Source organism: Enterobacter sp. PL_is379, assembly GCF_055817355.1.
This window is the reverse complement of sequence record NZ_JBVPGT010000030.1, coordinates 286233-467078: the sequence shown is the minus strand read 5'-3', so window position 1 is coordinate 467078 and position 180846 is coordinate 286233. Positions and strand designations below refer to the sequence as shown.

At 55.7% G+C, this 180846-nt stretch carries 172 protein-coding genes and 2 pseudogenes (1 of these 174 cut by a window edge); 76 read left to right on the top strand and 98 right to left on the bottom strand.

What is annotated here, in order from left to right:
• Together AC0TOY_RS16380 and yddG are read right to left on the bottom strand one after the other, a co-directional pair.
• Window positions 1-468 (bottom strand): porin (locus AC0TOY_RS16380; RefSeq protein ID WP_473712933.1); only part of this gene is annotated, 468 nt, incomplete at its 3' end.
• A 630-nt stretch (window positions 469-1098) separates the two neighbouring features.
• Window positions 1099-1977, bottom strand: a complete 879-nt coding sequence (gene yddG / locus AC0TOY_RS16375) for an aromatic amino acid DMT transporter YddG (protein WP_157189237.1) — start codon at window positions 1975-1977, stop codon at window positions 1099-1101.
• A gap of 221 nt (window positions 1978-2198) precedes the next feature.
• Between yddG and fdnG the strand changes: the two genes are divergently transcribed.
• The 3 genes from fdnG to fdnI are packed head-to-tail and all read left to right on the top strand — an operon-like array spanning window position 2199 to window position 6791.
• Entirely contained in the window at window positions 2199-5246 is a 3048-nt protein-coding gene (gene fdnG / locus AC0TOY_RS16370; RefSeq protein ID WP_473722169.1) for a formate dehydrogenase-N subunit alpha, read from the top strand.
• 11 nt (window positions 5247-5257) lie between these two features.
• On the top strand, window positions 5258-6142 hold the full coding sequence (gene fdxH / locus AC0TOY_RS16365) for a formate dehydrogenase subunit beta (protein ID WP_090416827.1): 885 nt from the start codon (window positions 5258-5260) through the stop codon (window positions 6140-6142).
• Window positions 6135-6791: a formate dehydrogenase-N subunit gamma gene (gene fdnI, locus AC0TOY_RS16360; RefSeq protein ID WP_473722168.1), complete on the top strand. Its 657-nt coding sequence runs from the start codon at window positions 6135-6137 to the stop codon at window positions 6789-6791. Before fdxH ends, fdnI begins: the two co-directional genes overlap by 8 nt.
• A 58-nt stretch (window positions 6792-6849) precedes the next feature.
• Here the strand turns inward: fdnI and ppk2 are convergent, their stop codons facing one another.
• A complete protein-coding gene (gene ppk2, locus AC0TOY_RS16355) occupies window positions 6850-7692 on the bottom strand; it encodes a polyphosphate kinase 2 (protein ID WP_032647376.1) in 843 nt (280 codons plus the stop codon).
• 178 nt (window positions 7693-7870) lie between these two features.
• On the opposite strand from ppk2, the gene AC0TOY_RS16350 reads away from it, so the two are divergent.
• On the top strand, window positions 7871-8515 hold the full coding sequence (locus AC0TOY_RS16350) for a QnrE family quinolone resistance pentapeptide repeat protein (protein WP_473722166.1): 645 nt from the start codon (window positions 7871-7873) through the stop codon (window positions 8513-8515).
• 120 nt (window positions 8516-8635) lie between these two features.
• Window positions 8636-9811 (top strand): MFS transporter AraJ, encoded by a 1176-nt coding sequence (gene araJ, locus AC0TOY_RS16345; RefSeq protein WP_090416831.1) that lies wholly within the window; start codon window positions 8636-8638, stop codon window positions 9809-9811.
• Window positions 9812-9817: 6 nt separating this feature from the next.
• Here araJ and AC0TOY_RS16340 read toward each other — a convergent pair whose 3' ends face one another.
• From AC0TOY_RS16340 to AC0TOY_RS16285, 12 genes are all read right to left on the bottom strand, one after another.
• Entirely contained in the window at window positions 9818-10909 is a 1092-nt protein-coding gene (locus AC0TOY_RS16340) for an alkylhydroperoxidase domain protein (RefSeq protein WP_473722165.1), read from the bottom strand.
• Window positions 10910-10919: 10 nt separating this feature from the next.
• A complete protein-coding gene (locus AC0TOY_RS16335) occupies window positions 10920-11909 on the bottom strand; it encodes a putative FMN-dependent luciferase-like monooxygenase (protein WP_048992319.1) in 990 nt (329 codons plus the stop codon).
• Window positions 11906-13513: a dipeptide ABC transporter ATP-binding protein gene (locus AC0TOY_RS16330; protein WP_473722163.1), complete on the bottom strand. Its 1608-nt coding sequence runs from the start codon at window positions 13511-13513 to the stop codon at window positions 11906-11908. Before AC0TOY_RS16330 ends, AC0TOY_RS16335 begins: the two co-directional genes overlap by 4 nt.
• Window positions 13513-14361: an ABC transporter permease gene (locus AC0TOY_RS16325; protein WP_024909557.1), complete on the bottom strand. Its 849-nt coding sequence runs from the start codon at window positions 14359-14361 to the stop codon at window positions 13513-13515. Before AC0TOY_RS16325 ends, AC0TOY_RS16330 begins: the two co-directional genes overlap by 1 nt.
• Window positions 14358-15302 carry an ABC transporter permease gene (locus tag AC0TOY_RS16320; RefSeq protein ID WP_090416841.1) on the bottom strand — a complete coding sequence of 315 codons (945 nt, stop codon included), beginning with the start codon at window positions 15300-15302 and terminating at the stop codon, window positions 14358-14360. The genes AC0TOY_RS16325 and AC0TOY_RS16320 overlap by 4 nt, the downstream gene beginning before the upstream one ends.
• A 10-nt stretch (window positions 15303-15312) precedes the next feature.
• On the bottom strand, window positions 15313-16932 hold the full coding sequence (locus tag AC0TOY_RS16315) for a TIGR04028 family ABC transporter substrate-binding protein (protein WP_248271975.1): 1620 nt from the start codon (window positions 16930-16932) through the stop codon (window positions 15313-15315).
• Window positions 16933-17082: 150 nt separating this feature from the next.
• Window positions 17083-18093 carry an alcohol dehydrogenase AdhP gene (adhP, locus tag AC0TOY_RS16310; RefSeq protein WP_032647362.1) on the bottom strand — a complete coding sequence of 337 codons (1011 nt, stop codon included), beginning with the start codon at window positions 18091-18093 and terminating at the stop codon, window positions 17083-17085.
• Between the two features lie 196 nt (window positions 18094-18289).
• On the bottom strand, window positions 18290-19999 hold the full coding sequence (locus AC0TOY_RS16305; RefSeq protein WP_248164735.1) for an ABC-F family ATP-binding cassette domain-containing protein: 1710 nt from the start codon (window positions 19997-19999) through the stop codon (window positions 18290-18292).
• Between the two features lie 382 nt (window positions 20000-20381).
• On the bottom strand, window positions 20382-22079 hold the full coding sequence (locus AC0TOY_RS16300) for an NAD-dependent malic enzyme (RefSeq protein WP_024909550.1): 1698 nt from the start codon (window positions 22077-22079) through the stop codon (window positions 20382-20384).
• A gap of 176 nt (window positions 22080-22255) precedes the next feature.
• Window positions 22256-22393: a stationary-phase-induced ribosome-associated protein gene (gene sra / locus AC0TOY_RS16295; protein WP_008501714.1), complete on the bottom strand. Its 138-nt coding sequence runs from the start codon at window positions 22391-22393 to the stop codon at window positions 22256-22258.
• Window positions 22394-22488: 95 nt separating this feature from the next.
• Entirely contained in the window at window positions 22489-22704 is a 216-nt protein-coding gene (gene bdm / locus AC0TOY_RS16290) for a biofilm-dependent modulation protein (RefSeq protein WP_008501713.1), read from the bottom strand.
• Window positions 22705-22938: 234 nt separating this feature from the next.
• Window positions 22939-23790, bottom strand: coding sequence for a Vmh family MBL fold metallo-hydrolase (locus tag AC0TOY_RS16285; RefSeq protein ID WP_148768744.1), 852 nt, complete (start codon window positions 23788-23790; stop codon window positions 22939-22941).
• A gap of 110 nt (window positions 23791-23900) precedes the next feature.
• Between AC0TOY_RS16285 and AC0TOY_RS16280 the strand changes: the two genes are divergently transcribed.
• Window positions 23901-24782, top strand: coding sequence for a LysR family transcriptional regulator (locus AC0TOY_RS16280; RefSeq protein WP_048992329.1), 882 nt, complete (start codon window positions 23901-23903; stop codon window positions 24780-24782).
• A 75-nt stretch (window positions 24783-24857) separates the two neighbouring features.
• A complete protein-coding gene (locus tag AC0TOY_RS16275) occupies window positions 24858-25286 on the top strand; it encodes an OsmC family protein (protein WP_023311893.1) in 429 nt (142 codons plus the stop codon).
• Window positions 25287-25309: 23 nt separating this feature from the next.
• Here the strand turns inward: AC0TOY_RS16275 and AC0TOY_RS16270 are convergent, their stop codons facing one another.
• Window positions 25310-26215, bottom strand: a complete 906-nt coding sequence (locus AC0TOY_RS16270; protein ID WP_473722161.1) for a LysR family transcriptional regulator — start codon at window positions 26213-26215, stop codon at window positions 25310-25312.
• 115 nt (window positions 26216-26330) lie between these two features.
• Between AC0TOY_RS16270 and AC0TOY_RS16265 the strand changes: the two genes are divergently transcribed.
• Complete coding sequence (locus tag AC0TOY_RS16265) at window positions 26331-27080, top strand: SDR family NAD(P)-dependent oxidoreductase (protein ID WP_473722160.1); 750 nt, start codon at window positions 26331-26333, stop codon at window positions 27078-27080.
• On the opposite strand, the gene AC0TOY_RS16260 is transcribed toward AC0TOY_RS16265, so the two are convergent.
• Genes AC0TOY_RS16260 through AC0TOY_RS16230 form a run of 7 tightly spaced genes read right to left on the bottom strand, consistent with a single transcriptional unit; the run spans window position 27077 to window position 33911 of the window.
• Entirely contained in the window at window positions 27077-28006 is a 930-nt protein-coding gene (locus AC0TOY_RS16260; RefSeq protein WP_148768490.1) for an oligopeptide/dipeptide ABC transporter ATP-binding protein, read from the bottom strand. The genes AC0TOY_RS16265 and AC0TOY_RS16260 overlap by 4 nt on opposite strands.
• Entirely contained in the window at window positions 27999-28985 is a 987-nt protein-coding gene (locus tag AC0TOY_RS16255) for an ABC transporter ATP-binding protein (RefSeq protein WP_473722159.1), read from the bottom strand. Before AC0TOY_RS16255 ends, AC0TOY_RS16260 begins: the two co-directional genes overlap by 8 nt.
• Window positions 28985-29878 carry a D,D-dipeptide ABC transporter permease gene (gene ddpC, locus AC0TOY_RS16250; RefSeq protein ID WP_061715080.1) on the bottom strand — a complete coding sequence of 298 codons (894 nt, stop codon included), beginning with the start codon at window positions 29876-29878 and terminating at the stop codon, window positions 28985-28987. Before ddpC ends, AC0TOY_RS16255 begins: the two co-directional genes overlap by 1 nt.
• On the bottom strand, window positions 29875-30897 hold the full coding sequence (locus AC0TOY_RS16245; protein WP_473722157.1) for an ABC transporter permease: 1023 nt from the start codon (window positions 30895-30897) through the stop codon (window positions 29875-29877). Before AC0TOY_RS16245 ends, ddpC begins: the two co-directional genes overlap by 4 nt.
• A gap of 23 nt (window positions 30898-30920) precedes the next feature.
• Window positions 30921-32453, bottom strand: coding sequence for an ABC transporter substrate-binding protein (locus AC0TOY_RS16240; protein WP_024909541.1), 1533 nt, complete (start codon window positions 32451-32453; stop codon window positions 30921-30923).
• A gap of 15 nt (window positions 32454-32468) precedes the next feature.
• Complete coding sequence (ddpX, locus tag AC0TOY_RS16235; protein ID WP_024909540.1) at window positions 32469-33044, bottom strand: D-alanyl-D-alanine dipeptidase; 576 nt, start codon at window positions 33042-33044, stop codon at window positions 32469-32471.
• Between the two features lie 12 nt (window positions 33045-33056).
• Complete coding sequence (locus tag AC0TOY_RS16230; RefSeq protein ID WP_024909539.1) at window positions 33057-33911, bottom strand: MurR/RpiR family transcriptional regulator; 855 nt, start codon at window positions 33909-33911, stop codon at window positions 33057-33059.
• 264 nt (window positions 33912-34175) lie between these two features.
• Here AC0TOY_RS16230 and AC0TOY_RS16225 point away from each other — a divergent pair, with 264 nt between their 5' ends.
• The 15 genes from AC0TOY_RS16225 (at window position 34176) to dsbG (ending at window position 51315) form a co-directional block, all read left to right on the top strand.
• Complete coding sequence (locus tag AC0TOY_RS16225) at window positions 34176-35657, top strand: alpha/beta hydrolase (protein ID WP_407820881.1); 1482 nt, start codon at window positions 34176-34178, stop codon at window positions 35655-35657.
• A gap of 93 nt (window positions 35658-35750) precedes the next feature.
• On the top strand, window positions 35751-36962 hold the full coding sequence (locus AC0TOY_RS16220) for a diguanylate phosphodiesterase (protein ID WP_473722155.1): 1212 nt from the start codon (window positions 35751-35753) through the stop codon (window positions 36960-36962).
• Window positions 36963-37050: 88 nt separating this feature from the next.
• On the top strand, window positions 37051-37941 hold the full coding sequence (locus AC0TOY_RS16215) for an aminoimidazole riboside kinase (RefSeq protein ID WP_473722154.1): 891 nt from the start codon (window positions 37051-37053) through the stop codon (window positions 37939-37941).
• Window positions 37942-38113: 172 nt separating this feature from the next.
• Entirely contained in the window at window positions 38114-39631 is a 1518-nt protein-coding gene (locus tag AC0TOY_RS16210; RefSeq protein ID WP_024909535.1) for a carbohydrate porin, read from the top strand.
• Window positions 39632-39697: 66 nt separating this feature from the next.
• Complete coding sequence (locus tag AC0TOY_RS16205; protein ID WP_024909534.1) at window positions 39698-41068, top strand: sucrose-specific PTS transporter subunit IIBC; 1371 nt, start codon at window positions 39698-39700, stop codon at window positions 41066-41068.
• Window positions 41068-42474, top strand: a complete 1407-nt coding sequence (locus AC0TOY_RS16200; RefSeq protein ID WP_473722153.1) for a sucrose-6-phosphate hydrolase — start codon at window positions 41068-41070, stop codon at window positions 42472-42474. The genes AC0TOY_RS16205 and AC0TOY_RS16200 overlap by 1 nt, the downstream gene beginning before the upstream one ends.
• Before the next feature lie 28 nt (window positions 42475-42502).
• Window positions 42503-43519, top strand: coding sequence for a LacI family DNA-binding transcriptional regulator (locus tag AC0TOY_RS16195; protein ID WP_262763662.1), 1017 nt, complete (start codon window positions 42503-42505; stop codon window positions 43517-43519).
• A gap of 89 nt (window positions 43520-43608) precedes the next feature.
• Window positions 43609-45159 (top strand): methyl-accepting chemotaxis protein, encoded by a 1551-nt coding sequence (locus AC0TOY_RS16190; protein WP_024909531.1) that lies wholly within the window; start codon window positions 43609-43611, stop codon window positions 45157-45159.
• Between the two features lie 118 nt (window positions 45160-45277).
• Window positions 45278-45796, top strand: a complete 519-nt coding sequence (locus AC0TOY_RS16185) for a P-loop nucleotide/nucleoside kinase family protein (RefSeq protein ID WP_061715086.1) — start codon at window positions 45278-45280, stop codon at window positions 45794-45796.
• 582 nt (window positions 45797-46378) lie between these two features.
• On the top strand, window positions 46379-46798 hold the full coding sequence (locus AC0TOY_RS16180) for a hypothetical protein (protein WP_061715087.1): 420 nt from the start codon (window positions 46379-46381) through the stop codon (window positions 46796-46798).
• A 5-nt stretch (window positions 46799-46803) separates the two neighbouring features.
• On the top strand, window positions 46804-47364 hold the full coding sequence (locus AC0TOY_RS16175) for an RNA polymerase sigma factor (RefSeq protein ID WP_023327516.1): 561 nt from the start codon (window positions 46804-46806) through the stop codon (window positions 47362-47364).
• An 87-nt stretch (window positions 47365-47451) separates the two neighbouring features.
• A complete protein-coding gene (locus AC0TOY_RS16170; protein ID WP_048992352.1) occupies window positions 47452-47823 on the top strand; it encodes a hypothetical protein in 372 nt (123 codons plus the stop codon).
• 48 nt (window positions 47824-47871) lie between these two features.
• Window positions 47872-49896, top strand: a complete 2025-nt coding sequence (locus AC0TOY_RS16165; protein ID WP_473722151.1) for a protein-disulfide reductase DsbD family protein — start codon at window positions 47872-47874, stop codon at window positions 49894-49896.
• A 7-nt stretch (window positions 49897-49903) separates the two neighbouring features.
• Window positions 49904-50515 carry a DsbA family protein gene (locus AC0TOY_RS16160; protein WP_473712944.1) on the top strand — a complete coding sequence of 204 codons (612 nt, stop codon included), beginning with the start codon at window positions 49904-49906 and terminating at the stop codon, window positions 50513-50515.
• Window positions 50516-50556: 41 nt separating this feature from the next.
• Window positions 50557-51315 (top strand): thiol:disulfide interchange protein DsbG, encoded by a 759-nt coding sequence (dsbG, locus tag AC0TOY_RS16155; protein ID WP_148768750.1) that lies wholly within the window; start codon window positions 50557-50559, stop codon window positions 51313-51315.
• Between the two features lie 41 nt (window positions 51316-51356).
• Here dsbG and AC0TOY_RS16150 read toward each other — a convergent pair whose 3' ends face one another.
• The 9 genes from AC0TOY_RS16150 to AC0TOY_RS16110 form a co-directional block, all read right to left on the bottom strand.
• Entirely contained in the window at window positions 51357-52649 is a 1293-nt protein-coding gene (locus tag AC0TOY_RS16150) for a glycoside hydrolase family 10-like protein (protein ID WP_290093028.1), read from the bottom strand.
• Between the two features lie 7 nt (window positions 52650-52656).
• Window positions 52657-52944 (bottom strand): VF530 family protein, encoded by a 288-nt coding sequence (locus AC0TOY_RS16145; RefSeq protein ID WP_024909521.1) that lies wholly within the window; start codon window positions 52942-52944, stop codon window positions 52657-52659.
• A 94-nt stretch (window positions 52945-53038) separates the two neighbouring features.
• Complete coding sequence (locus AC0TOY_RS16140; protein WP_407860001.1) at window positions 53039-55210, bottom strand: glycoside hydrolase family 2 protein; 2172 nt, start codon at window positions 55208-55210, stop codon at window positions 53039-53041.
• Complete coding sequence (locus AC0TOY_RS16135; RefSeq protein WP_407858571.1) at window positions 55210-57876, bottom strand: hybrid sensor histidine kinase/response regulator; 2667 nt, start codon at window positions 57874-57876, stop codon at window positions 55210-55212. Before AC0TOY_RS16135 ends, AC0TOY_RS16140 begins: the two co-directional genes overlap by 1 nt.
• Window positions 57877-57887: 11 nt before the next feature.
• The gene (locus AC0TOY_RS16130) at window positions 57888-58313 is read right to left on the bottom strand and encodes a globin family protein (protein ID WP_028013202.1); all 426 of its coding nucleotides are present in this window, start codon (window positions 58311-58313) and stop codon (window positions 57888-57890) included.
• On the bottom strand, window positions 58310-59704 hold the full coding sequence (locus AC0TOY_RS16125) for a DUF3131 domain-containing protein (RefSeq protein ID WP_473722149.1): 1395 nt from the start codon (window positions 59702-59704) through the stop codon (window positions 58310-58312). The genes AC0TOY_RS16130 and AC0TOY_RS16125 overlap by 4 nt, the downstream gene beginning before the upstream one ends.
• A complete protein-coding gene (locus AC0TOY_RS16120) occupies window positions 59689-61236 on the bottom strand; it encodes a DUF3131 domain-containing protein (protein ID WP_090416880.1) in 1548 nt (515 codons plus the stop codon). The genes AC0TOY_RS16125 and AC0TOY_RS16120 overlap by 16 nt, the downstream gene beginning before the upstream one ends.
• The gene (locus AC0TOY_RS16115; protein WP_090416882.1) at window positions 61233-62552 is read right to left on the bottom strand and encodes a DUF3131 domain-containing protein; all 1320 of its coding nucleotides are present in this window, start codon (window positions 62550-62552) and stop codon (window positions 61233-61235) included. The genes AC0TOY_RS16120 and AC0TOY_RS16115 overlap by 4 nt, the downstream gene beginning before the upstream one ends.
• Window positions 62549-64366 (bottom strand): glycosyltransferase family 2 protein, encoded by a 1818-nt coding sequence (locus AC0TOY_RS16110; RefSeq protein ID WP_473722148.1) that lies wholly within the window; start codon window positions 64364-64366, stop codon window positions 62549-62551. Before AC0TOY_RS16110 ends, AC0TOY_RS16115 begins: the two co-directional genes overlap by 4 nt.
• A 280-nt stretch (window positions 64367-64646) precedes the next feature.
• Between AC0TOY_RS16110 and opgC the strand changes: the two genes are divergently transcribed.
• The 5 genes from opgC to AC0TOY_RS16085 are packed head-to-tail and all read left to right on the top strand — an operon-like array spanning window position 64647 to window position 68753.
• The gene (gene opgC / locus AC0TOY_RS16105; protein WP_473722147.1) at window positions 64647-65864 is read left to right on the top strand and encodes an OpgC domain-containing protein; all 1218 of its coding nucleotides are present in this window, start codon (window positions 64647-64649) and stop codon (window positions 65862-65864) included.
• 11 nt (window positions 65865-65875) lie between these two features.
• The gene (locus AC0TOY_RS16100; protein ID WP_090418176.1) at window positions 65876-66775 is read left to right on the top strand and encodes a hypothetical protein; all 900 of its coding nucleotides are present in this window, start codon (window positions 65876-65878) and stop codon (window positions 66773-66775) included.
• 9 nt (window positions 66776-66784) lie between these two features.
• Window positions 66785-67999 carry a PP2C family protein-serine/threonine phosphatase gene (locus AC0TOY_RS16095; protein WP_024908545.1) on the top strand — a complete coding sequence of 405 codons (1215 nt, stop codon included), beginning with the start codon at window positions 66785-66787 and terminating at the stop codon, window positions 67997-67999.
• The gene (locus AC0TOY_RS16090) at window positions 67989-68327 is read left to right on the top strand and encodes an STAS domain-containing protein (RefSeq protein WP_024908544.1); all 339 of its coding nucleotides are present in this window, start codon (window positions 67989-67991) and stop codon (window positions 68325-68327) included. The genes AC0TOY_RS16095 and AC0TOY_RS16090 overlap by 11 nt, the downstream gene beginning before the upstream one ends.
• Window positions 68328-68753: an ATP-binding protein gene (locus AC0TOY_RS16085; RefSeq protein WP_090416888.1), complete on the top strand. Its 426-nt coding sequence runs from the start codon at window positions 68328-68330 to the stop codon at window positions 68751-68753.
• Window positions 68754-68781: 28 nt separating this feature from the next.
• Here the strand turns inward: AC0TOY_RS16085 and AC0TOY_RS16080 are convergent, their stop codons facing one another.
• Complete coding sequence (locus AC0TOY_RS16080) at window positions 68782-70269, bottom strand: UbiD family decarboxylase (RefSeq protein ID WP_090416890.1); 1488 nt, start codon at window positions 70267-70269, stop codon at window positions 68782-68784.
• Window positions 70270-70383: 114 nt separating this feature from the next.
• On the opposite strand from AC0TOY_RS16080, the gene AC0TOY_RS16075 reads away from it, so the two are divergent.
• Window positions 70384-71268, top strand: a complete 885-nt coding sequence (locus AC0TOY_RS16075; RefSeq protein WP_473722145.1) for a LysR substrate-binding domain-containing protein — start codon at window positions 70384-70386, stop codon at window positions 71266-71268.
• Here the strand turns inward: AC0TOY_RS16075 and AC0TOY_RS16070 are convergent.
• From AC0TOY_RS16070 to AC0TOY_RS16055, 4 genes are all read right to left on the bottom strand, one after another.
• On the bottom strand, window positions 71259-72170 hold the full coding sequence (locus AC0TOY_RS16070; protein ID WP_473722143.1) for a LysR family transcriptional regulator: 912 nt from the start codon (window positions 72168-72170) through the stop codon (window positions 71259-71261). The genes AC0TOY_RS16075 and AC0TOY_RS16070 overlap by 10 nt on opposite strands.
• A gap of 4 nt (window positions 72171-72174) precedes the next feature.
• Complete coding sequence (locus AC0TOY_RS16065) at window positions 72175-73161, bottom strand: MBL fold metallo-hydrolase (RefSeq protein WP_473722142.1); 987 nt, start codon at window positions 73159-73161, stop codon at window positions 72175-72177.
• 142 nt (window positions 73162-73303) lie between these two features.
• Complete coding sequence (locus AC0TOY_RS16060; protein ID WP_275985721.1) at window positions 73304-74053, bottom strand: 5'-nucleotidase, lipoprotein e(P4) family; 750 nt, start codon at window positions 74051-74053, stop codon at window positions 73304-73306.
• Between the two features lie 86 nt (window positions 74054-74139).
• Window positions 74140-74667 (bottom strand): GNAT family N-acetyltransferase, encoded by a 528-nt coding sequence (locus tag AC0TOY_RS16055; RefSeq protein WP_024908537.1) that lies wholly within the window; start codon window positions 74665-74667, stop codon window positions 74140-74142.
• A 132-nt stretch (window positions 74668-74799) separates the two neighbouring features.
• On the opposite strand from AC0TOY_RS16055, the gene treZ reads away from it, so the two are divergent.
• From treZ to glgX, 3 genes are read left to right on the top strand one after another with little or no spacing between them, the layout of a single operon-like run.
• Window positions 74800-76587, top strand: a complete 1788-nt coding sequence (treZ, locus tag AC0TOY_RS16050; RefSeq protein WP_473722140.1) for a malto-oligosyltrehalose trehalohydrolase — start codon at window positions 74800-74802, stop codon at window positions 76585-76587.
• Window positions 76584-79052, top strand: a complete 2469-nt coding sequence (treY, locus tag AC0TOY_RS16045) for a malto-oligosyltrehalose synthase (RefSeq protein ID WP_473722138.1) — start codon at window positions 76584-76586, stop codon at window positions 79050-79052. Before treZ ends, treY begins: the two co-directional genes overlap by 4 nt.
• Window positions 79053-79067: 15 nt before the next feature.
• The gene (gene glgX, locus AC0TOY_RS16040; RefSeq protein WP_473722137.1) at window positions 79068-81143 is read left to right on the top strand and encodes a glycogen debranching protein GlgX; all 2076 of its coding nucleotides are present in this window, start codon (window positions 79068-79070) and stop codon (window positions 81141-81143) included.
• 2 nt (window positions 81144-81145) lie between these two features.
• Here glgX and AC0TOY_RS16035 read toward each other — a convergent pair whose 3' ends face one another.
• Window positions 81146-81691: a winged helix DNA-binding protein gene (locus AC0TOY_RS16035; RefSeq protein WP_473722135.1), complete on the bottom strand. Its 546-nt coding sequence runs from the start codon at window positions 81689-81691 to the stop codon at window positions 81146-81148.
• Between the two features lie 200 nt (window positions 81692-81891).
• On the opposite strand from AC0TOY_RS16035, the gene AC0TOY_RS16030 reads away from it, so the two are divergent.
• The 6 genes from AC0TOY_RS16030 (at window position 81892) to AC0TOY_RS16005 (ending at window position 86147) form a co-directional block, all read left to right on the top strand.
• Window positions 81892-82614, top strand: a complete 723-nt coding sequence (locus tag AC0TOY_RS16030) for a DUF969 domain-containing protein (protein WP_473722134.1) — start codon at window positions 81892-81894, stop codon at window positions 82612-82614.
• Window positions 82611-83597 (top strand): DUF979 domain-containing protein, encoded by a 987-nt coding sequence (locus AC0TOY_RS16025; RefSeq protein ID WP_473722133.1) that lies wholly within the window; start codon window positions 82611-82613, stop codon window positions 83595-83597. The genes AC0TOY_RS16030 and AC0TOY_RS16025 overlap by 4 nt, the downstream gene beginning before the upstream one ends.
• Window positions 83598-83606: 9 nt before the next feature.
• Entirely contained in the window at window positions 83607-84602 is a 996-nt protein-coding gene (locus AC0TOY_RS16020; protein ID WP_473722131.1) for a DUF2891 domain-containing protein, read from the top strand.
• Window positions 84603-84829: 227 nt separating this feature from the next.
• Window positions 84830-85222: a polymorphic toxin type 44 domain-containing protein gene (locus AC0TOY_RS16015; RefSeq protein WP_032647837.1), complete on the top strand. Its 393-nt coding sequence runs from the start codon at window positions 84830-84832 to the stop codon at window positions 85220-85222.
• On the top strand, window positions 85200-85634 hold the full coding sequence (locus tag AC0TOY_RS16010; protein ID WP_148768575.1) for a hypothetical protein: 435 nt from the start codon (window positions 85200-85202) through the stop codon (window positions 85632-85634). Before AC0TOY_RS16015 ends, AC0TOY_RS16010 begins: the two co-directional genes overlap by 23 nt.
• Before the next feature lie 21 nt (window positions 85635-85655).
• Window positions 85656-86147 carry an Hcp family type VI secretion system effector gene (locus tag AC0TOY_RS16005; RefSeq protein ID WP_148768574.1) on the top strand — a complete coding sequence of 164 codons (492 nt, stop codon included), beginning with the start codon at window positions 85656-85658 and terminating at the stop codon, window positions 86145-86147.
• A 32-nt stretch (window positions 86148-86179) separates the two neighbouring features.
• Here AC0TOY_RS16005 and AC0TOY_RS16000 read toward each other — a convergent pair whose 3' ends face one another.
• Window positions 86180-87595, bottom strand: a complete 1416-nt coding sequence (locus tag AC0TOY_RS16000; RefSeq protein WP_473722130.1) for an MFS transporter — start codon at window positions 87593-87595, stop codon at window positions 86180-86182.
• 117 nt (window positions 87596-87712) lie between these two features.
• Here AC0TOY_RS16000 and AC0TOY_RS15995 point away from each other — a divergent pair, with 117 nt between their 5' ends.
• A complete protein-coding gene (locus AC0TOY_RS15995; protein ID WP_473722129.1) occupies window positions 87713-88618 on the top strand; it encodes a LysR family transcriptional regulator in 906 nt (301 codons plus the stop codon).
• 3 nt (window positions 88619-88621) lie between these two features.
• Here the strand turns inward: AC0TOY_RS15995 and AC0TOY_RS15990 are convergent, their stop codons facing one another.
• Together AC0TOY_RS15990 and AC0TOY_RS15985 are read right to left on the bottom strand one after the other, a co-directional pair.
• Window positions 88622-90076 carry a Cu(+)/Ag(+) sensor histidine kinase gene (locus AC0TOY_RS15990; protein ID WP_473722127.1) on the bottom strand — a complete coding sequence of 485 codons (1455 nt, stop codon included), beginning with the start codon at window positions 90074-90076 and terminating at the stop codon, window positions 88622-88624.
• A complete protein-coding gene (locus tag AC0TOY_RS15985) occupies window positions 90066-90749 on the bottom strand; it encodes a copper/silver response regulator transcription factor (RefSeq protein WP_023311824.1) in 684 nt (227 codons plus the stop codon). Before AC0TOY_RS15985 ends, AC0TOY_RS15990 begins: the two co-directional genes overlap by 11 nt.
• Before the next feature lie 162 nt (window positions 90750-90911).
• Here AC0TOY_RS15985 and AC0TOY_RS15980 point away from each other — a divergent pair, with 162 nt between their 5' ends.
• The 4 genes from AC0TOY_RS15980 to silA are packed head-to-tail and all read left to right on the top strand — an operon-like array spanning window position 90912 to window position 97080.
• Window positions 90912-92297, top strand: coding sequence for an efflux transporter outer membrane subunit (locus AC0TOY_RS15980; protein ID WP_420278287.1), 1386 nt, complete (start codon window positions 90912-90914; stop codon window positions 92295-92297).
• 28 nt (window positions 92298-92325) lie between these two features.
• Window positions 92326-92667: a cation efflux system protein CusF gene (gene cusF, locus AC0TOY_RS15975; protein ID WP_024908525.1), complete on the top strand. Its 342-nt coding sequence runs from the start codon at window positions 92326-92328 to the stop codon at window positions 92665-92667.
• A gap of 11 nt (window positions 92668-92678) precedes the next feature.
• Entirely contained in the window at window positions 92679-93929 is a 1251-nt protein-coding gene (locus tag AC0TOY_RS15970; protein ID WP_473722125.1) for an efflux RND transporter periplasmic adaptor subunit, read from the top strand.
• Between the two features lie 10 nt (window positions 93930-93939).
• Complete coding sequence (gene silA, locus AC0TOY_RS15965; protein WP_473722124.1) at window positions 93940-97080, top strand: Cu(+)/Ag(+) efflux RND transporter permease subunit SilA; 3141 nt, start codon at window positions 93940-93942, stop codon at window positions 97078-97080.
• A gap of 42 nt (window positions 97081-97122) precedes the next feature.
• On the opposite strand, the gene AC0TOY_RS15960 is transcribed toward silA, so the two are convergent.
• Window positions 97123-97584, bottom strand: a complete 462-nt coding sequence (locus tag AC0TOY_RS15960; protein WP_473722123.1) for a hypothetical protein — start codon at window positions 97582-97584, stop codon at window positions 97123-97125.
• A 301-nt stretch (window positions 97585-97885) separates the two neighbouring features.
• Between AC0TOY_RS15960 and AC0TOY_RS15955 the strand changes: the two genes are divergently transcribed.
• The 6 genes and pseudogenes from AC0TOY_RS15955 to AC0TOY_RS15930 all read left to right on the top strand — a co-directional run bounded on the left by AC0TOY_RS15955 (window position 97886) and on the right by AC0TOY_RS15930 (window position 102640).
• Complete coding sequence (locus AC0TOY_RS15955; protein WP_248164608.1) at window positions 97886-98212, top strand: Silver-binding protein; 327 nt, start codon at window positions 97886-97888, stop codon at window positions 98210-98212.
• Between the two features lie 17 nt (window positions 98213-98229).
• A pseudogene (locus tag AC0TOY_RS15950) lies at window positions 98230-98307 on the top strand (recombinase family protein); the annotation flags it as partial.
• Between the two features lie 557 nt (window positions 98308-98864).
• Entirely contained in the window at window positions 98865-99134 is a 270-nt protein-coding gene (locus tag AC0TOY_RS15945) for a hypothetical protein (RefSeq protein ID WP_024908520.1), read from the top strand.
• 245 nt (window positions 99135-99379) lie between these two features.
• Window positions 99380-100522, top strand: a complete 1143-nt coding sequence (locus AC0TOY_RS15940; RefSeq protein ID WP_048991623.1) for an HBL/NHE enterotoxin family protein — start codon at window positions 99380-99382, stop codon at window positions 100520-100522.
• Between the two features lie 103 nt (window positions 100523-100625).
• Window positions 100626-101513 carry a hypothetical protein gene (locus tag AC0TOY_RS15935; protein ID WP_473722121.1) on the top strand — a complete coding sequence of 296 codons (888 nt, stop codon included), beginning with the start codon at window positions 100626-100628 and terminating at the stop codon, window positions 101511-101513.
• Window positions 101514-101548: 35 nt separating this feature from the next.
• Window positions 101549-102640, top strand: coding sequence for an HBL/NHE enterotoxin family protein (locus tag AC0TOY_RS15930; protein ID WP_473722119.1), 1092 nt, complete (start codon window positions 101549-101551; stop codon window positions 102638-102640).
• A gap of 371 nt (window positions 102641-103011) precedes the next feature.
• Here the strand turns inward: AC0TOY_RS15930 and AC0TOY_RS15925 are convergent, their stop codons facing one another.
• From AC0TOY_RS15925 to AC0TOY_RS15880, 10 genes are all read right to left on the bottom strand, one after another.
• Complete coding sequence (locus AC0TOY_RS15925; RefSeq protein WP_473722118.1) at window positions 103012-103815, bottom strand: carboxymuconolactone decarboxylase family protein; 804 nt, start codon at window positions 103813-103815, stop codon at window positions 103012-103014.
• Window positions 103816-103830: 15 nt separating this feature from the next.
• Window positions 103831-104526: a putative quinol monooxygenase gene (locus AC0TOY_RS15920; RefSeq protein WP_473722179.1), complete on the bottom strand. Its 696-nt coding sequence runs from the start codon at window positions 104524-104526 to the stop codon at window positions 103831-103833.
• Window positions 104527-104575: 49 nt separating this feature from the next.
• Complete coding sequence (locus AC0TOY_RS15915; protein ID WP_032645337.1) at window positions 104576-105172, bottom strand: NAD(P)H-dependent oxidoreductase; 597 nt, start codon at window positions 105170-105172, stop codon at window positions 104576-104578.
• Window positions 105173-105209: 37 nt separating this feature from the next.
• A complete protein-coding gene (locus tag AC0TOY_RS15910) occupies window positions 105210-105587 on the bottom strand; it encodes a DUF1330 domain-containing protein (RefSeq protein WP_024908513.1) in 378 nt (125 codons plus the stop codon).
• A gap of 30 nt (window positions 105588-105617) precedes the next feature.
• Entirely contained in the window at window positions 105618-106637 is a 1020-nt protein-coding gene (locus tag AC0TOY_RS15905; RefSeq protein ID WP_473722117.1) for an aldo/keto reductase, read from the bottom strand.
• A gap of 2 nt (window positions 106638-106639) precedes the next feature.
• Window positions 106640-107212, bottom strand: coding sequence for an NAD(P)H-dependent oxidoreductase (locus AC0TOY_RS15900; protein WP_061715121.1), 573 nt, complete (start codon window positions 107210-107212; stop codon window positions 106640-106642).
• Window positions 107213-107362: 150 nt separating this feature from the next.
• Entirely contained in the window at window positions 107363-108397 is a 1035-nt protein-coding gene (locus AC0TOY_RS15895) for an amidohydrolase family protein (RefSeq protein ID WP_024908510.1), read from the bottom strand.
• Between the two features lie 102 nt (window positions 108398-108499).
• The gene (locus AC0TOY_RS15890; RefSeq protein WP_473722116.1) at window positions 108500-109447 is read right to left on the bottom strand and encodes an aldo/keto reductase; all 948 of its coding nucleotides are present in this window, start codon (window positions 109445-109447) and stop codon (window positions 108500-108502) included.
• A gap of 84 nt (window positions 109448-109531) precedes the next feature.
• Complete coding sequence (locus tag AC0TOY_RS15885) at window positions 109532-110221, bottom strand: type 1 glutamine amidotransferase domain-containing protein (protein WP_024908508.1); 690 nt, start codon at window positions 110219-110221, stop codon at window positions 109532-109534.
• 11 nt (window positions 110222-110232) lie between these two features.
• Window positions 110233-110538, bottom strand: a complete 306-nt coding sequence (locus tag AC0TOY_RS15880) for a hypothetical protein (protein ID WP_045910563.1) — start codon at window positions 110536-110538, stop codon at window positions 110233-110235.
• A 139-nt stretch (window positions 110539-110677) separates the two neighbouring features.
• Here AC0TOY_RS15880 and AC0TOY_RS15875 point away from each other — a divergent pair, with 139 nt between their 5' ends.
• On the top strand, window positions 110678-111577 hold the full coding sequence (locus AC0TOY_RS15875) for a LysR family transcriptional regulator (protein ID WP_024908506.1): 900 nt from the start codon (window positions 110678-110680) through the stop codon (window positions 111575-111577).
• A gap of 36 nt (window positions 111578-111613) precedes the next feature.
• Here the strand turns inward: AC0TOY_RS15875 and AC0TOY_RS15870 are convergent, their stop codons facing one another.
• On the bottom strand, window positions 111614-112522 hold the full coding sequence (locus AC0TOY_RS15870) for a LysR family transcriptional regulator (RefSeq protein ID WP_050870608.1): 909 nt from the start codon (window positions 112520-112522) through the stop codon (window positions 111614-111616).
• Window positions 112523-112734: 212 nt separating this feature from the next.
• On the opposite strand from AC0TOY_RS15870, the gene AC0TOY_RS15865 reads away from it, so the two are divergent.
• The 3 genes from AC0TOY_RS15865 to AC0TOY_RS15855 all read left to right on the top strand — a co-directional run bounded on the left by AC0TOY_RS15865 (window position 112735) and on the right by AC0TOY_RS15855 (window position 115959).
• Window positions 112735-113721: an aldo/keto reductase gene (locus AC0TOY_RS15865; protein WP_473722115.1), complete on the top strand. Its 987-nt coding sequence runs from the start codon at window positions 112735-112737 to the stop codon at window positions 113719-113721.
• A gap of 46 nt (window positions 113722-113767) precedes the next feature.
• Window positions 113768-114949: an aldo/keto reductase gene (locus tag AC0TOY_RS15860; protein WP_024908503.1), complete on the top strand. Its 1182-nt coding sequence runs from the start codon at window positions 113768-113770 to the stop codon at window positions 114947-114949.
• A gap of 65 nt (window positions 114950-115014) precedes the next feature.
• A complete protein-coding gene (locus tag AC0TOY_RS15855; protein ID WP_024908502.1) occupies window positions 115015-115959 on the top strand; it encodes an SMP-30/gluconolactonase/LRE family protein in 945 nt (314 codons plus the stop codon).
• 51 nt (window positions 115960-116010) lie between these two features.
• Here the strand turns inward: AC0TOY_RS15855 and AC0TOY_RS15850 are convergent, their stop codons facing one another.
• The 7 genes from AC0TOY_RS15850 to AC0TOY_RS15820 form a co-directional block, all read right to left on the bottom strand.
• Window positions 116011-117048: an aldo/keto reductase gene (locus AC0TOY_RS15850; protein ID WP_024908501.1), complete on the bottom strand. Its 1038-nt coding sequence runs from the start codon at window positions 117046-117048 to the stop codon at window positions 116011-116013.
• A gap of 167 nt (window positions 117049-117215) precedes the next feature.
• Window positions 117216-117422 (bottom strand): hypothetical protein, encoded by a 207-nt coding sequence (locus AC0TOY_RS15845; protein ID WP_024908500.1) that lies wholly within the window; start codon window positions 117420-117422, stop codon window positions 117216-117218.
• A gap of 21 nt (window positions 117423-117443) precedes the next feature.
• Entirely contained in the window at window positions 117444-118403 is a 960-nt protein-coding gene (locus AC0TOY_RS15840) for a LacI family DNA-binding transcriptional regulator (protein ID WP_024908499.1), read from the bottom strand.
• Between the two features lie 77 nt (window positions 118404-118480).
• Window positions 118481-119386: an ROK family protein gene (locus tag AC0TOY_RS15835; protein WP_024908498.1), complete on the bottom strand. Its 906-nt coding sequence runs from the start codon at window positions 119384-119386 to the stop codon at window positions 118481-118483.
• 43 nt (window positions 119387-119429) lie between these two features.
• On the bottom strand, window positions 119430-119744 hold the full coding sequence (locus AC0TOY_RS15830) for a PTS lactose/cellobiose transporter subunit IIA (protein ID WP_024908497.1): 315 nt from the start codon (window positions 119742-119744) through the stop codon (window positions 119430-119432).
• Between the two features lie 25 nt (window positions 119745-119769).
• A complete protein-coding gene (locus AC0TOY_RS15825) occupies window positions 119770-121092 on the bottom strand; it encodes a PTS sugar transporter subunit IIC (protein WP_473722114.1) in 1323 nt (440 codons plus the stop codon).
• A 14-nt stretch (window positions 121093-121106) separates the two neighbouring features.
• Window positions 121107-121418: a PTS sugar transporter subunit IIB gene (locus AC0TOY_RS15820; protein ID WP_473722112.1), complete on the bottom strand. Its 312-nt coding sequence runs from the start codon at window positions 121416-121418 to the stop codon at window positions 121107-121109.
• 169 nt (window positions 121419-121587) lie between these two features.
• On the opposite strand from AC0TOY_RS15820, the gene AC0TOY_RS15815 reads away from it, so the two are divergent.
• From AC0TOY_RS15815 to manA, 5 genes are all read left to right on the top strand, one after another.
• On the top strand, window positions 121588-122859 hold the full coding sequence (locus tag AC0TOY_RS15815; protein ID WP_024908495.1) for a PTS sugar transporter subunit IIC: 1272 nt from the start codon (window positions 121588-121590) through the stop codon (window positions 122857-122859).
• Between the two features lie 208 nt (window positions 122860-123067).
• Window positions 123068-124405, top strand: coding sequence for a carbohydrate porin (locus AC0TOY_RS15810; RefSeq protein WP_473722110.1), 1338 nt, complete (start codon window positions 123068-123070; stop codon window positions 124403-124405).
• An 11-nt stretch (window positions 124406-124416) separates the two neighbouring features.
• Window positions 124417-126612 carry a CBM35 domain-containing protein gene (locus AC0TOY_RS15805; protein ID WP_024908493.1) on the top strand — a complete coding sequence of 732 codons (2196 nt, stop codon included), beginning with the start codon at window positions 124417-124419 and terminating at the stop codon, window positions 126610-126612.
• A gap of 48 nt (window positions 126613-126660) precedes the next feature.
• A complete protein-coding gene (locus AC0TOY_RS15800; RefSeq protein ID WP_048240799.1) occupies window positions 126661-128079 on the top strand; it encodes a glycoside hydrolase family 1 protein in 1419 nt (472 codons plus the stop codon).
• Window positions 128079-129245 (top strand): mannose-6-phosphate isomerase, class I, encoded by a 1167-nt coding sequence (gene manA, locus AC0TOY_RS15795; protein ID WP_228483847.1) that lies wholly within the window; start codon window positions 128079-128081, stop codon window positions 129243-129245. The genes AC0TOY_RS15800 and manA overlap by 1 nt, the downstream gene beginning before the upstream one ends.
• Window positions 129246-129769: 524 nt before the next feature.
• Here manA and AC0TOY_RS15790 read toward each other — a convergent pair.
• The 3 genes and pseudogenes from AC0TOY_RS15790 to AC0TOY_RS15780 form a co-directional block, all read right to left on the bottom strand.
• Window positions 129770-129967, bottom strand: a complete 198-nt coding sequence (locus tag AC0TOY_RS15790; RefSeq protein WP_473722177.1) for an SEC-C metal-binding domain-containing protein — start codon at window positions 129965-129967, stop codon at window positions 129770-129772.
• 594 nt (window positions 129968-130561) lie between these two features.
• Window positions 130562-131287, bottom strand: a pseudogene (locus tag AC0TOY_RS15785) (hypothetical protein); the annotation flags it as partial.
• Window positions 131288-131790: 503 nt separating this feature from the next.
• Window positions 131791-132699, bottom strand: a complete 909-nt coding sequence (locus AC0TOY_RS15780) for a LysR family transcriptional regulator (protein WP_148769184.1) — start codon at window positions 132697-132699, stop codon at window positions 131791-131793.
• A 94-nt stretch (window positions 132700-132793) separates the two neighbouring features.
• Here AC0TOY_RS15780 and AC0TOY_RS15775 point away from each other — a divergent pair, with 94 nt between their 5' ends.
• The 4 genes from AC0TOY_RS15775 to AC0TOY_RS15760 all read left to right on the top strand — a co-directional run bounded on the left by AC0TOY_RS15775 (window position 132794) and on the right by AC0TOY_RS15760 (window position 135240).
• Window positions 132794-133756, top strand: a complete 963-nt coding sequence (locus tag AC0TOY_RS15775; protein ID WP_473722108.1) for an NAD-dependent epimerase/dehydratase family protein — start codon at window positions 132794-132796, stop codon at window positions 133754-133756.
• 74 nt (window positions 133757-133830) lie between these two features.
• Window positions 133831-134274: a PACE efflux transporter gene (locus AC0TOY_RS15770; RefSeq protein WP_048991628.1), complete on the top strand. Its 444-nt coding sequence runs from the start codon at window positions 133831-133833 to the stop codon at window positions 134272-134274.
• A gap of 94 nt (window positions 134275-134368) precedes the next feature.
• Entirely contained in the window at window positions 134369-134740 is a 372-nt protein-coding gene (locus tag AC0TOY_RS15765; RefSeq protein WP_061715134.1) for a VOC family protein, read from the top strand.
• A 137-nt stretch (window positions 134741-134877) separates the two neighbouring features.
• Window positions 134878-135240 carry a TIR domain-containing protein gene (locus AC0TOY_RS15760; RefSeq protein WP_208762879.1) on the top strand — a complete coding sequence of 121 codons (363 nt, stop codon included), beginning with the start codon at window positions 134878-134880 and terminating at the stop codon, window positions 135238-135240.
• Window positions 135241-135278: 38 nt separating this feature from the next.
• On the opposite strand, the gene AC0TOY_RS15755 is transcribed toward AC0TOY_RS15760, so the two are convergent.
• Complete coding sequence (locus AC0TOY_RS15755; RefSeq protein WP_473722176.1) at window positions 135279-136052, bottom strand: DeoR/GlpR family DNA-binding transcription regulator; 774 nt, start codon at window positions 136050-136052, stop codon at window positions 135279-135281.
• 86 nt (window positions 136053-136138) lie between these two features.
• Here AC0TOY_RS15755 and AC0TOY_RS15750 point away from each other — a divergent pair, with 86 nt between their 5' ends.
• Together AC0TOY_RS15750 and AC0TOY_RS15745 are read left to right on the top strand one after the other, a co-directional pair.
• Window positions 136139-136723 carry a GDP-mannose pyrophosphatase gene (locus AC0TOY_RS15750; RefSeq protein ID WP_473722106.1) on the top strand — a complete coding sequence of 195 codons (585 nt, stop codon included), beginning with the start codon at window positions 136139-136141 and terminating at the stop codon, window positions 136721-136723.
• Between the two features lie 305 nt (window positions 136724-137028).
• Window positions 137029-137721, top strand: coding sequence for a helix-turn-helix transcriptional regulator (locus tag AC0TOY_RS15745; RefSeq protein WP_024908481.1), 693 nt, complete (start codon window positions 137029-137031; stop codon window positions 137719-137721).
• Window positions 137722-137735: 14 nt separating this feature from the next.
• Here AC0TOY_RS15745 and AC0TOY_RS15740 read toward each other — a convergent pair whose 3' ends face one another.
• Entirely contained in the window at window positions 137736-138374 is a 639-nt protein-coding gene (locus AC0TOY_RS15740; protein WP_157189188.1) for an acyl-homoserine-lactone synthase, read from the bottom strand.
• Between the two features lie 440 nt (window positions 138375-138814).
• Here AC0TOY_RS15740 and tam point away from each other — a divergent pair, with 440 nt between their 5' ends.
• Window positions 138815-139573 carry a trans-aconitate 2-methyltransferase gene (gene tam, locus AC0TOY_RS15735; RefSeq protein ID WP_024908479.1) on the top strand — a complete coding sequence of 253 codons (759 nt, stop codon included), beginning with the start codon at window positions 138815-138817 and terminating at the stop codon, window positions 139571-139573.
• A 5-nt stretch (window positions 139574-139578) separates the two neighbouring features.
• Here tam and AC0TOY_RS15730 read toward each other — a convergent pair whose 3' ends face one another.
• The 7 genes from AC0TOY_RS15730 to AC0TOY_RS15700 all read right to left on the bottom strand — a co-directional run bounded on the left by AC0TOY_RS15730 (window position 139579) and on the right by AC0TOY_RS15700 (window position 145648).
• Window positions 139579-140769 (bottom strand): cytochrome c biogenesis protein/redoxin, encoded by a 1191-nt coding sequence (locus AC0TOY_RS15730; RefSeq protein ID WP_473722104.1) that lies wholly within the window; start codon window positions 140767-140769, stop codon window positions 139579-139581.
• A gap of 135 nt (window positions 140770-140904) precedes the next feature.
• Complete coding sequence (locus tag AC0TOY_RS15725) at window positions 140905-142203, bottom strand: ATP-binding protein (protein ID WP_473722103.1); 1299 nt, start codon at window positions 142201-142203, stop codon at window positions 140905-140907.
• Window positions 142200-142940: a response regulator gene (locus tag AC0TOY_RS15720; protein ID WP_148769187.1), complete on the bottom strand. Its 741-nt coding sequence runs from the start codon at window positions 142938-142940 to the stop codon at window positions 142200-142202. The genes AC0TOY_RS15725 and AC0TOY_RS15720 overlap by 4 nt, the downstream gene beginning before the upstream one ends.
• Before the next feature lie 44 nt (window positions 142941-142984).
• On the bottom strand, window positions 142985-143980 hold the full coding sequence (locus tag AC0TOY_RS15715; RefSeq protein WP_032647228.1) for an alpha/beta fold hydrolase: 996 nt from the start codon (window positions 143978-143980) through the stop codon (window positions 142985-142987).
• Window positions 143981-144125: 145 nt separating this feature from the next.
• Window positions 144126-144566 carry a GNAT family N-acetyltransferase gene (locus tag AC0TOY_RS15710; protein ID WP_473722102.1) on the bottom strand — a complete coding sequence of 147 codons (441 nt, stop codon included), beginning with the start codon at window positions 144564-144566 and terminating at the stop codon, window positions 144126-144128.
• Between the two features lie 12 nt (window positions 144567-144578).
• The gene (locus AC0TOY_RS15705) at window positions 144579-145049 is read right to left on the bottom strand and encodes a GNAT family N-acetyltransferase (RefSeq protein ID WP_473722100.1); all 471 of its coding nucleotides are present in this window, start codon (window positions 145047-145049) and stop codon (window positions 144579-144581) included.
• An 11-nt stretch (window positions 145050-145060) separates the two neighbouring features.
• Complete coding sequence (locus AC0TOY_RS15700; RefSeq protein WP_148769175.1) at window positions 145061-145648, bottom strand: hypothetical protein; 588 nt, start codon at window positions 145646-145648, stop codon at window positions 145061-145063.
• Window positions 145649-145782: 134 nt separating this feature from the next.
• Here AC0TOY_RS15700 and AC0TOY_RS15695 point away from each other — a divergent pair, with 134 nt between their 5' ends.
• Complete coding sequence (locus AC0TOY_RS15695; protein ID WP_048991639.1) at window positions 145783-146331, top strand: GNAT family N-acetyltransferase; 549 nt, start codon at window positions 145783-145785, stop codon at window positions 146329-146331.
• Here the strand turns inward: AC0TOY_RS15695 and AC0TOY_RS15690 are convergent.
• The 9 genes from AC0TOY_RS15690 to sad form a co-directional block, all read right to left on the bottom strand.
• Window positions 146319-147233 (bottom strand): bestrophin family protein, encoded by a 915-nt coding sequence (locus AC0TOY_RS15690; RefSeq protein ID WP_032647218.1) that lies wholly within the window; start codon window positions 147231-147233, stop codon window positions 146319-146321. The two genes, AC0TOY_RS15695 and AC0TOY_RS15690, sit on opposite strands and share 13 nt — an antisense overlap.
• Before the next feature lie 200 nt (window positions 147234-147433).
• A complete protein-coding gene (locus AC0TOY_RS15685) occupies window positions 147434-148885 on the bottom strand; it encodes a tagaturonate reductase (RefSeq protein WP_473722098.1) in 1452 nt (483 codons plus the stop codon).
• A gap of 118 nt (window positions 148886-149003) precedes the next feature.
• Window positions 149004-149531, bottom strand: a complete 528-nt coding sequence (locus AC0TOY_RS15680) for a GNAT family N-acetyltransferase (RefSeq protein ID WP_024908468.1) — start codon at window positions 149529-149531, stop codon at window positions 149004-149006.
• A gap of 82 nt (window positions 149532-149613) precedes the next feature.
• Entirely contained in the window at window positions 149614-150579 is a 966-nt protein-coding gene (locus AC0TOY_RS15675; protein WP_061715145.1) for a sensor domain-containing diguanylate cyclase, read from the bottom strand.
• Between the two features lie 119 nt (window positions 150580-150698).
• Entirely contained in the window at window positions 150699-152138 is a 1440-nt protein-coding gene (locus AC0TOY_RS15670) for a sensor domain-containing diguanylate cyclase (protein WP_473722096.1), read from the bottom strand.
• 113 nt (window positions 152139-152251) lie between these two features.
• The gene (locus tag AC0TOY_RS15665; RefSeq protein WP_473722095.1) at window positions 152252-152608 is read right to left on the bottom strand and encodes a DUF4186 domain-containing protein; all 357 of its coding nucleotides are present in this window, start codon (window positions 152606-152608) and stop codon (window positions 152252-152254) included.
• A complete protein-coding gene (gene glsB, locus AC0TOY_RS15660) occupies window positions 152608-153534 on the bottom strand; it encodes a glutaminase B (protein ID WP_024908464.1) in 927 nt (308 codons plus the stop codon). Before glsB ends, AC0TOY_RS15665 begins: the two co-directional genes overlap by 1 nt.
• 62 nt (window positions 153535-153596) lie before the next feature.
• Window positions 153597-155186, bottom strand: coding sequence for a methyl-accepting chemotaxis protein (locus AC0TOY_RS15655; RefSeq protein WP_473722094.1), 1590 nt, complete (start codon window positions 155184-155186; stop codon window positions 153597-153599).
• A 111-nt stretch (window positions 155187-155297) separates the two neighbouring features.
• Window positions 155298-156686 carry a succinate-semialdehyde dehydrogenase gene (sad, locus tag AC0TOY_RS15650; RefSeq protein ID WP_473722093.1) on the bottom strand — a complete coding sequence of 463 codons (1389 nt, stop codon included), beginning with the start codon at window positions 156684-156686 and terminating at the stop codon, window positions 155298-155300.
• Window positions 156687-156784: 98 nt separating this feature from the next.
• On the opposite strand from sad, the gene ptrR reads away from it, so the two are divergent.
• On the top strand, window positions 156785-157663 hold the full coding sequence (gene ptrR, locus AC0TOY_RS15645) for a putrescine utilization regulator PtrR (RefSeq protein WP_213327521.1): 879 nt from the start codon (window positions 156785-156787) through the stop codon (window positions 157661-157663).
• Here ptrR and AC0TOY_RS15640 read toward each other — a convergent pair.
• The 3 genes from AC0TOY_RS15640 to AC0TOY_RS15630 form a co-directional block, all read right to left on the bottom strand.
• Entirely contained in the window at window positions 157617-158099 is a 483-nt protein-coding gene (locus AC0TOY_RS15640; RefSeq protein ID WP_032647199.1) for a GNAT family N-acetyltransferase, read from the bottom strand. The two genes, ptrR and AC0TOY_RS15640, sit on opposite strands and share 47 nt — an antisense overlap.
• A 92-nt stretch (window positions 158100-158191) precedes the next feature.
• Window positions 158192-158983, bottom strand: coding sequence for a PhzF family phenazine biosynthesis protein (locus AC0TOY_RS15635; protein ID WP_157189176.1), 792 nt, complete (start codon window positions 158981-158983; stop codon window positions 158192-158194).
• Between the two features lie 27 nt (window positions 158984-159010).
• Window positions 159011-159799, bottom strand: a complete 789-nt coding sequence (locus tag AC0TOY_RS15630; protein WP_473722092.1) for a PhzF family phenazine biosynthesis protein — start codon at window positions 159797-159799, stop codon at window positions 159011-159013.
• 177 nt (window positions 159800-159976) lie between these two features.
• Here AC0TOY_RS15630 and AC0TOY_RS15625 point away from each other — a divergent pair, with 177 nt between their 5' ends.
• The gene (locus AC0TOY_RS15625; RefSeq protein ID WP_473722091.1) at window positions 159977-161173 is read left to right on the top strand and encodes a sugar transporter; all 1197 of its coding nucleotides are present in this window, start codon (window positions 159977-159979) and stop codon (window positions 161171-161173) included.
• A 56-nt stretch (window positions 161174-161229) separates the two neighbouring features.
• Here AC0TOY_RS15625 and AC0TOY_RS15620 read toward each other — a convergent pair whose 3' ends face one another.
• Complete coding sequence (locus AC0TOY_RS15620; RefSeq protein WP_024908448.1) at window positions 161230-161895, bottom strand: MarC family NAAT transporter; 666 nt, start codon at window positions 161893-161895, stop codon at window positions 161230-161232.
• A gap of 255 nt (window positions 161896-162150) precedes the next feature.
• Between AC0TOY_RS15620 and marR the strand changes: the two genes are divergently transcribed.
• From marR to marB, 3 genes are read left to right on the top strand one after another with little or no spacing between them, the layout of a single operon-like run.
• Complete coding sequence (gene marR / locus AC0TOY_RS15615) at window positions 162151-162585, top strand: multiple antibiotic resistance transcriptional regulator MarR (protein ID WP_032647191.1); 435 nt, start codon at window positions 162151-162153, stop codon at window positions 162583-162585.
• Between the two features lie 21 nt (window positions 162586-162606).
• Complete coding sequence (gene marA / locus AC0TOY_RS15610) at window positions 162607-162987, top strand: MDR efflux pump AcrAB transcriptional activator MarA (protein WP_008502237.1); 381 nt, start codon at window positions 162607-162609, stop codon at window positions 162985-162987.
• Window positions 162988-163020: 33 nt separating this feature from the next.
• Window positions 163021-163239, top strand: coding sequence for a multiple antibiotic resistance protein MarB (gene marB, locus AC0TOY_RS15605; protein WP_008502238.1), 219 nt, complete (start codon window positions 163021-163023; stop codon window positions 163237-163239).
• Window positions 163240-163271: 32 nt separating this feature from the next.
• Here marB and eamA read toward each other — a convergent pair whose 3' ends face one another.
• Window positions 163272-164177 (bottom strand): O-acetylserine/cysteine exporter, encoded by a 906-nt coding sequence (gene eamA, locus AC0TOY_RS15600; protein ID WP_463726690.1) that lies wholly within the window; start codon window positions 164175-164177, stop codon window positions 163272-163274.
• Between the two features lie 194 nt (window positions 164178-164371).
• On the opposite strand from eamA, the gene ydeE reads away from it, so the two are divergent.
• Window positions 164372-165565 (top strand): efflux MFS transporter YdeE, encoded by a 1194-nt coding sequence (gene ydeE / locus AC0TOY_RS15595; protein ID WP_024908445.1) that lies wholly within the window; start codon window positions 164372-164374, stop codon window positions 165563-165565.
• 46 nt (window positions 165566-165611) lie between these two features.
• On the opposite strand, the gene zinT is transcribed toward ydeE, so the two are convergent.
• From zinT to AC0TOY_RS15555, 8 genes are all read right to left on the bottom strand, one after another.
• Complete coding sequence (gene zinT, locus AC0TOY_RS15590; RefSeq protein ID WP_473722174.1) at window positions 165612-166253, bottom strand: metal-binding protein ZinT; 642 nt, start codon at window positions 166251-166253, stop codon at window positions 165612-165614.
• 52 nt (window positions 166254-166305) lie between these two features.
• Entirely contained in the window at window positions 166306-167004 is a 699-nt protein-coding gene (gene urtE, locus AC0TOY_RS15585; RefSeq protein ID WP_024908443.1) for an urea ABC transporter ATP-binding subunit UrtE, read from the bottom strand.
• 9 nt (window positions 167005-167013) lie between these two features.
• Window positions 167014-167811, bottom strand: a complete 798-nt coding sequence (gene urtD / locus AC0TOY_RS15580; protein ID WP_473722089.1) for an urea ABC transporter ATP-binding protein UrtD — start codon at window positions 167809-167811, stop codon at window positions 167014-167016.
• Window positions 167811-168884, bottom strand: coding sequence for an urea ABC transporter permease subunit UrtC (urtC, locus tag AC0TOY_RS15575; RefSeq protein ID WP_473722088.1), 1074 nt, complete (start codon window positions 168882-168884; stop codon window positions 167811-167813). The genes urtD and urtC overlap by 1 nt, the downstream gene beginning before the upstream one ends.
• Window positions 168884-170458: an urea ABC transporter permease subunit UrtB gene (gene urtB / locus AC0TOY_RS15570; protein WP_473722086.1), complete on the bottom strand. Its 1575-nt coding sequence runs from the start codon at window positions 170456-170458 to the stop codon at window positions 168884-168886. The genes urtC and urtB overlap by 1 nt, the downstream gene beginning before the upstream one ends.
• A gap of 24 nt (window positions 170459-170482) precedes the next feature.
• A complete protein-coding gene (gene urtA / locus AC0TOY_RS15565) occupies window positions 170483-171754 on the bottom strand; it encodes an urea ABC transporter substrate-binding protein (protein WP_032647176.1) in 1272 nt (423 codons plus the stop codon).
• A gap of 202 nt (window positions 171755-171956) precedes the next feature.
• Entirely contained in the window at window positions 171957-173060 is a 1104-nt protein-coding gene (locus AC0TOY_RS15560; RefSeq protein WP_473722084.1) for a cobalamin-independent methionine synthase II family protein, read from the bottom strand.
• Window positions 173061-173216: 156 nt separating this feature from the next.
• The gene (locus AC0TOY_RS15555; protein WP_061715159.1) at window positions 173217-173630 is read right to left on the bottom strand and encodes a rhodanese-like domain-containing protein; all 414 of its coding nucleotides are present in this window, start codon (window positions 173628-173630) and stop codon (window positions 173217-173219) included.
• 73 nt (window positions 173631-173703) lie between these two features.
• On the opposite strand from AC0TOY_RS15555, the gene ftrA reads away from it, so the two are divergent.
• Entirely contained in the window at window positions 173704-174711 is a 1008-nt protein-coding gene (gene ftrA / locus AC0TOY_RS15550) for a transcriptional regulator FtrA (protein ID WP_048991137.1), read from the top strand.
• 33 nt (window positions 174712-174744) lie between these two features.
• Window positions 174745-175281, top strand: coding sequence for a dihydrofolate reductase family protein (locus AC0TOY_RS15545; RefSeq protein ID WP_473722082.1), 537 nt, complete (start codon window positions 174745-174747; stop codon window positions 175279-175281).
• Window positions 175282-175442: 161 nt separating this feature from the next.
• On the opposite strand, the gene AC0TOY_RS15540 is transcribed toward AC0TOY_RS15545, so the two are convergent.
• Window positions 175443-175805 carry a hypothetical protein gene (locus AC0TOY_RS15540; protein WP_024908434.1) on the bottom strand — a complete coding sequence of 121 codons (363 nt, stop codon included), beginning with the start codon at window positions 175803-175805 and terminating at the stop codon, window positions 175443-175445.
• Window positions 175806-176049: 244 nt separating this feature from the next.
• Here AC0TOY_RS15540 and AC0TOY_RS15535 point away from each other — a divergent pair, with 244 nt between their 5' ends.
• Complete coding sequence (locus AC0TOY_RS15535; protein ID WP_024908433.1) at window positions 176050-176280, top strand: DUF2554 family protein; 231 nt, start codon at window positions 176050-176052, stop codon at window positions 176278-176280.
• Here the strand turns inward: AC0TOY_RS15535 and AC0TOY_RS15530 are convergent, their stop codons facing one another.
• Both AC0TOY_RS15530 and AC0TOY_RS15525 read right to left on the bottom strand, forming a co-directional pair.
• Window positions 176281-178245, bottom strand: coding sequence for a peptidase U32 family protein (locus AC0TOY_RS15530; RefSeq protein WP_024908432.1), 1965 nt, complete (start codon window positions 178243-178245; stop codon window positions 176281-176283).
• An 80-nt stretch (window positions 178246-178325) separates the two neighbouring features.
• Window positions 178326-178853 (bottom strand): helix-turn-helix domain-containing protein, encoded by a 528-nt coding sequence (locus AC0TOY_RS15525; RefSeq protein ID WP_473722080.1) that lies wholly within the window; start codon window positions 178851-178853, stop codon window positions 178326-178328.
• 71 nt (window positions 178854-178924) lie between these two features.
• Between AC0TOY_RS15525 and AC0TOY_RS15520 the strand changes: the two genes are divergently transcribed.
• Entirely contained in the window at window positions 178925-180112 is a 1188-nt protein-coding gene (locus tag AC0TOY_RS15520; protein WP_473722173.1) for a benzoate/H(+) symporter BenE family transporter, read from the top strand.
• Here the strand turns inward: AC0TOY_RS15520 and AC0TOY_RS15515 are convergent.
• Window positions 180092-180846: the 3' portion of a helix-turn-helix transcriptional regulator gene (locus tag AC0TOY_RS15515; RefSeq protein ID WP_024908429.1), read on the bottom strand. It continues 118 nt past the right edge of the window; 755 of the gene's 873 nt are visible here — the last part of the coding sequence; the start codon falls outside the window, past its right edge; it ends in the stop codon at window positions 180092-180094. The genes AC0TOY_RS15520 and AC0TOY_RS15515 overlap by 21 nt on opposite strands.

Here is a 180846-nt window from a genome sequence, read left to right as displayed (position 1 = left end):
GTCCTGGTTACGGTAGGTCGCGACGCCGTTAGCACGTTGCTGCAGGAAGTTGTCAGCGCCGTAGGTATCGCCGCCAAATTCTGGCAGAACGTCAGTCCAGGAAGTTACGTCGTAGATTACGCCGTAGTTACGACCGTAATCAAAGGAGCCTGCTTCAGCAAACTTCAGACCTGCAAACGCAACACGGGTCCAGGACTTGTTGTCGCCTTCTTCCTGGTTGCCCTGAATCTGGTATTCCCACTGGCCGTAGCCGGACAGCTGATCGTTAACCTGGGTTTCACCCTTGAAGCCGATACGCATGTAGGTTTTATCGCCATCTGCGCCTGCGTCATCAGAGAAATAGTGCAGACCTGTTACTTTACCGTACAGATCCAGCTTGTTACCGTCTTTGTTGTAAATTTCGGCAGCGTTAACAACGCCTGCTGCCAGCATGGAAGTGACTGCCACTGCAACTAATTTAAGTTTCATCTTAAATGTTCCTTATAATTTTTTTTCAGTATTTCCTGAACCACTGTGAACGATTTCTAAACGAGGCTGCTCGTCAATGGCATGCTATTTTTAAAAATCTCGTAGTCTTATTTCAATAATAAGTTTCAAATTATTAAAGGTAATTTCAATTAGTGTGATCTCGATCGTGTGAAAAGGCGATTATTCAAACAAAGCGCCCGAATTTTATACGATTATTAATTATGTTATCTGCGGGACTATTGCCATCGCTATAATTTCTGTGAGTTTTAGTATATTAAGTTAGATTTCGGTATTCCCGATGTGTTGAGGGGGTGCCATTAGTTTTTGGGCTTAATAACAGTTAGTTAGGGGAGGGTTTAAACGTATATTGCGAATATTTGCACGGATGTGTCAGAATTGAATTATTACATTCAACGCTATCCATAGTGTTAATATTCATGGTTGACTAGTTTCATGTCGTTGTCAGTTTGTGTCAATTATCTTGTTGAGCGTTTACAGAAGGTGCCAAATATAAACCGAAATTAAACAGACATCCTATTATTAGGATAAATATTCTGAGGTGCGATCACACTTTAAATTTATGTTAATTATGTTGCCGGGTTGAAATTTACCCGGCCGTGCGAGAAAGCATTATTTTCTTGTTGCGTACCAGCAGAGTAACGACCCGGCGCAGACCATCAGGGCGCCTTGCCAGAACGAGAATGAGAGGGGGGAACTCAGCACTGCGGCGGCAAGCGCGGCTGAAAGGACCGGGGTAAAATAGGATACGGCAGCCAGAACCGTGACGTTACCGTGCAGGATGCCAATATTCCATGTGGCGTACCCAAACCCAAGGGCAATGCCGCACATGACGAGTTTCACCACCACCGGAAGCGTGAACACCATCTCTGGCTGATCGCTCAGGGTATATTTCACCCACAGACTCAGCGCGGTCAGTAAAACAAACAGGGTGATGCCGTTTTGTCCTTTCGCAAATTTGCTGGTGACCGTGCAGTAGGCGGCCCAGATAAAGGCCCCGGCAAACGCCAGCGCGTAGCTCAGCGGGCTGGAAACGATATTGCGGGTTATTTCATCAAGATGTAAACCCTGTTCACCGCCCAATACCCAGCAGACGCCCAGCAGCGAAATGACCAGGCCGGGGATCACCCACAGGGTAGATTTCTGTCCGTTGAACAAAATGGCAAACACAATGGTCAGGCTTGGCCAAAGGTAATTCACCATACCGACTTCAATCGCCTGCGATCGCGTTGCGGCATAGCCCAGCGACAGCGCCAGGCATATTTCGTAGCTGACAAATAAAACGCTGCCCGCAATAAGATATCGCGGTGAAAACCGTCTGATATCAGGAAATCCTACCGTCACCAGACACAGTAATCCGCTGAGGGTGTAGATCATCGCCGCACCGCCTACCGGCCCCAGTCCCTCACTCACGCTGCGAATAAGGCCGACCATGGTGCTCCATAACAGTATTGCCGCCAGCCCAATAAGCGTTGCCTTTTTTCTGTCCATTACTTCGCCATTGCAATAAAAATCAAAGGAAAAATGTATCGCATTACGCCTGTCGCTGTCGTGAATTATTCTCTTAAGCCGTTAATCAAAAAGGGGTAATGAAATGTACCGGGGGTGACTATTAAGGGGGGGAAGACAGATGACCTTGATTTGACGCAAAAAAATCAGGGGCTTTGCTGTTAGTTTGCGGCGCGAAATGTTTTCAGATAACGAGGACAACAATGGACGTCAGCCGCAGACAATTTTTTAAAATCTGCGCGGGCGGTATGGCCGGAACAACGGCAGCCATGCTGGGATTTGCTCCCAAAATGGCGCTGGCTCAGGCACGCAACTATAAGCTGCTGCGCGCGAAAGAGATCCGTAACACCTGCACATACTGCTCCGTAGGTTGTGGGCTTTTGATGTATAGCCTGGGCGATGGCGCAAAGAACGCCAGAGAAGCGATTTACCATATTGAAGGGGATCCGGATCATCCGGTGAGCCGCGGGGCGCTTTGCCCGAAAGGGGCGGGGCTGCTGGACTATGTTCACAGCGAAAATCGCCTGCGTTACCCGGAATACCGCGCGCCGGGTTCTGATAAATGGCAGCGTATCTCCTGGGATGAGGCCTTCTCCCGTATTGCCAAATTAATGAAAGCCGACCGCGACGCCAACTTTATAGAAAAGAACGCGCAGGGCGTAACGGTTAACCGCTGGCTTTCCACCGGGATGCTGTGCGCGTCTGCGGCAAGTAATGAAACCGGCATGCTGACGCAAAAATTTGTGCGCTCTCTCGGCATGCTGGCGGTAGACAACCAGGCGCGCGTCTGACACGGACCAACGGTAGCAAGTCTTGCTCCAACATTTGGTCGCGGTGCGATGACCAACCACTGGGTTGATATCAAAAACGCGAACGTCGTGGTGGTGATGGGCGGTAACGCCGCTGAAGCCCATCCGGTGGGGTTCCGCTGGGCGATGGAGGCGAAAAACAACAACGATGCGACGCTTATCGTCGTCGATCCGCGCTTTACGCGCACGGCATCGGTGGCCGATATCTATGCGCCAATTCGCTCCGGTACGGACATTACGTTCCTGTCCGGCGTGCTGCTGTACCTGATCGAAAACAACAACATTAACGCGGAATACGTTAAGCACTATACCAACGCGAACCTGCTGGTGCGGGATGACTTTGCCTTCGATGACGGACTGTTTAGCGGTTATGACGCCGAAAAACGGCAGTACGATAAGTCCTCCTGGAACTATCAGTTCGATGAAAATGGCTATGCGATGCGTGATGAAACCCTGACGCACCCGCGCTGCGTATGGAACCTGCTGAAGCAGCACGTTTCCCGCTATACGCCGGACGTGGTGGAAAACATCTGCGGCACGCCGAAAGCGGACTTCCTGAAGGTATGTGAAGTGCTGGCCTCCACCAGCGCCGCCGACAGAACCACCACGTTCCTGTACGCGCTGGGCTGGACGCAGCATACCGTTGGCGCGCAGAACATCCGCACCATGGCGATGATCCAGCTGCTGCTCGGCAACATGGGCATGGCCGGGGGCGGCGTGAACGCGCTGCGGGGTCACTCCAACATTCAGGGGCTGACCGACCTCGGCCTGCTCTCGACCAGCCTGCCGGGCTACCTGACGCTGCCGTCTGAAAAGCAGACGGATCTGCAAAGCTATCTGGCGGAGAACACGCCAAAAGCGACGCTGCCGGACCAGGTGAACTACTGGAGCAACTATCCGAAGTTCTACGTCAGCCTGATGAAATCCTTCTACGGCGATGCGGCGCAGAAAGAGAACGACTGGGGCTTTGAGTGGCTGCCGAAGTGGGATCAGGCTTACGACGTCATCAAGTATTTCAACATGATGGATAAGGGCAACGTCACGGGCTACATCTGCCAGGGCTTTAACCCGGTGGCCTCCTTCCCGGACAAAAACAAGGTTGTGCGTAGCCTCAGCAAGCTGAAGTACATGGTTGTGATCGATCCGCTGGTGACCGAGACCTCCACCTTCTGGCAGAACCACGGGGAATCAAACGATGTCGATCCGGCATCGATTCAGACCGAAGTGTTCCGCCTGCCGTCCACCTGTTTTGCCGAAGAGGACGGCTCGATAGCCAACTCCGGCCGCTGGCTGCAGTGGCACTGGAAAGGCCAGGACGCTCCGGGCGAAGCGCGTAACGACGGCGAAATCCTTGCCGGGATTTACCATCGCCTGCGCGAGATGTACCGCACCGAAGGCGGCAAAGGCGCTGAGCCGCTGCTGAAGATGAGCTGGAGCTACAAGCAGCCGGATCGTCCCGAGTCTGAAGAAGTCGCGAAAGAGAACAACGGCATGGCGCTGGCGGATCTCTATGATGCTAACGGCAATCTGGTGGCGAAGAAAGGCCAGCTGCTGAACAGCTTCGCGCTGCTGCGCGACGACGGCACGACGGCGTCGTCCTGCTGGATCTACACCGGCAGCTGGACGGAGCAGGGTAACCAGATGGCCAACCGTGACAACGCTGACCCTTCCGGGCTGGGCAATACGCTGGGCTGGGCATGGGCGTGGCCGCTGAACCGTCGCGTGCTGTACAACCGCGCGTCTGCAGACGTAAACGGCAAGCCGTGGGATCCGAAGCGCATGCTGATCCAGTGGAACGGGGCGAAATGGACGGGGAACGATATCCCGGACTACAACACCGCCGTGCCGGGCAGCAACACCGGGCCGTTTATCATGCAGCCGGAAGGGCTGGGACGTCTCTTTGCACTCAACAAACTGGCGGAAGGGCCGTTCCCGGAACACTACGAGCCGATGGAGACGCCGCTGGGCACCAACCCGCTGCACCCGAACGTGGTCTCCAGCCCGGTGGTGCGTATCTACGAAGACGACGTCCTGCGCTTAGGCAAAAAGGACAAATTCCCGTACGTGGGAACGACCTACCGCCTGACCGAGCATTTCCACACCTGGACCAAGCACGCGCGGCTGAACGCCATCGCGCAGCCGGAGCAGTTTGTGGAGATCAGCGAGACGCTGGCGAAGGCGAAAGGTATTGCCAACGGCGACCGCGTGAAGGTGAGCAGCAAGCGCGGCTTTATTCGCGCGGTGGCGGTGGTGACCCGTCGTTTGCAAAGTCTGAACGTGCATGGTCAGCAGGTGGAAACCGTCGGTATCCCGCTTCACTGGGGCTTTGAAGGGGTGGCGCAGAAAGGCTACATCGCCAATACCCTGACGCCAAACGTTGGCGATTCCAACTCGCAAACGCCGGAGTACAAAGCGTTTCTGGTCAACATCGAGAAAGCGTAAGGAGCGATTAAATGGCGATGGAAACACAAGACATTATTAAACGCTCCGCGACGAACCCGATTACCCCCGCGCCTCGCGCGCGGGACTACAAGGCAGAAGTCGCCAAGCTTATCGACGTCTCCTCCTGCGTGGGCTGTAAGGCCTGCCAGGTGGCCTGCTCGGAGTGGAACGATATCCGCGACGAGGTGGGGCACTGCGTGGGTGTCTACGACAATCCGGCGGATCTGAGCGCCAAATCCTGGACGGTGATGCGTTTTAGCGAAACCGACCAGAACGGCAGGCTGGAGTGGCTAATCCGCAAAGACGGCTGTATGCACTGCGAGGATCCGGGCTGCCTGAAGGCCTGCCCGTCCGCCGGGGCAATTATCCAGTATGCCAACGGGATCGTTGATTTCCAGCAGGACAACTGCATCGGCTGCGGCTACTGCATCGCGGGCTGTCCGTTTAATATTCCGCGCCTCAATAAAGAGGATAACCGGGTATACAAATGCACCCTGTGCGTGGACCGCGTCAGCGTCGGGCAGGAGCCTGCGTGCGTGAAGACATGTCCGACCGGGGCGATCCACTTCGGCACCAAAAAAGAGATGCTGGACGTAGCGCAGCAGCGCGTCGATAAGCTCAAAGCACGGGGCTACGACAAAGCGGGCATTTACAACCCGCAGGGCGTGGGCGGTACGCACGTGATGTACGTGCTGCACCATAGCGATCAGCCGGAGCTGTACCACAATCTGCCGAAGGATCCGGCGATCGACACCTCCATTAACCTGTGGAAAGGGGCGCTTAAACCGCTCTCAGCGGCGGGCTTTATCGCGACCTTTGCGGGGCTGATTTATCACTACATCGGTATTGGGCCAAACAAAGAGGTGGATGACGACGAGGAGGAGCATCATGAGTAAGTCGAAAATGATAGTGCGCACCAAATTTGTCGATCGCGCCTGTCACTGGACGGTGGTGATCTGCTTCTTCCTGGTGGCGGTATCGGGAATTTCGTTCTTCTTCCCGACGCTGCAGTGGCTGACCGAAACCTTCGGTACGCCGCAGATGGGGCGCATTCTGCACCCGTTCTTCGGCGTGCTGATTTTCGTGGTGCTGATGTTTATGTTCGTGCGCTTCGTCCATCACAATATTCCTGACAAGCAGGATATCCCGTGGGTGAAAGGGATTGTTGAAGTCCTGAAGGGTAACGAGCACAAAGTCGCGAAGGTGGGCAAATACAACGCCGGCCAGAAGATGATGTTCTGGACCATCATGAGCATGATTTTTGTGCTGCTGGTGACCGGAGTCATTATCTGGCGTCCGTACTTTGCGCACTATTTCCCGATTCAGGTGGTGCGTTACGCGCTGCTTATCCACGCCACGTCGGCCATCATCCTGATCCACGCCATCCTGATCCATATGTATATGGCCTTCTGGGTGAAAGGCTCGATTAAAGGGATGATTGAAGGGAAGGTGAGCCGCCGCTGGGCGCAGAAACACCACCCGCGCTGGTACAGTGATGTGGAGCGTCTGGAAGCGAAACAGGAAAGTACGGAAGGATTGAAGTAAACCCTGCGCCGTCGGCTCTGCCCGGCGGCGCTGCGCTTGCGCGGGCCTACTCTTCAAATCAAAACCGCTCTTCCACATAGCGGAACGGATATTTTGTGGGTTTGACTTTGCCGATTTTGCGTTTCGGTAAATCCACCTTGTCTACGTGTATTTCTTTATACGGGATCTGCGAAAGCAGGTGCGAAATAATATTCAGTCGCACGCGTTTTTTATCTTCTGAACGTGCCACAAACCACGGCGCCCAGGCGGTATCGGTGGCTTCAAACATAGCGTCGCGCGCGAGGGTATACTCGTCCCACAGGTTAAAGGATTTAATATCCATCGGCGATAGCTTCCAGATCTTACGACCATCGTTAATACGGTCGCGCAGGCGACGCTCTTGCTCTTTAGGCGTCACCTCCAGCCAGTACTTCAGCAGGATAATCCCGGCATCGACCATCGCTTTTTCCATCACCGGTGCGCCATCCAAAAATTTCTCCACCTGTTCCTCCGTGCAGAACCCCATAACCCGCTCAACGCCCGCGCGGTTATACCAGCTGCGATCGAATATCACGATCTCGCCTGCCGAAGGCAGGTGCGGTACATAGCGCTGGAAGTAGAGCTGGCTTTTTTCTTTTTCAGTTGGGGCAGGGAGCGCAACAACGCGAAACACGCGAGGGCTGACTCGCTCGGTGATGGCTTTAATGGTACCGCCTTTACCGGCACCGTCGCGTCCTTCAAAAACAATACACACCTTGAGTCCTTTGGCGACGACCCACTGCTGGAGCTTAACCAGTTCCACATGCAGGCGACGAAGCTCTTTTTCGTACTCTTTCGTCTTCAGCACGGGTTTAACCACGCTATCTACACTCGCTTTGGTCACGGTCACTGCTTTGGTTTTATTCTGTTTTGCGTTTCCCATGATAATCCTCATCTCCGGAACGTGTGATGTGCTTAGAAGGAACTAACACTTTGAAGTGTAATGCTGACCTGCAACCTTCGCGGGAATTTTTGATATGTGTGTCTGATAAGCGTGTTTCTCTTCATCAGGCAACGAGGTAGAATGGTGAATGGTACTGTATGAATAAACAGGTGGTGTGATGGCATTGATTTTTGAGGGCGAAAAAATCGGTCGTACTCGTTTTACCGGCGAGAAAATAGAGAATGCGATCTTTCGTAACTGCGACTTTTCAGGCACGGATTTAACCAGCACGGAGTTTATCTGCTGTCAGTTCTATGACCGGGAAAGCCAGCAGGGCGCTAAGTTTACTCGGGCGCAGCTTAAAGATGCTATTTTCAAAAGCTGCGATTTATCGATGGCAGATTTCAGGCATTCGAATGCCTTAGGCATCGAAATCCGTGAATGCAGGGCGCAAGGGGCTGATTTTCGCGGTGCCAGTTTTATGAACATGATCACCACGCGTACCTGGTTTTGCAGTGCTTATATAACAAAAAGCAACCTGAGCTATGCCAATTTTTCGAAGGTGGTTCTGGAAAAATGCGAGTTGTGGGAAAACCGCTGGAACGGCGCGCAGATCCTGGGGGCAACTTTCAGTGGTTCGGATATGTCAGGCGGCGAGTTTTCTTCATTTGACTGGCGTGCAGCAAATTTCACACACTGCGATTTAACCAATTCGGAACTGGGTGAACTGGACGTGCGTGGCACTGATCTACAGGGTGTTAAGCTGGACAGTTATCAGGTGTCGCAAATTATGGAACGCCTTGGCATCGCGATTATCGGCTGACAATATTCACAGTCTGCGCTGTATAAATGGATTAACGTGTCAGTCTGCCAGTTTGAACTGGCTCACCATACAAGATTATTCAATAATGCCCGCTGCGAGTGATTAACCCGTGGTTGAGGTATGAAAAAGACAATATTTTCGTTGGCGCTTGGCACATTTGGCCTGGGCATGGCCGAGTTTGGCATTATGGGCGTGTTAACCGAGCTGGCGCATGACACCGGTATTTCGATTCCCTCCGCCGGGAATATGATCTCGTTTTATGCCTTCGGCGTGGTGATTGGCGCCCCGATTATGGCGCTGTTCTCAGGCAAGTTCTCGTTAAAAACGACGCTGCTGTTTCTGGTTGCCCTGTGCGCGGTGGGGAACGCCCTGTTTACCTTTTCATCATCATATTTCTGGCTGGCGACGGGACGCTTAATTTCCGGTTTTCCGCACGGCGCGATTTTCGGCGTCGGGGCGATTATCCTCTCTAAAATTGCGCCGCCGGGGAAGGTGACGGTCGCAGTGGCGGGAATGATCGCCGGGATGACCGTGGCCAACCTGGTAGGTGTCCCGCTCGGCACCTGGCTGGGGCACCAGTTCAGCTGGCGTTATACCTTTTTCCTGATTGCGGTGTTCGACGCGCTGGTGCTCCTCTCGGTTCTGCTCTGGGTGCCGGACATCCACGACACATCAGAAATCAAATTGACCGAGCAGTTCCACTTTCTGAAAAAACCAGAACCCTGGCTGATTTTTGCCGCCACCATGTTTGGCAACGCCGGGGTGTTCGCGTGGTTCAGCTTCGTTAAACCGTTTATGGTCAACGTTTCAGGCTTCACCGAAGGCGTGATGACGATCATCATGATGCTGATGGGGCTTGGCATGGTGCTGGGCAACCTCTTGAGCGGCAAACTCTCGGGGCGTTTTAGCCCGCTGCGCATTGCGGCGACCACCGACATGGTGATTGTCGCCTCGCTGCTGCTGCTTTTCGCCTGTGGTGAACTCAAAACGGCCTCGCTGATCATGGGCTTTATCTGCTGTGCCGGGCTGTTCGCGCTCTCTGCGCCGCTGCAGATCCTGCTTCTGCAAAATGCGAAGGGTGGCGAAATGCTGGGGGCGGCAGGGGGGCAGATGGCGTTTAATCTCGGCAGCGCGATCGGGGCGTACTTTGGTGGGATGATGATTACCCTCGGCTTTAGCTGGCGCTACGTCACGCTGCCTGCGGCGATACTCTCGTTCTCGGCCATGAGCGCGCTGTTGATCTACGGTTACCTGCGGGCCAGACGGGCTCAGGCTAACGCGCGTGCGCTAGCCTGATTGAATTCAGGCAAGCCAGGGCTCACCCAGGGTCAGCATCAGGCGGTTGGCCCAGGCGAAGAACGCGGCGGACTGCACCAGGTCAAGCTGGGCTAAGGTGTCCAGCCCCTCTTTTTCCAGCGCGGCAAGGTGCAGCGGCGTGGCGGCAGGTGGGGTAACCGACAGCGCCGCTGCAAAATCGATTTCCGCCTGCCAGCGCGCAGATTGCCCCTCGCTCAGGGATTGTCCTGGACGCACGGCCAGCAGGGCCTCTACCGCCGCGTCATCCTTTGACAGCTGGCTGGCTTTGCGCGCATGGACAGATGCGCAGTAGATGCAGCCGTTAATTTTACTGGCTACCGTTGCGGCCAGCTCGCGCTCGGCACGCGGTAATCCCCCCGGTGTATAAAAAATCCCTTTATCCGTTAGCGTGCGCTGTTCAAGCACCGGCAGGTTGCGCCCCAGCAGGCGGAAATAGTCGGAATCGGTATGGCCAAATTTTGCAAGGATGGCAACCTCATCGTCACGAAAATCCGCCAGCGGTTTTGCTGCTATCCACGGCTCCCAGCCCAGTTCCTGCTGGGTGAAGGCGACGGGAGCCGCCTTTCCGGTGGCCGTGGTGGCAGTCGTGTGCCAGACGCCTGCCGCCACTGGCGCATCGCTTGTGGCGACGGGCCTGTCGTTCAGCAGCCGCAGTCCGGTGATGAGTCGGCTCTGGAAGCTGACAAACGCGATAAGCTGCGCCAGGGTCACGATGCCTTCCTTGCTCCATCCCGCCTGGGTCAGCGCCCTTAACGATACCGGCGTGGCTTCGACGGGGGAGAAGGTCAGCAGCCGCGCGAAATTGAGCGCCGGGGTCAGGCGTTCAGAGGTCGGGTCGGCCAGGCCAAACCCCGCATAGTGCGCGGCCAGCGCCTCCGCGTTGTGCCACCTGGCGACTTTTGCCGCCACGGCGAAGCGCTCGTCCAGCGCAAAATCGCTATCCTGCTGGGTAAATAAGATTTCGTAGCTGCCCTGTGCGTGGCGCGTGGCGGCGTCCCGCGTGGCGCGCGCCTCTGCCAGAGGGGAACCGGGTTTAATTTCCGCCAGCTCGGCGAGAATGTCGTGACTTAATGACATAGGTATCTCCTCAACGTATATGGGGGGCAATATGTTCAGCGATCAGTTCGATGGAGCGCAGGGTGTCTCGATGGGTGGGCTCGACCGAATGGACCTGGAATGAGATGTCCGTGGCGCGCCGGAGAACGGAATCGGCCTGCAGCGAGCGCAGCACCGTCTCGGGCGAACCGATATGGGCGTCGAACTGGTGACGAAAATCGGTGACGGTGTCACCTTTAACCGCGTGCCCGGCGGCGCGATGCTGCTGGGCTTGTTTCGTCAGACCCGGTGTGGCGACCTTGAGCGCATAGTCGTCGCTGTCGGCGACGAATGCCGTACGGGAAGCCAGAATGCGCGGTGCGATGCCCGCGGGCAGCGCCTCAAGGTAGGCATCCACAATAGGGTTCTGGATCGCGTCGAGCGTTAAATCCAACTGGTCTGCCGGGCGCGGCTGCGTGCGGGAGAGCATTAAACCGTGTCCGGCCCGCGCGGCGCGAACGGCACCGTCGACCGAAAAGGTGGCAATCCAGATACGGTCGGCAAGCTGTGGCGCAGGCGGGTAAAGGTGGTTATCCGGATGGGTGAGCGAATCCCCGCGCCAGGCGCTCTGGATCACATGCAGATGGTCGGCAAAGGCCGCGCCGCGCTGTTCAAACGTCAGTCCGAACGGCAGGAAAGAGGTCGGCGTGCCGCCCGAACCAAAACCGACTTCGAGACGTCCATCGGCGAGTAAATCCAGAACCGCGGCGTCTTCCGCCACGCGCAGCGGGTTTTCCATCGGCAGGGTAATGATGGCCGTACCCAGGCGGATGGTTTCGGTATGCGCGGCTACGTGCGCCAGAAACAGCAGCGGCGACGGCAGTCCACCTTCAGTTTCGTGAAAGTGGTGCTGCGCAATCCAGGCGCTGTCAAAACCGTGGCGTTCGGCGTGGCGGATCTGTTCAGTTGCCAGACGATAGCGCTCCTTCGGCGTGGCGTCGTCAAGCAGGCGGGTGAAAAATCCCAGGCGTTTTCGCGTCATGCGAACTCCTCCGTAGCGGGTGAAAAATGGGGAATGGCGTCAATCAGCTCGCGGGTATAATCGTTCTGCGGAGACGCGAATAAGGTTCCGACGTCGCCCTGTTCGACCACCTGACCGCTGCGCAGCACCGTGACGCTGTGGGCGATCCGACGGACGGTAGAAAGATCGTGCGTGATGAACAGGTAGGTTAATCCCAGCTGCTGCTGCAGCTGCTGAAGCAGAGCCAGAATCTGTGCCTGCACGGTGACATCCAGCGCGGAGGTGGCTTCGTCCAGCACCAGAATGGTCGGCTCCAGGATCAGCGCCCGGGCGATGGCCACGCGCTGACGCTGTCCGCCTGAAAGTTCCCGGGCGGTGCGGCCCAGGAGTTCGACGGGCAGGGCAACCCGCTGGGCCACGGTCTCCACCCGAACCTTTCGCTCCGCCTTACCGAGGCGAGAAAAGTTCTTCAGGGGCTCTTCGATGATGTCAAACAGCGTCTGACGCGGGTCGAGAGAGGCAAACGGGTTCTGGTAGACAAACTGGATCTTCTGGCGCAGCTGACGACGGGCCTCGCGGCTGAGTGTGGTGGCATCGATATCGTCAATGATGACCTGTCCGCTGTCGGCCTGTTCAAAACCCAGCAAAATACGGGCGAGGGTGGTCTTCCCGGAGCCGGATTCACCGACCAGCGCATGCGTACTGCCGCGCCTGACGTCAAACGTCACCCGATCCAGCGCCTGAAGCTGATGACCTTTGCCCAGCGAAAATTGTTTGCTGATGGCGCGAGCGCGAATGGCCGGTGACGCGAGCGGAAGACCTGATACCGGGGCAATGGTCAGGCGCTGGCCCTGGAGATCGCTCAGCAGCTGACGGGTGTAGGCGTGCTGCGGCGTACGGACAATATCGACGGTGCTGCCTTGCTCCTGAATTTCGCCATCGCGAAAAACCAGCAGCCTGTCCGCGCGCTGGGCGGCCAGGGCCAGATCGTGGGTGACAAACAGAACGGCAGTGCCCGATTCCCGCCGCAGGATATCCAGCAGATCGAGAATGCGTTTTTGCACCGTCACGTCCAGCGCGCTGGTGGGCTCATCGGCAACGATTACGTCCGGGCGCAGGGCAATGGCGATGGCAATCAACACGCGCTGTTTCATCCCGCCGGAGAGCTGATGGGGATACTGCGTCATGCGCTGTTCGGGGTGGCTCAGGCCGACCTTTGTCAGCAGGGTGAGCACCTGCTCGTCGCGCTCGGCGCGGGTCACTTTCTGGTGTAGCTGAATAATCTCTCCGACCTGCGCGCCGATGGTCTTCACCGGATTGAGCGAATTACCCGGATCCTGCGGAACCAGGCTAATTCGCGCCCCGCGAAGGGTATCGAGACGCTTAGCGGACCACCGGCTAATCTCCTCGCCGTTGAGCACGATTTTTCCCGCATCGCGCCGGGCGTTATCCGCCAGCAGGCCAATGATTGCCTGTGCCGTGGTCGTTTTGCCGGATCCGGATTCACCGACAAACGCCAGCATTTCCCCTCGCCCGAGCGTGAAGCTGACGTTATGCACCACCTCTCTCCACTGGCGTGCGGTGCGGTAGCTGATCGTCAAATTTTCCACTGAGAGAACGGTCATTAGCGACCTCCGCTGAACTGTTGGCTGATACGATTGGTGGCCAGCACCACGGCGATGACGACGACGCCGGGGAAGGTGGTTAACCACCAGGCGGTAGAGAGATAGTTACGGCCTTCGGCAATCAATAAGCCCCATTCCGGCACGGGCGGCGGGGTGCCGTAACCGAGAAAACTCAGCGTGGAGAGCGCCAGGATGGCCTGACCAAACTGCAGCGTGGCAAAGGCGAGGACGGCGGTTAACGCGTTGGGCAGGATGTGTCGCCACAGCACGGCGAAAAACGTCCCGCCGCTGCCAAACGCCGCCTCGACATAATCCGTGTGCCGGATGCGCACCACTTCACCGCGCGCGAGGCGGGCGAAGCTGGCAATGGAGGCAACGCCCACGGCAATCGCGGCGTTAACGGTGCCAAACCCGAGCAGAATAATGACCGTCAGCGAGAGCAGCAGAGACGGGATGGACAACAGCACGTCGACAAAACGCATCAGCAGAGACTCGACGCGTCCGGCGAACGCCCCGGCGATGACCCCCAGACCGGTGCCCACCACCAGCCCCATCGTGACGGCAGCGAGCGCCGCGCTCAGGGAGTGGGACGCACCGTAGACAATACGGGTGTAAACATCGCGGCCAAGCTGATCGGTGCCGAGCCAGTGGCCCGCCTGAGGCGCCAGGCGCTGTGCGCCGGCGATGCCCTCAATCGGGCTGTAGTGGGTTAACAGGCCGGGCGCCACGGCGGCAAAAAGAGCGATAATAATCACCGCCCATGCCAGCCACAGTCCGGGCTGCCATTCCACTCCCTGCCACGCTGGAACGCGTTTTCGCGCGGCGGCAGCGTAATCGACCAGACTCATGATGCACCTCCGGTAACGGTTTGCAGGCGGGGATCCAACAGAGGCATCAGCAGATCCACCAGCAGATTGATCAGGACAAAACCGAGGGCGGAAATCATCACGACCGCCTGAAGCACGGCGATATCCTGGTTATTTACCGCCTGCTGGGTCAGCTGCCCGAGCCCGCTGCGGCCAAAAACGGTTTCCGTGATCAGCGCCCCGGCAATCAGCTCGCCCAGCAGCAATCCGGCAATATTCAGGACCGGCAGCAGGGCGTTGCCGGTAACGTGACGCCACAGGACGGCGGTTTCACTCAGCCCTTTGGCCCGGGCGACGGCGACAAACGGCTGCGTCGCCACCTGGTCCAGGCTGCGCATCAGAATTTGCGCCAGCGGGGCGGAAATCGGGATCGCGACGGTCACAATCGGCAGGATCAGCCCCTGCAGCGGCGTCGGGTTAATCACCGGAATCAGCCGCAGCTGGAAAGAAAAGAGCTGGATGAGGGCAATCCCCAGCCAGAACGTCGGTAAAGAGATAAACAGGACCGGCAGCGACTGCAGGGTATTACTCAGCCAGCGCAAACCCGGCAGGCGCGATGCAAAGGCCAGCGCAAACGCCAGCAGGACTGCGAGTACAAACGCGGGCAGGGCGAGGCTCAGGGTTTCCGGCAGATTGCTGGCAATCAGCTCGCTGACCGGCACCCCTGCCTGTAACGAATAGCCGAAATCCCCGCGCAGCATCGCCAGCAGCGTATGGCCGTATTGCTGCCACAGCGGGCTGTCCGCGCCATAGGCCACGCGCATCTCCTCGATTTGCGTCGGGCTCAAGCCCAGGTCCGGGTTCTGAAATTTAATCAGCACCGCGTCGCCCGGCAGCACCTGGAGCAACACGAACGAGAGGGTAAAGGCGGCCCACAGTACCAGCAGCCCGTGCCCAAAGCGTTGAAGAAGTGCGTGGCGCATCGTCAGCTCCTCAGTGTTTCTCAATCCACGCGCCGTAGAACGACGGGCGGCCGACCGCTTCAAAATTGACGCCTTTCAGCCACGGCGCACCGGCAAAGACCTGCGGCTCTTCGAAAATTGGAATGACGTAGGCGTTATCCAGCAGGTAGCGCTGGGCATCGCCGGTCAGCTGCAGGCGTTTTTTCGGATCGACTTCAGCAGAAATGTTCACCAGCAGTTCATTCAGCTTGTCGTCACGGAAGCTTTTGACCTTGTCGCTGGAGCCGCCTTTTTGCAGCAGCGCGTCGCGGTTAGCGGGGTAGAACATGCTTTTCACCACGTCCGGATCGGCGCGGCCAACTTCGGAGACGGTTAACGGGGTTTTCAGCGGATCAAGGTTATCCAGCGTGCGGCTGCCTGCGTCACCGGCTTTAACGCTCAGCGCCACGCCCACCTGTCGCCACTGCTGGGCAACCAGCTGCAGCACCTCTTTATTTTGTGGCTGCGGCAGGGATTCATACACCGTCAGCGCCAGCCGCTGGCCGTCTTTGGCGCGGATCCCGTCGCCACCCGCTTTCCAGCCCGCCTCGTCCAGCAGCTGGTTGGCTTTAGCCGGGTCAAAGGTCAATTTATCGCTGAGATCGACAAAGCCAGCGGCGGAATCGGCAATCACCGACTTCGCCTGCGGATAGTTGGCCGAGAAGAGGGTCTCGACCACCTGCTTTGCATTGGTGGCATGCAGCAGCGCCTGGCGTACGCGAATATCAGAGACCAGCGGGTTATCCGGGCGGAAGCTGATGCTGTCATTCACCCCGCGCGTCGGGGCGGCGTAGATTTTATAGCCCTGGTCTGTCGCCTGCTTTTCGTCATACGCCTGCACCTGGCGAATAAAGTCGGCCTGACCGGCCAGCAGGGCGCCGACGCGCACGCTGTCTTCCTGAGTCACGATAAACTTGATGCCGTCAAGATTGGCTGGCCCCTGCTGCGCCAGATTTTTGGGCCCCCACTGGTAGTCCTTACGCGCTTCCAGCGTCACTTCGCGACCCAGCTTCTCGTCCTTCACCACAAACGGGCCAGAGCCAATGATATGCCGGGCGTCACCCAGCTCTTCAAAGTTGCGCTTCAGCGTGCTGAGCGAGACCAGGCCCGACCCGATTGTGGCGGTGCCCTGCAGGAACCCAGGCGACGGTTTTTTGAAGTAGAACTTCACGGTCAGCGGGTCGATGACTTCGCTACGATCGTAGTTATTGATCACTTCTGACACCGGCAGTCGCTGCGCCTTGTTACCTAAGCCGTAGGTATCAAAGTTTTTTGCTACGGCGTTGGCGTCCAGCGGCGTGCCGTCGGAGAAGGTGATGCCGGGGCGAATTTTAAAGGTGTATTCGGTTTTATCGGCGTTGGTGGTCCAGCTTTCGGCTGCCCACGGTTCCACCTGCAGCGTCTTTGGGTTCTGCCACGTCAGTTTGTCGGTGATCTGGTTCAGAATGCCGCCGTTCGGGTAAAAGCCACCGGCAGGCGGATAGAGGTTGGTGTGCGCCTGTTGCTCCAGATAAATCAGCGTGCCGCCTTTGACGGGCGCATCCGCGGACCAGGCTGCGGTTGTCGTCAGAATCAGCGCCGTCAGCAGCGGCAGACGAAATGGGGTTTGCATGGTGAATTCCTTTGTTATCTTCTTGTTAGCGTCGGATTCATCATCGGGCGCGGGGGAAAACAAGGGAACAAAGGAATTAAGATAAGGATTGCCGGAAAATGGCTATAAAAAAACCGCCCCTGTCAGGAGCGGTAATTGAACGGTGGGTGATTATGAACGCAGGTCAATCACCATACGGCCGCGGATCTGGCCCTGTTCCATCTCTTTAAAGATGGCGTTGATGTCCTCGATCGGGCGCATCGTGACTTTCGGCACGACCTTGCCTTCAGCGGCGAACTGGAAGGCTTCCTGCAGATCCTGACGGGTGCCAACCAGCGAACCCACTACCTGAATGCCGTCCAGCACCAGGCGCGGAATGTCGAGGCTCATGGCTTCCGGCGGCAGGCCAACGGCGACCACGCGGCCACCGGCACGCACGGCATCAACGGCTGAGTTGAAGGCGGCTTTTGCGACGGCAGTGACAACTGCGGCATGCGCGCCGCCGGTTTTCTCCTGCACAATTTTAGCGGCATCTTCGCTGCGGGAGTTGATGGTGAGATCCGCACCCATGCTGGCCGCCAGCTTCAGCTGTTCGTCGTTAACGTCAAGGGCGATGACTTTGGCGTTAAAGACGTTTTTGGCGTACTGCAGCGCGAGGTTGCCCAGCCCGCCCAGACCGTAAATCGCAATCCACTGGCCCGGTTTAATACCCGACACCTTCACTGCTTTATAGGTGGTGACGCCAGCGCAGGTGATGCTGCTGGCCGCCGCCGAATCCAGACCGTCCGGCACTTTTACCGCGTAATCTGCGGTGACGATGCACTCTTCCGCCATCCCGCCGTCGACGGAGTAACCGGCGTTTTTCACGTCACGGCACAGGGTTTCGTTGCCGGTATTACAGTATTCGCAGTGGCCACAGCCTTCAAAGAACCAGGCCACGCTTGCGCGGTCGCCGACTTTCAGCGACTTCACGCCAGGGCCGACTTCTTTTACGATACCAATCCCTTCATGGCCCAGGATAACCCCGGTTTTATCGCCGAAATCACCGTTCTTCACGTGGAGGTCGGTATGGCATACGCCACAGCACTCCATTTTCAGCAGGGCTTCCCCATGCTTTAGCGGGCGTAAGGTTTTTTCGGTAACGTTGACCTGGTGATCCTGAGTGACAACAGCAGCCTTCATGTGTATCTCCTTGTTCATGATAAGAATCTGCATAGCAGGTATAGTACCTCTTAAGGATTAATACATTAGCCTGGTAATGCAAGGCTGCGGCAACATAATGTCATCATTTGATTCGATTTCAGATTAAGAATACGGCGTTCCTCTAATAATTAAGGGGGAAAATTCTGGCCCGGCGAGATGATCGCCGGGCGCAGACTTACAGCTGTGCTTCTATCTCCTCTATCTCTTTACGCCATTGCGCCTGTAGCTGCGGCTTTTGATGCTTCGGCTTACGCGCCAGATCGTCTTCCAGCAGCGTTTCCAGCGCGACCAGCCGCTCCAGCAGATCGTCATACGGCGAGGATTGAATCGTCGCGGCGACAGCGGGCGCAGCGGATGTCATAAGCCCCGCGCTTTCACGCAGACGCTCAAACACCGCTTCTGCATCGTGCCACTCGCTCAGCTTTCCCTCTTCAATCAGCCAGAAACGGTTGCAGCTTTGGCTAATTAATTGACGATCGTGGCTGACCAGCAGGACGCCGCCTTCGAACTGCTGAAGAGTGTGCGCCAGCGCCTCTTTGCCTTCCATGTCGAGGTGGTTGGTCGGCTCATCCAGCATCAGCAGGCTATAGCGGGCGAGCGTCAGGCCAACGAACAGCAGGCGCGAACGTTCACCACCGCTGAGCGTGCTGACCGTTTGCCCGTGACGCGCCCACGGGAAACCCGCGCTTATCAGTGCCATTTTGCGGTTCTGCGGATCCGGCGCGAAAGGTTCCAGCGCGTCGAGCAGCGTGGCGTCATCCGGCAGCTGATGAAGCGTCTGGTCGTAATAGCCTGGCGACACGCGCGGATGGATTTTCAACCCGCTGTCTGCGGACTCATCAGCAAATTGTTGCCAGATAAGCCTCATCAGCGACGATTTGCCGCAGCCGTTACGCCCGACAATCGCTACGCGATCGCCGCTTTTCAGCCGCGCCATGTCGATGTTAAACAGCGGCGGTAGCCCGGGCGCAGGCGGGACGCTGAGATTTTCCATCTCCAGCAGACGGTCAGCCCGCAGCGCGTCGCCGCGCAGAGTTAACGTCCACGGGCTGCCTGCCGTGAGCGCCGTCTGGCTCTCCTTCAGCCGTTCGACCTGTTTTTCCATCTGTTTGGCTTTGCGGGCCAGGTCTTCGTTGTCGTAAACCTTGCCCCAGGTCGCCAGCCGCTTCGCGCTGGCGGTCACGCGATCGATCTCCTTTTGCTCGGCCTTGTGGCGCTGGGCATCGCTTTCATCCTTTGCTTCAAGCGCCTTGCGGGCGGCCGTGCAGGGAAGGGCGAAGTAGTGCAGCGTTTTATCGCGCAGGATCCAACTGCCGTTGGTGACGGCATCCAGCAGCTGTCTGTCATGCGAGACCAGCACAAAGCTGCCCGACCAGTTCTGTAGGAAGTGTTCCAACCAGAGCATGGTCGGCAGGTCCAGGTGGTTGCTGGGTTCATCCAGCAGGAGCAGATCCGGCTCGTGAATCAGCGCCCGCGCCAGCAGCAGGCGGGTGTGCTGTCCGCCGCTCAGCGTGGCGGATTGCAGCATCATATCCTGCGGCGTGAAGCCCATGCTCGCCAGCAGCGTTTCGGCTTTCCAGCGCAGACTCTCCCGTTCAGTTGAGGGCAACTGGGCCAGGACGGCATCCAGCATGGTCAGCGGAAAAATAGCGTCCGGGAGATGTTGCTCCACGCGCGCCATCAGGCAGTGTCCGGCCAGTGCTACCGTTCCGGCGGCAGGGGAGTCCGTGCCGTCCAGCACCTTCAGCAGCGTACTTTTGCCGCAGCCGTTGTCGCCCAGCAGGCCAATGCGGTCGCCTTTTTTCAGCGCAAAGGAGAGTGAGTCGAAGAGCGTGCCAAACGCCGTATCAACGCGTAAAGATTGTGCAGTGAGTAAAGTGCTCATTGTTGCTTACCCAAGAGTTACAGGCATGTTTATGCCTCGTCAAACATCGCTGACGATAACTCAGTAAGCCCGAGAGAAGGGATTTCAGGGGTTGGTGTCTTCGCTCAAGCAGAAGTTATCGCAGCACGATACCGATAACGCTTGAGCTGGTGCGATCACCAAATGTATGTGAAACATTGAAAATTTCACAGTACAGCATAATTGGCCTCCTTATATATTCAGTGGGTTAATGGATAAAGGGAGTGTAGCGGGGGAAAAGGGGTTTGGCTAGTGGGTATTCGATGGTGCGGTTTGTTGCCCTCACCCTGACCCTCTCCCACAGGGAGAGGGAAAACAGCCAGCCCGTAGGCCCGGTAAGCGAAGCGCCACCGGGCAGAGCGGATTAAATCGACGTACGGCGATAGCTGCGGTATTCAGGCTTCCAGAAGTTGTCGTCGATGGCCTGCTGCAGCGCGTCGGCAGAGGTTTTCACCGCCACGCCCTGCTGCTGCGCCATTTTACCTACCGCAAACGCGATGGCGCGCGACACCTTGTGAATGTCCTTCAGCTCCGGCAGCACCAGCCCTTCACCGTCATTGACCAGCGGAGAGTAACCCGCAAGGGTTTCGCTCGCCGACATCAGCATTTCGTCGGTAATGCGGGACGCGCCGGAGGCGATCACCCCCAGACCAATACCCGGGAAGATGTACGAGTTGTTGCACTGGGCAATCGGATAGGTTTTATCCTTCCACACCACCGGATCGAACGGGCTGCCGGTCGCGACCAGCGCGTTACCTTCGGTCCACGCGATGATGTCCTGCGGCGTCGCTTCCACGCGGGAAGTCGGGTTAGACAGCGGCATCACGATAGGGCGCTCACAGTGCTTGTGCATCTCGCGAATGATCTCTTCGGTAAAGAGACCGGTTTGCCCGGAAACGCCGATCAGAATATCCGGCTTCACGTTGCGCACCACGTCCAGCAGGGAAAGGACTTCGTTGTCGGTATCCCAGTTTTTCAGGTTTTCGCGTTTCTGCACCAGCTTGGTCTGGAACGGCAGCAGGTTTGGCATACCGTCGGTCAGCAGGCCGAAACGGTCAACCATAAAGACGCGGGAGCGGGCCAGCTCTTCGCTTAACCCTTCACGCTGCGTCTGGGCGATAATCTGCTCGGCAATACCGCAGCCCGCAGAGCCTGCGCCCAGGAAGACGATTTTCTGGTAGCTCAGCTGGCTGCCGGCTGCGCGGCTGGCGGCGATAAGCGTACCCACGGTCACGGATGCGGTGCCCTGGATGTCATCGTTAAAGGAGCAGATCTCATCGCGATAGCGGTTCAGCAGCGGCATCGCGTTTTTCTGCGCGAAGTCTTCAAACTGCAGCAGAACGTCCGGCCAGCGGTGCTTCACGGCCTGAATGAAATCGTCGACAAACTGATAGTACTCATCGTCGGTGATGCGCGGGTGGCGCCAGCCCATATAGAGCGGATCGTTGAGCAACTGCTGGTTGTTTGTGCCAACGTCCAGCACCACCGGCAGGGTATACGCCGGGCTGATGCCGCCGCAGGCGGTGTAGAGAGAGAGCTTACCGATTGGGATCCCCATCCCGCCAATGCCCTGGTCGCCAAGGCCGAGAATACGTTCGCCGTCGGTTACCACAATCACTTTGATATTGTGGTTCGGCACGTTCTGCAGAATATCGTCCATGTTGTGACGGTTCTGATAAGAGATGAATACCCCGCGTGAACGACGGTAGATCTCTGAGAAACGCTCACAGGCCGCACCCACCGTCGGGGTGTAGATCACCGGCATCATCTCTTCGAGATGGTTCTGCACCAGGCGATAGAAGAGGGTTTCATTGGTGTCCTGAATGTTACGCAGGTAGATGTGTTTGTCGATTTCGGTTTTGAAACCCTGATACTGGATCCACGCGCGCTCCGCCTGTTCTTCAATGGTCTCAACCACTTCCGGCAGCAGGCCAAGCAGGTTAAAGCTGCTGCGCTCTTCCATGCTGAAGGCGCTGCCTTTGTTGAGCAGGGGGAATTCGAGTAAAACCGGTCCGGCGTATGGGATGTATAAGGAACGATGTTTTTTCAGTTTGTTGTCCATGTCACTCACTCTTTTTATGAAGATCCGTCCCTGACACTGCTGTTTGTCATCTTTCTGGCCTGTGCGCTGGGAGGCGGTCAGGCGGTATTATAAAGGAGCTAAATATTAATTACCGCAACACATAAACAAAAACACCATCGGGATTACCGATGGTGTTCTGGATCTCAGTCTGGAACTTACTTGCCCGCGTGGCGTTTTCTGCCGGTGGCGTGAGTGACCTGCGTTTCATGGTCGCCTTCAATCACCACTTTACGCTGATTAGAAAGCTTGTAGTTCAGTCCCAGAATATGGCGTGCCTGACGGTTCGATTTCATGTTAACTCCTCAATCCTGTTGATAGTTTTAAGGACCAGTTTGCTTACGCAAACGAAATGTAACCCCTTAGGTTGCTGATCCAGCTTAGCAGGTTTTTACAAGGGTGCGTTTTGCCCGCTGACTACGTAGTTAATGGTCTGCTGGTAGATGTCACTGAGGATGTCATTATCTGTGGATTCCACCCACCTGGTCAGTTCCATCAAAATGTCATCTTCAGTCACAGCACCGTGCTCGGCGTGAAGACCCTGCGCAATCGCGTTAACGAGTTCAGGTTGTGCTGCTGCGGTATTAGCCGGGTAATAAGTAAACATGCTGCCTCCGTGTCGTTGTCTGTTTAATGGTACGGCTCGCAAAAAATTTAATTCATAAACAGAATGGCAAATATTTTCCCGGTTGTGGCTCAGATTCATCTTAGAAATAAAAATGACATAAGTGTATGCTTTTGTGTGCTTTTGAAATGTGGGGGGGTAAATTGAAGTGGCGTTGAGAGGATATTATAACGGTGCTCCTGCTATCACGAAAATATAGCAGGAGCAGAGTTTACATTACCACTTCATTTCGCCGGTATTCACCTTGGCGCTTAATTCCAGCGAGCTCTCTTCAGCCAGGTTCGGATACTGTTTTTTCAGGGTGCTGATGACGCCTGCAGAATCTTTATGAACGGATAAGGCCTTTTCAAAGCGCTGCAGATAGTCACGGGTAAAATCAATCGCACCCGCGCCGGCTGGCGGGGTACCCAGATAGTGACCCGGGATCACGCGCTCGGGTTTGTGCGCCGCCATATTTACCAGCGTTTCCTGCCACTGCTTACGGCTTGCCGCCGTCTGGGTGTCAGCCGTCCAGACGTGGATCCCCCAGGCTACCCCGGTGCCGCCGAGGATGGTTTTCGCTGACGGGATCCACACATAGGCCGCGTAGCTGTCAGGCTCTTCGATATCGATCTTTTCCCCGTCCACCATAAACGTGGTGGAGGCGAGCACCTGCGGGACGACCAGCTCCGTTGGCGCGCCGTCTTTCATCTGCGGACCCCAGAAGGCGAGCTTGGCGTCTTTGGTGGCCTTGATGTGGTCAACCACGTGCTGCGTGGCCACCACTTTGGCGTTCGGGAAGGCTTTGACCAGCGGCTGCAGGCCAAAATAGAAATCCGGATCGCCGGAGGTGATCACAATCTTGTTCAGGGTCTTACCGCTTTGACGAATTTTCTCTACCAGCGCTTCGCCATCCTTCACGCTGAACTGCGCGTCAAACAGCACAGCCTCTTTCGGGCCGGAAACCAGCGTGGAGGAGACCGCGAAAATGCCTTTCTCCTGCGGGTTATAGGTATCAATGCTCAACGGCGCGGCAAAAACAGCCGGAGTGAAAAGCGTGGAAAGCAGGGCAAGGTGAGTGAATTTCATGCTGTTGTCTCTGTTGTTCAGGAATGTCTCTATTGTACGGATATTCGCATTTGCCAGAATTCCTGAAACAGGACATGCTTAGTTTCATAAATCGAGCAAATGGAGCTTATATGGATCGCGTTATCGCCGCTCAGGTCTACAACCGGATATGCGAGCTGGGAAGCTTGAGCGCGGCGGCCCGCGCGCTGGGCATTTCCCGACCGATGGTGAGCCGCTACCTTGAACAAATGGAAAAGTGGGCGGGAACGCGGCTGGTAAACCGCTCCACGCGCAAGCTGACGCTGACCGCGGCAGGGGAAAAGGTGCTGCAAAAAACGCGGACGCTCTCGCAGATTTCGCAGGAAATTGAAGGCCAGTCGGAGAAAGATCTCCCGTCCGGCACGCTGCGGGTGGCCTGCGCGCACTTTACCGCGATGCACCTGATTGCGCCGGTACTGCCCGGTCTGCTCTCGCGCTACCCACAGCTGCGCATTGAGCTGGACGTGAATAACCACCCGGTCAGCCTGGTGGGAGAGCGCATCGACGTCGCCGTGCGCATTACGGATAACCCTGAACCCGGCATGATTGCCCGCCGGCTGGGGGAATGTCGCTCGGTGCTTTGCGCCTCGCCGGACTATCTGGCGCAGCACGGTACCCCCGTCAGCCCCGAAGAATTAGCGCAGCACAACTGCCTGCACTACAGCTTTTTCGCCGGGCAGTCCTGGCACTTCCTGACGCCGGAAGGCGAGAGCCTGAGCGTGGCCGTCAGCGGCAACCTGAGCGCCAGCATCTCTTCGCTGCTGATGGATGCGGCGATTAAGCACTGCGGTATCGCTATGCTGCCGGAGCGTGAGGCGCGAACCGCGCTGGCGCAGGGAATACTGGTGCCGGTACTGGAGACACTGGAGCCGAAACCGCTGGCCATCCATGGCATTTATCAGTCCCGTGAATACCAGCCTGCCGCGCTGCGGGTGTTCCTTGACGCGCTGGCGCACCATTTACTCAGTGACTAAGACTCGTCTGTCTTGCCCGCAGAATCCGGACAGCCTTCTATACTTAACCCTTTGTAAGCCAAAAGGAGAGCAAGAATGACTATTCATAAGCACGGTTCGGCACACTGGTCTGGCGACATTAAGCGCGGAAAAGGAACGGTTTCCACCGAGAGCGGCGTTCTCAATCAGCAGCCTTATGGCTTTAACACCCGCTTTGAGGGTGAAAAGGGGACCAACCCGGAAGAGCTGATCGGCGCGGCACATGCGGCCTGTTTTTCGATGGCGCTGTCGCTGATGCTCGGCGAAGCGGGTTATACCGCTGACTCTATTGATACCACTGCGGACGTCTCTCTGGATAAGACCGACGGCGGCTTTGCTATTACGAAGGTTGCCCTGAAAAGCAAGGTGACCGTCCCGGGCATCGCCCCACAGCAGTTCGACGGTATTATTCAGAAAGCCAAAGCGGGCTGTCCGGTATCGCAGCTCCTGAAGGCTGAGATTACGCTGGACTATAAACTTAACTAAGCCACAGCCGGGTTTACGCCCGGCTACCCCTTCAGCGCGGCGGGAAACACCTCCGCCAGCCACGCAATAAACACCTTAAGACGGTGCGTCAGATGCCGGTTCTGAGGGTAAACCACATGAAACGGATAGGCGGCGGGGCGCCAGTCGCTCAGGATCGCCGTCAGCGTACCCGCCTGTAAATACGCGTTTGCCGAATACTCAAATGTCTGCACAATGCCCAGCCCCGCCGCGGCAGCCGCCAGGTGAGCATTACTTTCGTTTACGCCGAGATAATGCGGAATATTGATTTCCAGCGCCTCGCCGTTTTTTCTGAAGCGAAACGGAAATGCCCGCCCGGTGACGGGCGAAAGGTAGCTGATAAGCTTGTGGCCGTTGCACAGCTCCTGCGGATAGGCCGGGACGCCATGATTTTTCAGGTAGCCCGGCGTCGCGCAGGTCACCATCTCAGCGTTGCCAATATGGCGTGCGATAAGGGTCGAATCGTCCAGCGGACCGCCGCGGATGACGCAGTCTACGTTACCGCTAATGAGATCGACCGGCCGGTCGGCCACGCCAAGGTCGATGCGGATTTCCGGATAACGCTGCATAAAATCCGGAAGCCGAGGGATAAGCACGTCGCGGGCGGTGGAGCCGCCCACGTCAACCCGCAAATGCCCTTTGGGCGTCGCGCGGGAAACGCGAAACGCGGTGTCGATATCTTCGATATCTATCAAGATCCTGAGCGCTTTTTCATAGTAATCCGCCCCTTCCGGCGTCGCGACCACCCGGCGAGTCGTCCGGTGCAGGAGACGTATCTCCAGATGCGCCTCAAGCGATTTCACCAGCTTGCTCAGGGTGGCGATGGGCATGTTCAGCGAGTCCGCCGCGCGGGTAAAGCTGCCGGTTTCCACCACCCGGGTAAAAGCGCGCATCGCCATGAGCTGGTCCATTAGGCTCCCCTGATTATTTCTGTATGTGAATAGTCATTTTCATTTTTGCTGGTTTTTCACTAATCCTGCAAGGGCTAAAGTTTGTCCAACGCAAACCCAACAAAAGGTAAATGACATGAACACGACTCTCTCAGGAAAAATCGCACTGGTCACCGGCGGCAGCACCGGCATCGGTCTTGCCACGGCGCAGGAGCTGGCGGCCCAGGGCGCGAAGGTGTACATCACCGGACGACGTCAGGCCGAGCTGGACGCGGCGGTAGCTGAAATTGCTTCAACGGCAGTGGGCATTCGCGCTGACGTGTCAAAACTGGCGGACCTGGACGAGGTTTATGCCCGGATAGCCAAAGAAGAAGGCCGCCTCGATATTCTTTTCGCCAATGCGGGTGGCGGCGATATGCTGCCGCTGGGCGCGATAACCGAAGAGCAGTTTGACCGGATTTTCGGCACCAACGTCCGCGGGGAGCTGTTTACGGTACAGAAGGCGCTGCCGCTGCTCTCCGCCGGTTCCTCGATTATTCTTACCGGCTCGACGGTGTCCATTAAGGGGACGGCCAACTTCAGCGTCTACAGTTCCAGCAAAGCCGCCGTGCGCAATTTTGCCCGCTCCTGGGCGCTGGATTTGCAGGGCCGTGGGATCCGCGTCAACGTGGTGAGTCCGGGTCCAATCAAAACGCCGGGTCTCGGCGATCTGGTTCCGGAAGAACACCGTCAGGGGCTTTACGACGCGCTGGCCGCGCAGGTGCCGCTGGGGCGTTTAGGCGCGCCGGGTGAGGTGGGTAAAGCGGTGGCGTTTCTGGCCTCCGACGCGGCCAGCTTTATTAACGCCACCGAGCTGTTCGTGGACGGCGGGATGGCCCAAATCTAATCCAGACTGCGCCAGCAGCGGACGTCACGGCCCTCGTGAGAGGGCTGTAACGGCTGGGGACGCTCACACCCCTGCGTTGCCATCGGACAACGGTCGCGGAAGAAACAGCCTTCGGGCAGGCGGCGGTTGCCGGGAAGCTCCGTTTTCCGTAAGGCCAGCGTCTCATCCAGCGGTTCACCGGTGCGGGGAACAGAGTCGAGCAGCAGACGGGTGTAAGGATGGCGCGGCTCGCCAAGCACCTGCGCGGCGCTGCCCAGCTCCACAATCTGCCCAAGGTACATCACCGCCACGCGGTCGCTCATGTGCCTGACCACCGAGACGTTATGTGAGATCAACACGTAGGTCAGATTACGCTGCTGTTGCAGGGTCACCAGCAGGTTGAGGATCTGCGCCTGCACGGAGATATCCAGCGCGCTGGTGGGTTCATCGAGCACGATAATATCCGGATCGGACGAGAGCGCCCGGGCGATGGCAATGCGCTGGCGCTGCCCGCCGGAGAAGGCGTGCGGAAGCCGGTCGAGATACTCCGGGCGAATGCCCACCTGCAGCGCCAGGTTTTCAGCCAGGTGACGACGCTCGCGCTCGCTGCTGCGCTTTTGCACCCATACCGGCTCGGTGATGATGCGCCAGACCGGCAGGCGCGGGTCGAGCGAGGAGAGCGGATCCTGAAACACCATCTGCATGCCGCCCGCGTGGTGCGCCCGCTGGCAGGCGCCGGTGCTGGGCTTAAGCATGCCCATCAGCAGCTGGGCCAGCGTGCTTTTCCCGCAGCCGGATTCCCCGACAATGCCAAGCGTCTCTCCCCGACGGATCTCCAGGTCGAGCCCGTTGAGCGCATGGACCTGTTCCGTCACGCGACCCAGCCAGTTTTTGCGCGCCGCAAAGTTCACGTGCACGCTATCCAGTTCCAGCAGTACATCAGACATGGGCTTTCTCCCGTTGTGGATACCAGCAGGCAGCCTGTTGGCCCTCTGCGCCAGTGGGCTGTAAGCGCGGCGTTTCGCTGCATTTCGCCCCGGCGGCAAAGCAGCGCTCGCGGAACGCGCATCCCTGCGGAAGCTGGCTGAGGTTGGGGACCGTGCCGGGGATGGCGGGAAGCGGGGCGCGCGGCTGGCCGTTTTCCGGCGCGCACTGCAGCAGGCCGATGGAATAAGGATGAACAGGCTGATGGATCAGCGTTTGCGTGGCACCGCTCTCGATCACGCTGCCCGCATACATCACGTACACTCTGTCGCAGAGCTGGGACACCACGGCCATATCGTGGCTGATAAACAGCACCGAGGTGCCGCTGGCCCGTGCCTTGTGCTTCAGCAGGCGCAGCACCTGCAGCTGGACGGTGACGTCCAGCGCGGTGGTCGGTTCGTCGGCGATAATCAGCTCCGGCTCGCAGGAGAAGGCAAGGGCGATCATCACCCGCTGGCGCATCCCGCCGGACAGCTCAAACGGATAGCGCGCCATGACCGCCTTCGCATCCGGGATTTGCATCTCTTCCAGCAGGGTAATCGCCTTCTGCTGCGCCTCATGCCGGGAAAGCGGCTGATGCTGGCGGATCACCTCCACCATCTGTTTGCCAATTCGCCGCGTCGGGTTGAGGGCAGTCATCGGCTCCTGAAAAATCATCGCGACCTTTGCGCCGCGCCACTGGCGAAGCTGCTTCTCGGACGCCGTCAGGACGTTTTCGCCGAGTAACTTCACCTGACCATGATGAATGCGGTAGCTGCCCTCCGGCAGCAGGCGCATGGTGAGCATGGCGGTCACCGACTTCCCCGAACCGGATTCGCCCACCACGCCGACAATTTCACCCCTGCCGATTTCCAGCGAGACGTGGTTCAGCGCGTGGACCTCGCCGCGAAAAATCGGGAAGCTCAGGTGCAGGTCTTCAATCTTGAGTACCGGGTCGGTCATCACTGTTTCCCTCCCGATTTCGGATCCAGCAGATCGCGGATACCGTCGCCAAACAGGTTAAAGCCCACGGCGGTAATCAAAATCGCCGCACCGGGAAACGCGCAGTACCACCACTGGTCCAGGACGTAGTTACGGCCAACGGCCACCATCGCCCCCCATTCGGCGGTGGGCTGCTGCGCCCCCAGGCCAATAAACCCCAGCGTGGCGGCCATCAGGATGGCGCTGCCGATGTCCAGCGACGCCTGCACAATCAGCGGCGGCAGGGCGTTGCGCAGGATATGCCAGCGGATCAAATGCCAGCGGGACGCGCCAAAGGTGCGGGCGGCCTGCACGTAGGTAAACTGGCGCACCACCAGGGTTTGCCCGCGCGCCAGCCGGACGTAAAACGGAATGCGGACAATCGCAATCGCCAGCATGGCGTTAAACAGGCTCGGCCCGAGCGCGGCGGCCAGCGCCATGGTCAGCACCAGGGAGGGAATGGAGAGCATAATGTCCATCATCCGCATGATGATGGCGTCGCCGCGCCCGCCGAGCACGCCGGACAGACAGCCCAGCAGCGAGCCAATGCCGCCCGCAATCACCACCACCGCCAGCCCGGCGGTAATCGACTGCTGGCTGCCCGTCAGCACGCGGCTGAACAGGTCGCGGCCCACCTCGTCGGTACCAAACCAGTGCTGCGCAGAAGGCGCCTGCAGGCGGGCGGTCAGATCCAGCGCGTTCGGGTCATGCGGGACTATCCAGGGTGAGGTCACCATCAGGAAGAGCATCGCCATCATAATGACGCCGCCAACGATCGTGAGCGGACTTTGACGCAGCATCCAGAACAGCTTTGCCCAGTTGATGCGTTGTCTGGCGGTTTTAACCGGGACGGGCGTTTCCTGCGTTAACATCATTCGGCACCTCCGCGCCCGATTCGCGGGTCAATCCACAGGTAAAGCAGATCGACCACCAGATTAACCAGCACGTAGGCTAGCGAAACCACGACGGCAAAGCCCATCACGGCAGGGAAATCGAGCGCCTGAATGGAGGTCACCACCCAGGCGCCCATGCCCGGCCAGGCAAAGACGGTTTCGGTCAGCACGGCGCCGTACAGCAGATCGCCCAGCGCCAGCCCGAGCACGGTAATCGATGGGATCATCGCATTCGGCAGGGCGTAGCGCAGGACGATATACCAGCCGGGCAGGCCGCTGGCGCGCGCGGTTCGGATATAGTCCTCGCTAAGCTGCTCCAGCATCGCGGAACGGACCTGACGCGCCACGATGCCCAGGTGAACAAACGCCAGCGTCAGCGAGGGCAAAATCAGGTGCTGCAGCGCATTGAAAAAGACCTCTCCGTTACCTTCCAGCAGCGCGTCCAGCAGATAAAACCCGGTGACGTGGGCAGGCGGGTCGAGCCAGTCGTCCAGCCTGCCGCCGCCCGGCAGGATCTGCAGATGCCCGTAGAACAGGACAATGACGCCCAGCCCAAGCCAGAAGGCCGGGGTGGAGATCCCGGTCATCGCGATTAAACGCACCAGGTGATCCAGCCAGCGGTTGCGGTATACCGCCGACAAAATCCCCAGCGGCACGCCGATGACCAGCGCCAGTACCAGAGAACAAAAGGCCAGCTCCAGCGTGGCGGGGAAAAAGGCCTTCAGGTCTTCAGCGACCGGACGCCCGGTACGGATGGAGGTGCCTAAATCACCGTGGGCCAGAGCGTCCACGTAGCGACCAAACTGTATATACAGCGGCTGATCCAGCCCTAACTGCTGGCGGATGTTCTGCACGATTTCGTCGCTGGCGCGATCGCCGGCCAGTAGACGGGCCGGATCGCCGGGGATCAGGTGTGAAATAATAAAAGTGATAATACAGACACCGGCCACCACCAGGAGTAACCCCCAACAGCGCTGGCGCACTATGCTCCAGAACGTCATACACTTTCCCCCGGCGAGAACCGTTATTTACTCATGGTGGCGATGTTGAACACCTGCTCGAGCATCGGATTAAAGGTGAAGCCTTTGACCTCTTTGTTCATCGCCAGCTGGTAGTTCTTCTGGAACAGATAAACGTAGGCCGCCTCGTCGATGACCACCTTTTGCGCCTGCTGATAATCTTTGGTGCGTTCCGCCTGGTCGGTGGTTTTCAGCGCCGCCTGCAGCAGGGAATCGACCTCTTTGTTCTCATAGAACGACCGGTTGCCCGGCAGCCCTTTTTTGTCCGATTCGAACCAGTAGTTCATGAACATGTACGGGTCGGCAAAGTCCGGGCTCCAGTTGCCGATAGCAATGTCGTAATCGCCTTTGCCGACGCGGTCGCGCATGGTGGCGTTGGCCAGTTTTTCCAGCTTGACGTTAATGCCGATCTTGCCAAGGCTGGCCTGCGTCGAGAGGGCGATAGGCTCCCAGTTCGGATCGTTGTCTGAGTAGAGGAAGGTCAGGCTGGCGGGCTTATCTTTGACCTTCTCCAGCGCCGCTTTGGCTTTGGCCTCGTCAAAGCTGTACTGCATTGCCGTGGCGTCAAAGCCCCACATGCCTTCCGGGATCGGGCCGCGCATCTGCTTGCCGTTGCCGCTCAGAATGCCTTTCACCATCCCCTGATAGTCCGTCGCCCAGGAGACCGCGCGGCGTAAATCGACCTGGTTGAGCGGCGCTTTGCTGTTGTTGAGATAGAGGTAAGTCACGCGCAGGGACGGGTATTCGGCGACGGCCACTTTCCCTTCCTGCTTCAGGGCCGCAAGCTGATCGACCGGAAGTGAGTCGGCAATGTCCAGGTCACCGCGGGAAAGCTGCAGACGACGCGATGCGCTCTCACCGATAATTTTTACTGAGACGCGCTTGAAGTGTGGCTTCTCACCCTGCCAGTGGGGGTTTGGCACCAGCACCAGCTGCTGGCCTTTCTGCCAGCTCTTCAGCATAAACGGTCCGGAGCCGGCGGTGTTTTGCGCCAGATAGCCGCGCGCATCGTCCGCGGCATTGGCCTTCAGCACCGTCGGGTTAATGATGGAGGCGCCGTCGTTCGCCAGGGTGTAGAGGAAAGGCGCGAACGGCTGGCTGAGGGTGAACTTCACCGTATGCTCATCAACGGCATCAATTTTCAGATCTTTCGGGAAGGCTTCGGACGGCCCCTGGCTGAGCTTCAGCAGGCGCTCAAAGGAGAGTTTGACCGCCTCGGCGGTGACCGGTGTGCCGTCGGAGAATTTGGCGTTATCCGCCAGGGTGAAGGTCCACTCTTTCTGGTCGTCGGACGCCTTCCAGCCCGTCGACAGATCGCCTTCCACCTCGGTAGAGCCTGGCTTGTACTTGACCAGACGCTGGTAGGACGGATAGGTGACGGTCCAGTCGTTGTTATCAATGGTGATGGCCGGATCGAGCGTTTGTGGGTCAGCGGCTTTGCCGATCGCCAGCATGTCTTTCGGGACGGCAGCCAGCGCCAGCGGGGCACTCAGGGCCAGCGTGGCGGCGATCAGCGTCGAGATAAGCGATGTTTTCATGGCAGTGCTCCAGGTTTAAAGAGGGGTGTGCGTCAGTGGAAAACAGGCAAAACGGTCGTCAAGCAGCGGGTAGCTGGCGGCATTCGGCAGTTCAAAGTGCCACCATTCGCTGCTGATACCCACAAAACCGCCGCCAAACATGATGGCGTTCAACAGCAGACGGTTGCGCTGGGCGTGCGGCGGCACGGAGGGGTGATACGGATGCGATCGGTCATGCATTTCATCAAAACCGGCCCCCATATCCAGCACGGCGTTATGTTCATCCATCAGGGTCACGTCGATGGCCGTGCCGCGGCTGTGATTGGAGCCAATCGCCACGTCGACCACGTATTCCGGGTTCGGACAGGCATCCCACAGCTGAGCCTGCGCCTGCTGCGGCCGATAGGCGTCGTAGACCACCAGCTTCAGACCGGCCAGAGAGGCAATGCTGATGGCTTTTGCCAGGGCGGTGGCCGCGTCGGTATGCAGCAGGCACAGCGCCTCCTGATAGATCGGGCGGCCGGTGATGTTGTCGGCGGTGGCGTACTTCAGATCGATATGCAGCGTGGGAAACGTCTTCGCCACATCAATCAGTTCACTCTCTTCGGGCATAGCTCCGCTCCTTTAGCGTTCGAATTGACCAAACTCTTGTTGTAATTGTCGGTTTACCGCCAGACGCGCCGGGAGCGCCTCACCCAGCGCTTCCACCACGCCCGACAGCAGCAGGTTGAACAGACAGCTCACGGGGGCAAGTGAATCCCAGAAATGACCGGTATCGGTTTTCACCTGCAGTAAATCAATCGGGTAATCCCGCGCCCACGGGCACCAGATGTCGGTGATTAAGGCCAGCGGAATGCCTTTCTCGCTCGCGACGCGGCAGTACTGGCGGGCCATCGTGGAGTAGGTGCGCGTGTCGGTCAGCACGACATAAGGGTGTGAAAACCCCGAGTTCAGCGATTCAACCCAGCTGCCGGAAGCGCCCTCCGAATAGCTCACGCGCGGGCGGAGGTATTCAAGGTGGCTGAAGAAGGCATTGGCAATTCCGCGCGTGGACTGGATCCCCAGCACAAAAACCGCGTCCGCGTGGGCGAGGTTGTGCACCACCTGACGAAAGGCATCCGTTTGTGCCAGCTGGTACACCTGCGTGATGGCATCCACCTCCAGCGACAGAGCATGCTGAAGGCGGTTGGGCAGGGGGCGCTGCTGCTGCCAGGAGTCGAGGCGCTCGTTCATGCCCCAGGGCTGGTACGGATCGCGCAGGCTCTTTTTGGCATCCTCCAGGTTGCGATACCCCAGCTTGCGCAGGAAGCGACCGACGGTAATTCCGCTGGTCCCGCTTGCCAGCCCGACGCTCTCCGCCGTTTCAAACGGGATTTGCGCGGCGTGCGCCAGCAGCCAGCTCCCGACCCGCTTTTCGCTGGGTGTCAGCTGGCTGAAGGTCGCTTCGATACGGCTCAACATCTCAGGTTTCGTCGTCATACCGCCTCGCTGTTAACAGGCTGTCAATGGCCGAAAATGTGTTACCTGGTTAACAATGCATGACGCGTGCCATGTTCACAGGCGGGTGAAAACCCGCTGCGCAGTAAACTTCATGCAATATTTGGTTAACCAATGATCAACATTTGTGCAGCGTAGTTCACTTTTGGTGCACTGTCTGACCGGGCAGGTATGAATTTGGTGAATACGTCAGCCTGTTCACATTTTTGATAAGATAGAAGCACTGAGAACATAAAAGGATCCCTCATGGCGAATTTGCCCTGGCGAGTCAGCGTGCGCCTGATCGCGCTTGCAAAGAAAACAGGAATGGTCGTGGGGATCGTTCTGGTCGTTCTGCTGGCGGTGCGGGTGTATCTCTCGCAGCAGGGGCCGGAACTGCATCTCTGGCATACCTGGCGGGCCGATGAGATGTCCGTGCGCGAGCTGGATAACGCCGACTTTGCCGGGTACCTCGCGCGGGAAAAGGCGATTTTCACCGATCTGGATAACGCGGTGACGGCGAAAACAGCGGGCGAGGAACAAACCCCGTTAAACCGCTATTACCGTCATAGCCTGGTGTGGCCCGGTCAGTTTGCCCCCGATGCCAACCGCTCCTTTGTGCTGATGCCAGCCGGCAAGCCCCGCGGCGCGGTGGTGCTGCTGCACGGGTTGACGGATTCGCCATACAGCGTCAGGCGCCTTGCCGTGAACTATCAGCAGCACGGCTTTGTGGCCGTAGTCCCGCGTCTTCCCGGACACGGCACCGCGCCCGGCGCGCTGACGGACGTTGACTGGGAAATGTGGCTGGCGGCCACGCGCCTTGCCGTACGGGAAGCTACGCGTCTCGCGGGTGAGGCTGTACCTCTGCATCTGGTGGGCTACTCCAACGGCGGGGCGCTGGCGATGAAATATGCCCTCGATGCGCTGGACGCGCCTGCGCTGCGTAAACCGCAGCAGGTGATACTGCTCTCACCGATGATCGGCGTGACGGCCTTTGCGCGCTTTGCCGGTTTCGCCGGGCTACCGGCGCTGCTGCCGGCATTTGCCAAAGCGGCCTGGCTGAATATCTCCCCGGAATATAATCCGTATAAATACAACTCTTTCCCGGTGAACGCCGCCCGCCAGTCGTGGCTGCTGACGAAGGCCCTGCAGGAGCAAATTGGCCGCGCGGCGCGGGAGCAACGGCTGGCGCAGCTCCCGCCGGTTCTGGCGTTCCAGTCGGTGATGGATTCTACGGTCAGCACTCGCGCTGTGGTCAGCGGCCTGTTTGACCAGCTTCCGGCAAACGGCAGCGAGCTGGTGATGTTCGATATCAACCAGGCGGCGAGCTTCCGTCCGCTCTTTAAACCGTCATCATGGACGGCCACCACGGCGCTGCTGCCGGTTGCGCAGAGACGTTACGGTGTCACGGTTATCACCAATGCGGACGAGCACAGTTTCTCGGCGGTAGCGAAAACAACTCCGGCAGGCAGCACCCGCGAGACGGTCGTGCCGCTTACGCAGGCCTGGCCGCAGGATGTCTATTCCCTGTCGCACGTTGCCGTGCCGTTCCCGCCGGATGACGATCTCTATGGTCGCGAGCCTGGGGTGAAAAACCGCTATGGCATCAGCCTGGGGACGATTGCGCTCTGGGGCGAAACGTCTGTATTGAGCGTTGGAAAAGAGGCGCTGATGCGGGTCACCTCGAACCCGTTTTACGACTACATGCAGGAGAGGATTAACAGCCGGATCGGGGACGCGAAAAAGTAACGTTCTCTTGTGGCGTGAATATGTTAGGTCGCACTGATTAAGTATGTTAAATAATAGCTTCAAGGCACCTCTCTCTCATCGGAACCCACTTTTGTGCTGACGACTCTGATTTACCGAAGCCAGTTGAATTTATCCCGCCCGTCCACCGAACTGCGGGAGCTGGTGGATCGCGCCAGGGGCCGCAACACAAAACTGGATATCACCGGTGTCCTCCTGGCAAAAGGGAATGACGTTCTGCAAATCCTCGAAGGGTCGGAAGAGAGTGTGGTCAAACTGTTCCACACCATCCGTGAGGACAAGCGGCACAGCGGGGTGGTTGAACTGATGCGGGATTATGGCCCGCGCAGACGATTCGAAAACGTCGGGATGCTGCTGTTCGATCTGCAGACGCAGTCGCCGAAAGAGGTGCTGCAGTCGGTCCTGCATTACAGCAAGCTGGACAGCTATCTCACCTCTGACGATCGGGTGTTCAAATTTATTCAGACGTTTATCATGGGCAAACGTCCGGCCCCGTCGGGCGCGCGCTACACCCCTGAAAAATGGACGCTTTCACCTGAGGCGTTACCCTTTGGCGAACATCTGGGCCTGTTTACCGGACAAACCTGCCAGTTTGCGCTGCAGCCTATTGTCGAGCCCTCGGAAGGGAAGATCAGCTCCCTTGAGGCCCTTATCCGCGGCAACGACGGCGGCAGCCCGGAGCATTTCTTCAGCACTGTCGACCCGGACAACGTCTACGAAGTTGATCTCCAGACGAAAGCGTATGCCTTTGCGCTGGCGGAAAAGCTGGGCATTGGCAGCCATAAAATCGCGGTAAACCTGCTGCCCATGTCGCTGGTGAATGTCCCCGGCGCAGTGGAATTTCTGGTCGATCAGATTAAACAACATGGGCTTCAGCCGGAGCAGGTGGTCATTGAAGTCACGGAAAACGAGATGATCTCCGGGTTCAACCAGTTTAATAGTGCCATCAAGCAGCTTCGCGGTGAGGGGATTGGCCTGGCGATAGATGATTTTGGCTCGGGCTATGCCGGACTTTCGCTTCTGACCCGGTTCCAGCCGGATAAAATTAAAATCGACCGGGAAATTGTCAGCAACATTCACCTCAGCGGCCCGAAGCAGGCGATCGTGCGCTCCATCGTCAGCTGCTGCTCCGATCTTGAAATTACCCTGGTAGCCGAAGGCATCGAGAAAATAGAGGAGTGGTGCTGGCTCGAATCTGCCGGGATCCGACGCTTTCAGGGATTCCTGTTTGCCCGGCCGCAGCTGAATGGCGTCGGCGATATCCACTGGCCGCATCTGGCGCGTTAAGTCAAATTTCCCTCCCGTTATTTCCCCTTAGCCCGGCCTGTGCTTAAATAGCTAAAACGGTTTAACATAGTTTAGCTGCGAGGATCACATGAAGAAAATCTGGGTACTTGGCGATGCGGTAGTGGATTTGCTGCCCGATGGAGAAGGTCGATTACTGCAGTGTCCCGGCGGCGCGCCGGCGAACGTCGCGGTCGGTATTGCCCGGCTGGGCGGCCAGAGCGCCTTTATCGGCAGGGTTGGCGACGATCCTTTCGGGCGCTTTATGGCGAAAACGCTCGCTGACGAGCGGGTCGACGTGAAGTATATGCGCCTTGACCCGGCGCACCGCACCTCAACGGTGGTGGTCGATCTGGATGACCACGGCGAACGCTCGTTTACCTTTATGGTGCGCCCGAGCGCCGATCTGTTTCTGGAATCTGCCGATCTGCCGACGTTCAGCGCCGGGGAGTGGCTGCACGTCTGCTCCATCGCCTTAAGCGCCGAGCCGAGCCGTTCTGCGACCTTTCAGGCGATGGCCGCCATCCGGGAGGCGGGCGGTTACGTCAGTTTCGACCCCAATATTCGCCCGGACCTCTGGCAGGATGAGAACGAACTGCGTCGCTGCCTGGAGCAGGCCCTGCAGAGTGCAGACGTGGTGAAACTCTCTGTCGAAGAGCTGGCGTTTTTAACCGGAGATGTGCAGGTAAACGTCGGTCTGGACACGCTGATGGCGCGCTGCCCGGCGCGTCTGGTGCTGGTCACCCAGGGTAAAGAGGGGGTGATCGCCTGGCATGAGGGCACTGTGAAACATTATCCGGCCACCCCCGTTCAGTGTGTCGATACAACCGGCGCGGGCGACGCCTTCGTCGCGGGGCTACTCTACGGCCTGGCCGACGGTCAGGCGCTGCCACCGGTTATCGCGCTCGCCCAGCGCTGCGGCGCGCTGGCCACCACGGCCAAAGGGGCGATGACCGCGTTGCCCTGGCAGCATGACCTGTAATTTCTCCTCTCCTGGCCGCCATCCGGCGGCCTGAATTGTCGCCTCGATCACACTTACTAAATCGGTTTAGCAAAAAAGATTGCCGATCCAAAATCCAGAGGTTTAGTATCAGCAACCTAAACCGGTTTAGCAATTTAGCACGTTTAATGACTTCTTTTAGGGATGCGACAAAATGTATAAAAAACGCAGACTTGCCGTGATGATAGGCATGCTGGCCGGAAGTACCTCTGTTTTTGCCCAAACGGATATGACAAGTATCGAAGCGCGTCTTGCCGCAATGGAGCAGCGCCTCCAGGCGGCGGAAACGCGTGCGCAGGTGGCTGAGAAGCGCGCCACTGATGCAGAACAAAAAACGCAGCAGCTGGTTGCCGCTCAGCAGCAGGCGCAAACGACGACCCAGGAGGTGGCGCAGCGCACCACCGCGCTGGAGAAGAAGGCGGATCAGACCGGCGGGTTTGAGTTCCACGGCTATGCTCGTTCTGGCCTGCTGATGAACGATGCGGCTTCCAGCAGCAAAAGCGGTCCTTATCTGACCCCGGCCGGTGAAACCGGCGGTGCGGTAGGGCGTCTGGGTAACGAAGCCGATACCTACGTGGAGCTGAATCTGGAGCACAAGCAAACCCTGGACAACGGGGCAACCACACGCTTTAAAGCGATGCTGGCCGACGGTCAGAGAACCTATAACGACTGGTCAGCCGATACCAGCGATCTCAATATTCGCCAGGCTTTCGCGGAGCTGGGCAACCTGCCTGATTTTACCGGCGCGCTGAAGGGCAGCACCTTCTGGGCGGGTAAACGCTTCGACCGCGACAACTTTGACATTCACTGGCTGGATTCCGACGTGGTGTTCCTCGCCGGTACCGGCGGCGGCGTCTACGACGTGAAATGGAACGATTCGCTGCGCAGCAACTTCTCCATTTATGGCCGCAACTTCGGCAGCGTGGAGCAGACCGACAACAACGTTCAGAACTATATCCTCAGCATGAACCACTTCGCCGGCCCGTTCCAGCTGATGGTGAGCGGCCTGCGGGCGAAAGATAACGACGACCGTAAAGATACCAATGGCGATCTCATCAAAACGGATGCCGCCAATACCGGCGTTCATGCCCTGGTGGGTTTGCATAATGACAGCTTCTACGGCCTGCGCGAAGGGACCGCCAAAACGGCGCTGCTTTATGGACACGGGCTGGGTGCGGAGGTGAAAAGCATCGGCTCCGACGGCGCGCTGCTGTCTGAGGCGGATACCTGGCGCTTCGCAAGTTACGGTGTCACGCCGATCGGCGGTGGCTGGAGCGTTGCGCCAGCCGTACTGGCACAGAGCAGTAAAGATCGCTACGTCAAGGGCGATAGCTATGAGTGGGTAACGCTCAACACTCGCCTGATTAAAGAGGTGACGCAGAACTTCGCGCTGGCGTTTGAGGGAAGCTATCAGTACATGGATTTAAATCCGGAAGGTTATAAGGACCGCAACGCCGTGAACGGCAGTTTCTACAAGCTGACCTTTGCGCCAACGTTAAAAGCGAGCAAAATCGGCGATTTCTTCAGCCGTCCGGAGCTGCGCCTGTTTGCCACCTGGATGGACTGGAGCAGCAAACTGGATCATTACGCCAGCGATGATGCCTTTGGCAGCAGCGGCTTCAACGCCGGCGGGGAATGGAACTTTGGGGTCCAGATGGAAACCTGGTTTTAACCCATCACGCTCCCGCCTGGCGGGAGCGTTTCGCACATCATAAAAAGAAGTCAGGCAGAGGTATCTATGGATTTTAATCAAATCGCCCGCGAGCTTATTCCACTGCTCGGTGGCAAGGAAAATATCGCCAGCGCGGCGCACTGCGCAACGCGTCTTCGTCTGGTGCTGGTTGATGACGCGCTGGCGGATCAGCAGGCTATCGGCAAGGTCGACGGCGTGAAAGGCTGCTTCCGTAACGCCGGGCAGATGCAGGTGATTTTTGGCACGGGCGTGGTTAACAAGGTGTACGCCGCGTTTATTCAGGCGGCGGGGATCAGCGAATCCAGCAAATCGGAAGCCGCGGACCTGGCGGCGCGCAAGCTCAACCCGTTCCAGCGCATTGCCCGTCTGCTCTCCAACATCTTTGTGCCGATCATTCCCGCGATTGTGGCGTCCGGTCTGCTGATGGGCCTGCTCGGCATGGTGAAAACCTACGGCTGGGTCAATGCGGATAACGCCATCTACATCATGCTGGACATGTGCAGCTCGGCGGCGTTTATCATTCTGCCTATTCTGATTGGCTTTACCGCCGCGCGCGAATTTGGGGGTAACCCGTACCTCGGCGCGACGCTGGGCGGGATTCTGACCCACCCGGCGCTGACCAACGCTTGGGGCGTGGCCTCTGGTTTCCACACCATGAACTTCTTCGGCCTTGAGATCGCGATGATTGGCTATCAGGGTACGGTATTCCCGGTGTTGCTGGCCGTCTGGTTTATGAGCATCGTGGAGAAAAACCTGCGCCGCGCGATCCCGGATGCGTTAGACCTGATCCTGACGCCGTTCCTCACCGTCGTTATCTCCGGATTTATCGCCTTGCTGATTATCGGTCCGGCGGGGCGCGCCTTAGGGGATGGCATCTCCTTCGTTCTGAGCACGCTGATCGCCCACGCGGGCTGGCTGGCCGGGCTGCTGTTCGGCGGGCTTTACTCGGTGATTGTGATCACCGGTATTCACCACAGTTTCCACGCGATTGAAGCCGGGCTGCTGGGTAACCCGTCGATTGGCGTTAACTTCCTGCTGCCTATCTGGGCCATGGCGAACGTGGCGCAGGGCGGCGCCTGTCTGGCAGTGTGGTTCAAAACCAAAGATGCCAAAATCAAAGCCATTACCTTACCGTCGGCGTTTTCTGCGATGCTGGGCATCACCGAAGCGGCCATTTTTGGTATCAACCTGCGCTTCGTTAAGCCGTTTATCGCCGCGTTGATTGGCGGCGCGGTGGGCGGGGCCTGGGTGGTCTCGGTTCATGTCTACATGACCGCCGTTGGGTTGACCGCCATTCCGGGCATGGCCATCGTGCAGGCCAGCTCGCTGCTCAACTATATTATCGGCATGGTGATTGCCTTCGGCGTGGCGTTTACCGTCTCACTGCTGCTGAAATATAAAACGGACTCTGAATAATGACGTTGCCTTCCCGCTGGCCTGCGATCCTGCAGGCCGTTATGAAAGGTCAGCCACGGGCGCTGGCGGATAGCCACTATCCGCAGTGGCACCCCGCGCCGGTGACGGGGCTGATGAACGACCCGAACGGGTTTATCTGGTTTGCCGGCCGCTACCATCTGTTCTATCAGTGGAACCCGCTGGACTGCGAGCATCGCTTTAAGTGCTGGGGGCACTGGAGCTCTGCGGACCTGGTGCACTGGCGGCATGAGCCGCTGGCGCTGATGCCTGACGAAGCGTATGACCGCAACGGCTGCTACTCCGGTAGCGCCGTGGATAACCAGGGTGTTCTGACCCTGTGCTACACCGGAAACGTTAAGTTCGATGACGGCAGCCGCACGGCCTGGCAGTGCCTGGCCGTGGAGCAGCCGGACGGAACCTTTACGAAGCTGGGGCCGGCTCTGGCGCTGCCGGAAGGCTACACCGGCCACGTGCGCGACCCGAAGGTGTGGCAACACGACGGGGAGTGGTACATGGTGCTCGGCGCGCAGGATGTGCAAAAGCGCGGCAAGGTGCTGCTGTTTAAATCAGCCGATCTGCACGCCTGGACGTCCTGCGGGGAGATCGCCGGTCACGGGGTTAACGGCCTGACGGACGCGGGTTATATGTGGGAGTGTCCGGACCTGTTTGCCCTCGACGGGACACATGTCCTGATCTGCTGCCCGCAGGGGCTGGTGCGCGAGCCGCATCGCTACCTCAATACCTACCCGGCTACCTGGATGAGCGGGGCGTTTGACTATGCCAGCGCTGCATTCGATCACGGCGAGTTGCACGAACTGGATGCGGGGTTTGAATTTTACGCCCCGCAAACCACGCTGGCGGAAGATGGACGCCGCATCCTGATTGGCTGGATGGGCGTACCGGATGGGGAAGAGATGCTTCAGCCCACCCGGGCGCACGGCTGGATGCACCAGATGACCTGCCCGCGCGAACTACGCTATCGCGACGGCAGGCTCTGGCAGACCCCGGCGCGCGAACTGGCGGCGCTGCGTGAAGATGAGCAGAGCTGGCAGGGGCACGTCAGCGACGCGCCAGACCTGGACGCGACGCGCCTGGAGTTTGAGCTGGGCGCATCGCATGTGAATGTCGATTTTGGCGGTGCGCTGCGTCTCACGCTCGATGAGCAGGGTATACGCCTGGAACGCGCGAGCCTGAAAACCGGTGAAACGCTGACCCGCTACTGGCAGGGCGACGTCCGTCATTTGCGCGTCCTGTGCGACCGTTCCAGCGTTGAAATTTTCATCAATCACGGTGAAGGGGTGATGAGCAGCCGCTATTTTCCTGACCATCCGACCCGGGTGCGATTCGAAGGTGCGTCCGATATCACATTACGCTACTGGTCGCTGCGCGCCTGCATGATAGAATGAGGGTTTTGGCAGCCGGATCTAAGTCGTTGTGAGAAAAACAAAACGCGTCACCATTAAAGACATCGCGGAGCTGGCGGGTGTGTCAAAAGCCACCGCCAGCCTGGTCCTGAACGGTCGCAGCAAAGAGCTTCGCGTGGCGGAAGAGACGCGCGAGCGCGTGCTGGCAATTGCAAAAGAGCACCACTATCAGCCCAGCATTCACGCCCGCTCGCTGCGCGATAACCGCAGCCACACCATTGGTCTGGTGGTCCCGGAGATCACCAACTACGGTTTTGCCGTCTTTTCTCACGAGCTGGAAACGCTGTGCCGCGAGGCGGGCGTTCAGCTGCTGATCTCCTGCAGCGATGAAAACCCGGGGCAGGAGACGGTGGTGGTGAACAACATGGTGGCGCGCCAGGTGGACGGGCTGATTGTGGCCTCCAGCATGCTCAACGACGCGGACTACCATAAGCTGAGCGAGCAGCTGCCGGTGGTTCTGTTTGACCGCCACATCAACGACAGCGCGCTGCCGCTGGTGATCACCGATTCCATTACCCCGACGACCGAACTGGTGGCCGACATTGCGCGCCAGCATCCTGATGAGTTCTACTTTCTCGGAGGCCAGCCCCGCCTGTCGCCCACGCGCGACCGCCTGGAAGGCTTTAAGCAAGGGCTGTGTGAGGCCGGTGTGGCGCTGCGGCCCGAGTGGATCATTCACGGCAACTATCACCCGAGCTCCGGATACGAGATGTTTGCTGAACTCTGCGCCCGCCTGGGGCGTCCGCCGAAAGCGCTCTTCGCTGCCGCCTGCGGGCTGCTGGAAGGGGTGCTGCGCTATATGGGCCAGCATAACCTGCTGCAAAGCGATATCAGGTTAGCCAGTTTTGACGATCACTATCTCTACGATTCGCTGACGATCCCGGTGGATACCATTCGTCAGGATAACCGCCAGCTGGCGTGGCACTGCTTTGATTTGATTAGCAAATTAATCGAGGGGGAGACGCCGCAGCCGTTGCAGCGCAAGCTCAATGCCACCCTGCAGCGACGCTATAAGTCAGCGAAATAGCCCGGTTCGATACTTCAATAACTTTAATTAATTTAAGTTTTGGAATGGCCGATAACCATAAGGAATAATTCTCCTTGAGGTATTGGTTTATGTCGTTGAAAAAGTCGTCCCTGATTGTCCTGTTCTCGCTGCTTTTCTTCTTTGTTGTCAGCACCGTCACCAGCGTTGGCCTCATCATTAAAAGTAATAATTCGCTGGATAACGTCAACAAAGAGATCCAGGTTGTGCTGTCCATTATTGACCCGATCAACCATAGCCGTACGCTGCGCGTGCGGGTGATGGAGTATGTGAAGATGGTGGAAGCGGGCAACGCGGCGGACGGCGCTGCAAAGCTTACCGCCGTGAAAGAGGCGCTGACCAAAGCGGATCACGCCTTTGCGGCCTTTATGGCGTCGCCGCGCCTGAGCGATGAAGCGCCGCTGGTCACTGCCTATCAGGATGCCTGGCAAAACTACCGCAATCAGGGGCTGGCGCCGCTGATCGATGCCGCCGAGGCGCACGATGTCGCCAAATTTAACGCGCTGATCCCGGAAGTCTCCCGCCTCGACCGCCAGTACGAGATCGTTCTCGACCAGGTCCTTTCCGTCCACCAGAAATACGCCAAAAGCCTGAACGAAGATGCGAGCAGTAACTTCGTCTCTGGCCTGGCGATCATTGCCGCTATCGCCAGCCTGTTTGTGGTGGTGATTGTCGCCGTCAGCCTGCTGATGAAGCGCTTTGTCTTTGCGCCGGTCAACCTGGCGCGCGAGCACTGCAGCCAGATTGCGGCAGGCAAGCTGGACATTCCAGTGCCGGTGAAGGGGAGTACAGGCAACGAAATCGACCATCTGATGGGCTCGATGGAGCAGATGCGTCAGGCGCTGCTGGCGACCATCGCCCAGGTGCGCGATGCGAGCCATACCGTAACGCACGCAGCCCAGGAGATTGCCTCCGGGAATATCGACCTGGCGTCACGCACCGAGCAGCAGGCTTCGGCGTTAACCCAGACGGCGGCCAGCATGGAAGAGCTGAGCGCGACGGTGGCGAACAATACCGATAATGTGTATCAGGCCGGGAAACTGGTTCAGGACGCGGTGAAAAATGCCCATACCGGTGAAGCGGTAACCCGTGAAGTGATCGACACGATGAATACCATCGCGGCGAACTCTAAGCGCATTGAAGACATCACCAGCGTGATTAACAGCATCGCCTTCCAGACCAACATCCTGGCGCTGAACGCGGCGGTTGAAGCGGCGCGCGCCGGCACGCAGGGCCGCGGCTTTGCGGTCGTGGCCAGTGAAGTGCGCACCCTCGCGCAGAAAAGCGCGGTGGCGGCCAAGGACATCGAAAGCCTGATCGCGCAGTCGGTATCCAGCGTGAAAAACGGTGCGGAGCTGGTGAGCCGCTCCGGCGAGGTGATTGACTCGATTATTTCATCGGTGAATAAAGTAAATACGCTGATGGAGCAGATCTCCGTCGCCTCCGAAGAGCAGAGCCGCGGGATCAGCCAGGTCGGGCAGGCGGTGACCGAGATGGACGGCGTGACGCAGCAGAACGCCGCGCTGGTGCAGCAGTCCGCCGCTGCTGCGGCATCGCTGGAAGAGCAGGCGCAGCAGCTTTCACGGAGTATTTCGAGTTTTAGTTTGCCGGTGCAGGCTTGATGGTATGAGGGAGGCTCCTGGGGGAGCCTTTTTTGTATCTGGTGTAACCCTTTCTGTATAATTCAGGACGTCTCTACAGGCAGCACGAATCTACTAGTAATTATCGCCAGGGAAAATTATGTTAATTATTTTTAGTGGGCTACCCGGCAGTGGTAAAAGCACTATTGCAAAAATCGTTACTCAAAGGCTGGGGGCTGTTTATCTGCGGGTTGATACTGTTGAGCAGGCCATTCGGTCGGTCTCGGAACCTGGTCAAAAAATTGGACCGGAGGGATATTTTGCCATCTATGGTTTAGCAAGTGAGAATCTTAAGCTGGGCTCCACCGTTGTGACCGATTCCGTTAATGATATTAACCTTGTGCGAGATGCTTTCCGCAATATTGCTCTGTCGTTGAATGTCCCTTTCCTGGAAGTTGAAATTGTCTGCTCAGACGAAAAAGAACATCGTTATCGCGTAGAGAACAGAGTCTCTGATATCCCAGGGCTCATGCCTCCTGACTGGGAACAGGTAAAAAACCGTGAGTACGAACCCTGGGGGAGAGAACATCTCATATTGGACACAGCCGTTTTATCAGCGGCAGAGTGTGCAGATAAAATCCTGGAAATAAGGCATAAGATTGCGCTTAACTGGTCTTAAACGATGGACAAGCGCCTGCAATGGCTTAACTGCTTTGAGGATTCGCCTGAATTCAGCATAATTGGCTTCAGGAAATAAAAAGCTTCGTTTTTTACCGGCAACGTAAACCGCAGCGCAATCAGAAATCGGAACCGCGCATTGGAAGAATTAATTCTCAACATGAATTGAGGGGCAACATCGAAAATGGGAAAGCGCAAGAGTGCTCTGATTTATGTCCTGACCGTAATTATATTTTTGCTTATTATCCCTGAGATCATTCTGCGTGTATGCACGTCCGAGCAACTCGGCCGTATCAGCGACTTCACTAGTTTAGGTGGCTTGTTAAATCCACTATTATCCTTGCTCATCTTCCTGGCATTGTTTTCAATCATACTGGCCGTCATTGCTATCGCATTGGTTAAGCGAATTCTTCATAAGCAGTGATTTGCCTGCAAGCGACGCATAGCATCCGCCAGCCGTTACCGCTATGAGTGCAAATTCGGCAGCACAAAAAAATTTATATTCATCCCAGCAATATTTCCCTTCCTCATCCGTCTACCTCATCACAAGCCATAATCAGTTACTGTAAACGAGGTAAACACCATGAGAGATTTTGAACTGCACGGCAGAGGTCACGGACGCGGATTTGGTCGCCACCGTATGGGCAAGGGGTTAGTCATCGGCGCGGTGATTTTCATCGTGCTCGGCCTGCTGGTGATGACCCTGTGGAACGCCTTGCTCCCGGCCATCCTCGGCGTTAAGGCCATCGGATTCTGGCAGGCGCTGGGCATTCTGGTGCTGAGCCGCATTCTGTTCGGTGGGCTGGGGTTCCGCCCGGGGATGTTTGGCGCGCACCGCCGGATGCACGAACGCTGGATGAACATGACGCCCGAGCAGCGCGAGGCGTTTATTCAGCAGCGCCGCGAAGGGTTCGGTCGCCACGGCCGCGGCCACTGCGGCTGGCATGGTCATCGTGACGAAAAACGCGATGACGCCACGCCAAAAGCGCCGGACGCAGAGTGAGCGAGATGAAAGCCGGGGAGGCGGGCGGATCCATGCTGATGTCGGCGCTCAACGCCTGTCGCGCCCGGCTGAAAGCCTTCATTCGCGGGCGGACGTCCGTCCGCGATGATGCCGACGACATTTTGCAGGAAGTGACGTATCAGCTGATGAAAGTGGAGCAGCCGGTCGAAAACGTCGCCGCCTGGCTGTTCCGCGCGGCGCGTAACGAGATGACCGACCGGGCGCGTAAAAAGCGCGAGGTGTCGCTCTCCGGCTATTTTACGGGCGAAGATGACGACGGTTTTCCGGAAGACGAGCTGGCCGAAACCCTGTTCGGCGTACCGCACACGCCGGAGGAGGAGTACCTCAAGACGCTGCTATGGGAAGAGCTGGGGCAGGCGCTGTCTGAACTTCCTCCGCCGCAGCGGGAGGCGTTTGAAAAGACCGAGCTCCACGGCTACAGCATTAAAATGCTGGCAGAGGAGACCGGCGCCAGCGAACAGGCGCTGTTATCCCGCAAGCACAAGGCGGTGCTGTTTCTGCGCACGCGGCTGCGGGACGTCTATGACGCGCTGACGGGCGAATAGCGGCGACAGACAAAACCTTACACTTCCGGCACTTGTAGATTCATCACTATCGTTTATGATCGGGGCGTCTTGTCACTCTGGAATGTTATGCGCAACCGTCAGCTCCTCGGAAAATGGCTTTTGATTATCACCTGTCTCGCGATGGCGCTTTGCCTCGTGCAGCGTGCGGTGATGCTCAACCATTTTTTACAGGGACTGGATCCGCAGATTTCACTGAGTGCAGATGCCCCGGCTCAAACCAGCAGCACTGAACAACCCGGCCCGTCGCCGTGTCAGCTCGGCGCGCACTCGCTGCTTTGCGCCCAGCCGCTGTTCTTCGACGGTGCATTACCGGCCATTATTATCTTCTTCGCGCTGCTGCAGCTGTTGACGCAAGGGCGGGCATTGGCTCCCGTGGAACAGCCCGTTCAGGCGCCGCCTCCCCGAATACACCTTAAAAACTGCGTTTTCCGTGAATGAAAAACATCGTCATCACACGATAATTTTTCACTGTTCACGGAGTACAACATGGTTAACCTCTTCAGGGGATTCGTCTTCCTGTGGCTGTCCTGCATCGGCATTGTCCATGCGGCGGACACCGGCTGGCTGGTTTCCCCCCAAAACGATCACGCCCGCATCCGCTTTCAGGCGGAGAGGGAACAAACGCATGTTAAAGGCCTGCTCACCGTTGAGCTAAAGCCCGGCTGGAAAACCTACTGGCGATCGCCGGGCGAGGGCGGCGTGGCGCCGAAAATCAGCTGGCCGGAAGGCGTAACGGACAGCTGGTCCTGGCCGGTGCCGTCGCGCTTCGATATCTCCGGCATGACCACGCAGGGCTATCACGATAAGGTGACGATCCCGATTACGCTCGACGGAGCGAAGGGCGACACGCTCGACGGGACGCTGACGCTCTCTACGTGCAGCAACGTCTGTCTGCTGACGGACTACCCGCTGCATCTCAATTTTACCCAGCCGGTGGATGAGGGCTTCCGCAGCGCCTTCGGGCAAGCGATGCGCGCCGTGCCGGGCATGTCTGGCGTATCCAAGGTTCTCTCTGCCTGGCTCTCTGGCGACAAGCTGGTGATTACCGGCACGACGGACGGGAAGTGGGACAATCCGGGGATCTACTTTGACCCGCTGGAGGGCGATATTCTGCCCGGCGAGCCGGTCATTAAACATGACGGCACTACGCTTCGGGTGACGGTACCCGTGACCGACGAATGGGGCGAAAAACCCGCCTCATTGGCAGGCAAAAGGCTGTCGTTTGTGCTGACCAACGGCGAACGGGCGCAGCAAACCACCATGACCGTTGGGACCGCGCCCGAAGAGACCTCCGTACCGGACAGCACGGGAAAAATGGTGCTCTTTGCGCTGCTGGGCGGGCTGATCCTCAACCTGATGCCCTGCGTGCTGCCGGTGATGGGCATGAAGCTTAACAGCATCCTGCTGGCGGGATCGGACAGCCGCGCCATCAGGCTGCGCTTTCTGGCCACCAGCGCCGGGATCCTCACCTCCTTTATGCTGCTGGCCGGGATGGTCACCGCGCTGAAGCTGGCCGGGGCGTCGCTGGGGTGGGGCATCCAGTTCCAGAACCCGTGGTTTATCGGCCTGATGGTCGCCGTGACCTTCCTGTTTGCGCTGAACCTGTTTGGGACGTTTGAAATGCTTCTCCCTTCTTCTGCCGCAGGACGGCTGGCGACGGCAGGGGGATCGGGGATCGGCGGCAGCTTCTGCGAAGGAATGTTCGCCACCCTGCTGGCGACGCCGTGCTCCGCGCCGTTCCTCGGTACCGCGGTCGCCTTTGCCCTTGGCGCGCCGCTGCACGCCCTGTGGCTGATCTTCCTGATGCTCGGCGTGGGCATGAGTCTGCCGTGGCTGTTCGTTGCCCTGGTACCGAAAACGGCCATGCTGCTGCCGAAACCCGGCCGCTGGATGAACACGCTCAAGGTCATCCTCGGCATGATGATGCTGGTCTCAAGCCTCTGGCTGGCGACGCTGTTGAGCGTGCATCTGGGCGAGGCGGTCAGCCAGATCGTGATGCTGGCGCTGACTGCCGCTGCGCTGGTGCTGTTCGCGCTGAAGGGGCAAAAATCTTCGCCGCTGTTCTGGCTGGTGGTCATCGCGCTGTCGGCGTTCGGCGGGTATCAGCTGCGCGGTCTACTTAACGCGCCGCCTGACGCACCGGCACAAAACGTTGCGCAAACCATCCCGTGGCAGCCGCTCAGTGAAGAGGCCATTGAGCAGGCGCTGGCGCAGGGGAAACGGGTGTTTGTAGATATCTCGGCGGACTGGTGCGTGACGTGTAAGGTGAACGAGCACCGCGTACTCGGTCAGCCGGACGTTATTGCCGCGCTGCGCCAGCCGGACGTGGTGGCCCTGCGCGGAGACTGGAGCCAGCCGTCCGCATTTATCGCGGATTTTCTGGTGAAGCGAAACCGTTACGCCATTCCGTTTAACGCGGTGTATGGCCCCGGCCTGCCTGAAGGGGAAATCCTCTCGCCGCTGCTGGACAAGCGCACCCTGGTCACCACCCTGAACAATGCAAAAGGCTAACGGTATGATGAATAAACTCTTTATTACGCTTCTGCTCCTGCTTGCCCCGCTTCAGGCGTTTGCTGCCCAGCCGCTGACGCCGGACCAGGAGCAGCGCGCGCAGAAGATGATCGCTGACTTCCTGTTTAACGATCCGAACTCCCCGCGCATCGGCGCGAAAAACCCAAAGCTCACCCTGGTGGTGTTTACCGACTACAACTGCCCGTACTGTAAAAAATTCGATCCGTACCTGGAGAAGATTGTCGAAAAACACCCGGACGTGGCGGTGGTCTTTAAGTTTTTACCTTTCCGCTCGGAAAGTTCGCTGACCGCCGCGCGAGACGCGTTAACCGTCTGGCGTGCGCATCCTGAGCAGTTTATGAAGCTGAACCATACCCTGATGGCGAAAAAGGGGTACCACGATGACGCCAGCATTCAGGAGGCGCAAAAGCGGGCGGGCGTGAGCGTGACGACGCCGGACGAGGAGAGTTTTCTGACGATCAGGCGCAGCCTCATCGTCGCGGAAAAAATGGGGATCCAGGGCACGCCTGCCACGCTTATCGGCGAGGGGCTGCTGCCCGGCTGGGTGCCGTACGAACAGTTCGACGAAATGGTCAGTGACGCACTGAAAAACCGCTAACCTGAAGAGGGCGTGATGCCCCCGACAAACCGGAGAGGGAAATGAAAAAATTACTGTTACTTTCGGCGCTGGCGACGTCAGGGCTGGTACAGGCGGCTGAAGCCATACCGGATGTGGTGAAGCACTTCAGCGAGCAGCAGAACATCAAAATCATCAAGAAGCTGGATGCGCCTGGCGGCGCACCGGCCTGGCTTGGGCAGTATCAGGATATGGGCGTGACGCTCTTTCTTACGCCGGACGGCAAGCACGTGATCTCGGGATATCTTTATGATGACAAAGGGAAGAACCTCAGCGAAGGCTATTTCCAGAAAGAGATCTACGCCCCAATGGGACGCGAAATGTGGAAGAACCTCAACGCGGCGCATCCCCTGAAGGAAGGGGCGGATAATGCCCCGCGTAAGGTCTTTGTCTTTGCCGATCCGTTCTGTCCGTACTGCAAGCAGTTCTGGGCCGAAGCGCAGCCGTGGGTGAAGGCGGGCAAGGTTCAGCTCAACACGCTGCTGGTGGCGTTTCTCAACCCCAACAGCGGGCGTAACGCCTCGGCGATTCTGAATGCGAAAGATCCGGTTGCGGCCTGGCGCGAATATGAGCTCTCCGGCGGCAAAAAACTGCCCAAGCCTGAAGGCGAGGCTTCCCGCGAAACGGTTGAGATCCTACAGAAACATCAGGCGCTGATGGACAGCCTGGGCGCTAACGCCACGCCGGCCATTTACTATCTGAATGCGGAAAATGAGCTGCAGCAGGTGGTGGGAATGCCGGATGCGCAGCAGCTCGAGGCGATGTTCGGGCCGAAGCCGTAAAAAAATACAGGCAGAAACGGGTGTTTCTGCCTGGTAATCACTTAGCTACCCCAGCGTCCACGGAGATAGTTTACCGCCTGCTGGGTCTGCGGCTGGTTCAGGTAATCTTCCCGGAACAGAATAGTGCCGTTGACGTTGGGCAGCGAATCGTTGAGATCGAGCTGCTTTTTCAGCTCCGGCACGCCGCCCTGAACCGTCCAGTCCGGCTCGTTTCTCGACGGTTCGCCCACCTTGTAGAACGCAATGCCGATATACAGGCGCGTGTGGGTCGGCTTCACGACGTCGGCCCACCATTTGGTCAGCACGTCGTAGCGCGCGGCATCCCGGGAGAAGGGCCAGTAAATCTGCGGCGCGATGTAGTCCAGCAGGCCCTGCTGCACCCACTGACGCGTATCGGCGAAGGATTCATCGTAGGCCGCGGCGCCGCGTGTGTCGGAGCCTGCCGGGTCAAAGGAACGGTTACGCCACACGCCCGCCGGGCTGACGCCAAACTCAACGTCGGGCTTTGTCTGCTTGATCGCGCGGGAGACCTGGACGATCAGCTGCTGCGTGTTGTGCCTTCGCCAGTCGGCCTTTGAGGCAAATCCCTGACCGTACTGCCGCCAGGTCTGTGCGTCATTGAGCGCGGACCCCGGCGTTTCGGTATAGAAGTAATCGTCAAACTGCACGCCGTCTACCGGGTAGTTCGCCACCACTTCGGTCACCACTTTGGTTATCCAGTCCCGCACCTCGGGAATGCCCGGGTCGAGCACAAAGCGGTCGCCTGAGATGCGCACCCACTCCGGATGCTGAACATAGACGCTGGACGGGGTCTGATAGGCGGTCCGGTTTAGCGCGGCGATGGTGGACGGCTTCGTGTTGGTCGACACGCGATAGGGGTTGAACCAGGCATGAACCTTCATGCCGCGCTTGTGCGCTTCATCGAGCATAAACTGCAGCGGGTCGTATCCCGGATATTCGCCGACGTTGCCCGTCAGCATATCCGACCACGGCAGAATCTTTGATGACCAGAGAGCCGTGCTGTCCGGCTTCACCTGGAAAAAGACCGTGTTAATGCCGAGATGCTTAAGGTTGTCGAGCTTTGCGATCAGCGCCTGCTTTTGCATCGCGATGCGCTGGTCCGCGCTGCGGCCATTCACCGACGCGACCGGCGGCCAGTCGAGACGCGAGACGGTCGCCAGCCAGATGCCGCGCATCGGCTCGTTTGCCTGCGGCGTCGGTTTACTGACGGTGGGGAGAGGGGTAACCAGCGATTTCGGTGGTTTTGAGGAGCAACTCACAAGTAAAAGCGCGCAGGCAGCCAGCGCACCGATCCGTTTTACGTGTCGCGTCATTTGCGTATTAGCTCTTGATAATCCGACTGTTGGCCCAGGGATTAAAGGCGGGCGCCGCCTGCTCTGTATTTCCCTCATCGTTGAGGGAGTCCAGATACAGGGCTTCCACTTCCGCACGCGCCCACGGGGTGCGGCGCAGAAATTTCAGGCTCGATTTAACGCTGGGGTCTTTTCTGAAACAGTTAATTTTGATGCGGTCGCCCAACTCGCTCCAGCCATATTTCGCCACCAGAGCATTGATCATCATCTCCAGCGTTACGCCATGCAAAGGATCTTTGGAAATATGTGCAGTCATAGGCGTCCGGATGTCTCGATTTTTAGGGGATTGGGGTAAACGCTGAAAGGGTACAAGAAAGCAGGGGAAGCGGCAATTTTCCTTTTCCCCTCGCTCACTTTATGACGGACTCCGTGCGCTGATTTTCGCCGACAATTTTTCCCGCACTGTTTTTTATCGTAAACCGAATCGACACGTCATCCTGGCCTGCGGGCGTGGCCGTCAGCGTTTTAATCATCGTTCCCGAGTCTGCTGCGATCGTCATCGTCGTCGTGCCTTTTGCCAGCATCTTATCGCGCTGGGTGATGTGCCAGGTCAGACGGCATTCGCGGCACGGTTTCCAGGTGTCGTTGATGGCCCACAGACGCACGGTCGCCGCCGCCCCGGATTGCCACTGCGCAGTGACCGGTTCAATGGACGGCAGAACAGGCTGGTACGCACGTTGTAGCGCGTAAAACCCGGCTTTAGGTTTACGCAGGTAGTCCACCACGCCCCAGTTGATGGAGGGCCAGGTTTCTACAAACATGAAGTGGAACAGGGCCGTCACCGGCTGGTATCGCTGTCGGCGATAGCTTTCCGCCGCCGTGGCCACCAGCTGAGACTGGTACGCCTGAGTATTGCGAATCATCGCCTGAATGTTCTTCCCGCGCGGAATACCGGCAAACTTAAAGGTCTGGAAAGGCTGAAAATTATGGTATTTCCAGACGGTCCAGCCGGGATCGTCAGCGGCGGTCGTTTTTGGCCAGAGCGACGCCGCCGGGATGATGGTTTTTAGCGTCGATAAGCGGGGAAGCGCCTGCGCGCCGAACTCGGTGATGATCCCCGTTTTGGCCGGCGTCAGCAGGTCGCGCACGGTGCCGAAGTACCAGCCCGCCCAGTAATGCTCCTCAACGGCGGAAAAGCGATGCACGATGCGGGAAGTATCTTCGGCGAGCGTGTCCGCCACCCGCTGCGTGAGCTCGCGATTCAGATCTTTATTCCAGTCCGGGAAGCGTTTTTCCATCCACGGCGAATTCCACGGCGGTTCGTTATGCCCGCCCCAGACGATGATGGCGGGGGAATTGCCAAACTGTTCGATCATCTCCCGCGTCTGGCGAACCGCGTTTTTCGTAAAGGCGTCACGGCTGTCGTAGCCCCACTGCAGCGGGACGTCCTGCCAGATCATCATCCCCATCTCATCGGCAACGTCATACAGCGCGCGCCCGGCAACGTGTCCGTGCACGCGTATGGCGTTAGCGTTCATGGTCTCCACCAGACGAAGATCGCGACGGTATTTTTCTCGCGTCATGGTGCTGAGCCAGGGGGAACCGATGTAATTACTGCCCTTAATAAAAAGGCGTCTGTCGTTAATGAGCCAGCCTTTATTGTCGGGCTGCTCAACGATTTTGCGCAGCCCGGTGCGGGTCACCGCCGTGTCCATCAGGCCGTTTTCATCGCGCAATGCCACGCGAATGGTATACAGGTGCGGTTTCCCCGTGCCGACCGGCCACCACAGTTTTGCCTTCGGCATGGGCAGCGTCACCTGCACGGAATGGGCGCCGCTTTCGAGGGTAACCGGAAAGTCAGCCTGATAGCGCTTGCCGCTGAAATTGGCGGGCGTGGCGGTGAGCCGCACGGTCGCCGGGCCCTGACCGAGCGCGCGATAGCGTATCTCCGCCTTTAGCGCCGGACGAGTCAGCCCCTGCGTCCAGTCGGGTCGCAGGATGGTCTCATCAAGGGTAGCGCCCCGGCTAAGATGCAGCCTGACCGGTGCCCAGATGCCGCCCGAGTTGGCGTCCTGTCCTTGCGGCGACCAGGCCCCACCGGGACGCGTGTCATGCTGGTTAAGGATCCCCTTCATGAGCGTTTTATGCAGCGGCCAGACCTTAGTGGGATCTTCGTAAGGGCTGTCGACCCTGACTACGAGCTGGTTGTGACGTTGTAACGCCGAACGGGCATCCAGCGAAAAGCGCTGAAAATAGCCCTCATGCTTGCCCAGCGGCTGGCCGTTCAGCGTCACCTCTGCAAGGTAATCGACGCCGTCAAACACCAGGGTACTCATTACGTCGGGGGGCTGCACGGGCAGGGAAAACGCGTGCTTATACCACAGCGCGCCCTGGTGATCGTACCCGGCGCTGTACCAGTTGGCAGGAACCTGAAGCGGGCGCCAGCCTGATGCAGCAGGATGCGCACTGTCATTTGCGTCCTGAACCTGCCATTCTCCAGCCAGAGACCAGCTGACCGGCGCAGAGTTCGCCACCGTGTGGGGGGCCAACAGGGCAAGAAGCAGCGCGCAGTTGCGAGTCATCATGCGTTTACCCCGCGCGCGGTGAGCCATGCCGTCAGGCGCCGCGATTCCTGGCGAAGGTTTTCATTCAGGGCTGCAAGCTGTTGCCTATCCAGCGCATGAGCGTCGCTTTCCAGCACCTGTAGCTGCTGTGCGAGCGTGCTGAAGTCCAGGGTGACGGCTTCTCCCCGCAGCTTGTGGGCCGCGCGGCGCAGCGCGTCGCGGTCGTCGCTGTCGATAGCTCGGGTGATGGCCTTCATGGCCTCCTCCAGCCCTTCGCCAAACAGGGCCAGCAGCTCCTGCACCAGGGCGGGATCGTCAGCGCACTGCTTCAGCAGGCGAGCTTCATCCGGAAGACCGGAGGAATCTTCGTGGCGCTGAAGCACGCGAGCAATCTCTTCAGCGAGACGCTCCTGGCTGATGGGTTTGGCAATGTAGCCGTCGAAACCCATGTTAAGACAGCGCTCTTTGTCCCCCTGCATGGCGTGTGCGGTCATGGCGACGGTGGGCTGAGCCGGGCCAGGCCGGGACCGTTCTTCTTCACGCAGCAGGCGAATGGCGGTCTCACCGTCCATCTCTGGCATCTGAAGGTCGATCAGCAGAACGTCCCACGCGCCCGCGCGCCAGCGTTCCAGCAGCGAGACGCCATTATCGACGATCTGACAGGTGTGCCCGAGCCGCTCAAGCAGGCGCGCGGCGACCTTCTGGTTAACCAGATTATCTTCTGCCAGCAGGATCCGCAGTCCCGTAGCCCCTGGCGAGGCGACAGGCGCGGGCGTGCTTTCACCCACGGGCGCCGGCGAACGTTCAAACGCGGCGGCAATCGCCTGATGTAATTCATCCTGGGCGATAGGCTTATGCAGATAGTTCTTGATCCCGATCCGCTTCAGCATATTGATATCAAAATGTCGGCTCATGGAGCTCAGCATGATGATATGGCTCTCAGCAACCTGCGGCAGAACTGAAAGCTCAAGGGCCAGAGACACGCCGTCCATATCCGGCATCTGTGCGTCCAGCAGGATCAGCGGCCATACTGTTCCAGCTTTAACCCGGGTGATGGCCTCGCTGGCGTTGTTGACGCAGGTGGGTTTCAGCCCCATCTGGCTGAGCATTGCTGCCAGCAGCCGCAGATTGGTCTCGTTATCATCAACTACCAGCACGGAGTCACCGTTAAAGCGATGGCTATGTGGGCGCTCGCCAGGCGCCAGGGTCTGTGCCACCAGCGGCAGCGAGAACGAAAATTCGCTGCCTTTTCCCGGCTCGCTGGAGACCGTTAATTCGCCCCCCATCGCCGCAACCAGTCGCGCAGAGATGGTTAGACCGAGCCCCGTACCGCCATAGCGGCGTGTGGTTGAGTTATCCGCCTGGCTAAAGGCTTCAAAAATGGCCTTCTGCTTATCTGTCGGTATGCCAATGCCGCTGTCGCGCACGCGAAAACGCCATCGATCCGCGCTATCGTCGGGCTCAACAACCAGGATCACTTCTCCCTGATGCGTAAATTTCAGCGCGTTGCCCAGCAGATTGGTCAGGATTTGGCGCAGTCGCGCGCCGTCGACCAGCAGCACGTCGGGAACGTCGGGCGCAATATCAACCAGCAGCTCGATGCCTTTTTCGCTCGCCCCCGGCATGTGCGGACGAATAAGCGACTGAATGAAGGGGCGGACAGGCACAGGGTCCGTCTCCAGCTCTACTTTGCCGGCTTCGATACGGGAAAAGTCGAGAATATCGTTGATGATATGCAGCAGAGACTGGGCAGAACTCATCACCAGCGTCAGGTAATCGCGCTGATCGGCACTGAGAGACGTATCCAGGCACAGCTGGGTCATGCCAATAATGCCGTTCATCGGGGTACGAATTTCATGGCTCATATTCGCCAGGAACGCGCTTTTTGCCTCATTGGCTTTTTGTGCCTCAAGGGCCGAGGCGAACGCCTGAATTTCAGCCTCTTTGCGCCGCGTAATATCCTGCAGCGTGCCAATCACGCGCTCGGCGTTTCCCTCAATGGAGAGCGTGACCACCTGGCCTGACAGCAGCATCCAGCGCAGTCCTTCGGTAGGATGATGTACGCGAATTTCACATTCAAAGACCGGACGGTGATCCTGCTTCGAAGCGTGCAGCGCCTTGCGCAGCGCTGCGCGATCGTCCTCGTGGACCTGATTGAGGAGAAAACGCACCGGATATCGCCACTGTGTGCGCGACTGGCCCAGCATAGCAAGCAGAGTGTCGTTCACCTGGAGCGTGTCGCCGGAAACCTGCCAGTCCCAGATCCCGATATGAATGGATTCCGCCGTCAGCAGAAAGTCGTCATGCAGCTGGTGGCGCGCGCGCTGCGCTTCATCCAGCTCCGTAATATCGCTGTGCAGGCTGACAATACCGCCGTCCGAAAGCCGCTGATGCTGAACGAAGATCCGCCGCTGGCCTGCCTGCCGCACTTCGCAGTGTTTATCCTGTCGACAGTTGCGTACCACTGACTCCCTCAGCGTCTGACGCAGGCCGGGGTCGACGTTGTAAACGGCATCGATAAAGCGTTCCGCCAGCGCCTCAAGGGTCGTCCCCACCTTCAGCCACGGGGTTATGACCGGATAAAACAGGGCCACGTTGTGATTCCAGGCCTGCAGGCGTTCCCCGCGGTCATAAATCATGACGGCGGCCGGCAGCGCGTTAAGATCGTACGTGAATGTGCTCATCGTGATCCTCCCTACGCGCGGTAGTGCAGTTCTGCCTGTCGGCGAAGGTATTCCAGCCCGGGCGCGATCGCCATGGCCCAGGCCGTCAGGATCTCATCGTCGCACTGCGGATCGCGCAGGCTCACCGCGTTCAACATCGCTTCGCGCCACAGGGCAAAAAATCGCGGGGGGAGGTGGAGACCGTCGTCGCTTTGCTCCCGCGCCAGGCGTTCGAGAAAATCAGGCACGATTAATGCGCCGTCTACCGCAAGCATGGCGAAGAAGCTTTTAAACAGGGTCTGCTGACCTTCCCGATCCGGCAGACGAGAAAAATGCGCTTCAGTTTCGGGTGACATGTGGACGAAGGCGTCATAGAACGTCTGAAAAAACGCGGTTTTTTCATTATTCGGAAAGACGCGGTTCAGGCTGGATTCAAACAGATCGCGATAAAACTTCACGGCGTCCTCCTTAGGGTGCTTTCGCCCGGTAGACAGTGCCCGATGGGCGTGTATTCCTCTGCCAGACGGCGTGAAAAATAGCTCTCTTTCTTCGATCGACGCACGTCAAACAGCGGCCCGGCGTTGTGTTTAAAGAAAAGGGCTTCCAGAACCGTGGCATTGGTTGAGAGGGTTAAGGCAGCGTTGGTATCACCCGTGGCTTCCTGACGGCCCTCGTACCAGCCTTTCTGCGGATCGTTAAGGTGTTTTGTAACCGTCATCAGCACGTCGGTGTACGGGGTGTCCCACAGGGCCCACAGGGCAAAGACTGCCTTGGTCGATACCTGCGCGAAACGGGTGTAGTCCCGGCCATCGTCGCCGACAGAGTTCCAGGCATAGCCATTTCCCCAGACGGTATCCTGAATATGCCAGGGCGCCTGAGAGAGCGAGAAATCCGCCCTGGCCGTCAGGATCTTATCGGTCTCCCAGCGGGTCTTCTGGCTTAGCCAGACGTTTTCTGCCTGCTTGCGCAGACGTTTTTGCAGATCGGCCGCAACGCCTTCGGGCTCCCAGCCAAACTCCAGGCCCGGCAGCATATAGGGAAGGGTGGTAATCAGGGAGGGCTGCCACGTGGTGCGCGGATCCCGGGCATCCACGGCCTGCCGCCGTTGAGAGATGATGACGTGGTTCATCGGCGGCGTAAACGCTTTATCCGGGGAAAAACCCCATAGATGAAACGCCGTCGCGGCGTATTCGCTCTCGCCCAGACGTAGCTCTTCCCGGACCACCGGCTGGCCATTTTGCAGCGAAGATGACCACAGTTCGCCTTCACCGTCGATGACCGGGCAGAAATTCCAGCGCAGGATAATTTTATCGAGGTATTCACTGTACTGTGGCTCCCGCTCAGCGGTGAGGCGCAGGGCGAGCATCAGACGCGCCATGTCGCGCGCGGACCAGCCATTTTTGACGGGGTTGCCGCTAAAATCGATCGGCGCCGCCGTCTGGCTGGAATAGAGCCGGCCCGGCGTCCGGACCTCGGTCAGCGTCAGGCGGTTAAGGGTGCCCATTAGACGGGTTAAACGAGCGTCATACTGGGCGTCATCAATTAGCCCCAGCTCTTTTGCCGCCAGCAGGGCGATAAGCGTATCGCCCATTTGCCAGAGCGTGACGCGGGGCTGTTTGTCGCTCCCGTTGACCAGCCCCGTTTGCGGCTGGGTATTATTGACGAAATAGCGCCAGGCGGTTGCCGCCCATTTCTGTTCTTCCGGCGTCAGGGCAGAGATACGCGCGCTGGAGTGCCAGCCGCCGTTGATGAGCCAGCGCCAGCCTGCTCCCTGATGGCCAAACAGAGCAAAGACGATCGCGCCTGCGAGGAGTAATCCCGCGAGCCCTCTGGCTATGGTTTTAAGCATTGCGCAGTCACCGGTGGCAGTTTAACGGGCTCGTCCACGTTGCATGACGCGCACTGACAGGCCAGACAGGCGGGTTTGGTACGCTGCGTGACGCCGGTCCGGTCGCACCAGCTTTTTACGGCCGGCGTGCTGCTCAGGAACGGGCGACTGCGCAGCGCGTTGTTCTCTTCAAACTGATCGAGCAGCTTTTGATCCCACAGCGATGGGGCAAAATCCTTGCTCTTCGGGTTGTCGGTGTTGAAGGCCAGCAGTTTTCCCTCTTTTTTGAACAGCAGTGCCTCCAGCATGATGCCGTTATTGTTCGCGGTGAACTCCTTGATCGGCCCGTCACCGTTTTCATACAGCCCTTCGTAGTAGCCTTTTCCCTCTTCGTTGGCATTCTCAATGGTGTTCAGCAGGCGGTCGGTATAGGGGGAGTTCCACAGCACCCACATGCCCAGCGCCGCCTTAAGCGATATCGCGGCAGCGTTAGGGACGAACTGGCCTTTATCGGTAATGGTGTTCCAGTTGTACCCGTCGCTGAAGACGGTGTCATAGACGAAGTAAGGGGCTTTATCGAGCTGGTGCTCAGATCGCGCGGTGAGGACGCCGGTAATGGTATAGCGGTTCTCCTGAGCCTGATAAACGCGGTCAGCAAAGTTTTTCATCCACGTCAGGGAGTAGTCGCGCGGGGCGTTATCCCGGTCGGTCGGTTTATCAAAGCCGAACTCCAGCCCGTAGAGCAGGTAGGATTCCGTCACCACGTAGTTATGCTGCGACGTGTTGCGCGGGTCGCGTGTATCGTACGGGACCAGCACGCAGTAGATTTCGGCAAGCTCGTAAGGCTGCGGACGGCTGGCTTTACAGGTATTAAACCCCCACAGCTGGAAACCGGCCGCGCCGTACTCTTCATAGCCCAGCCGACCTTCCTGAACATATTTCGGCTGGCCGTTCTCCAGATAGGCGCCGTACAGCGTGCCGCAGGGGTCGATCGCGTGGCTGAAATCCCAGCCGAGCACCACGTTATCAATGCTGTTGCCGTACTCCGGATAACGCTCTTTGATGATTTTCAGCCAGACCAGCATTCGCCCGATATCCAGCGCCGAGAAGCCAATTTCACCGGGCTTGTTGGTGTAGTCCACTTTCTGGCCGCTGATGGTGTTATAGGCCTTGTTGGGCAGCTCGTTGCGGAACAGTACCAGGGTGTTTAACGTGGCGAGGAATTTTAGCATCCGGCGGTCAAATTCCGCTTTATCAATGATCCCCAACTCGCGCGCCGCCGTCAGGGCGGCCAGATAGGAGGCGCTGTCCCACATGGTGGTGGAGGGGTATTTGTTGACCGCATTCACCAGGCCCGTCGTGGGCTGATAGTTGGAGACGAAATACTGCCAGGCGTTTTTCGCGATGGTCATCTCTCGGGCGGTCAGCTCGCCGCTACGCGGGGAGTAACCTGATGCAGGAAGCTCGGTGTCCGCACGCACGGTCGATAAGGCCAGCCAGCAGATCGTTATTCCCGTGAGCAGGTGGAAAAGGATCGGGGATCGTGGCTTCATGGCGTTGCTCCTGCTGAGGGGGAAGTGGAGAGGCAGGCCAGACAGAGCATCTGGCCATGCGCGATGTAAGACAGACTTTCCAGCACAATGGCATTGGTATCGGCGTCTACGACGGCATTGACGCTGTTGTTGAGATTTAACCCGCGCTGCCAGCCTTTACCCGGCACCTGAAGCGGCAGAACCTGCTGGCGCAGCGCTTCGCTCCAGCTGTTGCGGAACAGGGCGTACCAGGCAAACGCGGTGCGTGTGGAGGTAATCGCCACCTTCTCCGGCACTTCGTCGCGCAGGTTGCGCGCCTGAACCGGCTGCCTGTTAGGCAGATCGTTAACATAATCCGGCGCCGGTTCGGCATAATCCGTGCTGACCGGCGGTTTTGGGGTACGCAGGCTATGACGCCGCTGTTGGATCTGCATAATCCGCCACGCGATTTCAGCGCTCTGCGCGTCAAAGCCCAGCTCAAGGCCGGTTAACAGATAGGGGAGACTGATCAGGGAGGTTTGCTTGCCCCAGGGCGTGCGTAGCCCTTCATCCGGCACCATCACGCCGTCCAGATCGATCATCTTTTGCCCTTCAGGCGGGTTGGTCACCGCGAGGCCTGCCGCGCTGTCAATTAAGCGCAGCGTATGGCTGGCATAGAGCCTATAGCCAAAGCTGTCCCGCTGTTCGTCATCGGTCAGCGTCCAGTGATGGAGCGGCACCGAAGCCTGGCTTTGGGTGTTATTTTCAATCAGCGCCGCGGTGCGCCACACGCTCAACAAATCGCGGATGGCCGCCGCGTGCTGCGGATAGCGCCACAGCAGGGTCTGTAATGCCGTCAGCAGCCTGCTCAGACCGATTGCGGAGACGTCAGGTTTGCCCAGAATCTTGAGTGTGTCAGCATGGTAATACGCGGCAGGGAGGCCTCGCTCGTTGAGCGGCAGCTGCCCCAGCGTAAACAGGGCCGTGCTGACCCTTTCGTCAAACTCATCGGTGGAAATGATGTTGAGCTGCTGTGCGGCGGCAGTCGCAAACAGATAGCTCCCCACGCTCCATAGACTCAGCCACGGTTCACCGTCGCTGGCGTTCGCCAGGCCGTTTGGCTGGGTATTATTCACGTAGTATTGCCAGGCGACCCGCGCCCAGATGGCTTCGTCATAGGTCAGCGCCCGTTTCGCAGGCAGCGGTGGGAAGTCTTTACTGAGCGCGATGCCGCCGCTGCTTTCCACACGCGTGGGCATCTGTTTCTCCACCCAGACCACAATGGCAAAGCCGAGCAGGAACCCGAGCAAAATGGTGAGGTAGCTGCGAGCGGGCAGCAGGGCATCACGTATCCTCATTGGGTGACCTCGTCCTCTTCAGCGGGCGTCCACATGGCCGCGAAAATTAGCGGCAGCATGGCGGCGATGTTCACCCCTCCCCAGAAAATATTGATGACGTAGCCGGAGGGGTCGTCCACCTGTCCACGCGCCACCTGGATACCGCCCCAGACGAGTCCTGTCAGGGTCAGCACCACGATGGCTATCTGCGGCTTCACCAGGTAGAGAAAGCGGCCCGTCTGCCGCTCTTTTGGCGTAACGTGAAATTTGATCTGCTCGCCCCGCAGCACCGTATTGAGCGCGCGCAGGTTCATGGAAAAGAAGGAGAGGTAGGAGGCCCTGCCGTCCCAGGCCGAAATCCCCCATGTCCCGAACATAAAGGCCAGTTCAGAGAAAATAAAAAACGGGAGAAAGTGGAGATAAAACGGCGTCGACCAGGCGGATACCGGCGGAATGCCTGTGAACAGATAAATTATGGGTGAAATCAAAAACACCGTGTTCCACACGCAGGCCATGTACGACCAGAAGGTGGTGGCATACATCAGCGTCTGGGGTAGGGAAAGCCTGAAGCGGCGACGGCTGAAGATGTTGTCATGGAACAAAATATCCAGCGAGCCGGCGGCGTACTTAAAGCGCTGGATCATCCAGGTCAGCATATCCTGCGGAGAGAGCATCTTCGACTCCACCCGCGGGTGCATGACCGAGCGCCAGCGTCGCGCGGCGTCACCGTGCAGCAGCACCGAGGTGTAAATATCTTCCGAGACGTGGAATTTGTAGGGCGTTAGCTCAGTGTCAAACGCTACGTGCGGGCGCATTGCCTCCTGCAGCGCTTCCCGCGTTTCGTCATCGCGAATATCGCGCGTATGGCGATGGATCTCCTCTTCGACGGACCAGACATAGCTGCGCAGCGCGGCCTGCATGACCGCTTCGCGACGGTGGATGGAGGCCGCACCGCAGCAGAAAGCCGCGTTCGCCCAGTTTCGCCGCCGCAGGATCACGTCATAGAACATGCGTGGATCGTTAAAAAACGGGTCGCGGCCTATCGTGACCGGGCCAACACACTTTTGAATCAGCCAGCCCAGACCGTAGCCCACTTTTCCCGCTTTCCGCTGGCCCCAGCGTGACAAATTTTCACCTTCCGGAAGATCGAAGAACCACTGCGGCGTCTGCACCCAGGCCACGTCCGGATCGCGGAAATAGCCCAGCGTATGGCTGAGCAGGGTGGGAAATACCCGGGTGTCGGCGTCGCAGATGACAATAAAATCGCCGTCAGTTTGCTCAAGGCCATTACGCAGATTACCGGCCTTAAAGCCGATGTTGGTCTGTCGACTGATGTAATTGACGCCTTCCTCATCGCAAACGGTTTTCATCTCCGGGCGACGGCCGTCATCAAGCACGTGGATCCGGTAGTCAATCGGATATGGGTAATCCATATTCAGGGCATCGCGAATGGACAGCCTGACCAGTTCGGTATCTTCCGAGTAGGTGGCAATGAACAGATCCACTTTTACAGGACGAGGTTCTACGGCCTCTTCTGGCGACAGGCATTCGTTAATTTCGCCAGGCGGCGGGCACTGGGGAGGATCCTGTTCTTTCCATAAATTGATGGTAAACAGCACGGTGCCGATCCACGCCAGCGTTTCGGCGAGAACCAGCGGTATGGCGTACCATAACGCGTCCGTATTCAGGGAGGAGGTCCAGCGCCAGTAAATATAATTGGCGCCCAGAATAAGCGCCGCGACCGCTAACACCTGCCAGGTCATCATTACCCAACGCGGTGTTGTTAACGGCTCCGGAGGACGACGATGTTCAAAACGGGAAAAATAAAAATCCATAGTTCCGGCGTTCCTGATTCCGTGAAAATGCAGACCCATTCTGCTGCGCAGACAGTTGCCCAAAAGAGAAAGAAAATAGCGATTAAACAAGATTTAAGATAAGTGTAGAACGCCGAATAAAAGTGTCCAGCCGCGTTTTTATTAATATGTAGCAGGGGTTAATTCAGCTTTAATTCTGCTTAATATGTTTCATCTGTCGCCGATAAATTGCAGTTACTATTCCTTTAGGCTATCTACTTTATTTAGACCTTAATGTTCGTTTTCAGGCAAAGGACACCCTATGAGCCATGTTGCGCCGTCCATCGCGCAAGAAGATGCCGCTAAATCAATAGCATGGCGTTATGCTGTTGCAGGTGCCCGGGATCTGAGAATTGACTTTATGCGCGGCATTGCCCTCGTCATGATGGTCGTGGCGCATACGGAGGTAATGTCGGTATTTAATATATTCTCCTGGGAGCGCTTCGGGTTGACCACAGGTGCTGAAGGGTTTGTTATTCTCTCGGGGTTTATGCTGGGAATGCTGAATCGCGCGCGTCTGCAAAAAGTGGTTTTACTCACGGTTTCCTGGGGGCTTTATCTCAGGGCGTGGAAAATATATCGCGTAAATATCATTGTCATAGTGTCATTTATTCTTCTGGCCTATATCCCACATATTAATATTTTCGAGGTTACCCATTTTACCGACCGTTTTTCGGGGCAAAGCTGGTCGCTTTATCCTGTTACGCCGCAGATTAAAGAGACCTGGTTCAACATTATTCTCTATTTGCAGATCGGCCCCCATCAGACGCAAATTCTGGGACTGTATATCTTTTTGCTGCTCTTTAGCCCCCTTTTTTTAGGGATGTTGCAGAAAGGGAAAGTCTGGTGGCTGTTAGGGCTGTCGCTGCTGGTGTACGGCCTGTGGCAGAGGTGGCCGCTTCGGCTGACCCCGTCGGAGTTCGAATTTGCCTTTCCGCTGCTGGCCTGGCAGTTCATCTTTGTGCTGGGCATGGTCAGCGGCTGGTATAAAGTCGAACTGATCTCTTTCGCACGCACGTCAGCAGGTAAAGTGGTGGTGGTTGCGCTGGTGATGGTGGCGCTCATTCTGGGGTTCGTTGCACAGAACCATACCAACCCGTTTATGCCCCCCGCGCTGCTGATGCATGTGATTCCGCCTGATAGCTTCAATACCTTTTATCACACCTGGGCGGCGAAGAATGGGCTGGGCCCGGTGCGGGTGCTAAACGATATCGCCCTGATGGTTACCGTCTACCTGGTGCTGACATATTGCTGGACGCCGCTCAACCGCCTGCTGGGATGGTTCCTGATCCCGCTAGGCCAGCACTCGCTTTATACCTTTATTTTGCATGTGTACGTAGTGCTGCTGGTGAGCCAGTTCATCACCTTCGACTTATGGCGTCACGCCTGGATAGAGAACACGTTAGTGCATGCGGCGGCACTGGGTATTTTGTGGCTGATGGCAAAATACGACGTCGGCGCACGCTGGATACCTAACTAAGGATGGCGGTTATGCGCGAAAAATGGCTTCTGGCGGGCGTGCTGCTCGCCGCGATCCCCGCCGCAGAGGCGGCACAAAGCAATGATAAAGAAACCCTGCGCGATAAGAACGGTGAACCCGTTCAGGCAGGCGTGTTTACCAGCCGGTGGGGGCGTTTGTTCTCGGGAAATGACAAGAAATTTTCAGGGGCTCTGAGCTTCAGTTCAGGGCTGAAAGAGCAGATGGTGAGCGTGCCCAATAGCTCGGACAGCGCCGCGCAGGAGAAAAAAATTAACCAGACGCTGAATCTGAGTCTTCAGTATTCCCCGTACAGCTTCTGGTTTGCCAACATTACATCCCGGCTGCCCGTCAGGGATACCAACCGCTACACCGCGGACTTTCGCTATAGTTTCGGCTATGACGACTGGCATGCAAATACGTTTAGTCTGGTTTACGGAAACTACGGCGATAACCACTTCTGGACGTCGGGTAGCAGGAGACATACCTATTTCGAACAGGGTGCATTTACGCTGGCCTATAAGTTTTCCTTGCCCAAACCGATAGAAAATTCGCTGCTGATAAACAAAGGGGATTCCATTATTTGCCAGGTCGGGTACAGCTGGGTCCCGCGCTACTACGATCTCAGCAGCGATGACATCCGCAAAAATAAAAACGTCATGCTGGGCGGCTGCGGCTACACCTTCAAACAACATTTCTTCGTTCGTGCGACGGCATTCTGGTTTCCGGACAGCAGCCAGCAGCAGCCCTGGAACGGCGATTACAGCTACAGCTTTGGCTACGCGGGCTATACGCCGGGATCGTTCTCTGTTCAGTACGCTAACTATGCGGGGACGCGCTATCCGGGGCACGGCAACGGTAACGCAAAATTCAGGGAAGGGACCGTGAGCCTCATCTGGTTCTTACCGCTATAGGAGGGATACATGTCGGCTCTGCACGTGTTAATTGTTGAGGATTCGCTGATTTATCGTCGTCTACTCTCCCGGATGCTCACCCAGTGGGGGTATCTCGTGAGCGAGGCGGAAAATGGCGTCGCCGCGCTGGAAATCTTGTCCAGTCAGCCGGTTAGCATGGTGATAAGCGACTGGGAAATGCCGGAAATGGACGGACTTACGCTCTGTCAGACGATCCGTAACCGTCAGTTTGGCCACTATGTGTATATCATCCTGTTGACGGCCCGCGAGAATGCCGGGGACTTGACGCAGGGGTTTGATGCCGGGGCGGATGATTTTTTAAGCAAGCCCGTTGAACAGGCTGAACTTCGGGCGCGGCTCCACGCCGGGGTACGTATTTTGACGCTGGAGGCGACTCTCGCGGCGCATAACAAGCGCCTGAGTGAAGCGTTACATCAGATTGAAAAAGATCTTGAACTGGCGGCGCGCGTTCAGCACTCGGTGCTGCCTTCACACCGCTTACGCTATGGTGACTACTTCTCCGACTGGCTTTTCCTACCGTCAGCCTGGGTCTCGGGCGATGTGTTCAATATCTTTCCGCTGGATTCCCATCTGGGATTCTATTGCGTTGATGTCTCGGGTCACGGCGTGGGGGCCGCGATGATGTCCCTCGCGGTGGCTCGCCAGTTTTTACATGGCCGTGTGGTGGATCGCTTTCTGTTTACCGATGAGGGCGGTATTCAGTCACCTGCGGAGGTCGTCAGGATGTTGAACAGCCGCTTTTGCAGTGAAGAGAGCGACATCACCAGTTATTTCACGCTCATTTACGGCGTGATCGATCCAGAGAGTGGTGAGGGGTTGCTGTGTCAGGCCGGGCATCCCACTCCCGTCATTGTGAACGCAGACAGCGAAGTCACGTCCGTGGGCGATGGCGGCCCGCCGGTCGGGCTGATCCCAGACCTGAGCTGGGAGGACGTTGCGTTTACCCTCAATCCGGGGGATCGCTTATGCTTATTCAGTGACGGTATTACGGAGTGTGAGAACGTCAGCGGCGAACAGTTTGGCCCGCAGCGTCTCGAACGCTGGCTTCATGAGCATGCCCGGCTCCCGGTTGACCAGCTCCTGCCGCGGTTTGGTGACCACCTGACCGACTGGCGCAATGCAAATCGTGATGAACCCATCGCCTTAACCGATGACGTGTCACTGCTCGTGATTGAGCGTCAGGGAGAACAGAATGATTATTAACACCGAACGACTACCGCATGCCAACATTCTCACGCCCGCAGTCCGGCGGCTGGATGCCTCCGTTGCCGCGACGTTTAAAGCGTCCGTGACGGAGGAAATTGGCAGCGATCGTAAAGCCTTAATCGTCGACTTTAGCAAAGTGGATTTTATCGACAGCAGCGGGCTGGGGATGCTGGTGTCGTTGTTCAAGCTGATGAATGGAAAAGGCGAAATGGCGCTGTGCTCCCTGAACCCCGGGATCATGAACATGTTCACCCTGACCCGAATGGATCGCATCTTCCGCATCTATCCGGATAAACATAGCGCGCTTGCGCAACTGGGGCAGTAGATGCAGAGGCCGGATCAGGCTGAATTTCCGGCGGCGATCGCGTCCCTGACGCCGCTGTCCGGCTGGCTTGGCGACAGGTTGAGCGCGCTTCCCGTCGATGATGAGTGGCGTTTCGCCTTCGATCTCGCCGCCTGTGAAGTGGCGACGAACATCATCCGCTACGCGCTTCACGAGGATAACTCGCGCGTCTTTCGCGTCCAGTTCGACGTCCGCGGCAATGACGTCTGCGTTGTTTTCAGCGACGCGGGTGACGCGTTCCCGCAGGAGCGGCTTGAGGCCGCCAGGCGAGACCGTTTCTGCGAAATGTCGCCGCTGCTGGAGAGCGGCAGGGGGCTGATGCTCATTTTGCTGAGCGTCGATCGTTTCACTGTGAAACGCGTGGCGGGTGAAAATATCGCCACGCTTGAAAAGAAAATAAGCGTATGACCTGTGGGCCATACGCGCGTGATTTTCTCTATTTTTTAGCGGCAAACAGCTCCGGCGCCCACGGACGCGGATCCACCTCCATAAACGGCGCGCGCTCGAAGCGGTCCTTCAGCGCCCACGGCACCGTGCAGTCGAAGATCGTCTTGCAGGAAATGCCGTTGCCGCGAATCGAGGTGCTGTAATCCGGCGACTGGGACGGATCCAGCTGGTGGCCGCGGATCCCCGGAATATTGGTGATGCTCACATCACCCTGCATGCGCGTCGTCATTGCCCACAGGATGTCGTCGCTGTCGAAAATATCCACGTCTTCGTCGACAAGAATAATGTTTTTCAGCTCCGAATAGGTGGCCAGGGCGATAAGCGCCGCCTGGCCCTGGCGTCCTTCGTCTGACGGCTGGCGTTTTTTCACCTGCAATATTCCGAGGAACTTGCCGCCGCCCGCGGTATGGGCATAGACGTTTTGCAGGAAGCCCGGAATCGCCTCTTCAACGGCATTACGGATGCTGGCCTCGGTCGGCAATCCGGCCAGCGTGGTATGTTCTTCCCCCGGCCCCACCAGCGTTTGCAGGATTGCGTGGTTTCGCATAGTCACGGCTTTCACTTTGATCACCGGCAGGGAGGGATTCGCCTCGCCGCAGTAGCCCGGGAACTCCGGCATCGCGTGGCCGGTGTTGGTGTGCTGATCCTCTCTCACGCGCACGCCCGGAAGCAGTTCGCCCTCGATGATGATCTCCGCCCGCGCGATGGCTTTCTCTTTGACCGCCACGCCCTGCACCAGCTCGACCGGCTGCTGACGCAGCGCCCCGGCGACGCCCAGCTCGTTATAACCAAACGGCGTGGTGGGGGCCTCAAAGCACGCGCCGATATAGATGGCGGGATCGAGTCCCATGTTGATCGTCACCGGCAGCGGTTTTCCGGCATCTTCCGCCTTTTTGCGGAACACTTCGATGTGGCGCCCGGCGGCAAGGAACATGGAAAGCTCGTCGCGCTCCTGCACGCAGAGGCGGTGGATGGTGACATCCGTCAGCGAGCTGTCTTCCGGATCGCTTGCCAGCACCAGCCCCAGACAGAAGAACGGACCGGCATCAATCGGCGTGTTGGTCGGAGCCGGAAGCAGCTTGCGCAGATCGAAGTCAGGATCGTCAGCGTAGAAGACCTGCTCCTGACAGGGGGCCTGTGTGGCCGGAACGACAACCGGCGCAACCGGCTTTTTCACCGCCTGGCCGACGTGTTTTGCCAGTTCAGAGGGCTCGCAGCCTAACAGAAGCGCCGCGCGCTCGCGGCTGGCGTGCATGCCCACCAGAATGCGGGAGTGCGGATAGCCCTTAATGCTGTTGAACATCATGGCCGGGCCCGTGCGGGTTGGGCGTTTGACCGTGCCGCCTGCGCCGATATGGCGATAGACACCCGCCAGCTCCGCGTTGGGATCGACCGGACGATCGGTTTCAAGATAGTGCCCTTCGTGGCGCTGCAGTAAGGCGATGGCGCTGCGGAGATCGTTAATCTTGTTTTCCATATTTTTCTCCCTTTGGTTGAATACCTCCATTTTTATGGCAATGGCTAATAGCATCAATTGCATCATTACTGTTAAATTGATAAGTAAATCCATATCAATATAAGGAGGCGTCTCGTGCAGTTTCGTCAGATGCGCCACTTCATCGTCGTGGCCGAAGAGCTCCATATGCACCGTGCCGCCGAGCGTCTGAACATGGCGCAACCGGCGCTGAGCCAGCAGATAAAATTCCTGGAGGAACGTTTAGGCGTCACGCTTTTCAGCCGGGCCAACCGCCGCTTGACCCTGACTCCCGCGGGCGAAGCGTTCCTGGTAAAAGCCAGGCTTGCCATCTCGTTGACCGAGCAGGCGGTGCTGGACGCCAGACAAACGGCACGGGGCGAGCAGGGGGTGTTAAACCTCGGGTGCGTGTCGAGCGCGATGTTCGACGGCAGGCTGCCCGCCGCGCTTCGCCAGATGCACAGCCGCTGGCCGGCCATTACCATGTCGCTGATGACGGGAAACGTGCAGACGCTCTATGCTGCCGTGCAGAGCAATCAGCTCGATGTCGCCATCATCCGCGCGCCGCTGCCGTCGCTGCCGGACGATCTGCAAAGTCGTCCGTTCACCTCGGAGAAAACGGTGCTGGCGCTGTATCGTCAGCATCCCCTGGCCGGGTCCGCTGCGCTGACACTTTCGTCGGTGAAAGACGAAAAATGGATCTCCCTGCGCGACCCGGAGGGAATGGGGCTGGAGCAGTATTTCTATGACGCCTGCAGCGTGGCGGGCTTTCAGCCGGACGTAGTGCAAAACGCGACCGACGTGCCTACGGTGATAAGCCTGGTTTCGGCAGGGTTTGGGCTGGCGCTGCTGCCCGCGTCGGCAAGGGCGGTGAGCGTCGAGAATGTGGTTTACGTGGACATTCTCGACCGGCTGCGGGAGAGCGAACTCACCCTGGTTTGCCACCGGATTATTCGCTCAGAAGTGCTTAAAAAGTTTCTGGTTACCCTCGATCACACCTGACGTCCGGCGGCCCGCAGCAGCTGTTCACGCAGCCAGGCATTTGCCGGATCCTGGCTGTTTTTCGGGTGCCAGTACATGTTGATGGTAATTGGCTGGAGCGGCAGCGGCGGTGGGAAAATATCCAGCGTGCTGGCGAACTGTCGCAGCATCCGTTCCGGCAGGGTACAGACCAGGTCGGTACCGGCAACCAGCGGTGGCGCCATGGCGTAGCTCTGGGTGGACATGGCGACGTGTCGCTGATAGCCCAGCCCGGCAAGGGTTTGGTCGATAAAGCCGGTAAAGGGATCTCCCGCCGACGACACCACCAGATGGGAAAGCGCGCAGTAGCTTTCCAGATCTAACGGACCTGTTCCGCGCGGATGGCCTTTACGCTGGGCGGTGGCAAACGCGTCGTCGAGGAGTTTGCGCCTCACCCAGCCGTCATGAGCGCCCGCGCTCACGCCGATGTAGATGTCCACATCCCCGTTTTCCAGCTGCTGCGGCAGGTCAGCCATCTCCGGCAGGGCGAAGCGCAGGCGGATGCCGGGGGCGTCGGTTCCCACCTGGTTAAGCAGTCCGGTACCGAGCATCAGCGCCGGGTTCTCATGCAGCGCGATAACAAAGGTCCGGCTGCTGGTTTGCGCATCAAATGCCGTGGGGGCAAACATCGCGCTGATGCCGCGCAGTACGTTCGCCACCTGCGGCTTGAGCGCTTCCGCTCGCGGCGTGGGTAATACCCCGCGTCCATGCGGGGAGGGAATGAACAGCGGTTCGCCAAACAGCGAGCGCAGACGCGCGAGACGGGCAGACAGCGCGGGCTGGCTGATGCCCAGCCGAGCGGCCGCATGGGTGATGTTCCTGTCCTGAAGCAGGGCGTCCAGCGTCAGGAGCAGGGCTATGTCCATGTCAGATATCCGCGTCATCGCTCTATTTCGCGCCGCTGGCGTCCCGGTTGGTATAGGTGACAGGGACCCAGGCATAACCGCCTTTCTCGCCTTTCGTCACATAGCCGATGCCCGGGAAAGGCAGGTGCGGGGCGGCAACCAGGTCCTTGTTTTTCAGAAAGTCAGCGAACGCATGCTCGCGTACGCTTGCCGCTTTGTTCTGATCTTCATCGTAGGTGATGGTCACCGCAGGCTGCGGGAACTGAACCGCCGCGGCATGAATGATGTCGCCGACAAAGGTGATCTTCTCGCCTTTGCTCGTTAGCGTGTAGAAGGCTGAACCCGGCGTATGGCCGGGATGAACCGTGCCGGTCAGACCCGGGAGAATCTCCGATGTACCGCTAAACGGCACCACTTTCCCCGCGTCAATATAGGGCTTCAAGGTCTTCTGCGCGACGTCAAAGTAGTTCTTGCCGTAGCCGGTTTTCTTCTGATTGTCGTCGTTAAAGAAAAAGTCGATATCCGGTTTGCCAACGAAAACGCGCGCGTTGCTGAACACCACCTTGCCATCTTTCACCAGGCCACCGGCATGATCGGAGTGAGCGTGAGTCAGCAGGACTTCAGTGATGTCCTCGGGTTTAATCCCCTGCGTGGCGAGGCTCTCAATCAGACGGCCGCCGTTACCGGGGCCAAAGAGCTGGCCCGAGCCGGTATCCACCAGAATTTTATGTCCGGGCATCGCAATCAGGAACGCGTTGATGGAGACCTCAGGCGGGTTGGTCTGGAAATTTTTCGCGAGCAGCGCATCAATGTTTTGCGGCGTTGTCCTGCGCAGCAGTTTGTGCAGATCCTGCGCGACGGTTCCGTCGGTAAACGAGGTGACCAGAATGTCCCCAACCTGAATGCTGTACCCGCCCGCCGGTTGTTTAACGACGTGCTGGGGCGTCTCTGCCGAGGCCTGCAGCGCAGGATAGAAAAGCAGTGAACTGGAAATCAGCGTGGAAAGAGCAAGTTTTTTCACGGTAAGCATACGAGTCTCCTTTGAAAGCACTCATCTTACTTCTTCGTAAAATTATAAGAACCTGCCCAGAAATGATAGGACCTATAAACGGGATGGATAGGAAACTGAAGGGCCGGGAAGGCGGGGGATGCCTTTTCCGGCCCGTAAGACCTTATTTTTTCAGCGGTGCGTTCCAGCTATCCAGCGTGGCTTTGGACCAGGCGCCATAAGCGGCATTAGGCAGCACAATCCAGTCGTTGCCGAAGTGTTCGGCGCTGGCTTCAACCAGCTCACGCTGCTGCTCGCTCGGCTTTTTGTTTTTAAACTGCACGGCGAAATCCGGCAGGCTGTCGCCGAACAGCATCACGATCTGCTGTTTTTTGAGGATGCTCTGGCGACGCTCTTCCTTGCTGACCGTATCCAGCAGCACGCTTTCGTCAGACACCTGCGGCAGGCCGAGGGCGTTTAACGTTTTCAGCGTGTCGGCTTTATTTTCCTGCATACGATCCGAGACGTAGTAGATCCGGACCTTGCTTTGATTCACGTGGTCAAGAAACGCTTTCGCCCCCGGGATTAAGCCGGGTTTTCCCTGCTTCTCCCAGTCGCTCCAGGTGTCCCATTGTGTATAGTCGTGACACTGCTCCGCGTCGCGCACCAGCAGAGGGGTGTTATCCAGCACCGTTTCGTCGAGGTCCATCACCACGGCGTAATTTTCGGGCGTTTTCAGATCCTTTAACTTCTCGTTGAAACGCTCGGTGGCAAACCGATAGGTTTGCAGCTGAAGGGCCATAATCTCTGCCGATTTCTGCTGATAGCGCAGCGCCATTTCGTACGCTTTCGGTTCACACAGGTCGCGCCCGGCAGCCGTCGCGGTTGCCGCTGCACTCATAACAGGTAATGCCAGCAGTAATGCCTTAGCCATTGAATTCACGCTTTTTTCCTCAACACCCTGGTTAAAATCCCGAAAGCGTAATGAAATTCAATGACAGAAATATGACGGTCGCGTCGCTAGACCAGCATGTAATACCAGAATAGGGCGACCTCGTCTTTTTCCGGCAAGGCGTTATACAGATAACGATCGTATCCGCCCAGGGTGAACCCGTAGTTACGGTAAAACAGACAGGCAGAGACGTTCACATTTTGTGTTTCAAGCCGTAATCCCGGCGCGTTTACGCTGCGGGCCCAGACGTGGGCGGCGGCCATCAATTTTTGTGCGGCGCCGGTTCTGCGTTTTGTACGCTCAACGGCGATATAATCCACTGAGATAAATTTATTCCAGCCAATTGAGGCGGTAATAAATCCGGCTATTTCACCGTCATCCGTTTCGGCGATAAGAAATATGGCGTCCGGATTAACGCAGTGATTTTCAAGGGTTTGGATGTCGAGCTCGTAGGTTTTAATCCAGGGCTCGGCGACGGCTTCGATATGCAAATCACAATGGATAAAGGGCTCTCGCGCAATATGGCTAATGGTGAAAGAAAAGTCACAACATTCAAGACGGACGAGGTCCGTATTTAATCCTTTTCGAATCTGCATAATTTTCCCGGTAGTGAGTTATTTCATAAAGAATAGACGAAGCGGTTAAATCCGCTGGGCTAACACACTTTTAATCCTGAACTAAGCTTGTACTTCGTTCCGCGTAAAATGTGGGTCATTCGAGGACAATGAATGGAATTCAGGACATTTCAAAAGCGGTGGGGTGCTGAGTTTATTTCCGATGACGTTGTACGTTTTCGCGTCTGGGCAGAAGGACAGAAAGAACTTACGCTACGTCTGGCCGCCGCCGACGTGCCGATGACGGCAACGGGCGACGGCTGGTTCCAGACAGACGTCCCCGGCGTCAAGCACGGTGCAGAATATCAGTTTGTTCTTCAGGACGGCATGGCGGTGCCCGATCCCGCCTCGCGGGCGCAAAAGGGCGACGTTAACGGCCCCTCGGTGGTGATCGATCCCCGACGCTACCAGCCGGTCAATCGCGACTGGGCAGGGCGTCCGTGGGAAGAGACGGTCATTTACGAACTGCACATGGGCACCTTTACCCCGGAGGGCACCTTCCGGGCGGCCATCGACAAGCTGCCGTATCTGGCAGAACTCGGGATTACCCAGCTTGAAGTGATGCCCGTCTCTCAGTTTGGCGGTTCCCGCGGCTGGGGGTACGACGGTGTGCTGCTATATGCCCCACACTCAGCCTACGGTACGCCGGAGGATTTCCACGCGTTTATCGACGCCGCGCACGGGCTGGGGCTTTCGGTGGTGCTGGATATCGTGCTTAACCACTTCGGGCCGGAGGGGAACTATCTGCCTTTGCTGTCGCCCGCGTTTTTCGATGCACAGCGGATGACACCCTGGGGCAACGGCATCGCCTACGAGCGCGAGCCGGTGAGGCAGTACATGACCGACGCGCCGCTCTACTGGCTAACGGAATACCGCCTTGACGGCCTGCGGTTTGATGCCATCGACCAGATAAAAGACGGCTCCGACACGCATATTCTCGAGGAGATTGCCACCAGGATCCGAGAGGCCATTCCGCACCGTCACGTTCACCTGACCACGGAAGACAGCCGCAATGTGATTTTCCTGCATCCGCGCGATGAACAAGGCAACGCGCCGCTGTTTACCGGCGAGTGGAACGATGACTTCCACAACGCCGCTCACGTGTTTGCCACCGGAGAGACGCACGCCTACTACCAGGACTTTGCCTTTGAGCCGGAGAAAAAGTTCGCCCGGGCGCTGGCGGAAGGCTTTGTCTACCAGGGCGAGGTATCACTGCAAACCGGCGAGTCTCGCGGGGTGGAATGCCGCACGCAGCCACCGCAGTTCTTCGTCGATTTTATCCAAAACCACGATCAGACCGGCAATCGCGCCCAGGGCGAGCGGCTTCTCTCCCTCGCGGGTGCCGACAAGACGCGGGTGCTGCTTGCCGCGCTGCTGCTCTCCCCGCATATCCCGCTGCTGTTTATGGGCGAGGAGTTTGGGGAAACGCATCCGTTCCTGTTCTTCACCGACTTTCACGGCGAACTGGCAAAGGCGGTGCGGGAAGGGCGCGCGAAAGAGTTTACCGGTCATGCCGGGCACGATGAAACCGTCCCGGACCCGAACGACGTGAACACGTTTATCCGCTCAAAGCTCGACTGGCATAAAGTCGCCACCGACGAGGGCAAGACGTGGCTGCGCTACACGCGCCACCTGCTGACGCTGCGCCATCGCTATATCGTTCCGCTTCTGCATCCGTGCGGCGCCGTTGAGGGCCATGTGCTCAAGACCGCGCCCGGCATGGTAGCGGTGTGCTGGCGCTTTCCGTCGGGGACGCTCTCTCTGGCGCTGAATATCGGCATTAAGCCCGTCGCGCTGCCCGCTCTGGCGGGGGAGACGCGTTTTGCCTCGCAGGAAGTCACCGACGTTTTACCGCCGAACGGTATTGTCGTTCGCTTTGCTAATGGAGAAGCATCGTTATGATCCCTTCCGCCACGTACCGAATTCAGTTCCGTAACGGCATGACGTTCGACCGCGTTGTGGCGCTGGTGCCGTATATGAAGGACCTCGGCATCAGCCACCTTTACGCGTCGCCCGTGTTCACTGCCACGACGGGGTCCACCCACGGCTATGACGTAACCAACCCGAATGAAATCGACCCCGCCATCGGCGGGCGAGACGGGTTTGACCGCATGGCCGCCGCGCTCAAGCAGGCCGGCATGGGGTTGATTCTGGACATTGTCCCGAACCATATGTCCACCTCGCTGGAAAACCTCTGGTGGCGCGACGTAATTGAATATGGCCAGCAGAGCCGCTATTTCCGCTACTTTGATATCGACGGGTCGCGACCGCTAACGCTGCCGTTTCTTGGCGACACCTTTGAGGCGGAGCTGGAGAAGGGAGCTATTACCCTAAAACGTGACGCCGTCACGAAAAAGGCCGCGCTGGTCTACTACGACGCCGAGTATCCGCTCAACCCCGGCACGTACAGCGAGGAGAAGAGCATTGCCGAGCTGCACGACGCGCAAAGCTGGCGGCTGATGTCCTGGCGGGAGGCGCCAAAGCAGCTCTCGTGGCGGCGCTTCTTTGAGATCACCGGGCTGGTCGGCGTTCGGGTTGAAGATGATGCGGTCTTCGACGACACGCACCGGCTGATCCTTGAGCTGGTCCACGCGGGCGTGGTGGACGGCTTGCGCATTGACCATGTCGACGGCCTGGCGGATCCGCTGGGCTATCTGCAGCACCTGCGGCAGGCCACCGGGCCAGACTGCTACATTACAGTCGAAAAGATCCTCGCCAAAGGGGAACAGCTCCCCGCTGACTGGCCGGTATCTGGTACCACCGGCTACGAGTTTATCGCCTCGCTGGCGGAAGTGCTGGTCGACGACGATAGCCTGGGGCGTCTGGAGACCATCCACGACGAGACGCTGGGCATCACGGTCGATCGCCACGCGGAACTGCGCGATGCCAAAGGCCTGATGGCCGATCGTAATTTTGAGGGTGAATTCACCACGCTGCTGAACCTTGCTGAGGATCTGGCACGCCGCAATGAGGTTGCGCTGCCGCGCGAGGAAATCCGCCACGCGCTGCGCGAACTGCTTATTGCGTTTCCGGTCTACCGCACTTATGGCACTCGCGAGGGGTTAACCCAGACGGACGTGGCGCTGCTTAACCGCGTGGTTGCCAGCGTGGAGACGTCGGAAGCGGCGCTCAGCCTGATCGTGCGCATTCTTACCGGCGACCTGCCGGAAGCGTGCTGCGACACCGCCGCGCTGTTCAGGACCCGCTTCCAGCAGCTCACCGGGCCGCTGATGGCGAAATCCGTTGAAGACACGCTGTTCTTCCGCCACAACCTGGAGCTGGCGCTCAATGAAGTGGGTGCCGACCCGACGCCGCGCGCGTTTTCATTATCCCGATTCCACCAGGAAATGCGCATTCGTCTCGCCCGTCAGCCCGACGCGCTGCTGGGCACCTCCACGCACGATACCAAGCGCGGGGAAGATGCCCGGGCGCGTCTCTACACCCTGACGGAAGCCCCGGAACGGTGGGGGGAAAACCTGGCCCGCTGGCGGCAGATGAACCAGACCCAGGTGCGTTTTCTCAATGACGGTACCGCGCCGAACGCCGCCGATACCTGGATGATCTACCAGGCGCTGGCGGGCGTCTGGCCCGCCACGCTGTCACCGGACGACGCCGACGGGCTGAAATCACTGGAAGAACGTTTCCTTGGCTTCCTTGAGAAAGCGCTGCGCGAGGCGAAGCAGCGCACCGACTGGATCGACAGCAACGAGAGCTATGAGAGCGTGGTGCTGAGCTATGCACGGCACCTGCTTTCACCGGACAACACCCTGTTCCTGCACGATTTCAGCGAGGCGATGCAGCCCTTTATCCGCGCCGGGCTGATGAACAGCCTCAGCCAGACGGTGATCAAGCTCACGGCGCCCGGCGTCCCGGATATCTATCAGGGCAGCGAGGCGCTTAATTTTAGCCTTGTCGACCCGGATAACCGACGGGAGCCGGACTTTCCGGCCCTGGTGCAGCACCTCAGCGCGGCGGATGCCGGGGTGTTTGACAACCCGATATGCTGGCGTGACGGCAGGGTCAAACAGTTCGTTACCGCCACGCTGCTGCGGCTTCGACCGTACTACGACGCGCTTTTCCGCTACGGCGACTGGCTGCCGCTTAAGGTCACCGGCGATCGTGAGGATAACCTGATTGTCTATGCGCGCGTTAAGGACGGCGAGGCGCTGATTGTTGCCGTGCCGCGTCTGGTTTTTGACGTCACCGATGATCATCAGCTGTGGGTCAATACCACGGTCGCGTTACCCGACGAACTGGCCGGGAAGCGCTATCGGGATCTGTTCAGCGGCGAAAGCCGCATGCTGCAAGAAACGCTGGATTTAACGTCAGAAAAGGGATGTGTACTGGTTCTGCTTACCTGCGAATAATCGTGGAGAACGAAAATGGCAAAGGATACAACGTTTGAAATTCGGGCCGGTCATGGCCAGCAGTTGGGTGCGAATTATGATGGGAAGGGGGTCAACTTCGCGCTGTTCTCCGCTCACGCTGAGCGGGTGGAACTCTGTCTGTTTGACCCGTCCGGGAAAACCGAAATCGCCCGGCTGGAACTGCCGGAATATACCCATGAGGTCTGGCACGGCTATGTGCCAGACCTGAAGCCTGGGGCGCTGTATGGCTATCGCGTCTACGGCCCCTACGACCCGGAAAACGGTCATCGCTTCAACCCGCATAAGCTGCTTATCGACCCCTACGCCCGCGAACTGGTGGGTGACATCGACTGGAACGACGCCCATTTCGGCTATGAGCTGGGGCATGACGAGCTGGATTTGAGCTTTGACACGCGGGACAGCGCGCCGTTCACGCCGAAATGCAGGGTCATTGACCCGGATGCCTTTGACTGGCATGACAGCAACCGGCCCAACGTGCCCTGGCCGCATACCGTTGTCTATGAGAGCCACGTGAAGGGCTTTACCCAGATGAACCCGGCCATTCCGCCCGAGCTGCGCGGCACGTTTGAAGGGATGGGGCATAAAGCCTCGGTCGATTATATCAAAAGCCTGGGCATCACCTCGGTGGAGCTGCTGCCGGTTCACTGGTTCCCGGACGATCAGCATCTGCTCGATCGTGGCCTGAAGAACTTCTGGGGCTATAACACGCTGGGCTTTTTTGCTCCGGCGTCGCGCTACTACGGCCCGGCGGGGATTCAGGGCTTTCGCGATATGGTGCGCGCCTATCATGACGCGGGCATCGAGGTGATTCTGGACGTGGTGTACAACCACACGGCGGAAGGGAACGAGCTTGGCCCGACGCTCTCGTTTAAGGGGATTGATAACTACAGCTATTACCGCACGCTCCCGGACCAGCACCGGTATTACATCAACGACACCGGGACGGGAAATACGGTCAACACCTCGCACCCGCGCGTGCTGCAGATGGTGATGGACTCCCTGCGCTACTGGGCGGAATCGATGCACATTGACGGTTTTCGTTTCGATCTGGGGACGATTCTGGGCCGCGAGCCTGAAGGGTTTGACCCGCGCGGCGGTTTCTTCGATGCCATGACTCAGGATCCGGTCTTATCCCGACTCAAGCTGATTGGTGAACCCTGGGATATCGGTCCCGGCGGCTATCAGGTGGGCGGATTCCCGCCGGGCTGGGGGGAGTGGAACGATAAGTACCGCGACACCGTTCGCGAGTACTGGAAGGGGGATAACGTCTCCACGGACTTTGCCGCGCGGCTGCTCGGTTCCGGCGATCTGTACGATCTGCGCGGACGTCGTCCGTGGGCCAGCGTCAACTTCATCACCGCTCACGACGGCTTTACGCTGAATGACCTGGTGTCATACAACGAAAAGCATAACGCCGACAACGGCGAGGACAATAACGACGGGCATAACGATAACCGTTCTTACAACTATGGCGAGGAGGGGCCAACCGAAAATCCGGACATCATCGCCACCCGGGAGCGTCAGAAGCGTAACTTCCTGACCACGCTGCTGTTCTCCCACGGCACGCCGATGCTGCTGGCCGGGGATGAGTTTGGCCGCTCGCAAAAGGGCAACAATAACGGCTACTGTCAGGACAGTGAGATCTCATGGATCGACTGGAAAGGGCTGTCAGAAAATGACGCCGCGCTGCGCGAGTTCACCCGGAGGTTGATTGCCCTGCGCGCGCAGCAGCCGCTGCTGCGTCGTGAGAGCTGGCGCGACGGGCTGGAGATTCGCTGGTTCAATGCCGGAGGCGGTTCACAGCAGGCCGAGCAGTGGGATGAAGGCTCGACGCTTGGGGTCTCCATCAGCAGGCCGGATCTGCGGCAGGAGGACGGTATCTGGCACGACGTGCTGATGCTGTTCAACCCGTTTGAAGGCACCGTACCGTTCCAGATCCCGCAGTTTGGCGAAGGGGGATGGGTGCTGGAGCTGTCTACGGCGGATGACGCTGCCGCCGGGACAGCGATCACCGAAACCGTAGAGTACGAACTGGCCGGACGCAGTATTACCCTCTTTAGACGTCCTTAGCGTTAGAGTGACGCCGCCGCCCGGGCGGCGGTGTCATACAGGGAGGAGATCGTGCGTAACAGCTGCGCGGTCTCGCCAATCGCCTTCCCGGCAATGCCGCTCTCCGCGTGGATCGCAATCAGACACGCTTCCCGCACGTCCCGGTATTTCATGCACAGCGTTTTCCCTTCCTCCGTGGTAGAGAAAAAGAGCTCTTTACCCGCTTTCTCGCTCGTCACGTAGCCTGCTTTGACCAGCTTTTTCAGGGCATAGGTCACCACGTGGGTATCTTCCACGTTGAGGACGAAGCAGATATCGGCCAGCTTTTTCTTGCGGTCACGGTGGTTCACGTGATGCAGCAGCGAAACGTCAAAGGCGCCCATATCGGGCTCGCCGGCTGCCGTCATGCAACGCACCATCCATTTGTTAAACGCGTTGCTGGTCATGATCAGCGCATATTCCAGCTCTGATAACTCCGCGCAGCGCTCGGATACCAGGTGGCGGGAAGAGACGATCCGGCCATCGTTGATATCGTCGCGATCGGGTGAAGCACTCTTTTCTGAGGTCATAACGTTCCTTAGCCAGAAATGTAAACTCATCGATAAAATAAGAACATTTTATTGATAATTTGTTTACATGTTTTTGAGGTTCAGATATAGCTTTTTAGCGCAGGTTTTGCGAAGCCTGCCAACAAAACACAACATCGCTCGCCGCAAATTAAAAAAATAGCCGTCGGCGCGCAACGCTCACTTTCGATAGGGTAAACGTTATGGACGGTACTACGCTGCTGCCGCTGATCGGGATACCGATCGTGGTTATTGGTTTTGCACTGCGCTTCAACCCGCTGCTGGTGGTCGTGGTGGCGGGGCTGGCGACGGGTCTGCTGGTCGGTATGGATTTCGGCATGCTGCTGGAGACCTTCGGCGAGAAGTTCGTCAATAGCCGATCGCTGGCCACCTTCATCCTGATCCTGCCGGTGATTGGTCTGCTGGAATATTACGGGCTTAAAGAGCGCGCCCAGGCCTGGGTGGCGAAGATCGCCAGCGCCACCTCAGCGCGTATTCTGATGCTCTATTTTGTCGCCCGTGAAGGTACCGCCGCGCTGGGTCTGATGTCGCTGGGCGGTCACGCCCAGACGGTGCGCCCGCTGCTGGCGCCGATGGCCGAAGGGGCGGCGCTGAACGAATATGGCGAGCTGCCGCAGCACATTCGCGACAAAATCAAAGCCCACGCCGCCGCGTGTGACAACATCGCGGTCTTCTTTGGGGAAGATATCTTTATTGCCTTCGGGGCAGTGCTGCTGATCGACGCGTTCCTGAAAGAGAATGGCATTCAGGGCATTGAACCGCTGCATATCGGCCTGTGGGCTATCCCTACCGCCATTTCGGCATTGATTATTCATATGACGCGCCTGCTGCGCCTCGATGCAAGTATCCGTCGCGACGTGATGGCCTGGCGTGCAGAGCAGGGTACGCAGGAGGCCGCGCAATGATGACGCTTATCACCATTAACCGCGTGTACTACCTGATTGGCTTTGTCGTGATGCTGCTGGTTGTGATGACCCTGCGCGATCGCGCCAATCCGAAGCGCTTTACCACCGCGCTGTTCTGGTTCTTGTTTGGCGGGATCTTCCTGTTTGGCGATCTGATGGTGCAGGAACTGGGGAAATCGCTGGCGTACCGGATTATCGGCGGTGGCGTTATCGTTATCGCGCTGCTGGCGGGTTTTGGTCTGGTCGGGAAAGGGCACTATAAAATGTCGACCGAGGAGGAGCGCGTTGCCTCATCGAACCGGCTCAAAAACTGGCTGTTCCTGCCCGCGCTGATGATCCCGGTGGTGACGGTGCTGGGCACGTTATTCCTGAAGGGCGTTTCGGTCAGCGGCGTGTTTCTGCTCGATCAGAAGCAGCTCACCCTGGCGGCGCTTTGCGTAGCCTGCGTCGCGGCGATCCTCACCGGCTGGTGGCTGACCAAAGGCACGCCGCTGCATGCCGTTCGTCAGTCCCGTCGTCTTGTCGATACTATCGGCTGGGCGGTGATCCTGCCGCAGATGCTGGCCATGCTCGGCGGCGTGTTCGTGGTGGCTAACACGGGCGACTCGGTACAGAAGGTGGTGAGCCTATTTGTGAACCCGGATAGCCGCTTCATGCTGGTGGTGATTTACTGCGTGGGTATGGCGCTGTTTACCATGATTATGGGTAACGCCTTTGCGGCCTTCCCGGTGTTAAGTGCCGGTATCGCCTTGCCGTTTCTGATCAACGTGCATCACGGCAACCCGGCGCCGCTGCTGGCGATTGGCATGTATGCAGGCTACTGCGGCACGCTGATGACGCCGATGGCCGCGAACTTCAATATCGTTCCCGCCGCGCTGCTGGAGTTGAAAGACAAATATCAGGTGATCAAGATCCAGATCCCGACCGCGTTAACCCTGCTGGTGGTGAACGTGTTCCTCATGTATTTCCTCGTGTTTCGCTAAGGAGCTGTTATGGAATTAACGCAACATCAGGCTGACGCGTTTGCCCGCATGCCTTTGACCTATTTGCGCCAGGAATACCCGAACCACATCATGCACCTGCTGAATGATGATGGTGACGTTCTGCCGCCCCGCGAACTGCACCCGATTTTCTACGGCTGTTTCGACTGGCACTCGGCGGTGCATGGCTACTGGCTGCTGCTGCGCTGCGTGCGCCTCTATCCGGAACTACCGTGCCGGGACGCGATCGTCGCGCTTTTTGACGAGCACATGACCGAAGAGAACGTGGCGAAGGAGCTGGCCTATTTCACCGCGCCGTTCCGCGCCTCGTTTGAGCGCCCGTATGGTTACGGCTGGCTGCTGGCGCTGGCTCAGGAGCTGAAACAGTCGTCGCTGCCCCAGGCCGCGGGCTGGTACCGGACGCTGGAGCCGCTCACCCAGGATATTCGCAACCGGCTGGTGGATTACCTCGGTAAGCTCACCTATCCGATCCGCGTCGGGACGCACTACAACACCGCGTTTGCCCTCGCGCTGGCGCTCGATTACGGTCGCACAGTGGGAGACAAGGCGCTTGAACAGGCGATTGTGGCAGCGGCGGAGCGGTTTTATCTCGCCGACACGCGCTATCCGGCTCATTATGAGCCCGGCGGAGACGAGTATATTTCCGGCGCGCTGACGGAGGCGCTGCTGATGAGCAAGGTGTCTGAAGACTTCCCGGCCTGGTTTGATGCGTTTCTGCCAGAGGTGGGCGCCGTTACGGCACTGATGAACCCGGCGGAGGTGAGCGACCGTACCGACCCGAAAATTGCCCATCTGGACGGGTTAAACCTCAGCCGCGCGTGGTGTATGAAGCACATTGCGAAAGCGCTTCCTGCCAGCCACCCGGCGCAACCGGCGTTGCGCGAGGCGGTGACGAAACACCTGGCCGCCAGCGTCGGGCATGTCGTCGGCAGCCACTATAGCGGCGGACACTGGCTGGCGAGCTTTGCGCTGCTGGCGCTGGAGTAAACAAACGAGTCGTCTTTCTTGCCGGGTGGCGCTGCGCTTACCCGGCCTACATTGTGCAACGCTTGCCTGTAGACCGTGCAGGGCGCAGCCTAAATTTCTTTGATTTTTAATGCGATTAATACCTTAGTCGGATATTTTTCCGTCATTTCTCTGGAAACAGATATCTTTTTTACCATCGCAAAAGTGTACGATACTCGGCCACATACCCACAGTGGATGGATGGTTATATGGCTGTTATACCTTTGTTGCCTAAAGAAGGAATCGCACTTGTGTTGGCAAACATGAGGATTGCAAGAGCGCATGGTATGAGTAGAAACATGGCTATCCCGACAACCTATCTTTGGTTTTATCAAAAAGTAAGAAATAAGGGGCCGTGGGATTACAAGCAGGGACACCCTGAGTTAGCAAATTTTGGGAACTTCAATTATGGTTCGGCTGGTTATGCCGCCGGGATACCATCAAAAACGCTATTGATGGGGGCTGGATGGGCGCAGGAAAGAGCTAAAACCTCCAAAAAGAAATGGGGGCACTGGTATCAAAAACCGCCTTATGGGGATGATCCTCACGATCAGTTTTGGATAAGGCAAGGTATAGAATATGCAAAGAAATACGGTTATTAAACGGCTTCATTTCTTACTCACAACGATTCTATTGCTCGTTGTTTGTGGGTTTCTGACATATCAATACTATTTTAATGCACCTCCTCACGATAGTTTTGTCAGCAAACAGAAACTCTCTGATACCGTCACACTGTACATAACAAAGTATGATGATGGGGGCGCTACGGTGTCGGGTGTTTACCGCTTCTACTTAGATAAAGACAACAGCGGGAACATTATGAAAGCCCTTGAAGATCGATCACCATTCCTTGAAGCCAACACAAGCAATGTTACTGCTTCAGCTTATGGGAGCACGGTAAATGTAAAAATCACTGGCAAGGTTTATTCATTCACTAATTCTGATCTGTTCTATGCAGATGGTGTAGCGATCATGCCTGTAATTAACCTCATAGCCAATGGAATAAGAGATTAATCAAAATAAGGAGTTATAGAAATGGCTGTACCAGTACACCTCTTTTTGAAAGACGATGGCGGAGCAATGATCCGTGGCGGTTCTGATGTTGCAGACCGTGAAGGAAGTATAGAGCTCAGGGATCTGATTCATAACCTGAGCATTCCAACAGATGATGCAACGGGTAAACTTACAGGTACAAGGCAACACTCAGCTTTCAGTTTAACAAAAGCAATTGATTCATCTTCACCCTATCTATATAAAGCAGTCGCTACAGGTCAGACGCTTCATAGTGCTGAATTAAAGTTCTACCACATCAATGATGCTGGTCAGGAAGTGGAATACTTCAACATCCTTATGGAAGGTGTGAAAGTCATTTCAATAACTCCAATAATGCATGATACAAGAGATTGTCCCGGTACAGGTCACATGGAAAATGTATCTTTGCGATATGCAAAAATCACCTGGAAAATTCTGGACGGAAATATTCAGTACACTGATGCCTGGAACGAACGCCCTACAGCCTATGCGTAAAAACGAGCAGCGCCTCTCGGCGCTGCAATAGTTTACGCTGATGCCCAAACAGCAGGGCGCAGCCTGCTCAGGCTAAATAAGACCGATCCCGTTGAGGCAATCACCGCAATCCACAGCGCCAGATGCACGGCCCGGTCATCAAGCGTTTGATGATCTGACCCTGTAGTCACAGCCAGCAGCACCCCCACCACGGCGGCGCCGAGACACTGGCCGAATGTCCTCACAATCGACAACACGCCGGAGGCATAGCTGGCATATTCCCGCGCGACGTTAGCGAGCATTTCCCGGTTATTGGGGCTCTGGAAGCAGCCAAATCCAATACCGCATACCAGGCTGCGCAGGCAGATATTCCACACGGAAGGATTCTCCGGCAACGTGGCCAGCAGGACCAACCCACCGACAAAGACGATAAGCCCGAGGGTCGAGATCAGCGGCGCGGAGATCGTATCCGCCCAGCGACCCGCGTGGGGCGCGATCAGCACGATGCCAATCGGCCACGGGGTAAACAGCAGCGCCGACACCACCGGGCTGTAGCCATACACGCTCTGAAACAGGAACGGCAGCGCGACAAACGTGATCCCCTGGCTCACAAACGACGCCAGCGAGGTCAGCGCGGCGAGGGTGAAGCGCCCGTTTCTGAACATCACCGGCGGCAGTAACGGATGTTGCGCGCGCCGGATACGCCAGGTAAAGGCGAAGGCGCCGACCAGCGCGAGAACGCCCCAGCAGACGGCCTCCTGGTTAATGTGTTGCGTCACGTGCTGAAGGCTGTCGGCCAGCATGATCGCTGAACCTAACAGCACGGCGGAGAGCACGGCGCCCGGCGCGTCAAAGGGAGTGCGGTCAGCGGCCGATTCCCGCGGCAAGGCCCGCCATGCCAGCAGAAGGGCGATGCTGCCCGGAATAAGGTTAATGGCGAACAGCCATTGCCAGCTTAGGGCGTCCAGTATTGTTCCGCCGAGCACCGGGGCTATCGCCGTGCTGGAGGCGATAAGCAGGGCGTGCAGCCCCAGAATACGGCCCAGCAGTCGGCCCGGAAAAACGGACCGCAGGATCGCCGGGGCGATGCTCAGGGTCGCCGCGCCGCCGATGCCCTGCAGAATTCGCATCCCGGTTAACATTTCCGGCGTTGTTGCCAGCGCGCAGCCGAGCGAGGTGAGCGTAAAGGTGGCAAGCCCGGCAAGAAATACCGGGCGATAGCCCACGCGCGCCGCCAGCGCCGCGAAGATGGCCAACGTCATCGCCGCTGACAGCAGATAACCGTTGGCGAACCAGACCGCTACGTTCGCGGGGACCTGCATCGCGCTTGCCATGGAGGGGAGCGCGATGTTGATCATGGTACCGTCAAAAACGCCCATCAGCGTGGTGGTCATAACGGCGGCCATCACCCTGGCGCGTTCATGTCCGGGTAAACCTTCATCGCCGGGCTGGTTTGAAAAGAGCGTCATCGTCGTTACTCCGAAAAAGAATCGTGATGACGAAACTATAATCATGCGGTATACAGTGCGGAAGACGCAGCATTTGCACTTAATCAATGCGTGTAACGCCATATCTGAGGAGCCATCGTGTCCGATCCTGATTTTAACCTTCTGGTTGCGCTCGATGTTTTGCTGGCAGAAGCCAGCGTGGCGGGCGCGGCGCGACGTTTGAACCTGAGCACCTCCGCCATGAGCCGCACCCTGAGCCGGTTGCGGGAGGTGACCGGCGATCCGATCCTGGTGCGGGCTGGTCGTCATATGGTGCTGACGCCCTGGGCCGAAGCCACCCGGGACCGCGCCAGAAGCGCCGTGCACGAGGCGAGGGCGGTGCTGCAGCCCTCCACCGACGCGCTGAAGGTGGAAAACCTCGAACGGCTGTTCACCATCCGGGCCAACGACGGTTTTGTGGTGGCGTTTGGGCCTCTGCTCATTGCTGCGGTGGCGAGCGTTGCGCCCGGGGTGTGCATCCGCTTCTCACCGAAACCGGAAAAAACGTCGCGCTACTTGCGGGAGGGACTTGTCGATCTGGAGATTGGCGTGCAGGGCAACATGGGGCCAGAAATACGGCTGCAAAGGCTTTTCCAGGATCGGTTTGTTGGCACGGTGCGCAAGGGGCATCCGCTGTCAGAGCAGCCGGAGGTCAGCCTGAGTGACTATGTCGCCTGGGGGCATGTGGTGGCCTCGCCGGACGGATCGCTGCACGGGTTTGCCGATGAGGCGCTGGCGGAGCGCGGGATGAAGCGCAAGGTCGCCAGCGTGGTGCCCGGTTTTCCGACGGCGTTATCCGTGGCGCTGGCCTCCGATCTGATTGCCATGGTGCCAGCGTTATACCTGCTCAATCAGGCGATGACCGAGCGCGTGCACGTCTTTGAACTGCCCTTTAAGACCCGCACTATTACGGTATCCCAGATGTGGCATCCGCGCATGGAACGGGACCCGGCGCATCGCTGGCTCAGGGAAAAGGTCCTTGAGGTGTGCCGCGCGGTTTGCTGACGCTCAGAGCACTTTCCCCGGCACGGTGAGGATGAAGCGCGTCGACACCGCATCCGATTCCACGCGGACTTTTCCCTGATGTGCGGTGACGATGGACTTCACGATGGCAAGCCCAATGCCGCTGCCTTCGCCTTTACGCTGCCTGGACGGATCGACGCGATAAAAACGGTCAAACAGCTTCGGCAGATGCGCCGGCGGGATCGGCGTGCCGGGGTTTTCTGTCACCAGCTCAACGTCGTTATCCTGTTTTCGCAGTGAGACCGTCACCGTTTTGCCCGCTGGCGTATAGCGCAGGGCGTTAGATAACAGATTATTGATGGCCCTTCTGAACATCTGCGGATCGCCTTCTATCAGGCAGGGCATCCCGTTAAACTTCAGCGCGATGTGGCGTTCTTCCGCCCAGGCTTCGAAGAAATCGAAGACTTTCATGACCTCGGCGCTTAAATCAAACATCACCCGGTCAGGGATGAGCTGATTGTTATCCGCCTGCGCCAGGAAAAGCATGTCGCTGACCATGCGGGTCATCCGGTTGTACTCTTCCAGGCTGGAGTACAACACATCCTCCAGCTCCTTCGGAGTGCGGTTCTGACTCAGCGCGATTTCCGTTTGCGTCACCAGGTTGGTGATGGGGGTTCTGATTTCGTGCGCGATGTCGGCGGAAAAGTTAGCCTGACGGGTAAAGACATCTTCAATCTTTTCGATCATCTGGTTGAAGGAGATGACCAGCTGCTCCAGCTCAACGGGTACGCGGGACGGCTCCAGTCGTGCATCCAGATTTTCAGAGGTGATGTTTTTTATGGCGTTGCTGACGTTACGCAGAGGCAAATGTCCCTGGCGCACCGCGATGCGAATGACAAGGATAATCAGCAGGCTGATAACCGCCGCAATCGCCAGGAGATTCTTTTTCAGCGCCTCAAGATAGTGGAGATGAAAATTAATGGAGAGCCCGATCAGCATGACGTAGTCCTGGGTTTTTCCCTGCAGCGTCGCCGTGCCTGAAGAGGCGATAATCCGGTAGGTTTCCATTTTCATGTCGGACCCGGCGTGCATGGGGTTGGCCGGGTCTTCTACCGTCCAGAGAAACACATCCTGTGCGCGACGGTGTTCGCTAAAGTTCGCCGTGTTCATTGCCGGGCGCAAAGCCGCCCCTTGCGCCGAGCTGAACAGGGTATTGCCCTGCGGATCCAGAAGCAGGACGGCCACGTTGCGGTAGCTGGCGATCGACTCTTTAATCTTGCTGATTTTCTTTTGATCGGGATCGGCCGGTGATTGCAGTATGCGGTGCATCGCAGTGCTGATTTGCTGCAGATCGCTGACATCCTGCTCGGCGAAATGCTTTTCAACGGAATGGAGCATAAACCAGGTAAAGGCGAAAAAGGCCAGTATAGTGGAGAGACTGATAAGAAAGGTCAGCCGCAGGGCAAGAGAAAAGGGGCGCCGGGGAAGCTTAACGTGCATCCGGCACCTCCAGCATATAGCCCACGCCGCGCACCGTCTGGATCAGCTTCGGTTCAAAATCGTTATCGATTTTCGCGCGCAGCCGCTTTACCGCCACGTCAATCGCGTTTGTGTCGCTGTCAAAATTCATGTCCCACACCTGGGAGGCAATCAGGGAGCGGGGAAGCACTTCCCCCTGATGGCGCATGAAAAACTCCAGCAGGCTGAACTCTTTGCTGGTTAACAGGATGCGACTTCCGGCCCGGCTGACCTTTCTCGACACGAGGTCAACCGTCAGGTCAGCCACCTGAAGCTGGCTTTCCGCGATCACCGTATTTCCGCGTCTTAACAGCGTCCTTACCCTGGCGAGCAGCTCGGCAAAGGCGAAAGGCTTAATCAGATAATCATCCGCGCCCAGCTCCAGCCCTTTAACCCGATGTTCAATCGTACCGAGAGCCGTAAGTAACAGAATGGGCATCCCTTTGCCCGCAGAGCGGAGCATACGGACAATGTCCCAGCCGTTCACATCGGGCAGCATGATATCCAGAATCAGCAGATCGTATTCAGCGGTCATGGCGAGATGGTAGCCGTTCAGGCCATTATCCGCGTGGTCTACGACAAACCCCGCTTCAGTCAGCCCCTTACTCAGGTACTCACCGGTTTTCATTTCGTCTTCGACGATCAGTATTTTCATCGTGCTCCCCAGAATGGCTGCTGATGACATTCTATGGCGCCCGCGACCGTTCACAATGACTTACGTTAAAAATGACAACATTGTCATTATCCTGTCACCCGTCAAACAGGATGTGTTCCGTAGAGTAGCCCTAAAAATACTCTGGACTTCATCTGGACCGTTATGTTCCTGTTAAAACGACTTAGCATCAGTACGGTATTTATCCTGGCAGGCTGCGTCTCGCTGGCCCCTGAGTACCAGCGCCCGGCGTCACCGGTACCTCAGCAATTTTCACTCTCGCGCAACGGCCTGACGCCCGCGGTGGCGGGTTATCAGGACACCGGCTGGCGCACCTTTTTTGCCGACCCGCAGGTAGCGGGGCTGATTACGGAAGCCCTGAATAACAATCGCGATGTAAAAATGGCCGCCCTGAAGGTTGAAGAGGCGCGGGCGCAGTTCAACGTGACGGATGCAGACCGTTATCCTCAGCTGAATGCCTCTTCGGGTATCACGTACAGCGGCGGGCTTAAAAGTGACAAACCCACCACGCAGCAGTACGACGCGGGCCTTGCGCTTAGCTATGAACTCGACTTCTTCGGCAAGCTGAGGAACATGAGCGAGGCTGACCGACAAAACTATTTCGCCAGCGAAGAGGCCCGTCGCGCGGTGCATATCCTGCTCGTCTCTAACGTTTCCCAGAGCTATTTCAATCAGCAGCTGGCGTATAAACAGCTGCGTATTGCGCGGGAAACGCTGACAAATTACCAGCAGTCTTATGCGTTCGTTGAGCAGCAGCTGGTGACGGGCAGTACGAACGTCCTGGCGCTGGAACAGGCCCGGGGACAGATCGAAAGCACGCAGGCAGATATTGCCAAACGAGAGGGAGAGCTGGCGCAGGCCAATAATGCCCTGCAGCTGGTCCTCGGCACGTATCGCGCGCTCCCGGGCGACAGCGGCATGAATGCCGGCGATGTCGCGCCGGTAAAACTGCCTCCCCATCTTTCCTCAGCGATACTGTTACAGCGCCCGGATATTATGGAGGCGGAATACCAGCTTAAAGCGGCCGATGCGAATATTGGCGCCGCGCGTGCCGCCTTTTTCCCGTCCATATCACTAACCAGCGGGCTTTCCACAGGTAGTACGGAATTATCCAGCCTGTTCACGTCAGGGAGCGGGATGTGGAATTTTATTCCTAAAATCGAAATTCCCATTTTCAATGCGGGCAGGAATAAGGCCAACCTGAAGCTGGCTGAAATTCGCCAGCAGCAGTCGGTTGTTAATTACGAACAAAAAATTCAGTCCGCCTTCAAACAGGTTGCCGACGCGCTCGCGCTGCGGGACAGCATTAACCAGCAGCTTGCTGCGCAACAGCGGTATCTTGATTCGCTACGCATCACCCTGCAGCGGGCCAGAGGGTTATATTCCAGCGGTGCGGTCAGCTATATCGAAGTGCTTGATGCGGAACGTTCTCTTTTCTCCACGCAGCAAAATATTCTCGACCTTATTTATGCCCGGCAGGTTAATGAAATTAATCTTTTCACCGCGCTCGGCGGCGGTTGGGTCGAATAACGTTATTTAATTAAACAGGAAAATAAACATGCGCAATTCACTTAAGGCTGTTGTATTCGGTGCGATCTCTATTGTGTTTTCTGCTGGCCTCCAGGCTGAAGTTCATCAGCACGAGGGGATGAGTGCTGCCAGCGAAGGGAGCTCAGAGCAGCTCATCACCGGGACCGGTATCGTGAAGGACATTGATCTCACGAATAAAAAAGTCACGATTTCTCATGAGGCCATCCCGGCGATTGGCTGGCCCGCGATGACCATGCGTTTCACCTTTATTCAGGCCGATGAGAGCATCAACGCCTTAAAGGTCGGCAGTCACGTTGATTTTTCGTTTGTTCAGCAGGGCAATATCTCTTTACTGAAGAGCATTAAATAGCGAGATACGGCATGGCCTCATTAAAAATAAAATATGCTGCCATGATAGTCAGCAGCCTGATTGCGGGAGGGCTGATATCCGTGACGGCATGGCAGGCTTTTCATTCGTCTGAAAAAACAGAAAACAGCGTTTCTGAAAGAAAGGTGCTTTTCTGGTATGACCCGATGAAGCCCGACGTTAAATTCGATAAGCCCGGTAAATCGCCGTTTATGGATATGGATCTGGTGCCGAAATATGCGGATGAAAATGACGATAAAAGCGACACCGGAATACGTATTGACCCGACACAGGTTCAGAACCTGGGATTAAAAACGCAAAAGGTAACGCGCGGAACGCTGAATTATGCCCAGACGATCCCGGCCAACGTCAGCTATAACGACTATCAATTTGTCATTGTACAGGCGCGCGCGGAAGGGTTCGTGGAGAAAGTGTATCCCCTGACGACGGGCGATAAGGTGAAGAAAGGCACGCCGCTGATTGATATTACCATTCCGGACTGGGTCGAAGCGCAGAGCGAGTTTCTGCTGCTATCCGGCACCGGTGGAACGCCAACGCAAATAAAAGGTGTGCTGGAGCGTCTTCGCCTGGCCGGAATGCCGGATGACGATATTCAGAGGATGCGTGCGACCCGAACGATCCAGACCCGGTTTACCATCAAGGCGCCTATCGACGGGGTGATCACGGCCTTTGACCTGCGTACCGGGATGAATATTTCCAAAGATAAGGTGGTGGCGCAAATTCAGGGAATGGATCCGGTCTGGATCGGCGCGGCAGTACCTGAATCCATCGCTTATCTGCTGAAAGATACCTCGCAGTTTGCTGTTTCCATACCGGCTTATCCGGATAAATCCTTCCCGGTTGAAAAGTGGAGTCTTCTGCCGAGCGTGGATCAAACCACCCGTACGCTGCAGGTGCGCCTGCAGGTCTCCAATAAGGATGAACTGCTGAAACCGGGCATGAATGCGTACCTGAAGCTAAATACCCAAAGCCAGGAAATGGTGCTGATCCCCTCCCAGGCCGTAATCGATACCGGCAAAGAACAGCGCGTTATTACGGTTGATGCGGACGGGAATTTTGTGCCGAAAAGGATCCACGTTCTGCATGAAGCTCAGCAGCAGTCCGGCATTGGTAGCGGACTGGAAGAGGGAGAGTCGGTAGTGGTCAGCGGTCTGTTCCTGATTGACTCGGAGGCCAATATTACCGGCGCGCTGGAGCGCATGCGTCACGCTGAAACGGCTGACGGCGCGCATTCTGGCCATTAAGGAGACGATGATGATTGAATGGATTATCCGGCGGTCAGTCGCCAACCGTTTCCTGGTCATGATGGGGGCGCTCTTCCTCAGCGTCTGGGGGACATGGACCATCATCAACACCCCGGTCGATGCCTTACCCGATCTGTCTGACGTTCAGGTGATTATCAAAACCAGCTATCCCGGCCAGGCTCCGCAGATTGTTGAAAACCAGGTCACCTATCCACTCACCACCACCATGCTGTCGGTTCCCGGCGCAAAGACCGTGCGCGGTTTTTCGCAGTTTGGTGATTCGTATGTCTATGTCATTTTTGAAGACGGTACCGATTTGTACTGGGCCCGTTCGCGCGTGCTGGAGTATCTGAACCAGGTTCAGGGCAAACTGCCTGCCGGTGTGAGCTCAGAAATAGGCCCTGATGCCACGGGCGTGGGCTGGATATTTGAGTATGCGCTGGTGGATCGCAGCGGAAAACACGATCTCGCCGAGTTACGCTCGTTGCAGGACTGGTTCCTGAAATTTGAACTGAAAACGATCCCGAACGTGGCTGAAGTGGCCTCCGTCGGCGGCGTGGTGAAGCAGTATCAGATCCAGGTCAATCCGTTAAAACTGGCTCAGTACGGCATTAGTCTGCCGGAGGTTAAGCAGGCCCTTGAGTCGTCTAACCAGGAGGCAGGGGGATCGTCAGTTGAAATGGCGGAAGCGGAGTATATGGTCCGGGCCAGCGGCTATCTGCAGACGATGGACGATTTCAATAACATCGTCCTGAAAACCGGCGAGAACGGGGTACCGATTTACCTTCGTGATGTTGCCCGCGTACAAACGGGGCCGGAAATGCGGCGCGGTATTGCCGAGCTGAACGGGCAGGGTGAAGTGGCGGGCGGCGTGGTGATCCTGCGTTCGGGTAAAAACGCGCGCGAGATCATTACGGCGGTGAAAGATAAACTGGAGACGCTGAAGGCCAGCCTGCCGGAAGGGGTTGAGATTGTGACTACCTACGATCGCAGCCAGCTCATCGATCGGGCAATCGACAACCTGAGTTCCAAGCTGCTCGAAGAGTTTATCGTGGTGGCCATCGTCTGCGCCCTGTTCCTGTGGCACGTTCGCTCGGCGCTGGTGGCGATTATCTCTCTGCCGCTTGGCCTGTGTATTGCCTTTATCGTCATGCATTTCCAGGGGCTGAACGCCAATATCATGTCGCTGGGAGGCATTGCCATTGCCGTCGGCGCGATGGTGGATGCCGCTATCGTGATGATTGAAAACGCGCACAAACGGCTGGAAGAGTGGAATCACCAGCATCCGGGAGAGCAGATTGATAACGCCACGCGCTGGAAGGTGATCACCAACGCCTCTGTCGAGGTTGGCCCCGCGCTGTTTATCAGCCTGCTGATCATCACCTTGTCCTTCATTCCTATCTTTACCCTTGAGGGTCAGGAAGGACGGCTGTTTGGTCCGCTGGCCTTCACGAAAACGTACGCCATGGCGGGCGCGGCCGCGCTGGCCATCATTGTTATCCCCATCCTGATGGGATTCTGGATCCGGGGTAAAATCCCTGCAGAGACCAGTAACCCGTTGAACAGGCTACTGATTAAAGCCTATCATCCGCTACTGATTCGTGTGCTCCACTGGCCTAAAACAACCCTGCTGGCTGCGGCCTTATCCATCTTCACGGTGATCTGGCCCCTGAGCCAGGTGGGCGGCGAGTTCCTGCCAAAGATAAATGAAGGTGACCTGCTGTATATGCCGTCAACATTGCCGGGCGTCTCTCCGGCTGAAGCTGCCGCGCTGTTACAGACAACGGACAAGCTCATCAAAACCGTACCTGAAGTGGCCTCGGTGTTTGGCAAAACCGGCAAGGCCGAAACGGCAACGGATTCCGCTCCGCTCGAAATGGTGGAGACCACTATTCAGCTCAAGCCTGAGGATCAGTGGCGGCCCGGCATGACCATTGACAAGATCGTTGATGAGCTAGACAAGACCGTTCGTTTGCCTGGCCTGGCGAACCTCTGGGTTCCGCCCATTCGTAACCGGATAGACATGCTTTCGACCGGGATCAAAAGCCCCATCGGTATCAAAGTGTCAGGTACCGTTCTGTCGGATATTGACGCCACGGCGCAGAGCATTGAGGCGGTAGCCAAAACGGTGCCGGGCGTGGTGTCTGCCCTGGCTGAACGTCTGGAGGGCGGGCGCTACATTGATGTTGATATCAACCGGGAAAAAGCCTCCCGCTACGGGATGACGGTGGGTGATGTGCAGCTGTTCGTCGCTTCGGCCATCGGCGGGACGACGGTGGGTGAAACGGTGGAAGGCGTCGCCCGATACCCGATTAATATTCGCTATCCTCAGGACTACCGAAACAGCCCGAGCGCGTTGAAGCAGATGCCTCTCCTCACGCCGATGAAACAGCAGATCACGCTGGGCGATGTGGCGGATATCAACGTGGTTTCCGGCCCCACGATGCTAAAAACGGAGAATGCCCGACCTGCGAGCTGGATTTATATCGATGCCCGCGGCAGGGATATGGTGTCGGTGGTGAACGACATTAAAACGGCTATCAGTCAGAACGTAAAGCTGAGACCGGGTACCAGCGTCTCATTCTCCGGACAGTTTGAACTGCTCGAACACGCCAACAAGAAACTGAAGCTGATGGTGCCGATGACGGTGATGATCATCTTCATTCTGCTGTATCTGGCGTTCCGTCGCGTGGATGAAGCGTTGCTGATCCTGATGAGCTTGCCGTTCGCACTGGTCGGAGGAATATGGTTCCTCTACTGGCAGGGCTTCCATATGTCTGTGGCAACCGGCACCGGTTTTATCGCTCTGGCCGGGGTAGCGGCAGAATTTGGGGTGGTCATGCTGATGTATTTGCGTCATGCCATTGAAGCGCACCCGGCGTTATCCCATCGGGAAACGTTCACCGAACAGGGGCTAGATGACGCTCTTTATCATGGCGCGGTGCTGCGCGTGCGGCCAAAGGCGATGACCGTCGCGGTGATTATTGCCGGTCTGCTGCCCATTCTGTGGGGTACCGGTGCCGGGTCAGAAGTCATGAGCCGGATAGCGGCGCCCATGATTGGCGGGATGATCACGGCTCCGCTACTATCGCTGTTTATTATTCCTGCGGCGTATAAGTTAATTTGGTTGCGCAGGCATAAAAAGCCATAAAATAAACCGCCAGTGATGGCGGTTTTTTTACGGGATGAACGCTTAGCGCGCTGTTTTAGCACGCGTCTGGCTGAGAAGCTTGCGCCAGGCACGATTATGCAGAGTAAACAGCAGCATCTTATAGAAGGCAGTGGAAAGGATACAGCTGCCGCTAAGCAGTAGCATGACGGAACTCACTAGCGCCGCGGTCAGACTGACGCCCGGAGCAGCGCTACCGCTCAGCGCGACCAGCAGATAGGCTGCCGTTAATACCAGGCTTATCACCGCCAGCGTAAGGTGTAACCGCACGGCGCGCATGCTGCCTTTGCCAATCATAAACATCGTCACGCCGTTAAGGCCAGCGAACAGAAGGGCGATCAGGACAACCCAGACGAATACGTGTCCCGCTGGCAGGTCGAGTTCGGCGAGTACGCCATACCCCAGCCACAGCTGAGGAATAGCGAAACTGACAATCACCCCGAGAGTACTGATTGCCGCCGGAATACCCATGGTGTGTAAACCCACAGGTTTGCCCATTTCTTCAGCCAACTGAGTCTTTAGCTGTTGCAGCTGTGTCGGGGAGGCATTGCTTATGCTGGTAGCCACCTCGTTACAGTGTTGCAGGCGACGGGATAAATTTCTAATTATTTGAATAATCAACGTTTTGTATCTCTCATTCCTTGAGTGCCGGAATAGGGTAGGGAATAAGCTCATAGAGTGACAGAAATGTCACTCGCCAGTCATGCGATAAACAGTAGCCGGTTTTTATAATTCATTATAAAGAAGGCCTCCAACTGTTGGGCGCTTTAACTTCGGAGATACCGTTATGAAAAAGACTCTTTTATCTGTTATTGCCCTCCTGGCGGTTTCTGCATCCAGCTGGGCGGCAGAGACAAACAGCAACAAACAGGCAGCACTGCCCCATGACATGATGCAAAGCAACACATCGGATTCGAGCCAGAGCATGGCGGAAATGCATAAGGAGATGATCAAAACCCGTCCATGCGGTACTAACGAAACAGCGACGTCGTTTTCCGCGATGAATGAACACGAGAAAGCGGCGATTGCACACGAGACGGCGAATAACGGCCAGTCTTCGGTCAGCCATCAGCAGCAGGCGCAACAACATCGTCGCCAGATGACAGAGAATTAATCCGCTGCTTAGCCTCTCGAGGCCGTAAACCCTCCATCGATCCTGCTGAAGTGTACCGTCTGCATGTGGTCGCGAAAATGGGCGGCACGGCAATTTGAAAACCCGCAGATGACTTAGCGGGTTTTTTATTTCAGCCGAAAAAAGGCCTACAAATCAAAATTTAAAATATTTATACAATTAAGCTTTGATTAATAAATAAACTAACCATTAACAATTGCTTAATTGTTAATTTAAAACAAAAGCGATTTTTCTTTGCCTTTTTCTGGGGGAGGGGTGTTTATTCTGATAATAATTAATCACTTGAGGTATTGCCCTGGATTAAGATGAAAAAACCATCATTGATACTTTACTTATGCTATAAAGTGGCACATTACACCATGTAACCCATGGTGCAGTAAAATGAAATTCCGTATTATTAAAGTCAGTTGCGGGAAGTGATTGCACCACTCATATTTAAGAACGTTCTGATTGCCAGTTATTGCACTGGCTAAAATATAAAATATATCACAAGCAGCTTCTGCCAGATTGAAGCTGGTGGTTTTTTCTTTACAAATATGTATGAAAATAAATGGATTCCAGAAACCATTTCAAAATAGATGGGGCGAACTCCGAAAAGCCAAATGAGTAGGATGACTAATATCGAGGCAATATCATGTCGAATCAAGAGACTATTGTTGGTGGCTGGACGGCTTATCATACGTTGACCGAAAAAGATTGGCAGGTATTTAAAGAAGCCATGGCGGGATTTGTTGGTGTAACGTATGAGCCGCAGGCCGTCTCAACGCAGTTAGTGGCCGGGACAAATTATCGTTTCAAGTGCCTTGCTTCAATTCCGCCTGCTTTAGTGGTGTGGGAGTCTATTGTTGAAATCTTCCAGCCTTTGCAGGGGGCTCCGCATATTGTCGGGATCACCCGAATCTGAACTTTCAATCAATACTGTGTCAATGCGTGATTTAGGAAAACATTCCAGGCTTTGACGGTCTTTTCGTAAATAAGTGCTTTTTATTAACTTGGCTTTGCTTTGATCCACTTATTGAAAGAAGTCGTGAGCTTAAAACACGATTTCCTTGGTATGAAATGACCTGATTAGCCACGGTCAATATGTTTTATATTTAACTGAGTTCTAAGAGTTCACTGCGATCTTAGTAACAGAAAGGGTATTTAATAATGCTAAATCATATTCTACAGGCCGGCACTAATCCGTCGATTAACAGTAATAACATGAAAGCGAGTGCTGATGCCTCAACCACGGCAGCTGTGATTATTCAAAACTATGTAGGCACCATTTTAACACAGGCCGATCTCTCTCTGCCTGATATATTACCCGATCTACCGGAACATCAGGCAAAGGCCAGAGACCATGCCACATCCTGGCGTGATGTCATACAGCCGCAAATGATCTCAACCAATACGGATATTGTGAGCTTCTCTAACAATTTTGATTCCTATTATGATCCTTTGGTTAAGCTGGCGGTAAAAATACAGCAAAACCCTTCGGACACAGCATCAATTAATACTTTTAAACTGGGTGTTCAGCAACTTCAGGCGTTGGTCGCTCAAAAACAAACCGCTACGCATACCGTGGTTAATTCAGTGGGGGGGTTCCAGACCACGCTTGCCGAAGATGCCCGCAATTTCGCCAGTGATTTTTCGACGGCAGAGGCGGCATTAGCCGGTAAAGACGGGCAAATTGCCGCACTGGGGAAACAAATCGACGCTATTAATTCCGCCATGAGTAAAGACTTGACTATGATTGCAGCGGGTTCAACCGCCGCAGTGGTAGGGGGATTAATGATTGCCGTGGGGGCACTGGCGGAAATTGCGACCGCAGGCGTCAGTACCGCACTGATTGTCGGTGGATTGGTGGTCGTTGGAGCCGGTGCTGGTGTTGCCATTGCTGGGGGAGTTGACTATGCCAAGCAAACCAGCGCGCTCAGCACGGCCATTACGACCAGAACAAAACTACAACAACAGTATTCTGCCACCAAAAACGTGAATACGATTGTTCAGAATCTTTCAGGCCAGGCATCTGCTGCGGTTCAGGCCGCGGGTTCTTTACTGGCAGGTTGGCAGACGCTAGAACAGGACTTTATTGTCTTCCAGTCGGCGCTGACCAGCGCGACCCCCGATTTAGGTTATTTCCTGATCGCGCAACTCAATGCGGCGAAAGCGGACTGGGATGACGTTGGCAATCATGCCCGTAAACTCCTGGATTATGGTTCTTTACCGGTCAGCAACGCTTCGGTTACCAGCGGTGGGATCCTGTTACCTAATCCAACGGCGACGTTTGCACGGCTGGCTGCTGCATAGCGTTCATCAATCAGGCCCGTGAGGGTCTGATTGTTTTAACAGAAAACCGGACGCATCGTTTCACGATGATGCCAATAAAAGACCCATGTCTAAGGTTCAGAGTATGCCAGCATTAAAAGTCAGCTTTACTCAGGCATTAGCGGCTCAACAAAATGTGCGTCAACAGATGAAGCAGGTCGCACAACAATTAGAACAGCTTCCGCCCATTAACGATCCGCAGATCTCCGACCTGAATGAAAATATTGTCTCCGTCCACAATCATGCGAATTATTATCTGTCTGACATTGTGGTGAAAATGGATTCGTTGTATTCCGAGGTTATCAGGTTTGGAGACGAGCTGGATTCTACGGTTTCTAACATCCGTTCTGAATTAAATGGTCCTGACGGACAGGGATATCTCATAAAAGCTCAGGGGCAGATTAAGCAATTACTCTCCGACAGCGCGCCGCTATCCGCCTCTCTGAATAATTTCAATGAAGTTGTTATTTCCTTTAATAATGACATTACGTCGGACTCAAGGAACTTGCTAGCCGATCAGCAAAAGGCGCAACAGTTATTAGCTGCCGATCGGGCAAGATTAGAGGCTCTTAACGCTCAGCTGAATGCGCTGAATGCTGAGCTTGAAAGTAAAAAGAGGATGGAAATTATCATCGGCATTTTTACTCTTGGGATTGGCGCCGCCATTATGGAATTAACAGGCTATGTGCAAAGCACAGAGCGGGCGATTGGACAGGCGCAACAGGAAACGGAGAGGCTTTATCAGGAAATAGGACAGCTCGGCGCCACCAGTGATGCACTGAACGCATTGACCAAAGGAACCGCTATTTTGTTTGGCCTGACACAATCTCTTCAATATGGTTGGCAAACCGTGACGGCCGAGCTGTCGGAGGTCACCCAACAACAGGTGACTGCGGATTTTCTTATCGTCTCGGTTAATACCGTGCAGGCGAACTGGCAGGAAGTGATGTGCACCGTTGAGCAATTGCAGTAAGGCAAAAACCAATTAACGACTTTGAGGTTTTCATTATGATCATGCAAGCCATTGCAGCTGTGAAAAATGATACTGAATCATCATCAACCAATACCTTAATGACAGGTATTCAGGGCATTGGTGCTTCATCGATTGCTCAACAGACTTATGCGAGCACTGTATTATGTCAACCCAACATTCATTTAGATATTTTACCTGATCTTCCTGCACAGCAGGCTATTGCGCGCGATCAGGCGCAGGAATGGTTGTCCTCGATTAATCCGGCGGCCATTTCTTCTCTGGTGAATGTGCGTAATTTTTCGAATCAGGTGGGGGCTTATGTCGATGCACTTCTTCCGGCGGCACAAAAATATGACATGGGGGATAAAAGCCAACTTCCTTATATCCAGCAGGGCATCCAGCAGCTGCTTTTTCTTGCTCAGAAAAACGTCACTTCCACGGGGGTGTTTGTCGATAACGTCCAGGTTTATGTGAATGGGATCAACAGCAGTCAGAGCACATTTAAAGAGGCTAAAGAAATCGTGCAGACGCAAATTACCGGTGATAAAGGGGAAATATCGGCACTTCGGCAGAAGCTAAACGATCTGAATAAACAGATGGATGCAGATATTGTGCAGATTTCGGCGGGAGCGGTGAGCGACATTATAGGGATCGGCATGATTGTCATTGCGGCCACAACAATTATCGAAACCGGTGGGGCAACGCAAACGCTTCTGGCTGCAGGTATTACCCTGGTCGCGGGCGGAACGCTGGCGATGACCATAAGCTCTGCCGATATCGTCAAAGCGCAAAAAGAGTACAGCACAACGTTGACCAATCTCGTCGGGCTTGAATTGGAAGTGGCTGTTTTTGACACGGTTTATAACCAGTTGACGGCCAGTGAAAGACTTTCTCAGTCTGCCATTGATGCCGCTAAGCTGCTGGTCAACGGATGGCAGACCGTTGCTGATAGCTACCAGCAAACGCTGGCCGACCTGCAGCAGAGTTCAAAAGGGTATCTGGCACTGAGGCTGAGCGCGATGAAACGCCAGTGGCAACAGCTAGGCGAGCAGGCGGGAAGCGTGATGCAGTTAGGGCCGCTGCCTTTTAATACTGTTCCCGCAAATGAACTGAAGTCGAGTGCATGAAAGGCGAAGATTAATATTTGGCTGCTGCTGCCCGGCAACCGCCGGGCAGAGAGGCTTTTTAGAACAGGTATAGCGTCAGCGCTGTTGGCTGAAGGTGAGTGGTACAAAACAGCGTAAGTTAACAATCAACATAATTTAACTATTCTGGGTTTGAGGAATATACATAATTTACGACAGCACCAGAAACAGTATAACAAACTGTTTTAAATGGATATTAATCAAATGGCGATTCAAACTCACAGTTATGAACTCAGTTTTGGTTCATAACTGTGTTAAACGCTGTCCATAAATCACTCGATGTCACGTCAGTTGGTTCATGAACTGTTCGTTCTAATTTTGTGATGTGTGTCAGGTTTTAGTGTTCAGTAATGTTACCTTTTACTCGATGATCGATTGTTTAGCACCTCTCCCACAACCGGAGCAGCGGTAAATGCGTTTGGCCAGCCAGCATAGAAGGCGGCCTGGGTAACGATCTCACCAGCTTCCTCAACAGAAAGTCCATTATCCATTGCTCTATTGAGGTGATAGCCAATCTGCGCGCTCTGTCCGGATGCGATTAACGCGCTGACCGTAATCAGGCTTCTGTCGCGGGGTTTCAGCGCGGGTCTTTGCCAGAGATCCAGGAACAGTGGATCTGCAGTGAATTTAACCAGGCCCGGAGATATTGGGCCAACATTTTTCTCCACTGTCTCTGAACGCTGCTTTTCTGCTTCCTGATTGAGAGGAAGCAGGTCCGGAGAAGATTCAGGAAGTGCATCTGCCGTGACGCCACGAGTTTCAAATACTGCTTTGGTCACGCTGACGGCTGACATGGCATTTGGCCAACCTGAGTAGAACGCCAGATGGGTAATGATTTCTGACAATTCCGCTGGCGTAACGCCATTATCAAGGGCAATGTCTATATAGTGCTTAAGGTCGCCAGGCTGGTTTCTGGCAATTAGCATGGAGACGGTCACCATACTACGATCCCTGGGCGAGAGGGCATCGCGTGTCCACAGATCTTCAGCAATAGCTTCTCGACCAAAGCGCGCAAGAGCCGGTGAGACAGAACGAATATCAGCTTCAGAAATCGCTGAAGGTTCAATTTTCATCATAGCTTTACCTCTTGTTTCCTCAGCATTAGCAAAATCAGAAATAACAAGCGACATGGCCGCCGCTGCAATTACGCTTTTCATGTCAATCCTCACTGGTCAACGGTGCGGATCCTGTTTGATTCCGCCTTTGTTACGAAGAAATACCGGTTTTACCGGGATAGCGTCCTTACTGGTGCTCATATGCGCCGTTTGCCTGAGATAGTCACGGAAGTGTGGCGTTTGTCGGTGCAGTTGATACGCTTCCTCACTGGCGTAAATCTCATAGAAATACCAGCGGTTCGGAGTTTGTGAGTCTGTAGCGGAATACATGGCTAACACGCCTTTCTCTACTTTGAGTGACTCAGCCATTTCAGGCATGACGATGTTTTTAAATTCGGTCTGAAATTCAGGCTTTACCTCGACGATCACCAGATTATTAATGGTTCGCTCATTCGGTATGATGTGTTTGTCCCCCAGAAATTGGGGCTCCAGAGTGATTTTATTTTTCCAATCGATAATGTCAGGTGCCCGGGCAGCGAATGCCTTGTATGGTTCGGCATTCAGATGTTTGCGGTAAGCACTCTCGTTTTCATAGAGTTCGACCATGAATGCCTGACCTGGATTGTCGCTGCGTTGCAGGGCATACATCGCCAGCGTACCTGCTTCATGATCAACCGAAGCGGAAATCGTCTGCCTGGCCACGTCTGCAAAGTCGTTGTCCCGATCGGGCCTGACGCCGAGCTCGAAGATATTCATCACTGGCTTATTCGGCGCGTCCGGTTTTGTTGCAAAGACAGGGCTGCTTATTAGCATGCAAATTAAAAGAATAAGGCTCTTTTTCACGATGATCCTTTTATTGAAATTACTGTTTAAGACGTTCTATAAGTTGGTGTTGGTAAGAAGGTAACCGATCGCTGCTGGCGCTCTCAAAGACGAGGGGAGGAAGCCACGTCATACCTGCGTGCAGGGCGCTTGCCTTCATCGGTAAAAACACATCCGCAAGCGATACCCCGATCCTGCCGTCCGGCCCGTAAGTGGAGCTGCCCCCCGCAGCCGTACTGACAACAAGCATCTCCTTTCCCTGCCACAGACCGGGTCCGACACTTCCCCAGGTTTCATTCAGCCAGGCCTTCATCATCGGCGTAATATTGAACCAGTGTGTCGGGAAGATAAAAACGACACGGCTGTGCTCATCCATCATTTTTCGCTCTGCATCGCCGTTAATCTGACGTGTGTCATAACCATACAAGGTCTCAAGGTTGCGAACCGTCACGCCTTCCAGACTCTCAGCGGCTTCCTGCAACCCTTTTGTCAGAACTGAGCGTTCTGGATAAGGGTGAGAGACGATAGCGAGCGTTTTAATGTCGGTCTTTTCACGACTATGTGCATGCCTGACGGGCATGAGGAAGATAAATGCAAACAAAAACAATGCTGCTGCTCTGCGCTGACGTAACCACATCATAAAACCTCCTTTGTCTTAATAAGGTAGTAAAGCTCTATGGTGTAACAGGAGCCAGTTCCGGCAATCCTTCTACGATATAGGTTCGCGAATTACCGGCACGGTGTCGGATAGGAATGATCTTCTGGTACGCGGCCGAGTTATACCAGTCCTGGGCTTTTTTGAGACTCTCAAACTTAATAACAACCAGTCGGCCCTGTGCTCCGAACCCTTCTTTAATATCGGGTTCACCTCCTCTGACGATGAAGCGTCCACCAAAGGGCCTGAAAGTTGACTCAACCTGAGCGCTGTACGGTTTTATCGCTTCACGGTCGGTCGCCTGAAACTCTGCGATATAATAAGCAGGCGTTGCCGCCAGTGCTGAAGATAGCCCAGAGAGCGCGAACAGAAAGGCTACCGCTGTCTTAAAAGTCATCCTTCCTCCTTTCATGAAAGTGAATAAGGACTACCGCGTCCAGACCTGCTTAACGTCTTTCGTTTGCGGCGTGTTTTGCGCCATGATCCCCGTCAGAACATGCGGCTGGTAGGTTTCTTCCAGAAACCGGATTTCCTCCGGGCTCAGTTGAAGATTTACTGCGTTTACCGCGCCATCGACGTGATCTTTTTTTGTGGCCCCTACGACAGGTGACGCGACTTTTGTCAGCAGCCAGGCGAGTGAGATTTCCGTCATGGACACCTGATGTCGTTCGGCAAGCTCGGCGACGCGCTCGATAATGATCCGATCCTGTTCAGGCGTGCTGTCATATTTTCCGCGGGCATAGGCATCCTCGGTGGCTCGCCGCGTGTGGCCTTCTTTCCGGGCGAGACGGCCGCTGGCGAGCGCGCTATAGGGCGTCATTGCGATATCATCTTCAGCGCACAGACCGAAGAGCTCTCGTTCATCTTCACGCATAATCAGGTTGTAGTGGCTTTGCACAGAGACAAAAGGCGTCAGCCCTTCACGTTCGGCAAGGGCGTTCGCCTTCGCCAGCTGCCAGGCATAGCAGTTTGAAATACCAATAGCGCGCACCTTGCCAGCAGTAACGGCGGCATGCAGCGCTTCAAGCACCTCGATAACGGGCGTGTTGTAATCCCAGATGTGGTAGATGTAGAGGTCTATGTAGTCCATCCCCAGATTCTGCAGGCTCTGGTCAAGCGAGCGGGCTATCGCCTGCTTTGCGCTGATACCTTCGGAAATTTGCGCGGGTGTTCGCGGCAGAAACTTGGTGGCCAGCACGACGTCATCGCGTTTCGCCATCTCCCGTAGCGCCCGGCCAACGTACCGCTCGCTGGAGCCGTTCTGATAGGCGATAGCGGTATCGTAAAAATTGATACCCTTTTCGAGACCGTAGCGGATAATGTCGCGGCTTGCTGTTTCGTCCAGCGTCCAGCTATGCTGGCCCGTTAACGGGTCGCCAAACCCCATACACCCCATGCAGATGCGGGAGACAAGTAAGTCACTTTTACCGAGCCGGGTATACTGCATCGTTATTCTCCCTCTGGATTATTCACGACGGTATTGAGCAGGTCGACAAGCCTTGAAGCGTGCTCCCGGGCAAGCGTTTTTTGCTGCGCGATTTTGTCGGCATCCCGGTCGGCGTAGCTAATACCGCAGGTATAAACCGGCGCCAGCAGCTCAAGATTGCACAGCCTTGCCGTGGTCTCGAACGGAATAAGATACTCTTCAATGGCATGGCCAAAGAAACCGTCAGCGGTATAGAGAGCCTGTGGCGCCCCTGTAGTGAAGGAGAGGATCAGCTTTTTACCGCCCAGTTTCGCCGTTGAGCCATGCGCGAAACCGTGGACAAAGACCTCGTCCAGCCATTGTTTCATTAACCCGGGCAGCCCATACCAGGAAAAAGGAAACTGCCAGACAATCACATCGGCCCTGAGCAGGCTTTCCTGCTCCGCAGCGATATTGAATTTGCCGTCCGGATAGAGCCAGTCCAGACGACGAATTTCAGCATCGGGAAGGGCGGTCGCCACTTCATCAAGGATCGTGGCATTGGCGACGGAATGGGTAAGCTCAGGATGGCCTGAAACAATAAGGATATTTTTCATTTCAATGAGTTAAATATATTTGGTGAATGTTTAACCCAGTATAGAGTGACACCATTATTTTTTTTAGAGCAGTAAAGACTCATTCACTTTTAGACAAAAACTAATAATGGTCGACTGTTCTCATTGTACCGGTCATCACGAACCCGTGAACTACGCCGTGATGCCCAGTAAACGTTCTGCATTGCGAAATGCGATGGCCTCTTTTTCAGCCTTGTTGACGGGCAGACTGTCGATAAAGGTTTTTACACCGTCCAGGGTCTGATAGGGATAATCGACGGAGAACAGGATCCTTTCTGCCCCCATTAACGCGTAGATAAACTGGAAGTGCGGCAGCGACAGCATACCTGACGGGGTAACGTAAACGTGCTCCTGGAAGGTTCTCGTTAGCGTGCGTGACAGACCCGTTGCAGCCAGTGGAAGGCTGTCATCAAGACGCTGCAGCCAGAAGGGCAGCATCTCCCCCCAGTGGCCACTGATTACCTGCAAGTGGGGATATTTATCAAATACGCCCGATAACATCAGCCGTAACAAATGGATCCCGGCTTCGTGATGCCAGCCCCAGCCAAACATAGAGAGCCGGGCGTTGACCTCTGCGCTGAAGCCCGTGAAGTAGGCCTGTTGCACGCTTTTAAACGGTAATCCTGGATGAAGATAGAGTGGCACATTCAGTTTATTAAAGCGGGAAAGCAGGGAGTCATAGTCAGGATTATCGAGAAAGCATGAAGAGGGTCGGCCATTCAGAAGTGCCCCCTTAAACCCCAGTTCTTCAACTGCGCGGACAAGCTCTTTTTCAGCCTCTTCCGGCTGTGCCCAGGGAAGAGTGGCAAATGCCGCGAAGCGATCCGGATGATTTCTTACCGCCCCGGCAAGGCGATCGTTTGCCGCCGTATTTAATGTTACCGCTTCATCCTTAGGTGCCAGCTGGGGGAATCCGCCCACAGAAAGGATCTGAAGGGTAATTCCAGCCTCATCCATATCCCTGAGGCGGCGGCTTCCCAAATCAGCGCCTTTCGCGTTTATCAGCGCATTCTTTTCTATCTGCGGCCGGCTTCGGTCAGGATTATGACCATCAGCGACGGTTTTCCCCCAGTCGCCAAGGAAAGGCGCCTGCTCAAGCGCAACAGGCATACACGCTCGCCCTAACTCGCTGTCGAGATAATGTTCTTCAAGGCAAATGATTTTCATATTCTCACCCTTCATACAAAGCAGTAAAAGTGATACAGATTAGGATCGCCCGGAACTGTCCATACGTGAATGTGATTCATGACAGTCTGTTCCGGATGGGCTTTACACCATCGGTTTTTCCCAGGCGCCTCGTGTATCCACTCTGGTCTCTGCGGCGAGTTGTTCCAGCAGGATGATTTCCTCATCGCGTAACTGGATGTCTGAAGCGCAGGCGGCGTCCAGCACGTGATGGGCTTTAGTCGCACCAACGAGGGGAAGGGTACCTTTTGCAATAGCCCATGCGATGGCTATCTGTGCAACGCTGGCATTCCTTTCGGCTCCCATTTTTTTCATGGCGGCGGTTAATCTTTCAATCTGCGGCAGTACAGCGTTATAACTTTCGGCCCGGCCACTCCCGGCAGGCATGGGATGATTTGAATCATAACGACCACTGAGCGCGCCTTGCTCCAGGACCATGTAAGCAAAGAACGTGATGTTATTTTCTCGGCAATACTCAAGGATCCCGGCCTCTTCAGAAGCGCGATAGAGCAGGCTGTAATGATTCTGTACTGCACTGATGGAATAACCGGAAGCGTTAAGGATCTCGTTGGCGCGTCTGATTTGTGCCAGATTGTGGTTGGACACACCGACGCGTTTGACCTTACCGCTTTGCAAAAGTGGGATCAGTCCTGGCGTCCATTTCTCAACGTCCAAAGGATTGTGGATCCAGTAGAGATCAATCGCGTCCACACCCAGACGTCCAAGGCTGGCCTCAAGCATATCGCTGACAGGCTGCGCTGACTGTTCGTTCGCAATCTGCGGTGTGAATTTGGTGGATAAAATCATATCCTCGCGGGGGAACTGACGGACTAATGCTCCCAGTGCGGCCTCGGAACTCCCCATGCCATATACTGCTGCGGTATCCCAGAGATTGAGGCCCTTACTCATGGCCGTGGTGAACACGTCTGCCATCTGAGTATCAGAAAGATGATTGCCGAAGACGGTGTCGCCACCGGCGAAACCTGTGCCCCAGGACCATGTGCCCAGCGCGACGGAAGGTAGTGTTTTCATATTCAGCTCCTGTAAAAAGGCCGGAACATTGCTGACGTAAACCGGCCAAAGAGGGTGAGTAACGGTGAAAAAGAGATGAATGGATTAAGCTGACTGGCGGAGGGCATTTAACAGCGCCACACCGACACCGTGTGCTGAAGCGGGATTCTGCCCCGTGATAAGGCGACCGTCAGTAACCACATTTTCAGACCAGTTCGGGGCTTCATGATGAAGCGCGCCATGCTCGCGAAGTGCAGTCTCAAGCAGGTAGGGAACCACATCTGTGGTGTGAACTTCTTCCTCTTCCTTGTTGGTAAAGGCCGCCACGTTTTTGCCTTTCACCAGGTATTCGCCGCTGCTGAGCTTTGCGTCAACCAGTGCCGCAGGTCCGTGGCAGACGGCTGAGACAATCCCATCACTTTCATATACTTCGCGGATAATACGCTGGGCATCCTGGCTGTCGCGGAAATCCCACATGGTTCCATGGCCGCCCGCAAAGAAAACGGCGCTGTAATCGGTACCGTTCAGCTCGGATAACGCTGGTGTTGTTGCCAGGCGCTGCTGAAAATCGGTTTCGTTCCAGTACCAGGCGTTGACAGGATCACTGAGGTCAAATCCATCCACCGGCGGCTGTCCCCCGCGAATGCTGGCTATCATCGTTTTTAGTCCGGCATCTTCCAGTACTTTCAGCGGATGCGTCAGCTCGGCCAGGAAAAAACCGGTTGGTACACCGGATGCGCCTTTAATCGGATGACTGGAAACGACACACAGCACGGGTTTATCTGCAGGTTTCATATCGGGCCTCACTATTTATTTTTAAATTCAGCGGCAAAGAGATTTTCCCAGTTAATAAAGGAGCCAAGCGGAATGCACTCAAAGCTTAATAAGCCAGCTTTTGCCAGCGGGAATTCGGCCATTACGTTCATCGCTTCATCGACAGAGTCACATTCAAGAAAAATAGCGACGCCAGGTCTGTCCTGACGGAAGTAGATGTCGCGGATGAAGCCGGATTTATACAATCCCCAGGCGTGTAGCGCTTCAGCGTTAAGGTGTGGAGCATATTTTTCCAGCGATGCTCCAGGTGCGGGGATATCCAGACATAAAATTCGCATCATAGTCTCCTGAACTCAGGTCGTTGTAGAAAGAGATAAAAGTATAAGAGGCGCATTTCAGGAAGATTAGAGGAGCATTGACTTAAGCATCTTTAGACTGTACTTAATAATCAGGCGGAGATTGCTTTAGGAACACATTATGAATAACGCCCTGTATAACCAGATACGCATCTTTCAGAGCATTGCACGTGAGGGCAATATTTCGGCAGCCGCAAGAAAACTGGAAATTACGCCTCCCTCCGTCAGCAATGCGCTTAAGCTGCTGGAAGATCATATTGGCCATCCGCTTTTTGTGCGTACGACCCGCCGTATTGAGCTGACGGAAACCGGGCAGCTGTTGCTGGAACAGACCGCTGCGGCGGTGGAGTCGCTGGAACATTCGCTTGAAAGCATTCGCGACCAGAATCAGGAGCCCTCTGGTATCGTGCGAATCACGCTCTCGCGTTTTGCCTATCTGTTAATTCTTAAGCCTGCAATGGCGAAATTCTGTCAGCAATATCCGGGTATACAGCTTGAAATTTCGGTTTACGACGGTACCGTGAATGTTATCGAAGAGCGTTTTGATCTGGGGATCCGTTTTGGCGATATCCTCGAAGGTGGGGTGGTGGCGCGGCCGTTAATGAAACCCTTTCGTGAAGGGTTATATGCATCCTCAGCTTATATCAGCGAGCATGGAATGCCCGAGGTGCCGGCTGACCTCAGTCAACACAAGCTCATTGGCTACCGTTTTATTACTAACAACCGCATCCTTCCGTTGATTCTGAACGATCGCGGAGAGCAGTTGACGGTTGAGATGCCGGGGCAGTTAATCAGCAACGATATTGACGTTATGGCAGACGGGATCCGTAACGGCCTGGGAATCGGACGTTTGTTTGAACCCATCTTGCAGTTACAGCCGGACAGGGAGCGCTTTATACCCGTGATGGAGAGCCACTGGAAAACCTACCCGCCAGTGTATCTCTATTACCCCAAAAACGCGGGCAAAACGAAAAGAGTGAAGGCCCTGATTGATTTTCTGATATCCGCTACGGGACGATAAAGACGATAACGCCTCGTTCAGTATGGAGGCGCTATTTCACAACCCCAGCGGCCTGGCCTCCTGTATGAACTCAATCAGAAGGCGAAGCCCGGTCGGCAATTGCCGGCGGCTTGAATAATAGATATGAAAACCTTCCTCCAGCGGGGACCATTCCGTAAGCACCAGGCGGAGCCGTCCATCTTTCACATAGGGGGCAACAAGAGGCTCCGGAAAATACATCAGGCCGGCTCCACCTAAGACGGCCACAAGGCCCGTTTCAGCCTGATTGACCGTCACAGAGCCTGGCACAGTGATTTGGTACGTTTCGCCGTCTCGCTCAAGTTCCCAGCGATAAATCCGATCGTCGCCGAGACGATTGCTTATACAGCGATGGTGCAATAAATCATCCGGATGTTCAGGCGTTCCGTAGCGTTCCAGGTAACCGGGGGATGCCGCGATAACCCAGCGAATATCGGCAGATAAACGTCGGGCAACCATGTCTTCCGGAACGGTGCCACCATAGCGGATACCTGCATCGAAGCCCGCATCAGTGACGTCAACCATACGGTTGCTGGCCACAATATCGATTTCAATATCGGGATAGCGATCCATAAACGCGGGCATGACCGGCGCAAGCAAAAGATTGGCCGCTTCAACGGCAGCATTGATGCGGATACGTCCGGTAGGGGTATTACGATACCGGTTAAGCGATTCAAGCGCGCCTCCTATCTTGTCGAAAGGCTGAAGGACAGACTGAACCAGTTCTTCACCTGCAGCCGTAGGGGTAACGCTCTTGGTCGTGCGATTAAGGAGGCGAACCCCGAGCCGGGTTTCCAGTCCCTTCAGGGCATGACTAAGCGCTGATGCACTGACACCTAATTCAATCGCCGCACGGCTGAAACTGCGATGACGTGCAATAGCCATGAAATAAATGAGATCGGCGACATCAGCTCTGCTTATTTGCATACAGAATCGTTTTCCTTGTGCGTTAAGGCCCGAATGCGTTGATACGGAAATGATATACACCATAGACCGATTAGCGCTAATCCGTTGCTGAATTTATTTCACAAGTCCATCCACTCATCGCCTCTCACTGAACACGTTGTGCTTCGTTATTCTTGAAAATTATGCGCTCTGGCCGTCGGTCAGGGCGGAACATTCACCTAACGGAGCCGTGTATGAACTATACGCATCTTGGCCGCACCGGCCTGAAAGTCAGCCGCCTTTGTCTCGGAACCATGAATTTTGGTGACGTCACCGACGAGAAAACCAGCGCCCGCATTCTGGATGAAGCGCTTGAGGCGGGTATCAATTTCATTGATACAGCAGACGTGTATGGCACCGAGCAATCACCCGATATCCAGCAAGGGTCGGGGCTGTCTGAAGAGATTATTGGTCGCTGGCTCCAGCAGGGTGGCCGCCGTAACCGTATCGTTCTGGCGACGAAAGCCTATCAGCCTATGGGACCGGGTCCGAACGATCGCCGTCTTTCTGCTTACCATATTCGCAAGGCCTGCGAGGATAGTTTGCGACGGCTTAAGACCGACCATATTGACGTCTATCAGATGCATCACATCGATCGTTATACACCATGGGAAGAGGTCTGGCAGGCCATGGAGCTCCTTGTTCAGCAGGGAAAAGTGCTTTATATCGGTAGCAGCAATTTCGCAGGCTGGGACATTGCGACTGCGCAGTCAGTGGCCACGGCCCGTCATTCCCTGGGCCTGGTTGCTGAGCAAAGTCTCTACAATCTGACTGCCCGAACTGTTGAGCTGGAGGTCATTCCCGCATGCCGTCATTTTGGCCTGGGACTGATTCCCTGGAGCCCGCTTGCCGGAGGGTTGCTTGGCGGCGCACTGAAAAAGATGGCAAGCGGGCGCCGTGCGAGGCCCGCGTTTGCCCGTTTAATCGAACAGTATCGTCCGCAGCTGGAAGCCTACGAAGGATTATGTGAGGACCTCGGCGAAACCCCTTCCGATGTGGCGCTTGCGTGGCTCCTGCAGAATCCTGTCGTTACTGCTCCACTTATCGGGCCTCGTACGGCGGAACAACTCCGGGAGGCGCTTCACGCAACGACAATCACGCTATCAGACGACACCATGAGCTGTCTCGACGAAATCTGGCCCGGACCCGGGGGAGAAGCGCCCCAGGCTTATGCTTGGTAATGACCAAATTAATGAATCCTTTCTACGCTATAGGGAGTTCCAGTTTATGAGCAAGATGATGCATGACCAGCATTCTGCTTCCGTACCCGCTTCCCGGGAACGTCGCAATTTTCTGATCGCCGGCGCCGGTCTGGCGTTGGCCGCTACTACCCTTGGCAGGAGCGGAGCAGTGATGGCGAACCCGGCTGGTCAGGACACGTCGAGCGCCTCTTCGGATGCTGTTCCCGTCCAGAAGGAGACCTTAACCACACGTAAACTCGGCTCGCTGGAGGTTTCAAGCATGGGACTCGGGTGTCTGCCTATGGTGGGGTATTACGGCGGTGGTCCGCGCGATCGTAAAGCCATGGTTTCGCTCATCCGGGCCGCCTTCGAACAAGGCATCACGTTCTTTGATACTGCCGAGGTGTATGGCCCCCATCTCAGTGAAGAATTTGTCGGGGAAGCACTGGCCCCTGTTCGCGATCGTGTGGTGATTGCCACTAAGTTCGGTTTCGGCGTGGAGGAGGGGAAGCCAACCTCCCTTAACAGCCATCCTGACCATATCCGCCGCGCCGTAGAGGGCTCGCTGAAGCGTCTGAAAACGGACCACATCGATCTGCTTTATCAGCATCGCCCCGATCCGAATGTGCCGATTGAGGATGTGGCGGAAACCGTGAAGGCGTTGATCCAGGAGGGTAAAGTGAAACACTGGGGATTGTCGGAAGCGAGTGCCAGGACAATCCGCCGCGCACATGCGGTACTCCCTGTGACTGCAGTACAGAGTGAGTATGCCATGTGGTGGCGTGAACCGGAGACGCGGATATTTCCAACGCTCGAAGAGCTGGGTATCGGCTTTGTACCATACTGCCCGACCGCCCGGAGTTTCCTTGCCGGGGCAGTCAATCCAAGCCAGCGGTTCGACAGCACAGATCGGCGGCATAACCTGCCACGCTTCCAGCCCGATGCCCTGGCCAAAAACATGGTACTGCTTGAATTTGCGCAATCGTGGGCCCGCCGCAAAAACACCACTCCGGTTCAGTTCGCGCTGGCCTGGGTGATGGCTCAGCGGCCATGGATAGTCCCCATCCCGGGTACGACGCAATATCCGCACCTGATAGAAAATAGCGGTGCACCGCAAGTCCGGTTGACGGACAGAGAGCTACGCGAAATCGATGCGGCGCTTGCCAAAATCCCATTGCAGGGCGGTCGCGCCGATCCGTTTACCGAAAGTCAGTTTGATAAAAATTAATACCTGCTGTTACAGGGAGACTGCAGGTAAAGTCTCCCTCAGTGCTATTGCCGGGGATAAACCACATGAATGGACTAAATCATAACGCGCTTACGCGCAGTGCCGTCCCCATACCGCCCTGCGAGCGTTCTCTTCAGACCGTGGAGGCCCAGCCGTACTTCAGCGTTTCAGAGGCGTCTCTCGTGCTCGAAGGGGCGGTGTTCGATCGGAACAATAACCTGCTGTTTGTTGATGCGGCGACGGGGCGCGTGTTTAAGCTCACCCCGGAGCGGCAGCTTTCCATTGTCCTTAAGGATAATACACTCGGTGCTTCCGGCCTGGCTGTACACAAAGATGGACGGATCTTTATCGCGTCGGTGGGCGATATGCAGCGAGGTTCAGTCCGGGCTATCGAACCCGACGGCACCGGTGAGCAGATGGTTGTTGCTCCTGATGCTGGATTTCTTGTCAACGACCTGGTCTTTGATAATCAGGGCGGATTTTATTTTACTGACAGCCGGGGAAATTCAGCCGATCCACAGGGTGGGGTGTTCTACGTTAGTCCCAACGTCGGGTCAATTCATACCATCCTGCCTGGACTCGCGGTCGGGAACGGCATAGCGATTGACTCCGCCGGCTCTCAGATATGGGCCACAGAACACGCTAAAAACAGGCTTCATCGCGTAAGATTGTCAGACGCCACCACGATTGCCCCCTTTGGTTCGGTTGTTACCTATCAGTTCACCGGGCCGGCTCCAGATGGGGCCCGTGTCGACAGCGAAGGCAATGTATATGTGGCCATCTCAGGCCAGGGGCGCGTCATGGTCTTCAACCGCAACGGACTGCCGATTGGGCAAATTGTGCTGCCTGACCGCGCCAAAGGTCGTAACCTTAAATCGACAAGCCTGGCTATCCGACCCGGACATCACGAGTTGTTCATTGTCACCAACAGCGGGGCCGAACCTGGTGGAGCGATGATTTTTCGATCGGGCGCATTCGCGCCGGCACCGCTTCCCTTTTCACATCAATGACCGGGCATGAGTGGCCTGGGGGACCCGGCAACGCCGGGCCAGGGTAGGGCATTAACAGTCCTGTATTGCTGAAGGCGGCGTGAGTGAAGGTGGCGTATCCGGAAGTGGGGGAATGATCCCGTCGACGGGATGCGGCAGATAGTGTGCCTCGAGTTCCATGATTTCGGCATCGCTAAGTGAAAAGTCCAGTGCGCTGATAGCCGTGGAAAGATGTTCTGGTTTCGTCGCGCCGATGATCGGGGCTGTGATGACCGTTTTTGATAGCAACCAGGCAATTGCAACATGGGCTCTTGGCACATGGTGCTTTTCAGCAATGCTGGCAACAACATCAATAACGGGCTTATCCAGAAGGGCTGCGTTCTCATACATTTTTAACGCAAAGGCATCGTTTTGCGTTCGTCGGGACGTGACACTCCAGTCGCGCGTGAGCCTGCCGCGTGCCATCGGACTCCAGGGGATCACACCCACGCCCTGGTCTTCACACAGGGGCAGCATCTCGCGCTCTTCTTCCCGGTAAAGCAGGTTGTATTGCGGTTGCATCGTAATAAATCGGGTCCAGCCGTTACGCTCTGCCGTATGCTGCATTTTTGCAAAGCGCCAGGCTTCCATAGATGATGCGCCGATGTAACGCACTTTTCCTGATTTAACGAGGTCATGCAGAGCCTCCATGGTCTCTTCAACAGGCGTGGAGTGGTCAAAGCGGTGAATCTGAAAGAGATCCACGTAATCCATGCCTAAGCGCATCAGGCTATCGTCAATAGACTGAAAAATGGCTTTGCGGGAAAGAAACCCGGTATTGGGTGAGTTGCGCCACGGAAAGAAGGTCTTTGTCGCCACAACAATCTCATCGCGTCTGGCCATTTCTCTCAGCGCTTTTCCAGTGATCTCTTCAGAACTTCCGCCCGAGTAGATATTCGCGGTATCAAAAAAATTAATGCCCGCTTCAAGCGCCTGACGAATGAGCGGGCGTGACGCCTTTTCATCTAGGGACCAGGGTTGAGGCAAACGTTCAGGTTCGCCATAGCTCATACAACCGAGACAAAGACGGGAGACTTGCAAACCGCTACGACCCAGATTCACATACTTCATTCTGTGTTCCTTCTTTTATTGCCAGCAATTCTGTATGTGACAGGGTATTGCACTGACATGAAGGGAACCAGCATGCGCCATCGAATGGTGTTATGAGTTTTTTTCACAGATGGGCGTAATCGTCAGTAGATTTTACATACAAGGACAGCGCCCACACACTGACATCATTAATTATTATTGGGTGAGGTTTTCAGGCACGGCTGACCAACAGGAATAACAATTTTTTCACGGTGTTCCCCGCGTTCATAAACACAGATTGTACCTTCATCTGTATTGACCTGTTCCTTGAGCGGGAGCTCTGGTTCCTGCGCAAAAATGCGAAAAGATGCGACCAAAATCAATGCCAGAGAACACAAAAGCTGGACTGCATTCATATCTTCACTCCTGAAAAATATTTAACTCATTTCCAGCACCGACTGGCGAGGCGTAAGCTTACCAATTATCGGTGGCAGTTCCGTTTCGCGAAGCGGACGACCCTCAACGATGCTTTTAATGCGCTGTACGCACTGGTGCAGGAGGGGTTCCATTGGCCAGGAAATGCAGGTCAGTTGCGGGTATAACTGCGTGGCCAACGGTGAATCCTCAAGACTGAGGAGGGATACCTCCTGAGGCACGGCAATATTAAATTCTCGGAACAGGCGCATGGCCTCTGCAGCATAAGCATCACGCTTAACTACGATGGAAGAGAACTTGCTCAGACTATTAATAAGCGTCAACAGCGCGCGTTCGACATTCTCATTGGCTGTTAATACCAACTGGCGATTAAACGGAAATGAGTAGTTCTGCAACACGTTGCGATAACCTTCAACAATTCGCTTGCTTGCGTCATCCGTCTCGTTATCGATAACCAGCGCGATGTTGCGATGGCCTTTACCTATCATGTAGCGGCAGGCGCTCTCCGTAGCAAATGCGAAATCGTAGCCCTGACTTTTCGCATCCACCACGGGTCGGTCGAAAGAAATCACATTATCGCCACTGCCCGGTACAACTGGTCCGAACACCACAACGGCGGCGCATTGCCGTTGTAAATCATCTACCGAAGCTGCATGTTCGACGTCATTATCCACATACTCGACGATCAGCGTTTTGTTCAGCACTTTCATTGCGCGCGCAAGCGCGGGAAGAATTCGCGCGCCACTGCTTTCATCACGTGAGGAAAGCACCACACCGATATGGCTTGATGACTGACTCGCCAGGTTTTGCGCGGCAAAGCTGGGGCGGTAGTTGAGTTCTTCAACGGCCCGTAATACCGCCTCACGGCTCTCTTCGCGAACACCTCGGGTTCCCGTCAGCACGCGGGAAACAGTTGCTCTGGAAACATTTGCTAATCGAGATACATCATCAATCGTAGGCATGGCGTTTTCTGCGTGGTGAGTTTTTATCATCTTAACATAACCCTCCCGAAGAATCGTCCCGTCGCCGGTCATGACACTCATGCTTCGTTCGCGCTCAGCCGGGGAAGCCAGGCTGCGCCACGTACGCCACTGGCGTCGCCAAAGCGCGCCGGAACAATGCGCGTATGGCAGGTTTCAGAAAAGAGATAAGGAAGAATCGCGACAGGCAGGTCATCATAGATTCTGCTGACATTCGACAATCCTCCTCCTAACACAATGACCTGGGGATCCAGAATATTGATGACTGACGCCAGGCTACGGGCAAATGCATCAATAAAATGCCGCCAGTGTTCGCGTGCCTTCGGTTCTCCCTGTTCTGCAGAGCAGATAATTTCCTGAGAGGTCAGGTTTCCCGGGAAACGACGGGCAAAACCGGTACCGGAAATAAAGGATTCAATACAGTTGTGCTTGCCGCAGTAGCAGGGCTGAGCGGGGCCGTCAATAGCTGGTGCGTACCCCGGAAGCGGGTTGTGCCCCCATTCGCCGGCAATGGCGTTTGGACCTTGTAACAAATGCCGGCGCACGGCGATCCCGCCGCCACACCCCGTACCGATAATCACACCAAATACGGTGTCAGCCTTTGCACCAGCGCCATCTACCGCTTCAGAGAGAGTAAAACAATCAGCGTCATTGGCAATCCACACTGGCTGCTGGATACGTGAGGCAAGATCGGCTTTGAGATCGTGGCCATTAAGAACCAGGCAATTGCAATTTTTGATGAGCCCCGTTTGCGGGTCAATTGCGCCAGGCAGACCGACCCCTACGGTGAAGGGTTCCGGGCTAGCCGCGCGGGCATCATCAATAAGGCTCACCAGATGCAGCATAAATTCAGCGTAACTTTCTTTCTGAGTCGGCTGGCGCTTACGCCAGAGATAATCGCCTTGAGCTGAAAGCAATACAGCTTCCATTTTTGTGCCACCGATATCCAGTCCAAGATAATGCATACAATCCTCTGTCATAAGAGAGGCCGCGGCCTCTCTGCTGTCGTTATGCCTGGTGCGGGCGTGTACGGTAAATGTGAATAAGTTCGGTTACCAGCTCCTTGGCCAGAATGGAGGTCATCAGGTGGTCCTGCGCATGCACCATCACCAGCGTCATTTTGGTTTTCCCTTCGCCTTCATCAGCTTCAATGAGCTGGGTTTGAACAAGGTGCGCTTCGCGGGCAAAATGAGTCGCCTCTTTCATTAGTTGATCTGCGGCTTCAAAATCACCTTGCTTTGCGCAGCCGAGGGCTTCATAACAAAGGCTGCGCGACTGACCCGCGTTAATGATGATGCCCATAACTTGTTCTTCTAATTCCATGTTTTTTTTCCTCTATGTTCTACTTTCAGGCGGATTGAGCCGCATCTTCTGCATGTTCAACCGCGTTTTCATGCTCTTGTTCCAGAAGCTGTTTTTCGTAGGCCTTCAGGAAGGGGAAGTACATGACGGCAGATGTCACCATGCATATCAGGCACAGGATCACAGGGCTGAAGCTCCAGTTGGCTGCCCATGATGCGCCAATGGGTGCAGGTGTTGTCCATGGCGTCATCGATACCACACGGCTGACTAAATCGAGATCCAGTGCAAACCATGCAAAGGTGGCATTGACCATCGGGACCAGCACAAACGGCAGGAAAAACAGAGGATTCATAATGATGGGCGCACCAAACAGAATGGGTTCGTTAATGTTAAACACCCCTGGTACCACGCCCATTCGCCCAATAGTCCGCAAATGGATGGCTTTGCTGCGCAGCAAAAGGAAGGCCAGCGGCAGCGTCGAGCCAACACCACCAATTAGCAGGTAATGGTCCCAGAAACCCTGAACGTAAATATGCGGGATAGCTTCACCCGCGGCGATTGCCGCCTGGTTTACGGACAGGTTTGCCATCCAGAAAGGGTTCATAATACCGGTGACGATCAGCGCACCATGGATACCTGCAAACCAGAGCACCTGGCACACAAGCACCGAGAGGAGCACTGCGGGGAGCGTATCTGACGCGGCAACCAGCGGTTTCACCAGCGACATAATCGCTTCGGGAATGATCATCCCCAGTTGCGCTTCAATAAACAGGTTCAGCGGATGCAGCGTGATGACGATTGCCAGTACCGGGATGAGGATCTCAAACGAGCGCGCTACGCCGGTTGGGACCTCCGGCGGCAGGCGGATGGTAATATTATGTCGCTTCAGTAAGGCGTAAAGTTCCGTGGAGTAAATAGCCACCAGAATGGCTGTAAAGATCCCCTGACCGGAGAAGTAGGCCGTTGAAATCTGCCCGTCCTTCAATGGCGCAGCGACAAGCAAAAAGGCCATTAATGAAAGCATCCCGGCGGTAAGTGCGTCGAGATCGTGGTGTTTGGCCAGACTTGCGGCAATCCCGACGGAAATAAAGATTGTCATAATTCCCATGCTGAAGTTAAAGGGCAGCATGAGGGCTTCACGATGCTCAAGCGAGAATTGCAGCCATGCCCGGGCGAAGCCCCAGGACGTGTCGGGCGAGAAGGGGGGGAAGATAAACACCAGCATAAAAGAACCCACGATCATGAACGGCAGAGCGGTAATGAAGCCGTCACGAATGGAGGTGACATATTTTTGCTGGCCGACGGCGCCCGCCATCGGAGTAATTTTCTTTTCGATAATCTGAATTAGTTTTGCGTACAGAGAGCTCATAGGTTTTCCCTTCGTTATTTGTTATCTATCAGGGAGAGGGCGAAATCGAGAACGGCACCCCCTTTTTGCATGCCGTAATCCATCATGTTGATTGGCTCAACGCGGATCCCGTATTTATCGGCTTGTTTCTGAAGATCGCTTTGCATGTACTTCACCTGTGGTCCAAGCAATACCACCTGGTAGTGACCAATCTGCTCGGCAAATTCGGCAACGCCATACGCTTTGATTTCTGCTTCCAGGCCACGCTTGTGCGCTTCATCGACCATTTTTTTCACCAGCAGGCTGGTAGACATTCCGGCAGAACAACACAACATGATTTTTTTCATAACGTCTCCTTTGAATTTATGGCTGGAATATAGTTACCACGGAACAAAACGGAAAGCGCTTTCCGTTTATGGATAAGGTAATTGTGACCACGATCACTTGAGAGCACCTTTCACTTTGTATGAATGTGCGCGATCATCCCTGCTATTCACGAACTACTAAGGTCGAGTTATGAACATTCATTTGATGAATGTTGCTGTGGATTTGATAGAGCAACGCCTCACACCAGTAGCGAATATAATCACTAAGAATCAACACATTACAGCGATGCGAGACGGTTTTACTCTTGCGATGCCTTTTGTCATCGTGGGAAGTCTGATGGTGCCAATGCTGTTTCCACCGTTCGCCATTTCAAGCGCCTCGAGATTGGGATCTTTTTATCTGCTGCTGCGTCCGATGCTGTTACCAACCTTTGAACTGACGCTCGGCCTGGTGGCGCTGATTGTTGCATTCGGTGCAAGTGCCAGCCTTGCCAAGCAATATCAATTACCGGAACGGCTGTGCGGGCTCACCGGATGTCTCGCCTTTCTGCTGTTTATCGGCTTTCGGGATAATGGTGCGACGAATGTGTTTCTGGGAGGGATGGGGCTCTTTACTGCCCTCATTTCAAGCGCATATTCGATTGAAATAATAAGGCTTTTTTATAAGAGAGGATGGTGTATTCGTTTGCCGGAGGAGGTGCCGGTGATGACACGAAATGGCTTCCAGCTGCTGATGCCGCTGCTGGTGATTATGCTCTCCATCAGCGTGATGAATGCCGTGATGCTGCACACGACCGGACAAATTTTGCCGCAACTGATTGGGGAAGCATTACGTCCACTTATCGTGGCGTCGGATACTCTTACGGCGGTGCTTATCTCCTTGTTTCTGTGTAATCTTTTATGGTTTGTTGGTATACACGGTGCCCTGATCATAACGGGTATCATGAACCCGTTCTGGCTCACCTATCTGTTTGAAAATCAGCGAGCCCTGGCTGCTGGGGAGGCTGTGCTACCCCATATTTATCTCCAGGGGTTCTGGGATTTTTATCTGTTGATTGGCGGTATCGGCTCAACGTTGCCACTGGTGTTTATGGCAATGCGAAGCCGCTCAAGGCAGTTGAAGAGTGTGGGAAAGATTGGTCTTTTGCCTTCTCTGTTCAACATTAATGAGCCAATATTGTTTGGCTTCCCCGTCATCATGAACCCGGTTTTTTTACTGCCCTTTGTTTTTGTTCCGTTGATAAATGCCTGTATAGCCTGGTATTTGACGCAAATGGGTATCCTCGACAGGGCCGTTGCAATGCTGCCATGGTCAATGCCCTCACCGCTGGGTGCAGCATGGTCGGCCAACGGTAGCTGGAAGAATATGTGTATGTGCCTGTTTGCCTTTTTCAACGCATGGATGCTTTATCGTCCATTCTTTAAGGTTCACGAACGCCAGCTGATGCAGCTGGAAAAATAACGCTCCTCTTTCTGTTTCTGCCCATTTCTCGTGGGCAGAAGCTTAATTCGTGACCTTAATCACAAAAATATTCTCAAATATCTCAAATTTGTGATTCAATCCGGCAAAGACGGAAAGCGCTTTCCGTTAATGGATGTACATTTCCATTTTTGATCCTTACATTTCCCCTGCACGTTTAACCGTGAAAATAAAAATTCAAAGGGAACCTATGCAAACGTTAATTAAATCAATACCTCTGTCCTTGATTACCCTCACTGTCATCAGCGGCTATGCCAGCGCCGATGAGAAATATGATTTTGCACTCCACGGCTATTTGCGCTCAGGGATCCTCGCCAACAGTGACGGAAACCGGGTGGATTCAGTGGGACTGATGCCCGACGGGAAATGGCGTCTGGGGAACGAAGAAGATACCAAGATTGAGCTTATCCCGACGGTCACGCTGAAATCAGACACAGGCGCAGTCGCCCGTGTTCAGGCCAACCTGACGCATCAAACAAAATGTACCGCAGACTGGAACTGTACCGACGATGACGGTAAAGAAACCCAGTTCCGTGAAGGTTTTGCTGAGTTATCAAATCTCGATTTTGCGCCGGATATGACTTTCTGGGCGGGTAAACGTTACAGCAGCTCCAATCTTTCCAGCCACCAGTTCGACTGGGAGTATATTCAGTACAACGGAACGGGGGGCGGGTTTGATAACCTGGATTTAGGCTTTGCGCGCTTTGACGCCGGCGTTTATGCGTTTTCAACAACGGATGAAGCCAAAGCCTATCCCGTGGCTCTGGGGGATCAGGGATACCCTGACGATTACTCGCTTAACCTCTGGTTTAAAAAAATCGGCGGCACCGGGCTGGATGTTGAGCTTATTGGCCACCATATGAACCGCAACGAAAACCATCCCACTTCTGCTGAAAAAGGTTATGGCGTGACGGCGCTGTATAACGTCGACAGTTTTTATGGGCTGACAGGTGGCTATTCCCGCATTGTTTTCCAGTACGGCAAAGGGCTCGCTGCCGCTGACTCGCTGGGTAAAAACGGCTGGGGTTGGGCAAACTTAGATGACACCCAGTCCTGGCGCGTGATTTTGGATGGTATGGCCAGCCTGGGCGAAGTAGAAGTTTCGACTTTTGCGTTTTATCAGAAAGACAAAAACTACCGTTGGTGGACCAGCGATGATGACGGCTGGGGACGCTCCATGTGGGTCGCGGGTATCCGGCCGTATCATCAGATAACGAAGAATTTCGCCATGCAATATGAAGTGGGTTACGAATATCTGGATGATAAAAACTACATGGGGGTAAAGGGCAAAGGGAAGGGTGGCCTGACCAAAGTGACCATTGCGCCGACGCTCACCTTTGATTCCGGATTCTGGAGTCGTCCACAGCTGCGCTTCTTTGCCACGTACGCAAAATGGGATAAAGGCGTCTCGGATGCGATGGACAGAAATTACGACTGGAGCACCGGTACCCTTAGCCCGGGGGGATACTCTCGCAGCGGGGATACCGATACGCTGAATTTTGGTGTACAGGCTGAAGTCTGGTTCTGAGGAGATAAGAGATGGCTTTCCCGATTCGAAAACTTTTGATCGTCTCCTTACTGTCCGCGCTGGGAAGCGCGGGTGCGCTGGCGGCGGAACAATCCCATTTTGAACATTTTATTACTCGTGATGGTGCTGCGTTAAAAGACGGCGATCGGCTCTTTCGCTTTGCCGGGATCCACGCTCCGGAGCTGCATCGTATAGAGGATGACGCAAGAGGGACCTGCAAAGCGGATCCGCGCGGGTGGGGGCAATATTTCAAATGGCCTACTGCTGAAGAGCAAGAAAACTGGATTAAAGCCCTGGTACAAACGGGTGCTAAAGCACAGCGCGTGTATGTGCTATCCGTTCAGCAGGAAAACGACGCGGCCTGCGGACGTGAAACGCATATCCTGTCACCGGAAACGCCTGACGGCATGCCGCGGTTGAATGAAGCGGCAATGAAAGTTTATGACAACATGATTGCTGAAGCGGATAAGCAGGGGCTTCGCCTGATTCTACCGTTTATCGATCACTGGTGGTGGTGGGGTGGGAGAGAACAGCTTGCCGCATTTTATCATGAAAAACCTGAGGATTTTTATCGGACGGACAGTAAAACCTTCCAGGCTTATCTGGACGTGATTCGTCAGGTAATAACCCGGACTAACACCATTACGGGACGCCACTACTACGATGAAAAGGCGATTATGGCGTGGGAAACGGGTAATGAACTAGAGGACACTAACGCCGATTTTCTTCATCAGACATCAGCCTGGATCCGTAAATGGGCACCCCATCAGCTTATCGTCGATGGGACTTATAAAAAGGTGAATGATTTTGCGCTCAGCGATCCGAACGTCGACATCATCAGCAATCACTATTACACCAATGCCAATAACAATCATCCCGAGCAGGTGCGTAAAGATCTTGCGGCGATAGGCGGCAAAAAAGTGTATCTGGTCGGCGAATTCGGTCTGCTCGATCAAAAAGACCTGAACGCTATCATGCAGTCCATTGTCCATTCCGAGGTCAATGGTGCTCAGGCTGCAGGTGGCTTTATCTGGGGTTTTCGCGGTCATCGGCATGATGGCGGTTTTTACTGGCACAAAGAGTATACCGGGCACTATAGCTACCATCTGCCTGGCTTCCCGGATGAGGGGAAAGCGAACCAGGAGATGGAGGTTGTCAATCTGGTACGAACCGCCGCGGCACAAATGGCTGGTCTGAGCAAGGCGCCAGCTCTGCCGGTACCGGAAGCACCGAGGTTGCGCGAGAGCGATTCCCCCTTTGCCATTAACTGGATGGGGTCACCCGTTGGGCGTTATTACGACGTAGAAAGAGCGGCACAGCCACAGGGGCCATGGACACGCGTAGGAAAGGACATCTCCGACGGCAAAAATGAATGGAACCCGTCAAAAATGAGTCTTTTCCGCGATGACTATCGCAGCCTGACGCTCGGCCAGACTTACTACTATCGGGTAATCGCTAAGAATGAAAGTGGTCAGTCAGCACCTTCAAACGTAATTCGCCTGAAGCATATGCAGAAAAACCTTCCACCGGTTATCACTCTGCAGGACATGCTTTCCACCACTGTCGATAAAGGCGTTCAACTCAATGCGGCCTGGCAGGATGACAATCTGCCTGACACGAAAGTCAGCGTAGCGTGGAGTCATAACGGTAAGAATAACGTGCACTTCTGTGACAGCAGCAAAGAGGAAACCCGAGTCTGGTTCTCTGCGCCGGGTGACTATGCATTGACCTTTACTGTTGATGACGGGTTGCTGGAAAGCAGCAAAACGATAAATGTCAGCGTGAAGCCCGCTGTGAGGCCTGTACCGGCAGATTATTGCCGCTTTGGCAGCGGGACTCTTGATGTTAGCAAGGGAACACTTACCTCAACTAAAAGTGAAAAAGAGACCTTAGCCATCGGAGAAGACGGTTTTCTCGGTCCTTTCGCTCATGACGGAGACAGCGTGAGCTGGCAGGTTAACGCTCCCTGGGACGGTAAATTCGCCCTACATGTGAAATTTAACGGCAAATGGGGAAGCAAGAAAAACTCGGTCATCGTGAACGATGGGACGCCAGTCAGCATTGAGTTTCCGCAAACGGATGAGAAGGGCCAGACCATAGTCGTTCCTGTTTCGCTCAGAGAGGGGGCAAATACCATCAGTTTTGGAAAGTTCGCCGGCGACTGGGGATATATGTTCATCCAATCAATTGAAGTTACTGCAGAGTAGTTATTTGGCTGCCCTTCTGGGGCAGCTTTTTATCATTCAGGAGGCATTATGAATCGGTATCAATTTCCGGAAGATTTTTTTTGGGGCGCAGCGGCGTCGGGTCCTCAGACGGAAGGCATAGCGCATAAGCCGCACCGTTCTATCTGGGATAGCTGGTATGCAGAACAGCCCAACCGCTTTTTCCAGCAGATTGGTCCGCAGAAAGTATGTGAAACCTACAGCAAATATAAAGAGGACGTTGCGCTGATGAAGCAAACGGGATTTAACTCGTTTCGTACATCCATTCAGTGGTCACGGTTGATTGATGATTTTGAAACTGGCGCCCCAAACGCAGAAGCCGTCCGGTTTTACAACAACTACTTAGATGAGATGATCGCCAGCGGCATTGAGCCAATGATTAATCTTTATCATTTCGATATGCCGGAGATTTTGCAAAAGCAGTATGGCGGTTTTGAATCACCCCATGTGACGGATCTTTTCGCACGGTTTGCCCGCACGGCATTTGAGCTATTTGGTCATAAGGTCAAATACTGGATCACCTTTAATGAGCCGATAGTACCTGTTGAAGGCGGCTATCTTTATGATTTCCATTATCCTTGTAAAAAAGATGGCAAGCTGGCGGCGCAGGTTGCATTTAACATTATGCTGGCGCATGCAAAAGCGGTGCACATATACCGAGAACTTGACCTGCCTGGCGAAATTGGCGTGGTGCTTAACCTGACCCCCTCGTACACCCGAAACAACAGCGACGAGGATAAAAAAGCAGCGTGGTATGCCGACCTGTTCTTTAATCGCAGTTTCCTTGATCCGCTGGTGAAGCATGAATTCCCGAAGGAATTATGTGAAGTACTCGCAGCCCATGATTGCTTGCCAGAAATAAAGAAAGCTGATGTCGATCTGATAACGCGTTCGAGGGTAGATTTCCTGGGGGTTAACTACTATGTTCCGCGTCGGGTTAAAGCGCGCGAATGCCCCTATGAGCTTGATTACTTCACGCCAGAGTATTACTTCGAGAACTACAGCGATCCCGAAGGGCGCTTCAATCCGTATCGCGATAATAACGAGATTTACCCCGAAGCGATTTACGATATTGCCTGCAACATCCGCGATAATTACGACAATATGAAATGGTATCTGGCTGAAATCGGTATCGCCATGGATATCCAGTCAGAAGGTCCGGTGCTGGCTGATGGGTTTATTGATGACACTTTCCGCATCGAATTAATGGAAGAACACCTCCAACAGCTCCATCGCGCCATCAGCGAGGGGGCGAACTGCTTTGGCGTACACCAGTGGACATTTATTGATAACTGGTCTTGGATAAATAGCTTTAAACGTCGTTACGGTTTCTGGCGACTGGATCTGGAAACCGGAGAGCGACAGATAAAGCGCAACGCTATTTGGTTCGCTCAACTTGCTGCCTCTAACGGATTTACGCCCGGGGCATTTATAAAGGGCAACAAATAATGGCCTCGTTCTATCGCATGAGAAATGGCGTAAAAAATTATGCCTGGGGCAGCCGGACGGCTCTGAATACGCTGTTTGGCGTGCCGAATCCGGATGAGCAGCCTCAGGCTGAAATCTGGATGGGGGCGCATCCGGCAGGGTGTTCTGAAATTGAAGTTGGCGCGAACACGGTTTCATTACAGGACGCGATCGCAAAATCCCCCGGCACCGTTTTAGGGGAACGGACGATGGAAAAATTTTCAGGACTTCCGTTCTTACTGAAGATACTGTCTGCAGAAAGCGCGCTTTCGCTCCAGGTCCATCCCGATAAACGCCAGGCGGTAGAGGGCTACGCCAGGCAGGGAAATCGAGCTGGGGAAGATTATAACGACGCAAATCATAAACCCGAGTTGGTCTATGCAATCACGCCTTTTATGGCGATGAACGGTTTTCGTCCCTATCAGGAGATTGTGAATCATTTTCTGCGTCTCAGCTCGCCTGAACTCATGCCTGCGCTGATTGATTTTCGCCATAACCTTAATAATGAGGGGCTTAAAAACTTTTTTGTCGGCCTGATGCAGCTTGCACCACAGGAGAAACACACTGTTCTGCGGCAGTTGGATGAGAGCCTTCAGGCTGGGGCCTTTGTCCATTTACAGGAATTCCTCATCCGCTTGCAGCGGGACTATCCGGGGGATATCGGCGTCCTCGCACCGTTGTTTTTACACTGCATAACGCTTGAGCCTGGCGAAGCGATGTTTTTGCGGGCCGGTACCCTGCACGCCTACGTTTACGGAACCGCCGTAGAAGTGATGGCGTGCTCTGATAACGTTTTGCGCGCAGGATTAACACCGAAAAAAATTAATTTATCTGAATTAGTTAACTGTACGGCTTTTAGTGAGACTCATGAACATAACTTAAAGCTTGTTCCTGATATTGCTGGAAATGAAAGCCATTATCATGTTCCCGTAGAGGATTTCCGTTTCTCTGTAATAGAAAACTGCCAGCAACACAGAATTGAAGTCTTTAGCGCGCAAATTTTACTAGTGCTTGAAGGCTACACTACGTTGCGCGATACATACGGTGAAGAGATGACGTTCTGCGTCGGTCAGTCGGTATTTATACCGGCTCAGACAGAAGCTTATTTTTTGACACAAAGCGGACAGTGCTGTCTGGTTCAGTGCTGACTAGTTCATGTTTAACAGCATGATTTTATATTAGAAGAGGAAAATAGTCCGCACGGCATAGACTGAGCGGGCTATTTATTTTATTCCTGACCCTTGCGACTTTGTAACCGGCACAACTTTCCCAGTCATAGTTTTCATTTATTTTTACATCTTTAAGCAACTGCGCGTCATTGAATTCTAGAGCTTGAAGGCGGGTTTCAGAGAACATTACTTCGCTGAAGTTATGTTCCAGCCTTGCACGGCAAGAGCAGCATCAATGTAGTTGCGACTAAAGGTCAACGCCACGATGGCATGCTTTAAGCATGCCCACATATTTTCTCCCTCTTGGGTGAATCTGGCCTGCTTTCGCAGGCCATATACTGCCCCCACGCACGACGATTTGCTTCAAGAGACTCAACGGCAATACCAATAAAAAACGCTCGGTTGCACGATGTGGACAACAATTCAGATATGGCTCCCGTGGACTCAGAACCCGGCCGTGTCCGGATATTGCCAGGCCACGTCCAATATAGCGAAACCAGCACTCAGGCTCCATGACATTTTTTATACTTTACTCCCGACCCGCAGGGGCAAGGTTCATTTCTGCCTACCGCACCGTAAAATCGAGCAATTTCGGATTTGGTCGCCTTGTAAGCGAGTTGGGCGATGTAGTTCAACTGATTTTCAACCTCCTGACGTTGCTCGCCTGTTAACCCTTCAAAAAAGGGGGCTAGCCGACGCATCTCCGCTTCTGCCTGTGCATGTTCGCCTGCAAGTGCCAGTATGACGGCGTACTGGCTTCGGACCTGAACCAGTCGCTGTACCAGACCGGCTTCATTGACGACTGGCAGGACGTATTGCTCCATCACCTCTCTGGCACCGACATAGTCCTTTATTGCGACAAACTCATCAGCTAGATCCTGTCCTACCCGGACCAGAGATTCGGGGGCTGCGGTCATGTTGTAAAATTTCATCGCGTGAATGCGCAGAAACGGTGACACCTTTCCCTGCGCGTCATTAATTCTGGCGAGCAACTCTAGGGCATCGGCCAGATGTTTGATGTGCTCGTGAACATTTTCAGGCTGGTTGATGATTGCCCACAGCACATCCGAGTTTTTACCCATGACATCCTGTGGGGTAATACCAAATAACGTGTAGTAGCGATTCGCTACGCTCAGACACAGTGTTTCTGCTTGTTTGTATCTTTTCAGTCTCCAGAGCGCGATAGCATGGTTATAGTCAAAAATACGCGCATGCTCTTCATCCGGAAGGCTGGGGCGGGCATCTTCAGCCAGCGTTTGCACTTCACTAAGGTCTCCCTTTTCTGATAAGAAAATACGGAGTTGAATGATTTCTTTTCGCTTGTTTGATAAACGTCGTGATGCTTCTTCCGCTTCGCCAAGACGACCTGTAAGAGTGAAGTAGCCACAAGGTAGACCAGACTGACACTTAAGCGCATGAGGACAACCCCACCGAGCTACATCTCTCGTACAGGCTCCAAATCCAAGAGGATGCAGTTTTGCATGGCGTTGAAGCAGTGATTTCGCCTTATCAGCCAAATTTTGTTGTATTAACTTGTCATGTGCACGTTTTAGTTCAGGCAGAAAATTATCAGACATTGTGCCAGTTATATAGTCAACAACCTCAGCAGTTGTTTCACCAAAAGTCTGCATGTTCTGCTTCAGATTATGCTCGGTATTGAGCTCAGGATTTATCATTAGTGAGGTTGTTAATTTAACGTTTGCAACACCTGTATTTTTTACCGTCTTGGAAGACCGTGATAGAGCTGCCATTCTGCGGCTAACCTCAGTTCTGGGGGAGGGTAGGTTGACCGGAATGCAGGGCTTCTGCTGCGTAGTAAAGAGTGAAAGCTGGAAACTCTTCGTGAGAGCTTGATTGTTCTCATCATAAGCCTTTTCCAGCATATTGATTGCTAGAGAAGCGGTCTGATAGGACTGTGATTCGGCCTGATGCTGATAGTGTTTATTCTGGGTGATATCAACACGCCCCATTAGGATGGCCTGAATATGATCCGTCACTCCAGCGATTGCCAAGAATGTATTCGTAGTCAAATGTTCGTTTGTGCTTCTTAAAGTAATAGACGTAAAAGAAGCGCAGCGAACACAGAATGTTTTCTTGAGTCCCCAGATGTTTCTTGCTCAGTTCATTCATTCCATAAATTGTGGCGAACATGACCGGTAGGGTAGTCACATCATCAACTATGAGATGAGTTCTCTGGTTGTTCCTCGATAAATGTAAGATGGAATATGCCATGAACTTAGCGGATGCCCCGTAATTTTTGCGTTATGAAGTCATCGTAAGTCCACAACTAAACTTTGGCAACTGACTGATTCATCGGTAAGTTCCTGAAAGAGAGGAACTCATGAACCTAAGAACAAACCCACCATATTTAACATAATATACATTATGCGCACCTATATGGAATCAGGGAAAATCTGGCGTTTTGCGGACATCGTTGGCCTGGCTTCTGAAAGCGTCTTCGCCGGCTATCTCACAGCGCGTCCAGCGCATGCCAGCTTAACGGTACTGTTCTTCCCAGGTTTACTTACCGTTTTTCCCTGTTGATATAAGCCTGTAAACCCTCTGCAAGAAAATCAAACACCGTTTTACAGGCCTGGCTGTGGCGTAAATCTTCATGCATCACCAGCCAGGTGTCGAGATGAAATGCAAAGAAATCAGGCATTATCCTCTGTAACGGCGGAGAAAAATCGGCCAGATGCACCTGGCACATACCGATACCTGCTCCGGCACGTATGAGGTTTAATTGTGCAATATCGCTGTCGGTTCGCACGGTAAACAGCTCGCGGTTTAGCTGTGGGTACTGTTTAAGTGCTTGTAAAATAAAGGGCGTCATATTATCGAAACCCACAAGCGTATGGGTGAATAACGCATCAATACTTTCCGGTGCTCCATGTCGTGACACATAGGCTGGCGCGGCATGCAGACCTATTTCAATCCTGCCCATCCGACGAGCAATCAGTTGCTCCTGCACCGGTGTGGTCATGCGTACAGCAATATCCGCTTCCCGGTTCAGTAAATCCTGAACGCGATTAGACAGAACCAGCTCAACGGTTATTTGCGGGTATGCCTCCTTTATTTGTGCAATCACTGGAGGCAGAACCTCAGTGCCGATGATTTCACTTGCGGCAACGCGCACCACGCCTCGTAATCCGGCTGCGCCGGAGCTGAAGCTGGCAGCCGACCTCTCAATCATCATGGCCGTATTTTCCATCGCTTGTGCATGGCCCTTCAGCTCGACGGCTGCGTCCGTGGCCTGCAATCCTGTCTGGGAACGTGTAAATAACACAAGGCCGAGGGCCGATTCCAGTGCTGCAATATGACGTCCGGCGGTTGGCTGGGTAATGGCAAGCCTGCGTGCGGCCCCTGACAGAGACCCTTCCCTCATCACGGCCAAAAATGTGCGATACCATTCCCACGGGATATTTAGCTTCATACAAAAATGCATACCTGCTGGCTTATATTATGCAATTACATTTAGCCCGTGCGGTCATTAAGATGTCAAGCAGATATCCAATAAGGGTCAGACGATGAAAAGCACAAATAAGGTACTAATACTGGGCGCAACGGGTGGAATCGGTGGCGAAATAGCCCGTAAATTGATCCGGGACGAATGGGATGTGCGTGCATTGCGCCGCTGCACTCCGCAAAATGCCGATCGCAACAATAGCATTTCGTGGATAAGCGGAGATGCGCTGAATGCTGAACAGGTTGAGGCGGCGGCGTCAGAATGCAGCGTGATTGTCCATGCCGTTAACCCGCCGGGTTATCGAAACTGGGAACAGCTCGTTTTGCCCATGCTGCATAACACCATCAGCGCAGCGGAGAAAAACGGTGCATTAATCGTTCTGCCAGGCACGATTTATAACTACGGTCCGGATGCTTTTCCCCTCTTACGCGAGGATTCCCCTCAGAATCCGGTTACCCGAAAAGGCGCCATACGCGTGCAAATGGAGCAGGCACTCGCAGCCTATACACAGCGTGGCGGAAAGGTGCTGATTTTGCGGGCTGGAGACTTTTTTGGTCCCCATGCTGGCAATAACTGGTTTTCACAGGGACTGGTCAAACCGGGGCATCCGCCGCAGGTCATTAAAAACCCGGGGAAAACCGGCGTAGGCCATCAGTGGGCTTATCTGCCGGATGTCGCCGAAACGCTCGCAGCACTGTTGGCGCGTCGGGATGAGCTCGAACCGTTTGCCAGTTTCCATATGCGCGGGCATTGGGATCCTGATGGGACAGCGATGACCGCCGCCATAAAGCTCGTCGTGGAGCGTGCCGGTATAAAGGCGAAAGTGAAATCTTTTCCCTGGTGGCTTATCTCTGCGATGAGTCCCTTTAACGCTACGCTGCATGAAATGCGGGAGATGCGCTATCTTTGGAAGCAGACAATAGAGATGGATAATTCAAAACTGATTGCCTTTTTAGGACATGAACCGCAGACCCCTCTTAATGAGGCCGTACATTCCACATTAGTTGGTTTGGGCTGTATTTAACATAACCTGATGTTTAGAAAGGGTTGAAAGATGTCTGATATACTTAAGCTTTTGAAAAACGCAGCCCTAATCAAATGGAAATTGAATTAAATAAAAGTGTTAAAGAGAGAATCTTCCATGCTGTCATTTTTGAGGTGACGGCCAATGTTATTATCGCCCTGTCACTTGCCTGGCTGATGAATGTGTCTGTACTTCAGTCAGGCACGTTGTCCGTCATATCCGCACTTACCGCAACGGTCTGGAATTTTATTTTTAATAAGCTCTTTGATTCCCTGCAGAAAAAATACCAGTTTGAAAGAACATTTCTCATTCGTGCGATCCATGCGGTAGGTTTTGAAACAGGACTCATCATAACCTTAATGCCTGTCGCGATGATTATGCTGAATCTTACAATGACTGAGGCATTTTTTGTTGAGATTGGTCTTGTATTGTTTTTCCTGCCATACACGATGCTGTTTAACTGGCTTTACGACTATCTGCGCTGGACGTTTGTTGGACGTAAACGGTCTGTTATGTAGCGAGATATCAGTCACATTGACACGCCTTTGATCATCTTCGACTCCACTCACCTCCTATACTCTTCATTTCTCTATCTCTTTTCAGGAGTCGATAATGTTTGATCATGTGAAATTCGGCGTCAGCGATTATGAAAAAAGTAAAACCTTCTTCCTCGAGGCGCTTCGCCCGCTTGGTGTAGAACTCATCGATGAAGGCGCGCCGGAGTATGGTGTAGAAATGAGTTCCGGCGATGTTTCACTTTGCCTTTTCCATACAAATGACAAACCCGCGCCTCTGCATCTGGCGTTTGTGGCCAATACGCGTCAGCAGGTTGATGATTTTTACCATGCGGCACTGCGCGCTGGCGGACGTGATAACGGCGGGCCGGGGTTGAGGTCATACGGTGAAAATTACTATGCCGCGTTTGTCATCTCGCCTGATGGTCATAATATCGAGGCGGTGTGCCATGCGCCGCAGAGTCTGTAGCGTCAGATGTCATTAAATATCTGTCATGCGTCTATTTGCACGATTATGCACGAAAGTACTTCATTAAGCCACGTTAATCCCGTAAGGTATGGCCTGTTAACGTGCAACTTCATGCAATAACACTGACAGAGGTATTTATGACACAACAGTTGATTCTAATTGCCGGCCCCTACCGCAGCGGAACCGGCGGCGTTCAGGCGCGCATTGATGAGAATCTGGCGCGTCTCGAAAGCGCAGCATTAGCCGTTTACCAGCGTGGTCACATTCCGATCATAGGTGAATGGCTTGCTTTGCCGTTGGCAAAGGCCGCGGGCTCGAAAACCGTTGGTGATGAAATCAGCGAAGCGATGCTCTACCCCGTTGCTCACCGGCTCATAGCTAAATGCGATGCAATTTATCGTATCGCCGGTGTATCTAAAGGTGCCGATATGGACATTGAGGTCGCCAGAAAATACGGCCTCAGGGTTTATACCGCGCTTGAGGACATTCCTGAGGCTTAAGGAAAACCGACAGCCAGGCTGTGCTCTCAGGCTGGCTGTCAGACAGTATCACGATCTGAGGTTAACACGACGGATACCCCCTTTTCTGATACTGCGCGGACCCAGTCCTTATCGGTATTGTCTTCCACGACGATGGTATTCACCGATGACACATTACCAATCACAAACGAAGACGCTGTGTTGATCTTTTCCGGAGAAGCCAGAACAACAGTCTCCGCGGCTCTGCCGGAAAATGCACGTTTGATGCACGCCTCTTCGAAATCACCGGTCGTTAATCCAGCTTCAGGATGGATCCCGGTCACGCCCATAAAGAACAGGTCTGCATGAATATTTTCGATGCCTTCGATGGCCGCAGCGCCGACCGCAACGATAGAGTGTTTATACAAGCGACCGCCGATCAGAATCACCTCAATGGACGGATGATCGACAAGCCCCAGGGCAATGCTCGGGCTGTGCGTCACCACAGTGATACGAAGCTCGGGAGGGAGAAACGTAATCAGCTCCGACGTTGTCGTACCACCATCGACGATCACCACCTGGCCTGATGAAATCAGCTGCGCGCCTTTGCGGGCCACTCTTTTTTTCGCATCCATTTTCACGGATTGCCGTTCAGCAAACGGAGCAATTGCGGAAGATGACGGCAGCGCGCCACCGTGAACCCGCTGCAAGCGCCCTTCTGCCGCCAGCTCGCGCAGATCGCGCCGGATGGTGTCTTCAGAGACGTCAAAGAGAATGCTGAGCGCTTTTGACTGGACCTGACCTTCGGCGCCGAGCTTTTCGAGGATCAATTGTTTTCGTTGACTGGTGAGCATCATGAATTCCTGAAATTGCATGTTTTATCTTGTAAATGCACGATAATGCTGTTTATGATAATTACTCTACGTAAGGAGGAACAAACGTGCAATCGAAACGTGCAGATGTGCGCATCATTAACAGTGAAACACTGTCAGATAACTGGTACGTCCTTAAAAAATATACCTTCGACCTGCAGCGACGTGATGGCGAATGGCAGCGGCAGCAGCGGGAAGTCTATGACCGTGGCAACGGCGCGACGATTTTGCTCTACAACCGTGATAAAAAGACGGTGATCCTGACTCGCCAGTTCCGCTTCCCCGTCTTTATCAACGGCCATGAGGACAATCTAATTGAAGCCGCTGCAGGGTTGCTGGACAACATGGATCCCGAGAGCCGCATCAAAGCAGAAGCGGAAGAAGAGACCGGATTTCACGTTTCACGCGTGCAGAAAATTTTCGAAGCCTATATGAGCCCGGGCTCCGTTACGGAAAAGCTCTATTTTTACCTTGCCGAGTACCAGCCGAGAGACAGAACCGGCGCTGGCGGTGGGATCAAGGCGGAAGGAGAAGATATCGACGTGCTGGAAATGACGCTTGAAGAGGCATTACGCGGCATTGATACGGGTAAAATCGTCGACGGGAAAACCATCATGCTGCTTTATCATGTGGCCCTTAAAGGTATTCTGTAACCTACTGGTTTAAATCCTGATTTGAAGGTGCATGAGTTGGTACGCTTGTCCGTTACGCGGATGGAATGCGGGAAACCTCCTAAATTTTGCAGCCTACTATATTTAGTGAACGATTTCGAAATTCGATAAAATCATAAACATTTCCCTGAGTCATCTGCATTTACCATTCAAAAATGCCAAACGTTCACAAGGCTGCCTGCAGCGGTAGCCTGTCTTATCTGTTGACTGGATTAAAATGCGACTCGCTACAGATAACGAAGCATATTATACTTGCTCCTCCACTCAAACAGGAGGCAGCAACTCACGTGAAGGATACATATTACAACGACATAACGATCAATACGCTAATTCAGAGTGAGCTGGACGCGTTTTTTGAGGACTTCAAAGGGATCGTCTTTGCCTACGCTATTATGAACAAGAAAGATCCTTCACAGATGAGGATACTCAATAACAGTCCTGAGTGGTTTAATATCTACCTTGAAAGAAAATATCAGTTCATTGACCCTGTCATTATTCGGGCTTTGCGCTGTGTTGAAGACTTTTTCTGGGAAAGCGATGTCGTCCTGTCGGATGGTTATAACCTGACACGCATTTTCGACGAAAGTGTTCAGTATGATATATACCAGGGGCAGACTTTTCCTCTGCATGACTATCTGAATAATCTTGTTGTCTTATCCGTCATCAGTCCTAAGCATTCTGGTATTGACATAGAGAAATATCGGCCGCAATTTCTACGCTTCCTTGTTCAGTTACATCAGAAGACACTCAATCTGTATAGTCAGCATCAGCAGAAAAAGAATGTGTTCTTGTCGCCACGTGAGCGACAAATCCTCAAATGGGTCAGCGCCGGAAAAACCTATGCAGAAATTTCTGTTATTTTATCTATTGCTGAACGCACCGTTAAATTCCATATGGGCAATATAATGAAAAAACTCGGTGTGAATAATGCCAGACATGCAATAAAGCTTGGAACAGAACTCCGGTTACTGGACGACTGACCCTCAGACACTGGTTATAGATAGCGTAAATGCCCGAGCATTTCGCGAAGCCAGTGGCTGGATTTGTCTTTACTAATAATATCTTCAATAATGCGGGTGCTGGCAGGCATATAAATATAGTAAATAACCTCCCCTTTTTCAGAAACACCGCGCTGAATAACTTCAACTTTCCAGTTCGCATGCCGAAATATGGCATACATACCGCGACTGGCTACTGCGTACATTCCGTGATATTTATTCTTAATGCAATAAATATTCATTGCAAGAAACAATGCCTTACTGGCGGGCACGCCCTGCAAACTTGCAGAGTCTCGTGTTTCTTTATCTAAAAATAAACGACTCACTTCACAGCAGGGAACATCGGCTGGAAAAACAATGGGATTATCGAAATAATTATGAAAGATTTCGCTTATCATTGTCGGCTGCGTTGAGTTAATAAATCGCGCGCCGCATAACAGCTGTCCATCATACATACCCAGTAAGTATGTCGTGTTATGGGAATCAAATTGATCCTTTTCCATCCCTTCGATGCATTCCACTTTCCAGTCGAGTCGGTCCCGAAAGGTTTTTCTTCTGAGTCGGTAGAGTTCGTGCGCTAGTGCTGGGGGTAAATCATCGTAGTCGTGTAAAAAAAATTCAATGACAGAAATCATGCTCTTGTTCCTGATAATAACACCTGAAACTATCATCACCTGTCTTTTAGGACAGCTTTCATTGTGCCGCATATTCCCTATACTTAAAAAGTACCTGACCACGAAGTTCTCGCAAAACTAAGCGGTCAGGAGGTCAAAGACCTACGAAACACCAGGGATATACCCATCGATGATTATCTAATATTTAAAGTTTCGGGTACAGAGCATAAGAAGCACTTTGCCGATAAAATAATAAAAAACAATAATCATAAAGTAATTACAATAAAAACATTGCCCCTTAATCTTTTAAGGGGTAATATTTCCGATTGCTTATTTTTCCCACCCTCCCCTTCATTTTACAGAATCTACTGACTTCATCTGCCCAAAACCCTGGCCGGTACCGCTTTGCAGGTATCTGCCTGTGCTATTCTTGCTGAATCATGTAAGACGGAGAATTGATGATGGCCGACTGGAACCCTTCTCTTTACCTGCAATTTGGCGCAGAAAGAACGCGTCCAGCCGCCGAGTTGCTCGCCAGAATTCCTCTTGATGAAGCCGCTACTATCGCCGATCTGGGCTGTGGGCCAGGTAACAGCACGGCGCTGTTGAAGCATCGCTGGCCTTCTGCGCACATCACCGGGGTCGATAACTCCCCTGCTATGCTCGAGGAAGCACGCGCTGCCTTACCTGACTGCCACTTTGTTGAGGCCGATATCCGTCAGTACAAGCCTGGCCAGCCGCTGAGCCTGATTTATGCCAACGCGTCGCTGCAATGGGTTCCGGACCATTACGATCTCCTGCCTCATCTTGTCTCCCTGCTTAAGTTAAATGGCGTGCTGGCGATCCAGATGCCTGATAACTGGCTGGAACCCACCCATGTGGCGATGCGTGAAGTGGCGCTGGAGCAAGACTACCCGGACCGTGGCCGCGAACCTCTGCCGGGTATACATGCTTATTACGATATTCTGTCGGAGGCTGGCTGTGACGTGGATATCTGGCGGACAACCTATTATCACAAAATGAGCTCTCATCAGGCCATTATTGACTGGGTAAGCGCCACCGGCCTGCGCCCCTGGCTCCAGGAACTGAACGAGAGCGAGCAGAAACGTTTCCTGAAACGCTACCATGAACTGCTGGAAGAGCAGTATCCGCTCCAGGAAAACGGGCAGATACTGCTGGCTTTTCCTCGGTTGTTTATCGTGGCTCAACGCCAGCCCTGATCCGATTATAGGCGGGCTTCTTTGAGCAACTGCTGGATAACCTTTTCCTGCTGCGCATAATCACCCTCGCCAAAGACGGTATAGCGCAGCTGCCCTTTGGCATCAAAGTAATAATGCGCTGGCCAGTACTGGTTGCCGAACGCATTCCAGATTTGATAGTTGTTATCCGTCACAACCCGATACGGCAACTGCCATTTCGTTACCGCCTTTTGTACCGACGAAAGCGGTTTTTCCCAGGGATATTCCGGCGTGTGAACCCCAATCACGACCAGGCCCTGCGACTGATACTTCGTGGCCCAGTCTCGCACATGCGGGAGCGTGTGCTGGCAGTTAATGCAATCCCACGTCCAGAAATCAATCAGAACAACCTTCCCTCGTAATGCTTCAGACGTGACAGGGTCACCGTTAATCCACCCTGTTCCACCGCTTAACGAAGGCAGCTGGCTGCTGGGCTCAGCGATCGCCACCGGTTGGAGCTTCACCGGCGCGGTTGGGGGTTTTGCCAGATTTAAGAGCGCGGTCTCAAGACGGTCTGCTACGCCGTTAGCCCCTTTCAGCAGCGAGGTCATCCCCGTCGCGTTCAGGACGACTGCCGCTAACATTGCAACTCCTGCCCCCTGACGGAGCTTCGCCATCAGCGCAGACTTTGCCCTTAACGGTGTCATCAGCGAGCGGCTGCCGATAACGAGCAGGCCCAGCATCAGCGCGCATCCGCTGCCATAGGCAGCGAGCAGTGCGCCCGTGGCGATGGCCGAGTGGCCCGCGATATTAATGCTGAAAATAGCGCCCAGGATGGGGCCCGCGCAGGGAGACCAGAGTAGCCCGACCGCAAGCCCGGCCAGAAAAGCCGATGCCATTCCGCGCGTTTGCCCGCTTCGGGTGTTGAGAACATTTCCTGCGCTGACGGCCGGTCCCGCGATACGCTGGGCGAAAGACGGGAAAATTAAGGCCAGCGCGGCGGTGGCCAGAATGACGAGGGCGATCCAGCGCCCAGCAATGGTTGCCGCTGTTATCCACTCGCTGGCGACGGTGACGACCATCGCCACCAGGGTGAACATCACGACCATCCCGGCGAGCAGGGCCAGAATATGTCGTCGTTGCCCCTGGAAACCGGCGAACAGGAGTGGAATAACCGGGAGCGTACATGGGCTTAGCAGGCTTATCATCCCGCCCAGAAAAGCGATTACCAGAAACATAATGACCTCACATTACATGTCCTGCGACACTGCAGTGAGGCTATTTCATCGTCCTGATGTGTTCAGGATATGTGTAAACGCGCGGTTTTTGTCTGGCTCTGTATCATCCGGGCCAGGAGATACAAAGCCGTACAATTAACGACGCGGTAGCGTAATGGAGACGTCCAGTCCGCCACCGGCTCGGTTCGCCAGTTTGAGCTTTCCTTCCAGCTGTGCGGTCAGCTGCGCGGCAATCGCCAGGCCGAGTCCTGTCCCGCCGGTATCGCGGTTACGCGAGGTTTCAACACGATAAAACGGTTGCAGAACCGCCTCCAGCTCGGCTTCGGGTATTCCCGGTCCGTCGTCCACAATGTGAATCACCACCTCTTCGGCAGACGAATCATCAATGGCAATGACGGCACAGTCGCCGAACTTCAGGGCATTATCCAGCAGATTAGTCATTACTCTACGAAGCGCCTGCGGACGCGTGACGATCGGCAAACGGACTTCGTTTGCCTGAAACTGCACGTTTTTACCAATGTCCTGATAATCGCTGGCGATGCTGTTGACCCAGGCGTTCAATTCCAGCTTCAGCGACGTCTCTTCCAGTGATTCTGATGACCGGGCATACGCAATACCCTCCCGCACCAGACGCGACATGTTATCAAGGTCGTTTAAGAGCTTGTCCCGCAGTTCAGGCTGCTCCGTCATTTCTACACGAAGCTTCATGCGGGTAATGGGCGTCTGGAGATCGTGAGAAATAGAGGCCAGGATCTGTGCGCGTTCCCTGAGATAAGACTGAATGCGCGCCTGCATGGCGTTGAAGGCATGCGCTGCCCGCTGCACCTCAACCGGCCCTTTTTCCGTCATTGGCGTGCTGGCTGCCGGATCCAGCGCATCCACCGCGCGGGTAAAGTGTGAAAAAGGCCGAACCACCTGCCGCACGGCGATCCAGGAGCAGGCCGCCAGGAGCAGCAGCTGCAGGATGAGGACAACGGGTAACCAGCTGGCGACGGGTGGCATGCGCGGGATGAGGTCAATGGTCAGCGGCGAGCCGTCTCTTAACGTGAGATGCGCCTGGATATGTGAAATGGCGCCGGGAACGGCGGTGAAGCTGAGAGGATATTGTGCCGCGAGCGTCGCTTTTAAGGTTCGGATAGCATCCTGCGAACGCTTATCCGTCGGCGCTGCGCCGGGTTCCCCTGTGCCCAGAATATAGCGATAGTTACCCCGTTCAAGCCGCGGCAGCCAGGCGGCGCGTTCGCTGGCCGGTAAGCGGTCTAAAATGGCGACGCTGGTTGCGACATCGTTTTCCAGATTACCTAGCATCACCGTGCGCGCGCTGTGCATGCGTTCAGTCATGACCAGCGTCAGGCTCAGGGCGTTAGCCAGAAGCAAACCGGACAGTACGACGATCAGCAAACGGGCCAGCAGAGAGCGTGGCCAGAACGTCATTCGTTAACCTCTTTGATGGTCACCGGCATCGTAAAGACGTAGCCTTCGCTGCGCACGGTTTTGATATAGGCGGGCGTGCGGGCATCTTCATTGAGACGCTGGCGCACCCGGCTTACCAGCAGATCGACAGAACGTTCAAACAGTTCGGCGTCACGCCCCTGCGTCAGATTGAGCAATTGGTCACGGGTCAGCACGCGCTGCGGATGGTCCAGGAAAACGCGCAGCAGACGATACTCCGCCCCGCTGAGTGCCACAATCACCCCTTCCGGGTCGATTAAGTGGCGAGCAACGGTATCGAGCTGCCATTGACCGAACATCACCAGCCGCCCTGCTTCTGTCACCTGTAGATTGGGCGGCATCGTGCGAAAACGCCGTAAAATCGCTTTGATGCGTGCCAGAAGCTCACGGGCGACAAACGGCTTCACCACGTAGTCATCCGCCCCCATCTCCAGACCCAGGATCCTGTCCGTCTCCTCATTGCGCGCCGTCAGCATCAGAATGGGCAGATCTTTATGTTTGCCGCTGCGTAGCTGCCGGCATAGCGTGAGACCGTCATCGCCGGGCATCATGACGTCCAGCACCACCAGGTCGATATGTTGTTTATCCAGTACGCTACGCATCTCTTTGCCGTTGGCCGCGCCCGTCGCGCGATAGCCAGACTTACCGAGATAATCGACAATCAGTTCACGAATATCTCTGTCGTCATCGACGACAAGGATGTGGTCAATATGTTCCACCGAACTCTCCAGACCGAAGGGTAACGTACTGAAAATAGCACATTTCACAGCTTATCCGCGTCGATAACTGCCTTGACGAAATCCTGCGGATCTTCCTGAGGCGGGTTGTGCCCTACGGTTGCGCCGAAGGTGCGGTGCTCATATTTGCCGGTAAATTTAGCCGCATAGGCCTGCGGTGCCGGATGCGGCGCGCCGTTGTTGCCGCCTTCGATGGTGATCGTTGGTACGGTGATATTCGGCAGCGTGGCCAGTTTTTGCTCATAGCGGTCGTATTTGCGCTCGCCTTTTTCCAGCCCTAAACGCCAGCGATAATTACTGAGCGTCACCGCGACGTGGTCCGGGTTATCGAGGGATTTGGCGCTGGCGTTAAAGACCGCATCGCTAAATTTCCAGTCAGGTGAGGCCTGAGACCAGATTAGACGGGCGAAGTCATGCGTGTTTTTGGCATAGCCTTCAGCACCACGCGCGGTAGAGAAATAGAACTGATACCACCACTGCTGCTCCGCTTTTGGCGGCAACGGCTGTTTGCCAATCTGCTGGCTGCTGATGAGATACCCGCTCACTGAAACGAGTGACTTCACGCGCTCGGGCCACAGCGCCGCAACGATATCCGCCGTCCGGGCGCCCCAGTCATATCCTGCAAACACCGCCTGCCGGATATTCAGGGCATCCATCAGGTTGACGATGTCTTTCGCCATCGCCGAAGGCTGGCCGTTGCGCGGCGTTTTTGCTGAAAGGAAGCGCGTGGTGCCGTAACCGCGCAGAGACGGCACAATGACCCGGTACCCTTTTGCCGCCAGTGCGGGTGCAACCTCGGCATAGCTGTGAATATCGTACGGCCAGCCGTGCAGTAAAATAACCGGCTGACCGTCTTTCGGGCCAATGTCGACATAGCCGACATTCAGATCGCCGGCGTTAATTTGCTGGGGATGGTCAAAGGCTGCGGCGACGTTTGTGCCGGTGACTTCGGCCTGACAGGACATCACGGTGCCAAGCGAAACGGTCAGTGCGAGGGTTGAGTAAGCAAGTTTGCTGAACATGTTGGTATCTCCGGTTGAGTACAATTCACGGGGATATAACAACACTGCAATGTATAGCGGATATGTGCGAAAGCGGGTTTATTGCAAGCCTGTGTATGTATCCGGGACGCTGATACAGTGTGATACAAACACAGGCGTTGTCGCCTCAAAGGGAGAGTCGGTAGCGGACGTAATCGTCAGCTTCGCCATATTTGTCATAGAGTTTACGCGCCGGGTTGTTCTCCCGGGTGACCCAGTACAGTTTCGACCACCCTTCGCGCTTGCCTTCCTCAATCAGAGCATCAATAAGCGCCTTACCTGCACCCGCTCCGCGTTCGTCGGCATCAACAAACAGATCTTCCAGGTAGCAGATCGGGGCCGTTGACCAGGTACCTTCATGCAGAATGCACATCGCGAAACCGATGACCTTTTGGTCCTTCTCTACCACCCGGCAGAACATCTGGGAATGCGCTGATAGCGCCCTTTCCCACGTCACTGCGGTGACGGATTCCTCGAGGTAGCAATCATAAAAATGGGTGTAACCATCCCACAGCGGTCGCCATTGGGAATAGTCGTCTGCGCGTAGAGGTCTTACCGTGACAGCCATGTGTTCCTCACATTACAAATTGATCGCCATTTCGAAACAGCGTAAATCGACACCCGCCATACGCGAGTGATGATAGCTTTCGCTCAGCGTAACAAACCCCTGCTTCTGATAAAACGACTGGGCGTTAGGCGTCGCATCGAGCGTCAGGCGGGTTATCCCCCGGCTGCGGGCTTCCTGTTTGAGCGCCTCAATAATCCGGGTTGCCATGCCTTTTCCGGAGGCTGCAGGCAAGGTGAAAATCGCCTCCAGGCAATGGGTATCCAGATCGAGATAGCCGGTTGCCGCAACATCGCCCTTTTCATCTTCAACCACATAAAAAGGGTATTCAATGATCATCTTCCGAAAGCGTTCGGGCATGAGATCTGGCGTCCAGCGCGCAATGACCTCTGCGTCGTAACTGGTTTTACAGCCGTGACGAATCGCCTGATTGCGAATATTCCAGAGTGTTTCTGCTTCCTGTGGGTTGGCTTTTCGTAATGTCATAACTTCCTCCTTTAACGGCTTTTTAGCCGCATTTCCCGTGCCGACCTGGCAAGACGCTGAGTACGACAATAGAGCGTAAACAGCACAAAGCCGCTGCTGTTCATCACCACCCGACAAAGTAATAGCGCGAATGATGCGATGACCAGCGGCCAAAGACCTCCGTCATGCGAAAGCAGGAAATGTAAAACCTGAACGAGGGTCGTTATCAGCAGGATGATGAACAACGCCATAAAGCCCGACAATCCCGACGTCTTACCACGTGCCAGGAGTACGCTTGTCACAATGAGCGCGCCTGTCATCGTCAATGATGGTAAGAAAAAGCTCAATGCATGATGCAAAGGTGACAAACCCTGCAACGTGCTGAGAAAAGGCAGAAGGTTTAACGCAAACGCCACTAAAAAAAGAGGTAACAGTACCGCTACTGGGTAAGGATTTTGACGCGAAAGCTCGCTGAGTGGACGCGAAAAATACCGTTCCAGCTCGGGCGTGGAATGATTCAAGAGACGGATATCACGATGAGCAATAGCCTCCTCTATCTCTTTGCCATGCTGCAGGAGATCCTGGAAAACCCGTCCGGTTAAAAGAGACAAAAAACTCATAAAAATTTCGCCATTAAAGAAATGATGCCCATTTCTGGTAGGGAATGAACCCAGCACGCCTCAACTAAATGTGATAGAGATGAAAATACCAGAACGCCAACAAAAGCATAACGCCTAAAAAGGGAGATCCGCGGATGACCATACCGACGCTCATGACAGAACGCTTACTGCTAAAACCGCTGGTTGCCGAAGATGCGGCTCAGATACAAAAGCTTTATCCGCGCTGGGAGATCGTCCGCTATATGGTCTCTTCCGTGCCCTGGCCCTACCCGGATAACGGCGCGGAAAACTATGTCAATAACGTGGCGCTGCCGGATGTGGCGAAAGGGATTGCCTGGTTCTGGAGCATCCGACGACGTGAGGTGCCGGATGAATTGATGGGCATTATTTGCCTGTACGACGTCGAAGATAACAACCGCGGGTTCTGGCTCGCGCCGGAGTTTCAGGGCCAGGGATACATGCGCGAGGCCAGCATTGCCGCGACGGATTACTGGTTCAATACGCTAAACAAACCTGTATTACGCGCCCCGAAAGCCGCTGCCAACAGCCGCTCCCGGCGTATTTCGGACAGTAGCGGCATGCGGCTTATCAGGACGGAGAAGAAAGCCTACGTTAGCGGGATGCTGGACTCCGAGCTGTGGGAGATCACCCGCGACGAGTGGAACGCCCGTCAGGTGAGCTGATAGTGCTTATCCGGCATCAGCCTTTCCGGAATGTTCTCTTCATCGTTCATCTGCAGCAGATCGCGTTCCATCATGTTGCAGATGGCGTCCAGCGGCAGATCGTTATTCTCAGTGCCGAACGGGTCTTCCAGCTCTTCCGCCAGGGTGTCCAGCGAGATAAAGGTGTATGAGATCAGCGCTGAGACAAAGGGCGTCATGTAGTGCAGATCCACAACCAGCGCGAACGGCAGCATGATGCAGAACAGATACACCGTGCGGTGCAAAATCAGCGTATAGGCAAACGGTACCGGCGTGGTCGCAATGCGCTCGCAGCCGGACAGGACGATGGACATATCGTTCAGACGGTTGTTCAGGCTGTGGAACAGAATGTCTGAGAGTTGCCCGTTACGCCGCCGCACGGCCAGCCACTCCCCCATGATCAGTAAAATACGATTCGCCGGTGAGTTGGCTTTCATCACCTGACGTAAATCATCCGGAGCAAGATAGTGAGAGAGTTGCTCGGCGTTCAGCTCCCGGCGCAGGGTCATGCGCAGGCAGTTAGCAAAAGCAATCTGCAGACGGACAAATTCGCCCAGATGCTTATCGTCAGGCAATGTGTTTTTTACCTCGCGAAACAGCGAGCGCGCCGCTATCATCAACTGCCCCCAGAGCAGGCGAGCCTCAACGTAGCGTGAATAACAGGCGTTGTTTCTGAAACCGAGAAAGATTGCGATCGCCACGCCGAGAATGCTGAATGGCGCCACGGTAAATTTGATGCCCAGTGAGGTATACCACGGCAGCATCAGGATAACGGCAATAGAAAGCAGGAAGTTGAGCAGCAGTCGGGTATAGATCTTAGGCAGTACCGAACCGTGCCAGACAAAAATCAGTTGTAGCCAGTGCTGTTTAGGACGAACGATCATAGTGAGTTTCAGGAAAGAAAAGAGCGAGGCTATTAAACGTGATCCCCGTCACCGTTGCAAGTTTGTTAACTGGACATTGCATTTTCTCCCCTGATTAGCGAAATCCGCACAGTGCTGCATATGTTTTTTTAAAAACAAAGCACATAGTATGTTGTAACTAAAATGAAGTATGTTTAAACCCGGCCGCAGCCGGGTGAACGTTAGCAAAGCGGTTTAACCGCAGCGCGCATTCCCTTCAGCAGAATGGCATCAAGGTCCAGCGTGACCTGGTCGACAAGACCGCTTACCTGCGTCAAGTCCTGTTCCCAGTGTTCGCGTGCGCTGAGCACCGACTGCACCAGCTCACGGGTGCTCAACTGCCGATCGCGGTGCTGCGCCCAGAGCTGCTGATAACGTTCCAGCCAGCATGCATCATCCTGCACCGGATAGCTCTCCCCGTTACGCTCTGCGCGGTAGAACGCGATTAACGAGGCTAAGGCAAACGTCAGACGTGCCGGTAATTGCCCTGTTGCCTTCTGCCCTGCCAGCAGCTGTGGCAGGATGCGGGTGCGGTATTTGGTCATGCCGTTGAGCGCAATGGAAAGCAGCTGGTGTCGGATATAGGGATTGCGAAAACGCCCTGTTACCGCACTGGCGAAAGATTCCAGCTCGTTACGCGGCAAATCGAGGACCGGAATGATCTCCTGATAAATCGCTTTTTCGACGAACGCGCAGATCTCCGCATCATTCATCGCCTCGCCCACCGTATCCAGCCCGGCCTGGAAGGCGACCGGCACCAGCGCCGTATGCGCCCCGTTCAGAATGGCAACCTTGCGTTCTTTGTAGGGCCTGATGTCGTCGACAATCAGCACATTTAACGGGTACTTATCCAGACGGAGTTCCTGAGCAAGGGATGCCGGCCCCTGGATAACGAACAGATAAAAATGTTCAGCCGTGTCAAGGAACCCATCGTGATACCCCAGCTCAGCTTCAAGCGCAGCCGCTTCGTCGCGCGGGTAACCCGTCACGATACGGTCAACCAGCGTCGAGCAGAAGCTGTTGGCGTCGTTTAGCCACCGGATAAAGGCCGCAGGCAGCGACCACTCCTGGGCATAGCGCAGGACGAGTTCACGCAGTGCATCACCGTTGTAGTCAATCAGTTCGCACGGAATGATGATCCAGCCTTTATCCGGTGCACCGTTGAAATGGTTAAAGCGCTCAAACAGCAGTCGCGTCAGCTTCGCCGGGTAGCTCACCGCAGGGGCATCGTCGAATCTGTCACCCGCGTGGTAGCTAATACCCGCTTCGGTGGTGTTCGAGAAAACAAAACGCATATCCGGGTTGTGTGCCAGTTTGAGAAAGGCGTCATAGTCGTCGTAGACGCTGATTTCACGGTTAACCGAGCGGATAAGACGGCTCTCACTCACCGCTTCACCCTGCTCGTTCAGGCCGCGAATGATAGTGGTATACAAACCATCCTGAGTGCTCAGCGACGGCGGGAAGTCGCTTTGAATAGGACGGACGATAACCACTCCGGCATTAAGATCGGTATGTTCATTTAACAGGTCAATTTGCCAGTCGACGAACGCACGCAGGAAATTGCCTTCACCAAACTGAATGATGCGTTCTGGGTATTGAGCACCGGGAAAATCACGACGGTTGAGCGTGTTCACAAGAGGGTTCCTTTTATGATTAGTCATACAGCCTGATAAGATTGGTACGATAACTTATCAAAACTTAACGACCGGAACCCCTGTTTTGATCAATACGTCGCGTAGTTGTACAAAATAATCATAAGAACTTATAGAACACGGACGTGGCCGTCATGGCGCCGTCCGGCATAAGGGCATAGCGCGGGATCTCCCCCACCTTTTGCCATCCGGCGCGCTGGTAGAACGTCTCGGCGCCGCTGCCGGTGGAGGTATCAAGTACCAGAACCGAAATGTTCCTGGCCCGAGCCTCAGCTTCAAGCGCTTCCATCAATGCCATCGCGGCACCTTTCCGGCGCGCTTTCTCGTGAACCAGCAGCTTCGCCACATCGGCGCGATGCGGCTGGTTTTCAGGCTGGTCTGTGATTAACTGCACCGTTCCGATGACGCCGTCCTGCGGGTCGACACAGGCCAGCACGAGGCGCTCATTGCGCCCTACGCTTTCAGCAATGCCGCGCCAGAAAGAGCGGGCCTTCTCCAGGCTAAAGGGAAGCATAAAGCTGACGGATGCCCCGCCGTTCACACAATTTTCGAGGATCCCGGCTAGCGCATCAAGGTGGGTGAGAATTTCGTCTCGGGTGAGGTTTTTGATTTGCAGTGAGGTATTCATTGTTTTTCCTTACGTTGAATACCATCACTGTGCATTTAACATCTTCTTAACGCAAACGGATCGGACATAGGCTTTTGTTATGTCACCGGGCGCGCTGGCGCTGCTGCTTCATGGCATACATCTTTTCATCGGCATCTTTTAACCACTGCTGCAGGTCGTTGCCGTTATGATCAAATTCACTTAGCCCCCATGAAAAGTGAAGCGACCAGGGGTGTAACCTGCGGGCGTTATAGTTTTCTACCTGCTCGACAAGATACTGCATGGCAATCCAGGCGCCCTGCTCATCCGTATCCGCGAACAGCACGGCGAACTCGTCCCCGCCAAAACGAACCAGCAGATCCGCTTCGCGGAAAGAGGCACGCATCAGTTGCGCCATGGCATTCAGCGCCTTATCCCCCTCTTCATGCCCGAAGCGATCGTTAATTTCCTTAAAGCGATCCAAATCCAGCCAGCCGAGCGTCAGCGGCTCTGCCCGGCGCCGGGCAACGGAAAGCGTGAAGCGCACGAGTTGATTAAAGCCCCGACGGTTGAATAGCCCGGTTAATTCATCCGTGGTCGCCGCGCTGATGGCAGCAAATTCATCTTCCGCCAGCGCGCCAAGATCTCCCAGGACGGCGAGGTCGGCGGCAGAAAACTCCCGGGGAGCGTAATCAATCAGGCACAGCGAGCCAACGCTTGCGCCGTCACGCAGGCGCAGCGGGAAGCCCGCGTAAAACCGCACGCGAGGTTCACCGGCCACCAGCGGGTTATCCGCAAAACGATCGTCCTGAAGCATATCCCCTACCACCAGCGGCGCTTCGGTGAGGATCGTATGCCCACAAAATGAGATGTTACGCGGAACGGAGCCAGGTGCCTGACCATCAGCGGACTTAACGATTAGCGAATGCTCATCAATGAGATTGACCATCGCCAGCGGCACCTGGAAGAAGCGTTTTGCCAGACGCGTTAACCGGTCAAACGCCGGGGAACTGTCGATCTCAAGCAGACCGGATTCTCGTAGCGAGTTGAGTCTGTCTGTTTCATTTTCAGGGGTTGCAGGTGCTTTCATAATGTCTCCTGACGTAAAGCGTTACTAAAAGCGTAGCTTAAACAGAGGCATTGTCAGCGTTCTGACAGCCTGTTAAGTCGCTTACTATTCACGTCAATGCCTTATGACGATTAACGCAGCTATGTTTCACTCCCGGTGGGCGCGGCAATTTGCTCGTCCGCCACCCGGGCGCTGGTACGGTTTCGACCCGCTTTTTTTGAACGATAGAGATGATCGTCCGCTTCGGCCATGAGCTTGTTGAAGACTTCGGTCAACTGCCATGACTCAGCCTTTCCACTGCCGAGGCCAATACTGACCGTCAGAAAGAGCGTCTGGTGACGCCATGTAAAAGGATGGCTGGCAACGGTGGAACGGATACGCTCAGCCAGTTCAAAACCGTGCTGCGCGTCGCCTGAATGAACCACCACAGCGAACTCTTCCCCGCCCATGCGCGCCACCATACCGTCTTCGCCGACGACCTGCTGAACCTGTCGGGCAAACGACGCCAGCACGCGATCTCCACACTCGTGGCCGTAGTTATCATTAATGCTTTTGAAATAATCAATATCCAGCAGCATGACGGTCAAAAAACGGGTATGCCGGTACGTCTCTTCATGCTTTAACGCCTCATAAAGCCCGGAACGCGAGTAGACGTGTGTTAAAAAGTCATAATCCGCCCTCAGTGAAACCTGGCGGATCAGGGAATTAATCGCCGCCATGCTGACGGAGACCATCACCGGGCAGATCGCCATCGTGGCGATACCCAGCCGGGCTGAAAACATCATTGGCGTCGTAAACGGCGTCGCCACGGCAATGTTAATAATCGAGTTGGCGACCAAAATGATTTCAGTGGCACCCGTGATAAACGTCAGCAGACAGGTCGCAGGCAATGAGTAACGAACCGCACACCAGATAAGCGCTGGCAGAGGAAACGAGAGGCTCCCCGCTCCGCCAATCACCACCGACGCGACCACCGAGACGATCAGCGCCATCACCGGCAGCAGCTGCTCCAGACGTAACCTGAGATCACGCCCGGGCATACGTAACGTGAGCATACAGGGCACAACAAGCACGCCGGTTGAGAACTGCTCGCTAAACCAGTCGGCAAACAGCGGCCAGAAGGTGTGACTGTCAATCCCGACCGACCCCGCAGCGCCGAGCAAGGCACAAAGCAGCGCGGCAATCAGACAGTAGTTAAACAGGCGTAGCGCGTTAAGCGGATCGGGGGTTTTCTTCATCAGTCGCTTGTCGCGCTGAACCAGCACGGCGACGACGACAATAAAGATCATGTTAGACATATTGATCACCACTGAGGCTATACCCCAGTTGGTCGTCACCGCGTCGTACAACAGCATCGCGACATAGCATACCGCATAGTAATGCAGGCGATTCAGGTAGACATAGCGGGCGAAGATCCCTGCCATGACGCCATTCAGCGGCCAGAACAGCGACAGGGCCTCAACGAGCCGTAATTCCGCGCCCACAAAATAGAACAAGGTGGTGAGGATGAAGATCGTCGATGCATTTCGCAGCGGCGTGTCAGGCTGGAACGGCCTGAAAGCGGTAAGAGCAGAACGCATTAAATATCATTCCATATGAAAGCTTATGGCAATTATTGCGGTCGTCAGCATGATCGGGACTAACTTAGGATGCATCTATAACACAAATACCACTGGAGCATAACTCGTCAAATTTAGGCGTTCATCTGCAGCACCAGCCAGTGGTGGATAACGCTGATGATATAATTTTTTTGCGGCGCGGTGAGCGTTACACCCTGTGGAATGTTATGCCATTTTGCCAGGCAGCCCCGACAACAGGTGGCGGTGGCATGCTGGGCGATAAACACCGGGTGACCGCGCATAGGCGTCTGTTTACCGTCATTTGCGGGTTGTGCAGGCGCAAGGCGCTTTTCGACAAAATCCGCGGCATGCTGGTCAATGGTTTCGGGGCCTTTGTCCCAGCAGTACTGTCGTTCTTTATCGCCTAACCGAAAGCGCGAGCGAAATGTCGATCGCGCCAGACGGGAAAAGAGAGGATCCAGATCGGACATCAGTATACGGAACGTCCCAGACGCTGAGTCAGTTTCTCCAGAACCGCTACGCCGGCAAGCGAATTTCCCGTTTCATCCAGCTCCGGGCTCCAGACGGCTATCGCCATTTCATGCGGCACAATCGCCACGACCCCGCCGCCAACGCCCGATTTAGCCGGAAGCCCAACGCGCCAGGCAAACTCGCCGGCGTTTTGATACATCCCGCTGGTGGCCATCAGCGCGTTAACCTGACGAGCCTGAAGCGGCGAAACGACTTCCTGATCGAGATGCGGCGCGTGCCCCTGGTGCGCAAGGAACAGGAACGTCTGAGCCAGCTCAACGCAGCTCATTTTCAGGGCGCAGTAATGGAAGTAGTTTTGCAGGACGGTCGCCACGTCGTTGTGGAAATTACCGAAGGATTTCATCAGCCAGGCGATAGCCGCGTTACGGGCAGAGTGTTCAAACTCCGAGCGTGCCACAACCGTATCATAGGTAATGTCGTCAACGCCCGAGAGCTGACGCACAATCTCAAGCATTCGCTGACGTGGTGCGCTCAGGCGGCTTTGCAGCATATCGCAGACCACCAGCGCCCCGGCGTTGATAAAGGGATTTCGCGGTTTACCCTGTTCTATCTCAAGCTGAAGCAGCGAGTTAAAAGGCTGGCCGGACGGATCTTTGCCCACCCGCTGCCAGATCTCGTCTTCTTCATACTGGCGCATCGCCGCAACCAGACTGAGCACTTTCGAAATGGACTGGATGGAAAAACGTTCTGTTGCATCCCCTGCCTGGTATCGCTGTCCGTCGATAGTACAGATAGCAATGCCCAGCTTATTCCCGCTGACCGAGGCAAGGGCCGGAATATAGTCGGCAACCTTCCCCTTTCCAATTAACGGACGAACCTGCGCCAGAATCTCGTCCAACATCTCATTATGGATGACCGCAGCCACACTTTGCTCCTTGCCCTCAGGCTAAAACGGGCTGCGAGTATAACAGAGGCTTATGTATTGCGTCAGGCGCTAAGACGAAAACGCGAAACGGCCTGCAATAAAAGATCGGATTGCTTTTGCAGTCGCTCAGAGGCATCCGAGGCGTCAGAGACCAGCAGGTCCGTCTGACGGGAGACCTGGTTCAGTGCCTGAAGCTGACGCGTCATCTGGTGAATACTCTCCCCCTGGCTGAGGGTGGCGGTGGAGATCTCATTCAGCAAACTGCTTAAATTGCCCACCAGACCGGTGACCTGCTGCAGATTCTCTTCCATCAGGGTGACGGCACGGGAACCGTCTTCAATGCCCTGAACCGAGCGGTTGATCAGCTCCTGAATGGTCTGCGTCGAGTGGCTGCTCTTTCTGGCCAGCAATCCAACCTCCCGGGCGACGACGGCAAACCCGCGCCCCTGGTTTCCGGCATGGGCCGCCTCGATGGCCGCATTCAGCGCCAGGATATTGGTCTGAAACGCCACGCTGTCGATCATCGCCACGATCCCGCGCATCTCGGACGATCGGTCGACGATCGCCTGCATGGACGCGTTTACGGTCGACATCATCTGGTCTCCCCCCGCGGCGGCCTGACGCGCTTCATCCGCCCGCGAGCTGGCGAGTCTGGCATAGCCGGTATTCCCTTCCACATGGTTTTCCAGCGCCGCGATATGCGCCGTCACATCCTCAAGCTCTTTCGCCTGGCGTGCCGACTGCTGATACAACTTCTGGTTACCCTGCGCCAGGGAGCCAATGTTCTCCACCATGGTCGCCGTGGCATGGCTGACCTGCGTCACCAGCTGCTGCAGACCGTGCTGCATCGTGGCAATACTGTCGCTAAGCTGCCCTATCTCCCGGTTGAAGCGCATGACGTCCGGCGGCGTGCCGGAGAGATCCCCTGCCGCCAGCCGGTTAATATGCGCAATCAACCGACGCAGCGGCGTAATCACCCATCTGGACATGCCGAACCAGACGACAGCGGCGATGGCGACTAACAGCACCGGCGCAAACAGGAATAACGTTTGCAGACCGGAGAGCTGCGCCATGAGGCTCTGGCGCCCCTGCATGGCCTGCTTCTCGCTTGCCTGCTGATAGCGCGCATAGTTATCGTTAAAATCCGTCTGAAACGCCTGCGCCGGGACGGCAAAAAAAGCGTCGATGGTGTTGGTCTTGAGAAGACCTTCAGCCTGCTCGTTAATCGCACCGTAGAAAAGCTGATAGCTGTTCACCAGCGCGTCATCTTTCGGCGGATTCAGCGCCAGCCAGGCCTTCCACGCCTGCTGAGAAACCGTCAGCGCCTTTTGCGCATCGTCCATCAGGCTATGCCAGCTTCCGTCGGAGCCGGTCTCTTTATCCTGCATAAACCAGACGCCGGACCGGTTAAGCAGATCGCTTGCCGCCAGCAGGGAAACACGGGCCAGATCCAGCTTGCTCTGCTGCTGCCAGGCCAGCAGGTTTTGCTGCTCGTTACGCTGGGCGTTGTTCAGGGAGGCGTTAAGCAGGAGTGACGAGGAGAGCTGCACCGCGGAGAAAAGGCCAATGATGCAAAAGATGCCCGTCAACAGGCCAAAGTGACGAGGGGTGAGACGCTGCGCAATACGGCAAAAAATTTGCGTTAGGTTCATAATTAGCTTCATTTACAAGGCGTTAGACGCGTGCGAGTCTACGAAATGAAAATGACAGAACCATGGCAGAATAATGACAACGGCCCTCACGACGAGGGCCGAAATTAAGGATTACACGCGATCCTTCCACACCGTCTGCACGTTACAGAACTCGTGCAAGCCAAAGTGGGAAAGCTCGCGGCCGAAACCGCTTTTCTTCACGCCACCAAAAGCCACGCGCGCATCGCTGGCGCTAAAGCCGTTGATAAACACGCCGCCGCACTCCAGCTCGCGGGAGAATTTATCCGCAAGCGCTGCGTCAGCGGTAAAGACGGTGGCGGACAGGCCAAAGTCGCTGTCGTTGGCAAGCATCAGGGCATGCTCCGCGTCTTTCGCGACGGTAATGGCCGCGACCGGACCAAACAGCTCCTGGCGGAACGCCGTCATCGACGGGGTGACATTCGCCAGCACGGTTGGCGCATAGTAATTTCCCTCGCCGCTGATTTTCTCACCCCCCAGCAGCAGCGTTGCCCCTTCTGCCAGCGTCGCTTGCACCTGCTGATGCAGTTCATCGCGCAGATCGAAACGCGCCATCGGGCCCAGGTAGTTTTCTTCCTGCTCCGGAGCGCCCAGCTTCAGGGCAGCAACCGCATCGACAAAGCGTTGGGTAAAGGTGTCCGCAATACCCTCTTCCACAATGAAGCGTTTTGCCGCCGCGCACACCTGCCCGGTATTCTGGTAGCGACCCGCTACCGCCGCCTTCACGGCGAGATCCAGGTCGGCATCGTTGAGAACGATGAACGGGTCTGAGCCGCCCAGTTCAAGAACGCATTTTTTCAGCGCGGCTCCTGCCTGAGCACCAATGGCGGCCCCGGCACGCACGCTGCCGGTGACGGTCACCGCCGCAACACGACGATCGTTAATCGCCTGGCTGACGCCGTCATTGGTGGCGTTCACCCAGCCGAAGACACCTTCAGGGAAACCCGCATCCGCAAAGATCTGCCCTATAAGATCCGCAGAGCCGAGCACGTTGGGCGCATGTTTGAGCAGATAGCTGTTACCGGCCAGCAGAATCGGCACCGCGCCGCGCAGCACCTGCCAGAGCGGGAAGTTCCATGGCATCACCGCGAGAATCGGCCCCAGCGGACGGTATTCAATGACCGCGTTGTGGTTTTCCACCAGCGTCGGCTCCGCACGCAGCATTGCCGGGCCGTGCTCGGCATACCAGTCGCACAGACCGGCGGACTTTGCCACTTCCGCTCGCGCCTGCAGGATGGGCTTGCCCATTTCACGGGAGATAATCTGCGCCATCTCTTCCGCGCGGTTTCGCAGCGCGGCGCCGAGATCCCGCAGCTTCTGCGCCCGGTGGGACACGCTTTCGCGTCGCCACTGGCGATAGCCCGCGTCGGACTGAGAAATCGCGCGTTCAACCTCTTGCGGCGTCGCCCAGGGATACGCAGCGAGGGTTTCACCCGTGGCCGGGTTAACAGAAAGGGCATGTGTAGCAGATGAATATTTCATGATGTTCTCCACGCATTTCGGTTGATTCATTGTGGCTCACTCTGCTATTTCTTAAAAATGAATAATACTAACCACCTTATTCACGAAACGAGAATGCCATGGACTTAACCCAGCTTGAAATGTTTAACGCCGTCGCGCTGACGGGCAGCATCACCCAGGCGGCGCAGAAGGTGCATCGCGTGCCGTCTAACCTGACGACCCGCATCCGCCAGCTGGAGGCCGATCTGGGCGTTGAGCTGTTTATTCGTGAGAACCAGCGTTTGCGCTTATCCCCGGCTGGCCATAACTTCCTGCGCTATAGCAGGCAGATCCTCGCCCTGGTGGATGAAGCGCGCATGGTTGTCGCGGGGGATGAGCCGCAGGGGTTATTTGCCCTCGGCGCGCTGGAAAGCACCGCCGCCGTGCGCATTCCTGAAACGCTGGCGCAGTTTAACCAGCGCTATCCGCGTATTCAGTTTGCCCTTTCTACCGGGCCTTCCGGGACGATGATTGATGGCGTACTGGAGGGAACCCTAAGCGCCGCCTTCGTCGACGGTCCGCTTTCGCACCCGGAGCTGGAAGGCATGCCGGTCTACCGGGAAGAGATGATGCTGGTCACGCCTGCCGGGCATGCGGAGGTGACGCGCGCCGCGCAGGTCAGCGGCAGCGACGTCTATGCCTTTCGCGCCAACTGCTCGTATCGCCGACACCTGGAGAGCTGGTTTCACGCTGACCGCGCCACGCCCGGCCGCATTCATGAGATGGAGTCCTATCACGGCATGCTCGCCTGCGTCATTGCGGGCGCGGGCATCGCACTGATGCCGCGCTCGATGCTGGAGAGTATGCCGGGACATCATCAGGTTGAAGCCTGGCCGCTGGCGGAAAACTGGCGCTGGCTCACCACCTGGCTGGTGTGGCGACGCGGGGCGATGACCCGCCAGCTGGAAGCTTTTATAGCGCTGCTAAACGAACGTCTTCAACCAGCGCCTTCTCCATAAACAGGCTGAGCGGGTCGTCAACGTACGGGGCAAACGCCGGACGCAAATCGTATCCGCACTGTTCATAAAGACGCACCGCGGCATGCTGTTTGATGCCCGTCTCCAGCCTTACGGTATGACAATGACGGCTCAGGGCCTCATCTTCCAGGGCGGCCAGCAGCGTCTCTCCCAGATGCTGCCCGCGATGAGCCGGATCGATATAGACCCGCTTCATCTCCCCCGTTCCGTCACCGTTGAGCACGATAGCGCCACAGCCCACGGCGTGCAGCTGCTGGTCGCGAATGATCATCAGGATCAGCGAGGCTTCCGGCAGCGCAGCCAGATCGAGCAGATGATTACTTTCGGCGGGATAGAGTTCGCTCTGATAGCGGTCAAGCGCCGCGATCAGAGCGAGAATGTCCGGATGACGTGCAGATTCAGAGGTAATGGAATACATGGCAGGCTCCTTGCTTTTTTTATGAGGCTAAATTTCAACATAGCGCAGGCCTGCCAGGGTGCTACATAGTATTAACTTATCGCTCCGCCCTGTTAGCGCAAAAAGACGCGCCCTTTCAGATACAGGGTAGCCTGGCCGCCGATCAGCACGCGGTCGCCCTTCAGCTCGCAGCGCAGATCCCCTCCACGGTGCGACACCTGGCGGGCATTGAGCGACGTTTTGCCCAGCTTTTCACTCCAGTACGGGATCAGCATGCTGTGGGCAGATCCGGTAACCGGATCTTCCGGCACCCCTTCGCCCGGGCAGAAGAAGCGGCTGACGAAGTCATATTCTTCGCCCGGCGCCGTCACGCAGACCATCTTATCCAGCGGAAGCATGGCCCCAATATCCGGCGTTAACGCCTCCACCTGCTGCTGGCTCTCCAGCACCACCATGTAATCCCGACCCACGCGCACCTCTTTTGCCGCCGTGATGCCCAGGGCGCTAAACAGCACCTCGGGAGGATTATCCACAACCTCCGTCGACCACGCGGGGAAGTTCAGCGTCAGCCAGTCGCCGCTGCGTTTAACCGTCAGCTCGCCCACGAAGCGGGTGGTGAAGGTGATTTCGGTATGCGGGTAATCAAGGTATTCGAAAATGACGTGCGATGCGGCAAGCGTAGCGTGTCCGCAGAGGTTAATTTCATCCAGCGTGGTAAACCAGCGCAGCTCAAACCCACCGTCGGTGCGCACGAAAAAGGCGGTCTCAGACTGGTTATGCTGCTGCGCCATTTTGAGCAGCGTCTCGTCCGGCAGCCACTCTTCCAGAGGACATACCGCTGCGGCGTTGCCACCAAAGGTTTTGTCGCTGAAGGCATCCACCAGATAAAAATCAATTTCCTGCATTGTCTCTTCCTCTCTTGTTATGGCTATTTAGCGCAGAAAAACTGTGCCTTTCAGATAAAGTGTGGCCTGTCCGCTCATCAGCACCCGCGAGCCTTTCAGCTCACAGCGCACATCGCCACCACGCGCTGAAACCTGACGGGCAAACATCGTCGTTTTGCCCAGCTTTTCGCTCCAGTACGGGATCAGCATCGTGTGCGCGGAGCCGGTGACCGGGTCCTCCGGGACGGAAACGCCCGGTGAGAAAAAGCGGCTGACAAAATCGTATTCCCCCTCACCGCGCGCCGTCACGCTCACCTTATGCTCGCCCGGCGTCATCGCCGAAAAGCGTGGCGCAAGCGCTTCAACCTGCTGGCGATTATCCAGAACGATCAGCCAGGCGCGTCCTTTACGGGCTTCAACGTAGCGTCTGATACCCAGCGCCGAAAGCATCTCAGGCGGGGGCGTCTCTTCATGGGTTGGACATGCCGGGAAGTCCAGCGTCATCCACTCCCCCTCCCGGCTGACCGTCAGGCGGCCAGAGGCGGTTTCAAAGTGGATCCGCGAATCCGGGTAATCCAGCTCGGTAAACAGCACGTGCGCGGCCGCCAGCGTAGCGTGGCCGCAGAGATTGACTTCGGTGAGGGTGGTAAACCAGCGGAGCTCAATGCCCCCTTTACTGCAGACGAAAAAAGCCGTTTCCGACTGATTATGCTGCTGCGCCATTTTCAGTAAGGTCTCATCGGGCAACCACACTTTCAGCGGGCAAACGGCTGCCGGGTTGCCGCCGAACGAGGTATCGCTGAACGCATCGACCAGATAAAAATCAATCTCCTGCATTGTCTTACCGCCTGTTTTTATTATGTTGTTCTTTTATATTCAATGAAAACAGCGTTCCCGGCTACCGCTTTTATAAGGTAAATATTGAGATCTGCATCACATAATGGTTGAGTTTTCGCCGTTTGACGTTTTAAGATCGTCTCCTCTTCTTTACAGCAACGAATCTCCGACATCCCTATGACAACGAACACAGTTTCCCGCAGGGTTGCGTGGCTACGCGTGGTCACGCTGGCCATTGCCGCGTTTATTTTTAATACCACAGAATTTGTTCCGGTTGGGCTGTTGTCTGACATCGCTGAAAGTTTCCAGATGGAAACGGCTCAGGTGGGCATTATGTTGACCATCTACGCCTGGGTAGTGGCGCTGATGTCCCTGCCGTTTATGCTGCTGACCAGCCAGATGGAGCGGCGCAGGCTGCTGATCGGTCTGTTTGTCTTGTTCATTGCGAGCCACGTGCTGTCATTTATGGCGTGGAATTTTACGGTGCTGGTCATGAGCCGCATCGGCATCGCCTTTGCCCATGCGGTGTTCTGGTCTATCACCGCGTCGCTGGCTATTCGCCTGGCGCCGGCAGGGAAACGCGCGCAGGCGCTGAGCCTGATTGCTACCGGTACCGCACTGGCGATGGTGCTGGGTCTGCCAATTGGCCGCATCGTGGGGCAATACTTCGGCTGGCGTACGACCTTCTTCGCCATCGGTATGGGTGCGCTGGTTACGCTGGTATGTCTGATTAAACTGCTGCCCGCGCTGCCGAGCGAACATTCCGGCTCGCTGAAAAGCCTGCCGCTGCTGATGCGTCGCCCGGCGCTGCTGAGTATCTACCTGCTGACCGTCATTGTGGTGACGGCCCATTACACGGCGTATAGCTACATTGAACCGTTTGTGCAGATGGTAGCGGACTTTAGCGCCAATTTTGCCACCGTCTTACTGTTGATCCTCGGTGGCGCGGGCATTATTGGCAGCGTGCTGTTTGGCAAGCTGGGTAACCGGCACGCCTCCTTACTGGTGAGCAGCGCCATCGGCCTGCTGCTGGCCTGCCTGCTGCTGCTGATGCCCGCCGCGGGCAGTGAAAGCTATCTGGCGATCCTGAGCCTGTTCTGGGGCGTGGCGATCATGATTATTGGTCTGGGCATGCAGGTGAAAGTTCTGGCCCTGGCGCCGGATGCAACGGACGTTGCCATGTCGCTGTTCTCCGGGATTTTCAATCTGGGGATTGGCGCGGGCGCGCTGGTGGGAAATCAGGTCATACTGCACGTGTCGATGTCGGCGATTGGCTATCTGGGGGCTATTCCGGCCCTGGTGGCGCTTGTCTGGTCGGTGCTCATCTTCCGTAAATGGCCGGTGGCGCTGGAGGAACAGGGGCAGCACGGGTGAGCCTTCTTGCCGGGTGGCGGCTTCGCCTTACCCGGCAATCACATCAATGATAGACATCAATGATAGGTCTTAATAATTTCCAGCACGCCGTTAATAATAAACTGCACGCCCATACAGACCAGTAAGAAGCCCATCAGGCGGGAAATCGCTTCGATACCGCCCTTGCCTACCCAGCGCATAATGGCGCCAGAGCTGCGCAGCGACACCCACACGATAAGACCGATAATCGCAAAAATCAGCGGTGGCGCAACCGTCAGTACCCAGTCCGGGAAGGTTGCGCTGTCACGCACCGTCGACGCGGAGCTGATGATCATCGCGATGGTACCCGGCCCCGCCGTGCTCGGCATGGCGATCGGCACAAAGGCGATATTGGCACTCGGTTCGGTTTCCAGCTCTTCCGATTTGCTGGCCGCTTCCGGCGACTCATGCGCTTTTTGCGCCGGGAACAGCATGCGGAAACCAATAAAGGCCACAATCAGCCCCCCGGCGATACGCAGGCCCGGGATGGAAATCCCGAAGGTATTCATCACCACCTGTCCGGCGTAATAAGCCACCATCATGATGGCAAACACATACACCGAGGCCATCATCGACTGATGGTTGCGCTCGGCGCTATTCATATTCCCTGCCAGCCCGAGGAACAGCGCCACCGTCGTTAACGGGTTAGCCAACGGCAGCAAGACCACCAGCCCAAGGCTGATTGCTTTAATTAAATCCAACATAGTGCGTTGTTGTCCTTATCCATATTTAACACAGCAATTATAGGGTGAAAGTGTGACATTCAGCCATGGGTGCAACGTAACGATTATTTCCCTTCTGAAAAGATAACTGTCAGTTATCTATCTGATTTGAAAGACCTCAAAATAAGTTCATGAAACGTTTTAGCAATTCGTGGCATCGGCTGACTCATTCAGTTGACTTATACTTGCCTGAGCAATAATATCTGCCGTGACTAATTACTTGCCAGGGCAACCATTGTGAAAAGCACCAGTGATATCTTTAACGACGTTGTTCCGCTGGGTCGTCTTATTCATATGGTCAATCAGAAAAAAGATCGCCTGCTCAATGACTACCTGTCACCGCTGGATATCACCGCAACACAGTTCAAAGTGCTGTGTTCCATTCGCTGCGAGGTGTGTATCACGCCGGTTGAGCTGAAAAAGGTGCTCTCTGTCGATCTGGGCGCGTTAACCCGCATGCTCGATCGTCTCGTCTGCAAAGGATGGATAGAACGAAGCCCTAACCCGAATGACAAACGCGGCGTACTGGTGAAGCTAACCAGCGATGGCGCGGACATGTGCGAGCAATGTCATCAATTAGTAGGACAAACACTGCATCAGGAACTAACAAAAAACTTAACGGCAGATGAAGTGGCAACCCTTGAGCTTTTGCTGAAGAAAATCCTGCCGTAAACAGAAAAAAGAGGTATGACGATGTCCAGACGCAATACTGACGCTATTACCATTCATAGCATTTTGGACTGGATCGAAGATAACCTGGAATCGCCGCTCTCCCTTGAAAAAGTGTCAGAGCGTTCGGGTTACTCCAAATGGCACCTGCAACGGATGTTCAAAAAAGAGACCGGTCATTCATTAGGTCAATATATTCGCAGCCGCAAGCTGACGGAAATTGCCCAGAAACTGAAAGAAAGCAATGAGCCGATCCTTTATCTGGCGGAGCGTTACGGATTTGAATCGCAGCAAACCCTGACGCGTACGTTCAAGAACTATTTTGACGTGCCGCCTCATAAGTACCGAATCACCAGCGTGCCGGGCGAATCCCGATACCTGTATCCGTTAAAACACTGTAGTTAATCATCGCCTGTAACAGACGTAACCGAGGAAATCATGAAAGTTATCGCCTCCGCCGCCCTCGCCTTGCTGGTGCTGTTCTCCAGCCAGACCTTCGCGGAGCAAACCCCTCGTGCAACGCAGCAAAATAATCCTGATACGATGATTTTGCCGTCAGCACATGACCAGTCGCCTTATGATTTCAACCACATGGGTGCTGGTAGCGACAAATCCGACGAATTAGGCGTGCCTTATTATAATCAGCACGGCTTCTGATTCGTTTTTGCCCCGCAGATGCGGGGCTTTTTTTATGCCTTTTCGCTTACCCGCGTCGTCCGACGAACCCGCAGACCAAACACGTTAATGTACAGCCCGGCCATGATCAGCACGGCGCCCAACAGCTGCAGCGCGCTCAGCGTTTCATCCAGCAATATCGCCGCACTGGCAAGTCCTACCACCGGCACCAACAGAGATAACGGCGCGACGCGCCAGGTCTCATACCGCCCCAGCAGCGATCCCCAGATCCCGTAGCCCACAATGGTGGCGACAAAGGCCAGATAGACGAGAGACAGGATCGTGGTCATATCGATGTCGACCAGACTGTTCAGCATCACCGCCGGACCGTCCAGAATACTCGACGCCAGCAGAAACGGGATCACCGGGATCAGTGCGCTCCACACCACCAGCGACATCACCGCCGGGCGCGCCTCGTGCTGCATAATCAGCTTGTTGAAGATATTCCCGCAGGCCCAGCTCAGCCCTGCCGCCAGCGTCAACACAAACCCGAGCAGCGCCACATGCTGACCATTCAGGCTGGCCTCGATCAGCACCAGCACGCCGAACACCGCCAGGGTGATCCCCGCCAACTGTTTGCCCTGCAGACGCTCGCCAAACACGAACGCCCCGAGAATAATGGTAAAGAACGCCTGCGCCTGTAACACCAGCGAGGCAAGACCCGCCGGCATACCGAACTTGATGGCGCAGAAGAGAAACGCGAACTGGCCAAAGCTAATGGTCAGACCGTAGCCCAGCAGCAGTTTCAATGGGATCTTCGGGCGGGCGACAAAGAAGATGGCCGGAAAAGCGACCAACATAAAGCGTAAACCGGCCAGCATCAGCGGCGGCATGTTGTGCAGCCCCAGCTTAATGACCACAAAGTTGAGCCCCCATACTACGACCACCAGCAACGCCAGCAGCCCGTCTTTCCGCGTCATACCCAGCCCCTGAATTATTAATAATTTGTTAACACTTCAAGGTAACAGAAAAAAGTGCGCCGAGAGAAGATCATTATTTCTGGCAGGCAGCTGAAGCACTTAGGGATAAATCAGGTGCTATACAAGCCCCTTATGTCATGGTAATCCTGTTAACACACATCTAATAAAAGCATAAGCAACTGTCGGGCAGGAATATGAAACCATCTCTCAGGCGCTCAACCGCAGCGCTGCTGGCATCGTCATTGTTGTTAACCATTGGTCGAGGGGCAACGCTGCCGTTTATGACCATCTATCTCACGCGCGTCTACAGCATGAGCGTCGAGAATATTGGTTATGCCCTGACGATTGCGCTGACTATCGGCGTGGTGTTCAGCCTGGGATTTGGCATTCTTGCCGATAAGTTTGATAAAAAACGCTACATGCTGATCGCCATCGTGGCCTTTATCGCCGGCTTTGTCGCGATCCCGCTGGTCGATAACGTCACGCTGGTGGTGCTGTTCTTTGCGCTGATCAACTGCGCCTATTCCGTCTTTTCGACGGTGCTGAAGGCCTGGTTCTCCGACGTGCTCACCGCGAGCCAGAAAGCGCGCGTCTTCTCGCTGAACTACAGCTTCCTGAACATTGGCTGGACGATCGGACCACCAATTGGCACCCTGCTGGTGATGTACAGCCTGCAGCTGCCGTTCTGGCTGGCGGCCTTCTGCGCCGCGCTGCCGCTGGGCTTTATCCATTTCTTTGTGCAAAAAAGCGTGGCGCTCGATACTACCGAGGAGAAGACGCCCTGGCAGCCGTCGGTATTACTGAAAGACCGCGCGCTGTTCTGGTACACGCTCTCTGGCCTGCTGGCGTCCTACGTGGGCGGGTCGTTCGCGAGCTGTATTTCGCAATACGTTCTGGCCGCGCATGCGGACAGTGATTTCGCCGAAAAGGTGGTGGCCGTGGTGCTCCCAGTCAACGCCGCCGTGGTGGTGACGCTGCAATATGCGCTGGGCCGCAAAATCTCAGCCAGCAATATCCGCCCGCTGATGACCCTCGCCACCCTGTTTTTTATCGTGGGGCTGGGCGGCTTTATGCTCTCCGGAGAGAACCTGGTTTACTGGGGCATTGCTGCCGCCATCTTTACCCTGGGTGAGATTATCTATGCGCCGGGCGAATACATGCTGATCGACAACATTGCGCCACCGGGAATGAAGGCGAGCTATTTCTCCGCGCAGGCGCTGGGCTGGCTCGGCGCTGCGGCAAACCCGATGATCACCGGTATCATCCTGACCAACCTGCCGCACTGGTCCTTGTTTGTCATCATGATGGTCGCCATTGTTGTCGCATGGCTGATGATTTTGCGCGGGATGAGCGTGAAGGCGTGGTGCGAGTCGCCCAAAGCGGCGTAGCAAATGCAGGCCGGGTAAGGCGCAGCCGCCACCCGGCAATAAAGCATCAGTGGTGCAACATCTCCACCACCACCTGCTCTTTATACATCTCGTTCGGGTAATAGGTCGGCCAGTTATCCATCTCTTTCAGCAGCGCCTCGTGGGAGGTATTGCCCATGAAAATATGGAAGTGCGAAGAGGCCTTCGGTCCGATGGTATGGTCGCTGAACTGCACGAACTTCGGCGCCTTGCTGCTGGCGTCCTTACACTCAAACAGATAGCGAACGCCTTTCTTACCTGACGCGTAGGTCAGAATTTTGTAGCCGCTGTAATCATAATGACAGCGGCTGACTGCTTTACCCTGATGGAACTCCATCACGTTATTTTCGATGCCGATGGCATCCACGTCCGTCGCATAACCCGTTCGGTAGTAGGCTTTCACCTCGTCAAAGGTTTTACTTTTGTCTTTCTGCGCTTTCTGTTTAAAGACCGGATCGAGCGAACCATCAAGCAGGAACGGATAGACCGACTGCCAGGTCCCGTCCCAGTCAGACAGCGCTCTGTCCTTCACGTCTTTATCCTCAAACACACCGTTCGCCGCTTTCTGTTCCGCTTCAGTCATCTGATGGCCGTGCGAATGAGCAAACAGCTGGCCGCTGACCAGCAGCGCCCCCAGAGTCATAGCAAATTTTCCAATATGTGCAGTCAACATAACACCCTCATTCCGTTTGATAAGAACGAGAATGTTATATTATAACATTTCAGATCGCAACCAGGCCGCGCACGCCCTCCTGCTCCATGTTCTCACCCCGTCCGCGCTGAATAATTGTGCCGCGCGACATTAGCAGATAGCTGTCTGCCAGCTCGGCGGCAAAGTCGTAAAATTGCTCAACCAGCAGGATCGCCATATCCCCCCGGTCAGCCAGGGTGCGGATCACCTGACCAATCTCTTTAATCACCGACGGCTGTATGCCTTCGGTCGGCTCATCCAGGATCAGCAGCTGCGGACGGCTCGCCAGCGCGCGCCCAATCGCCAGCTGCTGCTGTTGCCCGCCGGAGAGATCGCCCCCGCGACGATGCTTCATCTCTTTAAGCACCGGGAACAGCTGCCAGATCTCTTCCGGCACCTGCTTCGCCTCGCGGGCGGAAAATCGCGACAGCCCCAGCAGAAGGTTCTCCTCCACGGTCAGGCGCGAGAAAATCTCGCGCCCCTGCGGAACATACGCCACGCCAGTCTGCACCCGCTGATGCGGCCTGCTGTGGGTAATCTTTTTACCCTGCCAGATGACCTCCCCGGTTTTCGCCGGGATCAGCCCCATCAGACACTTCAGCAGCGTGGTTTTCCCGACGCCGTTGCGCCCCAGCAGGCAGGTGACTTCGCCAGTGTTAGCCTCAAAGCTCACGCCGCGCAGGATATGGCTGCCGCCGTAATACTGATTCAGTTCGTTGACCTGTAACATTCCCTCTCCTTAACGTCCCAGATAGACCTCAATCACCTGCTCGTTAGCCTGCACCTCGCGAAGCGACCCTTCCGCCAGCACCCGCCCCTGATGCAGCACCGTCACATGGTCGGCGATGGTTTCAACAAAGCCCATATCGTGCTCCACCACCATCAGGGAGTGCTTGCCCGCCAGCGTTTTGAACAGCTCGGCGGTATATTCCGTTTCCGCGTCGGTCATCCCGGCGGCGGGTTCATCCAACAGCAGCAGATGCGGGTCCTGCACCAGCAGCATGCCGATCTCCAGAAACTGCTTTTGCCCGTGGGAAAGCAGCCCGGCGCGGCGGTCGTGCTCGCTGCTAAGGCGCAGCAAAACCAGCATCTCATCGATCCGGTCGCGCTGTTCACCGTTGAGCGTTGCCCGCAGGCTCGCCCAGACGGATTTATCGGTTTTCATGGCGATCTCCAGGTTTTCCCACACCGTCAGCGCTTCAAAAACGGTGGGTTTCTGGAATTTACGCCCGATCCCCTGGCGGGCAATGGCCGCAGGCTCCAGCGCGGTCAGATCGATGGACTGATCGTAAATCGCCCTGCCGCTCTCTGGACGCGTTTTGCCGGTGATGACGTCCATCAGCGTGGTTTTACCGGCTCCGTTGGGGCCGATCACGCAGCGCAGCTCACCCACGCCGATATTCAGCGAGAGATCGGTCAGGGCCTGAAAGCCATCAAAATTGACGTTAATCGCCTCAAGCTGAAGCACCGGGTCGGTCTGCTCGCGGTAACGATCGCCGGGCAACTGGCGGGTAAATAACCCTTCGGCTGGCTGCATTATTTATCTCCCTTTCGAAACAGACCATAGACGCCGCGCGGTAAAAACAGCGTGACGGCGATAAAAATCAACCCCAGAAACAGCTGCCAGTATTCCGGCATCGCGACGGTGAAGAAACTTTTCGCACCGTTCACCAGCGCCGCGCCAATCACCGGCCCCACCAACGTGCCGCGCCCGCCCAGCGCAACCCAGATGGCCGCTTCTATCGAGTTTGTCGGCGACATTTCGCCAGGGTTGATAATGCCCACCTGCGGGACGTACAGCGCCCCCGCCAGACCGCACAGCACGGCAGAGAGCGTCCAGACCAGCAGCTTGAACCCGCGCGGATCGTAGCCGCAAAACGTCAGCCGATTTTCGGCATCGCGAACGGCGGTCAGGATGCGGCCAAACTTGCTCTTCGCCAGCGCAAACCCTGTGCCCAGGGCCAGGAGCAGCAACAGCACGGTGGCCAGAAACAGCGCGATACGTGTAGCCGTTTCCGTCACCGAAAACCCGAGCAGCGTGGTGAAGCCGGTAAAGCCGTTATTGCCGCCAAAGCCGGTTTCGTTGCGAAAGAACAGCAGCATCCCGGCATAGGTCAGCGCCTGGGTCATAATCGAGAAGTAGACCCCTTTGATCTTTGAGCGGAAGGCAAACCAGCCAAACACCAGCGCCAGCAGTCCCGGCACCAACACAATCAGCACCAGCGCCCAGGCAAAATGCTGGGTTCCCCACCAGAACCACGGCAGCTCGCTCCAGGAGAGGAACGACATAAACGCGGGCAGACCGTCGCCCGCGGCCTGGCGCATCAGGTACATCCCCATCGCGTAGCCGCCCAGCGCGAAGAAGATCCCGTGCCCAAGCGACAGCATCCCGGCATAGCCCCACACCAGATCCAGCGCCACCGCAACGATGGCGTAGCAGAGGATCTTGCCAATCAGGGTCAGCATCCAGGTCGACAGCGCCAGCGGATGCGTCGCAGGCAGTAAGGCGAAAAACGGCAATATCAGCAGACACACCACCAGCAGGCTGCCTGCAAGTTGCGTGGTGCGTGGCGCTTTGCGCGCCAGCGTTAAGGTCAGCGGCTGGCTCATCAGTCAATCACCCTCCCTTTCAGCGCAAACAGCCCCTGGGGGCGTTTCTGAATAAACAGCACGATCGCCACCAGAATCACGATCTTGCCCAGCACCGCCCCCATCTGCGGTTCAAGAATTTTATTGAAGATCCCCAGACCAAACGCCGCGGCCACGCTGCCTGCCAGCTGGCCTACGCCTCCGAGCACCACCACAAGGAAGGAGTCGATGATATAGCCCTGGCCCAGCTCCGGCCCGACGTTACCGAGCTGTGATAGCGCCACGCCGCCTAACCCCGCAATCCCGGAGCCAAGCCCAAACGCCAGCATATCGACGCGCCCTGTCGGTACCCCACAGCAGGCGGCCATGCTGCGGTTTTGCGTCACCGCCCGCACGTTGAGCCCCAGACGGGTTTTGTTCAGAATGAGCCAGGTGAAGAACAGCACCAGCAACACGAAGCCCAGCACCACAATGCGGTTCCATGGCAGCGTCAGGTTGGCAAAAACCTGCACCCCGCCGGAGAGCCATGCCGGGTTTGCCACCTCGAGGTTCTGGGCGCCAAAGGTCATGCGCACCAACTGGATAAGCATCAGGCTGATGCCCCACGTCGCCAGCAGCGTTTCCAGCGGACGACCGTACAAATGGCGAATCACGGTGCGCTCCAGCACCATCCCGATGCCAGCCGTCAGGCAGAACGCGACCGGCAGCGCGATAACGGGATAGAGCGCCAGCCACTGGGGCGCAAGCCCGGCCATCGCCTGCTGCACCATCCACGTGGCATACGCGCCCAGCATCAGCATTTCGCCGTGCGCCATATTGATGACCCCCAGCAGGCCGTAGGTGATGGCAAGCCCCAGCGCCGCCAGCAGCAGCACCGACCCCAGAGAAAGCCCCATAAACGCCTGGCCCAGCAGATCGCCCCACATCAGCCGATGCTGGATCTGGCTAAGACTCTCCTGCGCGGCGGCGCGAACCCCGGCATCCGGCTCTGTCTGTGCCTGGGTAAACGGGGTAAGTCTGGACTCCACGTCCGGATCGTCAGACTGCCCTAATAATTCAACAGCCTTGCGGCGCACCTCGGCCAGCGGGCTGGCTAGCTGGAGATTTGCCACCGCCAGCAGCAGCGCCTGACGCGCCACCGCGTCCGTTTCATCGTTTACCCGCTTTTCCAGAAAAGCGAGCATCCCGGGCTGGGCATCCCGCTGAAGCTGACGTGCCGCCGATCGCCTTTCGGTGACGCTGTCACTCACCAGCTGATGCGTCGCGATGGCCGTGGCGGCCAGTACGCGCAGCCGGTTGGTCAGACGAACGGCTTTGGTTGGCCCTTCGGCCGCCTTTGCGTCACCGAGCGAGATCATTTGACCATTGCGCTGCGCAAAGGCGTGCTTTTGGCTGTCGGTATACAAGTTTTCCTTTTGCAGCGCCTGCAGCAGCGGCAGCCTAACCACGTCCGGCGCGGCGGCCCACTGCGTCAACAAATCCGCCTGCTGGCTGCGGCTGGCGGCAACAAAACGATCGGCATCCGATGCCTGCGCCATCCCTGGCAGCAGTCCGGAAAGCCATACAAGAGCGATGAACAGGCGCATGGCGTTCATGACGTTTCTCCCTGCGGTGATGGCTTAGTTGCTGGCGGTTTTCATCGGCTGGTCGGGCTTTTTGTCATTCCCGGCGATGAACGGGCTCCACGGCTGGGCGCGTACCGGCTGTTCCGTCTGCCACACCACGTTGAACTGACCGTTGCCTTCGATTTCACCGATCATGACCGGCTTATGCAGATGGTGGTTGGTGGCATCCATGGTGAGCGTAAAGCCTGACGGCGCCTTAAAGGACTGACCAGCCATCGCCGCACGCACTTTATCCACGTCGGTAGTGCCCGCTTTTTCCACCGCCTGCGCCCACATATGAATCCCTACGTAAGTCGCTTCCATCGGATCGTTGGTCACCACGGTATCGGCGTTCGGCAGCTTATGCGCTTTGGCATAGGCTTTGTAATCCGCCACAAAGGTCTGGTTTGTCGGATTATCCACGGATTCAAAGTAGTTCCATGCCGCCAGGTTGCCCACCAGCGGTTTGGTGTCGATCCCGCGCAGCTCTTCTTCACCCACGGAGAACGCCACCACCGGCACGTCCGTCGCCTTCAGTCCCTGGTTAGCCAGCTCTTTGTAGAATGGCACGTTGGAATCGCCGTTGATGGTCGACACCACGGCGGTTTTGCCGCCCGCTGAGAATTTTTTGATATTGGCGACGATGGTCTGGTAGTCGCTATGGCCAAACGGGGTGTAAACCTCTTCGATGTCCTTATCCTCCACCCCTTTCGAATGCAGGAACGCGCGCAGGATCTTGTTGGTGGTGCGCGGATAGACGTAATCGGTTCCCAGCAGGAAGAAGCGTTTCGCCGCGCCGCCGTCTTCGCTCATCAGGTATTCCACCGCCGGGATGGCCTGCTGGTTCGGCGCCGCGCCGGTATAGAAGACGTTTGGCGACATCTCTTCGCCTTCATACTGCACCGGATAGAACAGCAGGCCGTTCAGCTCCTCAAAGACCGGCAGTACGGATTTGCGCGAAACAGACGTCCAGCAGCCGAATACCACCGCCACTTTATCCTGGCTCAGCAGCTGGCGCGCTTTCTCGGCAAACAGCGGCCAGTTTGAGGCCGGGTCCACCACCACCGGCTCCAGTTTCTTACCCAGCACGCCGCCTTTGGCGTTGATTTCATCAATCGTCATCAGGGCGACATCCTTCAGCGGGGTCTCGGAGATGGCCATCGTGCCGGAAAGAGAATGCATGATCCCCACTTTGATGGTATCGGCCGCCTGCGCGCCAAAACTCATGCCCATCGCCACGACGGACGCGGATAACGCAAAGGCTTTTAATAAGGTACGACGCTGCATATTTTCACTCCTGAAAAAGAACGCTGTGCGAAAACGTCCGTTACGGCGTGGACGCGGAATTAAAGTGTCAGCGAAGCAGGAGCAAAAAGGATGCCAGAATGAAGATAGCGCTATTTCTGGGAGGGGAACGCCGGATGTAAAGAGAACGTCTCAGAATGGCACAGCGCTGCACTTTTATAATGCAGCGCTGAGGAGGAAGGTTTTACCAGACTTCGCTGGCGATCTGCGTGACCAGACGGACTTTGTCCCACTGCTGGGTTTCGCTCAGGCTGTTGCCCTCTTCGGTAGAGGCAAAGCCGCACTGCGGGCTAAGGCAAATTTGCTCTTTTGCCACGAATCTCGCCGCCTCTTCCAGACGAGCTTTAATTCCTTCCGGGTTCTCCAGCTCGCCGTTTTTCGTGGTAATCAGCCCCAGCACCACCTGCTGCTTGCCCGGTCGAACAAAGCGCAATGGCGCGAAATCCCCGCTGCGGTCGTTATCATATTCAAGGAAGAACGCGTCAACGTTGACCGTCCCGAACAGCACTTCCGCCACCGGCTCATAGCCACCTTCGGAGATCCAGGTAGAACGGAAGTTACCGCGACAAACGTGCAGCCCGATGGTCAGATCGTCCGGCTTGCCTTCCAGCGCCTTGTTCAGAACGCGGGCATAGATGCGCGCTAGCTCATCGGCATCATCGCCTCGCTCGCGGATCTGACGGCGCTGATCGTCCGAACAGAGATAGGCCCAGACGGTGTCATCCAGCTGCAGATAACGGCAGCCCGCGTCATAGAAAGCGCGAATGGCATCACGCCAGGTGGTGGCCAAATCGTCGAAATAGACGTTCAGGTCCGGATACACTGTCGCATCAATGTCTTTGCGACCGCCGCGGAAATGGAGCACGCTCGGGCTGGGAATGGTCATTTTCGGCTGGGCGTTCCCGCTGATGCTTTTCAGATAGCGAAAATCTTCGAGCATTGGATGGTCACCGAAACCCAGCTTGCCGGTGACGCGCACGCCGTGGGCTTTGGTTTGCACCCCGTTAAACTGGATGCCCTGCTGCGAATCGTAACGTTCAACGCCCTGCAGTCCGTCGAAGAAGTCGAAGTGCCACCAGGCACGACGAAACTCGCCGTCGGTAACCACGTGCAGGCCGCACGCACACTGCTGCTCAACGACGTGGCGAATGGCCTCATCCTCTACCGCGCGAAGCTGTCCGGCATCGATTTCGCCGCTGGCGAACTTCAGGCGCGCCTGTTTGATGGCATCCGGGCGTAAAAAACTGCCGACTACATCGGCGCGGTACGGGGCGTGGTGTCGTTGCATGGAAATCTCCTCAGTCTGCCGACGGTAATTGCCAGCAGTGATAATTCATTATTTGAAGTTTTAGACTTCTGGATGTCTAAATGTCCAAAAACAATGTCATACCTCACCGGCGTCGGCAAACGAGAAAATTTCACGGGCATTGAAAAAAATTCATCTTCACAGCGCGGCGGCGGTTTCGCTGCTGGCAAAGGCGAACTTTTCATCTTCCCAGCCGGCGATCCCCCCGAGCATGATTTTGACCGGCAGCCCGAGGCGCGCCAGCTTGAGCGCGGCTCTGTCCGCGCCGTTACAGTGCGGCCCTGCGCAGTAGACAACGAACAGCGTGCCTTCAGGCCATTGAGCCATGCGCTCAGCGGTAATCTGGCTCCGCGGCAGATGCAATGCGCCAGGTACGTGACGACGGGCAAACTGCTCCGGGCTCCCCACCACATGCAGCAAAACAAAGTCCTGCTCATTATTGGCGATGGCATGATGCACATCGGCACAGTCGGTTTCGACGCTCAGGCGACGCAGAAAATGGGTAACAGCTTCCTGCGGCTCGGCAGCCGGAAATTCAGTAACATAGCTCATGATCCTTCCTCATCTTTGGCGTTTGTGTTAACACTACTCTATCCACAAATTCAGCCCGTGAATGCGCTCGCTTATGCCAGAAAACAGCAAAAAGATGACAAACTTAAGACAACTTGCCCGCCCGAAGGTGGTCGTGCTGGCGTATGACGGTCTGTGTACCTTTGAGTTTGGGGTGGCGGTGGAAATATTCGGCCTGCCTCGCCCCGAGCTGGGCGACGAATGGTATCGTTTTGCCGTGGCGGGCGTGGACAGCGGTGAACTTCGGGCGACGGGCGGGATCCGCATCATTACCGATGGCGATATCTCTCTGCTTGAGTCCGCCGATCTGATTGTGGTTCCGGGCTGGCGGGGGCTGGACTCACCGGTTCCGGATGCGCTCTGCGGCGCATTGCGTCAGGCCAGTGCGCGCGGGTGTCAGCTACTCTCCATCTGCTCGGGTGTGTTTGTCCTGGCCGCTACGGGGCTGTTGAATGGACGTAAAGCCACGACGCACTGGCGCTACATTGATACGCTAAAAGCCCGTTACCCTGACATCGACGTGGTTGAGGATGTGCTCTACCAGGATGAGGGCGATATACTGACCTCCGCGGGCAGCGCGGCGGGGATCGATCTCTGCCTGCACGTTGTGCGTCGGGATTATGGCATGGAAACCGCCAACAGCGTGGCGCGTCGGCTGGTCATTCCCCCTCACAGGGATGGATCTCAGCCGCAGCAGCTGAGCCGCCCGGTGGCGCAGCTGCGGGAGAGTCAACGTCTCGGCCAGCTGTTTGATTTTCTGCACACGCATCTTATCGAAGCGCATAGCGTCGACTCGCTGGCGCGTCGGGTCGGAATGAGCCAGCGCACCTTTCTTCGCCGCTTCGAGGCGGCAACGGGAATGACGCCCGCACGCTGGTTGATCAATGAGCGCCTGCTGCGAGCGAAAGATTATCTGGAAAGCAGCCGGTTAAGCATCGACAGCATCGCGGAACAGACCGGATTTGGTCAGGCGTCGACATTACGTCATCATTTTCGCCAGCAGTTCGCGCTCTCCCCGGCTCAGTATCGCAAACAATTTTCACGTACTGGTACCGCCCGCTGAGGCGTTAGTTTTATGGTTAATACGGAGCACCTGATGGTCACCACACACGTTTTCATCGCGGTCAGTCTTGATGGCTACATCGCCCGACAGAATGACGATATCGAGTGGCTGCTGCAGCGCGATGACCCGACTGAGGATCATGGCTATGCGGCGTTCATCACGGACAAAGAGTGGATCGTGATGGGCCGGGGGAGCTATGAGAAGGTGCTGACTTTTGACACATGGCCGTATGATCGGCCCGTGCTGGTGCTTTCCCGACAGCTGGCCGATACGCCCGTGCCCGACGCATTGAGGGGTAAAGTACAGTTTTCCGGCCGCACGCCAAAGGAGGTGCTCGACGATCTGGCGATGCAGAACGTCCATCGCGTCTATCTCGATGGTGGACAGGTGATCCAGTCGTTCCTGCGCGAAGGACTGGTAGCGGATATGGTGATCACGACCGTTCCTGTTCTGCTCGGATCGGGAAAGTCGCTGTTCGGCGCCCTGTCCGGAGATATCGATTTGACGCTGGTATCAAGCCGCAGCTTCCCTTCTGGCCTGGTGCAGTCACATTATCGACTGAAGCCATAAAACCAGGGTAAACACTGAGCAAAAAAAACCGCCAAAAATGGCGGTAAATGCTTGCATGGATAGATTTGTATTTTGGTCTCTACGTCCCGACACTCCATGGCCGGGCTGCGGATCCCATACAACCTAACACCCGTTGTCTTAACGAAGGTTAAACAGTCTTATTAACCTGCATGGGTATTGATCTGCAAATAACGCATAAGCCCCTGTTCAGCGCTCTGTTTTGCGTCATCGTTAATGGCTTCAAGATAAAAGGAGCGTGCGACACCATAAGGTGCTTTTTCAGAGGGATACACCGCGAACTGGAATGTTTTTCCTCTTGCCTGATGAGTGCAATCTAATTCCCAACGCTGATCGTTCACTTTTTTGCTGGTGCAGGCAACGCCACCATAGTCGCTGGTTAAATAGGAACCCACGCGAATTTCGGCAGATTGAATATATTCTGGTTCGTCATTACCTGCATAACGAACCCCTGCAACGGCTACAACAGCCGCCGCCAGAAGCGCAAGCGCTACTATTTTTTTCATTTATAAATGACCTGTTCCTTAGCCCAAGATAACTATTATATAAGATTAATCCTTAATGCAAACATCCAATTGTGGTCCAGAAATGGAGCTTTACAAAGATTAGGATGAATTTTAGGAAATATCCTAATCACTATTCCGAACCCACATTATTTGACATTTTCTTTTCGCTAATTTTAATTTTTAAATAATAACACCAGGAAATAATCGACATGATTATCCGGCATTGTTTTTCAGCGGGGAATCCATGATTAAAAAAGGGTTATCTTTCATAATGCTTATTTGTGCGCTGTTTTCAGGCCAGCTTATGGCCGGGCACAAAGGACATGAATATTTATGGGTAAAGAACGTGGCGCATCAGCTTCGTCATGAAGCCGACAGCGATGAGTTGCGAAGCGCTGCGGAAGAGTCGGCGGAGGGTTTGCGCGAACACCACCTGTGGCAGAAGTCGCGCAAACCGGACACGCACGTCAGGTAATTAACTGCCCTTGCGTTTTGGCAGGGTTTTCATCAGGTCGTCCGGACTGACGGATGCCACAATACTGCCGGGCTGCGGCATTTTGAAGATGTGGTTTTTCATCTTGCCAATCACATGCATTTCGCAAGGACGGCAGTCGAACTTAAGGGTCAGAACTTCGTCACCGTTTACCAGCTGCATTGGGGTGGCCTTCCAGCTCTTAATGTTACCTTTAGCCTGCTTAGGACACAGGTTAAACGCAAAGCGGAGGCAGTGCTTGGTGATCATCACCGGCACATCGCCCTTCTCTTCATGCGCTTCATAGGCCGCGTCGATCAGCTGCACGCCGTGGCGATGATAGAATTCACGTGCTTTATGGTTGTAAACGTTGGCGAGGAAGGACAAATGGGTGTCCGGGTATACTGGCGCAGGGACGGCTTCGGCTTTACGGCTACCGCGCGGATACTGAGCCAGGCGCGCGGCATCCAGCATCTCTGCCGTTTCGCGGCGGAACTGGTTCAGCAGACTGTTCGGCACGAACAGCGCGTCCGGCAGATTCACGTCGATAGCTCGGGCGTAGTAAATCGTCTGGCCCAGCTTCGCCACGCCATCCTTCAGGCTGCTAAGCGCTTTTTCCGCGTTGTTTGCCACCTCGAAAAGACCATCGAGCGTATGCGTCACGCTGATACCGTCTTCACAGGTCATGGTCAGAATTAGCTGCTCTTCCCAGCCGCCCAGCTCAATATCCACGGCGATACGGCGTTCGCTGGAGGTTTTCAGAAGCGCCTGCTGCCAGTTATGATCGAGGTTACGGTTAAGCGCCGCGTTCGGTCGCGCCTTGTAGAGATCGGCCGGCATTTCATTCGGCCATACGCGGTAGCGGTTCTCGCCGGTTTTCTCGACCGTATTCGCACGGAAGCCCACGACTTCGCGCTTAATCATCACGTTAAGGCCATCGCCGTTCGCCAGCGGCTCCGTCACTGCAACATCAAGGTGATCTTTCGCCACTTTCAGCACTTCGCCGACCGGTAAACCGATAAACTTCGGTGAGTCAAACGCGCCGATATCCCCTTTACGGGCATTCACGAAATAGTCCGTGCTGCCGCGGTGGAACGTTTTGTCCGTCGACGGAATAAAGAAATGCTCGGTGCGGCCGGCCGACGCGCGCGCCAGGTCACCGCGATCCTCAATAATGGCGTCCAGCATCTGGCGATAGTGCGCGGTGATGTTCTTCACGTAGCTCATATCTTTATAGCGCCCTTCAATCTTGAAGGAACGCACGCCCGCGTCGATCAGCGCGCCCAGGTTGGCAGTCTGATCGTTATCCTTCATAGAGAGCAGGTGTTTTTCGAACGCCACGACGCGGCCCTGATCGTCTTTCAGGGTATACGGCAGACGGCAGGCCTGAGAGCAGTCGCCGCGGTTGGCGCTGCGGCCCGTCTGGGCGTGGGAAATATTGCACTGACCGGAATAGGCCACGCACAGCGCGCCGTGGATAAAGAACTCGATCGTCGCGTCTGTCGCCTGATGAATATCGCGGATCTGATTCAGATTCAGCTCGCGCGCGAGGACGATCTGTGAAAAGCCGACGTCGGAGAGAAATTTCGCCTTCTCGACCGTACGGATATCACACTGGGTACTGGCATGCAGTTCAATGGGCGGAATATCCAGCTCAAGCACGCCCATATCCTGAACAATCAGGGCGTCCACCCCGGACTGGTAGAGATCGGTAATCAGACGTTGCGCAGGCTCCAGCTCATCATCATGAAGAATGGTGTTCAGGGTCACGAACACTTTCGCCCCGAAACGGTGGGCGAACGGCACCAGTTCAGCAATATCGCTCAGGCTGTTGCTGGCGTTATGGCGGGCACCGAAGCCAGGGCCGCCAATGTAGACGGCGTCAGCGCCATGAAGGATCGCTTCACGGGCTATGGCGGCGTCGCGGGCCGGGCTTAAAAGTTCAAGATGATGGGATTGCAGGCGCATACTTCGTCGTTATCCGTTATGGTCAAAATGGCGGCTATTGTAGTCAGAAGTATGCGTCAGCGAAACAGTTTTGCGTAGCCTCAGCGGGGATAATGAATCAGGGAGTGAAAATGCACCGTCCGGTCGCTGCTGTTGCGGTAGGCGTGCGGTTTATCGCCGGCAAAACGGACGCCCGAATCGGCAGAAATCGTCTGCCACTTGCCGTCAAGCTTCATCTCCAGCTCGCCGCTGACCACCACCACATGTTCAATCACTCCGGCCTCATGCGGCGTGGATTCACTCAGCGCACCGGGTGCCAGGGTAATGGAGAAATAATCAAATCTGAGCGTCTCGTCCCACGGAAATAGCGGCTTGACGACCATCGCCTGCTGCTGGGGGTCAAATACCGCCTGCTGGTCCGTCTCCGGCGTGATGAAGGCGGAAAACGGAACGTTCAGTCCCGTGGCAATTTTCCACAGCGTCGACACCGTCGGGCTGGATTCATTGCGCTCGATTTGCCCGAGCATGGCCTTTGACACGCCGGTCTCGTCTGCGAGCTTCGACAAACTCCAGCCGCGCGCCTGGCGCAGCGTTTTCAATGTGGTTGCAAGATGTCGTGTGATGTCCATGTTCCCTCCTGGTGACGACCAGCATACCACTTGTACGCTATAGCGCACAGTGCTACCTTATCCCGGACGCTATAACGCACAACGGAGTTTTCATGCGCCCTTCCTCTCACCTTGTTCCAGTCGCACTGGCTGGATTTGTCGCCGTGCTGGTCGGTTACGCCAGTTCGGCCGCCCTCATCTGGCAGGCTGCCGCTGCGGCAGGCGCCAGCGCACAGCAGATTGCGGGCTGGATGACCGCGCTGGGAATTGGGATGGGCGTCAGCACGCTGGCGCTTTCCTGGTGGTACAAGGCGCCGGTCCTGATCGCCTGGTCGACACCCGGCGCGGCGCTGCTGGCCACCAGCCTGCACGGCGTCACGCTGGCGGAAACCATCGGCGTGTTCATCTTTGCGAACGCGCTTATTTTGATCTGCGGCATTACCGGGCTCTTCGCCCGTCTGATGAAGCTAATCCCCCATTCGCTTGCTGCCGCCATGCTGGCGGGGGTATTGCTGCAGTTTGGCCTGCACGCGTTTGCGCATCTCGAAGGGCACTTTCTGCTGTGCGGCAGCATGATTGCGGCGTGGCTGATCGCAAAAGCGCTGGCTCCGCGCTATGCCATCGTCGTTACGCTGCTGGTCGGCGGTATTGTGGCCTGGGCGGGAGGTGACGTTGTCACCGATAAGCTCACGCTTTCTCTGGTGATGCCTGAGTTTATTGCACCCGCCTTCACCTTCACAAGCCTGGTGAGTATTGGCGTGCCCTTCTTCCTGGTGACCATGGCCTCGCAAAACGCGCCGGGGTTCGCGACGATGAAGGCCTCCGGTTACCCGCTGGCGGTCTCACCGCTCATCATCGTCACGGGTGGACTGGCGCTGCTGTTTTCTCCGTTTGGCGTCTTTTCTATCTGCATTGCGGCCATTACTGCCGCTATTTGTCAAAGCCCTGATGCGCACCCGGATGCCGATAAACGCTGGCTGGCGGCCATCGCAGCCGGAGGGTTTTATCTGCTGGCGGGGATTTTCGGCGGCTCCATTACCGGGCTGATGGCCGCGCTGCCTCTTAGCTGGATCCAGACGCTCGCCGGTCTGGCGCTGCTGGGCACCATCAGCGGGAGTTTATATCAGGCATTAAGCCACGAAGCGGAGCGCGATGCGGCCATCGTTACATTCCTGATGACCGCGAGCGGCGTCACGATCCTGGGCATCGGTTCGGCATTCTGGGGGCTGGTCTTGGGCGGGGTGTGCTACGCCCTGTTTTCACGCGCTCGCCGCGCGTAGCTGCGAAGGCGTCATGCCCGTTGCGCTGCGAAAGCGGTTGCTGAAATGGCTGGCGGAGTTAAACCCGCAGGCAAGTGCGATCTCCGTCAGCGGCGTCGAGGTGTGCTGGACGAGGGCTTTCGCTTTATCCATTCGCCTCTGCATCACATACTGATGCGGCGCCAACCCCGTCGACTGGCGGAACATGCGGGCAAAATGGTATTCGCTGAGGGCAGCCTGTGCCGCCAGTTCGGCCAGCGTCAGGGGCTGCCCGAGATTCTCTTCGATAAAGGCGAGGACGTTGCGCAGCACAAACGGCGACAACCCTCCCGTGACAACCGGCAGCTTCCACTGCACGTTTGAGTAGTTTTGCAGCAGATGGGTCAGCAGCAGCGTGGAGGCCGTGCTCAGAGTGAGCTGGTTGGCGTGCTGCTGCCAGTCGCAGCCCAGTAAAAACTGGCGATACAGCGTGGTAATCTTCGGATCGCTACCAAAAATGCGCTCGTCCAGGGTCAGCGATAGCGGGCGCTTGTCCCAGATTTTTTCCCCTACGTCGCGCAGGTGTTCATCGGTGCAGTAGAGATGCACAAACGACAGGTCATCACGGATATCCCACGTCGATTCGCTCTCTTTGGGCATCAAACAGAACCGGTCCGGACCCCCGCCGTTCTTCCAGCCGCCCGGCGTTTTTTGATAGCTTTCGTAGCCGTCAGCCACGTACAGGCTGAGGGTATGATGGTTGCTTTTTACCGTTA

Bases quoted from the DNA above. Each gene is read 5' to 3' on its own strand.
- AC0TOY_RS15530 (WP_024908432.1), bottom strand. From the start codon at position 178,245: ATGCGCCTGCAATCCCATCATCTTGAACTTTTAAGCCCGGCCCGCGAC.
- AC0TOY_RS16335 (WP_048992319.1), bottom strand. From the start codon at position 11,909: ATGACGCGAAAACGCCTGGGATTTTTCACCCGCCTGCTTGACGACGCC.
- AC0TOY_RS15765 (WP_061715134.1), top strand. From the start codon at position 134,369: ATGTTTGATCATGTGAAATTCGGCGTCAGCGATTATGAAAAAAGTAAA.
- AC0TOY_RS15790 (WP_473722177.1), bottom strand. From the start codon at position 129,967: ATGCGTCGGCTAGCCCCCTTTTTTGAAGGGTTAACAGGCGAGCAACGT.
- AC0TOY_RS16055 (WP_024908537.1), bottom strand. From the start codon at position 74,667: ATGCAGATTCGAAAAGGATTAAATACGGACCTCGTCCGTCTTGAATGT.
- fdxH (WP_090416827.1), top strand. From the start codon at position 5,258: ATGGCGATGGAAACACAAGACATTATTAAACGCTCCGCGACGAACCCG.
- AC0TOY_RS16025 (WP_473722133.1), top strand. From the start codon at position 82,611: ATGATGACGCTTATCACCATTAACCGCGTGTACTACCTGATTGGCTTT.
- AC0TOY_RS16100 (WP_090418176.1), top strand. From the start codon at position 65,876: ATGCGCGAAAAATGGCTTCTGGCGGGCGTGCTGCTCGCCGCGATCCCC.
- AC0TOY_RS15770 (WP_048991628.1), top strand. From the start codon at position 133,831: ATGGAAATTGAATTAAATAAAAGTGTTAAAGAGAGAATCTTCCATGCT.
- AC0TOY_RS16230 (WP_024909539.1), bottom strand. From the start codon at position 33,911: ATGACGACGAAACCTGAGATGTTGAGCCGTATCGAAGCGACCTTCAGC.
- AC0TOY_RS15800 (WP_048240799.1), top strand. From the start codon at position 126,661: ATGAATCGGTATCAATTTCCGGAAGATTTTTTTTGGGGCGCAGCGGCG.
- AC0TOY_RS15725 (WP_473722103.1), bottom strand. From the start codon at position 142,203: ATGACGTTCTGGCCACGCTCTCTGCTGGCCCGTTTGCTGATCGTCGTA.
- AC0TOY_RS16080 (WP_090416890.1), bottom strand. From the start codon at position 70,269: ATGGAAAACAAGATTAACGATCTCCGCAGCGCCATCGCCTTACTGCAG.
- AC0TOY_RS15945 (WP_024908520.1), top strand. From the start codon at position 98,865: ATGTCGAATCAAGAGACTATTGTTGGTGGCTGGACGGCTTATCATACG.
- urtA (WP_032647176.1), bottom strand. From the start codon at position 171,754: ATGCAGCGTCGTACCTTATTAAAAGCCTTTGCGTTATCCGCGTCCGTC.
- silA (WP_473722124.1), top strand. From the start codon at position 93,940: ATGATTGAATGGATTATCCGGCGGTCAGTCGCCAACCGTTTCCTGGTC.
- AC0TOY_RS16185 (WP_061715086.1), top strand. From the start codon at position 45,278: ATGTTAATTATTTTTAGTGGGCTACCCGGCAGTGGTAAAAGCACTATT.
- AC0TOY_RS16010 (WP_148768575.1), top strand. From the start codon at position 85,200: ATGCAAAGAAATACGGTTATTAAACGGCTTCATTTCTTACTCACAACG.
- ppk2 (WP_032647376.1), bottom strand. From the start codon at position 7,692: ATGGGAAACGCAAAACAGAATAAAACCAAAGCAGTGACCGTGACCAAA.
- AC0TOY_RS16180 (WP_061715087.1), top strand. From the start codon at position 46,379: ATGAGAGATTTTGAACTGCACGGCAGAGGTCACGGACGCGGATTTGGT.
- AC0TOY_RS15870 (WP_050870608.1), bottom strand. From the start codon at position 112,522: ATGCAAATAAGCAGAGCTGATGTCGCCGATCTCATTTATTTCATGGCT.
- AC0TOY_RS16215 (WP_473722154.1), top strand. From the start codon at position 37,051: ATGAAGAAAATCTGGGTACTTGGCGATGCGGTAGTGGATTTGCTGCCC.
- treY (WP_473722138.1), top strand. From the start codon at position 76,584: ATGATCCCTTCCGCCACGTACCGAATTCAGTTCCGTAACGGCATGACG.
- ydeE (WP_024908445.1), top strand. From the start codon at position 164,372: ATGAAACCATCTCTCAGGCGCTCAACCGCAGCGCTGCTGGCATCGTCA.
- AC0TOY_RS16325 (WP_024909557.1), bottom strand. From the start codon at position 14,361: ATGAGTCTGGTCGATTACGCTGCCGCCGCGCGAAAACGCGTTCCAGCG.
- AC0TOY_RS15840 (WP_024908499.1), bottom strand. From the start codon at position 118,403: ATGCCTACGATTGATGATGTATCTCGATTAGCAAATGTTTCCAGAGCA.
- AC0TOY_RS16060 (WP_275985721.1), bottom strand. From the start codon at position 74,053: ATGGCTAAGGCATTACTGCTGGCATTACCTGTTATGAGTGCAGCGGCA.
- AC0TOY_RS16275 (WP_023311893.1), top strand. From the start codon at position 24,858: ATGACTATTCATAAGCACGGTTCGGCACACTGGTCTGGCGACATTAAG.
- AC0TOY_RS15690 (WP_032647218.1), bottom strand. From the start codon at position 147,233: ATGATCGTTCGTCCTAAACAGCACTGGCTACAACTGATTTTTGTCTGG.
- tam (WP_024908479.1), top strand. From the start codon at position 138,815: ATGGCCGACTGGAACCCTTCTCTTTACCTGCAATTTGGCGCAGAAAGA.
- AC0TOY_RS15620 (WP_024908448.1), bottom strand. From the start codon at position 161,895: ATGTTGGATTTAATTAAAGCAATCAGCCTTGGGCTGGTGGTCTTGCTG.
- AC0TOY_RS16170 (WP_048992352.1), top strand. From the start codon at position 47,452: ATGCGCAACCGTCAGCTCCTCGGAAAATGGCTTTTGATTATCACCTGT.
- AC0TOY_RS15680 (WP_024908468.1), bottom strand. From the start codon at position 149,531: ATGAATACCTCACTGCAAATCAAAAACCTCACCCGAGACGAAATTCTC.
- AC0TOY_RS15895 (WP_024908510.1), bottom strand. From the start codon at position 108,397: ATGAAAATCATTTGCCTTGAAGAACATTATCTCGACAGCGAGTTAGGG.
- AC0TOY_RS16135 (WP_407858571.1), bottom strand. From the start codon at position 57,876: ATGAGCACATTCACGTACGATCTTAACGCGCTGCCGGCCGCCGTCATG.
- AC0TOY_RS16035 (WP_473722135.1), bottom strand. From the start codon at position 81,691: ATGACCTCAGAAAAGAGTGCTTCACCCGATCGCGACGATATCAACGAT.
- AC0TOY_RS16070 (WP_473722143.1), bottom strand. From the start codon at position 72,170: ATGACGCGGATATCTGACATGGACATAGCCCTGCTCCTGACGCTGGAC.
- AC0TOY_RS16340 (WP_473722165.1), bottom strand. From the start codon at position 10,909: ATGTCATTAAGTCACGACATTCTCGCCGAGCTGGCGGAAATTAAACCC.
- AC0TOY_RS16120 (WP_090416880.1), bottom strand. From the start codon at position 61,236: ATGAAGCCACGATCCCCGATCCTTTTCCACCTGCTCACGGGAATAACG.
- opgC (WP_473722147.1), top strand. From the start codon at position 64,647: ATGAGCCATGTTGCGCCGTCCATCGCGCAAGAAGATGCCGCTAAATCA.
- AC0TOY_RS16225 (WP_407820881.1), top strand. From the start codon at position 34,176: ATGGCGAATTTGCCCTGGCGAGTCAGCGTGCGCCTGATCGCGCTTGCA.
- AC0TOY_RS15555 (WP_061715159.1), bottom strand. From the start codon at position 173,630: ATGAGCTATGTTACTGAATTTCCGGCTGCCGAGCCGCAGGAAGCTGTT.
- AC0TOY_RS16175 (WP_023327516.1), top strand. From the start codon at position 46,804: ATGAAAGCCGGGGAGGCGGGCGGATCCATGCTGATGTCGGCGCTCAAC.
- AC0TOY_RS15880 (WP_045910563.1), bottom strand. From the start codon at position 110,538: ATGCGAATTTTATGTCTGGATATCCCCGCACCTGGAGCATCGCTGGAA.
- AC0TOY_RS15910 (WP_024908513.1), bottom strand. From the start codon at position 105,587: ATGACTTTTAAGACAGCGGTAGCCTTTCTGTTCGCGCTCTCTGGGCTA.
- AC0TOY_RS16115 (WP_090416882.1), bottom strand. From the start codon at position 62,552: ATGAGGATACGTGATGCCCTGCTGCCCGCTCGCAGCTACCTCACCATT.
- AC0TOY_RS16000 (WP_473722130.1), bottom strand. From the start codon at position 87,595: ATGACGCTCTTTTCAAACCAGCCCGGCGATGAAGGTTTACCCGGACAT.
- AC0TOY_RS16330 (WP_473722163.1), bottom strand. From the start codon at position 13,513: ATGACCGTTCTCTCAGTGGAAAATTTGACGATCAGCTACCGCACCGCA.
- marA (WP_008502237.1), top strand. From the start codon at position 162,607: ATGTCCAGACGCAATACTGACGCTATTACCATTCATAGCATTTTGGAC.
- AC0TOY_RS16190 (WP_024909531.1), top strand. From the start codon at position 43,609: ATGTCGTTGAAAAAGTCGTCCCTGATTGTCCTGTTCTCGCTGCTTTTC.
- AC0TOY_RS16260 (WP_148768490.1), bottom strand. From the start codon at position 28,006: ATGTCTGATGTACTGCTGGAACTGGATAGCGTGCACGTGAACTTTGCG.
- treZ (WP_473722140.1), top strand. From the start codon at position 74,800: ATGGAATTCAGGACATTTCAAAAGCGGTGGGGTGCTGAGTTTATTTCC.
- AC0TOY_RS16125 (WP_473722149.1), bottom strand. From the start codon at position 59,704: ATGCTTAAAACCATAGCCAGAGGGCTCGCGGGATTACTCCTCGCAGGC.
- AC0TOY_RS15925 (WP_473722118.1), bottom strand. From the start codon at position 103,815: ATGAAAAGCGTAATTGCAGCGGCGGCCATGTCGCTTGTTATTTCTGAT.
- manA (WP_228483847.1), top strand. From the start codon at position 128,079: ATGGCCTCGTTCTATCGCATGAGAAATGGCGTAAAAAATTATGCCTGG.
- AC0TOY_RS15670 (WP_473722096.1), bottom strand. From the start codon at position 152,138: ATGCGTTCTGCTCTTACCGCTTTCAGGCCGTTCCAGCCTGACACGCCG.
- AC0TOY_RS15900 (WP_061715121.1), bottom strand. From the start codon at position 107,212: ATGAAAAATATCCTTATTGTTTCAGGCCATCCTGAGCTTACCCATTCC.
- bdm (WP_008501713.1), bottom strand. From the start codon at position 22,704: ATGTTTACTTATTACCCGGCTAATACCGCAGCAGCACAACCTGAACTC.
- AC0TOY_RS16095 (WP_024908545.1), top strand. From the start codon at position 66,785: ATGTCGGCTCTGCACGTGTTAATTGTTGAGGATTCGCTGATTTATCGT.
- AC0TOY_RS15755 (WP_473722176.1), bottom strand. From the start codon at position 136,052: ATGCTCACCAGTCAACGAAAACAATTGATCCTCGAAAAGCTCGGCGCC.
- AC0TOY_RS16005 (WP_148768574.1), top strand. From the start codon at position 85,656: ATGGCTGTACCAGTACACCTCTTTTTGAAAGACGATGGCGGAGCAATG.
- AC0TOY_RS16285 (WP_148768744.1), bottom strand. From the start codon at position 23,790: ATGAAATTCACTCACCTTGCCCTGCTTTCCACGCTTTTCACTCCGGCT.
- AC0TOY_RS15935 (WP_473722121.1), top strand. From the start codon at position 100,626: ATGCCAGCATTAAAAGTCAGCTTTACTCAGGCATTAGCGGCTCAACAA.
- AC0TOY_RS16030 (WP_473722134.1), top strand. From the start codon at position 81,892: ATGGACGGTACTACGCTGCTGCCGCTGATCGGGATACCGATCGTGGTT.
- AC0TOY_RS16210 (WP_024909535.1), top strand. From the start codon at position 38,114: ATGTATAAAAAACGCAGACTTGCCGTGATGATAGGCATGCTGGCCGGA.
- AC0TOY_RS15825 (WP_473722114.1), bottom strand. From the start codon at position 121,092: ATGAGCTCTCTGTACGCAAAACTAATTCAGATTATCGAAAAGAAAATT.
- AC0TOY_RS16065 (WP_473722142.1), bottom strand. From the start codon at position 73,161: ATGCTTACCGTGAAAAAACTTGCTCTTTCCACGCTGATTTCCAGTTCA.
- AC0TOY_RS15705 (WP_473722100.1), bottom strand. From the start codon at position 145,049: ATGACATTACGAAAAGCCAACCCACAGGAAGCAGAAACACTCTGGAAT.
- ddpX (WP_024909540.1), bottom strand. From the start codon at position 33,044: ATGCCCGAAGAGAGTGAACTGATTGATGTGGCGAAGACGTTTCCCACG.
- araJ (WP_090416831.1), top strand. From the start codon at position 8,636: ATGAAAAAGACAATATTTTCGTTGGCGCTTGGCACATTTGGCCTGGGC.
- AC0TOY_RS15715 (WP_032647228.1), bottom strand. From the start codon at position 143,980: ATGTTCAGCAAACTTGCTTACTCAACCCTCGCACTGACCGTTTCGCTT.
- AC0TOY_RS16085 (WP_090416888.1), top strand. From the start codon at position 68,328: ATGCAGAGGCCGGATCAGGCTGAATTTCCGGCGGCGATCGCGTCCCTG.
- marB (WP_008502238.1), top strand. From the start codon at position 163,021: ATGAAAGTTATCGCCTCCGCCGCCCTCGCCTTGCTGGTGCTGTTCTCC.
- AC0TOY_RS15860 (WP_024908503.1), top strand. From the start codon at position 113,768: ATGAGCAAGATGATGCATGACCAGCATTCTGCTTCCGTACCCGCTTCC.
- AC0TOY_RS16300 (WP_024909550.1), bottom strand. From the start codon at position 22,079: ATGGACAACAAACTGAAAAAACATCGTTCCTTATACATCCCATACGCC.
- AC0TOY_RS15865 (WP_473722115.1), top strand. From the start codon at position 112,735: ATGAACTATACGCATCTTGGCCGCACCGGCCTGAAAGTCAGCCGCCTT.
- AC0TOY_RS16205 (WP_024909534.1), top strand. From the start codon at position 39,698: ATGGATTTTAATCAAATCGCCCGCGAGCTTATTCCACTGCTCGGTGGC.
- AC0TOY_RS16140 (WP_407860001.1), bottom strand. From the start codon at position 55,210: ATGACTCGCAACTGCGCGCTGCTTCTTGCCCTGTTGGCCCCCCACACG.
- AC0TOY_RS15740 (WP_157189188.1), bottom strand. From the start codon at position 138,374: ATGATTTCTGTCATTGAATTTTTTTTACACGACTACGATGATTTACCC.
- AC0TOY_RS16350 (WP_473722166.1), top strand. From the start codon at position 7,871: ATGGCATTGATTTTTGAGGGCGAAAAAATCGGTCGTACTCGTTTTACC.
- urtE (WP_024908443.1), bottom strand. From the start codon at position 167,004: ATGTTACAGGTCAACGAACTGAATCAGTATTACGGCGGCAGCCATATC.
- AC0TOY_RS15915 (WP_032645337.1), bottom strand. From the start codon at position 105,172: ATGTGGTTACGTCAGCGCAGAGCAGCAGCATTGTTTTTGTTTGCATTT.
- AC0TOY_RS15560 (WP_473722084.1), bottom strand. From the start codon at position 173,060: ATGCAACGACACCACGCCCCGTACCGCGCCGATGTAGTCGGCAGTTTT.
- AC0TOY_RS16240 (WP_024909541.1), bottom strand. From the start codon at position 32,453: ATGAAAACATCGCTTATCTCGACGCTGATCGCCGCCACGCTGGCCCTG.
- sra (WP_008501714.1), bottom strand. From the start codon at position 22,393: ATGAAATCGAACCGTCAGGCACGCCATATTCTGGGACTGAACTACAAG.
- AC0TOY_RS15955 (WP_248164608.1), top strand. From the start codon at position 97,886: ATGAAAAAGACTCTTTTATCTGTTATTGCCCTCCTGGCGGTTTCTGCA.
- eamA (WP_463726690.1), bottom strand. From the start codon at position 164,177: ATGACGCGGAAAGACGGGCTGCTGGCGTTGCTGGTGGTCGTAGTATGG.
- AC0TOY_RS16270 (WP_473722161.1), bottom strand. From the start codon at position 26,215: ATGGACCAGCTCATGGCGATGCGCGCTTTTACCCGGGTGGTGGAAACC.
- ftrA (WP_048991137.1), top strand. From the start codon at position 173,704: ATGCCAGAAAACAGCAAAAAGATGACAAACTTAAGACAACTTGCCCGC.
- fdnI (WP_473722168.1), top strand. From the start codon at position 6,135: ATGAGTAAGTCGAAAATGATAGTGCGCACCAAATTTGTCGATCGCGCC.
- AC0TOY_RS15835 (WP_024908498.1), bottom strand. From the start codon at position 119,386: ATGCATTATCTTGGACTGGATATCGGTGGCACAAAAATGGAAGCTGTA.
- AC0TOY_RS15980 (WP_420278287.1), top strand. From the start codon at position 90,912: ATGTTCCTGTTAAAACGACTTAGCATCAGTACGGTATTTATCCTGGCA.
- AC0TOY_RS15885 (WP_024908508.1), bottom strand. From the start codon at position 110,221: ATGAAACCTGCAGATAAACCCGTGCTGTGTGTCGTTTCCAGTCATCCG.
- AC0TOY_RS15775 (WP_473722108.1), top strand. From the start codon at position 132,794: ATGAAAAGCACAAATAAGGTACTAATACTGGGCGCAACGGGTGGAATC.
- AC0TOY_RS16015 (WP_032647837.1), top strand. From the start codon at position 84,830: ATGGCTGTTATACCTTTGTTGCCTAAAGAAGGAATCGCACTTGTGTTG.
- AC0TOY_RS15890 (WP_473722116.1), bottom strand. From the start codon at position 109,447: ATGAAAACACTACCTTCCGTCGCGCTGGGCACATGGTCCTGGGGCACA.
- AC0TOY_RS16020 (WP_473722131.1), top strand. From the start codon at position 83,607: ATGGAATTAACGCAACATCAGGCTGACGCGTTTGCCCGCATGCCTTTG.
- ddpC (WP_061715080.1), bottom strand. From the start codon at position 29,878: ATGATGTTAACGCAGGAAACGCCCGTCCCGGTTAAAACCGCCAGACAA.
- AC0TOY_RS15635 (WP_157189176.1), bottom strand. From the start codon at position 158,983: ATGCAGGAAATTGATTTTTATCTGGTGGATGCCTTCAGCGACAAAACC.
- AC0TOY_RS15805 (WP_024908493.1), top strand. From the start codon at position 124,417: ATGGCTTTCCCGATTCGAAAACTTTTGATCGTCTCCTTACTGTCCGCG.
- AC0TOY_RS15630 (WP_473722092.1), bottom strand. From the start codon at position 159,799: ATGCAGGAGATTGATTTTTATCTGGTCGATGCGTTCAGCGATACCTCG.
- AC0TOY_RS16255 (WP_473722159.1), bottom strand. From the start codon at position 28,985: ATGACCGACCCGGTACTCAAGATTGAAGACCTGCACCTGAGCTTCCCG.
- AC0TOY_RS16110 (WP_473722148.1), bottom strand. From the start codon at position 64,366: ATGGATTTTTATTTTTCCCGTTTTGAACATCGTCGTCCTCCGGAGCCG.
- AC0TOY_RS15540 (WP_024908434.1), bottom strand. From the start codon at position 175,805: ATGAAAAAAATAGTAGCGCTTGCGCTTCTGGCGGCGGCTGTTGTAGCC.
- AC0TOY_RS16145 (WP_024909521.1), bottom strand. From the start codon at position 52,944: ATGACTGCACATATTTCCAAAGATCCTTTGCATGGCGTAACGCTGGAG.
- AC0TOY_RS15780 (WP_148769184.1), bottom strand. From the start codon at position 132,699: ATGAAGCTAAATATCCCGTGGGAATGGTATCGCACATTTTTGGCCGTG.
- urtB (WP_473722086.1), bottom strand. From the start codon at position 170,458: ATGAACGCCATGCGCCTGTTCATCGCTCTTGTATGGCTTTCCGGACTG.
- AC0TOY_RS15940 (WP_048991623.1), top strand. From the start codon at position 99,380: ATGCTAAATCATATTCTACAGGCCGGCACTAATCCGTCGATTAACAGT.
- AC0TOY_RS15545 (WP_473722082.1), top strand. From the start codon at position 174,745: ATGGTCACCACACACGTTTTCATCGCGGTCAGTCTTGATGGCTACATC.
- yddG (WP_157189237.1), bottom strand. From the start codon at position 1,977: ATGGACAGAAAAAAGGCAACGCTTATTGGGCTGGCGGCAATACTGTTA.
- AC0TOY_RS15850 (WP_024908501.1), bottom strand. From the start codon at position 117,048: ATGAAGTATGTGAATCTGGGTCGTAGCGGTTTGCAAGTCTCCCGTCTT.
- AC0TOY_RS15760 (WP_208762879.1), top strand. From the start codon at position 134,878: ATGACACAACAGTTGATTCTAATTGCCGGCCCCTACCGCAGCGGAACC.
- AC0TOY_RS15930 (WP_473722119.1), top strand. From the start codon at position 101,549: ATGATCATGCAAGCCATTGCAGCTGTGAAAAATGATACTGAATCATCA.
- AC0TOY_RS16160 (WP_473712944.1), top strand. From the start codon at position 49,904: ATGAATAAACTCTTTATTACGCTTCTGCTCCTGCTTGCCCCGCTTCAG.
- AC0TOY_RS16165 (WP_473722151.1), top strand. From the start codon at position 47,872: ATGGTTAACCTCTTCAGGGGATTCGTCTTCCTGTGGCTGTCCTGCATC.
- AC0TOY_RS16320 (WP_090416841.1), bottom strand. From the start codon at position 15,302: ATGCGCCACGCACTTCTTCAACGCTTTGGGCACGGGCTGCTGGTACTG.
- AC0TOY_RS15815 (WP_024908495.1), top strand. From the start codon at position 121,588: ATGAACATTCATTTGATGAATGTTGCTGTGGATTTGATAGAGCAACGC.
- AC0TOY_RS15985 (WP_023311824.1), bottom strand. From the start codon at position 90,749: ATGAAAATACTGATCGTCGAAGACGAAATGAAAACCGGTGAGTACCTG.
- AC0TOY_RS16280 (WP_048992329.1), top strand. From the start codon at position 23,901: ATGGATCGCGTTATCGCCGCTCAGGTCTACAACCGGATATGCGAGCTG.
- AC0TOY_RS15855 (WP_024908502.1), top strand. From the start codon at position 115,015: ATGAATGGACTAAATCATAACGCGCTTACGCGCAGTGCCGTCCCCATA.
- cusF (WP_024908525.1), top strand. From the start codon at position 92,326: ATGCGCAATTCACTTAAGGCTGTTGTATTCGGTGCGATCTCTATTGTG.
- AC0TOY_RS16200 (WP_473722153.1), top strand. From the start codon at position 41,068: ATGACGTTGCCTTCCCGCTGGCCTGCGATCCTGCAGGCCGTTATGAAA.
- AC0TOY_RS15875 (WP_024908506.1), top strand. From the start codon at position 110,678: ATGAATAACGCCCTGTATAACCAGATACGCATCTTTCAGAGCATTGCA.
- adhP (WP_032647362.1), bottom strand. From the start codon at position 18,093: ATGAAGGCTGCTGTTGTCACTCAGGATCACCAGGTCAACGTTACCGAA.
- AC0TOY_RS15675 (WP_061715145.1), bottom strand. From the start codon at position 150,579: ATGAAAGCACCTGCAACCCCTGAAAATGAAACAGACAGACTCAACTCG.
- urtC (WP_473722088.1), bottom strand. From the start codon at position 168,884: ATGAGCCAGCCGCTGACCTTAACGCTGGCGCGCAAAGCGCCACGCACC.
- AC0TOY_RS16150 (WP_290093028.1), bottom strand. From the start codon at position 52,649: ATGACGCGACACGTAAAACGGATCGGTGCGCTGGCTGCCTGCGCGCTT.
- AC0TOY_RS15700 (WP_148769175.1), bottom strand. From the start codon at position 145,648: ATGAGTTTTTTGTCTCTTTTAACCGGACGGGTTTTCCAGGATCTCCTG.
- AC0TOY_RS16090 (WP_024908544.1), top strand. From the start codon at position 67,989: ATGATTATTAACACCGAACGACTACCGCATGCCAACATTCTCACGCCC.
- AC0TOY_RS16315 (WP_248271975.1), bottom strand. From the start codon at position 16,932: ATGCAAACCCCATTTCGTCTGCCGCTGCTGACGGCGCTGATTCTGACG.
- AC0TOY_RS15695 (WP_048991639.1), top strand. From the start codon at position 145,783: ATGACCATACCGACGCTCATGACAGAACGCTTACTGCTAAAACCGCTG.
- AC0TOY_RS15820 (WP_473722112.1), bottom strand. From the start codon at position 121,418: ATGAAAAAAATCATGTTGTGTTGTTCTGCCGGAATGTCTACCAGCCTG.
- AC0TOY_RS16245 (WP_473722157.1), bottom strand. From the start codon at position 30,897: ATGACGTTCTGGAGCATAGTGCGCCAGCGCTGTTGGGGGTTACTCCTG.
- AC0TOY_RS15730 (WP_473722104.1), bottom strand. From the start codon at position 140,769: ATGTTTCTGGTAATCGCTTTTCTGGGCGGGATGATAAGCCTGCTAAGC.
- sad (WP_473722093.1), bottom strand. From the start codon at position 156,686: ATGAAATATTCATCTGCTACACATGCCCTTTCTGTTAACCCGGCCACG.
- AC0TOY_RS15625 (WP_473722091.1), top strand. From the start codon at position 159,977: ATGACAACGAACACAGTTTCCCGCAGGGTTGCGTGGCTACGCGTGGTC.
- AC0TOY_RS15920 (WP_473722179.1), bottom strand. From the start codon at position 104,526: ATGCTAATAAGCAGCCCTGTCTTTGCAACAAAACCGGACGCGCCGAAT.
- AC0TOY_RS15810 (WP_473722110.1), top strand. From the start codon at position 123,068: ATGCAAACGTTAATTAAATCAATACCTCTGTCCTTGATTACCCTCACT.
- AC0TOY_RS15710 (WP_473722102.1), bottom strand. From the start codon at position 144,566: ATGGCTGTCACGGTAAGACCTCTACGCGCAGACGACTATTCCCAATGG.
- AC0TOY_RS15990 (WP_473722127.1), bottom strand. From the start codon at position 90,076: ATGCACGTTAAGCTTCCCCGGCGCCCCTTTTCTCTTGCCCTGCGGCTG.
- AC0TOY_RS15535 (WP_024908433.1), top strand. From the start codon at position 176,050: ATGATTAAAAAAGGGTTATCTTTCATAATGCTTATTTGTGCGCTGTTT.
- AC0TOY_RS15655 (WP_473722094.1), bottom strand. From the start codon at position 155,186: ATGAACCTAACGCAAATTTTTTGCCGTATTGCGCAGCGTCTCACCCCT.
- AC0TOY_RS15525 (WP_473722080.1), bottom strand. From the start codon at position 178,853: ATGGACATCACACGACATCTTGCAACCACATTGAAAACGCTGCGCCAG.
- glgX (WP_473722137.1), top strand. From the start codon at position 79,068: ATGGCAAAGGATACAACGTTTGAAATTCGGGCCGGTCATGGCCAGCAG.
- AC0TOY_RS15970 (WP_473722125.1), top strand. From the start codon at position 92,679: ATGGCCTCATTAAAAATAAAATATGCTGCCATGATAGTCAGCAGCCTG.
- AC0TOY_RS15830 (WP_024908497.1), bottom strand. From the start codon at position 119,744: ATGGAATTAGAAGAACAAGTTATGGGCATCATCATTAACGCGGGTCAG.
- AC0TOY_RS16305 (WP_248164735.1), bottom strand. From the start codon at position 19,999: ATGAGCACTTTACTCACTGCACAATCTTTACGCGTTGATACGGCGTTT.
- AC0TOY_RS15905 (WP_473722117.1), bottom strand. From the start codon at position 106,637: ATGCAGTATACCCGGCTCGGTAAAAGTGACTTACTTGTCTCCCGCATC.
- ptrR (WP_213327521.1), top strand. From the start codon at position 156,785: ATGGACTTAACCCAGCTTGAAATGTTTAACGCCGTCGCGCTGACGGGC.
- AC0TOY_RS15665 (WP_473722095.1), bottom strand. From the start codon at position 152,608: ATGTCCGATCTGGATCCTCTCTTTTCCCGTCTGGCGCGATCGACATTT.
- urtD (WP_473722089.1), bottom strand. From the start codon at position 167,811: ATGCAGCCAGCCGAAGGGTTATTTACCCGCCAGTTGCCCGGCGATCGT.
- AC0TOY_RS16265 (WP_473722160.1), top strand. From the start codon at position 26,331: ATGAACACGACTCTCTCAGGAAAAATCGCACTGGTCACCGGCGGCAGC.
- AC0TOY_RS15845 (WP_024908500.1), bottom strand. From the start codon at position 117,422: ATGAATGCAGTCCAGCTTTTGTGTTCTCTGGCATTGATTTTGGTCGCA.
- dsbG (WP_148768750.1), top strand. From the start codon at position 50,557: ATGAAAAAATTACTGTTACTTTCGGCGCTGGCGACGTCAGGGCTGGTA.
- AC0TOY_RS15640 (WP_032647199.1), bottom strand. From the start codon at position 158,099: ATGTATTCCATTACCTCTGAATCTGCACGTCATCCGGACATTCTCGCT.